Origin of the sequence: Kluyvera georgiana (assembly GCF_050990895.1) — a bacterium.
GTDB classification, from domain to species: Bacteria; Pseudomonadota; Gammaproteobacteria; order Enterobacterales; family Enterobacteriaceae; genus Kluyvera; species Kluyvera georgiana.
This window is the reverse complement of sequence record NZ_CP158865.1, coordinates 2,930,067-3,156,368: the sequence shown is the minus strand read 5'-3', so window position 1 is coordinate 3,156,368 and position 226,302 is coordinate 2,930,067. Positions and strand designations below refer to the sequence as shown.

Genomic DNA, 226,302 nt, shown 5'->3' with positions numbered 1-226,302 from the left:
GGTAAGCCGCGCCACGTGCTGGGCTATCTGCAGGACTTCTTGTTCCATCCGAAGCGGGCAATGACCCCGGTTCGCGCGCTGTCCGGCGGTGAACGTAACCGCCTGCTGCTGGCGCGTCTGTTCCTCAAGCCAAGTAATCTGTTGATTCTCGATGAACCGACCAACGACCTGGATGTCGAAACCCTTGAACTGCTGGAAGAGCTGATCGACGGTTATCAGGGCACGGTGCTGCTGGTGAGCCACGATCGTCAGTTTGTCGACAATACCGTCACCGAATGTTGGATCTTTGAAGGTGAAGGGCGCATTGGCCAGTATGTCGGCGGTTATCACGACGCGCGCGGTCAACAGTCTCAGTCGTTGGCGCAAAAGCAGACGAATGAGAAGAAAACGCCGGAAGTGGTTCAGGCAAAAGCAGAAACTGTCAAACGCGGCAGTAACAAACTAAGCTATAACCTGCAGCGCGAGCTGGAGCAGTTGCCGCAGAAGCTGGAAACGCTGGAGGCTGAGCTGGAAGCGTTACAAGCGCAGGTGGCTGACGCGGCATTCTTCAGCCAGCCGCACGATCACACGCAAAAAGTGTTGGCCGATCTGTCGAAAGCGGAGCAGGCTCTGGAAGAAGCGTTTGAACGATGGGAATATCTGGAAGCGTTGAAAAACGGCGCCTGATTGAGGACTTTTCATGTGCGATCAACATCATGCTGCGCAGCATATTCTGTGCTCTCAGTGCGACATGCTGGTGGCGTTGCCGCACCTTGAGCACCGACATAAGGCAACCTGTCCGCGCTGCGGAACAACGCTAACCACCGCCTGGGACGAGCCGAGACGCCGTCCCACCGCCTACGTACTGGTGGCGCTATTCATGCTGCTGCTGGCTAACCTTTTCCCGTTTATTAGTATGAACGTTGCGGGGGTGACCAGCCAGATTGAACTGCTGGAAATTCCCAGCGTCATGTTCTCGGAAGATTACGCCAGCCTCGGAACGTTTTTCCTGCTGTTTGTGCAACTGGTGCCGGCATTCTGTCTGATTACCATCCTGCTACTGGTGAACCGAGTGCCGATGCCAAATCGTCTGAAAGCGTTTCTGGCGCGCATTCTGTTCACGTTAAAAACGTGGGGGATGGCGGAAATCTTTCTCGCCGGGGTATTGGTGAGTTTTGTGAAATTGATGGCCTACGGCGATATTGGCGTGGGCAGCAGTTTTCTGCCCTGGTGTCTGTTTTGTTTACTTCAGCTTCGCACCTTCCAGTGCGTTGATCGGCGCTGGCTGTGGGACGATATTGCCCCGATGCCTGCGCTGGCGCAGCCGCTAAAGCCGGGAATCACCGGTATGCGTCAGGGGCTGCGCTCCTGTGCGTGTTGTACGGCAATTCTACCTGCCGAACAGCTCGAATGTCCGCGCTGTCACAGCAAAGGCCACGTCCGTCGTAAGAACAGCTTGCAGTGGACCATGGCGCTTCTGGTGACGTCTATCATCCTGTATCTCCCCGCGAATATTATGCCGATCATGATTACCGATCTGCTGGGCGATAAAATGCCGTCGACGATTATTGCTGGGGTGATTTTACTGTGGAGCGAAGGTTCATATCCGGTCGCGATGGTTATTTTTATCGCCAGCATCATGGTTCCAACGCTGAAGATGATCGCCATTGCCTGGCTGTGTCTGGACGCGAACGGCCTGAAACGGCGTCACCGTGACAGCGAGCGGATGCACCTAATCTACGAAGTGGTTGAATTTGTTGGCCGCTGGTCGATGATCGATGTGTTTGTCATCGCAGTGCTCTCCGCGCTGGTGCGCATTGGAGGGTTAATGAATATTTATCCGGCGATTGGCGCGCTGATGTTTGCGCTGGTTGTCATTATGACCATGTTCTCGGCAATGACGTTTGATCCTCGCCTGTCGTGGGATCGGGAACCTGAAGCAAGCCATGAGGAGTCGTAAAAGCATGGAAACCAAGAGTGGGGAGGCAAAAGTGCAGAAAGTGAAAAACTGGTCTCCCGTTTGGATCTTCCCGATTGTGACCGCGCTGATTGGCGCCTGGATCCTGTTCTATCACTATAGCCATCAGGGGCCAGAGGTGACGTTGATCACCACCAATGCGGAAGGGATTGAGGGCGGTAAAACCCGCATTAAAAGCCGTAGCGTAGACGTTGGTGTCGTAGAAAGCACTACGCTGACCGACGATCTGACCCACGTAGAAATTAAAGCGCGTCTAAACTCCGGAATGGAGAAGCTACTGCATAAAGACTCCGTTTTCTGGGTTGTTAAGCCGCAGGTCGGGCGTGAAGGCATCAGTGGCCTTGGCACCTTGCTCTCCGGAGCCTATGTGGAGCTTCAGCCGGGTAAAAAAGGGTCGGTGCTCAATCAGTATCAACTGTTGGACTCTCCGCCGCTGGCGCCGCCGGATGCGAAGGGTATCCGCGTGCTGCTCGACAGTAAAAAGGCCGGGCAGCTCAACCCCGGCGATCCAGTCTTGTTCCGCGGCTATCGCGTGGGGTCGGTGGAAACCAGTACCTTCGATCCGCAAACCCGCAGCATCAGCTATCAGCTGTTTATCAGCGCGCCAAACGATCGGCTGGTGACCAGTAACGTTCGTTTCTGGAAAGACAGCGGCGTGGCGGTGGATCTCACCTCCGCCGGGATGCGCGTTGAGATGGGGTCGCTGGCGACGCTGTTCAGCGGCGGCGTGAGCTTTGACGTACCGGAAGGCGTCGATCTGGGTCAGCCGATAGCGGAAAAGACGGCGTTTAAGCTCTACGACGATCAAAAAAGCATTCAAGATTCGCTCTATACCCAGCATATCGACTATCTGATGTTCTTTAAGGATTCTATTCGTGGTCTGCAACCCGGCGCGCCGGTCGAGTTTCGTGGGATTCGCCTCGGTACCGTCGCTAAAGTGCCTTACTTCGTGCCGGGCCTGCGTCAGTCGATAACCGATGATTACCGTATCCCGGTGTTGATCCAGATTGAGCCGGAACGTCTCGCCGCCCAGTTTGGCGATAGTCCGGACGTGCGCGGTCATCTGCCGATGCTGATTGAACGCGGGCTGCGAGCGGCGCTGAAAACCGGTAACCTGGTGACCGGTGCGCTGTACGTTGATCTGGATTTCTATCCAAAAGAGCCGGCGATCGCGAAAATGAAAGAGTTTAGCGGTATGGGGATCATCCCAACCGTCAGCGGCGGTCTGGCGCAGATCCAACAGCGTCTGATGGAGACGCTGGATAAGATCAACAATCTGCCGTTAACGCCAATGGTGCAGCAAGCGACTAATACGCTGTCTGAGAGCCAGAACACGATGCGCCGTCTGCAAACGACGCTGGATAATCTGAACAAGATTACCGCTAGTCAGTCCGCGCAGCAGCTGCCGGGCGACATGCAGAAAACGCTGCGTGAGCTGAATCGCAGCATGCAGGGCTTCCAGCCGGGCTCTGCGGCCTATAACAAGATGGTGGCCGATATGCAGCGTCTGGATCAGGTATTACGTGAACTGCAGCCGGTACTGAAGACGCTCAACGAGAAGAGCAACGCGCTGGTATTCGAAGCGAAGGATAAAAAAGATCCAGAGCCTAAGAGGGCAAAATAATGAAAAAGTGGTTAGTCCTGGCTGCGGCCTGCCTGTTGGCGGCCTGTAGCACCACGGAAAATAAAACGTACTACCAGCTGCCGATAACGACCGGAACGGTACAAAACGGTGCCAGCACCAGCCAGCGTATGCTGTGGATAGAGCAGGTCAGTATTCCTGACTTCCTTGCGGGCAGCGGGGTGGTCTACCAGACCAGTGACGTTCAGTACGTGATTGCCAGTAACAATCTGTGGGCCAGCCCGTTGGACCAGCAGCTGCGGACGTCATTGGTTTCTAACCTGAGCAACCAGCTGCCGGGTTGGGTCGTGTCATCGCAACCGTTGGGCAGCGACCAGGATACGCTGAACGTGTCGGTAAGTGGATTCCACGGCCGCTATGATGGCAAAGTGGTGGTAAGCGGCGAATGGCTGCTCAATCATCAGGGGCAGTTGACCAAGCGTCCATTCCACATCGAACTGGCGCAGCAGCAGGATGGTTATGATGCGATGGTGAAAACCCTGGCCCAGGCCTGGAGCCAGGAAGCCGCCTCGATTGCGCGAACCATCAATCGTTAACGATAAGTAGAATTAATTGTTCTAAGGGCCGCTGTCGGTGCAAAACCGGCGGCGGTTTTTTTATGTCTGAGGTCAGCGCCTTACCTGTGCCGTCTCACATTTTTTGTACAAATGTTCTTCTGATTAGCTCACAAATATGACATTGGTATGAATTCTACGCATTGACGGGGCCATTTTTTAGCGGTATTCGTATTACGTGGCCTGCATATTTTGTAGCCACTGTTTTCTTTTCCACCAGACCAAGATATGAGGGAAACGAGGCATGAAGAGACAAAAACGAGATCGCCTGGAGCGGGCACATCAGCGTGGATATCAGGCCGGAATTACCGGGCGTCCGAAAGAAATGTGTCCTTACCAGGCTATAAACCAAAGGTCTTACTGGCTGGGAGGCTGGCGAGAAGCCATGGAGGACAGGGCAGTTATTGCCTGACACTGTCTCTTTAAAAAGAAACCTCCGCATTGCGGAGGTTTCGCCTTTAGATTCATTACACCGATTTATCGCCAGCGGATTGCGGCGTTAAATGGGATCAGAATGCAGAAGTGTCCTGGAACAGGCCAACTTTGAGGTCGGTCGCGGAGTAGATCAGGCGACCATCAACCAGCACTTCGCCATCCGCCAGACCCATAATCAGACGACGGTTCACGACGCGCTTGAAGTGAATACGGTAGGTGACTTTTTTCGCGGTCGGCAGAACCTGACCGGTGAATTTTACTTCGCCTACGCCGAGCGCACGGCCTTTGCCTTCGCCGCCCAGCCAGCCGAGGTAGAAGCCGACTAACTGCCACATTGCATCCAGACCCAGGCAACCAGGCATTACCGGATCGCCGATAAAGTGGCAACCGAAGAACCACAGGTCCGGGTTGATATCCAGCTCGGCTTCAACGTAACCTTTGTCAAAATTGCCGCCGGTTTCGGTCATTTTCACGACACGATCCATCATCAGCATGCTAGGGGCCGGTAACTGCGGGCCTTTCGCGCCAAACAGTTCACCGCGACCAGAGGCAAGAAGGTCTTCTTTTGTATAAGATTCGCGTTTATCTACCATGTTTTCAGTAAGCCTTATTTTAAGTTCGGGACGCAGGATAGCTAACACGTGTACGCTGAACAAGTCCGATCAGTTGGAATTCGACCGGTTTAGCCAACGTAACGGCCACGGATAGCGGTAGCGAGGCTCCTGCTGCGTGGCTTGTGCGATGCGTTCCTGAATAGTTTGCAACAGCGTCTGACCTTCGCCGTCCCAGTTGAGCTGCGTCAGAAGCGGCAGCGCATCGGTGACGTCATCAATCGCCCAGATGGAGAACTCTCCGGCTTCGACGGCTTCCTGCACCTCGGTGGCAAGGCTCAGATGGCGTACGTTGGCAGAAGGGATAATCACTCCCTGTTTGCCGGTCAGACCACGCTGGGCGCAGATAGCGAAGAAACCTTCAATTTTTTCGTTCAGCCCGCCAACCGGCTGAGCGCGACCAAATTGGTCAACGGAGCCGGTCATGGCAATGCTCTGATTGATTGGCACGTTAGCCAATGCGCTAATCAGCGCGCACAGCTCGGCCATTGAGGCGCTATCGCCATCGACTTCGCTGTAAGACTGCTCAAAAGTGAGTGAGGCGGAGAAGGGGATCTGCTGATCCAGATCGAGCTCGGCCATCAGGAACGCCTGCATCAGCATCATGCCCTTGGCGTGAATATTACCGCCAAGTTCGGCCTTACGTTCAACGTCGGTGAATTCGCCATCGCCAATGTGTACGACGCAGCTAATGCGTGACGGTTCGCCAAACGGACGCGGGTGACCCGGGAAATCGATCACCGACAGGGCATTAATCTGGCCAATGCATTCGCCGTCAGTTTCAATCAGGATTTGTTCAAGCAGGATTTCATCCTGCATACGCTCGGCGAGGAAACCTTCACGCCACTGGCGTTGGGTGAGCATGGTTTTCAGCTGCTCGGCGTTGATAACGGCGTCAGGAGTAAACGGTGCGGCTTCACGCAGCTGGCGACCGATCCACAGCGGGCAGAGCGGCATGATCTCCTGGTCGCCGGTATAACGCGCGCCTTCCTGCATCAGCAACGGCCAGGCATCGGCGGTGAGGCCCGGCAGGGACTTCTCACGTGCCACCTGCCACACCCACTGACACCACTGACGAAGCGTCTCTTCATCGGCAAGCTGCAGGCTGTCTTCAAACTCGCTGTATAACGAGGATTCGGTCAGCTCGGGTTCCATCTCCTGGAAATCGGCCAGCGATTCTCGCTCGCCCACCAGGATGACCTTCAGGTTGATCGGCATGGAAGGAATGCTGACCGGCAGCGGACGGGCGTCATCGAAGGTCAGCCAGTCAAAACGCTGCTGAAGGACCTGATTCTTTAAACGCATCCACAGCAGTGGCTGCGACATCAGCGTGCGCAACGGCAGCACGAGGATGCCGCCGTTTGCCTGATGCACCAGGCCGGGCTGTAAACTGATTTCGCCGTTAAACTGGCGCACGCAGCCAAAAAGCTGTTCGGCTTCAACCCAGTCGGCGAAGATAACAGGCCCCTGGCTGGCAAAAGCGTCGTCGGCGCTGCACGCTGGCGTCATCGTGATCTTGCCACCGGTAACCTGATAATCGACGCCCGTCAGGGTCGATTCATCGCTATCGCGCAGAGAGCGTGTCGTTTGCGTCAGCAGGTGCAGATACTCTTTTTCTTCTGGCGCTTTGACCAGCAAGAAAGGGGAGACGCCCTGAGGGTGCAGAAACTGCTCAAGCGCGTAATGTAAACGAGCCTGCAGCTCGCTGAATAAAGAGTCGTGTTCTGAGGCTAAATCAGGCTGGGCAAATAGCGCCTGGAATGCTTCAGTCGCGGGGGCGAGAAAGCGCCGGGAAAGAGTATTTATAGTCAATGTCGCTATTTTTAGTCAGATGTAAAGTGCGTGATTATACCTGATGCCGCAGGGAAGCTCACGGAGAATACAGAAGTATCTTCTGCGGTGGCTTTTATCCCTATCACAGTTGCAGATTTCTTCTCAGCACATTGAGAAAAAACTGTTATCCTGAAAAGAGTTACACGGTCACACTGAGATCGCCATGAAATATCAACAACTGGAAAATCTTGAAAGCGGCTGGAAGTGGAAATACCTGGTGAAAAAACACCGGGAAGGCGAGCCTATCACCCGCTATATTGAAGCCAGCGCCGCGCAAGAGGCCGTCGATGTTTTGCTGACGCTGGAACATGAACCGGTTCAGGTTAATGACTGGATTGCCCAGCATATTAATCCGCAGCTGGTGAACCGTATGAAGCAGACGATACGTGCGCGCCGCAAACGCCATTTTAACGCCGAGCATCAGCACACGCGTAAGAAATCCATCGACCTGGAATTTGCGGTCTGGCAGCGGCTGGCAGGGCTGGCACAGCGTCGTGGTAAGACGCTCTCAGAGACGATCGTCCAACTAATTGAAGATGCAGAAAATAAAGAGAAGTACGCGAGTAAGATGTCCAGCCTGAAGCAGGACCTTGAGGCCATGCTAGGGAAAGAAAAATAGATTTAGCAGCGCTGAGGCTTGCTTCTGACGGCAGAAAAAGGCCAAAAAAAACCCCGCATTGCGGGGTTTTTTCATGAGACGAGAACTTAAGCCGCTGGCTGAGTTACAACGTCTTTAACGCCTTTAACTTCGATCTCTACGCGACGATCCGGTGCCAGGCAGTCGATCAGTGCAGCGCGAGCTTTCACGTTGTCACAGGTGTTGCCGGTAACCGGGTTGGATTCGCCCATGCCACGTGCAGAGATTTTGTCAGACGGGATACCTTTAGAGATCAGGTAATCAACAACGGACTGAGCACGTTTTTCGGACAGACCCTGGTTGTAAGCGTCAGAACCGATGCGGTCAGTGAAGCCCAGAACAACAACGGAACCGTCTTTCGGATCCAGGTTGCTCAGCTGGGAGTACATCTGATCCAGAGCCTGTTTACCTTCCGGTTTCAGGGTTGCTTTGTTGAAGTTGAACAGAACGTCAGACTTCAGAGTGAAGTGTTTGGTCTGTACTTCTGGAGCCGGAGCCGGAGCCGGTGCAACTACCGGAGCAGCAGCATCCTGCTGGCCGAAGCGGTAGGAAACGCCTACGCTCAGCATGCCGTTATCAGGACGTACGCCTACGCTGTTTGCGTCGCCGATGTTGTTAACCCACTGGTATTCCAGACGGGTAGCGATGTCACGAGTTACAGCCCACTCAACGCCGCCAGCGAATACTGGGGAAACGCCGGTGTCGTGATGATCGCCAGCTTTGTTGTTGCTGGAATCTGCACGCCATACCATACCACCCAGACGAGTGTAGATGTCCAGATCGTCAGTAACTGGGTAGCCCAGTTTAGCAGTCAGCTGAACGCCTTGAGCTTTCAGAGCGCCATTGGTCTGGCTGCCGGTGTATTCCATACGGCCCAGCCAATCGTAACCCATTTCGAAACCAACGTACGGGTTAACCTGGTAACCACCGAACGCGCCTGCGCCCAGCTGGCTGTTGTGGGTAGAACCGTTGTTGTTCAGGTCACTCTGGTACCAACCGGTGTCATGGTACTGGGACCAACCCAGTTTACCACCAGCATACCAGGTGTTGTCTTGCGGAGCGGCCTGCGCTACGGAAGCGAAGCCTGCCAGTGCCACTGCAATCGCGATAGCTGTCTTTTTCATTTTTTGCGCCTCGTTATCATCCAAAATTTGCCATGAAGTTCTAAATAGACTCACGGTTAAATCCTTCCACCGGGGGCGGGGCTTAGTTAAATACTTAGCAGAACTCTGCGGTGTTAAGCTGAGCACCCCTGGCGATGTAAAGTCTACAACGTCGTTGGAAACTTACAAGTGTGAACTCCGTCAGGCTTATGAAAAAAAAAGACTTGTATACGCAATATTTAACAAATGTGTCGAAAAAATAATCGACATAAAATTCGGGAAACCGCACCAGACCAGCATTCTGCCTGTAATCATTCAGAAAAACGGACAGATAAAAAAAATGCAAAAAAAATCCCAGGAAAATTCTTAATTTCGCTTAATGGTACAAATTTGAGTGAATTTTTAGCCCATTAAATTGTCCTGTTGGATGTAATGCGGTCTGAACTGGTCGCATAATGAACACCATTGCGTTACCTTCCTCCGCAGCGCTTTGTAAACGAGCATGTTCTTCTACGGAAAGTTCTTCGCTCAGCCAGCCGATAACGACACTATAATTACCGGTACGTGATGCGCGAACCATTGAGTCGAGCATATCGCACGGCGACATCTGACGAAGCTGCATGACTTTTGTTAGCGGCAGGCCGGAAGCCTGCACCCACTGGCGGCTTAACTTCTGCTGCGGCGTGAGCCACAGCTGCCAGCGTGATTGCTGGCCTAACTGCTGTAACAATGGCAGCAGCAACAGTTGCGCCATCATCGGTTGATCTTCACGATAGAGCACTTCACTAATTAAGGCGGCAGGGGTGCTGTTTACCGGAGTAAAAGCATGAGAAGCCGTTGTGGCGGCTGTGACAGAAGAACGATTTACGACACCAGAAGTATACATAGCTAATCCAACCTTGTGGGTTACTGTATGAATATACAGTACTACCCCAAAGTCTAAAGATCAACCTCATTTTCTGAAAGCATCTCGCAAAATTGCACAAGAAACACCCATGATGACAAATTCATCTTGCCGTCCCGGTAGAACTTCCCTATGTTGCTTGTTATATGAACAATTAATAAAATTAATGTATTCATGTCCATGATTATTAAGGATTAATCATGAAGATTATCTCTTATAAACGGATTTACCAATCTCAGGAATATTTCTCAGGATTGGGGAAGGTGAAGTCTCGGGCGCTGTTTGGTGGCTATAGTCTGGCCGTTGACAATACCGTCTTTGCTATGGTCGCAGAAGGTGAACTGTATCTGAGAGCGTGCGAAAAAAATGCCACGTATCAGGCCCAACACTCACCGCCACTGCTCACGGTACGCAAACGAGGGCATGCGCAGCAGCTTAACTATTTTCGCGTCGATGAACGGTTGTGGTCGAACAAATCTGAGCTGGTTTTGCTTGGTCAGTTCGCCCTTGAAGATGCGCAAAGTGAAAAGCGCCGACGAAGGCATTTACGGCTAAAAGATCTTCCCAATCTCTCTTTTCATATGGAACTGCTGCTGCATGAAGCGGGTATTAAAGATGTTCGTACGCTGCGAAATATGGGCTCGAAAACCGCGTGGATGCGGCTTCGACAGTTGCGTAAACAGCTGAGCGTGAATGTACTGTATTCGCTGGAGGGGGCTATCACCGGCGTCCATGCCGCGGCGCTCCCCGCGAAAACGCGCCAGGAGCTGGAAACCTGGGTGCAAAATTACACCCAGAAAAGGTGATTAGAGCATGACCTGCTTTTGCAGGCGGCAGATTTCAGGCAACAGCGAAATCATCAAGCCGATTTGTTGCAGGACCAATGGCTCTTTGCTGTCCGGGCGAGGATCGAGGTGATGGATCCTCGCCGCGAGCTCACGTAACGCCAGCTGAACCCGTTCTTCATCGGCGGGCAAATGGTGCAATGCGTCATCAACGTAGCAGACGGCATCGTCCAGAAGCGCCAGAATTTCTGCTGTCGTCAGCTTTTCACGATGGGCGCCGAGCGCCGAGATATAGCTGGTTAGCGTGTGGTTCAGGCACAGCAAGCGAAACGCGGTTTCCCGCATCTCTGCGGTGACCTTCGGTTCGGTAGACATATTCGAAACCACCGAAGCCAGTTCTGCATCCCGATTATGCGCATCGCGGCGGGCGATACGGTAGGCCAGGCGATTATCGCGGCCCTGATGATACTGCTCGAGAATCGCATCCAGATAGCGGCAGTTGGCGTCCACTGCGCGCTCCAGGACGCGCGGCAGGTTACGGAATTTCCAGTCTGGCCAGATAAAGCTCACCGCCAGCCAGGCAATACCACAGCCAATCAGCGTATCCACTACGCGCGGAAGCGCCACTTCGAATCCCTCACCAAGCAGGTTAAAGCACAGCAGGACGAGCAGGGTAATAAACATGGTGGCGTGAGCGTACTGGACGTTGCGAAACGCGAAGAACAGTACGCCGGTGACCACAATCAGTATCAGTTGACCTTCCAGCGATGGCACTAGCCAGAGAATCGGCAAGCCCAACGCCACGCCGACCAGCGTGCCAATAATACGCAGCGCCAGGCGATGGCGTGTAGCGTTGTAGTTTGGCTGACAGACAAACAGGCTGGTGAGCAAAATCCAGTAGCCGTGCTGTAACCCGGTAAACTGAATAAAGGCGTAACCAACGCACAGCACCACCGACATACGCACCGCGTGGCGGAACAGCGCTGACTCCGGCGACATGTTACGACTCAGGCGTGAAAGCATATCGTCAAAACCGTGCAGACTGTCATCAGCCAGAACATTCTCCGTTTCGCTGTTCGTTTGCGACGGCGTCTGTTCAGATTCAATGGTGGCCAGCTGTGCATCAATCGCCCGCAGGTTATTGAGCAAAAAACCCAGCGCTTTCATCTGCTCCGGTGCGGTACCGCTAGCGCGAACGCGATCCAGCGCGGCGTCGAGATGGGTAAAAGCGCGTTCAAAGCGGGCGTCATGCTGATACGGCGTCCGCAACAAAATAGCCTTAGCCAGATCCTGGCAGGCGATTGACTGCATGGAGAGCAGGCGCTGGAAGCGAAACATCACGTCGCTGTAGCGGAACTGGTCGCGTAACGCCTGATACTGTATATGCGATGAACTGGCCCGTTCGTGGATATCCTGAGCGACAAAATAATAATGCAGCGTACGGCGGGTGCTTCGCTGGCCGCGATCGCCGCGCAGACGCGTTAATAAAGACGCTTTCGTCTGGTTGAGTGTCGCCACCAGTTGGCCGTTTGCCAGCGCTAGCTCATACAGCGGCGCCTGATTATCATCGTCAAGATCCGGATCAAACAGGCGCGATTTCAGCTCCAGAAAGCGGGCAAGCTGTTCGTAGCTGCGGGCGAGGTTATCCTGTAACGGGCGGATGGGAAATATCAGGTGCCCGGTTAGCGTCAGGACGTTATACCACACGGCACCGGCAATCAGCAGCAGTGGCTGCTGATACCAGTGAGCGTAGAGCGATACGCCGAGCATCGTGTAAATGGCAATCAGCAGCGCGCCAAAGGCGATGGTGGCGTAGCGTTGCCCCAAGCCGCCCAGCAAAATAAACCCGATGGTCGAAACGGTGAGCCCCAACGCAAACAGCCACGGCCAGGGAAACAGCACTTCAACCGATGCTGAGGCGATAAAAAAGCAGATCAGGGTGATAACCAGGTTACGCAGCCGACCGGTCAGGCGATCGTCGAGATCCGTTAGCGCGGCAGCGACGACCCCCAGGGTGAGCGGGATGGTTAGCTTTGCATCGCCCAGCCACCAGGGCAGGGCGGTGGTGCCGATGAGGGCAATAAATATTCTGGCGTTGTACAGCCAGGTACTGTTCCATGTATAGCGGCGAAGCAGCGGGCTTAGCATAGCGGTTAAGGATCCTGATTACTGAAAACGGCGGCGGGCATTCGCTTCACGCGCCGCGCGCGCCACTTCTACGGGCACAACCCGACGTCCCACCGGCCACAGGGCAATAGCGGCTATTTTAAAGTTCGCAATCCCGACCGGGATGCCGATAATGCTGATGCATTGGGCGATGCCCGCCATAATGTGCGTCAGGCACAGCCACCAGCCGAATAGCACAAGCCACAGAATATTGAGCAGAGTGCCGCCCGCATTCATTACGCTACTTTTGGCCCCCGGTTCCAGTTCATCGACGTGCACCGCTTCGTTGCCGTACGGTACCAGCGACAGCTTCGTGATCTCCCAGCATGAGCGAGTCAGCGGCAGCGTAATGATCAGGACAATGCTGACGAGTGTTGCCAGCAGCCAGCCGAGCGTTGTCAGAAAACCACCTAATACAAAATTCAAAATATTCAGAACAGTACGCATAAATCCTCAGTGCAGCGCTGTGAATAATAAGACCTGTTGATTGTAACGTTTTTTTAGGCTGGAGCACCTATTCTCTGGCGGTTACACTGTGAGATATCGAAAAAGTCAGGATTCGGCACGACATGGAATTAAAAGCAACGACGCTGGGTAAGCGCATGGCGCAGCATCCTTATGACCGGGTTGAGATCCTCAACGCGGGCGTTCGGGTGTCCGGCCCGCAGCATGAATATCTCATCCCTTTTAATCAGCTACTGGCGATTAACTGCAAGCGCGGTCTGGTGTGGGGAGAGCTGGAGTTCGTGCTGCCAGAGGATAAAGTTGTGCGCCTGCACGGGACAGAATGGGGCGAGACGCAGCGTTTCCACCGTCATCTGCTGGGATTGTGGCAGCAGTGGAGCGCGGAGATGAGCGACATCGCCGCCGGGCTGCTGGACGCGCAGCTGGCGATTATTGCCGGTAGCCGCGAAGAAAACCGTTGGTTGACCCGCCAGCAGGCGCAGGGGATTCGCCTGCGGATCGTTAAAGCGCTGGAGGGGTTGCCGCTACCGACCCATCGGCTGGAAGAGTTTGATAACTGTCGTGAGAGTTGGCGGCAGTGCCAGGCATGGCTGGCAGATAAAGAGAGCGGGCGTGCGCAACACAACCAGCGCTATACCGACGCAATGCTGGAACAGTACAGCGACTTTTTTGCGGGTATCGAATCGTCGCCATTGAATCCGTCACAGGCGCGCGCGGTGGTCAACGGCGAGCGTTCGTTGCTGGTGCTGGCCGGGGCCGGTAGCGGTAAAACGTCGGTGCTGGTGGCGCGTGCGGGCTGGCTGCTTGAGCGCGGCGAAGCCTCGGCGGAACAGATTTTGCTGTTGGCTTTTGGCCGTAAGGCGGCTGAAGAGATGGACGAGCGCCTGCAAACGCGCCTGCATACCGATGCCATTACCGCGCGTACCTTCCATGCGCTGGCGCTGTCAATCATTCAGCAGGGCAGTAAAAAAGTGCCGGTCGTCAGCAAGTTGGAGAACGATGCCGCCGCTCGCGCTAAATTGTTTATCGCGTGTTGGCAGCAACAGTGTCGGGAGAAAAAGGCGCAGGCCAAAGGTTGGCGACTGTGGCTGCAGGAAGAGCTGGGCTGGGATGTAGAGGAAGACAGCTTCTGGGAAGATGAAAAAATCGTCAAGCGAATAGGTAGCCGCCTTGACCGCTGGGTCAGCCTGATGCGCATGCACGGCGGTTCGCAGGCCGAGATGATTGCCGGTGCGCCGGAAGATATTCGGGATCTGTTCGGCAAGCGGGTTAAGCTGATGGCCCCGTTGTTGAAAGCGTGGAAAGCCGCGCTGAAAGCCGAAAACGCCGTCGATTTCTCCGGGCTGATTCACCAGGCGATTATCATCCTCGACAAGGGGCGCTTCGTCAGCCCGTGGAAGCATATTCTGGTCGACGAATTTCAGGACATCTCCCCGCAGCGTGCGGCGCTGCTGGCGGCGCTACGTAAGCAAAACTCGCAGACTTCGCTTTATGCCGTTGGCGATGACTGGCAGGCGATTTACCGCTTTAGCGGCGCACAGCTGTCGTTGACCACCGCCTTCAACCACTATTTTGGTGAAGGGGATAACTGTGCGCTGGATACCACCTATCGCTTCAACAACCGCATCGGTGAAATTGCTAACCGGTTCATTCAGCAAAACCCGCACCAGCTGAATAAACCGCTGAACAGTCTGACCACGGGCGACAAAAATGCCGTCACCCTGCTCGAGGACGATAAGCTTGATGCACTGTTTGATAAGCTCAGCGGCTACGTGACGCCGGACCAGCGTATTCTGGTGCTGGCCCGTTACCACCACCTCAAGCCAGCGGCGCTGGAGAAAGCGGCCACGCGCTGGCCGAAGCTGAATATTGATTTTATGACCGTGCACGCCAGTAAGGGCCAACAGGCGGATTATGTGATTGTTCTCGGGCTGCAGGAAGGTTTTGACGGTTTTCCGGCGCCTGCTCGCGAGTCGATTATGGAACAAGCGTTGCTGCCCGCGCCGGAGGATTTCCCCGATGCCGAAGAGCGGCGTTTATTGTACGTGGCGATGACCCGCGCGCGTCTGCGCGTCTGGCTGCTGTTCAATAAGGCGCAGCCGTCGCCGTTCGTGGAGGTGTTAAAGCAGCTGTCGGTGCCGGTGGCGAGAAAGCCGTAATCGAAGAATGGAGCCGACACCGCGTCGGCTCCGGGAGCGTGAGGAATTATTTCAGGCGTTCTGCCAGATAGCGCTGATAGTCAGGGATCAGAATATCCACAGGTTCGCTGAAGTTAGGCGACTGAATAATGAAGTCGGCGGTGGCGGCGTTGGTGGCTACCGGAATATTCCAGACGGTTGCCAGGCGCAGCAGAGCCTTCACATCCGGGTCATGGGGCACGGCGTTGAGCGGATCCCAGAAGAAGATCAGCACGTCGATTTTCCCTTCCGAAATCAGCGCGCCAACCTGCTGGTCGCCGCCCATCGGGCCGCTGAGCATCGCCTGGACTTCCAGGCCTGTTGCCCGCTGCACCAGGTTACCGGTGGTGCCGGTCGCTGACAGCGTGTGGTTTGCCAGGCAGGCCTGGTGACGCTGTACCCATTTCATCAGCATATCTTTGCAGTGGTCGTGCGCGACCAGCGCGATGTGTTTACGCGCCGGTAAGGTGCGTGTTGTCAGTTCCATGTGTCTTTCCCTGAGTGTTGAATCCAGACAGATTACTGCATGCGAATCAAGCTGCAAGCCCTGATTGGCAAAAATTTGACGCCTGACATCAGCGGACTAGCGTACACTTAAGTGATTGGCCAGGAGGATAATGATGACTGAAAACGAGATTGCCAGCATTTTGACGACCACGCGAACCATCGCGCTGGTGGGCGCCAGCGACAAGCCGGACCGTCCAAGCTACCGGGTGATGAAATACCTGTTGGATCAGGGCTACCACGTGATTCCTGTTTCGCCGAAGGTTGGCGGCAAAACGCTGCTCGGGCAGCAAGGCTACGCCACCCTTGCCGAAGTGCCGGAGAAGGTCGACATGGTTGACGTGTTCCGTAATTCGGAAGCCGCGTGGGGCGTGGCGCAGGAGGCGATAGCTATCGGGGCGAAGACGCTGTGGCTGCAGCTCGGCGTGATTAACGAACAGGCTGCCGTGCTGGCGCGCAATGCGGGGATGCAGGTAGTGATGGATCGGTGCCCGGCGATTGAGATCCCTCGTCTGGGCCTCGCGAAATAAATGCGCGTTGTTGAGAATACAAAAAAACCCGCATAGCGGGTTTTTTATTAACGCGGCAATCAGTTACGCAGCCGCGGTGCCTGTAGCTGACGGCGGATGGTACGCGCCAGTTCATCCATCGTCGGTTGTTCTGGATGATCCTCGCTCGGCTCACTGCTCAACTGGGCTTCGGCCAGATAGGTATGCACCGGCTGGCCTTCGTCATCTTCCATCACCACGTGATACCAGGGCAACGCACGCAGTTCGTCGTTAGCCGCCAGATCGTCGGGATCAGGATCGTCAAGCGAGTAAACCGGGTCGATATCTACCACCACGCCCAGATAGCCCAGCAGGGAGTGACGCACCTGCTGGCCAATACCGAATTTGCTGGTAATCATCATACTCACCTCCCGGGAAATGGCTTTTCTCTACTTCTACATATATAGACACCATTTCGCTTTTCAAGTTACATGACGCGGCAGGCAAATCCTTTCAAGTACAGTCCTTCCGGGTACGTCGCAATCACCGGGTGATCGGCTGCCTGACGGAACTGCTCTATAAATTGTACATCACGACCGGCATCTACAGCGGCATCGGCAATGATTTTCTGGAATAAATCTGAGGTCATCAGGCCTGAACAGGAGAAAGTCAGCAGCACGCCGCCCGGATTCAGTAACTGAATAGCCAGCATGTTGATGTCTTTATAGCCGCGGCAGGCGCCCATCAGCTGACTTTTGTTTTCGACGAATTTTGGCGGGTCCATTACGATAACATCGAATTTCTCGCCCCGATCGCGATATTTACGCAGCAGTTTAAACACGTCGTCGCGCACGAACTCGGCTTTGCTCAGATCGAGTTTGTTTAGCTCAACGTTCTGGCGCGCTACATCCAGCGCTTCCTGAGAGGTATCGACGCTGGTGACCTGGCGGCAGCCGCCCATCAATGCCGAAACGGCAAAACCGCCGGTATAGGAGAAGCAGTTCAGGACGCGCTTGTCTTCCACATAACGACGGGTAGCCAGACGGCTATCGCGCTGGTCAAGGTAGTAGCCGGTTTTGTGACCACCCTGAATATCGACCAACAGCTTCATGCCGTGTTCTTCAATTGGCAGCAGAGCAGGCGGCAGTTCGCCGGTCACCGGGCCCTGAGTCAGCTCCATACCTTCTTTTTTACGTACTGCGACATCGCTACGATCGTAGATGGCGCATTCCGGATAGAGCGTTTGCAGGGCGCTAATCAGCGCGGCGCGCTGGTATTCGGCACCGGCGCTCAGCAGCTGCAGCACCAGGAAGTTGCCAAAACGGTCGATGGTAACACCCGGTAGGCCGTCAGATTCACCGGCAATCAGACGGTAGCTATCCAGACCGTCTTTTTTCGCCAGCCAGTCGCGCCAGCTTTGCGCCTGCTGAAGACGACGGATGAAGAAATCGATATCAATGCTTTCATTAGCGTCAAACGTCCAGACGCGAGCGCGGATCTGCGAAGCGGGAGAATACGCGCCGCGGGCTAACCATTTACCCTGATGATCGACAATATCAATGGTCTCACCGAGGTTGGCTTTGCCTTCCATGCGGGCTACCGCACCGGAAAAGACCCAGGGATGACGGCGCAACAATGATTTTTCGCGCCCTTTGGCTAACACTAAACGTACACTCATAGTTAATTTTCTGGCTGTTTGATGGAATCAGGCTGCATTTTCCCGACTTCCCCGCACAAATGCAACGCGTGACGGCAGAATGTGGGGGGAATTGGCGCTAAAGTTGGGATAAAAACGGGAGGAAATAAGATGGATAAATGCGTGATTTGTTGGGTCTACGGTAAAGTGCAGGGCGTGGGCTTCCGCTTCTTTACCCAGCAGGAGGCGCTGCGCCTTGGCCTGCGCGGCTATGCGCTGAACCTTGATGACGGTAGCGTCGAGGTGGTTGCCTGCGGCAAGGATGAACAGGTTGAGAAGCTGCTGACGTGGCTAAAAGCGGGCGGGCCACGCAGCGCGCGGGTTGATAAAGTTCTGGCCGAACCTCATCAACCCGAAAAGGCGTGGAGCAATTTTAGCATTCGCTATTAAATACACTTCACCGGCTTTGGCAGGCCAGCGATTTTTGTCGCCTGTTTAGCCGGCCCTTTTGGGAACAGACGGTAAAGATAGCGGCTGTTGCCTTTTTCTTCGCCAAAGGTGTTAGCCATGGCTTTCACCAGCATGCGGATAGCCGGCGAAGTGTTGAATTCGAGGTAAAACTCACGCACGAAGCGCACCACTTCCCAATGTTCAGGGCTGAGCGCAATGCCTTCGTTCGCGGCGATCGCCTCGGCTAACCCTTCGCTCCACAGCGTAGTGTCTTTCAGATAGCCTTCGCTATCGGTCTCAATTTCGGTGTTCTGGTAGATAAGCATAATATTTCACACAGCAAACAGATGGCGGGAAGTGTAGCAAATAAAAAGGCCCCGCATAAGCGAGGCCCTGATGTTGATGAGCAGGTAGGTTAGTCGCGGCTAGCGAAACCGAGGATGCTCAGCAGGCTGACAAAGATGTTGTACAGCGAGACGTACAGGCTAACGGTCGCGCGGATATAGTTGGTTTCCCCGCCGCGGATGATATTGCTGGTCTCAAACAGGATGGCACCGGAAGAGATCAGGATAAACACCGCGCTAATCGCCAGGTGCAGCGCCGGCAGCTGCAGGAAGATGTTCGCCACCATGCCAATCAGCACCACGACGATACCGGCCATCAGCATCCCGCCGAGGAAGGACATATCTTTACGGGTGGTCAGCACATAAGCCGAGCAGCTGAAGAACACCAGCGCGGTGCCGCCCAGCGCCATACCGATCACATCGCCCATACCCGCGGACAGGTAGGCGTTGAGAATCGGCCCGAGGATATAGCCAAGGAAGCCGGTAAAGGCGAAGGCAGACAGAATACCGACCGGTTTATCCGCCGTTTTATAGGTCAGGAACATCAGGCCGTACATGCCGACCAGCGTCAGAATTAAGCCCGGAGACGGCAGCCCCAGCACGGTGCTGGCGGTGGCGGTAATAGCGGAAAACGCCAGCGTCAGGCTCAGCAGGAAATAGGTGTTACGCAGGACTTTATGTGTGCTCAGCAGCGATGAGCGGTCACGCGATGAAGTAATTATGCGATCCATGAGTCACTCTCTTATGACAGATGTTATTAGTGGCACAGCATAAGAAATCTCTCTTTTATTCCCAAATCTTTTTACCCATCTTTACTCAGACTTCTGGCCCGTCACAGAAACACAATATAAAGCACGAAAGAGCGAGATCAATCTCTTATAGGTTATTGAAAGCACTTGCGTTATCAGCCATCTGTGCCAAGAGTGAACAGGGTTAAAACAACAAGGCAATGGAAATGAAATTATACAAACATAACAACATCACGATGGTTCTCCTGGCAATGGGTCTGGCCGGCGCGGCGCAGGCCGCGACCGTGCCGGAAGGTTCTCAGCTTGCCGACAAACAGGAGCTGGTGCGCAGCAACGGCAATGAGCCTGCTTCGCTCGACCCGCATAAGGTTGAAAGCGACGTTGAGTTTAATATCATCAGCGACCTGTTCGACGGGCTGGTGGCGGTGAAACCGGACGGCAGCATTGAACCACGGCTGGCGAAATCCTGGGAAAATAAGGACAACACCGTCTGGACCTTCCATTTACGCCCGGGCATTACGTGGTCTGACGGTTCTCCCATCACCGCGCAGGATGTTGTCTGGAGCTGGCAGCGTCTGGTGACGCCGGCCACCGCGTCGCCGTATGCCAGCTATCCGGGCAATATGCATATTATGAACGCCGCCGATATCGCGTTGGGTAAAAAAACGCCCGATACGCTTGGCGTGAAAGCGATTAACGACACCACGCTGGAAGTGACGCTGACGCAGCCCACTTCCGCGTTTCTTGCCATGCTGGCTCACCCGTCCATGGTACCGCTCGATAAAGTGCTGATCGGCCGCTATGGCGATAAATGGGTGAAACCGGAACACTTTGTGGGCAGCGGCGCCTATCATTTATCCCAGTGGGTGGTGAACGAGCGAATCGTTGCCGAACGTAATCCGCGCTACTGGGATGATAAGCAGACGGTAATTAATAAGGTGACCTATCTGCCTATCCGCTCCGAAGCGGCCGACGTCAACCGCTACAAGGCGGGAGAGGTCGATATTGTGTATACGCTGCCGATCAACCAGTTCAGTCAGTTGAAAAAAACCTTAGGCAGCGAGGTGGACGTGTCGCCGCAGCTGGCAACCTATTACTACGAGTTCAATACCACCAAAGCGCCGTTTAACGATGCCCGCGTACGCCGTGCGCTGAACATGGCGCTGGATAAAGATATTATCGCCGATAAGGTCATGGGGCAGGGGCAGCGTCCGGCGTGGGTCATCAGCCAGCCGGAGATTGGCGGCGTGAAGCTGAACGGCCCGGATTACGCCTCCTGGCCGCGCGACAAGCGGATTGCTGAAGCGAAAAAACTGCTGGCGGAGGCCGGGTTTAACGACGCCCATCCGCTGTCGTTTAATTTGCTCTACAACACCTCTGAATCGCACCAGCGGGTGGCGATTGCGGCTTCTTCGATGTGGAAGAAAAATCTCGGCGTCGAAGCTAAGCTGCAAAACCAGGAGTGGAAAACCATGCTGGATGCCATGCACACCGGTAATTTCGACGTGGTGCGCTACGCGTGGATCGCCGACTACGATGATGCTTCCACTTTCCTGAACACTTTCCGCACCGGCGACAGTGAGAATACCGCGAAGTACAGCAACCCGGAATATGACGCGGTGATGCATGATGCGGCGAAAACACAGGACGTAGCCCAGCGCGCCCGCGACTACCAGAAAGCAGAAGACCTGCTGGCGCGCGATGTGCCGGCCATTCCGGTCTATCACTACGTCCGCACGCACCTGGTGAAACCGTGGGTAGGCGGATTTACCCCTGACCGCCTGGGCTACTACTACACCAAGGATATGTTTATCAAAAAACATTAAGCAGGTTGAGGGCGGTAAAAGCGTTGGAAAACTAGCCATTCTGTTGTTTTTTCAGACGAATAACAACTTTTTGGCTGTTTTTCAGGCAAACGAACGTTTTGGTGCTTTACAGGTCCGTTCGGGATGTTTATAGTGCGCCTCATTGGAAGCGTGGCCGAGCGGTTGAAGGCACCGGTCTTGAAAACCGGCGACCCGAAAGGGTTCTAGAGTTCGAATCTCTACGCTTCCGCCAAATTAAAAGAAGGGGTTACCGAAAGGTAACCCCTTTTTGCTTTGGGCTGTTGGAATATTTTTGCCATTTCCGCCCAATAAAAAGCCCGCCGAAGCGGGTTTTTTTATGCCTTTTTCTTGAGTAGCGGGGCGCTTAGCGAAGGGATGATCTTTACCTTCCTGTCGTACACAACAACCTGACTTTCGGTTTTGTGACCGGAGAACAGTCGCTTTTCCCGGCTGCTGCCAGCGTAGTCAGATATAGACTTGGCTTTTATATCGTGGAAGTTGCAGCCGAACGGCTGGCCAGCTTTCTGCTCTGCCGCTTTCTTGGCTTTATCCAATATGAACAGAGTGTTAAGTAGCTGGTTTAAAAAACGGGAGAGTATTGAAACAGATTTTAACAGATGGGTCACTTTCCACCTGTATCACTTTTGCAACTGCCTTCTGCGCTCTGCGTAACATCTTATATTAATTAAACTTATTGAATCAAAAAGCAGTGCTTGTATAATGAATTGCAATAGTCCAATTCTTAAATTTTGAATTTCATTAACAGGTATGTATGTCAAGAATAAAATTTAGAACAGATATAAATGGTCTAAGATGTTATGCAGTATTACTGGTTGTACTATTCCATTTCGGTATTCAAGGGTTTGGATCGGGTTTCATTGGAGTTGATGTATTTTTCGTAGTATCCGGCTATCTAATGTCCGCAATGATTATTCCGGGTGTTTTGAATAAAGATTTTAGACTGTTCGACTTTTACATCGCTCGAGCAGTAAGGATTATTCCGTCTATTATTTTGTTGGTCATTGTGTTTTACGCGATTAGTTTCCAATTCGCACCTCCAGATATGTTCAAAGATTTTTCAAAGTATGCGATAAAATCTTTGCTTTTTACTTCGAATATAGAATATCTGAAACTTGCCAATGGATATTTTACCGGTGATAGTCATAGTAATTTTCTGCTCCATACTTGGTCTCTCTCAGTTGAATGGCAGTTTTATTTAGTTTACCCGCTTATCATCATGTTAACGGGAAAATTGACCAGGAGTTTGAAGGCTATTTCTGTTGTTCTATCATTGATTTTAGTAATTTCGTTATTTTCCTCGATATTTTACGCCACGATTGATTCATCATTTAATTTCTACATGCTTCCAACGAGAGCGTGGGAAATGACGATTGGTGGTATCGTGTTTATTACTTCACAAAAAAACATCGACCGACTTCCGTTATTCCGCATTGCTGTTATCCTCTTGTTGATATCAGCTTGTGTAAATTATGATATCAAGTTATGGCCAGGATATGCAGCAATTCTTCCTGTCGTCGCAACGGCATTAATTTTGTTCTCGTGCAACAAAAATAGTATTCTGCTAAACAACAAAGTTGCACAACTGATTGGTTCGGCCTCATATTCAATTTATTTATGGCACTGGCCATTGTTTGTAACATTGAGCTATTTTGAATTATTGGCTGATACAAAGTGCCGCCTACTGTCAGCTTTCGCGTCTATAGTAGTTGGCATTTTGGTGTATATGCTTTTCGAAAAAAGGGCCTCAAAATGGCTCAAGAAAAGAAATAAAAAACAGATAGTTGCTAGTATTCTTATCCCGGCGCTGCTCTGTATTTCTGTATTCGATTATACTCGTAGTCATTCTGGCTTCCTGTGGCGAGGAGGAGATAAGTACCAGAAGGTTTCTGCCGAAATTGTGCTACCAAGCCCAAGTAATGGATGGTGTTTCTATGCTATCGCTAGTGATAAAAAACTAAAATTAGGTGAAAATGGTGTTACATGCCATGTAGGTAATACAGATAGTAAAAAGAATGCTGTTCTTTTTGGAGATTCATTTGCTGGACACTATATTCCTTTTTGGGATTCCGTCGGAAAGCAGGTTGGTTTAAATATTAATCCGATCACTACTAACTGGTGCAGTCCATCGGTGGGTAGAGAATTTATGGGGCCGAAAACATCTATTGCATACAAACAATGTATGTTTAACCGTGAATATTTTGCTAAAAATTTTGAAAAATATGATTATCTCATTTTTTCTGGTGCGTGGTCTTACATCGTTAGTAATGCAGAGTCCTTGAGGAATGTTGAAGCATTAATAAAAATGGCCCAGGGGACTGGTAAACGAATCATCATCATGGATGAACCCTATCAGTTTGAAGCCAATATCGGAGAATTATATAAAAAATCCATATGGGACAGGCGACAGTTTGATATTACTAAGTATTTAGTAAATGGGAAAAATGCAAAACAAAAAGAGGTTGATACTATCCTGACAGCACTCACTGCTGGAAACAAGAATACCATTTTCTTGAGTAGAAGCATGCTGTTCAGTGAAACTCAAACCAATGGATCTGGTGTCCCTTATTCGCTCGATGGTGAGCATATCAGCGTTATCGGGTCATTATCTGCGGCTGAATATTTTATCAAAGGGAATAATTTCCACCGACTCGTTAACTTCCTCCAATAATCTGACGTCCCCCCGGCTGTCGTCGGGGGTTCTGAAAAAAAAAAGGACGGCGTCACCGAGTGAATTATTCAGGTACCCACATACCATCTACTCTATTACATAAAATTAAAGCAACTGGACGTCGAAAAGGAGACGCTAACCGGATGGGTCTGGACTTACAGCTGGGTGACATTCACCGCCAAGCGCTTGAATATGGCGCCGGGGATGATTGCTCACGTTGATGTTAAAACGGGAAAGAAAATGGTAATGGATAATCCGTTGACGCCGTTTAGCCCGGTTAAAAAGGAAATAATGGCACGCTTATTATAGAGTGATTGGCACTATCCAAAAATAAACAAAAAAATGATTATCAGCGTCGGATAAAAATCCTATTGTAGCGCCACTTTGCATCCAGTCCGTCGATTGATGAGACGCTAATAACAGGAAAATTATGAAGAAGACGCTGATAACTTTAATTATTGCGAATGCGCTGACCGCCACCACCGCTTTTGCCGCAGCAGATGCGGGCACCTGGTATACCGGTGGTAAATTGGGATGGTCACACTATTTTGATACCAGCACTACGCCGCGTGCCAACGTTGGTTACGACAGCGATAATGTCGGCGGTGGTGTTTTCACCGGCTACCAGATTAATCCATGGCTGGCGGTTGAAGGCGGCTACGATTATTTAGGTAATATGCAGATCAACGGTAAAAACGGTGCCTCGGGTTCACAGATGAAGAGCCAGGGTCTGCAGCTGTCGCTGAAAGCCAGCTACGGTTTAACCGACAGCTGGGATCTGTATGGTCGCGCCGGGGCGATGGGCTATCGCGCTGAATCAGATATTCAGGGCCATAACCGCTTTGAAACCGGCGTTCGTCCGCTGGTGGCCGTGGGCACCGAGTATGCCTTTAATAAAAATTGGGCGGGCCGCCTGGAGTATCAGTGGGTCAGCAACGTGGGTAACGAAAATCAGATTGGCGTCAGCAGTGATATCAGTTCCGTTACCGCGGGTATCTCTTACCGTTTCGGCCAGCACGACGATACGCCAGCATTGGTACCGATTGCTGCGCCGGCGCCACAGCCCGCGCCACAGCGTTTTAATCTGAAATCAGACGTGATGTTTGGCTATGATTCCGCAGCACTAACCGCTGAGGGTAAAGCGGCTATCGCGCAGCTTTACCAAAGTCCGGGGATGCAGCCCGCGTCTGGCAAGGCGACCGTCGTGATTGGTTATAGCGACCGTACCGGCGCGGCGGACTATAACCAGCAGCTTTCAGCGCAGCGCGCGCAGTCGGTGGCGGACGAATTGATCGCGTTAGGTATGCCAGCGGCGAATATTCGCGCTGAAGGTCATGGGGCCAGCGACCCGGTGACCGGCTCTCAATGCGACGGCCAGTCGGGAGCGCAGTTGATTAACTGTCTGGCACCCGATCGCCACGTTATTGTTGAGATAACTGATAAGCGCTAAAGACTTCAGGAAAAAGCCTCCTCATATTGATATGAGGAGGCTTTTTTACTCGTAAATAATGGTATTAAGCGAATCGCTCAGCTTTCTTAAACCTGAAATATTCTGCTCTTCCAGATAATGATTATTAATCAGCTTGATTTTATCAAGTTTGGTGAGTGAGGCATACACCCGATGCGTTTGGCTACGGCTGTCAAATATATCGCAGATATTCACATTCTGTAAAAACTCTTGTTTCAAATAAAACGATAAGTTTTCGAGAGTCCATCTGTTGTCATAATGTAAGTAGCTAAAGCTGATTGCGTTTGTCGTTACTTCCTGTGGCGCTTTTTGAACAATCGGCACCTGCAGTAAGTCAATCTTTCGCAATAGGCTATGGCCTGATTTCTTTCGCGGGATAAGCGTGCCGGACAGTATTAGTTTATGGATTTTTCGCATTGTATTACCTGTGTTGACTCAAGATGCTATTTATTACCATTGATTCGTTATGGTTTCGATTTCTTTATTGTTTATAAAAAAATTAGCATTATGGTTTTAGGCTTATTGAGTGCGGAAATGACCGTCATCAGAAATAAAGAGAGAATGTGGGAACAGGTTCCCCTGTTTGGCTCCAGAATCATTTAACGAGAGAAAGATACGCGATTTCGCCCTGCCTGTTTGGCCTTATATAGTTCTTTATCCGCCTTTTCCGTTAACGTCTCAAGTGAGTCTCGCGTTGTCCATTGGGCGACACCGAAACTGGCGGTCAGATACGCCGAGATTGGCGACCCCTTATGCGGGAATTTGGCGGCTGAAATAGTATTGCGGATACGTTCTGCAATGTTGACCGCATCATCTAACTGATGGCAACGCGTCAGGATAACAAACTCTTCGCCGCCAAAGCGAAATGCGGTATCTGACGACTGTCGTAAAGATTGGGTAATACATTTCGCCGTATTGATTAAGCAGGCATCACCCGCAATATGACCATACAGATCGTTGTACTGTTTGAAAAAATCAATATCCATGATGATCATAAACAGCTTCTCATCGGATAAAGAGAGTCGTTTTTCGTTGTCGGCAAAATGAATGGCCAGGCTACCTTTATTAAACAGCCCCGTTAATGCATCCCGGTGTGCCAGACGTGTAAGCTTCTTAATTAATAGATTTTTCGCATACTCGCTTTTTTGGGTGCGTAGATACCATTCCAGCAGAATGTAGCGCGCGGTCATCACCACCATAAAAATAATAATGGAGCCGGAAATTTGCAGAAAATGGAATTTCTCAAATGCCGCCAGTTCGCTCAAAAACATCGAGACGGCGATGGGGACGCTGAAGAGTAACAGCAGCCTGCCGGAAATATAGAACGAGATGGTGGCCGGAAGCAGGATGATGATCAGCAGCGAAAGCGACAGCGCTGGCGTGTTGTAGTGTTTGACCATCAGGTAAAACATTCCGGCCCACAGCAGGCCCAGGATCAGCACATACAGCGGAAGTATGGCCACAATGTGCTCACGTTTAATTGCAAATCTGAGCAGCAACCCGACGATTGAGAAGAATACCGTCACCAGGCTCAGCGAGTCGAGCGCATCGTTATAGATAAAATTAGCCGCGTTGAGCATATTACCAACGAACAGCCACAGACAGAAAACGATGTTCAGCGTGAGAAACCAGATATAACCCCACGAATTGACAATATCGAGGTTTTGCTTTTTCCCAGGAAGCGTCGTCATCATTTTCCTTACTCAACCTATGCTGTGGCATTTATTTGATTGTATAAATATAAACAGATCCTGGGGCAATCGCTAACTTTTGATTTCCTTATGAATTCAATAATAAATATAAAATGACTATAAAAAAATCATCGTCATGTTAGCCTGGAGAGGGTGCCGTCAATCGTGTGCAAATAATGGGCGGCCCGTGCCGGAGTGTTATCCAGTATCGTTGATGGACGGGCCACGCTTGAATTAACCAAAGTCTGGTCTAAGCTCAGAAGAGCTTAGGGCACAGGTGCTCTTTTGTGCTGAAAAATAACGATAATTATTTTCTCTGGGTGATGGCTATGGCGCTATTTCGGCGATGGATGATATTGCTATTAATGAAATGGCTACTTCTTCTTCTTACGCTTGCGGTTACGGGCGCGCAGGCGAATGACGGACTTTTCCCTGTCCAGCAGGCGAGAAAAGTCGCCCCGGTTGCCGTAAGCCTTTCGCCGCCGGAGTCACTGCGCCCGTGCTGCGCCTTTGGTCACGATCTGCACGTCAGAGCCGTTGGCGTACCGGTGCCATTTTATCAAATTGGCAATGTGCTGACGTTAAACACGCTGGGTGAGCACCGTTACAACGACAGCGCCTTCGGGGCGGTGAAAAATCTGGTCGGGCTGAGCGATGAGCAGAATGGGCTTATCTATACCCATCGCGGTGGGTTTATTGATATTGCCCATGTGCGCGATACGGCCGATAACACCTTCTTTATTTTTAGCCAACTCTATCCCAAGCTGGGCCAGCGCTGGCGCTATTTTTATAGCGACGAACTGGGCGTGCGCCGGTTGCAGTTGAATACGTTTACCCCTCCGGCCTCGATGATCTCGCGGTATACCCTGGCGGCGTGGCTCTCCGGTCATCTGGCCTTTGAACTGGCGCAGTGGCATGAGATTGCTCAGTGGTACGGTTTTGAGTCTGTCCCCGGCTTCCCGGAGGAAATTTCGGCATTCTCGCCGGAGGACCTCTACTCCAATCTGCTGGGCGCACGGATGGCGATAACGGTGATATTACGGGGCAAGGCCCACTCCGTCGAAGCGTTCAACGCCGCCATGACCGATGAACTGCATCGCGTCCTGCTGGCGTTAGACGTGGCGACGAAAAGCGAAACGGAACAGAAATTCCGCGAACTGGATGGTAACTGGTGGAACAGCAAACGCCGGGTGCCGGATAAATTTCTGGTGCTGAAACGCAACTACAGCCTGGATAACAATCGGCTACCCACGCCGGTGCCGGATGAAAAAAACACGCCGTACCTGCTAATGATGCCGAAGGTGGTTGAGGGCTATCAGCTGTCGCGTCTGGGGGCACTGCAAATCTATCCCGGCGAAGAGATGCAGCAGCTTCCGGCCCCCGCATCCTACTACGGCCCGTCTCAGTTTCAGGGGCTTGCCGATCAGGCGCAGGCGGTGGATAAAGTGCAACGAGAGCGCATTCAGAAGTGATCGCGCGATAAACACCGCGTATTACCGTCAGAATGTGTAAATTATCTTTATTTATCAATTGGTCACATTATTCTTTCTGCAACATTGGCCGTGCCATCCGTGACAAAGGTAAGGATACAGATGAAAACCCTGTTTCGGGCTTCTGCCCTGATTTCGCTTATCGTGTCGTTTGTCGGCTATGCGGCGGCAGAAACGCCGACTGATTATTTCCAGCGTATTAGCTTTCATGCCCCCAGCACGCCTGGCTTTCGCACGGCCAGTATACTGAGCGTCGGGTTTACCGGCGCCACCGTGACCGTGAGCAGCAACCACGAGGCGCTGAATCTGAACGACGTGGCCTTCAGCTTTAATCATCGCTGGCTGGCGATCGACGCGCATCATGAAGGGCGGGTCACGCTGCGGATGATAAGGCAGCCGCTGGCGCATGAAAGGGCGGGGACGTTGACGCTGCATAACCGGAAGAGCGGCAATTCCCAGCGCTACGACTTTACGGTTGCGACCTGGCTTGTGGGCGATGGCGCGGTGGATGATAACTTTGTGCAGGCCCGTGAACGCTGCGCGCGTCAGGGAGGACGGCTGCTAACTACCCGCGAACTGAGGGGCATCTCCCGTAAATGGTTTGGCTTCAGTAAAGGTAATTTGCGTACGATGTATCCGCAGGCGACGCTGTTTCACGCGCAGGCGCGAGCCGGCGGCAGCTTCTGGGTACACGAAGCGAAAGCGTTGTATCTGCACACGGGAGTCAAAAGCCCCGAACGTGGGATTAACACGATCTGCCGCTATGAGTACGAAAATAGCGCAATATAATATCGGGGGTGTGCGTCGATTATTATTTTAACAAGGCTGGGAAATAAACGTTCCCAGGCAATAACGCAATAATTGTTAAATATCGTGGCTATGTGGCACAGATGGACAAGTTGTCAGATAAACCTCACTGTAAAATAAAGTTTTGGTAAAATGCAGTGACTTTTATGATTTTAGTTAGCTTACTTTTGCGTGTTGTGTTTTTAGCTCTGGCGGTGGTCGTTGTTGTACTGTGCCTGCATGTTGATGTGAATATAATCAAAAATGGTCTGTCCGAAGACTCATTCACTGAAATTGTTCAGGAAAGTATTCTCTTTATCATTATCATGGTGCATCTTGTCCGCGGTTGGAAAAACAGCGCAATGCGCCAGTGCAATATTTTGATCGCCGGTTTTTTCCTCGCCATGCTGATCCGTGAGCTGGATGCGGTGTTTGACCTCATCCGGCATGGGTGCTGGCTGTGGTTCGCGCTGGCGGTAAGCCTGGCCACCCTCTACTACGCATTTCGTCAGCCGCAGCGGGTGCTGGCACAGCTGGCTGAATATAGCACGACGCCGTCATATGGATTAATGATTGCCGGTCTGCTGGCGATTCTTGTCTTTTCCCGTTTGTTCGGTATGTCGATACTTTGGCAGTCTATTTTGCAGGATGGCTACGTCCGTATTGTCAAAAATATGGTGGAGGAGGGGAGCGAGCTATTCGGTTATATTATCTGTCTGATGGCCTCGGTAAATATTCTTCCTGAACGTCACAAATCCTGATGCGGAATATTTCCTTCCGCAAAAAGAACCTGTCACGAAATTAAATCAATGATGTGATTCATCTCTTTTATGCAACGGCCTCGATGACGAGGCCGTTTCGCCTTACCGACAGGCGAAAGCAGGCGGAATCAATATTTCCCTTCATTGTTAAGCACGAAGTGTTTACCTCCCCGATATTTTCCTGTTTTTCTCTTTCGCACAGTTAAAACCGCTGCCATGACCGCTGATGACGACGCTTTGTTCGTTCTGGAGCGCTCCGACGACCGCGTATGTTTTGCACCGCTTATTAATTGCAGGTAGGATGCTTCGCGGCGATTTTATCTCTACACAGAATGACGGGAAAAATCGCATTGATCGTCGTGGCTCGCGTTCCGTTCGCGACGACCTGAAATCTCCTTAAATCAGACAGGTAACAGGGATAATGGAAACACAAAACACTCAAGCCGCGGAGCAACACGCGGCGAAACGACGCTGGCTGAATGCCCACGAAGAGGGGTACCACAAAGCCATGGGAAACCGTCAGGTGCAGATGATTGCGATCGGCGGGGCCATTGGTACCGGCCTGTTTCTCGGGGCCGGCGCGCGCCTGCAAATGGCCGGCCCGGCGTTGGCGCTGGTATATCTGGTATGCGGTATTTTTTCATTCTTTATTCTTCGCGCCCTCGGTGAACTGGTCCTGCACCGGCCTTCCAGCGGTAGCTTCGTCTCCTATGCTCGTGAATTCCTCGGCGAAAAAGCCGCCTACGTGGCGGGCTGGATGTATTTCGTCAACTGGGCGATGACCGGTATCGTTGATATCACCGCCGTCGCGCTCTATATGCACTATTGGGGCGCATTTGGCGACGTTCCGCAGTGGGTCTTCGCGCTTGGCGCGCTGGCGGTGGTGGGCACCATGAACATGATAGGCGTTAAGTGGTTCGCCGAGATGGAGTTCTGGTTTGCGCTCATCAAAGTGCTGGCCATCGTTGTCTTCCTCGTGGTGGGGACCGTCTATCTGGGCAGCGGCAAACCGCTCGACGGCAACGCGACCGGTTTCCATCTGATTACCGATAACGGTGGTTTCTTCCCGCATGGTCTGTTGCCCGCGCTGGTTTTGGTACAGGGCGTGGTTTTTGCCTTTGCCTCCATTGAACTGGTGGGCACCGCAGCCGGTGAATGTAAAGACCCGCAGACCATGGTGCCGCGCGCCATCAACAGCGTGATCTGGCGTATCGGCCTGTTCTACGTCGGCTCGGTGGTGCTGCTGGTCCTGTTGTTGCCGTGGAACGCTTACCAGGCTGGGCAAAGCCCATTCGTCACCTTCTTCTCGAAGCTGGGCGTGCCGTACATCGGCAGCATTATGAATATCGTGGTGCTGACCGCTGCGCTCTCCAGCCTCAACTCTGGTCTGTACTGCACCGGGCGTATTCTGCGTTCGATGGCGATGGGTGGATCGGCACCGAAGTTTATGAGCAAAATGAGCCGTCAGCACGTGCCGTATGCCGGGATTATGGCCACGCTGGTGGTTTACGTGGTGGGCGTATTCCTCAACTACCTGGTGCCGTCTCAGGTGTTTGAAATCGTTCTGAACTTCGCGTCGCTGGGGATTATAGCTTCGTGGGCCTTTATCATGGTCTGCCAGCTGCGCCTGCGTAAGGCGATTAAAGAGGGCAAAGCCGCCGACGTGAGCTTTAAGCTGCCGGGGGCGCCGTTCACCTCGTGGTTAACGCTGCTGTTCCTGCTGAGCGTGCTGGTGCTGATGGCGTTTGACTACCCGAACGGCACCTACACTATCGCCGCGCTGCCGCTGATTGCCATTCTGCTGGTCGCCGGTTGGTTTGGCGTTCGCAAGCGGGTGGCGGAAATTCACAGCACCGCGCCGTAATCTCTCCTGAAGGCCTGATAGTGAACCTATCAGGCCTGCTTTTCTTAGAACATGCGGAAGCGGTACTCAATAATCGCTTCCGACGACAGCGTCTGCGTTCGCGTATAGCGGCCGTTAGTGAGCACCGGCGTTTTACCGCTGGTTTTATACGACCAGCCGGGGCCAAACATCAGCCAGACCGTTAAATTCTTCATCGGCGGCGCGGAAGGCGTCCAGCGGGTGAAGGCGCTAATTTCGCCGGTACGCACGTGGTTATCTTTATAATTAAACTGCGCGATATTTCCCGCCAGCCCGACAGCCAAATCCGGCGTCAGTTTGTAGTCGGAAATATTCGCCAGTACCAGTTCCCCATCGCGCATATAGTCGTCGCCCGCATAGGCCATTGAGATAAATGTGCCGCGTGAGTTTTTACTCATATGGCGAGGGTAGAAGCCGACTTCATTCTCTTTTTTGGCACTGGTATAGCCCACACCCCATTTTGTACTCCAGCGTTCGTCCTGCCAACTGACGTCGATGGCAAAATGCCACGCGTTATGATCGAAATCGCGTTTGCTGGCGGGCATGGCCAGATAGTTATCCAGCGCTTCGGTTGCGTAGATTTGCGTACCGATACTCAAACGCTCAACGGGCCGCAGCTGGGTAAACAGCAGATGACGCCGCAGATAATTTTCGCTCTCGCCGTAGCCATATTGCGCGCTGAACGTCTGGCTATTCCACAACAGTTCACCACTCGCCAGGTGGTTGATTTTCTCTCCGGTATTAGTCTGCAGCTGTTTTTTATCCGGCGAGTTACGGTCCATTGAATTCTCGATATAGGCGCCGCGTAGCGTCAAATGCTCACCGCTGATGCCGCCGCTAATCCCCGAATAGGTGGTGGGCGAGAGGCGATTGGAGGTGGAGATTACGCCGTAATTTTTCAGTACCTGCCAGCCCCAGCGGGCGTTCAGCTGGGTATCCGCAACGTTATATTTCAGCTTAATATTACGTTGGCCGAATTTAGAATATCCCTCGGCGTTGCTTTTTTTATTACCTTCGCCGTTGTTATAAAGGACGCCGCGGGAGTTGAAATAATCACTGGCACCTAATTTCACCGCGCCATAATAAACGGTATCAACGCCAATAAAATCGGCAAAATAGCCCGATTGATAATCCACCGCCACGCCCTGGCCCCAGGCGTTATGCACGTGTGTGGGGTTCGCATTCTCTTCTTTCAGATATTTCCAGTAGTTCTTTAATGACAGGGTCATCGAAGAATCACGGAAGAAAGAATTATCCAGATACGCGTATTCATTTTGACTTTCTGCTGCCAATACTGACGTGGCATAGCCTTGCATCAGCATGAGCCATGCTGTTGCTAATGTTGTTATTTTCATGTGTGATCCCAGAATAGACCCGTGGGGGCAAGAATCCCCACGGTATTATCAATATAGGTATTATTTTTGAGTATTCAGACGCTGTTTACCGGTCTCGACGTATTGCAATGTGCCAATTTCCGGTACGCTGTAGTGGCCGTTTTTATAGATAATTTTGACCACGGCGGCGTTAGCCAGCGGCTTATTTTTGTCTGGTGAATCGGTGAGATCGGAAATCATAATTTGCATCGATGTACCCGACGAAATGGCCAGCACGGTTTTATCGCCGTTCGCCTGTGCCTGCTTGACGATAGTGGCCAGCGCTGCCTGGGTGCGGGCTTTTACCTGCGCATAGTTTTCCGCCAGCCCTTTCGGGTCGGCTTTCGCCAGCGCGTCCTGCGAATCCTTCACGGGCAGGGTTCCCGCCTTCATCGCCTGGAACAGCGCGGCGCTATCGGCCATCCCTAGCGCATGCGCGCCGGCTTCCGCCATATCTTTATTGAAGCCGCCCTCAAAGCCGCCAAAGAACGCTTCACGCAGGCCGGGAAGCTCATTGAGGTGGTAGTTTGCGACACCCATTTGCTTGAGAATGACCGCCATGGTTTCGCGCTGGCGTCCCGCATCGCTGGAGTAATAGCGGTCAAATGCAATCCCTTTTAACCCTTCGCCAAGATAACGGGCGACCCGGATACCCTCTTCGGTCAGCGGCGTATCGGCCCAGCCCTGAACGCGGTCGAAGGTATTAAACAGCGTTTTACCATGACGAGCAAAATAGAGGGTGACGGTATCATCGTGGGCAGAAGGCGCGATATCTGCCGCAGAACAGGTCGCCGCGCTGGCAAGCGCCATTAAAGCAATTAGCCATTTTTTCATGGGGTATCCTTTTTATATTTTTAATAAAACAAAAAACCCGCGCCCCTTCTCAATCATCAAAATAGCATGCTTGAGAAATGACGCAGGTTTTGCCTGTTGCAAACAGTAACAATCCAGTTTTGCCGGACAATAGCACCATCAATTTTAAATAACAGTAATTATTTTATCCTGGGCTTATATTTGTGATCGCCTTCAAGTCTTCTTTCCTGGTAATTTAGCACGGTGATTTTTTCTCTGTTTAACTAAAGAATAGTTTATTAACGAAATTAAAATAGGGCGGATGCCGACGCCATCAGGAAGGTTTTTTTGATGCTGGTCACAGAAAAAGAATAGCCCGTCTGGACCTTGTGCGGCTTAGACGGTATTTTCTCAACCATCTCAGGATTGTTACTGAAATAAGGCAAAACCTAAGACACGTGTTGCTCTGCATGGGCGGCGGGTGTCTTAGGTTTTTTTTTTTTGCTTGTAATAAAGCACCAGTTCCCCTTATCCGAGGAGTCACGATGAATTTACTAAAAATAATTGCACCGTTGTTCGCTATATGCGCTTTTTCAGTTCAGGCCGGAACGGCACCGCTGAAAATATTGGTCGTCAACGATGATGGCTGTGAATCGCCGGGCAGTACATCGCTTCAGGATAAACTTAAGGCGAAAGGGTATGATGTCTGGATGGTGGCTCCGGCCACGAATCAAAGCGGTATTGGCTCGGCGATTACGTTCAACACGGGAAAAATCTTTGATGTGAAAAAGGTGGCCGAGCAACGTTATTGCTTCCCGGGCACGCCAGCGGACTCGGTCGATTTTGGTCTCAATGGTCTGCTGAAAGAGGCCGCGCCTGATCTGGTGATTTCCGGCGTCAACGACGGCCCGAATACCGGCATGGCACAGGTGAATTCCGGGACCGTCAGCGCCGCTGCTCGCGCGGTTCGCTACGGCGTCCCGGCGATTGCCGCGAGCATTGGTTATCGATTTACCGACGAGGAGATGAAAAACAAATGGCCAAGTACGCATAAATACTGGCCTGACTCCGTTGATTATGTCGTTGGCGTGGTGGATAAATTGAATGCCCAGCGCGTGAAAGGGCAGCCGCTATTACCTGCTGGCACCGGTTTAAGTATTAACTATCCGGCGCTGGCATCTGCGGAGATCAAAGGCGTGCGCTATGTTGATAATCAGCGTTTCCCGGTCCCCCAAATTGGCTACGATATTCTGCCCGACGGTACGGCGAAACAGACGATGAATCCACAGTCGTTAAAACCGGTGCTCGACGACAGTGATTCTGGTTGGCTGAATAAAGGCTATATCACCTACACGATTTTCGACGGTTCATGGAATGCGCCGCAGTATGAAGCCCAATATAAGGCATTACTGAAGCCCTGAACGTCATCTCTGACAAGCTAAAGAACACGTGCCGGGTATTCCCGGCCGTGCACAGCGTGGAATGTAAATAAAATGCGTTGTATTTGTAAGTTATTTGTCGTAACCCACTGTCTGTCCTGAAAATTATTCAACCTAAACCGTTTAAGACCCCTGTGGATATTCTGGTACTCTTTTTGTGGGATAAGGTCTTTGCAATCCCACAACAACCTTCATCATTACAGCGATTACAACAATAATTTCGTGTTGTCACAGGTGGTCATTAAATGAAGTATGCCTCTATTCCTTTTAATCAGAATAAAACCGGCTGGCCGGTTCATGAAAATGAACGGCGTCAGTTCCCGGTACTCAGTGGGCAACATAAAGCGCATTGGGTGGTCGTGGGTGCCGGGTTTAGCGGGGTGGCATTTGCCCAGCGCCTGGCCGAGCGGCATCCAGACAGCCACATCGTCTTAATTGACGCTGAATCTGCGATGGAAAGCGCCTCCGCACGGAACTCCGGTTTTATTATTGGTCTACCGCATAACATCGGTTCATCGACCTCCGAGCTGAAAAAGGCCGAACACTATCGGCAACTCCTTCAGCAGGGGATTCGTGAGCTACAGTCGCGTATTCAGCAGACGGGTATTGAGTGTGACTGGCACCAGGCGGGCAAGTATCACTGCCAGATTGCCGCCACCGATGGCCACATTTTGCAGGAATATGTGGAAAGCCTGAAACAGATGGATGCGGCCTATGACTTAAAGGACCACGCAGCGTTAAGCGATGAGCTGGGAACGCGGCTTTACCATGCGGGGATCTACACGCCAGACAGTATTCTGGTGAACCCCGCCGCGCTCATTGCCGGGTTGGTGCGCCATCTGCCGGCCAACGTCACGGTTTATAACCACTCTCCGGTGGTGGCGATCGATTATTCTGGTCGCCACCCTCGGGTGCTGACGGTGCAGGGTTGCGTCGACGCCGAGCGGGTTATGCTGGCGACCAACGCGCTCTCCAGCGCGCTTTCTCCCGCGCTGAACCGTCAGGCGCCGATGGCCACCTTCGCCAGCATCACCGAACCGCTGAATGCAGAACAACAGCAGCGCATTTCCAGCACGCCGGGCTGGGGGCTGACACCCGTGAACGCCATTGCGGGCGCGACGTTGCGTTATACTCACGACCGCCGTTTCCTGATTCGCCAGCATGTTGAACCCGCGCTGAAAGGGATCGTCACCGCGCGGCAGACCTGGAACGCCGCTCAGCGACATGCGGCGTTTTTTGCTAAAGCCTATCCGCAGCTAAGCGACGTCAAGATTGAACACACCTGGTCTGGAACCATCAGCGTAACCCGCAACGGCGCACCGGTATGGGGGCAGGTTGGCCCTGCGGTCTGGGCGGTAGGCGGCTGTAATGGCGCCGGGATCTCTAAACAGACTATCGCTGGACGTTTGCTGGCAGATTATGTGCTGGGCGAAGATAACCCGCTGATTGCCTCGATGCAGGCGTTGGGACAGGCGAACTGGATGCCGCCGTCGCCGTTCCTTGATGTCGGCATCGCGGCCAGCTTGATGAAAGAACGCTATCTTGGCAGACACGAAATCTAGCCAAACGTTGGCCATTAAAAGCTCATTGCCAGCCCCACGCCGTAGCCGCTGGTGCCGTTGCCAAACATATAGCGCGCCACCAGCCGCGTACGGGTGATAAAGACCGGGTACTTGCTGCTGTCCATTTCAATGCCCAGCCCTACCGAGCTCAGGCTATCGAAGCCGAGCTTACCGCGCTGCTCGCCGAGGTACTCGGTGTGCGCGCCCTCCAGCACGTAGCGTACCGGGCTTTTTAGCAGCGTCCAGTCGAACAATGGCGCACGACGGCGCAGATAAAGCCCGAGGTTTTGCGCCGTGGCGCTTCCCTCCACGGCACGAGAGGTGCTGCCAAAGGTTTGCAGATTCATACCTGTGTAGCGTAGCTCGACATCGATGTCCTGCGCAGGGGAGATAAGCTCATAGTCGAGCATCAATGAACCGCCCAGCCCGTAGGCATTGAGCCGGCCGCCGTCGAGGAAATCGTAATCGGCGTTTTTGTGCCGCTCCAGCGCCCAGGCACCCACGCGCAGATCGCTGGCCATGGTGCCGAGCATGACGTTAGCGATGGGACGCAGCGCCAGATTGCCGCCCCAGCGGTCGCGGTGCAGGTTAAAATCCCAACCGATACCGCCCGTAGTGGTCAGGCTGTTCCATTTGGTAGGAATACGTCGACTCTGGTCGCCGTCGCTGATAACAAACTGCGGATCATAACGGCTGTAGCCCATTGCGCCCTCCAGGTACAACGGAAAGGACTCCCCCATGGTTGCGCCGCCGCCAAACTGGGTAATGGAGAGCTCGGTTTTATCATCGGAACCGGAGCCAATATTGAGATCGCTGGCGGTGATATCCGGTACGATCATAAAGCTCATTAAGGTCAGCACCGCGTCGGCGCGCTGCTTGATCCGCTGGCCCTCCGCCGCCACGGCATACGGGCTGAATGCCAGCGAGGTTAGCAGGAGTAGGGTGATGCCGGGATATGCTGCAATCATGGTGCGAGCAGCCTCAACCAGAGACGGTAGATTAACTATAGAGCAGGATTTCTTCCTCAGCGCAGCGGCGAAGCAGACAAAACCTTACACTCACGCCCTTGCGGATCATTGAGTATTGTTTATGATTCGTCGGTCCTGATTGATTCGGTGAATAATGCATAATCGTCCGCTGGTAGCTAAATGGCTGTTGATGATGACCTGTCTGGCGATGGCTATCTGCCTGGTCCAACGGGCTGTTTATCTGCACCATTTTCTTGAGCAGGCCAGCAACCCGGTTCAGGTTTTCTCCAGCCCGGCGACGCCGGAAGCGGAGCTCGGCCCGTCGCCGTGTCAGCTGAGCGCCAGCTCGCTGCTGTGCGCCCAGCCGATGTTCTTTGACGGCGCGCTGCCCGCCGTTATTCTCTTCCTGGCCCTGATGCCGCTGTTTGTCGAAGTGCGCGCGTTTGTCTTTCGCGACGTGCCCCGACGGCCGCCAACCTTACGAATACACCTCAAAAACTGCGTTTTCCGTGAATAAAACATCGCCGTCTTAGCGATTTAATTTTTTATTTACGGAGAAAAGACATGTTGAATATCTTCAGGGGACTCTTCCTCCTGTTGCTCAGCTGCGCGGGTATCGCCCACGCAGCGGATAGCGGGTGGTTAACCTCCCCGCAAAACGATCACGCCCGCATTCGTTTCCAGGCCGAAAGAGGCGAGGGCCGAGTGTACGGCCTGCTGACCGTTGAACTCCAGTCCGGCTGGAAAACCTACTGGCGTTCACCGGGGGAAGGGGGCGTTGCGCCCGAGATCGTCTGGCAGAACGGCGAGAAGGCGCAGTGGTACTGGCCGGTGCCGTCGCGCTTTGACATTTCCGGGCTGACCACGCAGGGCTACCACCGACGGGTGGCGATTCCGATGATCATCACCGGTAACCTCGGGGATACGCTGGCTGGAACGCTCACGCTGTCCACCTGTAGCAACGTCTGCTTGTTAACAGACTATCCGCTGCAACTTAATCTTAATCATCCCACCGACGAAACGTTCCACGACGACTTCGAACAGGCGATGCGGACGATTCCGGCCAGCAGCGGCGTTTCCGCCGATCTCTCCGCACATCTGGCAGGGAAGCAACTGGTGATTACCGGGACAACGCCGGACGAATGGCGCTCGCCCGAAATCTATTTCGACCCGCTGGACGGGGGCATTCTGCCCGGAGAGCCTCGGGTGCAAACGCGCGGCAAGGCGTTGACCGTGACCGTACCGGTTACCGACGAATGGGGTGACGTCCCCGCGACGCTGGCGGGGAAAACGCTCTCCTTTGTGCTCACCAATCATGACCGGGCGCAGCAAACGACCCTCACGGTCGGCCCTGATAGCGCTGCATTGCACGATGACCCGGCGACCGGCCTGAGCCAGATGCTGCTGTTTGCGCTGCTCGGTGGTCTTATCCTCAATCTGATGCCCTGCGTGCTGCCGGTGCTGGGGATGAAGCTTAGCGCGGTGCTGCATGCGGGTACGGACAGGCGCAAGATCCGGCTGCGCTTTCTGGCGACCAGCGCGGGGATCCTGTTCTCCTTTGCGCTGCTGGCGGCGATGGTCTCTGCGCTGAAGCTGACCGGGGCGGCGCTGGGCTGGGGTATTCAGTTCCAGAACCCGTGGTTTATCGGCCTGATGGTGGCCGTCACCTTTGTGTTTGCGCTCAATCTGTTCGGCGTGTTCAACGTGCTGCTGCCATCGACGATGGTGGGCAGAATGGCGACGGCAGGGGGCAACGGTACGCTGGGCAGCTTCTTTGAAGGGGTCTTTGCCACGCTGCTGGCGACGCCGTGTTCGGCGCCGTTTCTCGGTACCGCCGTCGCCTATGCGCTGGGCGCACCGCTGACGACGCTGTGGCTTATTTTTATCGCGCTCGGAATCGGTATGGCCCTCCCGTGGCTGCTGGTGGCAATGGTGCCGAAAATCGCCCTGCTGCTGCCTCGCCCAGGACGCTGGATGAACGGGGTGAAAACGCTGTTAGCGCTGATGATGCTGGCCTCCAGCCTTTGGCTGGCGACGCTGCTTGCCCAGCACATCGGCGACAGAATTAGCGGGGTTATCGTGCTGACGCTCACGCTGCTGGCGCTGTTTGCTTTTATCTCCGTCGCCAAACGCCGGGGTGTGAGCTTCTTTGTCGTACTGGTTTTGCTGGCGGCGTTCGGCGGCTACCAGCTGCATGGGCTCCTCCAGGCTTCGCCTGCACCCAGGACCGAAACGGCGATCCGCTGGCAACCCTTGAGCGAAGCGGCAATAGCGCAGGCCGTCGCGGACGGGAAGCGGGTTTTTGTCGATATCTCGGCAGACTGGTGCGTGACCTGCAAAGTGAATGAAATACGGGTATTAAATCAGCCGGAGATTATCGCCGCGCTGAATGCGCCTGATGTGGTGGCCCTACGCGGTGACTGGAGCCAACCCTCTGATGCCATCGCTGCTTTCCTGCAGAAACGTAACCGCTTTGCCATCCCCTTCAATGAAGTCTACGGGCCGGGGCAAGCCGTCGGCGAGATCCTCCCGCCGCTGCTGGACAAAAAGACCCTGTTGACCGCTCTGAACCCTGTTAAAGGTGAATAACCCATGAAAAAAACGCTGATTTTTGGCTTGCTGATCCTTGCTTCACTGCGTGCCTTCGCCGCGCCGCCGCTGACGCCCGCACAGGAAGCGCGCATCCAGGAACTGGTGCAGGAGACGCTGCTTAACCATCCGGAAATCCTCGCCGCGGCGGCGGAAAAGCTCGACCAGCAGAGCGCGCAGGCCGATCGCGAGCAGTTGCAGACGGTCCTTAAGCAACACCAGGACTTTCTCTTCAATGACCCAAACTCTCCGCGCATGGGGGCGGCGCATCCCCGGTTGACGCTGGTGGTGTTTACCGACTACAACTGCCCTTACTGCAAGAAATTTGACCCGTATCTGGCAAAGATCGTGGCGAAATACCCCGACGTGGCGGTGGTGTTTAAGTTTCTGCCTTACCGCGCAGAAAGTTCGGTCACGTCGGCGCGAGAGGCGCTAACCGTGTGGCGTACGCATCCTGAGCAGTTCCTCCGCTTCAACGATATCCTGATGGCAAGAAAGGGCTATCACGATGATGCCAGTATTGCTGAAGCGAAAAATAAAGCCGCAGTGGTGGTGGAGAAGCCCTATGAGCAAAGCCTGGAAACGCTGAAAAAAAGCCTGGCGGTTGCGCAGCAGCTGGGGATTCAGGGTACGCCCGCCACGCTGATTGGCGGCGAGCTGCTGTCGGGCTGGATCCCGTATGAACAATTTGACGCAATGGTCAGCGAAGCGCTGAAAAAACAGTAAATTGACTCGCGGGGGAACTCCCCCGCGTTAAGGAGAGACAACGATGAAACCGATCGCGCTGATGGCGTTATCCTTAATGCCGACGCTGGCCTTTGCCAATGCGCCGCTGCCCGACATTGTGAAGCGCTTTAGCGAGCAACAGAACATCACGATAGTCAAAGAAATAGACGCCCCCGGCGGCATGAAAAGCTGGGTCGGTCAGTATCAGGATATGGGCGTGACGCTGTTTCTGACGCCCGATGGCCAGCACGTGGTGTCCGGCTACCTTTATGACGATAAAGGTAAAAACCTGAGTGAGGACTATTTCAAAAGCGAAATTTATATCCCGATGGGCCGGGAGATGTGGCAAAAGCTGAACAGCGCCCACGCGCTGAAAGAGGGGGCCGATACGGCGGAACGCAAGGTGGTGGTCTTTGCCGATCCGTTCTGTCCGTATTGCAAAACGTTCTGGTCGGCGGCCCAGCCCTGGGTGGCGGCGGGCAAAGTGCAGCTCAATACGCTGTTGGTGGCGTTCCTTAACCCACAAAGCGGTCGTAACGCCACGGCCATTCTGAACGCCGATGATCCGGTGGCGGCCTGGCGGGAGTATGAGCTCTCTGGCGGCAAAAAGCTGCCGCCGTTTACGGGGACCACGCCGCGTGAAACCTTCAATTTGCTCCAGCAGCACCAGAAGCTGATGGACGATCTGGGAGCGAGCGCGACACCGGCCATTTATTATATGAATGATAAAAATGAGCTGCAGCAGGTAGTCGGCATGCCGGATGAAAAGCAACTGATTGATATGTTCGGCCCACGGCCCAAGCCGTAGCATCGTGCGCGCTGGGGCGGGTTACCCCTCCGGCGCCCGTTTAGCCCCAGACGTGGATAAAATTCAGTAACACGGTCACGATGACCCAGGCTAACAAAAAATAGCGCCGCTTGTCGTTGCGAGATTCCAGCGCGGAGAAATAGTTGGCGCTGTAAAAGGTGGAGACGATAATCGCCAGCGTGACGACGATATGCCATACCGATTCCCGGATGCCAACACAGGCGCTGACGGCGCTAAAACAGAGCACGATAGCCATGCCGTTAAGCGCGTTGCACATCAGCCAGCCCCACAGGCTCCCGGGCCGGATAAACATGTGTTCGAGTCGTAATACCAATGAACTATTCACCCTGTAAATATAAAGTGCGCATAAAATGCAGCTTATGCGTCGACGTGGAGTTGACCAAAATCAACGTTGTGGGCTGATGTCGACAATTATGTCCTGAATGTTGAGCGGTGTTGGCGTACAGACGGCCAGACTGAGCGCATTTTGCTGGCAATGAGCAATAAAATGCGTCGCAGGCTGCGTGCTGTCGATCTCGGCCATCCGCCACACGCCGCCGCCGCGTTGTTTCACGATAGCTTCTTTTTGCGTCCAGATGCGCCAGAAGGCGGCAAGCTGGTGTTCCGGGCGTTCGGCGGCAATTTCCGCCTGTTCGCCGGCGCTGTAAAACGCGCTGACCAGCGATGGCCAGCGCGGGCGCGGGCGGATAACCTCGATATCGCAGCCCACTTCTCCTTCGTCGCTGAGAAGCAGGGCGATGTTGTCGCCGCTGTGGCTCAGGTTGAACCACAGCGGCTGCTCGCGGGCAAAGGCCGGTTTCCCCTGTTCGCCATAGATAATCTCCGGCAGCGGTGAGCAGACGTGGGAAAGCAGCGCCCGACCCGCCAGCCAGGCGGCGCGTCTTTCGCCCTGCGGTGCCGCAGCCATGACGTGGTCGGTGAGCGGAATGGCGCTTAACGCCGGAATGTTCCCCAGATAAAGCCGGTACATTTCAGGGCCAGCGTTGAATAATCATCGAGGTGTTGATGCCGCCGAAGGCAAAGTTATTACTCTGCAGGAACTCGCAATCCACCCGGCGGGCCTTCTCCATGATGTAGTCCAGCGCACCGCAGTTTTCATCCGGATGCCGGAGGTTGAGCGTGGGCGCAAACCAGCCTTCGCGCATCATCTGCAGACTCATCCAGGCCTCCAGCGCGCCGCAGGCACCGAGGGTATGACCAAAATAGCCTTTCAACGAGGCAAAGGGGACGCGGTCACCGAACAGGGCCGCGGTCGCCTGGCTTTCGGCAAGATCGCCGCGGTCCGTTGCGGTGCCGTGGGCCGAAATATAGCCGATATCCTGCGGACTTAAGCCCGCCGCCTTGAGCGACTGCGCCATACAGATTTGCATGGTTTCGCGCTGCGGCTGGGTGATATGGGCGGCATCGCAGTTGGTGGCAAAGCCGACGATCTCGCCGAAGATGGTCGCGCCGCGCGCTTTTGCGTGCTCCAGCTCTTCAAGAATGAGCGTTCCGGCGCCTTCACCGACCACCAGACCGTCGCGTTTCTCATCGAACGGGGAGGGCGTTGTTTTCGGTTGGTCATTGCGCTGGCTGGTGGCGAACAGCGTATCAAAGACGGCCGCTTCAGAGGGGCACAGTTCCTCTGCGCCGCCTGCGACCATCACGGTCTGGTAGCCGTGGCGTATGGCTTCCCACGCGTAGCCAATCGCCTGACTGCCCGAGGTACAGGCGCTGGAGGTGGGGATAACCCGCCCGCGCAGGCCAAAGAACAGGCCGGTATTCACGGCGGTGGTGTGCGGCATCATCTGCACGTAGGTGGTAGCGGTAATGTTATTGGTGTGCTTCTCGGTGAGCATGGTGGCGAATTCGCTCATCGGGCCGGTGCTGCCGGTTGAGGAACCATAGGCAATCCCGGTTTCACCATTAGTCAGCACCTTATCGTCGAGCAAACCCGCCTGCTCGAGCGCCAGCTCGGTGGCCCGCGTCGACAGCAGCGACACGCGGCCCATCGCGCGGATGCGCTTACGGGTGTAGTGGTCCGGCAGCCTGAAGTCTTCTATCGGCGCGCCCAGCAGCGTTTGCAGCCCCTCGAATTTCTGCCATTCCGGCATATACCGTACGGCGTTTTCATAGGCCAGCAGCCGGGTGGAAACGTCCTGCCAGTTATCGCCAAAGGCGGTGACGCCGCCCATTCCGGTAATCACCACGCGGCGCGTCATAGCATCCCTCCATTAATGGAAATGACCTGGCGAGTCACGTAACCGGCAATATCTGACATCAGATAAGCGGCCAGCCCGGCCACTTCGTCCGCCTGGCCCATGCGTTTCATCGGGATAGCGGCCATGGCCTCTTTTAGTGCCGTCTCTTCCATCTGCAGCATGCCGGTATCGATAAGCCCCGGCGCAATGCAGTTAACGGTAATTTTGCGTTTTGCCAGCTCTATCGCCAGCGCTTTGGTGGCGCCAATAATGCCCGCTTTGGCGGCGCTGTAGTTCACCTGACCCCGGTTGCCCATCACGCCAGAGACGGAAGAGAGCGTGATAATGCGTCCTCCCTGGCGCGCGCTAATCATCGGCATGATGCAGGGCTGGATGACGTTGTAGAAACTGTCGAGATTGGTGTGGATCACCGCATCCCAGTCGTCATCGCTGAGCGCCGGGAAGGCGGCATCGCGCGTTATACCCGCATTGCTCACCACGCCGTACCATGCGCCGTGCGCCGCAATATCCTGCTCCAGCACCGTGCGGCACTGCGCGCGGTTTGCAACGTCAAATTGCAGCAAACGCCCCGCGCCGCCAAGGGCGTGAATCGCTTCCATCGTCTCCCGTGCGCCGGCCTCGTCCTGATGATAATGGACGCCGACTACAAAACCTTCCGCCGCCAGCTTTTGGGCGATGGCGCGCCCGATCCCTTTGCTGGCACCAGTCACTAAAACTGAACGACTCATGCGCACGCTCCTTGTTGAAAGAGAGAATGAAGTTCTTCCGCCGTCGGCTGGAAGGTGTTCACACGACCCGATGCCAGCGGCTCCGCGCCTGCATCAATCGTGCATTCAAAACTGCCGAAACGTTCGTCCTGCATCAGGCGGCTAATGGCGACAGCAAGCGTTTTTCCGCCCGGCAACGCGCCCGCGGCGCAAACCAGCTCACGGGCGCCGAGCACCATCCCCAGCGGCATCGCTTCCAGACCTTTCTGCTGACGATGCCAGCCGGACCACACGCCGACGGTCTGTGCCATCAGCTCCAGCGCGAACCAGCCGGGGAGGTTTCCTTGCGGATCGAGATACGGCCCCAGTACGCCGTCGGGCGTCACGGTGACGCGGCAAATAGCGGTTTCCTCGGTCACGCTCACCACCTCTTCCAGCAGCAGCATGGGGGCATCGTGCGGCAGATAGCTGCCGGGTGATAAATAGCGGCTCATGAAACCCTCCCGAGCAGGATGCTGGCGTTGTTACCGCCAAAAGCGAACGAATTTGACAGGATAACCGGGTGCTTCAGCGTTTGTGGCTGCGTAATAATCCCGCACGGTGCCAGCGCCGGGTCGCGCGGCGACAGGCTAAAGTCCTGGGCAGGAAGCGGTAGATTTCTTTGTAATATCAACATGCTTATCCCCGCCTCGGTGATGCCTGCCGCGCCCAGCGTGTGGCCGGTCAGGTGCTTGGTGGAACTACAGGGAACCGCTTCGCCAAACAGCGCGTTCACCACGTGAGATTCGATCCGATCGTTTAGCGGCGTCGCGGTGCCGTGCAGATTAATGTAGCCGATATCGCCAGGGGCCATCCCCGCATCGTCCAGCGCCTGCTGAATCGCGCGAATCGCGCCTTCTCCCTGGGGATGCGGCGCGGAAATATGGTAAGCATCGCTCGACTCGCCGACGCCCAGCAGCGCGATAGGCTGCGGTTCACGCGTCAGCAGCATCAACGCCGCGCCTTCACCGATGGTGATGCCGCAACGATCCTGAGCAAACGGCTGGCACCGCGTGGTGGAGAGCGACTCCAGGCTGTGGAAACCGTTAATCGGCATTCGGCTCAGGGTATCCGCGCCGCCGACAATCGCCACGTCCGCCAGTCCGGCCTCAATCAGGCGACGACCGCTGATGATCGCGCGCGCGCTGGAGGAACAGGCGGTTGAAAGGGTAAACGCCGGGCCGTCGAGCGCTAACCAGTGGCTGAGAAAGCGCGACGGGTCGCCCAGTTCCTGCTGCGGATAGCGCCACGCAGTGCTGGCTTCACCGTTCAGGGTCAGGTTGACGTGCGTGTCGCCCTCATCCAGGCCGGAGGTGCTGGTCCCGAGCACCACGGCGATTCGCTCATGGCCATACCGCGCGATAGCAGCATCCACCTGCGGCTGAATCTGCGCCAGCGCGGCCAGCAGCAGCTGGTTGTTGCGCGAGCGGTGGTCGCGAAAGGTATCAGCAATAACGGGCAGCTCGCCGTCGACGCCGCCCAGCACGGCCTCTGGATGTCCCTGAAGCCAGCCGGTTCTTGGGCGCATGCCGGGGGCCACGCCGCGCGTCAGGTTCGCGGCGATCTCATCGAGCGTGTTGCCCAGCGCATTGATCATGCCGACTGCCGAAATGTAGATCATCTCAGTCACCCAGATATTGAATGGTGATGTGGTATTTAAAAACGTGCTGCGCAATGCTAATCGGCTGACGTTTGCCGTGGCGGTTGAGGTAGGTGATTTCGGTCACCAGCTTACCGCGCGCGTTGCGCAGCTCGCGCTTATCGCCGCTGTCGGTCAACGTCCAGCCGGCGGGCAACTGCGGCTGCCAGGCGCTGATGGGCCAGTGGCTGAGCATCACGTCGGCCAGTACCTGGCTGGCGGGCGGCAGCTGTGGCGCAACGATCGACTGCTCGGTGTGCAGACCGTGTTCGTCGTAGGTGGCGAGAAATAGACGAATGCCGACCGACGACAGCCCCGCGAGGGTGAGTTTTTTGTCATCGGCGTTCAGCATGACCAGCAGCGACTGGGTCTGACCGTTGAAGCTGCCGGTCAGCAGCTGCTGAGAACTGAGCGCCGGAGAGATGCCCGGCGCGGGCAGTATCACGCGGGTTCCCGGCTCCAGCCACGCCTGCGGGCGAGCGGATGGCGCCGGTTGCGTGTGGCTGCAAGCGGTCAGCAGCAGCGCGCCTATCAGAAAAAGGGCGTTGATTGCCGGATGGCGACGCCCCTGCGTCTTACCCCGTCGACACGCTTCGCGGTACGCTGTAGGCCGGATAAGGCAACGCCGCCATCCGGCAAAAAAGGTCTCTGTCATCATCGTTATTTGTTCTCTCTTTTCGTCGGCATCGCCAGCGGCGATAGCAGAAAGGCGATGAAAATGCCGCTCACCAGCACGATACCGAAACTGCTGATGGCCTGCGTGGCGCTAAAGACCAGCATACCAAGCGTCAGCAGGGTGGTCAGCATCGCCAGCGTAATTGCCAGCAGCGACGTCAGCGGCGTGCCGCGTGGGTTGCTGAAAAATAGGGTGTAGTTAATACCGATCCCCAACACCAGCACCAGCGCCAGCAGCGAGAACAGGTTCAGCGGATGTCCGCTCAACGCCAGCACCGCCAGCCCGCAGCCTAATGACAGCAGTGAGGGGACAAGGCTGATGGCCCCTTTCCGCCAGCCGAGGCGGGCGATTGCGCCGCAGGCAATTACCGCCAGCGCCACGCCCAGCAGGCCGGTCAGAATATGGCGATAGAGCGCGAACAGCGCGTCAAAGGAGTGCTTACGATCCAGCCACGCGACGCCGGGCTGTTTTTTACTCAGCGCATCCAGCGCCGCGCTCGCTTTTACCCCTTCAGCGGGTACCAGCACGCCGCTTTCACCGTTGGGCAACGTCAGCCACAGCAGACGCCAGCCTTCGCTGACAGGGCTGCTCAGCCAGCGATCGACCGTCACCGGCATGGGCTTAAGGTCCGGATTCACCGTGGTGAGCCCGGCGCTGGCGAGCGCCTGAGCGATGGCGGGCGCGGCGGTTTTCAACGCCTTAAGATCCTGCTGCTGCCGGGCGAGGGAATTCAGCGGAATCGTGCGATAGCCGCTGATCCAGCCGCGTTGTTTCGCCTGCTCCAGCGCGGGAATAAACCCTTCCAGCCGTTCCAGCGTTTGCTGTGCAGAACTGCCGTAAACCACAAACCATTTTTGATCGACGGGCTGTCCGGTTAGCGCGGTAATCGCTTTTTCCTGCGCCAGAATGTGCTGCGGTAGCGCCTGAAGCTGCGAGATATCGTCATCGACGCGCAACGCGGCGAGGCCCGCCAGCGAGAAAATCGCCAGCGCCATCGGCAGGCCGACGGACAGTTTTCGCTTGCGTCGCCATGCGGCCAACCAGCGCAGCATCAACCCCCGCGCCGGAACCGGGCGCACCGGCAAACCACGACACAGCCACGGATGCCAGAAAATCACCGTCAGACAGGAAGCGGAAAGGCCGACGGCCGCAAATACCGACATCTGCCGGATGGCGGGGAAGGGGGCGAGCATCATGATCAGGTACGCTGCCACGGTGGTCAGCAGCGCCAGCAGCAGCGCGCTACGCACTTTGGCGAGGCTTTGCCACGGCGAGGCTTCCGCGCCATGTACCATGCGCTCGGTCAGGTAGTAGAGCGTGTAGTCGGCGGAAATACCGATAATGCTCATGCTCATTACCAGCGTCATCAGGTGCAGCTCGCCGAACGCCAGCAGCGTGGCGACGGTGCCCGCCAGCGCGCCGATGGTGATGGAGACCAGACACAGCAGCAGCGGGCGCAGCGAGCGGAAAGTGAGAAGGATCAACAGCACTACGCCGAGTATCGTTGCTGTACCGAGCGTTGAGATATCCTGCTTCGCCTGCTGACTGGCGTAGTCGCTGTAAAACACCGTCCCGCGCGACAGCAGCTGTGCCTGCGGATGACGGGCCTTCAGCTCGCTTTCCAGCGCGCTCAGCGTGGTCACCAGTCGGTGCGTTCGCTGCATGTCGAACGACGAACCCGACAGCTCGCCGTGCAGCAGATACCAGTAGCGTCCGTCGCGATCCTGCGTCACCAGCCAGCCGTCCATCAGCCTTAGCCGCTGGCCATTTTTCGCCATCGCCAGCTGCGAACCGCGCATTAACATCAGCGGATCGTTTTGCAGCTCTTTGCCGCTTACGCCGGAGAAGGCCGAATAGAGCTGGGAGAGGATCCACTGCGCCTGCGCTGCGCCGCCGTTTTGTAGCCGCGCGCGGGTCTCCGGGTCAATCAGGCCGTTACGGTGCTGCCAGAAAAAATCACCCCAGGCTTGCTGGCTGTCGGCATCCATCGGGCCTTTGACTTCCGCCAGCATCTGCGATTTTTCCAGCAGCGCCAGCCAGTCGCGGGCGACCTGCGGGTCGGCCTGTTTGCCGGGGCTGACCAGCCAGACCAGCTGACGGTCGAGGCGCTGCATAAACCCGTCGTTGAGGCTCGGCGGAATCGCGCCCATTGCCTGCTTCGGCAGCATGGCCAGCACGCTGCTGTTCAGCCGCGCTTTTGGCAGCAGCATCAGCAGCGCCGCCAGCATCAGCAGGCAGCAGAATGCCCACAGCAGCGCCGGGCGTTTACGGGGCGGCAAAGCGCTGGCGTTCGTCATCGGTCAGTTGGGCGGGCGTCAGTTGGTGTTGAGAGAGGACAATGTCGGTGCGATCGCCCTGTTTATCGTTTAGCGCAATGCGCTCCAGATAGTCTTTACCGGCCAAATCAATGGTGGCGAAGATTTTATCCAGCGGCGTCGTGGTTGGCGTCAGGCGTAGCGTCCAGCGGCCTGCGCCCTGGTCTTTAAAATCGACGCGGAAGTTTTGCTCAAGCACGGTGCGATCGGCCTGGAACAGCGCGCGCAGCAGGTGGTTAAACTGGAACATCTGCGGGTTGTTTTCCGCGGTGATGGTCTGCGGCGGCTGGCCGTTAATGGCCTGCACCATGCGTTTGTCATCGAGCAGGAGCTGCATCGGGAATGGGCTGGTTTGATCCCACAGCAGCCCCTGCTCGCGGGCGATCAGCATCGTCCCCTGGGATCGCAGCGGCTGCGGCAGATCCTTGATGGTCCGGGTCTGGTCGAAGTGCGCGCGAATCACCGGCTGTTCGGTAAAGCGCTGTTGCAGCGTGTCGAGCGTCATCGCGCTGACAAACGGACTTATCAATAGCGCCAGCAGCGGCAGCCATCTCATGGCGTGACCCCCATACGTTCAAACAAAATATCCGGGCTGACGAAGCACATCTCGCCGCTGGCGTCGTCCACCGCCACCTGGATGGTGTAGCCGCTGGTGGCGCGCTGGCCGCTTTCGGCATCGAAAATGTCGTAGTTGATGCGCAGGCGGTTCTCAAACTCGCCAATGCGCGCACGGACGCGAATGCGCTGCTCGAACGTCAGCGGGTGACGGTACTTTACGCGGGTATCAACCACCGGCCACAGGTAGCCGGAGGCTTTCATCTGCCGATAGCCGTAGTTGAACTGGTTCAGCAGCGCTTCGCGGGCGATTTCGAAATAGCGGAAGTAGTTGCCGTGCCATACGACGCCCATCATGTCGACGTCGTGAAAAGGAATGGTCAGCTCAACTTCAGCCGTAAAACGGGGATCGTTTAGCACCCTTTAATCCTTGTGTTGCGGATCCGGCAGCTGCCAGAAATCAAAAAAGTTAAACCAGTCGAGCGGTGACTGCAGCGCATAGTGCTCGAGGCGTTCGGCATAGCGGTCGATGGCGTGCTGAAGCGCCTGCTGGCGGTTGGCTCGCGGTAGCGGCAGCGGGTCGGCAAACGGCTCACAGTGAATATGCAGCTGCCCCTGCTGGCGCAGCGCGAACAGCAGTTCGACCGGGGAGCGCAGCAGGGCGGCGAGAATAAACGGCCCCTGCGGGAACGGCGCGAGCTGGCCCATAAAACGGCTCCAGCACACGCGCCATTGGCCGCCGCGCTGCGGACTGACCGCAATGCGGTCGCCGACGATGGCGATCCACTCGCCACGGTCCAGTTTTTCCTGCAGCAGCATGGCGGTGTCCGGGCCAATATCGGTCACCGGTAGCAGGTTAATCCCCGCCTGCGGGGCCATCTCCTGCATAATCTGTTTAAAGCGCTGGGCGTTATCGCTGAACACCAGCGCGTTGATCACCGTGCTGCCCTCCCGTTGCGCCAGCGCGCGACACACTTCAACATCCCCCAGATGTGAGACCAGCAGCAGCTTGCCGCGACCCTCGCCGCCGTTTAAGGTCGCTTCCGTGCCGGGCGCGAAGACCACGTCGCGGCCAGGTTGCAGCTCGCCGCGCCAGCTGGCGATTTTATCGAGCATCGCGTTGCCAAAACGCAGGAAGTGCTGATAGCTGGTGAGGTTTTTCGGCACCGGCATGCCGCGCTCAATGAGCTGTTCACGCACCCGCGTTACCCAGCGCTGTGAAGCGTGGCGAGCGCGCCGTGCAGTTAACCAGTAGACGCCCACTACCGGGTAGAGCAGCAGCGTAAAGGCTTTTCGTCCCAGTAAGCGCCACACTTGCAACATCAGGCGCATCCCCCATAAGCCTCTGACCTCCTGCTGGCGTGCCCAGTGCGGGGAGGCGCGGCGAAATAGCAGCTTTGGGATGCGCGGCAGCATGCCAAGGAACAGCCGCGTGTGCATCCATGAAATGCGCAGGTTGTCTTTGAAGGCATCGAAATGGGAAAGCCCATCCGGCGGATAGGTCACGCGGGTCGGGACAAAATAGCTGGTGTTGCCCTGCCAGTAGAGCCGCACCATCACTTCGGTATCAAAATCCATCCGCTGACCAAGCGTCACGCGTTGGGCGAGCTGGAGCGTGGGGGCTAGCGGGTAGACGCGAAAACCGCACATGCTGTCTTTCAGCTGCAGCGACAGCGTTTCAATCCATACCCAGACGTGGGTCACCCAGCGGCCATACCGGCGCGAACGGGGAATCGAGCTGTCGTAAACCGGCTGGCCGGAAATCAGCGCCGTCGGGTGTGCTTTCGCCAGCGTCAGCAGTTTGGGAATATCTTCAATCGCGTGCTGGCCGTCGGCATCCAACTGGACGGCATGGCTATAGCCCGCCGCTGCCGCCGCCTGTAGCCCACAGAGCACCGCCGCGCCTTTACCGGCGTTTTCCGCCTGCCGAATCAGCGTCAGATTCTCGGTTTGCGCGGCCAGCTGTTCCAGCGCTTCGCGGGTGGCGGCATTGCTGCCGTCGTCGACCACGATGCAGGGCATGCCAAACGGCTGCAGGCGTGCGAGCACGCTCGCCATCATCGGGCCGTGGTTGTAGCAGGGAATGACCACGCAGGGGGAAAAAGTCAACGACATAGCCGAATTTTCCCGCTGCTGGCCGTGTGGCGCGCATCGCCATCGTGGCGCAGGTAGCTGAACGTCAGCAGCCCGCGCGCTTCCTGCCAGTTCAGCGTCAACGTGACCACCGTGGAGGGCAGGAGCGGAGCCTGAAATTTCACGTTCTGCAGGCTGTGAAAACGCCAGCCGGGGGCAAGCTCCGTGGCGGCGTAGTGCATTACCCAGTCCAGCTGCGCCACGCCGGGCAGCAGGGGCTGAATGGCAAAGTGCCCCTGGAACCAGCAAAGATCGGGATCGAGAGTAAGCACAATCTCGAGCTGCTGCGACGGTGCCTGATGGCGCTCAATTTCACGGGGTTTCATGCAATAACTCCTGCAATTGCGCATAGACACGCTTATTCATGCTGTTAACCGGAATTTCATCAATCACGCGCCAGTAGCGCGGCACGGCGACCGGCTCCAGCCAGGGGCGCAGCGCGCGTCGCCACGCCCGCTCCAGGGCTTTCCCTTCGCCGTTTTGCCAGCGCAGACGGGCGTCTTCGTCCAGCACCAGCAGCACGCCTACGCTCTGGCGACCGTGGCGGGTGACGGGCAGCGCGACGGCCTCGCGAATGCCATCCAGCGCCAGCAGGCGTTGCTCTATTTCGCTGAGCGAAACGCGTTTTTCTTCGATTTTAACCACCCGGCCATGGCGACCAAGCAGATGAAAATGACCGTTTGCGGAAATCTGTAACACATCTTCGAGCACAAAACCGTTAACGTCGGCGATCAGCGGCGAATACACGCGAAACGCCGCATCTTGCCGGGCGAAATGGATACCCGGGAAAGGCTGCCAGCGCGGATTTTCCCGTTCACGGTAGCGCCACGCGATAACGCCGGTTTCGGTGCTGCCGTAAATTTCATCCGGCCAGACCTTCAGCCAGGCGGCGCTACGCTGCGCATCCTGCCAGTCCAGCACGCCGCCAGCGGAGAGGGCCATCGCCAACGGCGGCGGCACCAGCTGCGGATCGAGGCGTTTGAGAAAGGCCGGGCTGCTGATAAACGCGTAGCGATGAGCGTGGCTTAGCGCAGCCAGCTGTTCGGGGAACGCGAACATCGTGGCATTTAACGGCAGGCCGAGCGTCATCGGCAGGAAAATGCGAAACGTCAGGCCGTAAAGATGCTGCGGCGTGACGGACGCGACGAAACGACAGCCGGCAAGGCGTTCGGCAAACTGCGCGGACAGCAGCCCGGCCTCACGGTCGAGGCAGACAATCGGCTTGACGATACGCTTGGGCTGCCCGGTGGAGCCGGAGGTGAACAGCTCGATCACGGCATCGTCGCGCAAGGGTGGAAAGTGAACGACGTCACTGAGAGCTGGCGCGGTGCCCACTATCAGCTGCGTTCCCGTCCAGTCCAGCGCGGCGTCGCTCAGTACGCCGTCGAAAAGCGCGCGCTGTTCATCGAGCAGCGCGGGGCGGCTATGGCCGGGGAGCACCGGGGTTTTGCCCGCGTGCAGGGTCGCCAGCAGGGCGACGATAAACCGATAACCGTCTTCACAGCACAGCGCCCAGCGGTCGCCCTGCTGGTGCTGCAAGCGCGCCATCAAGCGCGCAACGTCGCTGCGTAAATGCGCCAGCGTCCACAGGCGATCGTGCTGCCAGGCGATAGGCGTCGCCGAAGGGCGAGGGGCGGTGAGCCATTCGGCAAGCGTCAGCGGCGGCTTCATTGCGGCTCCCGTTTTCTCAGGCGACGGCGAATCAGCCATTCTCCCGCCATGAGCCCGCCCATCAACAGATAGGCGATCATGCCGTTCCACAGCGTCCATAGCGCCATGTCGCCGTACGCCACGGTAAAGAGGGCCACGCTGCCGTTAACGATAAAGAAACCGCTCCAGATTTGCGTCACCCGCCGGGTATAGCGCACTGCCTGCGGGGGCAGATTGGGCTCTTTCAGTCGCGCCAGCCGTTCAATAATCGGCATGGTCGACCACAGCGAACCGCCAAATACCGCCAGCATCACGGCGTTGACCACCACCGGGTATAGCAGTAACAGCTGATGGGTTTTCAGCAGGTAGCTGGCCACGCACAGCGTGACGCCAGCCGCGGCGACTGTCTGCGTAACGACGCGCAGCGGCCCGGCCTGACGACCGGTCTGGCAAAAACGCAGGAGAAACAGCAGCGCCATGAGCGGCAGCAACCATTGCAGGCGCTGATGCGCCAGCGCGTAGCCAATCAGCAGGGGCCAGGCGAGCAGGAGTGCGCCCGTTATCAGGGCGACAAGCGGCAGTGAGCGCGCGCTCGACACGGCGGTTACGCTTCTTTCAGCAGGCCAGCGACCGCATCAACCACATCCTGCACGGTACGAACGGCTTTGAACTCTTCCGGCTTAATTTTTTTACCGACCTTCTTTTGCAGCTGCACGACCATATCGATAGCGTCAATGCTGTCCAGTTCAAGGTCTTCATACAGACGGGCTTCCGGCTTAATATCCTGCGGGTCTATCTCAAAAAGCGTCTCCAGCAGCGCGGAGACTTCGGCGTAAATTGCGTGTTGTTCGTTCATAGCCTGGCTCCTTATGCGCGCTGTGATTGAATGAAAGACGCCAGGGTGGCGACCGAGAAAAAGTGCTGGCGCATCTCGTCGCTTTCCGCGGAGAGCACCACGCCGTACTGATTTTTTACCGCCAGACCGAGCTCCAGAGCGTCAATGGAGTCCAGACCGAGTCCGTCGCCAAACAGCGCCGCCTCGCTATCGATATCCTCAACGGTAAGCTCATCCAGATTTAATGTGTTGATGATGAGATGCTTAATTTCGAGATGAAGCGCTTGCATCATTAATTCCTATGCCAGTCTCAGTATTTGTTTGTAATTTCAGCAAAAGGTGCCGATTTAATCGTCTTGCAGCCAGCGCCGGTTCTTGTTCTTCTGTTGAATAAAACGCCTCGACGCGTACCCGTTCACCCACCGTAACGGTAAACCGGGGCCGGGTGGGGGGCGCATCGTACCATTTACGCTGTTTACTTAGCATAGATTCGGTACAGCGAATCACCACGATACGAATGTCGCAGCCGCAGCGGACGGCAATATTCGCCGCGCCGCGCTGGAGCGTCATTTTTTCGCCCGGCACGGTACGCGTTCCTTCGGGAAAAATCAAAATTGTGTCACCCTGCTGCACGCGTTGGCAGCTGGCCGGCAGCAGGATATCGGCCCGATCGTTAATCAGATAATCCGCTGCGCGAATCACGCCGCTGACGAAGGGATTACGCAGCAGCGCGCTTTTTACCAGACAATCGGTTTCCGGCATGATAGAGGCCAGCATGACGTAGTCAATCAGACTAGGATGGTTCGCCACCACCAGACAGCCGCGATCCTCACGCAGCGCGTCGGCGTTTTCAATGCGGTAGTCCAGCACGCCAACGGCTTTCACCACCGCTAAGAACAGGCGAAAGCTGGCCGAGATACTGCGCCGCGCCAGCCGTTTGCGGCGCGTTTTGTCGCGCACGATCAGCAGTAATAAATTAAACCAAATCAACGAGAGCAGCAGACCACCCACGCCAAACAGGGCGAAACAAACGCCGGTCATCGCGGCGCGCCAGAGGCGGTTCAGACGACCACTTTTCCCGCTCATGTCCGGCTCCAGCACCACTGCATACGCTCGCCGTCGATGGTAAAGGCTCGGGCATCCTGAAGGTAGTGCCTGAGGAACAGCAAGCTTTGCGGCAGCGCGGGCTCATCCTGAGTGGTACCCGGCTGCGTCTGGCAGCGCCATGTGTCCCCGGCTTCCAGCACCAGCCCGACGGCATAGGGCCAGGTCGGCATCGTCGGCGGCAAATGGGGATGATAAAACGCGGGTAGTTCACCGTCAAAATCGACCAGCAAAACCCGGCGGTATCCCGCATGAATCAGGGCGATAGCTTCACATAACCCTTGTTGAAACGTATCTCTTCCCGCCGAGAGCGACGAGGACACCAGCGGCTGTTGGGCGGCGATGGTCAGATTGCCCACCGACGAGTTGTGTACCGAGAGGGCGAAATCGGTCGGCGAGAGCGGTTGTTCCGTCGCCAGCGCCTGCAGGAGACGGAAGTTTCGCTCCAGCTCGCCGTGGCGGCTGGTGAACAGCACGGCATCGACCGGCTGGCGGCGCAGGAGCGTCAGGCCGCACTCCACGGCCAGCTTGCTGCCCGAGCTGAGGCGGCGCGCGGTCATCATCGGCAGCGCCGTGGGTTTGGCAAGCGGGGCCGAGGGGTCGATAGCCTGTGCGTGCAGCGACCAGTCTCGCCATTGCGCCTCGCCAGCGAGCCCAGGCGCAGCGGCCTGCCAGTCAATGATGTTGAGGGATAATTTCATGCATTCGCGCCCAATTTATGCGTCAACCAACCTTTGGGTGAACGTCAAAATACCATACCGCGCCGTCTTAACGCGATTTCTTATGCCATCGCGGCCCCCCACAAATGTGACCGCGCGCGCTAACCGGCCAGGATGCCGGTTTTGTCCTGTTTAATGTCATCTCTGTCCGTTGATTCAAAACGGCATCCAGCATTTGATGAGGCATCGGATTTTCCGACCGCAACTGCCTGGAGGATGAGAAGAGATGACCCATCAGATTACCCTTCGTTTTGAGGATGGCGCGACGCAGATAATTGACTGCCGCGCCGGTGAGTCCGTCGCCGATGCGGCGCTGCGCGCCCGAATCAGTATTCCGCTGGACTGTCGTGACGGCGTCTGCGGTACCTGCAAGGCCACCTGCGCGGCCGGTGACTATCAGCACGGCGACTACGTTGATGAAGCGCTTTCAGCGCAAGAAGCGCAGGCGGGCAGGGTGCTGACCTGCCAGATGCGTCCGTCCAGCGACTGCGTGATTGAGATTGCTGCTGCGTCGGACGCCGCTGGCGTGGGAACCTTCCACGGGCACCTCACCGCCAGCCGCGCGCTGTCGCCGTCGACCCTGACTTTCTCGATTGCCCTCGATGACCGCCAGGCGCTGAGCTTCCTGCCGGGGCAGTATGTCAATGTGCAGGTGCCCGGCAGCGATCTGACGCGCTCGTACTCCTTCAGTTCCGGCCCCTCAGAAAACGAAGTGTCGTTCGTGGTCCGCAACGTGCCGCAGGGGCTGATGTCGACCTGGCTGAACGAGCACGCCAGTGTCGGCGAGGCGATGACTTTTTGCGGGCCGATGGGCAGCTTCTACCTGCGCCCACTTGAGCGCCCGGCGCTGTTTCTGGCGGGAGGGACCGGTCTGGCCCCGTTCCTGTCGATGCTGGCGAAGCTGGCGGATGACGGCGAGACCACCCAGCCGGTACATCTGATTTTTGGCGTGACCCGCGACGAAGATTTGGTAGCGCTGGAGACCCTCGACGCTTATGCCGCGCGTTTGCCGAACTTCAGCTATCGCTGCACCGTTGCCGACCCGGAAAGCCGCTACCCGCATAAAGGTTATGTCACCGAACACATTGATGCCCGCCTGCTTAACGCCGGCGAGGTGGATGTCTATCTCTGCGGCCCGCCGCCGATGGTGGACGCGGTGCGCAGCTATCTGGACAACGCCGGGGTGATGCCGCGTAACTTCTACTATGAAAAGTTTGCCGGGGCGACGCAGCCTGTGCAGAGCGGCGAGCAGCAAATGGTGGCGGCGGACGTGGATGACGCGTTCGACCTGCGCCTGGCGCTGGAGCTTGGCGCGGTGCAGCTGACCATGGGACGGCTCTCCGGCGAACAGCTGACCACCTTCCGGCATCTGGCTGACGCCACCGCGGCGTTTGTCTCCGGGCGGCGTTTCCTCGACGTGGCGGGCTATGTGGCGGCCAACCACGCTTTCCATCAGTTCCTGATAGAGGCCACCCGCAACGCGCAGTTGATTGCGCTGTACGCGCAGCTGGCGGTGCGGGATTACATTGACCGCGCGCTGACCGCCAGCGTCGAAATCGTCGGCGATATAGTGCAACAGCACCGGGATTTGGTTTCGGCCTTTGAATATGGCGACCTCAACGCCGCCCGCGACGTGCTGGCGCAGCACGCGCACCATTCCCGCACCACCATGAGCCGGGCGCTGGCGCTGAAGACGACGCCTGTCGCCGTCACGCCGCCCGTGCCGGAACCCGAAGCGCCGCGCTGTCCGTTCCACGACTTGCTGCCGTCGCTGCCGCCATACTCACACGAGCTGGCGTGGCCGGAAGGGCTGGCGCCGTTTAAGGTGGTGGATGACGGCTCGCAGGGCGACCCCTACGAACACTACCGCTGGATGCGTGAACACGCGCCGGTGCTGCGCTGCCAGTCGGCGACCACCGACGTCTGGTTCCTGTCGCGTTATGACGACGTGTATCAGGCGATTCGCAACCCGAAACTGTTCTCGTCGGAAGTGGTCAGCCCGCCGCCGCTGACTTTCCTCACCCTGTTCGACGCGCCGGGGCATACTCGTCTGCGCAAAGTGGCGCAGCCGTCGTTTATGCCGCTCGCCCTGGACCCGTTTATTCCCGAAATTGAACGCCGCGCCGAGGCGCTGATTGACCGGATGCTGGCGAACGGCGGCGGCGACGTGGTGGAAGATTTTGCCATTCCGCTCAGTATCGCCACCATTTCAACGATGATCGACGTGCCGAACGAAGACGAAGAGAAGATGAAGTTCTGGTCGGACGAAACCTTCAGCTACTTTGGCCGTCTGGCGCGTAACGCCCCCGGCACCGGCACCGATGAACAGAGCGCGATGGCCTTCTTCGCCTACCTGAAAGAGGCGATGGAACGGCTGTATCTCAGCAACAGCCAGTCGATTGGCGGGCATATTGCCCGCATGTGGAAAGAGGGGCTGCTGTCGGAGAAAGAGGCTAAAGAGCTGTGCGCCTTTGTCTTTATCGCCGGGCACGATACCACCACCATTCTGGTGGCCAACGCCTTCCGTATGTTTGCCGAGCAGCCGCAGTTGGTGGCGCGTATTCACGACAACCTGGACGATGCCGATCGCTTCGTGGAAGAGGTGGCGCGCTATCGCGGCACCGTCCAGCGGGTGAGCCGCATCACCACGGAAGCCACAACGGTGGCGGGCGTCGAGATCCCGAAAGGGGCGGTGATACGCCTGCTGCTGTCGGCGGCGAACCGCGATAGCCGCAAATTCGTCAACGGCGAAACGTTTGATATCGACCGCGATACTAGCGGGCATCTCGGCTTTGGCAACGGCATCCACAAGTGCCTTGGGCAGCCGCTGGCCAAGCTTGAAACGCTGATCGCCACCCGGCTTATCGCCCGCAAAGTGGGTGATATTCGCCTCGACCCGGCGCGGCCTATCCAGTACGTACGCGGCAATAACCTCACCAACTCCGGCCCTGAACACCTGTATGTGCAGATGACCGCGCGGGCGGATTAAGCAGAGTGGGACAGGCGGCCCTGCTCCTGATGCCGGTATTCCGTGGGCCGCAGCCCGGTTTGCTTGCGGAAAAAACGGCCAAAGTAGGCCTCGTCGCGAAACCCCAGCTCGCGGGCGATCTGCTTGACGCTGAGCGTCGAGTAAACCAGCAGCCGACGGGCTTCGTGTACGGCGCGCCGGTCAATGGCTTCGATGGCCGAAATGCCAAACGCCTCGCGGCAAATGCGGGTGAGCTGACCGGCGGAAATGCCCATCGCATCGGCATAGCTGGCCACCGGCTGGCGGGTGCGGCAGCGTTCATCGAGCAGCAGCCGGAAACGCTCAATGCGCGCCACCAGGGCGGCGCGGGCAGGGTTGCCCGCCAGCCGCGCCTGCTCGCTCTGGCGGGCAATCTGCACAAACAGGGCGATAGTCAGCGCCAGCCCGGCGGTGTACTGCCAGCGTTCCGGATGCTCCGCTTCGCGACCGATGGCGTCGAACAGCGTCTCCAGCGGCGCGCCGCGGCGACTCTGTGGGTCGACCGCCAGTACCGCTGGCGTGCGGACAAACGCCAGCAGTTCGGGCGCGGCGGTCATAGCGATCGACTCGATCGCCGACTGCGCGGTGGTGATGACGTGGCCGTCCACCTCCTCGTGAAAACGAAAGCCGTGCACCGAGCGGGCGGGAATCACCACCAGACACGGTGCCTCCAGCTGCCAGAGCTGGCCGTCAATCGAGGTTTCGCCGCCGCCGTCAGTCAGGTAAAGCACCTGAATCAGCGCCTCGTGAAAGTGCGGCTCGATCTCGAAGCCGAAGCGGCTGGCGCGCGCGGGTATGCGCTCGTGATGGACGCTGTCCACGGCGGCCTGTGCGCCATACAGCGCGTAGTTGGGCAGCGTTTTCCGCGCGGCGTTAGCGGGCATGATGCTGGTTTTGTCCTGTTTTTATGTGCCGCATGGGGCAATGCTCCGATAGGGAGAAGAGATTAAATTCGGCGATAAAATGCGCGATCGCGCAAGTGCAGAATCTTCATCTTGTGATGTGGAACGGGTGGCAAAGCGGGCGCTTCTCTATAGCGGCGCAGGCAAAAATTTGCGCTGGCACACAGTTCTTCGCAATTGTCGAAAAGTGCAGGTTTTGGTGTGAAAGTGGCCTTCTGTTTCCCCTGCGGGCTGTGAAAAATGCATATGTAACGTTTTTATAACATAAGCAAAACGATAAAAATTATTCATCTGCGAGGTACCCTATGGCTGTAGAACTTCCCGCTCGCGAATGCGACGTGCTGGTGATTGGCAGCGGCGTCGGCGGGCTATCCGCCGCGGTGACCGCGGGCCTGAATGGGTTAGACGTCCAGGTTATTGAAAAAGATCGGGTCTTTGGCGGTACCACCGCTTTTTCCGGCGGCGTGCTGTGGATCCCCGACAACCATCTGGCGCGCCAGCAGGGCATCGACGACAGCCAGGCCGCCGCGCGCACCTATCTGCAAAGCGAAGCCGGGGAGAGCTTCCGCCCGGAAGTGGTGGATGCCTTCCTGAAAAACGGGCCGGAAATGCTGCGCTTTTTCGAAGAAAAAACCCGCTTTCGCTGCAATCTGTACCAGTACCCTGACTACCATCCGGACGCCCCCGGCGGGGTGATGCGTGGCCGTTCGGTGGTGCCGGAGGCGTTTGATATCCGCGAGCTGGGCGACGCGATGCCGCGCCTGCGTAAACCGCTGCGTACCATCACCTTTATGGGCATGATGTTCAGCTCATCCAACAACGACCTGAAGCACTTTTTTAACGCCACCCGTTCGCTGACATCATTCACTTACGTGGTGAAGCGGCTGAGTCGGCATCTGCTGGAGGTGGCGCGCTACGGGCGCGGCATCACCGCCAACGGCGGCAACGCGGTGGTGGCTCGGCTGGCCTGTTCGGCGCGGGATCTCGGCATTCCGATCCATACCGGCGTCGCGGCGAAAGATCTGATCGTTGAACGCGGCGTCGTGCGCGGCGTGGAGGTTGAACTCAACGGCGAGCGGGTCAGACTGTATGCCCGACGCGGCGTGGTGCTGGCTTCCGGCGGTTTTGCCCGCGATGAATCGCGGCTGAAGAAGCTCTACCCGCACGTTCGACGCGGCGGTATTCAGCTGTCGCCAACGCCGCCCGGCGTGGATACCGGCGACGGCATCGCCATGGCCGAGCGCATTGGCGCGCGCTTTGACGACAGCTACGCCAACGGCGCGGCGTGGATCCCCGCATCAAAAGTGCAGATTGGCCGTCAGTCGTACGTCTTCCCGCATCTTGTCGACCGCTACAAGCCGGGTTTTATCATGATCAACCGCCACGGCGTGCGCTTTTGTAACGAAGCGGATTCCTACCATGACGTTGGTATCGCGATGATTGACACCTGCCGTGACGACAGCGAAACCTTCGCCTGGCAAATTTGCGACCGCCGCGCGCTGCGCAAATACGGCATGGGGTTTGCCAAGCCCGCGCCGATTCCCGTCTCGCTCTACCTGAAAAACGGCTATCTGGTCGAAGGAAAAACGCTGGCTGAGCTGGCGCAAAAAATGGGCGTCCCGACGGCGGCGTTTGAAGAGACGGTGAGTCGCTATAACGCCGATGCCCGTCTCGGCAAAGACCCGCAGTTTGGCCGCGGCGAGTCGGCGTATAACCGCTATCTCGGCGACGCCACCCATCAGCCGAACCCCTGCGTCGCCCCCATCGAGCAGGGGCCGTTTTACGCCGTGAAGCTGTACATGGGCGACCTTGGCACCTTCCACGGCCTGAAAACCGACGGCGAAGCGCGGGTGCTGGATAACCAGGGGCTGCCGATTCCGGGCCTGTACGCCGCCGGTAACGAAATGGCCAGCATGATGGGCGGCAGCTACCCCGGCGCGGGGATTACCCTTGGTCCGGCGGCCACCTTTGGCTATATCGCCGCCCGCAGCATGGCGGCGCGCGGTGAAACGGCAATGCAGCTCGACCGCGAAGCTTCATAAATCAGGAGAACACTATGTCGACACTTTTTAGCCCATTGCAGGTTGGCCCGCTGACGCTGGCGAACCGCATCGTTGTCCCACCGATGTCGCAATACTCGGCGCAGGCGGACGGTATCGCCACGCCCTGGCACGCGCAGCACATTGGCGGCCTGGCGATTTCTGGCGCGGGAATGGTGATTTGCGAGGCCCACGGCGTGACCGCAGACGGGCGGATTACGCCGCACTGTCTGGGGCTGTGGAATCGCGAACAGGCGCAGGGGCTGCAAAAACTGCTGGCCGATATTCGCACCTACAGCAACACGCCCATCGGCGTTCAGCTTAACCACGCGGGCCGTAAAGCGGGCACCAATGCGCCGTGGCGCAATCAGGGCGCATCGCTCGGCGATGAGGAAGGCGGCTGGCCGACGGTCGCCCCTTCGGCTATGCCTTACAAACCCGGCTGGCGCGTACCGCAGGTGCTGGACGAAGCCGGAATGGCGCGTATTACCCAGGGCTTCGTCGACGCCGCGCAGCGCGCTTTAAACGCCGGGGGCGATTTTATCGAACTGCATGCGGCCAACGGCTATCTGCTGAACCAGTTTCTGTCGCCGCTCAGCAATCAGCGTGGGGATGAATACGGCGGTAGCCCGGAAAATCGCATGCGCTTCCCGTTGCAGGTGGCCCGCGCGCTGCGCGAAGTGTGGCCGAAAAGCCGCCCGCTGGGCGTGCGCTTTAACGGCGGTGAATTCGCAGACGGCGGGCTGTCGCTGGATGAAGCTGTGCAGTTTGCCCGTGAACTGCACGCGCTGGGCTACGATTATCTTCACGTTTCCGGTGGCTATAACATCTATCATCAGACGCCCAACGCCGACCAACCGGGCTATATGGTGCCGTTTGCCGAAGCGGTGAAAAAGGCGCTGCCGGAGGCGGTGGTCATTACCGTGGGGCTGATTTACGAAGCGCCGCAGGCCGAGGCTATCGTGCGCGAGGGGCGGGCCGATCTGGTGGCGATTGGCCGCGGGATGCTTGATGACCCCAACTGGCCGATTCATGCGGCGATTGCGCTGGGCGAGAACGCGCCGTGGCCGAAACCGTACGACCGCTTTGGGCCGCTGGGCTGGCCAACGCACCGTATTCAGGAGGCCAAATGATGACGTTGCCGATTATCGATCACCGTATTTACACTATTCGCCTGCGTCAAATGGACGCGTTTATCGAGGTGTTTGACCGCCTGGCGATGCCGGTCCTGAGCGAGACGCTGGGCAATCCGCTGGGGTTTTACACCAGCTTTGTCGGGCCGCAGAACCAGTTCGTGCATCTGTGGGGCTATGAAAGCCTGGCGGAGTACGAGCGTCGTAGCCGTTTGCGCGACGCGCATCCGGATTTTGCCGCCTACCTTAAAGCGTCGGAGCCGTATATTGTGGCGCAGGAGACGCGGCTGATTCGCGCCACGGCGATGCCGTCGTTGGCGGGGTAGTTTTGTGCGGCGATAACCCTCACCCCGGAAGGGAGAGGGAGAAAAACCGTGCCGCTCTGTTTTTCTGGATGTTGGGTGGCAGGCTGACAAACCGCGCCGATCGGTTCCCTCGCCCCTTCGGGGAGAGGGTTAGGGTGAGGGAAAACCGCTCACCACACTCACGGAGGCACCATGAACCTGGCAAACAGCATCCCGGTATTCAAACTGTACGGCGAAAGCTGGCACTGGCCGACGCCGGATCTCCTGCATTGTGAATCGATCCAAAGCCGCAGCAGCCTCTACGACTGGAGCATCCGCGCCCATCAGCACACCGATCTGGTGCAGATCCTCTACGTTCAACAAGGGCAGGGCGAGATTGAGATCGAAGGCCTCCGCCAGCCGTTCGCGGGCGCCTGCGTACAGATTATCCCCGCGCTCTGCGTTCACGGTTTTCGTTTCTCGCCGGGAACCCAGGGGTTTTCGCTGTCGCTGGCCGCGCCGCTGGTGGCGCAGTTCGAACAGCAGTTTGGCCGCTCGTTGCAGGTATTGAACCGGGCTTTTCGCGTGCCGGTGGGCGAGGCGGGCGAGCAAATTCATACCCTGTTTCAAACGTTACAGCTGGAGTATCAGGCCGAGAACGAGGCGCGCGATATGATGCTGCATTCGCTGCTCAGCGCGCTGATGGTCTGGCTGAATCGCCAGGCGGCCGCGCCGGTCGCGGTGAGCGATAAAGTGGAGCGCAAGCGCGCCGCGATACGCCGTTTTAATCAGCTGGTGGAAAATCACTATCGCGAACACTTCCCGCTGGCGCATTACGCCAGCCAGATTGGCATGTCCGGGGTGCATCTCAATACCCTGTGTCGCGAGTTTCACGGCTGTAGCGCCCTGAGCGTCCTGCATCAGCGTCTGCTGCTGGAAGCCAAGCGCAGCCTGCTGTACACCAGCATGACCGTCAGCCAGATTTCCGACTATCTGGGGTTCAGCGACGCCACCTATTTCTCGCGTTTTTTCCGCCGCAGTACGGGCTTTTCACCGCGTGATTTTCGCGATAAACCGACGCAAACCTGCGCTGAGCCTGCCCACATGCTGTAGCCGGGCAGGCCCGTAATCAGCGGGTGAAGCCGGGACGCGGCAGTTTGCCCATCAGCATGGTCGGCAGGCCGCCGTCGACGCCAATTTCCGCACCGTTGATATAGCTCGATTTTTCACTCAGCAGGAACAGTACCGCGTGGGCGATATCTTCCGGCTTGCCGATGCGCTGGCTGGCGGTAAACGCTTCGCGGCTTTCGCGCACGCCCGGCTGGGCGTAGTAGTCGGCGGTCAGCGCGGTTTCAATCATCCCCGGCGCCACCAGATTGCTGCGAATGCCATCCTGCCCCCATTCGACGGCAATCTGCTGCGACAGCAGGCCAACGGCGGCTTTGCCGGGACTATAGGCGCCGCTCCACGGCTGGGGAATGCGCCCGGAAATTGAACCAATATGCACAATGCTGCCGCGCCGTGCCGCGCGCATATCGTGAGCGAACTCGCGCGCGCACAGCAGATAGCCGGTCAGGTTGACGTTAAGCTGCGTTTGCCACTGCTCAAGGCTGATATCCGCCAGTCCCGCCGGGCGTAAAATACCCGCCGCGTTGACCAGCCCATTGCACGGCCCGAGCAGCGCGCGCACGCTTTGCGCCGCCTCTTTGACCTGTTCTTCGCGGCTAACGTCGCAGGCCAGCGCCACCCGTTTTCCCGGCAGATGTTCAAGCTTCAGGCGCACCGCGTCGGCGCGCTGCGGCTGCGCGTCGAGCAGGGCGACGTTGGCCCCTTGTTGCGCCAGCGCCGTGGCGATGGCTTCGCCAATGCCGCTTGCCGCGCCGGTGACGGCAAACACCTGGCCGCGCAGGCCCAGCCAGTCCGGGGATACGTGTAATTCAGTCATGGTTTTCTCCACGTTTTTATTGGGTACAGATGCCCTGACATTGTTTGGTGTGGAGCGGTGAAAGAGAAGGCACGAACGAAAAGCAGACCGGGACTTTTGGATGCGATTTCGCTAACCTCGACCTTCGTCAATCATCGCCATGAGGTTCATGATGGAGCATCCTGCCGCGCGGCAAATTCTCAACCTTTATCAGCGTCACGCCGATGCCTTCGTGCGTCTGCGTTCGCGCACGCTGTTTGAAAAAAGCTGGCTGGATAAATTCCTCGCCGCCGTTGGCAAACCGGGGCGCATTCTGGATATGGGCTGTGGTACCGGCGATCCGATCGCGGCCTATTTTATTGCCGGGGGATATGCCGTGACCGGCGTCGACGGTAGCGAGGCGATGCTGGCTTACGCCCGCGCGCAGTTTCCCGGGCAGCGCTGGCAGCAGCAGGATATGCGCGGTCTGGCGCTGGGGGAAACCTTCGACGGCCTGATTGCCTGGGACAGTTTTTTCCATCTTACCCAGGCGGATCAGCGCGCTATGTTTGCAGTCTTTGCCCGCCACAGCCATCCCGGCAGCGCGCTGATGTTCACCAGCGGCCCCGGCGACGGCATTGCGATGAGCGAGTTTGAAGGGGAACCACTGTTTCACGCCAGCCTTGCGCCCGAGGCGTATCGGGCGCTGTTGGCAGAACACGGTTTTACGGTTCTTGAGATGCGTGCGGAAGATCCGCAATGCGCCGGTCATACCGTGTGGCTGGCGCAGAAAACCGTGTGATGACGCGACGTTAATGGCTGCGCAAAAACAGTCGGTGAAGCACATCGGTTAACAGATTACAGACGATGAACACGCAGGCGGCGAAAATGGTGGTGCCGATCACCACCGGGAAATCGCCGTCCAGCGCCGCGTCAATCGCCAGTCGCCCAACGCCGTCGAGACCAAACATCTTCTCCGTGACAATCGCCCCGCCCATAATCGCCGCCAGCTCCAGCCCGGTGAGCATCAATACCGGGCTGAGCGCGGGCTTCAGCGCATGGTCGAAGTAAACTCGCCATTCGCGAACCCCTTTAGCCCGCGCGGTGCGGATATAGTCCCGGTGCAGCACGTCGAGCATACTGCTGCGCAGCACGCGCTGGAAAATGCCTATTTCTGCCAGCGCTAGCGTCAACCACGGTAGCGCCAGATGGCGCGCCCATTGCCATGGGTCTTCGCGCAGGGCGACATAGCCGCCTGCCGGAAACCAGTTAAGGTTGTGCAAAGACAGCTGATAAAACAGGAAGAAGATAATCAGCATGCCGCTCAGGAAAGTGGGCAGCGATAGCGCGATATAGGCGAAGAATGCCAGCAGACGGTCAACAAAACGATCGCGATAGCGCGCCGCCAGCACGCCGGTGAGCAGCGATATCGCCGTCCAGATTGCCAGCGCGCCCAGCGCCAGCGACAGCGTCACCGGCACTTTTTGCAAAATGAGCTGGGTGACCGGCGTCTGGAAACGGAACGAGTAGCCCAGCGCGGGAGGCCAGTGCAGCATGCCTACCGGCGCCCCCTGAATCTCCGGCCCGCGCAGCAGGAAATAGCGCAACTGCTGGTACCAGGGATCGTTAAGGTGCAGCGCCCGGGCGATGGCGGCAATAGCCTCCGGCGTGGCGTTGCGCGGCGCCAGCATCACCGCCGGATCCTGATAGGCGATGCGGGTCAGCGCAAAGGCGACAATGAGCACCAGCAGCAGCGTCAGGGCGCTACGCAACAGCGTGTTCACTAACGTAGAAAAAGTCATGACTATCGGCGCTCCAGATGAGGGTCCAGGACGTTACGCAGGCCGCTGCTCAGGCAGTTAAAGCCCAGTACGGTGACGAACAGCGCCAGCGCGGGGGCGGCTAAAAACCACGGCTGCACCTGATACATCGCCGAGCGCTGGACGTCGGCAATCATGTTGCCCAGGCTGGCGGCGGGGGCCGGAATACCGACGCCGAGAAACGAAAGGGTGGCCTCGGCGATAATATTGGTCGGCAGCTGGATGGCCCAGTAAATGCCCATCGTCGGCAGCACGCCGGGAATGATATCGCGCCACAGAATGCGCCACTGGCTTTCTCCCATCAGCGTGGCGGCGGCGACGAACTCCTGCTGGCGAATATCCAGCACCAGCCCCCGGCTCAGGCGCGCGAAATAGCCCCAGGAGAAGAAGGTAATGACGAAAATCACTACCCACAGCGGATCGACGCGCGGCCCGCTCTCGCCGCCCTGGTTGAGCGCCAGCAGACTCAGCGCCGTCACCACGAAGGGGAAGGAGAGCACCAGGTTGATCAGCTGCTGGCACAGCGCGTCGATGCGCCCGCCGCGATAGCCGCCAATCAGCCCGACGAACAGACCAATCACCATTGCCAGCGTGGTGGCGGGTACGGCGATCAGCAGTGAAATGCGGGTGCCGTACAGCGTACGCACCAGCACATCGCGGCCATTATCGTCGGCACCCAACGGGAACGCCGCCGTTGGCCCCACGGGTATGCCCATATCCGACAGCGCGCTGTCGCGAAACTGCTCGGTTTCACCGTGACCGAGCCATGCCGCAGCCAGCGGCGCGGCCAGCGCGGCCAGGACCATCAGCGCGACAATCACCAGCCCGCGGCGGGCGCTCGGTTCTCGCCATAACCGCTGCCAGAACGACGACGGCACGAGGGCTAATGGCTCAGAGAGCAACGGCTGGCTCATAGCTGACCTCCTCACTAAAACGGTAGGCGGCGCCGGGAATGGCCGCCAGCAGCTGCCGGGTCCACGCCTGCTGCGGCCGCTGGAAGATCTGTTCGGTACTGCCTTGCTCGATAATTTGCCCCGCCTGGAGCACCAGTACGCGGTCGCACAGCGCCGCCACGGCGTCGAGATCGTGGGAAATAAACAGCAGCGACAGCCCATAGCGGCTGCGCAGACGGGTGAACAGCTGGATGATGCGGTGCTGGGTGGTGATGTCCAGCGCCGACACCGCCTCGTCGGCGACGATCAGTTTCGGTTTCATCGCCAGCGCGCGGGCAATCACCACCCGTTGACGCTGGCCGCCGGAGAGCTGCGACGGGTAGCGTGAGGCGGTGGTCGCGGGAAGTTCCACCTGCGCCAGCAGATCGTCAATCGCCGCCCGTAGCGCCGTCGGCGACAGCATCTGGCCGCGTTCGCGCAGGGCGGTGAGCTGTAGCGGCTGGGCCAGCGTGTCGTCGATGCGTCGCCGTGGGTTCAGGCTGCTGTAGGGATCCTGAAATACCATCTGCACCGCATGGCGATGCGGATGATGGTTTCCCGGCTCCCGCCACGGCTGGCCGGACAGCTTCAGCGTACCGCTGTCCGGGGCGTCCAGCCCGACGACAATGCGCCCCAGCGTGCTTTTCCCCGAGCCGGACTCGCCGACCAGCCCCAGGATTTCCCCCTCGTGCAGACGGAAGTTCACGTCATTCAGTACCGGCGCGGCGGCTTTCCCCGACAAAAACAGCGAGGGTTTCACGAAGCGGCGCGAAACCTGACGCACCTCGAGTAGCGGCGTCGCCTCGCCGTGGCGAAACGGCGAGGGCGCGCGCGGATGCCAGCCCGCCTGCAGCAGCGAGCGGGTGTAGTCGTGCTGCGGCGTATCGAACAGCGCGCGCGTGGCCCCCTGTTCAACCACGCGACCGTGCTGCATGACCACGATCCGGTCGGCAATATCGGCAACCACCCGCAGGTTATGGCTGATAAACACCAGCGCGCAGCCGTGCTGTTGCTGAAGCCGTTTTAACAGGTGCAGAATCGACGCCTGAACGGTGGCATCCAGCGCGGTAGTGGGCTCATCGGCGATAATCAGCGCCGGATTCAGCGCAATGGCGATGGCGATCATCACCCGCTGGCGCTGGCCGCCGGAGAACTTTGCCGGACGCTCGTGATAGCGGCGGGCAGCATCGGCAATGCCCACCTCCGTCAGCAGCGCCAGCACCTGCTCGCGCAGGGCTTTACGCCCCACGCGGCGGTGAGCGAGAATCGCCTCCTCGATCTGTCGCCCCACGCTTTTCAGCGGGTGCAGGTTGCTGAGCGGATCCTGCGACACGTAGCCAATTTGCGCGCCGCGCAGCTGACGCTTCTGTTCCGGGGTAAAGGCGTGCAGCGGCTGGTCGCTAAAGACAATCTCTCCCTGCACGCGCATCGGCGTCGGCAGCAGACCCAGCACCGCCAGCAGGCTGAGGCTTTTCCCGGACCCGGATTCACCCACTACCGCCAGCGTTTCACCCGGTTCGACGTGAAAACTGACGCCTTTGACTAGCGTGCTGTGCGGGTCAAGGCTAATCGTCAAGCCGCGTACATTGAGTAATGACATCACGCCCCCTTAAGGCTTCAAGGCAATATTGGTGATATCGGCCTGCGTGGCGAGGGAGGACCACGTCCAGTGGGTCACGCGCTCGGAGGTTACCGCGATGCGGCGTTTCTCAAACAGCGGGATCCACGGCAGGTCGGCGGAGACCAGGCGGTCGGCTTCTTGCCAGATAGGGCCGGGGTTATCCGAGCTGTAGGCCTGTTTCGCCAACTGGTTCAGTTTGGGGTTGCTATAGCAGATGGCATACACGTTGCCGCGCCCGCACGGCGAGGCGTCCGAATTCAGCCAGCCGCCGAGCAGCATGCGCGTCGCCGGGCCCTGCCAGTCCGGCGAGGTCTGGCCGAGCGCCAGATCCCAGCGGTTTTCCGGGCTTTGCAGATAGGCCATAAACTGCGGCGGCGGCACCGGGATCAGGTTCAGGCGAATTCCCGCACGCGCCAGATCCTCTTTGAGGATCACCGCCAGCGTGCTGAACTGATTATTGGCGCGATAGACCAGATCCAACGCCAGCCCATCAGCCAGCCCGGCCTCTTTCAATAGCGCTTTGGCTTTTTCCGCATCGCCTTTGCTCTCGGGGGTGGCGTAGGGATCGAACGGCTCATGGCCGAGCAGGGTGCTGGTGATAATCTGCCCCAGCGGTAGCGCGGCAATTTTCCCGCCCTGCGCCTGTACCAGATGCGCCTTGTTCACCGCGTAGGCTAACGCCTGGCGGACGCGCAGGTCGCGCAGCGCGGTGGCACCCGCGCTTTTGGCCTGCGGCTGGGCGTTGATGGCGATAAAGTTTGCCGCGCCGCTGTTGGCGGCATGCAGATACGGGCTTTTCTGCACCAGATACTGGCGTACCGCGGCCTGTGGCGGGACGTCGAGGTACAGCGACAGGTCGGCATCACCGGCCTGAATACGCTGCATCACGCTGTCTTCGTTATTGCCGGTAAAGCTCACTTCGATGGCGTCAACCCACGCTTTACGCGCCGGGTCTTCGGCGTGGTTGTAGTCTTTGACCTTCGTCAGCAGCAGCTTCTGCCCGCTCACATAACTGGCGACTTCGTACGGCCCGCTGGACGGAAAGTTTTTGCGGAACTCCTGCGAGTCCGGGAAGTAGCGCGAGGCCACTTCTTCCGGCAGCGGGGTGACGAAGTTCATCGACAGAATATTGAGGAAATCATAGTTCTTGCTGTCAGACCGCAGGACCAGGGTTTTATCGTCCGGCGCGCTGACGCCCGCAATCTCATGGCTGTCGATAAAGGCCTTGCTGGCGGCCAGATCGCCGGTTGCTACTTTGCTGAAGGCCTGGCAATAGTCGGCAAATCCGGAGAACGCGAGGTTGAAGTAGTTGACCGCTGCCACCTGCTTGTTGGGATCGCAGAAACGCTTAATGGCATAGACAAAGTCCTTCGCCACAATGGGCCGCGTGGTTGGCCCCGCATAGCGAATGCCGTCGCGCAGGTGGAAGGTATAGGTTTTACCGTCGGCGCTGACGTCCCATGATTTTGCCAGATCGCCCACCAGCGTGGTGTCATCCTTCAGGCTCTTTGGCGAGCCGGGGTAGGTGACCAGCTGGCGGGTGACCGCGCGCAGGATCTCCCACGAATCTACCGAGTAACCGGTCAGCGGATCGAAGGCGTCGAGATCCGGCTGCAATGAGGCGATTTTTAAGGTGCCTCCGGGCTGTGGGGCTGCCTCTTCGGCGAATGCCGGAACCATCGCGCCGGTGAGCAGCGCGACGAAAAGTGCCTGGCCCGCCAGGGGCCAACGAATGCTGTGCATCAAAAAATCTCCCGAAAAAGTTAGAAGAAGATCCCCGACCAGGGATGTTCATGACAGGCCAGCAGGCACGTTAAACGCGCGGCGGCCTGTGAATGGTGCGGTTGAAGGCGGCGGGCGGCGGCGAGCTGTTGCCCGGTGTATTCGCCAAGCAGCAGCATGGCGAGCGCGTCGATTCCCAGCGTGATATCCGGTCGGCTCGCGCTGCGCTGAATGCCGTCTGACGAGAGCCGCCAGACGCCGTCGTTCTCCGCCAGCAGCGGATCGTCAATCGCCAGCGTGACCGCTTCGCCGCTCGCGTAGCGTCGGGCGTTAAGCGTCTGCTCGACGTTGATGATCCGCAGCCAGCTTTCATCGACGCGCCCCGTCTGCTGGACCGCGCGGGGATTAGCCAGCAGTAGCGGGAGCGGGTCATCCACCGGGCGGTGCGGCAGTTCGATATAGCGCGCGATATCCAGCTGTAGCAGGTAGCCGAGCAGCTGCGCGGCAAGCTTTGGATCGGCGGCGTGCAGATCGTCAACCACCAGCGTGCGCTCGGTGCTGTAGAGCCAGTTGTCGTCGGGCTTCGCGTGATAGCGGGCAAAGCCCTGCGGCTCGCCGTCCTTGCAGGCCAGCGCAACATAATGGTTCAGGCTGCTGTGCGCCAGACGATGCTGCTGGAGCGCCCACCACTGCGGCCAGCGGGTCAACGTGCCGGCTTGAGGGTGTGGATAGCGAGCGACAATGGCTTGCTGCACCTCCCAGGCATTCGCGGCGGGCAGCAGACGAATGTCGCCTTCCGCCGCAGGCAGCGACGGCAGTTCACGTTTATCGATACGCAGATCCTGAATCGCCGTGGCGATACCGAAGCCGAAGCGCCCATAAATCGTGCCCTGCGAGGCGCGCAGCGTGGCGACGGCGACGCCCTGCTGATAGAGATCCGCCAGCTGTTGGCTGAAGAGCGCCCGCAACACGCCGCGACGGCTGAAGTGCGGCAGCACGCCAACGTGAGTGACGGCGGCATGTGGCACGCGCTGGCCGCCCGGCAGCGTCAGTTCGCCGGGAAAGCTATTGCTGGTGCCGGCCAGTTGCCCGTCGAGCGACGCGGCGTAAACGCGCCCCGGCACCACGTAGCGCTCGGCCCAGCCATCGACCGGCGTAACGCCTCCCGGCAGGCCGAACATCGCCTGGCGAAACAGCGTCGCGGCGGCAAGCAGCTCGGCGGGGTCATGAAGAGTCCGAATCTCCGGCATCGTGACGTCCTTAGCGCTTCGGCGGCGCGTAGACGCGGGGCGTCGGCAGCTTGCCGCTCAGCACGTAGTCGCCCACTTCACGCGTCCGGTAGGCCACCGGGTCGTGCAGCGTGTGGGTACGCACGTTGCGCCAGAACACGTCCAGCCCGTACTGATTGCTGGTGGAACGCCCGCCGGTCAGCTCATAGATTTCGTTGCTGATTTTCAGCGCCACGTTGTTGGCAATCACCTTGGCCTGGTCGGTTAACAGCGCCAGCTCGCCCCACTGGGTTTCGCTGAGATCGTCGCCCGCGTGGAAAGCATCCTGGAAGGCGTGGGCGGTTTTTTCCGCCAGCGCGATCCCGGCGGCGAGATCGGAGGCGAGTTCCCCCGCCTTCAGCCGGTGATACGGATCCTGCAGCGCGCTCTCCACGCCGGACTCCGGCCACGGGCGGACGGTGTCGCGGAAATAGGCGGCGGCTTGTTTCAGCGCGCCTTCGGCAATGCCGAGGTAGAAGTGAACGAAGATCAATTGGCTGAACTGGTTACGCAGGGCGTTACGCAGCAGCGCGCTGTGCGGCTTCTCCTCCAGCCCGGTGAGGCGATCTTTCTCCTGCAGGCGCAGGCGGTTGAACTCCAGCGTGCCGCTGGCGGTGAGGCGCTGGCCGAGGTTGTCCCAGTCATCGTTAAAGGTAATGCCCGGCTGGTCGGCGGTGACCTGATACTGCACCAGTTCATCGCCCACCCATACGGCAATGGTCATCACCTGCGAAACGGCGGCACCGGTGGCGAAGGTGCGGCGTCCGGTGACGTACAGGTCGCTGCCATCCCATTCCAGCTGCAGACGCGGGTCGCGCGGGTTGCTGATGCTCGACTGGAACCAGCCTTTTTCCGCCACGCCGCGGGCGATAAATTCCCACTGCTCGCGGTTGCCGAGAATGTAGCTCCAGACGCCGTTGGAATAGTGATAGGTAATCAACTGGCCGAGGGAGCCGTCGGCCGCGGAGATAATGCGGCCAATCTCCAGCGCCTGCACCAGATTCGCGCCGCCGCCGCCCAATGACTTCGGCACCGCTAATTTGAGCAGGCCGCTCTGGCGCAGCCAGTCGATCTCTTCAAACGGATGCTGGTTGGCACGATCGCGCTCCAGCAAGGTGGCGTACAGGCGGTCCGCGACTTCCTGCGCCACCGCTTTCCAGTGGGCGAATTCCTGGTGGTTAAGTCCGGCATAAATATCCTGAGCGTGGCTCATAGTTCCTCTCTTAGGTGCGATGTTTTTTTATGGTTGATGTGATGAATGCAGCAGTCCGCTGCGACGGAGCAGGGCGCCTGCGCCCTCGGCGAACCAGTAAGCCTCTTCAAGATGCGGCTGGCCGGATAAAATAAAGTGCTCGATGCCCAGCGCGTGGAAGGCCTGGATTTTCTCCGCCACCTGCTGGTGGCTGCCGACGATGGCGGTTCCCACGCCGCCGCGCACCAGCGCATAGCCGCTCCAGATATTAGGGGCGACCTCCAGCAGACGGACGTTTTCCGGATTGACCTGCTCGGCCTGAATATTCTCCAGCAGCGCGCTCATGCGTTTTTGCCCGACCGATTCGGTGCGCCCCAACAGCGACTGGGCGCTGTGAATACGCTCCGGGGTAATGCCGTTGAGCAGGCGTGCGGCTTCGCGCCAGGCCTCCTCCTCGGTATCGCGGCTGATAACGTGAAAGCGAATGCCAAAGCTCGGCGTGCGCCCCTGGGCGGCGGCCAGCGCGCGCACGGTTTCCAGCTGCGGCGCGACCTGCTCCGGCGGCTCGCCCCAGCTGATCCAGGTGTCGGCCTGGGCGGCGGCGACCTGCTGGGCCGCCGGGCTGGAACCGCCAAAGAACACCGGCGGCACGGGCCACGGCGACGGCAGCAGGGTGGCCTGCTCAAGCTGATAGTGCTCGCCGTGAAAATCGAACGGCTGGCCGTGATTTCTGGCATGGCTGACGCCTTTAAACGCGGCAATAAACTCGCCGCTGCGGGCGTAGCGTTGATCGTGATCCAGTCGGTCGCCGTAGCGACGTTGCTCAACCGGATCGCCGCCGGTGACGATATTGATCATCAATCGCCCTTCGGTCAGCCGCTGGAAGCTGGCGGCCTGATGGGCGGCCAGCGTCGGTGAAATAAAGCCCGGGCGGAAGGCGACGATAAATTTCAGCCGTTCGGTGTGCTGGCTGATGGCCATGGTGCTGAGCCACGCGTCTTCGCACCAACTGCCGGTCGGCGTCAGCACGCCCTCAAAGCCCAGACGTTCGGCGCTGCGGGCGATATCCACCAGATAATCGAGCGTCGCGGGGCGGAACTGCCCGCCGATGCCGCTGATATGCTGGGAGTCATCGCCCGCGCCGACGATCCCCCGGCTGTCGCCGTTGGTCGGCAGATACCAGTGCAGATGAATGCTCATGGCGCCTCCTGGATATAGCTTTCGCTCAGCTGGCGGAAACGCGTGCCGGGGTGATCGTCACGCAGCCGCCGTTGCCCGTTGCCCTGCAGGCGTTCGCGCAGGGTCAGAGATGACCCATCGGCGCGGCGCATGCGGCCTCGCGCCTGCAGCTCCGGCACTACCCAGCGGACAAAATCTTCAAAGCTGCCGGGGCTGATGGCGTAGGCGAGGTTGAAACCGTCAACGCCGGAGGCGTCGGCGAAGGCTTCCAACTGGTCGGCGACGCTCTGCGGGCTGCCCACCAGCGTTGGGTGAATGCCGCCGATGCCGATATAGTTGCTGATATCGCCCACCGTCCACTGGCGCTCGGCGTCGATGCGCGTCAGCCCGGCCAGCGCGGAACGGCTGGCGTTGGTTTCGATGTATTTGAGCGGCGCGTCCAGCGACCAGCCGGACCAGTCCACCCCGGTCCACGCGGAGAACAGCGCCAGCGCCGCCTCCTGGCTGGCGTAGCTGAGGTAGTCCTGGAATTTGGCGTGGGCTTTGGCGTCGTCTTCATCCACCACCACGCTGATGGCGGTGATAAAACGAATGGCGTCGGCGGCACGGCCCTGCTCGTGCGCCTGGGTGCGAATTTTGTCGATATTCTGCGCAATGGACTGCGGCGTGGTGCCGCCAAGGAACACTACTTCGGCGTTCTGCGCGGCGAACAGCCGTCCGCGATCCGAGGTGCCAGCCTGGAACAGCACCGGCGTACGCTGCGGGCTGGGCTCGGCAAGATGGGCATCCGGCACGGTAAACCAGCGTCCCTGATGGCGAATCGGATGAACTTTGGCCGGGTCGGTATACACGCCCGCCTCACGGTCGCGTCGTACCGCATCGTCTTCCCACGAGCCTTCCCATAGCTTATAGGTGACCTCCAGAAACTCCTGCGCCCGCTCGTAGCGTTCGTCGTGGTCCATCTGTTTTTCCAGCCCGAGGTTCCGCGCGGCGGACTCCAGCACCGACGTCACAATGTTCCACGCCACCCGGCCTTTGGTCAGGTGATCGAGGGTGGTGAACTTACGCGCCAGCAGGTAGGGATGTTCGTAGGTGGTGGAGACAGTAATGCCAAAACCGAGCTGACGGGTGGCGGCGGCCATTGCCGAGACCAGCAGCAGCGGGTCGTTGACCGGCGACTGCGCGGCGGTTCGCAGCGCGGCGTCCGGTTTGCCCTGGTAGACGTCAATCTGCCCCAGCGCGTCGGCGATAAACATCGCATCGAATCCGGCGTCATCCAGCAGGCGTGCAATGTGCAGCCAGTAGTCGAGCGTGGTGTACTCGCTGGCGCGGTCGTCGGGGTGTCGCCACAGCCCGGCGGAGACGTGGCCGACGACGTTCATCATAAAGCCATTGAATAACAGTTGTTTTTTCGCGGTTGTCATGGTGTGTCCTTATTAAACTGGTCAGGCAAATCGTTTTAAGGCCGTCTCTGTCTCGCCCGGTGGCAGCAGATAATTGGCGGCCAGCAGTTGCCGGGTGAGCGGATGACGCTCGGCGGCATACAGCGCGTGGCGGGGGAAATCGTCGACGACTTCGCCGTGGGCCATCACCACAATGCGCTGGCAGAACTGCGCCACCAGCGCCAGGTTGTGGCTGATAAACAGGCAGGTCAGGGCGTGCTGTTGATGCATACGCGTAAGCAGGGTCATCACCTGCGCCTGCACCGTGAGATCCAGCGCCGAGGTGGGTTCGTCGAGCAGCAGAAAATGCGGATTCACCGCCAGCGCGCGGGCGATGTTGGCGCGCTGGCGTTGGCCGCCGGAGAGCTGGTGCGGGTAACGTTGCAGCAGCGCGACGTCCAGCCCCACTTCGCTAAACAGCGATTGGGCGCGGGCCACCGCCTGCGGGCGCTGTGTGGCGGTGCCGAGGCGAAACTGCGGGCGTACCAGCTGCTCTTCCAGCGTCAGGCGCGGGTTGAACGACGCCAGGCTGTCCTGGAACACGCATTGCAGTTGACGGCGCAGGGCGGCGACACTTTGCGGATCTGCCGTTCGCACCGGCTCGCCAGCAAACTGTATCTCGCCGCGATCGGCGGGGATCAGCTGCGCCAGCAGCCGCGCGAGGGTTGATTTTCCGGAGCCGGACTCGCCGATAATGCCAACAATCTCACCGCGCTGAACGCGCAGATTGACGTTGTTTACCGCCGTCACCGGCACCTTTTTCGGCCACCAACCCTGCGGCTCGCGTCGCCAGAAATCTTTGCCCAGCGCGCGAGTTTGCAGCAGCGGCGCACCGTCAGCGAGGCGAGCGGCGACCGGTGAGATATTCGGCCACGGCACCGCCGCCAGCAGCGATTGGGTATAGGGATGCTGCGGTGCGGCAATAAGTTCTGCTGTGGCGGCCTGCTCAACGATGCGCCCATGCTGCATCACCGCAACGCGATCGCTTAATGCCGCCACCACGCCGAAATCGTGGGTGATGATCAACAGCGCCATTTGCTGCTGCTGGCACAGCTCTTTGAGCAACTGGAGGACCTCGCGCTGTACGGTCGCGTCGAGGGCGGTGGTGGGCTCATCGGCAATCAGCAGGCGCGGGCGGCACATGGCGGCGAGCGCAATCAGAATACGCTGGCGCATCCCGCCGGAGAGCTGGTGCGGATAGAGCGCCATCACCTGCTCAGGCTGGCGGATCTTCATGCGCGCCAGCCAGGCGATCGCCTCTTCGCGCAGGGCGCGTCGCCCCAGCGCCGGGTGCAGACGACGCAGATTGTGCTGAAGCTGTTTGCCCACTCGCCACGAGGGATCGAGGGTGGAGAGCGAGTTCTGAAACACCATCGCGATATCGTGGCCGCGCAGGCGGTTAAGCTGTGCCGTAGACTGGTGCAGCAGCGGCTGGCCGTCGAAGGTGATGCTGCCGCCGATCGTCACCTGGTCTGCGGGCAGCAGGCCGAGAATGGCGGCGGCGGTGACGCTTTTACCGGAACCGGATTCTCCCGCCAGCGCCAGCACTTCGCCGGGCGCAATGGTCAGGGAGACGTCGTTTACCGCCTGGACGTTCTGGCGGTGGAAAAGCACGTTAAGGTGGGCAATCTGCAGCAGGCTCATGGTTGCCGCTCCTTATTGGTAAGGGTCAAGGAGATCGCGCAAGCCGTCCCCCAGCCAGTTAAACGCCAGCGACAGCAGCACGATCGCCACGGCAGGCGCGGTAGCCACGTGCGGCGCGCCGAGGATCATCATCTGTGCGCCTTCGCCGACCATGCGCCCCCAGTCCGCCTGCGGTGGCTGTACGCCAAGGCCAAGAAAACTCAGGCCGGCGAGGAACACCACCATGCCGCCGAGCAGCGAGGTGGTGTACACCAGCAGCGGCGTGGCGACGTTGGGCATAATTTCACGGAACAGAATGTCGGCAGTCGACGCCCCCTGAGCGCGCAGCGCTTCGACGTACTCTTTCGCCACTTCGGCGCGGGTATCGCGATAGACCACGCGGGTGAGGTAGGGAATGACGCTGCAAATCAGGGTAATGATGAGCGTGGGATAACCGCTGCCCAGCACCGCCGACAGGCCGATGGCGAGCAGCACCATCGGGAAGGCGAACAGCATGTCCATGCTGCGCATAATCAGCTCGGAAAACGCCGATGCGCGAAAGCCCGCCAGCATGCCGAGGGCCAGGCTCACCAGCGCGGCGAAGATTATCGGCAGCACGGAGGCGGCGAGCAGGCTGCGTCCACCCCAGATGATGCGGCTTAAAACATCGCGGCCCTGATTATCCAGACCCAGTAGATGGCCCGGCGTCCCCGGCGGGGCCAGACGCAGGCCGTCGAAGGCGGCGAGCGGGTCGTACGGTGACAGCCAGGGGGCCAGCAGCGAGACCAGCAGCGCGCAGAGCAGAATCAGCAGGCCGAGCAGCGCCAGCCCGTGTCGTGAAAGCCGACGCAGGAACAGGGTAAAGGTCATGGTTAACGGGCTCCTTCGTGGCGGGGATCCAGCCAGTCCTGCAGGATGTCGCTGAGCAGGTTGACGGCAAGGAAGCAGACGGCGATCAACATCACCCCGGTCTGAATGGTGGGGTAGTCCTGGCCCGCAGCGGCGTTGTACAACTGGGTGCCGATGCCGGGCCAGGCGAAAATCTTCTCAATAAAGATGACGCCGCTGAGCAGGTAGCCAATTTGCAGCCCGGTGATGCTGACAATCGGCGCCAGCAGGTTTCGCCCCAGATGTCGCCACAGCAACAGCGCTGTGGGATAGCCCAGTGCCCGGTAGGTACGAATGTAGTCAGCATTCATGATGTCGATGACGCAGTGACGCACCTGGCGGGCGAGAATCAGCATCGAGATCAGCGCCGTGGAGAGCGCCGGTAAAAACAGATGGTGCAACAGGTCGCCCAGCCCGCGGTCGCCGCGCATGTCGTACATCCCCGAAACCGGAAACCAGCGCAGCTTCACGGCAAACAGCCAGATGAAAAACACCGCCAGCCAGAAAATAGGGATGTTATGGCCGAGCTGGACCAGCAGCATCACCAGGCGATCGCGGCGGGTGCCCTGCCACAGGCCGCACGTCACGCCTACCGCGACGCCGGGTATCAGGCACAACAGTACCGCCGCGCCGGTCAGAATCGCGGTGTTGGCAAAGGCGCTGCTCAGCACCTCGATCACCGGCGCGCGCAGGGTCAGCGAGGTGCCCCAGTCGCCGCTAAACAGGTTCTTCAGCCACAGCAGGTACTGCACCGCCGCGGGCTTATCCAGCCCGTAGACGTGACGGATTTGTTCGATGGCCTCGCTGGAGAGCTGCCCGGCCAGCGCGTTGGCGATCGGGTCGCCGGGCACCAGCTTGGCAATCAGGAATACCAGCAGCGAGATCAGAAACAGCAGCGGCACGGCCTGCGCCAGGCGAAGCAGTACGATGCGAATCATGGTTTCAACCACACGCGGGTCAGGTCGTAGAAATTCTGCGCCGGGACGTTAAAGCCCTGGACGGCGGGCGAGGAGGTAAACACGCGGTTCAGCTCAAGCAGCGGGACAAACGCCGCCTGCTGCTGGAACTGCTGGTTAACCTGATGCCACAACGTCAACGCTTTTTGCCGATCGGTGGTGACGCTGGCCTCGGCGATCAGCGGCTCGACGCCGGTAATAACCTTTTCGCCTTTGCCGCGGGAAACCACGTAGTTTTTCCATGCCACGTTCAGCCACTGCGGGGTAATCAGCCCCCATTCCATGGTGAATAGCCCGGTGTCGTCGGCGAGGTTGGCCAGGTGCGAGCTGTAGGTAATCCACTCCTGTGACACCACCTTCACGGTAATGCCAACCTTGCTCAGATCGCGTTGGATCCACTCAATCACCGGCTGGTTTTGATCGTAAGTGATGATGGTGAAGCTCACTTCACCGGGCTGATACCCGGCGTCGGCCAGCAGTTTTTTCGCCCCTTCCGGGTCGTAGGTATAGTCTTTCTGCTCGGCGAGGAAGGCTTCGTTAGAGCGGTTAAGAATGCTGTAGCTCGCTACCGCGTGGCCGTTCAGCAGCGATTTCACCAGCTCTTCACGGTTGATGGCTTTGATCACCGCCTGGCGCACGGCCAACTGGCGGGTATATTTATTGGCAAAGTTCCAGCCGAGGAACAGCTGGTTAGCTTCGGTGCTGTCATGCACCGTGTAACCGCTCTGCGAGAGCAGATCGACCGCGTCGGTCGGGGTTCGTGACAGGATATCCACCTGGCCGGACTGTAACGCGCTGACGCCGGTGCTGCCGTCGAGAATCGGGCGGAAGATCAGCCGTTCCATATACGGTTTTTTGCCCCACCAGTCGTCGTTACGTACCAGTTCGGTACGATCGTTGCGAACCCGCAGCACAAAGCGGTACGGCCCGGTCCCGGTTGGGTGTTCTGCCAGACCGTCCTGGCCCCATTTTTTCAGCGCCGCCGGGCTGAAAATGCCGGAAACCCAGTTGCCCTGTGGCAGGAAACGCAGGAAGTCAGGGAAGGGCTGGTTGAAGGTGTAACGCACGGTAAGCGGGTCGATAACCTCAATCGCTTTCAGGTCGCGATAAACCTGAGCCATGGTGGCCTGCGAGCGGGCGTCGAAGAATTCAAACTGCGGGTCGGTAAAGCGGCGCACGTTGAAGCGGACCGCTTCGGCGTCAAACGGCGTACCGTCGTGGAACTTAACCCCTTCACGCAGGTGAAAGGTGTAGACGGTCGCGTTGTCGTTAACGTCCCAATGGGTCGCCAGGCCGGGAACGATCGGCGGGGTCCCCTTTGCCGCCGGAACCGAGAGATCTTCGGCCACCAGCGACTCATAAATATGTTTGTCCACCCGGTAAGTTTCATAAGAATACTGGCGGTTGGGATCGTAAATGGTCGGTTCCAGCGCCTGGCCAATAATTAACGTTTTGCCATAGCGCGATTTCTCATCACCGTCTTCAGCAAAGGACAAACCGGGCAATCCTAATCCCATAAATAATGTGGTGGAAATAGCGGTGAGCTGTAATAGCTTACGGCGAGATAATGATATCCCGGATGAAAATTGATTGTTTTTCATAACGATGTCCGATTTGCGAATGCAGGTGTTTTTAATATTTGCCTGATTTTTTTATTAGTATCAGGTCAGACGGCGATACTAGCACCGGATAAAAAAGAGGATAAATACGCATTTGTGATTTTGTTTTCTGCTTTTCTTATTTGCGGTTTTTGGCTTTGGTTTGCCGGATTTATTCATTGTCGATAAAAATTGTTTTATTTAAGGTCAGTTCTTTTTATTTCGGTAAATAACATGCGCAATAACATTATTCTCAGCGGGTTTACGATGGCGGCGGTTTCCCACATTAACTACGGCATGTGGCGCGACCCACAGGACCAAAGTTATCGCTATACCGATATTGAATATTGGGTGGCGCTGGCGAAGCTGCTGGAAGATAACGGCTTTGACTGCCTGTTTATTGCCGATGCGCTGGGGCTGATTGATAGCTGGCAAGGCAGCCCGGCGGCATCACTGGCGCAGGGGATCCAGTCACCGCTGATTGACCCGCTGCTGCTGGTTTCCGCCATGGCGGCGCAGACGCAGCGGCTGGGATTTGGGGTCACAGTCTCCACCACCTATGAACAGCCTTACCTGCTGGCGCGCAAATTTACCACCCTCGATCACCTGACCGGCGGGCGTATTGCCTGGAATGTGGTGACGTCGCAGCTGGAGAGCGCGGCGCGCAATCTGGGGCTGGATAAACAGATAGACCACGACGAACGCTACGATCGCGCCGATGAGTTTCTGACCGTGAGCTATAAATTGTGGCAACACTCCTGGGAGCGTGCGGCGCTGAAGCGCGATAAGGCGGCGGGCATCTACAGCGACCCGCAGAAAGTCCATGCGGTCAACCATCGCGGTCGCTGGTTTTCGGTGCCGGATGCCCATCTTTCTGAGCCCAGCCCGCAGCGCACGCCGGTGATTTTCCAGGCCGGCGGCTCGCCGCGCGGCATTGATTTTGCCGCAAAGCATGCCGAAGTGGTGTTTGTCGCCGGGCTGGATGCCAGCGGCGTGCGTCGACAGGTGGCGGCGATTAAGGCGCGAGCGGCGGCGTTGGGCCGCGCGCCGGGGGCGATTAAGTTTATCAGCGCGGTAACGGTGATTACCGGGGAAAGCGAACGTGACGCGCAGGCGCGCTATGCCGAACGGCGCGCACGCTACGATTTGCAGGGGGCGCTGATTCACTACGGGGCCAGCACCGGGGTCGATCTCGCCGGTCATTCGCTGGATGCGCCGCTCGCCTGGCAGCAGACAAACTCTAACCGTTCGCTGCTGAAAATGGTGACCGGCGAAGATGGGCAACCGAGCCGGACGCTGCGTGAAGTGTTTCACCCCGAGCAGGGGCTCGGGCGGCAGAAGACGTTTGTCGGCAGCGGCGACAGCGTTGCGGCACAGCTGGAACAGTGGCTGGAAGAGAGCGACACCGACGGCATTAACCTGGCGCAGTGGCTGTCGCCGGGCTGCTTTGAAGATTTTGCGCGCTGGGTGATACCCGCGCTAAAACAGCGGGGACTGGTGGGCAATGCTGGCGAAGCCGCCACGTTGCGCCAGCGCTTATTCCCGAATGGTGGTGCCGAGCCTGCAGCCGATCATCCCGCGCAGATGAAATAGCGGAAATAAAGTTTCTTTATTTAAGTAATAAGCGGAAACCTTATTTCCGCTTATTACTCATGAGAATGTGAAGTCTCTTTTATTTCGGGCTATCCATTTCTATTTCTTCGTTTTTATTGCGTCAGAACAAAAACGTTATATTCATCAGGCCTGTATGGTAGCGTCTCTTATTGAGTCTGTTTACCTATAAAATGATGAAGAATCTGCTGTTATTATTATCGTTTATTTTAATTTCTCCCTCATCCCTGGCGCTAAATTTTAACTCGACGGCGCTGCAGCTTCATTGCCCGACGCGCGGCCTGGTGGAAGTCACTCTTCATGTCTATGGTCATGTATCGGAACTGTGGCAGGGGCATTATGAAGTTGGCGCTGGCCACCGTCAGGATAATGGCGTTGAGGTGGTCAGCTTTAGCAATGGCGACAGGCTTATCCACCGCAGCCGCAGCGGCGAGTTTTTATATCGCTATGCGGGTAAGGCGGCGCTACAGCGCTGTCAGAAGCTTGCCGAAAGCCCGCTCCATGCGCAGGCGCTGGCCTACCACCATTAACGTTCGCCTGACTGTAGATTATCATTCGCCCAGTGGATAAACGCTTTTTTCGCCAGCGCCGGGCTGAATAGCCAACCTTGACCAGACTGCACGCCGTGGGCGAGCAGCCAGTCGCGTTGAGCGGAGGTTTCAATCCCTTCGGCCACCATCGTCAGGTTGAGCGATTTTGCCATGTTGATGATGTGGCCGATGACGCGATTATGTTCCAGGGTGTCGACGAAGGATTTGTCGATCTTCAGCGTGTCGATGTCCAGATCCTGCAAGTAGCTGAGGCTTGAATAGCCGACGCCAAAATCATCAATACAAATGGTGTGGCCCATTTCCCGATAGGACTGAATCACCGGGCACGCGGTTTTGGGGGCGATGAGCTCGCGCTCGGTAATTTCAATCGCGATTTGTTTGGCGGTAACCTGCCACTGCGTGAGCAGTTGTTTGACGAGCGTCGACAGGGGAGGCGAACTGAGGTCGGCGGCAGAGAAATTAATCGCAATATGCTGTTGTGGATGCGCGGCCAGCCAGTCTCCGAGATCGTCAAACACCGTGCGCACGATATATTCGGTGAGCTGGTTAATGACGCCGGTTTGCTCGGCCAGCGGGATGAAGATATCCGGCGGTAGCCAGCGGCCGTCCGGCTGCTGCCAACGGGCCAGCGCCTCGGCGCCGACGATGCGTCCGCTCTTCAGGTCAACCACCGGCTGATAGTGCACGGCTATCTCTTTCGCCCGTATGGCATCGAGAATACGGTAATGTGATGAACGCAGGCGGCGCAGGAGACGCAGCATCAAAAACGCCGTGATGAGACTCAGGAGAATGCCCAACGGCACCCAAATCATCAGCTGGTGGCGCAAGCTGGATTCCATGGGTTGCACGGAAGACCAGGTCAGTAAAATCGCCCCCACCGTGGGCAGAAGCTGCTGGTGATAAACGACACCGTCTTTCTCAATAGTCGATTGAAAAACATGCAGATTTTTTTGCCAGAAATCTGCGTCGATAGGCGCGTTGCTGGTGATCACCTGATGCCCTTTCGTACCGATCAACGCGGCATGAATGGGGTAGTGAGGGTGCGGCAATACGTCGATCAGTGAATCGGGATCCACAATGGCGACGTACCGACCGTTGCTGACGGCGACCATTTTGTCGTCAGTTTGCAGGTCGTGACGCGACATCAGCCATACCTGATAACCGCCGGGCGCGGTAAATTCGGAGTCAGGGACTTTTTCGCCCAGGCTATTGCTCAACATGGCGCAGGGGTGAACCGCGTTCTCAAGATAAAACACGCTCTGCACGTATTGATGAATATAGGACATCTTTTGCAACTGGCGCAGATGCGCCAGGCTACAGGTCTCGCCCCGAAAGCGGTTGACCTCTTCCAGCGCGGTACGCGTTTGTTGTTTGACGCGCTCTGAGCGCGCCATGACCCGCGCGGCGTAGTTGTTTAACTCCTGGTCAAAGAGTTCGTGGGCCTGGCGGTGGGCCAGCCACAGGCTGAGCGTAATGGGCAGAATGATTAGGATAATCAGCACGCCCGTGATTATGCTCACCAGACGCTGCGTGGTCATCATGATTTCCAGGTGCTCTAGCGGAGGTTATTACGCAAATTATTAGCCTCCGATTATATCGCCGGCAAGGGGCTCCAGACTATAACAATATAAAGATTATGCCTATCATTCTGCTGTAGATAGATTTTCACTGGGAACGGAATACCCCTTCAGGATGAACTGAAGGGGTTTTTTACCGATTATGGCGCCATTTGTCCGCCGTTGACGTCCAGAATCTGCCCGGTGATATAGCCGCTGCAGGCGTGCGATGCGAAGAACAAGAATGCTGGCGAACCCTGAATTGCTCCTGAGAAGCAGAATGCTCAAGCGTAGGTTAGCGACTCGCCGATAATGCGGTTTTTACCGTTACGCTTGGCTTCGTAAAGCCGCTTATCCGCCAGCACCAGCGCCTCTTCTACGCGCATATCGTCTTTGGTGGCGATGCCGCCGCTGAAGGTGACGCGCAGGTTTGTTTCGCGAAAGTGTCGCTGTTCGCAGGTTTCACGCCAGCGTTCCAGGAACGCCAGCGCATCGTGCTGCGTCATCCCCTGAAACAGAACGGCAATCTCCTCGCCGCCATAGCGGTAGAGGGTGATGTTATCCATTCCGCGCAGCCGCAGCCCGATGTCCGATACCGTCCTGAGGACCATATCGCCAACCGCGTGGCCGTAGGTATCGTTGATGGTCTTAAAGTTATCGATATCGATCATGGCGATGCACAGATCGCTGGCCTGCTGGAGAAATTCTATATCGTTATCAAAAGCCCGGCGGTTCTTGAGCTCGGTGAGGCCATCGGTCAACGCTTCGTTTTTAATCATTTCTTGCTGCACGGTGGTATTGTGGATCTCTTCGTACAGCATCTCCTCCGCTGCTTTAAGTTCGATGGCGCCGTTGCGAATGCCGTTAGCAATGCTGATATAGAGGCCGTTGAGAGAAGAGCGCACCATCCACCAGCAGACGAACAGCGCCAGCAGGCCGAAGGCCAGGCAGTAGATAACATTCAGGCTGTGGGTGAAGACCTGCGAGATTAAGTCGCTATTGCGCACTTCATGGACCAGAAACCACGTGGTGTCGCCCACCGCGCTGCAGAAATACCATTTTTCGCTGTCAGGCAGATAGAAATAGGGCGTCTGTTTATTGAGTCGGGGGGCGACGTTGATCAGCGTCTGAGGATTCACCGCCTCTCTTTCATTGGTTATCTGCTGGCCTTCGTTATCCATGATCCACTTGCGCCCCGGCAGGGTGGAGTGGGCGGCGTTAAGGAGATCCATGCTGGGTTCCTGGTTCAGCCGGATGGCCAGCACGCCAAGCTTTTCGCCGTCTACGTTGTCGATCAGCGATTTGGAGAGCGTGAGGGTGCTGACGGCATCATCAAAAATATCCCGACTGCGGGTGTAGTGCGTATTGTCCCCGTCATCGCGAATGGCCGCCATATACCAGATCTTGTGGCGCGGGTCGGTGTCTTCCTCGGTTTTGTCGTTGAGCTCAATGTTGGGCAGACGGATAAAGCCCCCTTGCTGATCGGCGTACACTAAAGTACGGGCGTCGGGCATGGCGCTAAAGCGCTCAAACAGCCAATGGCGGAGTGCGCCGTCGTCATTCTTCGTATCTTGTTTGATGCTGATAAACTGCTCGATGGTTTCATCGAGCATGATGTCATAGTCGTGAAGGTACTTTGCGGTGTAAGCGGCCAGATTCTGCACGTCGCGCATGTTCTGCCGTTGATAGCTGCTTTTGACGTCGTGCCACTGTACCGCCAGCACCGAAATGCAGGCGAGGGTGAAAATGATGGCCGTTTTCAGGAAACAGATATTTAACGGGCGGCGGAAATTCAGGTTCCGAATCACAGCTTTCTCCAGAAGCAAAAATCAATAAATCCATTCACGCAAGAACGATTTTTTGGGTATTACGGTAGTAAATAACCACTGAGAATTATTCTTTTCTCGGTGTAAATACGCTGTGCATACTCACTAAATTTACTGCCTGTAATTAAAGGCTGCGAATGTTACAACCTGTAAATACCATTGTCAAAGACGATTGAAATAATTCCTATCGATCGTTGAAACCGATCGTCATGGATGTTATCAGGAAGCCAGGTGATAACGATCGATATCCCTTTATTGATTGGCGAAAACGATCTGCTGTTATTATTTCATCTGGATTAATTTTCTTTTAAAACAATGTGATGCTTATTTTTTTACTGTGGTGGGAATATGAGGTTAAGGATGGAGTAAGCTATATGTAATCATTTTTTTTGGGAACGTTAATGTTATTGTGTAATAATGTTTCTGATACTTACATTTGTTTGGTGGGAAAAAATTACAGGGAAGTGTTTTGTTGTGTTGAGTGGAAATAAATTTTCCTGTTGTGTGGAAATATTATTTCCTGGAAAGTTGTCAAAGATTTCTGATGACGAAGGATGAGGGCGGTAAATATGAAAGGGAAAAATTATTTCTCGTCCTGTGGGATATTAAACGCTCGTCGTGCGGAGACCTTCCCGGGTCGGGAAGGTCTCTACTGTCTATTACATTCCGGAGAAGACGTTCATGATGACGCCGCCGCTGATGATCAGCAGCATGGCGAAAATCGCGGGCAGGTCTGGTTTCTGCTTATAAAGAATCATCGAGAAGATGGTCACACCCACGATGCCAAAACCGCACCACAGCGAGTAGGCCACGCCAACGGGGATGGTGCTCATGGCGCGGGTCAGGGCGAAATAGCACAGCGCGTAGGCGCAAACCACCAGCACTGATGGCCCCAGTTTACTAAAGCCGTTGGTTTTTTTGATCATCGAAGTGCCGGTGATTTCGGAGCCGATAGACAGCGCCAGCCATAAAAATCCGAGATTAAACATGAGCGATTCCTTCTGCGTTAGTTGGCGATTTTGTTATCAAGGGTGGAAACCTGCGTCGGCGGCGTCTCTTCCGCCTCCTCATGACCCATTTTTGAGAACAGGTTCATGATGACGATGCCGCTGGCAATCACCGCCATGCCGATAATGGCGGCGGTATCCGGGTGCTGACCATAGAAGGCCATGCCCAGCGTCGAAACCACCAGAATGCCGGTTCCTGACCAGGTGGCGTAGGCCAGACCCACCGGAATATCTTTCACCGCGCGGGAGAGCGAGTAGTAGCAGATGCAGTAAAGCACCACGATCAGCGCCAGCAGCAGGGTTTTGGTCATCCCTTCGCTGGAGTCGAACATTTTAAGCGTTGAGGTGGCCGAGGTTTCAGACAAGATAACCAACAGCATCCATAGCCAGCATTTTGTTTTCGAAGACATATCTACACTCCAGGGTGTGTTATCGAGGTAAGGTTATTTTTTTCTGTGCTTTTAAAAAATCGACGGCGGCATCGGTCAACGCGGCGTCGGGTGAGTCGGCCAGCGCCGGATTATTGACGATATCTGTGACAGTCAGATAACGCCGCGGGCGTTCACTGACGGCTGGCGGTTTAGTGTTCGCGGTCAGCCTGTCCAGTATTTCGTTCAGCGTACCCAGGGTGATGCCACTGGCCATCAGACGTTCCAGCGTTGCGCCCATTTGCGCCGCGTAGCCGGGCTGTGCGACGCCGCGTAGCGCGCTTAGCTCACTGTGCGGATCGCAAAGATAGCGCAGCGCCAGCACCGGAATACCCGCCAGTAGCGCATCGTGTACCCTTTGCGCTACCGGGCTTTGCAGCGTACCGTTCAGCACATCCGCCGCCAGCGGATAATCCAGAAACGGTAGCAGCAGCGCCTTGTAGGGGGCGGGCGGTAACGCACGCTGCCAGATCTCCGCGGGTTGCACGTCGCCAAGCGTCTGCCAGCGATCGGCATCCCGCAGCTCGGCGCTCAACGCCAGATGCAGCCGCTCGCCGCAGCACGCCAGGCGTTGGCAAATCTCGTGGCGATACCCCTCCGCCGCGGTCACCATCACCAGCACCGGAGGCTGCAGGCGCTGGAGGATTTGCGTCACCAGACGGTCGATCTGTTGCTCGGTCATCATGGCCTCCGTTAGCCTATCAGCGCCACCTGCTCGCCGTTTTTCAGCCCGGCGGCGTTGGCCTCTTCGGTATCGATGTGGAATTCGAGGGCGAAATCTTCGCGCACCCGCACCACCACTTCATCAAACGTTAGCCGACGCTCGCCGTGGCTGCACACGCTCACCTTCTGGCCGTTGTTGACGTTTAGCTGACGGGCGTCCTGCGGCGACATATGAATGTGCCGCCAGGCGCAGATCACCTGCGAGTGCAGTTCAACGTGGCCTTTCGGCCCCACCAGCAGCGCGCTGCCGGCATTCTCCAGCTGGCCGGATTCGCGCACCGGGGCTTTGATACCCAGCGCGAAACAGTCGGCGCGCGACACTTCCAGCTGCGTGGTCGGTCGGGTTGGGCCGAGCACGCGCACGTTGGTCAGTGAGCCTTTCGGGCCGACGATGGTTACGCACTCTTCGGCGGCAAACTGTCCCGGCTGGCGCAGCGGCTTAAACGGCGTCAAGGTATACCCCTTGCCGAACAGCGCTTCGACATCCTGTTGCGATAAATGCACATGGCGATTAGAGATACCGACCGGGATCGCGGGCGCCGACTCGGCCAGCCGCGCGGCGATTTTTTGCTGTAGCAGGGCGTCAATCATGCCTTCTTCCCTTTCTTATTGGCTGCGTGCTTCTCATCGGCGTTCGGCGCTGGCGCTGGCACCGGCGGCTGCGGCTCAACGGCGGGGGCATCGATTGCCGGTTCGGCGACCACGGTGGTTGGCGCGGCGGCGCGCGGCGGGTGGCCCTTCAGGTTGCTGAGCGCCTCCACCACGCAGCGTTCCGGGCGCGCAATCACCAGCGACGTAACCTGCGGGTCGCTGGTTTTTGCTACCGCGACGCCGCGCTCGACGGCGGTATGAATCGCGCTGATTTCGCCTTCAAAGCAGACGCTCACCAGCCCTGAACCCACCTTGCGATAGCCAATACAGGCCACACCCGCGGCTTTACAGGCGGCGTCGACGGCCTGAACGGCGGCGACTAATCCTCGTGTTTCAATGACGCCTAAACTTTTCATTATCGGCTCCTTTAATGACGAACTAAGCGAATATCAAACTCAAACTGGGCGAAAAACGCTTCGAGCTTATTCAGCTCCTCCACGCTGTAGGTCGGGTCCTGGAGAATCGGGTAGGGCATCTCCAGGCGCTCGTACTTTTTGCGCCCCAGCTGGTGGTACGGCAGCATATCGATACGGCGAATATTGCCGCGCTTCGCCAGCTTCTGGACGTAATCAATCGCTCCGGTAATGGCTTCCCACGAATCGTTGTAGCCGCGCACCAGCGGCATGCGCACAATCACATTCGCGCCGGAATCGACCAGCCACTCGAGGTTGCGGCGTACGCCTTCGTTACCGATGCCGAACAGCGTCTTGTGGTGATCGCTGTCGATCTGTTTGATGTCGAACAAGAAGGTATCGGTGACCGGCGCCAGCTTCTGGTAGTTGGCCAGCGGGGTGGTGCCCTGCGTCTCGACGGCGGTGTTGATCATCATCTTCTTGCATTCACTGAACAGGGCCACGGCAAAGTCGGTTTGCAGGCTCATTTCACCGCCGCCGATGGTAACGCCGCCGCCGGAAGAGACGTAAAAATCATAGTCCTGCATGATGATGTCCATCAGCTCGCTGACGGTGACGTCTTTACCCATAATATCCAGCGCGTTCTGGGTGCAGATCTCCTCGCACTTACGGCAGCCAATGCAGTCTTTATTGCGGTTGACGAAGTGTTTCATGGCGCCGTTTTCTTCTGCGCGGTAGTGAATGCCCGCCGGGCAGACGTTGACGCAGTCGCCGCAGTTAATGCATTTATCCTGCGAGAACATCACCTGGAACTGGCTGCTTAACCCTTCCGGGTTGGCGCACCACGGGCAGCGAATATTGCAGCCTTTGAAAAACACCAGCGTGCGGATGCCGTCGCCGTCGTAGATCGAGTATTTCTGAATGTTGAAAATGCGCCCGGTTAATTCTGTCTTTGCTATCACGCTTGCCTCCTGAAACATCGGACTTCCTTGTCCACAGCGGTCCGTCTTATCAGAACTTCTCAATCACCGTACGGCTGATGATCTCGTCCTGAACTTCCTTACATAATTCAACGAAATAGGCGCTGTAACCCGCTACACGGACGATCAGGTCGCGGTATTTCTCCGGCTCCTGCTGGGCCTTTTTCAACACCTCGTTATCGACGTAGCTGAACTGCATCTGGCCGTTGCCGAGAATCGACGCGGTGCGCAGCAGCGTAATCAGGCCGTGGCGGCCTTCCGGAGTATCCAGCAGCCCTTTGAGGAACTTGAAGTTGTGCACCATGCCGATGTTCATGGTTTCCACGTTCATCTTGCTCACCGACTTGATGATCGCCGTCGGACCTTGCTTATCCGCGCCCTGGGTTGGGCTGATGCCATCAGAGAGCGGCATCCACGCCAGACGGCCGTTCGGCGTGGCGTTGGTCAGCTCACCGATTGGCGTGTTGTTGGAGATAGACAGGGTGCCGTGGCTCAGGGTGGAGTAGAGCATTTTGTACTTGCGGCACTCGCGCTCGGTCCATTCGGTGATATCCAGCGCGTACTGGTCAACGTAGTTATCATCGTTGCCGTATTTCGGCGCGTTCAGGCAGTCGCGGCGCAGCGCTTCAAAGCCTTCAAAGTTCGCCAGCATCGCATCGCGCATCTGCTCGAGGGTATATTTCTTATCCTCGTACACCAGTTTGCGAATCGCGGCCATGGAGTCGACGTAGGTTGCCAGACCGGAGAAAATCAGCCCTGGACCGTGGTTGATCATCGCGCCGCCTGCGGAGACGTCCTTGCCTTTTTCCATGCAGCCTTCCACCAGCAGCGACATCAGCGGTTTTGGCGCCACGTCACGGTGCACGCGCTGGCTGATAACCGTACCGATGGCCGACAGGCGGACGATATGGGCGATCTGTTTTTTCACCGCCGCGTCAAATTCTTCGAAGGTGTGCAGGTCGCGCAGGTCGCCGGTATCCAGCCCCTGATAGCTATCGAACAGCACCATGCGGCCACGGTTGAGCACGAACTCGATGGCAATTGGCCACTGGGTATAGCCGGTGGACGTCCACTGGTAGATGCGGCCGGATTTCTGCGGTTCCACGCAGCCCATCAGGCAGTAGTCGCGGGCGTCTTCGAAATCGAAGCCTTTGCGCAGCATCATCTTGATATGCGAGTCATCGAAGTGACAGGCCGGGAATCCCATCCCCGCTTTCACCACGTCGACGATTTTTTCCATGTACTTCTGCGGCGACTGGTTGTGAATACGGCAGGCCAGCGACGGCTGGTACACCTTCACGAAGCGCACGGCGTCCATAATCAGGTAGGTCAGGTCGTTACAGGCATCGCCGCCGGAACGCTTCTGGCCGCCGACGGTCAGGTTGATAAACGGCTGGTAGCCAGCGAAATATTTCGCGCCCAGCTCGCTGGACATCCACATCAGTTCGGCGCACTTGATGATAAACGCCTGCATCAGCTCCAGCGCGGTTTCGTGAGTCAGGCGGCCTTCGCGGATATCGGCTTCAAACATTGGGTAGCAGTACTGGTCGACGCGGCCCAGCGACAGGCCGGTCTGGTTCTCTTCAATCTCAAACAGCGATTCCACCGTCCAGATACTTTGCAGCGCTTCCTGCAAGGTTTTCGGCGGGTTGGCCGGGACGTTCTGGTTCACTTCGGCGATGGTCAGCAGCTCGGCGCGACGCTGAGGGTTTTGCTCCAGCGCGGCCAGTTCGCGGGCGCGGGCGGCAATGCGGTGGGCATAGTTAATCACCCCTTCGCAGGTTTCAATCGCCGCTTTGTAGTAGTAAATACGGTCGATATCTTCCGGGTTTTCCATGCTCAGGCTGGCGAGCTGCGCTTCGGCATCCGCTTTAATGCCGTTCATGCCTTTGGTGAACAGCAGCACGTCATAGCCCGGGCAGGTGTCGCCGCCGCCGTTGATCTGGTGGTAGGAGAGGTCGCTGACGAAGGTCTCGCCGCTGAACGCCCAGACGCCCGCTTCGCGGTACTGCGCTTCACAGATCTCATCCAGCGAGCGGCCTTCCCAGAACGGGACGATCTCTTCGCGGATGGTTTTCTTGTCTTCTTCGCTGATCTCAAACGGATCCTGCGGACGAGTGCTCATGGTATCGAGTTCGTCGCGCACCCAGCGCCAGGCAATATCCGGGGAGAACGCGCCCGCGCGCGGCTTGCCGCACGGATGACCGACGATCAGCTCGTCGTCCTGAATCAGGATCGGCGCGGTTTCGCAGGCGTGGCGGAAGGCTTTGGCGCGCAGCAGAATGGTCGGCATGCCCGGGTTGGCTTTTACCACTTCGGTAAAGGCCAGCGCGCGGTAGATGGAGACGCTCGGACGCACGGTCAGGTAGTGGTTGCGCAGACGCTGCATGCGCGGGGTCAGGCCTTCCGTGGTGGGGGGTTCGCTTGCGGCGGCGAACGGCACGGCGGCGACTTTCTGCTCGCCGCTGAACAGCCGCACCGGAAGGCGCAGGGCGCTGAGGTTTTGCTGCGCGCTGAGGAACATGGCGGAAAGTTCGTTGATCCCCGCGTTTTCAAGGCTTGCGCCGTGGAGCAGGGCATCGAACATCGGGTAGCCGTCGATAGCGCTGGCGGCGCGGACTTCGCTCAGCTCTGCCAGTTTAAACCACAGAGACTCAACGATTTCGTAGGCCTGCGCCTCGGTCAGGGTGCCGTTGGCGATATCGTGCTGGTAGTACGGCAGCAGCGCTTTGTCTGCGCCTTCCGGGTTGACCGCGTAGCTGCCGTTATCCAGCTGTAGCGCCAGCTGGAACAGGTAAAACGCCTGGCAGGCTTCTTTGAAGCTGCGCGCCGGGTGGGCCGGAACGTGGTGCAAAATGGCGGCGCTGTCGAGCAGTTCGGCCTTACGGTAGGCGTTGGTCTCTGCGGCGGCGAGCTGTTCCGCGCTGTTAGCCAGGTTCTGCGCCAGCGCCATCAGCGCGTCGCAGGCGTAGATGGCAGCGCGGCAGCCGTTGACTTCGTCCATGCCGCTGCGGCTAACCGCGCTGCCGAGCGTACGGGTTTTCTCTTCCAGCTGGTGTTTAATCGCCAGCACGCCTTTCTCTACCACCAGCTTGTAATCCGGAGAGTCGAGATCGCTGTTCAGATTCAGAAACTGGAAGACGGATGGGCGGCGCGCGGCGTTTTCGTCGTGGAAAATCGCCCCGTGCGGCTTGCGGGTCTGGTTGCCGACGATCAGCTCGTCGGCGCTGATGGTCAGCGGTAGCTGGCGCATCAGTTCATAGAAACGGCGCGCCGGTTTAACGGCAGCGGGAACGCCGGCAATATCGCCGTCCAGGCCGCTCAGAATGGCGGCGTGCTCGGTGCACAGGGTGCTGGCGTGTGCCTGTAAACGTTCAGCCAGCACTTTGACGCGCGGCGTTAAGCTGTAGTGTGCCATGTAGTATTCTCCAGATGTTCTTTTTCCGCGGTTGATGACAACCCGGCTATGGATACAGTGTCCGTATTCCTGCCGGGTGGCGGCTGACGCCTTACCCGGCCTACAAATAACTCAGCGGTCCACCGGTTATCTGTTACCCGTAGGCCCGTGCAAGCGGAGCGCCGCCGGGCGATTCCAGGCTACCGGTCCACGCCCGGCGATAGAGTTCGGTGAGTGCTTGAGCGTCCGGCGTGCGTGGGTTCGTCGGCGTACAGCTGTCGCGCAGCGCCTGGCCGACCATCTCCGGCAGTCGTTGTTCGAAATCGCCAGCATCGATGCCGGTATCACCAATGCCGGCCGGCATGGTCATTTCGTCTTTTAGCGCCTGAATGGCGACCAGCAGGCTGTTAACCCCCTGGCGAGTCGTGGCTGCGGGCAGGTCCAGCAGGTGAGCCAGCCGGGCATATTTATGAGCGGCGGCGGTGTCGCACTGGCCCTGGTAGTCCGCGTTCCATGCCACTACGCTCCCCATCAGCAGGGCGTTGGCACGGCCATGCGGTACGCGGAATACGCCGCCGAGCGCGTGCGCCAGGCTGTGGGTGATGCCCAGCGAGGCATTGGTAAACGCCATGCCTGCCATGCAGGAGGCGTTGTGCATTTTTTCTCGCGCCAGCAGATCGTGTCCGTTACGCCAACAGGTGGGCAGATAGCGGAACACCTGCTGCACCACTTTCTCGGCCAGCGCGTCGGAAAAGTCGCTGGCGGCGGTGGAGACATAGGCCTCCAGCGCGTGGCACAGGACGTCCATCCCGGTGTCGGCGGTGATGGCGGGCGGAACCGAGGCGACAAGCGACGGGTCAAGAATGGCGATATCCGGCAGCAGCGATGGGTCGACCAGCACCAGCTTTTCGGCATGGGCCTTGACCACCGAAAAACTGGTCACTTCCGAGCCGGTGCCGCTGGTGGTGGGGATCGCCACAAACTGCGGGCGTTCACGTCCTGCCTCCGGACGGGTCTGCGCCAGAGCGAAAATCACCGCCTTGGCGGCGTCAATCACGGAGCCGCCGCCCAACGCGATGACCAGATCCGGCGCGCAGCTGTCCATGCGCTTCATCCCGCGCACCACGGTGGCGATATCCGGGTCGGCCACCACATCGTCCCAGACCTGCATGTCGATACCGCGCTGGCGCAGGATGTCGGTCACCCGCGAGGCGAGGCCAAATTTCACCATCGCCTGGTCGGTGACCAGCAGCGCACGCTGAGCGGACACGTCGTTCAGGGCGGCAAGCGCGTCCTGACCAAAACGGATCCGGGGTTTCAGCAAAAATTCACTCATTGGGTTATTCACTCCTTACGCGTCCCGAAAGACGTTCTCGACAATGGCAACCACCGACATCGCCTTGTAACGGTCCTTGTTAAGCGCGAAATACTCTTCCGCCAGCACAATGTCGTGCATGCCTGCGCCGACGCTGTCGACGGCAACCCAGGTGCGGTTCTTCATCGGCTGCCGATCGTCGTCCAGTTGGGTTATCAGCAGCAGGTTGCTGCCGCGTAGCTCATCGCATTTCTGCGTGGCGACGACATGTCCGGTTACCTTTGCGAGAATCATCGTTTTTATCGCCTTATATCAATGCGTTACTTGCCTAAGCGCTCAAGCACCTGGCGGATGACGCGTTCCACGTTTTGCTCGCTTATCTCGCCTTCCACCTCGGTCGTCGCGCTGGCGAAGCGGTTATCGCTTGCGCTCGTGGCGGTAGGGGAAGGGGAGGTGAAGCGCGCGTCGTCGAGGATGCTGCGGCGCGGATCGACCGACTGGCTGACGATCGTCGGCTGTGGCTCGACGCGGCTACCCGGTGCGCGCAATTCGTCAATGGAGCGCACGCCGTAGCCCACTTTGCGGATGTTCAGCAGGTTCATCGGCCCGACGTTATCGGAGCTGGAGCCGCCGCCGACCGCACCGCAGCCCAGCGTTAACGCGGGAGAGATGTTGGTGGTCGCGCCAATGCCGCCGAGGGCCGCGGGGGTGTTAATCAGAATGCGGTTAACCGGTTTTTCGAGGCAGAACTGGCGAATCACGTCCTGGTTACGGGTGTGGATCACCAGCGTGTGGCCGAGGCCTTCGTTGGTCAGCAGCTCCATCACGCGGTTGCAGGCTGCTTTCCAGTCCTCTTCCACGTACAGGCCGAGTACCGGACACAGTTTTTCACGGGAGTAGGGGTTGGTATGTGAAACGGTGGTCTGCTCGGCAATCAGCACGCGGGTGCTGGCCGGGACGCAGAAGCCCGCCATCTGGCTTAAATAGAGCGCCGTTTTACCGACCACTTTCGGGTTGATGGTGCCGTTCGGGCGCAGCAGCAGGGCCGCCATTTTCGCCGCTTCACCTTCGTTCATAAAGTACGCGCCCTGGGCTTCCAGCTCGCGATGAACCTCGTCGTAAATGCAACGTTCGACGATGATCGACTGTTCGGAGGCGCAAATGACGCCGTTATCGAAGGTTTTGCTGGTAATGATATCTTTCACCGCGTGGTGGATATCGGCGCTGCGCTCGATAAACGCCGGGCCGTTACCCGGGCCACCGCTGATGGTTGGCGTGCCGGAGGCGTAGGCGGCGCGCACCATCCCTTCGCCGCCGGTCGCCAGAATCAGCGACACCTCTTTGCTGTGCATCAGCTCGGAGGTGGCTTCCAGCGTCAGTTCAGTGATGCCGTCGACGATGCCCGCCGGAGCGCCCGCCGCTTCGGCCGCGCGTTTGACAATCTCGATGGCCTTCCAACTGCACTGACGCGCCCCCGGATGCGGCGAGAAAATAATCGCATTACCGGCTTTCAGGGCAATCAGCGTCTTGTAGATAACCGTCGAAGTGGGGTTGGTGGAGGGCACCAGCGCGCAGATAACGCCGAGCGGCACGCCCACGTCCATCACTTTTTTCTGTTGATCGTCATGAATGATGCCGACGGTCTTCATATCTTTGATGGCGTCGTAAACGCGCAGCGAGGCAAAACGGTTCTTCAGGACTTTATCCTGCCAGTTGCCGAAGCCGGTCTCTTCCGCGGCCATTTTCGCTAGCGCTTCGGCATGGTGCGCCGCTTCCTGGGCCACGTTTTTCACGATGGCGTCGATTTGCTGCTGTGAAAAGGTGGCTATCACGGCTTGTGCCTTTTTGGCGTTGCGCACCAGTTCTCGCGCGTTCTGGCGAGAGAGCAAATCGGTATCCAGTTCAATCATGAGTCTATCCTTCATCAGGCTAAAAGAGTGCAGACGGGGCGTGCCCTGTCAGGTCATGCTTTATGCTGCGACGCGATTTTTTCGATATCGTTATGCGGACGTGCAATCACGCGGGAAGTGACCACTTCGCCGATACGTTTCGCCGCTTCCACGCCGGAATCCACCGCCGCGTTGACCGCGCCGACGTCGCCTTTCACCATCGCGGTGACCAGCCCGGAGCCGACGTTTTCATAGCCAATCAGCTCAACGTTGGCGGCTTTACACATCGCATCTGCCGCTTCAATGCAGGCCACCAGCCCTTTGGTTTCAATCAAGCCAAGCGCTTCTTTCATCATGGTTTCTCCGGTTACTCGGTAATTTTGTAGTGGGCGACAATCTTGTTGATGTCGTTATGCGGACGCGCGATAACCAGTGAAGTCACCACTTCGCCAATGCGCTGTGCGGACTCGACGCCGGAATCCACCGCCGCTTTCACCGCGCCGACGTCGCCTTTCACCATCGCGGTGACGAGGCCGGAGCCGACGTTTTCATAGCCAATCAGTTCAACGTTGGCGGCTTTGCACATCGCATCTGCCGCTTCAATGCAGGCCACCAGCCCTTTGGTTTCAATCAGACCTAATGCATCACCCATTTGCGTTCTCCTGGCCTTAAGCCTTGTGTTTAATAACAATTTTGTTGATGTCGTTATGCGGACGTGCAATCACCAGCGACGTCACCACTTCCCCGATGCGCTGCGCGGACTCGACGCCGGAATCCACCGCCGCTTTCACCGCGCCGACGTCGCCTTTCACCATCGCGGTGACCAGGCCGGAGCCGACGTTTTCATAGCCAATCAGCTCGACGTTCGCGGCTTTACACATCGCGTCCGCGGCTTCAATACAGGCCACCAGACCTTTGGTTTCGATAAGCCCCAATGCATCACCCATGGCTCTCTCCTCAGAACAGGTTGTGATTTATGGAAAACCGGCCGTGTCACGGCGTTAACCCACGGCTGCGGCGTTCGAATGTCACTATAGGGGGGGAGAATCTTGATGGAACTTAAATCCGATAGTTGTAATTATTTAGTATATAACTCTGTTATTTAGTCTTTTTAGATAACGTATTTATGTTTTTATGCTGTAAAGCCCATATTGATTTTGCCTTCAATAAGGCGGTTTTTAGCCCGATTTTATCGGGCGTATGAAATGTTATTAGATTGCTAAATGATTTCAAAAAAGGGGTAACATAGCGCGGGGATTAGTGTGGCGAGGCGCAGGTTTCCGACGGTAGCCTAAACGCAAAAAATGCGCTTTTTAGCCGGTGATGAGGTGAGGCCATGAGGGGATGCGTGGCCGATCACAGTTTACAACAGGGTTTGATAACGGGAGGAAAAGTTATGCTGCAGGGATTGAATCATCTGACGCTGGCGGTCAGCGATCTGGCGTCAAGCCTGGCGTTTTATCAGCGGTTACCTGGAATGCGTCTGCACGCCCGTTGGGATAGCGGAGCATATCTTTCCTGCGGGGCGTTGTGGCTATGCTTGTCGCTGGATGCGCAGCGGCGTAAAACGCCCGCTCAGGAAAGCGACTATACCCATTATGCTTTCAGCGTGGCGGAAGAGCACTTTGCCGAGGTGGTCGCCCAGCTGGCGCACGCGGGGGCCGAAGTATGGAAAGACAACCGCAGCGAAGGGGCGTCGTACTATTTTCTCGACCCTGACGGCCATAAGCTGGAACTGCATGTGGGTAATTTGGCACAGCGGCTGGCCGCCTGTCGGGAACGCCCGTACAAGGGGATGGTCTTTTTTGACTGACGGGTTAGTTCAGCTTACTGCCGGATTTCAACGTGCAGATCCACAGCGGTGAATTGATAGAGCTGAGCAGGATAGCCTTTTCGTTGAGCTTCTGGGCGTTGAGAAACAGCCCGTCGTGGCTGTCGGACATCTCGCGCATAAAGTAGTCGAAAATCACGTCCGGCGATTCATCAATCGAGGAGGCGCTCGATTCCCACTGATTGATGCGGTAATGACGCTCGGTGGCGGAGATGCGTTTGCTGCTGTAGGTAAACTTCACGTAGCGTTGCAGGTAGAGCCAGCCGGCGGCAGAGTCGGTGTAACCTTCGACCACCATCGAGCCTTTACCCTGCGCGCCGAAATTGAAGTGAATATTGCCGTTAACGTTCTCTTTTTCCATGTTTTCAAAGCGCATGATGCCCTTAGTGGAACAGCTCATGACACCCGCATTGTCGTCAGGGAGCAGCCGCCAGGCGCTAAACGCGGCGGCGGCAATAAATACCAGAACGCAGAGGGCAAAGAACGGACGCGGCGCGAGTCTCATTACGGCTTCCAGGAATAGTAAAAGTAGTTATCGCAATAGCTGAACGGGTTGTCTTCGTGCATGGCGCAGTGGGCAAGGAACACGCGCCCCAGTCCGTTGGTTTCCAGTCGGTCGCCGTAGAAGAAGAGAAAACGTTCACCGGGTTTACAGGCAATATTCAGCCGCTGGCGCACTTCATCGAAGTTCTTGCCGTAGGACTCTTCGCTGACCGAACGTCGCATTTCATCGCTGGCCAGCAGTTCGCACTGGCTATGGCTGAGGCGGGTCAGCGCGATAGGCTGAGATTCGCTGACGCCGACCAGACTGAAGGCAACCAGAAGCAGCGCAATGGTGAGCAAGCAGGCGCCGGCCATGTACCAGCACATCCCGCGGGCATGTGCGGAGCGCGGTGCGTCTGGCGTTGTCGCAACGGGCGGCGGTTCGGCCGGTGTCTGTTGTGGTGAAACCGGTGGCGCGTCGTTCAGCGCTTCGATAATGACCTCGGGATTCAACTGCAAATAGCCGCGCGAGACGGTGACGATGATGTTATCGACGCCGTAATGACGGAAGGTTTTCCGCAGCATGCTGAGATATTGGTTCAGATTGCTGTTGGATGAGGTTAATCCATTGTCATCCCAGACTTTTTTCAGAACATCTTCCCGGCTGACTATCTCGGTATGGCGCAGAAAATAGTTAAACAGGGCGCTGGCGGTGAGGGAAAGCTGGCTGTCCGGTTCATCGCTTTGCGGCAGCGTCAGGGTACCGTCGGTAGCGTCGTAGATAAAACGGGCATTGATGTTGTAGCGCATCGCGGCCTCAGTCTGTGCTTCACGCGGGAAGCGTCATTTTATTCAGGGAGTCAACCAGCGCGCGACGGTGGTCGGCGCTCATGGTGATCCCTTCCGTCAACTCCGAAAGCCAGATGCCGTCAGCGGCGTAGCGCACCAGCGTGCCGGTCGGGCTGTTATCCAGCTCATCGCCCTGCGCCAGTTTTTCCAGCATCCAGTCGCGCCAGCATTTACGCAGCACCGGTTCATCGGGCATGGCTAGCGACAGCACCATAAGCTGGCGGCTTTCATGGGTGTCCGTGAGGTCCGCCAGATAGTTCAGATAGGCCCGGGTAAACCGACCGTAGCTCACGCCATCCTGTTGCATCAGGGCGGTAATCGCTTCTTCCATAATCGCCAGTAGACGCGCGAACAGGGCGAATATCAGCGCCTGCTTGTTCGGGAAATGGTGGATAAGGCCGCCTTTACTGACGCCAGCCTCGCGGGCAACGGCGTTCAGCGACAGGGCGGCAATGCCATCCCGACCAGCAATCATTGCCGCGGACTCCAGCAATTGTTGGTGTAGACGGACCGGATCTTTCTTGCGATGTTGGGCTTCCATGTTCATGGCCCGAATCATACCGACCAGACGGTATGATTATTTTTGACGACGATCAAGGCGTACGGGATGTCAGTAGATTGAATGTGGTTAATGCGCGAGAGGTCACAATTCGTAGTATGAATCAGGCAGTTATCACCCAGGTGTCGTTTTGGCAAAAAAACGCGGTGAGGGGGCTCACCGCGTTCGAGCGTTTATGACAATAACGACTTACTTCTGAGCGGCGCTTTTGGCCTTCGCTTTGGCGTTGTCACAGGCGGTCTGGTTTTTCGCACAGGCGTCTTTCGCGGCTTTCGCCTCTTTCTGGGCGTTAGCTTTCGCCGTGCTTTTGGCCTGAGCGCACTGCGTGGGGTTGTCCTGGCAGGCGGTTTTCGCTTTGTTGATAGCCTGGCCGTTAGCCGCCGTTGCTGCACCGCAAATCAACATGGCGCATGTGCCCAGCATCAGAGTGATTTTTTTCATGGACTTACTCCGCTGCCGCCTGCGCCAGGTCGTTCTGTACCTGCTTACGCTGTTCTGCGGTCAGCACCTGGCTTAAATCAAAGTAGTACTTCACTTTGTAGTAGCGCACTTGCTGGTCAACTTTGCTGAATGCCGCCAGCTGCTGCTTCACGCCCGCTTCGTTCCATTTACCGGACTGAATCATATCGATGATCATGCCGTCTTTAACATCTTTCATGGAGATAGACTGAACGTTTTTCTCCAGCTGCTGGTGCAGCGTTTTGATTTTAGAAACCTGGGCATCGGTCAGCTTCAGGTGCTGAACAATCGGGTCCTGAGCCGGAGCCGGGGCGGCAGCGACATCAGCGGCCTGAGCGGTGAAGGTGGCGCCAGCAAGCGTTGCGACCAGTAAAGCCGTGCGGGTAAATTTTTTCATTGTAGTCATCCATAAAGCATTTAAGTTGACGCCGAAGCATCAGACGGTGGGGAGCCCCCATTTTTTGTCGGGCTAATAATAGGTTGCCTGATGCTGACGATGCTTGCGGATTGTTGTGTCTGTTGGTAACGATGGGAAACAATGACTCTGTGAAATCATCCTTTTTTACGTATTAAGACCGTCTTAATCTTTCGCGCTCTCCCTGATATTTCAGCAGCAAACCCGGTGTCTGTGGAAATGCGAAATATCGCTAAGCATTTGCGGTTTTTATCGCTGTTAAGCCACGCTAATCATTTTTTTACCTTTATATAACAACCACTTTCGGGAAAGGATATTTTGTTATAAGCCATAGCGAATCGTTATTTGTGCCGATGAAGGCGGTGTGGGAGCGTAAAAAGACAATACAAAAACAGGGGTATCCAGAAAGATTATGGCAAAGACAAAACAGACAGTTGCACAGCTCGCGATCGTGACCGGCCTGGTGGCGGCCAGCTTCACGACCTTTACCGCTCAGGCCGATCAGCTGGCGGATATTAAGGCGAAAGGGGTGGTGAAAGTCGCCACCTTTGACGCGAACCCGCCGTTTGGCTCGGTGGATGCCAAAACCCATGAACTGGTGGGCTATGACGTTGATTTCGCGAAAGCGCTGGCGAAATCGCTGGGCGTGAAGCTGGAGCTGGTGGCAACCAACCCGGCGAACCGCATTCCGCTGTTGCAGTCTGGCAAAGCGGATCTGATCGTGGCTGATATCACCATCACGCCGGAGCGCGCGCAGGTGATTGATTTCTCCACGCCGTACTTCGTCACCGGTCAGCAGTTCCTCGTGCCAGCGAGCAGCGGTGACAAACTCGACGATTACAGCAAATCGCGCATTGGCGCGGTGAAGGGTACGACCGGCGAGCAAACGCTGCATCAGCGCTTCCCGCAGGCGCGCGTGCTCTCCTATGACGACATTCCGCTGGCACTGACCGCGCTGCGCAACGGCAACGTGCAGGCGATTACCCAGGACAGCACCATTCTGGCGGGCCTGCTGGGCGAAGCGCCAGATAAAGCGAAATTCAAAATCCTGCCGGATCTGCTGAGTAAAGAAGAGATCGGCGTCGGCGTGAAAAAAGGGGAGCCGGCGCTGCTGAAGGCGGTGAACGACGAGCTGGTGGCGCTGGAGAAATCCGGCGAGGCAGCCAAAATTTATGATGTCTGGTTTGGTCCTTCCACCAAAGCACCGCAGCCGCGTTCCTTTACCATAGAAGCAAAATAATATGTTGTCGGCTTTACTCTCTCGTTCCGCGGCGAAGGCCGCGGATTTTTCACATCTGCAGAACGCCAGCGTGGAGTTCCGCCAGGTGGTGAAAGAATACGGCAGTCATCGCGTGCTGAACGGCATCGATTTGACGATTAATCCCGGCGAAGTGGTGGCGATCCTTGGGCCTTCCGGCTCGGGAAAGTCGACGCTGATTCGTCTTATCAACCAGCTTGAAAGCCTGAGCGGCGGCGAGATTCTGGTGGACGGCAAACCCACCCGCCAGCTCAACGGCCGGGCGCTGCGCCAGCTGCGTAGCCGCATTGGTTTTGTCTTTCAGCAGTTCAATCTTTATGCCCACCTGACGGCGGCGCAAAACATTATGCTGGCGCTGGAGTCGGTTCACGGCTGGACGCGCAGCGATGCGCATCAGCGGGCGCTGGCGCTATTGCAGCAGGTGGGGCTGGCGGAAAAAGCGGACGCTATGCCTTCGCAGCTGTCGGGCGGGCAGCAGCAGCGGGTGGCGATCGCCCGGGCGCTGGCCTCGTCGCCGCAGATTATCCTGTTTGATGAACCGACCTCGGCGCTGGATCCGGAAATGATTGGCGAAGTGCTGCATGTGATGCAGTCGCTGGCCCACAGCGGTATCACCATGATTGTGGTGACTCACGAGATGCAGTTTGCCCGCGAAATCGCCGATAGAGTGGTGTTTATCGACGGCGGCGACGTGCTGGAAGTGGCGCCGCCAGCGGCGTTTTTCGCCCGGCCACAGCATCCTCGTGCGGTACGTTTTCTACAGAAGGTGCTGGATCCGCTGCATCAGGAGCGGACGGCGTGATGAGTCATTTCGACTGGCACGGGGTGCTTAGCGGGCAGCCGCTGCAATGGATTATTTCGGGCTTTCTCACCACGCTGTGGGTTTCCCTTGCGGGAATTGTGCTGGCAAGCGTACTGGCGACGCTGTTTTTGCTGCTGCGGCTGGCGGGCGGTCGGCTGGGGCAAGGCATTACCAGCTGCTGGGTGTCGCTGTTCCGCAATACGCCGCTGCTGGTACAGCTGCTGTTCTGGTACTTCGCGGCATGGAACTTTTTGCCGCAGGGGATACGGGATTTTGTTAACGATCCGCATGACTGGTCAATTCTGCCCGGCGACGTCTGGTGGCTGACGCCGGAATTTCTCTGCTCGGCATGGGGGCTTGGCGTCTTTACCTCGGCGTTTCTGATTGAGGAAGTGGCGGCGGGGCTGCAAAGCGTACCGAACGGGCAGCGGGAAGCGGCGCTGGCGCAGGGTTTTTCCACCGCCGGGCTGTTGCGCCACATCCTGTTGCCGCAGGGGCTGGCGAACGCCTGGCAGCCGGTGGTCGGCCAATATCTTAACCTGATGAAGCTTTCATCGCTGGCAAGCGGTATTGGTTTTGCCGAGCTGACCTACCAGGTTCGACAGATAGAGAGCTACAACGCGCATGCGCTGGAGGCATTTGCCGTGGGCACCGTGTTGTACCTGTTTACCGGCGTGGTGCTGGGGCTGTTATTAAGCCGCCTGGGGCCAAAGCCGGTGGGTCAGGCGAAGCGGCGACGTCGGGTTATGGGCGTGCAGGGAGGCATTCAACATGAACGCTAATCTGGCGGTGATCGTCGATAACCTCGACTATCTGCTGTGGGGACGGCTCGCCGACGGCGAACCGGGCGGTGTGGCGCTGACGCTGATGATGGCGTTGGGGGCGGGCGCTCTGGCGCTGCCGGGGGGCGTTTTGCTGGCCTGTGCGGCATGGCGATTCTCCGGCATCACGCGGCGTTTACTGTACCTGTGGGCGGAGATTATTCGCGGTATTCCGCTGATTTTCGTTATCTTTTGGCTATGGTACCTGCTGCCGATGCTGACCGGCAGCGATTTACCCGGCGCGGTTACGGTGACGTTAGCGCTGGCCTGGTTTACCGCGGCATCGGTGATGCACTCGGTGCTGGCAGGGCTGCAGGCGTTGCCGAAGGGGCAGTATGAAGCTGCACTCACTCAGGGATTTAGCGCCGGGCAGAGCCTGCGGTTAATTCTGTTGCCGCAAACGCTGCGCAACGTGCTGCCGTCGCTGGTGGGGATTTTCATTAGCCTGCTGAAAGACACCTCGCTGGCGTTTATCGTCAACGTCCCGGAGCTGACGACGGTGGCCGGGCAGGTGAATAACCGCGTACAAATCTACCCGACGGCCATTTTTGTCTTTATTGGCGTGGTCTACTATCTGCTCTGCTTTGGGCTGGAAAGGGTGGCGAAGCGCTGGCAGCGGCGAGTGGCGGTATAAAAAAACAGCCCGGCGTCGCGTGATGCTCCGCCGGGCTGGGATGTTATTTGGCCAGGCCCGAATTAAACGTTCTTACGTTCAATAGTTTGCTCGCCCCAGAACAGCGCATCTTTGTCTGTCTTGCGAAAGGCCAGCTCAAGAACGGCATCGCTGCCTTCTTCCCAAATTTTTTCCGCGACTTTCTCGTCATATTTTGCAAGTTCAAAAATCGCTTCGGCAATTTCCGGCGAGGTATTACGTAAGCTCGCCCATTCACCAATATGATGTGCTTTGCCTTCTTGTGTGGGCATCTCTCTTCTCCCTTAATTAGCCTTTGAGTTTAACGGCCAGGCCAGCGACATATTCGCCCTGATAACGGGCAATCGACAACTCTTCCTGGCTTGGCTGACGTGAGCCGTCGCCGCCGGCAATGGTCGTGGCGCCATACGGCGTACCGCCGCGAACCTGCGAGATATCAAACAGTTCTTGCGCCGCATAACCGATCGGTACAATCACCATACCGTGGTGGGCAAGCGTAGTCCAGGTGGAGGTAATGGTTTGTTCCTGACCGCCGCCGGTACCGGTTGAGCTAAATACGCTGGCCAGTTTGCCGTACAGCGCGCCGGATGCCCACAGGCCGCCGGTCTGATCGAGGAAGGTGCGCATTTGTCCGGCCATGTTGCCGAATCGGGTTGGCGTACCGAAGATAATGGCGTCGTAATCGGCCAGCTCCTGCGGCGTGGCGACCGGAACGGCCTGCGCTTTGCCGCCCGCTTTGGCGAACGCTTCTGCTTGCATGGTTTCCGGTACGCGCTTGCTGACGACATCGACGCCGTCCACTTTATTTGCGCCTTCCGCGACGGCTTTAGCCATCGTTTCAATGTGTCCGTACATGGAATAATAGAGCACCAGAACACTTGCTTTTCCACTCATCTTAACTCTCCTGTGTCAAATTCGTTGGTTACGTAACAAGCTTCATTAAGCATAGCCCGTGCTGACGGATTCGCTGCATCACGCCAGCAATTTCTCGCGTTAACAACGGCGATTGCCTGTTTTTTAAACGGAGGCAGCACCTGCTGGGCATGAAAACAGTAACTTACTAATAACTATGATAAATAATATTGAGCATTAACTATTTATTCGGTTGATTGTTATCAACAATTTCTGCGCGACATTCCCGGAGAATGTGCGCTGGTTGGCAACACATAATGGTAGGCGCATGAATAAACGGACAGTGGCGGCAGTCATGATGGGCGCGAGCCTGCTGGCGGGTTCGCTGGCATCCGCCCCGGCGGTCTCGCAGGACGCGCAGATGGCCTGCAGGCAAATTTATCAGGGTTTCGGCGTGACGGTGACCCGGCAGGGCGATCGGGTGACGGTGAACGGTGAGGCAGCAGAGAAAGCGGAATATAACGCCGATGCTGACGTCTATATTCAGGGGCCGTACCGGTTGGTATTTCACAAGCGCACCGGCAAAGTCAGGCTGATGAAAGACGGCAGCTATGTGGGCGTGCTGAAGTAACCTCACGATGTGCGGCTGACGCATAATGTCACATTTTTGTGTTGGCGATTTTCTCTCATGATCAGAGTTGATTAGGGGAACCCCCTGACGTCAGCAGGCAAAACCTGACGGCAGATATGTCAAAATATGACCAGCTGCCGTTTCATACCGCTACGGCGACTATGCTTATGACTACCGCGTTAGATCGCGGGTGATTACGCTTTTTATCTACGTAATGCACGATGTCGTTCTCTCAACTGGAGGTCAGTAATGGCAAACCATCGCGGCGGTTCAGGTAACTTCGCTGAAGACCGGGAAAGAGCATCAGAAGCAGGTCGTAAGGGGGGCCAGCATAGCGGCGGGAACTTTAAAAACGATCCCCAGCGCGCCTCGGAAGCGGGCAAAAAAGGCGGGAAAAACAGCCATGGTAGTCATCGCGGCACCTAACGGCGCATGACGTTATGGTTTCTCACCTAACCGCCGGTTTTACCGGCGGTTTCTTTTTCCGGTTGAAGCCGGCCCTTGCTAGCCGCAAAATAGGAGAAAATCACAAGGAGAGGGCGTATGGCTCTGAATGCAGTAAAGAAAAGCGGCAAACGTTCTCAGGCGGTTAGCGCCAAAAAGCAGGCTATTCTCACCGCCGCGCTGAACACCTTTTCCCAGTATGGGATCCACGGCACGCGTCTCGATCAGGTTGCCGAGCTGGCCGGGGTGTCAAAAACCAATCTGCTCTACTATTTCCCGTCAAAAGAAGCGCTGTACGTTGCCGTGATGCAGCAGATCCTCGATATCTGGCTGGCACCGCTGCGTGCTTTTCGCGAAGATCTGGCACCGCTGGTTGCCATTAGCGAATACATTCGTCTCAAGCTTGAAGTGTCGCGGGATTATCCGCAGGCGTCGAAGCTGTTCTGTCTGGAGATGCTGCAGGGCGCGCCGTTGGTGATGGATGAACTGACCGGCGATTTAAAAACGCTGGTGGCCGATAAATCGGCGATTATCGCGGCGTGGGTGAAGAGCGGAAAATTGGCGCCCATCGACCCCCATCATCTGATTTTTATGATTTGGGCGACCACCCAGCACTATGCCGATTTTGCCACTCAGGTGGAGGCGGTCACCGGGAAAACGCTGCGCGACGAGGCGTTCTTCCAGCAGACCGTCGAAAACGTCCAGCGGATTATCATCGACGGTATTCGCGTACGCTAGCTGGCCGGCGGCAGCGGGCAGCTCAGGTCGCCCTCTTCACATTGCAGCAGCGAGGCGAGAAACGCTTCACGTTCGTTGGTTTTATCCGTCAGGCACTGATTGTTGACCATCGGCTGTACGCTGCCACCCTGGCTGCTGGAGCTGATAAACGCGCAGTCCGCGTCGCGTAGGGCAATCCACGCGCTCTGGGCCTTCTTGAGTAAGTCGCGCTGCGCGGGTTCCGCGCGCTTGAGCACATCCTGCCAGGTTTGATTCAGCTTCTTATCTGCGGCCTGATATTGCCCGGCGCTGCAGCTGTTCAGCTCGGCCTGCGTGTTGGCGCTGTCGCACGCATCTGCCAGTGCGTAACTGCTGGTTAGCAGCAGGGCGAGAGCGGTTAATGCACGTTTCATTCGATAACTCCCAAAGGTGTTCATACAGAGCATAGGCTCAGGATATAACACGATTTTAACCCGGAATCTCCTCCAACCACCGTGCGTTTTTCTGATTTTGAAGGCGAGCGCAATGTTCGGATAGACGCCTTTGGTGTAGAAGGTTGATCATCCCGCGTTGGGTGAGTGTGTAGACTGAAAAAGGGAGAGCGTCAGCGATGACGGGCACGGAAAGTCAGGTTCGGCTGGGGCTTTTTACTCTGGCATGGCCAATATTTGTCGAGCAGCTGCTGCGATTGATGCTCGGCTACGTCAGCGTCTTTATGTTAGGGCACTATTCGGATGAGGCGGTTGCCGCCACCGGCGTCGCTAACCAGATCCTCGCTATTTCGGTGATCTTCTACGGTTTTCTCACCGTTGGCGTGCAGATCGTGGTGGCGCAGCTGCTGGGCGCGAAGCGTTTTCGGCGCATAGAGCGGGTGATCACTAATGGGCTGGTCGTGGCGTTTCTGATCGGCGTCGCGATGAGTCTGGTGTTTGTGCTGTTTGGCGATGCCTTCCTGCGGATGCTCGGGCTAAGCGATGAGCTGGTGGTGGTCGGTTCGCCGTTTATCCGCATCATCGGCGGTATTTCGGTGATTATCGCGCTGTATTCGTCAATCTTACCTATTCTGCGTACCCACGGCTTTGTGCGTCAGGCGATGCTGGTGCCGATTACCGTCAGCGTGGTGAACGTGGTATTTAACTACCTGTTTCTCTACGGCAAACTCAGCTTTCTTGGGCTGGGCGTTACCGGCGTCGGGATCGCGGTGTGCATTGCCAACGTCATCGGTATGCTGATGTCGGCGTGGATGCTGAAAAAATACATCGGCTACGTGTTTCGCTGGCAGAAGCTGCGACAGTGCTCGCGCAAAATGCTGGGGGCCATTCTGCGCTTTGGCCTGCCGTCAGCCGGGGAGAACCTCTCCTACGCCGGGTCGCAGCTGGTGGTGACCGCGATTATCGCCTTTCTCGGCACCGAGGCGCTGACCACCAAAGTGTATGCGTCAACCATCAGCCAGTTCGTGGCGCTGTTTGCGATGTCGATAGGCCAGGCCTCGCAGATTATTATTGGTCGCGCGGTGGGGGCGAGGGAAATTGAGTCTGCCTACCGGCAGGGCATTAAAAGCTGGCGGCTGGGGCTGCTGGTGGCTTTTTCTCTCAGCCTGGCTATCTTTTTGCTGGCCGAGCCGATCATGCAGCTCTTTACGCCTAACCAGCAGGTTATCGCCCTGACCAAAAAGCTGTTTATGCTGTCTATTTTGCTCGAGCTTGGGCGTGCGACCAATATCATTGTGATCAGCAGCCTTAACGCGACCGGCGACGTTCGCTTCCCGTTTATCTGCGGCATTATTGTGATGTGGGTTGTCAGCCTGCCGTTCTCATATCTGCTGGGCGTTTATATTGGCCTGGGGCTGGTGGGGGTGTGGCTGGCCTACATTATTGATGAAGGGCTGCGGGCGATGCTGATGTATCGTCGCTGGCGCAGCCGGGTGTGGACGACGAAGTCCGTTTTTTAATGGTCGTTCAGGCCGGGTAGGCCTGATAAGCGTAGCGCCATCAGGCGATGCGTGCACATCGCCGATGGCAGCGTAAACGCTTTATCCGGCCTACAAATAAGGCAACCGCCGGTTTGAACTTCTTATTAACCAATCGTCATCAGGCTGGCGTTGCCGCCTGCTGCCGCGGTGTTCACGCTGAGCGAGCGTTCATGATACAGACGCTCCAGCAGCAGGTTAGTTTCCCCGCGCGCGAAGCCCTGAACCGAAACAATCGCGCCGTCGCGCGCCGCAATCTGCTCACACAGTTCGCGCAGCTGGTCGGAGTCGCCGTGGTAGATTGCCGCATCAAAGAACGCGTTCATTAGCGCTTCTGGTTTGGCAAAGTGCAGACGCTCGGTGACGGCTTTCGGCAGCGTTTTCGCCAGTTCGCGCTGCAACGGCGCGTCCGGCCAAAGCACTTCGCTGCCTACCGCCATCACCGCCGCCAGTTGGGTCAGCAGATCCGATTCGTTATCCGCGACGCACAGCACGCGCTCGCGCGGCACCAGCGTCCAGGTGTTGCGTTCGCCGGTCGGCCCCGGCAGCACGCGCTGGGTTCCGGCCTGCGCCAGTTCGCGGTACTGTTTGCTCAGCGCCAGCAGTTCCGGGCGGTCCGTCATCCATTCCTGCAACGCGAGCAACGGTTTTTCCAGCAGCGTTTTTAACTGACTATCGACAACCTGACCGGTATCCTGACGCGCCAGCGTGGTGGCGAGCGCCGTTTCCGGACGGCTGGCCAGCAGGCGGTACAGATACATCGGGCCGCCCGCTTTCGGACCGGTGCCGGAAAGCCCTTCACCGCCGAACGGCTGCACGCCAACCACTGCGCCGACCATATTCCGGTTGACGTACAGGTTGCCGACTTTGGCGCTGCCGGTGACCTGGGCGATGGTTTCATCAATACGTGTATGCACGCCCAGCGTCAGGCCGTAGCCGGAAGCGTTAATCTGTTCAATGAGCGTTTCCAACTGGTTACGGCTGTAGCGCACGACGTGCAGTACCGGGCCAAAGACCTCTTTTTTCAGCTCGTCGAAGCTTTCCAGTTCGATAAGCGTCGGCGGAATAAAGGTTCCGCTCTGCCATTCGCGGCTGTCTTCGGCGTTCTCACGCGCGGCCTGGAATACCGTACGCCCCTTGGCGCGCATCGCCTGAATGTGCTGCTCAATATTGGCTTTCGCTTCGGCATCGATAACCGGCCCAATGTCGGTGGTCAGACGGCCCGGGTTGCCCATCCGGCACTCGGCCATCGCGCCGCGCAGCATGGTCAGGGTGTGGTCCGCAACATCATCCTGCAAACACAGAATACGCAGCGCCGAGCAGCGCTGTCCGGCGCTGTCGAACGCCGAGGCAACCACGTCAACCACCACCTGCTCGGTGAGGGCGGAGGAGTCGACGATCATCGCGTTCATGCCGCCGGTTTCGGCGATAAGCGGCGTCGGGCGACCCTGTGCGTCCAGGCGGGTGGCGATATTGCGTTGCAGCAGGCTGGCTACGTCGGTGGAGCCGGTGAACATCACGCCGCGCACGCGGGCATCGGCGGTCAGCTGCGCGCCGACCGTTTCACCGCGGCCCGGCAGTAGTTGGACGACGCCAGCCGGCACGCCTGCTTCCAGCAGCAGCGCGATACCCTGCGCGGCAATCAGCGGCGTTTGCTCGGCGGGTTTTGCCAGCACGCTGTTGCCCGCGGCCAGCGCGGCGGCCACCTGACCCATAAAGATAGCCAGCGGGAAGTTCCACGGGCTGATACAGACCACCGGGCCTAACGGACGGTGGGTTTCATTATCAAAATCGTCACGCACCTGACCGGCATAGTAGTGCAGGAAGTCCACGGCCTCGCGTACTTCAGCGATCGCGTTGCTGAAGGTTTTCCCAGCTTCACGCACCAGGATGCCCATCAACGGCTGCATCTGATCTTCCATCAGTACGGCGGCGCGTTCCAGAATGGCGGCGCGCTCCTGCGGCGGCGTTGCGAACCAGATTGGCGCGTTGTTGACCGCGCTTTCCAGCGCCTGTTCCACTTCCTGCTCGCTGGCTTCACGCACGTAACCGACAATGTCTTTCGGTTCCGCCGGGTTAATCACCGGCGTCATATCCCCATCGGCAACCGGGTGCTCCAGCATCGGTTTGGCCGTCCACTTGTGCAGCGCGCTGTTGAGCAGCGAGGAGGAGAGCGACGCCAGGCGGTGTTCGTTGGCGATATCCAGACCGGCTGAGTTAATGCGCCCTTTACCGTAGAGATCGCGCGGCAGCGGGATTTTCGGATGCGGCAGGCCGGGCGTCCCTTCTTGCAGGGCCATTTTCTCAACGGCCAGCACCGGGTCGGCAACCAGTTCGTCCAGCGGCAGGTTGTGGTCGGCGATGCGGTTAACGAAGGAGGTATTGGCGCCGTTTTCCAGCAGACGGCGGACCAGATAGGCCAGCAGCGTTTCGTGCGTGCCGACCGGCGCGTAGATACGGCACGGGCGGTTCAGCTTGCCATCGGCCACTTTACCGACCACCTGTTCGTACAGCGGTTCGCCCATACCGTGCAGGCACTGGAACTCGTACTGACCAGGATAATAGTTGTTGCCGGCCAGCTGATAAATCGCCGCCAGGGTGTGGGCGTTATGGGTGGCAAACTGCGGGTAGATCAGGTTCGGTACGCCGAGCAGCTTTTTGGCGCAGGCCAGATAGGAGACGTCGGTGTAGACCTTGCGGGTGTAGACCGGGTAGCCTTCAAGGCCGTCCATCTGCGCGCGTTTGATTTCGCTATCCCAGTAGGCGCCTTTCACCAGACGGATCATCAGGCGGCGACGGCTGCGGGTGGCGAGGTCTATCAGATAATCAATAACGAACGGGCAGCGCTTCTGGTAAGCCTGGATGACGAAGCCAATGCCGTTCCAGCCCGCCAGCTCCGGTTCAAAGCACAGTTTTTCCAGCAGATCGAGGGAGATCTCCAGACGATCGGCCTCTTCGGCGTCGATGTTAATGCCGATATCGTACTGACGCGCCAGCAGCGTCAGCGACTTCAGACGCGGGTAGAGCTCATCCATCACGCGGTCATACTGCGCGCGGCTGTAGCGAGGATGCAGGGCGGAGAGCTTGATGGAAATGCCCGGGCCTTCATAGATGCCGCGACCGTTGGAGGCTTTGCCAATGGCGTGAATCGCCTGCTGATAAGAGACCATATAGGCCTGAGCGTCGGCGGCGGTCAGCGCGGCTTCGCCGAGCATATCGTAGGAGTAGCGGAAGCCTTTCTCTTCCAGCTTGCGGGCGTTAGCCAGCGCTTCGGCGATGGTTTCACCGGTCACGAACTGCTCGCCCATCAGGCGCATCGCCATATCCACGCCTTTGCGCACCAGCGGCTCGCCGCTCTTGCCGATAATGCGGTTCAGCGAGCGCGAGAGGCTGGTTTCATTGTGGGTAGAGACCAGCTTGCCGGTAAACAGCAGACCCCAGGTTGCAGCGTTGACGAACAGCGACGGGCTGCGGCCAATGTGTGACTGCCAGTTGCCGTTGCTGATTTTGTCGCGAATCAGCGCATCGCGGGTGGCTTTATCCGGAATACGCAGCAGCGCTTCCGCCAGACACATCAGCGCCACGCCTTCCTGAGAGGAGAGGGAGAACTCTTGCAGCAGGCTTTGCACCATGCCCGCACGGCCGCTGGCGGTCTTCTGGTTGCGCAGTTTTTCCGCCAGCTTCCACGCCAGCTGATGCGCCTGCTCGGCGATTGGTTGCGGCAGACGGGCCTGTTCCAGCAGCATCGGCACGGCGTCGGTTTCGCTGCGACGCCAGGCGGCGGTGATCGCGGCGCGGCTCACCGACTGGGGCAGGATTTGCTCGGCAAATTCGAGGAACGGCTGATGGTTCTCGTCCGCCGCGTGAGCCGTTTCATCACTTTCGTTGGCGGCGCCGGACAGCAGAGCAGGTAGCTCCGGCAGGACCTCATCGTTTTCCAGCTTTTCCAGATAATTGAAAATTGCCTGCTTGATCAGCCAGTGAGGGGTACGGTCGATTCGGGTCGCCGCACTCTTAATTCGCTCACGCGTTGCGTCATCCAGCTTAACCCCCATGGTGGTGGTGCCCATGCCATCTACTCCTGTTGCTCGGTTGTCATATTATTTTGCGTAACAGGAATATCCACTATGTTGCAACTTTGTGCAACCATGTTAAATGTGACGCCCGTTGCAGGCTTAAAAATGAATTAATTGTTAATGGCAAAACTTATGATAAAGGCGGTTCGCCCTACGCGGTGAGGCGTGATTTTATGCGCTGGTTAACAGTTATTTTTGGTGCAACCCGAAAAAGCGTGAGGGAGTGCAACCTATAGAAAAATGCTATCGCTGCCCTGGTGCATTCAATGTAAATGCGGTGTTAAATCGTTTGTGAAAAAATTCGGCTTCCGTCAGGATACGGTCGCTTCAAATTATTGCCTCGTTCCGGCAATGATAAAAACGGCAAATGGGAATGTTGCCGACGCATAATTCTGGAGAGTTGAATGACTATAAGCACACCGATGCTGGTGACCTTTCTTGTCTATATTTTTGGCATGATCCTCATTGGCTTTTTTGCATGGCGCAACACCAAAAACTTTGACGACTATATTCTCGGCGGTCGCAGTCTCGGCCCCTTCGTGACCGCGCTTTCTGCGGGAGCCTCTGATATGAGCGGCTGGCTGCTGATGGGCCTGCCGGGAGCGATTTTTATCGCCGGGATTTCAGAGAGCTGGATCGCCATCGGCCTGACGCTGGGCGCGTGGATCAACTGGAAACTGGTGGCCGGGCGTCTGCGCGTGCACACCGAAGCCAACAACAACGCCTTAACCCTGCCGGACTATTTCACCGGTCGCTTCGAAGATAACAGCCGCGTACTGCGGATCATCTCCGCGCTGGTGATTCTGCTGTTCTTCACCATTTACTGTGCCTCCGGGATTGTGGCCGGCGCTCGCCTGTTCGAGAGCACCTTCGGCATGAGCTATGAAACCGCACTGTGGGCCGGCGCGGCGGCGACGATTCTCTACACCTTTATCGGCGGTTTCCTCGCGGTGAGCTGGACCGATACCGTGCAGGCGAGCCTGATGATTTTTGCCCTGATCCTGACGCCGGTTATCGTGATCTTTGCCGTGGGCGGGCTGGGTGATTCGCTGGAAGTGATTAAGCAAAAGAGCATTGAGAACGTGGATATGCTCAAAGGGCTGAATTTCGTGGCGATTGTTTCGCTGATGGGCTGGGGGCTGGGTTACTTTGGTCAGCCGCATATCCTGGCGCGCTTTATGGCTGCGGACTCCCACCACAGCATCGTGCATGCTCGTCGTATCAGTATGACCTGGATGATCCTGTGCCTTGCAGGCGCGGTGGCGGTCGGTTTCTTCGGCATTGCCTACTTCCAGAACAACCCTGCGCTGGCAGGCCCGGTCAGCCAGAACGCCGAGCGCGTGTTCATTGAGCTGGCGCAGATTCTGTTTAACCCGTGGATTGCCGGTATTCTGCTGTCGGCCATTCTGGCGGCGGTGATGTCGACGCTGAGCTGTCAGCTGCTGGTTTGTTCAAGCGCGATTACCGAAGATCTGTACAAGGCATTCCTGCGCAAAAACGCCAGCCAGAAAGAGCTGGTGTGGGTAGGGCGTCTGATGGTGCTGGTGGTAGCGCTGGTAGCGATTGCGCTGGCTGCTAATCCGGAAAACCGCGTGCTGGGCCTGGTGAGCTACGCGTGGGCTGGCTTTGGCGCGGCGTTCGGGCCGGTGGTACTGTTCTCGGTCATGTGGTCACGCATGACGCGCAACGGCGCGCTGGCGGGGATGATCATCGGTGCCGCTACCGTTATCGTCTGGAAACAGTTCGGCTGGCTGGGCCTGTACGAAATTATCCCGGGCTTTATCTTCGGCAGCGTTGGCATCGTGCTGTTCAGCCTGCTGGGTAAAGCGCCGTCGGCCAGTATGCAGGAGCGCTTCGCCAAAGCGGACGCGCATTACCACTCTGCGCCGCCGTCGCGTTTACAGGTACAGTAAGGTTGTAGGCCGGATAAAGCGTTCACGCCGCCATCCGGCAATCTACCCCGAACTGCCTGATGGCGCTGCGCTTATCAGGCCTACATAAACCCGCGGCTTCGCGGGTTTTTTACGCGCATTGCTATAGCGCGGTAGGCCGGATAAGGCGTTCACGCCGCCATCCGGCAATCTACCCCGAACTGCCTGATGGCGCTACGCTTATCAGGCCTACATAAACCCGCGGCTTCGCGGTTTTTTTTACGCGTATTGCTATAGCGCGGTAGGCCGGATAAGGCGTTCACGCCGCCATCCGGCAATCTGCCCCGAGCTGCCTGATGGCGCTACGCGTATCAGGCCTACATAAACCCGCGGCCTCGCAGGTTTTTTTATGCGTATTGCTATAGCGCGCTAGTGATAATTAACGCAACTATATCCCCGCTATTCTTTTACATCTCGTCATCATTTCCATCATATTTCGCTTGTGTTTCCTTTTTGCTTAATGATAATCACTATCACTCACATTTACCTGTCTTTGCAAAAGTTGACGGCGTTTCACATTTAAGGGTGTTTGCATGTTTGTTCCTTTTCTCATCATGTTGCGCGAAGGGCTGGAAGCGGCGCTGATTGTCAGCCTGATTGCCAGCTATCTGAAACGTACCCAGCGCGGTCGCTGGATTGGGGTAATGTGGATTGGCGTGATTCTGGCCGCCGCGCTGTGCTTAGGGTTAGGCATCTTTATCAACGAGACTACCGGCGAGTTCCCGCAAAAGGAGCAGGAGCTGTTTGAAGGGCTGGTGGCCGTAGTGGCGGTCGTGATTCTGACGTGGATGGTGTTCTGGATGCGCAAAGTGTCGCGCAACGTTAAACAGCAGCTTGAGCTGGCGGTGGATAACGCGTTGCAGAAGGGCAACAACCACGGTTGGGCGCTGATTATGATGGTCTTTTTCGCCGTGGCGCGCGAAGGGCTGGAGTCGGTCTTCTTCCTGTTGGCAGCTTTCCAGCAGGATCTCGGCATCTGGCCGCCGTTAGGCGCGATGCTGGGGCTGGCGACGGCGATAGTGCTGGGCTTTCTGCTGTATTGGGGCGGCATTCGCCTCAACCTTGGCGTCTTCTTCCGTTGGACCAGCCTTTTTATTCTTCTGGTGGCTGCAGGGCTGGCTGCGGGAGCCATTCGCGCTTTCCACGAGGCTGGTCTGTGGAACGCTTTCCAGGACGTCGCCTTCGATCTCAGCGGCACCCTAACCACGCATTCGCTTTTTGGCACCCTGCTGGAAGGCATCTTTGGTTATCAGGAAGCGCCGAGCGTTAGCGAAGTGGCGGTCTATTTCCTGTATCTGATTCCGGCGCTGGCGCTGTTCTTCTGGCCGCCGCGCGTAACGACTTCAACATCACGTATCGCCCCGTAAGGCTGATAACGGTTGCTTAGTGACAACATACTTTTGAAAGGGATGGACCATGACTAAGAACTTCCACCGCAGCGCGTTGCAGTTGGGTATTGCTGCGCTTTTCTCATCCGCTTTTATGGCGCAGGCTGCGGATATTCCGCAGGTTAAAGTCACCGTCAATGACAAGCAGTGCGAACCGATGTCCATCACCGTGAACGCCGGTAAAACCCAGTTTATCATTCAGAACCACAGCCAGAAGGCGCTGGAGTGGGAGATCCTCAAAGGGGTGATGGTGGTGGAAGAGCGCGAAAATATCGCGCCGGGCTTCACTCAGAAGATGACCGCCAACCTGCAGCCGGGCGAATATGACATGACCTGCGGCCTGCTGACCAACCCGAAAGGCAAGCTGATCGTGAAAGGCGAAGCCACCAAAGATGCGGCGAAAACCAACGCGTTGCTGAGCCTCAACGACGCTATCACCGCCTATAAAACCTATGTGACGGCGGAAACCGCCGCGCTGGTGCAGGGCACCAAAGCCTTTACCGATGCGGTGAAAGCGGGCGATATCGAAAAAGCGAAATCCCTGTATGCGCCGACGCGCCAGCACTACGAGCGTATTGAGCCGATCGCCGAACTATTTTCCGACCTGGACGGCAGTATTGATGCCCGTGAAGACGATTACGAGCAGAAAGCGGCGGATCCGAAATTCACCGGTTTCCACCGTCTGGAAAAAGCGCTGTTTGGTGATAACAGCACCAAAGGGATGGAGCACTATGCCGACCAGCTGAACAGCGATGTGCTGGAGCTGCAAAAACGCATCGACGAGCTGGCCTTCCCGCCGTCAAAAGTGGTGGGCGGCGCGGCTGGCCTGATTGAGGAAGTGGCGGCGAGCAAAATCAGCGGTGAAGAAGACCGCTACAGCCATACCGATCTGTGGGACTTCCAGGCCAACATCGACGGCGCGCAGAAGATTGTTGACCTGCTGCGTCCACAGCTGCAAAAAGAAAACAGCGCGCTGCTGGCAAAAGTTGACGCCAACTTCAAGAAAGTGGACGGTATCCTCGGCAAATATCGTACCAAAGACGGTTTTGAAACCTACGATAAGCTGACCGATGCGGACCGTAATGCGCTGAAAGGGCCGATCACCACGCTGGCGGAAGATCTGGCGCAGCTGCGTGGGATTCTGGGACTGGACTAAGTACGATGGCAAAGCACTACGCAGACGAGCTGAATGAACCTTCACGTCGTCGTTTATTAAAAGGGATCGGCGCGCTGGGTGGCGCGCTGGCGATTTCCGGCGGCTGCCCGGTAGCGCATGCGGCGAAGGGCAGCGACGCGCCGGTGGCTAATAGCCGCATGGAGACGCAGCCGTTTTACGGCGAGCATCAGGCGGGCGTGCTGACGCCGCAGCAGGCGTCGATGATGCTGGTGGCGTTTGATGTGCTGGCGGCGGATAAGGCCGATCTTGAGCGCCTGTTTCGTCTGCTGACCGACCGTATTGCCTTTCTCACGAAGGGCGGCCCCGCACCGGATACGCCGAACCCGCGACTGCCGCCGATGGATTCTGGCATTCTCGGGGCATTTATTGCCCCGGATAACCTGACCATGACGGTGTCGGTTGGACACTCGCTGTTTGACAGCCGCTTTGGCCTGGCCGATAAGGCGCCGAAGAAGCTGCAAAAAATGGTGCGCTTCCCCAACGATTCGCTGGACGCGGCGCTGTGCCATGGCGATCTGCTGCTGCAGATTTGTGCCAATACTCAGGACACGGTGATCCATGCGCTGCGCGATATTATTAAGCACACGCCGGATCTGCTGAGCGTGCGCTGGAAGCGGGAAGGGTTTATCTCCGACCACGCCGCGCGCAGCAAGGGTAAAGAGACGCCGGTGAACCTGCTGGGCTTTAAAGACGGTACCGCCAACCCGGACAGCCACGATAAGCCGCTGATGGATGAGGTGGTGTGGGTAACCGGCGATCAGGATGAGCCCGCGTGGGCAAAGGGCGGTTCGTACCAGGCGGTGCGCATCATCCAGTTCCACGTTGAGTTCTGGGATCGCACGCCGCTCAAAGAGCAGCAGACGATCTTTGGCCGTGACAAGCACAGCGGCGCGCCGCTGGGGATGCGCAACGAGCACGATGTGCCGGACTACAGCCGCGATCCGCACGGTGAGGTGATAGCGCTGGATAGCCACATTCGTCTCGCTAACCCGCGTACTAAAGAGACGCAGTCGAGCCTGATGATGCGTCGCGGCTATAGCTATTCGCTGGGGGTCACCAACTCGGGTCAACTGGATATGGGGCTGCTGTTTGTCTGCTACCAGCACGATCTCGAGAAAGGGTTCCTGACGGTGCAGAAGCGTTTGAACGGTGAGGCGCTGGAGGAGTATGTAAAGCCGATTGGCGGCGGGTATTTCTTTGTGCTGCCGGGGGTGGCGTCGGAACAGAGCTATCTGGGGAGTACATTGTTGCAGGCCTGAGTGCAGTCCCGGCGGCGCTTCGCTTGGCCGGGCTACATCGTTCGATGCACATTTGTCGCCCGGCCGCACATCGCGACGCCGGGTTTGTGTTTGTAGGCCGGATAAGGCGTTTTCGCCGCCATCCGGCAATGTACGGCACACATTTGTCGCCCTGGCGAGCGCAAGCGCCCCAGGATTCCCCCCAAATGTCAAAATATCGCCAAAAATCAGTCCTTTTTTTCCATTTTCTCCCTGATTGATATAAAACTGTCATATAAGTGTCAGATGCTATCTCTGTCATCTATCGTTGAATTTATGTAAATATCATGTTGCATCTTTGGTTGTTTTAGATGTAATAATAAATAAAGCGGTAGTTTCCGTTTCACTATGGAGATCGCGAATGGTAGCGTCCTTGACTGGACTCAACAGACCAACAGCCCGCACCATCCAGCGCGGAGGCCCCATCTCCGGCAGCGATTTCGTCACCTCAAATTTTCTCCTGTATCAAATTCAACTCGCAGTTCCCGACCTGATGCGCGGTGCGCGTAGCCGTGCGTTGGCGTCATTTCGACAGGCAGTTGCTATGGCTTACAAGGAAGCCAAACCTCAGACGTTCGTGCGCATAATCGCGCTGCCGTTAGCGCGTGTGATGTAAACTAACAACTCAAGGTGCTATCCATGGGAAGACAAAAAGCAGTGATCAAAGCTCGTCGCGAAGCAAAACGTGTGCTGAGACGGGATTCACGCAGTCATAAACAACGTGAAGAAGAATCGGTCACCTCGCTTGTGCAGATGAGTGGTGTGGAAGCGATAGGCATGGCGCGGGATACCCGTGACCACTCGCCGATTGCGGCCCGCAATGACGCTCAGGCCCACTACCTGAATGCTATCGAGAGTAAGCAGCTGATCTTCGCCACCGGCGAAGCGGGCTGCGGCAAGACCTGGATCAGCGCGGCGAAAGCCGCGGAGGCGCTCATCCACAAGGACGTCGAGAAGATTATCGTGACGCGCCCCGTTCTTCAGGCTGATGAAGACCTGGGGTTCCTGCCCGGCGACATCTCGGAGAAATTCGCCCCGTATTTCCGCCCCGTCTACGACGTGCTGGTGAAACGACTGGGTGCCTCCTTTATGCAATATTGCCTGCGCCCGGAAATTGGTAAGGTAGAGATCGCGCCGTTCGCCTATATGCGCGGACGAACATTTGAAAATGCGGTGGTGATTCTGGACGAGGCCCAGAACGTCACGGCGGCACAAATGAAGATGTTTTTAACCCGCCTCGGGGAGAACGTCACGGTTATCGTGAACGGGGATATCACCCAGTGTGACCTGCCGCGCGGCGTTCAGTCTGGCCTTAGCGATGCGCTGGAGCGTTTTGAAGAAGATGAGATGATCGGGATCGTTCGATTCACCAAAGAGGATTGCGTACGTTCGGCGCTGTGCCAGCGTACGCTGAAAGCCTACTACTAACCGTTGTCACGTCTGCAAAGCCCGGGAAACCGGGCTTTGTTGTTTATGGCTGTTGCAAATGCGACAGCCGCGGCGCAAGCCAGTTGCATTTCACACCGCAGATGGCACCCACACTCTCTAATTCATTGAAATATATGACCATCGATGCTGGCACAAAGCTTGCTATCAATAGATATAACTTAACAGCGTAAAGACACGATAATTCATTCCAGAAAAGGATATGTACAAATATCAAGCGGATAATTGTGTTGGCACGCGCGGATAATATCGAAGAGATGATGCTATGCCAGTAACCCAGGATACCCCAGATTATATTCAACACCCCCCTCATGCTTATCGCATCACCAGCGATGAGGAAGCCATCAGTATTGCCCATGAAATTGCCGCGTATTTGCAGCCCGGCGCCGCGGAACGCGACCTCAGCGGCGTTGTGCCGTCAGAGGTAGTGGACACCTTTTCCAACAGTGGGCTGTGGGGCATCACCATTCCGCGTGAATATGGCGGCGCGGAGGTGTCGGCTGCCACGCTGGCGGCGGTCATTGCGATTATCTCCGCGGCGGATCCGGCGCTGGGACAAATCCCGCAAAACCATTACTGCCTGCTGGAAGATATTCGCCTGCAGGGCAGTGATGAACAGCGACGCTTTTTCTTTGAACTGGCGCTCAGCGGCCACCGTTTTGCCAACGCGCTGTCGGAAACCGGCGGCAAGACGGTGCAGGATATCCAGACCCGATTGACCCGCACGGCAGAAGGGCTGCGTATCAACGGACGTAAAGGTTATTGCACCGGTTCTCTGTATGCGCACTGGCTGGGCGTGCTGGCGTTAGACGAAGAGGGGCGAGCGCAGCTGGCGTTTGTGCCGCGCCGCACGCCGGGGCTGACGGTGGTTAACGACTGGGCATGTCTGGGGCAACGCACAACCTCGAGCGGCACGGTGCTGGTCGACAATCTGCCGGTTGAGCCGTTCAATCTGGTGGCGAGCTGGAAATCGTACGACACACCGACTCTTGCCGGGCCGTTTGCGCAGCTAACCACGGCGGCGATTGACGCCGGAATCGCCCGTGCGGCGCTGAACGACACCGTCAGTTTTGTGAATCAATATGCTCGTCCGTGGATTGATGCCGGCGTGGAACGCGCGGGCGACGATCCGTTGACCATTTACCAGATTGGCGTGCTCGACAGCCGCATTGCCGCTGCGGAAGCGCTGTTGGAGCAGGCCGGAAAGGTACTGGACCGTTATAAGCATCATTTGAGCGAAGAGACGGTGGCGCTGGCTTCGCTCGCCGTGGCGCGCGCCAAAATCTTTACCACCGAAGCCGCGCTGGAGGCCGCTTCACGGCTGTTTGAGCTGGGGGGAACGCGTTCAACCCATCCACGCTACAACTTCGATCGCCACTGGCGTAATGGCCGCGTGCACACGCTGCACGATCCTGTGCGCTGGAAATACCACCTGCTTGGCAACTGGGTTCTCAACGGCAAGGCTCCGGCGCGTCACGACTGGAACTAGGAGAGATCATGCTCGCTTTTCTCGCTGAGATTGACTGGGGGGACGTGACCGAAGCCGGAGTCGATACGTTAACCATGCTGGGCTGGGCGCTCGGTTTTACCATCCTGATCGGTTTGCCGCTGGGCATTCTGCTGTATCTGACCGGACAGCCGCGCCTGCTGTATGCACCATTGCTGCATCGCGTGCTGTCGTTGCTGGTGAACGTGATGCGTTCTCTACCGTTCATTATTTTGCTGATTGTGATGATTCCCTTCACCACGCTGATTACCGGAACGTCGCTGGGCGTTCAGGGCACGATACCGCCGCTGGTGGCGGGCTGCGCGCCGTTCTTTGCACGTCTGGTCGAGACATCGCTACGCGAGGTCGATCACGGGCTGGTGGAAGCCAACTGGGCGATGGGCGGCAATACCTGGCAGCTTATTTGGTACACGCTGCTGCCGGAATCACGCTCGGGTCTGATTGCCGCCGTGACCGTCACGGCGATTGTGCTGGTGGATTACACCTCCATGGCGGGGGTGATTGGCGGCGGCGGGCTGGGTGATCTCGCCATTCGCTTTGGCTACCAGCGTTTTCAGACGGACGTCATGGCGGTCACGGTCGTCCTGCTGATTGCGCTGGTGCAGATATTACAAATGAGCGGCGACCGCCTGGTGCGCCGCATGAGTCGAAAATAACCATACCGACAGGGTGAGATGATGAAAAAGACGATGATTGCCGGGTTGCTGGCGCTGTTTTCCCTTTCTGCCGCCGCAAACGAAACGCTGGTGGTGGGCGCGACGCCGGTGCCGCATGCCGAAATTCTGGAGTTTGTGAAGCCGACGCTAGCAAAGGAGGGCGTTGATTTGCAGGTGAAGGTCTTTAACGACTTTATCCAGCCGAATCAGCAACTGGCGGAAAAAAATCTGGATGCCAACTACTACCAGTATCGCCCGTTCCTTGATGATTACAACAAGAGCCGCCACACCAATCTGGTTCCGGTGGTCGGCGTGCATATCGAGCCGTTTGGTGCTTATTCGACGAAATACAAAAGTCTTAGCGAGTTGCCGGAGGGGGCGACCATTGCCATTCCTAACGATCCGGTCAATACCGGGCGGGCGTTGGTGCTGCTGAGCGAGGCGGGGCTGATTACGTTGAAACATCCGGAGGATCCGCAATCAACACAGAAGGATATCACCGCCAACCCGCACCACTTCAAGATTCGCCCGCTGGAAGGTGCCATGCTGGCCCGGGCGGTGAGTCAGGTGGATCTGGCGTTTATTTTCGCCAATTACGCGCTGGAGGCCGGTATTGATACTGATAAAGCGCTGATCGTCGAGAAAGGCAAAAGCCTGTATATCGAATACCTCGTCGCGCGCCCGGATAACATTAACGACCCCGGTATCCAGAAACTGGCCAAAGCGCTCAACTCCGATGCGGTTCGCCAGTTCATTCTGACGAAGTATCAGGGAAAGATCGCCCCCGGTTTCTAGGAGAGTGGCTATGACGCAACATCCGCATATTCGCCTGCAGGGCATCAGCAAAACCTACGCTAACGGCGTGCAGGCGCTGGACGATATCAGTCTGGATATCCACGCCGGAGAAGTGTTCGGCATTATCGGGCGCAGCGGCGCGGGGAAATCAACGCTGTTGCGCTTGTTTAACCGTCTGGAAAGCGCCGATCGCGGAGAGATCGCGATTCATGGCGTGCCCATTCGCGGGGATGGGCGAGGGCAGCTACGGGATCTGCGCCGTCGTGTGGCGATGATCTTTCAACATTTCAATCTGATGTCGACGAAGACAGTGGCGGAGAATGTCGAGCTGCCGCTGAGAATGGCCGGGATTCCTGCCGCTGAACGTCGCCGGAGAGTGGACGATATTTTACGATTAGTGGGATTGGAAGCCTTGCGTGACAGCTGGCCCGCGCGGTTGTCAGGCGGGCAAAAGCAGCGTACCGGCATTGCCCGTGCGCTGGTTACCCAGCCGGAGATCCTGCTGTGCGACGAGGCGACTTCGGCGCTTGACCCGGAGAACACTCTGGCGGTGTTGAGTTTACTTAAAGAGATTAACCAGCGCCTGGGGCTGACCATTATCCTCATTACCCATGAAATGGATGTGATTCGCACGTTATGCGATCGGGTTGCGGTGATTGAAAAGGGAAGCATTATTGAACAAGGCGAGGTGTGGCGCGTCTTTGGCGATCCGCAGCATGAGGTTACTCGCGGGATGCTGCGAACGTTGCATCATGGGCGGGAAGAAAATCGTGAATTAGTAACCACCGGCCAGCAGCTGGTGACGCTGCATTTTAATGGCGTTCATGGACGGGAACCTGATTTACAGCAGATTGTAAGCGTTTTTGGCGGTAGCACACAGCTGATCTACAGCAACTGCGAAGCGATACAGGGACGGATTGTCGGGCAGTTACGAATACGCGTTGAGACGCCGCTAACGGCGGAATCTCTCCGTCTGGCGGCACAGGTTGCCGATAGAGTCGCTGTGATATAGCCTGTTCGGGGGCATTCCTTCGGCAGGCGTGCAATATGCGAAAAAAAAGCCCGTACTTGCGTACGAGCTCTTTCTCGAATATGGCGGTGAGGGGGGGATTGACTCGCTTCGCTCGCCCCTGCGGGGCAGCCCACTCACTGCGTTCGCGGTCTGTCCAACTGGCTGCGCCAGTTGTCGAACCCCGGTCGGGGGTTCTCATCCCCCCGCAGGCGTGCAATATGCGAAAAAAAAAAGCCCGTACTTTCGTACGAGCTCTTTCTCGAATATGGCGGTGAGGGGGGGATTCGAACCCCCGATACGTTGCCGTATACACACTTTCCAGGCGTGCTCCTTCAGCCACTCGGACACCTCACCATATTGTTTTGCTGCTCACCGTAGGTGGTCAACGGGGCGCTACTATAGGGAGTTGACCTAAAACGGTCAAGCATAATTTATGCATTCTATTCCGTTCGGTTAAGCATTGAGCACTCCCCCGCAAAAAACGACGGGGGAGTGGCGATTAGCGCTGGGAATCAAGCTGTTCGCTATTCTTCACCACATCCTGCGCTTTCGCGTAGCTCTCAATCAGCAACTGATACGCCGGGAAGACTTTGGTGTAAATCTCGGCCCATTCGGCGGCGTCCGGACGGTTCCAGGTGCGCTGGAGCTCGGAAGCGACGGCTGCGGTATCCATCGGTACGACACCGGCCTGCACCACGCGGGCGAGGGTGATTTCCTGCGCCATTTTGCTGTAGGTGCCAGAGGCATCGATCACCGCGAACACCTTATAGCCGTCCGCGACGGCGGCAATGGCCGGGAATGCCATGCAGACGCTGGTAATCGTCCCTGCGATAATCAACGTTTTACGCCCGGTCGCCTTCACCGCGGCGACAAACTCTGGGTTATCCCAGGCGTTGATTTCGCCTTTACGCGCGATGTACTGCGCGTGCGGCGCATTTTCATGGATTTCCGGGATCAAAGGGCCGTTTGGCCCTTGTGGCACGGAAGCGGTGGTGATCACCGGGAGTCCAGCCAGCGTGGCCATCTTCGCCAGCGCCGCGGCGCGTGCGCGCAGCTCGGGCATTGGCATATCGCCAACCGTCTGGAACAGACCGCTCTGATGATCAATTAACAGCATAGCGGTATCATTCACATCAATAACCGGACGTGCACCGTTGAAATTTGCGGGAGTAGACATTCCTTTCACCTCTGTTGTTTCAAATTTGACCAAAGCGGCCGGAGTTAAAATCGCGTACAGCTTCAGCGATTTCGGTTTGACTGTTCATTACGAAAGGGCCGTAGCCAACAATCGGTTCATTAATCGGTTCGCCAGCCAGTACCAGCACTTTTGCATCGCTGCTGGCATGCAGATTCACACGCTCTCCCTGGTGGCTGAGCACCACCAGCTGCGCTTCCTGTACGGTGCTTTCACCGTTGACCGTGACGCTACCTTCCAGCACCACCAGCGCGGTGCTCCAGCCATCGGGCTGTGTAAAGACGATCTCTTTATCCTGCCTGAGCTGCATATCCCAGACGTTCAGCGGCGAGAACGTGCTGGCCGGGCCTTCGGCGTCGAGATAACGCCCGGCGATGACTCGTAGCGAGCCGCTGTCATCCGGCAGCGCTACCGTCGGAATCGACGCGGCTTCAATGCTCTGATAGCCCGGTGCGGTCATTTTGTCTTTTGCTGGCAGGTTGACCCACAGTTGGATCATCTTCAGCTCGCCGCCGCGATTGGCAAAAGCCGCCGAGTGGAATTCCTGATGCAAAATTCCCGCACCTGCGGTCATCCACTGCACGTCGCCGGGACCAATCACCCCACCTTTACCGGTGGAGTCACGGTGTTCCACTTCACCGGCGTAGACAATCGTGACCGTCTCGAAACCGCGGTGCGGATGTTCGCCGACGCCGCGCTTTGCGCCATCTGCCGGGAAACTGTGCGGCCCGGCGTAGTCAAGCAGCAAAAATGGACTCAGGCTCTCGCCGTGCGACTGATACGAAAAGAGCGAACGAACCGGGAAGCCATCTCCCACCCAGTGCGGACGTGGCGCGGTATAAACACCTGTAATCTTTTTCATCTGTTTCTCCAGGGGAGCGATCGTTGATGTGGATTAGCTTATATTCAGGATTAAATTCCCGGTAGATGGCAAAATTGACCTACACTGTTGCAAAAATAGAACAATGGAGTGGCTATGCAGGATCTCAATGATTTCGCGTGGTTTGTCCGCGTGGTCGATCACGGTGGTTTCGCGGCGGCGGGTAGGGCGCTGGATATCCCCAAATCAAAACTGAGCCGTCGTATTGCCCAGCTCGAAGAGCAGCTTGGCGTACGTTTGATTCACCGGACGACCCGGCAGTTTACGGTGACCGAAGTCGGCCAGACTTTTTATCAACATTGTAAAGCGATGTTGATTGAGGCGGAGGCGGCGCAGGAGGCGATTGCGGTGCTCCAGGCTGAACCGCGAGGGAGCGTCAGGTTGACCTGCCCGGTCACTCTGCTGCATGTCCACGTGGGGCCGATGCTGGCACGCTTTATGATGCGCTACCCCGGTATACAGATTCAGCTTGAAGCCACCAATCGGCGGGTTGATTTGGTGGCGGAAGGGGTCGATGTGGCGATTCGCGTTAGGCCGAGGCCCTTTGACGATAGCGATCTGGTGATGCGCGTGCTCGCCGATCGCGGGCACTGCCTGGTGGCCAGCCCATCGCTGGTGGCGACCTTGGGTAAACCTCATTCGCCGGATGAACTCAGCCGTTGGCCGGGGCTAAGTATGGCGGCCGGCAAGCATGTTCATAAGTGGTCACTCGGTGGGCCGGAAGGGGCCAAAGCGGAGGTCCATTTCACGCCGCGCCTGATTACTGGCGATATGCTGGCGCTGCGCGAAGCCGCCGTTGCGGGGGTTGGCGTGGTGCAACTGCCGATCCTGATGGCGCGAGAGCAGTTGGCAACGGGGACGCTGGTTCGCGTGCTGGACGACTGGGAACCGAAACGCGAGGTGATTCACGCGGTGTTTCCTTCACGTAGAGGGCTGCTGCCCGCCGTACGGGCGCTGGTGGATTTTCTCAGTGAAGAGTATGCGCAGATGATTGAGGAATGATGCCCGTATGCCGCTTCTCCTGCTGGGTATTCTTCCGTGAGGGTCGGTAACCGTGCTTCGGCATCATACGTGGTGAAAAATCAGGGAATAACCTTGCTCGCGCCAGTGCTGTAATAGCTCCTGTTGCCGACGGGTAGGCGTGATGCCTGTCCAGACAATCAGCTGTTGTCCCGGAAAGAGTTCCGGGCGAGGAGATTCCTGGGGTTCGGCGAGCACGGCAATATGCCAGCCTTGCTGAGACAGACGCCAGGCTTCCAGCCACAGGCGCGTGCGGTCTTCGGTATCCCAGCCGATCAGCAGCGCATCTTTGCCTGCTTTTTTCCGCGCTTCGGCAAGGCAGGAAGAGACAAACTCGATCAGTACACCGTCAAGCAGGCTACACATGATGCGCGCGGTGTTTTGATCGAGACTGATGCGCTGGCGTACGGGGATAAAAACGTGGTCTATCAGGTCGCCAGAGGCGTGTTCACGGCTCAGTGCGCGGATTTTAGCCCGCAGTTTGGCGGGATGCGCAAAACGAAGCGCCGCCATCATTTCTTCTTGCAGCGTCAACCAGTCGTCGTGGGCCGTGACCTTACTTTGTTCCAGCAGGGCTTTCACTTTGCCCACCGGTACGCCGTTTTTAATCCAGCGCTTTATCTCTTCGATACGCTGGATGTCCTCTTCGTCAAACTGGCGATGCCCGCCTTCACTTCTTTGGGGTTTCAATAACCCATAACGACGTTGCCAGGCACGTAGGGTGACGGGGTTGATACCACATCGTTCGGCAACATCGCCTATGCTGTAAAAGCCCATTCAGCCCTCATCTCTATACTTATACGTTTTGTGAAATAATTACGTATTGGTACCGTTTGTACAATTTATAATTTATTGTACAGCTGCTTTTTAATCAAGCGAAGCGAGAAAGTCCGCAATTTGACGGGGAGGGAGATGATACAGGTTATCTCTCTGATATAAAGAAAAAAAATGCAGCGCTAATCCTGCCGTCAGGGTGCGGCAGGAGAAAACATACGGTTACAATTCGGTCTTTTTCTCTGGCCAGGCCACGGCGGGGATACCCTGGAAACAGGGGGAGGCAAACAAATGGCCCTGGAATTCAGTGATGCCCGCCGATTCCAGCCACATCCACTCTTCTGCTTTTTCCACACCCACTGCGGATACCGCGATTTCAAGCGATGTACAGCATTTGATAATCGCATGGATAATGGCCTGACGTGGCCCACTTTTGTGTACGTCCTGAATAAGGTCGCGGTTGATCTTGATACGATCGGGCTGGAATTGCGCGAGCAGCTGCAGGCCGGCAAACCCAGCGCCAAAGTGATCGATGGCGACACTGATTCCTGCTCCTTTCAACGATCGTACCGCCCGGCTGAAGGCATCGAACTGAGAAATGGCCTCGCTTTCCGTAAACTCGACGATGATCTGCTCAGGGACGAGGTTATTCTCGGCGATCGACTGGAGCAAAATATCGACCGCATTTGGCACGTTGACCAGGGTCATTGGCAAGATATTGACTGACAGCGTGCAATCGCCAGGATCCAGCGCAGCGGCCAGTGCAAAAGCCGTCTTCTTGCTGGATAAATCCGCCAGATAGATTTCATCGCCGCTCAGGTGCGCAAAATAGGCTTTTGGTGAATCACCTGAGGGCGTGCGTAACAAAGCTTCAATCGAGATAATCTCACGGGCGAGAGGGTCGATAATAGGCTGAAAGGCAAAGCTGCAGCCCGCCCCGGCGTTCAACGGCAAAGTGGAAAGGCAGCGCGGTTGTTCGGTCGCGATAAAATCCCAGCTGTCGGCAGAAGGTATTTCGAAGTAATTCTCTTTTTCGATGGCTTCTACAAAAGTCCGGAAAAACTGCAACGCCCGATCGCGATAGGTGAGCTGATATCGCGAGGTTCCCCTATCCAGAATAACTTGTAATACCTCGTCCCTGCCGTGCTCTCGTAGATCGAAAAGCTCCATTCCCGTCATTCCAAAGCGCCTTGAAGGGCTGTAATCGCAGAGGAGTTCGACCACGTTATAGTGGCGATGGTCAGCACAAATCGCCTGATAAATCGCTTTTACGTTCTCTTCTGGGCCTTCAAGTAGCTGAAAAAAATGGGTGCCGTTGAACAACAGGATACCTGTCACATCTGCACGATTATTCTTGATATTGGCGTCGGCGACCATACTTTCGAGCGCTTTTACCGGGACATCATCGCGAAGATGACTGCGGTAGATAATGGTTGTGAGCATGATTTTCCGGCGTTAAGGAGGGATGAGTTCTAACACTACCAGATTACGGTGTGCTTAACACATTAAATTAACATGGATTTTACCAATCGCGTGAGAGGAACCTTACGGTGATGACAGCGTTCGCTGGTGTCAAAAATAACTATGTGAATACATGTACAACATTATGACGTAAAACCTACTTTTTGTGTATTCAACTATATGAAAATAAAGAATTAGCATTTTTTGTTAAATATGAGTCATTTGCTTGTACAGATTTTGTGTACAATTTTTTGTATCGTTTAATCACAAGATGTTTATCTCTTACTTATTCGTACAGGAGAAACACATGCAGCAAAATGGTTACATTTTTGATACGGCTGGTGCCATTGCACAGTATTTCAATAAGGCCAACTTGCCGACACAGCAGGAAACGCTGGGTCAGATTGTGGTGGAGATACTGCACGATGGTCGTCACCTAAACCGTAAAGCTCTCTGCACCAAGTTATTAAGCAGACTGGAGAAAACGACCTGTGAGAAGGAGAAAGGCCACTACAATGCGTTGATCGGTCTGCTTTTCGAGCGCTGACTGGCAAACTGAAATCCAGGGCGCGTTTGCGCTCCCGGGACAATAGAAAGAGAGAGCGTGATGAAGCGAAGTGACATTGAGAGACTGACTGACGAACTTATCGGAGAGGCAGTGTTGTTATTACTCAAGCGTAAGGCGCCGGTAAACTCGATGGCTCTACTGACCCAACTTCGTTCTCTGCAGGCGGTAGAGACCAACGCACTACGACGGCGTGCTTTTACATCGGTTATTACTGATATTGAGGCGGTCGTTATGAATAAAAGCAAAGACACAGTACAGCAATTAAAGGTTGGACAGACGGAAGCGGTCCGATCGGTATCGGGTGAAAGTTCAAGCTTAAACTCAGGAAAGGGAAAAGTGCACTGAAACCTTACTTTTATTAATGGTGAAAAAATGAACGCGGCAATGATTCAACAACCTGATATTTACAGCGCTTTACGCGATCATTCTCTGTCAGATCATTTTCGTCATTCTGGTGAAGTACTGTCTGAAGAAGCAATCGTTTTAGGATCCGCCATTCGTCATATTCTGATGAGAGGGGAATCTATTAATAATAAAAATATCATTTTGTTCCTCGTACAGCGTTTGGAAGTCACTGAAGATGTTGTTCTGGCGGATGTCATTCGCAATACGCTGGAGATTGTTGTCGGCCATACCATGGATGATATCTGAACATAAACAAGGCCCGACGAACGTAAATGTTAAACGGCTGGTCAATAGCTAACTATCGACCTATTTCTTGTTTCGCCTTCACTGGATAAATCAATCATGCGCAGCGACGACTATGTACGGACAAAGCATGCCGATTTTTGGCTTTCGGATAATTATCTCCGGTGGGGGCTGGAGACTATTTTTACCCAGTTCTCATTAGCGGATTGCTCAATTCGTTATGTGTTTTTAACCGAACAGAGATACAGTGAAGTTCGTGAACACAATTATGACCTGAGTAAAACCAGAATAATCTTGCTGACAGAGAGTTCGTTCTTCCAGTTCCTTAATCATATGTCTATTTATCAATTTCCAATGAATTCAAGCATTGAAGAGTTGCATCGGTTTATTATTTCGATCAGCCATAAAAAAGACGCGCTACGGCCGTGTAAAACGCCGATTTCCTTAAGTCAACGTGAACGTCTGCTCATTGATTTGATTAAGCAAGGGAAACGGATAGCAGATATGGGCGAGCTTCTGGATCTGCATATTAAAACGGTTTATCAAACGCGCCAGTCGCTGATGAAAAAAATAGGCAGCAGGGGGGCTGTTGATTTGATGCATAAACTGCACAGCGACATCTTCAAAAGCTGGCTAGCGGAGAGCCATCCGTTGCATTGATGCTTCGCTTACCCCTGAGGGGCTGCCCATTCGCTGCGCTACCGGTCTGTCCACCGGCTGCGCAGCGAATAGGCCCCCGCTGGCGTGCAACAGGCGAAAAAAAAGCCCGTACTTTCGTACGAGCTCTTCTTAAAATATGGCGGTGAGGGGGGGATTGACTCGCTTTGCTCGCCCCTGCGGGGCAGCCCGCTCACTGCGTTCGCGGTCTGTCCAACTGGCTGCGCCAGTTGTCGAACCCCGGTCGGGGGTTCTCATCCCCCCGCAGGCGTGCAATATGCGAAAAAAAAGCCCGTACTTTCGTACGAGCTCTTCTTAAAATATGGCGGTGAGGGGGGGATTCGAACCCCCGATACGTTGCCGTATACACACTTTCCAGGCGTGCTCCTTCAGCCACTCGGACACCTCACCATATTGTCTTCCCAGCATCGCTGGGACGAGCGCTAATGTAGGGAAAAGGCTCGTCAGCGTCAATAAACTTTTTTGAAAAATCGCGCGTTTAGACAAACTTCAAGCAAATTGCTTCTTTAACATGCATAAATCGTCTTTTTTGCGATCACCCCTGCATTTTCCCGGACGGGTATCCGAAATTTGTTATCCTGTTCAATCACAAAAATAATCGAAAACCGCGCCTGGTTGACGCGAATGCGGGCGCCCTGAGCAGGAGTCACTATGGAGATCATCTTTTATCACCCGACGTTTGATACCTCTTACTGGATTGCAGAGCTAAGCAAAAAGCTACCCGGCGCTTGTATTCGCGCCTGGGAGCGAGGTGACAATGCGCCAGCAGATTACGCGCTGGTGTGGCACCCCCCGGTAGAGATGTTACAAGGTCGCGCACTGAAGGCCGTGTTTGCGCTCGGGGCGGGCGTGGACTCTATCCTGAGCAAACTCAAGGCGAATCCGGAGATGCTGCCGTTGTCGATTCCGCTGTTTCGACTGGAAGATACCGGCATGGGTATTCAGATGCAGGAATACGCGGTCAGCCAGGTGCTGCACTGGTTCCGGCGCTTTGATGACTACCAGGCGTTGCAGCGAGAGTCTACCTGGCAGCCGTTGACGGACTATACCCATGACGAATTTACCATCGGGATCATGGGCGCAGGCGTTCTGGGATCGAAAGTCGCAGAGAGTCTGCTGGCGTGGGGGTTCCCGGTTCAGGTCTGGAGCCGCAGCCGTAAAAGCTGGCCACAGGTGACCAGCTTTGCCGGAGAAGCTGAGCTGGGCGAATTTTTACGCGGTACGCGCGTGTTGATTAACCTGCTGCCAAACACGGCGGAAACGCTCGGGATTATTAACGCCTCACTGCTGGAACAGCTACAAGATCATAGCTATGTGCTGAACCTTGCCCGCGGAGTCCACGTTGTGGAGGATGATCTGTTGGCGGCGCTTAATAGCGGTAAGCTGAAAGCCGCGATGTTAGATGTGTTCAGCCGTGAACCGCTACCGAAAGAGAGTCCGCTGTGGCTTCATCCACGAGTCACGATGACGCCGCACGTCGCCGCCGTGACGCGTCCGCAGGAGGCGATTGCCTATATCGCCCAGAGCATTACTCAGCTTGAGCGCGGTGAAATGCCGGGCGGCCGAGTCGATCGGGTGCGCGGCTATTGATGAACCAGGCTAATAAACACCGGGCTTTCCTGCTATCCTAGGCTTATCACGAGAGAGGAGAAAGTGATGTATCCTGTTGACCTACATATGCACACCGTTGCCAGCACGCATGCATACAGTACGCTGCATGACTATATTGCAGAGGCGAAACGTAAAGGGATTAAACTCTTCGCGATTACTGACCACGGCCCCGACATGGCCGATGCGCCGCACTACTGGCATTTTGTGAATATGCGCATCTGGCCGCGTATTGTTGAAGGGGTCGGCATCCTTCGCGGTATTGAGGCCAATATCAAAAATATTGCCGGCGAAATTGACTGCACCGGGCCGATGTTAACCTCGCTCGACTTTATCATCGCCGGTTTCCACGAGCCGGTCTTTGCTCCTCAGGACAAAGAAACCCATACCCAGGCGATGATCGCCGCGATGGCGAGCGGCAATGTGCATATGATTTCACATCCCGGCAATCCGAAATTTCCCGTAGATATTCCGGCTATTGCTGCTGCGGCAGCAAAGTATCAGGTGGCGCTGGAGATTAATAATTCCTCGTTTGTTAGCTCGCGCGTTGGCAGCGAACAAAATTGCCAGGCGATTGCTGCCGCGGTGCGCGATGCGGGTGGCTGGCTAGCGTTGGGTTCTGACTCGCATACCGCGTTTACGCTGGGCGAGTTTACCGAATGCCAGAAGATCCTCGATGCTGTTGATTTCCCACAGGACAGGATCCTTAACGTCACGCCGCGACGTTTTCTGAATTTCCTTGAATCGCGCGGGATGCCGTCGATTCCTGAATTTGCTGATTTTTAATGACTAACTGGAATAACTGAATGAACGAGTTTTCAATCCTCTGCCGTGCGCTGGGTTCCCTGTATTATCGCCAGCCGCAGGATCCTCTGCTGGTACCGCTGTTTACCCTGATTCGGGAAGGCAAGCTGGCAGCGCACTGGCCGCTGGAGCAGGATGAACTGCTGACTCGTCTGCAAAAGAGCTGTGATATTCAGCAGATTGCAGCCGACTACAACGCGTTGTTCGTGGGTGAAGAGTGCCGCGTTCCGCCAGTGCGCAGCGCATGGGTGGAAGGGGCAAGCGAAGCGGAAGTGCGTGCATTCCTGAGCGGCAACGGTATGCCACTGGGCGACGGGCCGGCGGATCAGATGGGCACGTTGCTGCTGGCGGCTTCCTGGCTGGAAGATAACGTGGACGAGGATAACGACGCGCTCGAAACGCTGTTTGCTGAGTATCTGTTACCGTGGTTTGAAACGTTTCTCGGGAAAGTGGAAGCTCATGCCAGTACCGCGTTCTGGCGTACTATGGCACCGTTGACGCGTGAAGCGATCGCCGCAATGTGGGATGAGCTGCAGGAAGAAGATGAAGAGTGATTTAGATCACTATTTCACTGCAAATGAAATGTATCTGATGAGAATAATGTGTTCATGATCTCATCATAAAAGCGAGCATCTGCTAAGATGCTCGCCATGAACGTTATCTTAGCTATCGCAATAACTACAGGCATTCTCTCCGGTCTCTGGGGATGGGTGGCCGTATCGCTTGGTTTATTAAGCTGGGCCGGTTTTCTTGGCTGCACGGCGTATTTCGCCTGCCCGCAGGGCGGTATGAAAGGCCTGGCTATTTCAGCCTGTACTACCATGAGTGGGGTTATCTGGGCGCTGGTGATTATCTATGGCAGCGCGCTGGCGCCGCATCTGGAGATCGTCAGCTACATGATGACTGGCGTGGTGGCTTTTCTGATGTGTATACAGTCAAAACAGCTGCTGCTGTCATTTGTTCCAGGTACCTTTATTGGTGCCTGTGCGACATTTGCCGGGCAGGGCGACTGGCGGGTGGTCGTTCCGTCTCTGTTGGTTGGCCTGCTGTTTGGCTATGCCATGAAAAACAGCGGTCTGTGGCTGGCAAACCGTAAAGCCGACAGCAAACAGACCAAAGAATCGGCACTGTAGTGGTCTTGATATGAAAAAACGGCGGCAGGATTATCCTGGCGCCGTTTTTTATGTTCGTCGCTAATGCTTAAAATTGTCGTTGGCCCAGGAGACTGCCTGGGTGCGGTTCTTGACGGCAATTTTCTTAAACAGGTGATAGAGATGCGTTTTTACCGTACTCTCGCTGATAAATAGCGCCTGGGCGATCTCAATGTTTGATGCACCGACCCTCAACTTATTCAGGATCTCCTTTTCCCGATAGGTAAGGATAGTGCTCTCTAAGTTGTCATAGCGATAGTTACCCGCATGCATGATCAGGTAGCTGGCGAGCTTACGCGAAAAATAGCATTCACCTTCCATTACCTTCTGCAAGCCTTTCACCAGGAAATGTTCTTCGTCTTGCGCATAGAAAATACCGCTAATGTGCGGCCAAACCTCGATATCCGGATATGAGTAATCTTCAGGCGTGTTGAACAGCAGCAGTTTGACGCCGTTGTTGAGTTTGCACAATTCTTCCTGCCAGGCTTTTATGAGACGCCTATCCGTTTCCATCATATCGAAAAGGATAATGCCTGAGCTTAAGTTCTCAATGCTAACTAGATGAATATTAATAATTTTGATATCCATCTTTAGTAGTTTCCTTAAGTTCTGAGACAGTGCGCATGACTGAAGCGACGGTCTTGTAATTAAGGAAAGCGTCTGGTTAGTAAAGGTGAGCTCTTTTGCCATGATGAGTCCCCAATATAATTTTCACAGCAGGCAAGTATTATAAAATCATCAATTTAAGTGCTGCTGAAATGTGGTTGCTGTGTGGTTGACATGCTTAAAATAAAAAAATAAGAACCAACGCTGCTTAATTTAAAATTTAGACGCTGGTAATCCTAAAGCAAGAAATAATCATGAAACAAAATGTAAAAATAAATTTCAAAATGTATGCTTGATGTTTTTATTAAGATTTTAACACGTAATCTTAATGATCATACATATGTTTTTTTATCGCGTTAAATTCATTTGATATCATGGTGATAGATGGATTTCAAATTGGTTTAATAAGATTGCATCAGTACATTTGTATGATAATTCAATGTGACCTTTCCCACTCTTCAAACTTTAGTCGAATCGGCCATCTTATAACGTACTGTTTTGCGGAAGCCTTATTCACAGGCGTTGATGACAGCTGGCTAATACTAAAGGTTGACTTATTCGAAAATAAATCAACCTTTGCGCTGAGATCGTCATACCACGCTGCTATGCATAATCATCCGTATAGCATCGAGTAACTAAGTATTTCGGTGCAGTAAACATTACGTATCTTACTTTCGGTATCACTAACGCGGCAAGGCGGTTAATCTTCAAAAGACATGACGAAATAGAATTATCCAGGCAAATGGCAAATAGCAGTCACTATGGTTTTATCTAAAACCGGTAGTGAGTCTATTTTTGACCATGAAAATAATCCGCAATCTTCTTTATCGCTTGCGCTGGATATCTATGGACTTATTTTAAATCGCCGCATATCAATATTCCAGTTATCCGCCATAACTGATTGAAATAAATGGTATTCACTGTTTTTAATTCTTATTAATGCCGTCAGAAGGTTATGTAATTTAATAACCGGGTGTCGTGATTATCACCAGCTCTATTTTGTTTTTATTACAAAATAATCGATTTTTACGGCAATAGCACACAGCACTTTATAACGCGTGAAAGGGTTAATCATGAAAATGAAGCAACTCGCCATTATTGTGGCGCTCACCGTTTTATACCCTGCAACGACTATATATGCCGTAGCCGCAGGTGGTAATGGGAATAACGGTGGAAATGGCAATAGCGGCCAAAACGCTAATAGCCAGGGAAATGGCAATGGCAACAATGGTAATGGTAACGGCAATGGAGGGGGTGGCAACGGAAGCGGCAATAACGGCAACGGCAATGCTAACGGTAACGGCGGCGGTGGCGACAACGGCGGCGGCGGTAACGGTAATGGCAATAACGGGAACGGTAATGGCAATGGAGGCGGGGGCAACGGAAGCGGCAATAATGGCAATGGGAATGGCAACGGTAACGGCGGCGGCGGTGGCAATAACGGTGGTGGCGGCGGTGGTAATAACGGCGGTGGCGGTCAGGGTGGCGGCAGCGGTGGCGGCGGCGACAATGGCGGCGGTAACGGCAATGGCAATAACGGGAACGGTAATGGCAATGGAGGCGGAGGCAACGGAAGCGGCAATAATGGCAATGGGAATGGCAACGGTAACGGCGGCGGCGGTGGTAATAACGGCGGTGGCGGCCAGGGTGGCGGCGGCGACAATGGCGGCGGTAACGGTAATGGCAATAACGGGAACGGTAATGGCAATGGAGGCGGGGGCAACGGAAGCGGCAATAATGGCAATGGGAATGGCAACGGTAACGGCGGCGGCGGTAATAACGGCGGTGGCGGTCAGGGTGGCGGCAGCGGTGGCGGCGGCGACAATGGCGGCGGTAACGGTAATGGCAATAACGGGAACGGTAATGGCAATGGAGGCGGGGGCAACGGAAGCGGCAATAATGGCAATGGGAATGGCAACGGTAACGGCGGCGGTGGTCATCACGGCAACGGCGGTCATGGAAACCACGAAGGCAATGGCGGTGGTAACGGTGGCGGTTGGGGTAACGGTAATGGTGGCGGTCACGGCCATAATCCGTTCGGTGGTCATGGAAATCATGGTGGCGGCAATCACGGCGGCGGTAACCACGGTGGCGGTAACCACGGCGGCGGTGGTGGCAACAACGGTGGTGGCGGCGGTAACAACGGTGGTGGAGACGGCAATGGCGGCGGCAACAACGGCGGTGGTTCAGGCGTAACCGTAACGACCGTTCGTGGCGGTCAGTCGGGCGGGAATGGCTCGGATAATAACAGTTCAAGATCCTCTAAGTGCAACCAGCCTGGGGCGATTGGCTGTAACTTCCGCTAATAGATAAGTATGGATTAATCATTGAGTGATATGAGTTTATTCTATTAATAGGCCGTAACCTCTGGCGTTACGGCCTTTTTTATGTTTATCAGCCAGCATAAAGAACGCGATGGTACCGCCGATAATGAGTCTAACTATATAAATTTTCTATGTAAAACGTGGTTGCAAAAGGGGTGATGTGAGCATAATGTAAAGAAAATGTTTACATTAAGAGTGCTCGCTTCGAATTGCAGATCCTGGACGCAACGTCTTCATGGAAGATCTCAAATTATCGGAGAGTTACCATGCAAACATTCCCGCGATTTTTCACTGCTATCATCTCCTTGCTTGCCTTTTTCTGTTTCAGCACGCTGGCCGCAAACAGTGGTGTGATCCACTTTCGTGGGCAGATCGTCGAGCCGCCCTGCGATTACCAACCCTCACCGACCAAAATGAGCGTGAACTGTTATCAGGACGGCAAGAATCATGTTCAGACGGTATCAATGAACGCCCTGCAGCAGGGGCAGCAGTTCGTCAATGAGAAGAGCACCGCCAGGCTGCAATGGCTAAATGCGGATAAAAAAGAAGCGATTCTCACCGTGGAGTACAAATAGCCCGAAACGAAATGACGGGGCGCGTTGTCTATGGTAGATAATCGATTTGTCTTAGTAAGAGGATAGTAAGCATGACCGAACGAATTCAGGTGCTGCAGGGAGATATCACCCGCCTTGAGGTGGATGTTATCGTCAATGCCGCCAATCCTTCACTGATGGGAGGCGGTGGTGTGGATGGTGCAATCCATCGCGCTGCCGGGCCGTCGTTACAGGAGGCTTGCGCCGTTGTTCGCCAGCAGCAGGGAACCTGTCCGACCGGGCATGCGGTGATCACTCACGCGGGAAACCTGAAAGCAAAAGCGGTTATTCATACGGTTGGGCCGGTCTGGCAGGGCGGGGGAGAACAGGAAGCCTCGCTCTTGCAGCAGGCATACCACAATAGCTTGCAGCTGGCGCTGGATAATGGCTATCGCACGCTGGCCTTTCCGGCGATTTCAACCGGAGCCTACGGCTACCCTCATCGTGAGGCGGCGGAAATTGCCATCAGTACAGTGGCCGCGTTTCTGACTCGGCGCAGCCTGCCGGAAATTGTCTTTTTTGTCTGCTTCGATGACGAAACCACGCGGTTGTATCAGGAAATACTCGGCCAGACGCGGATCCCTGCGCTGGCCAACGACGCCAACACCTAGTGGCCGGCCGTCTGCTGTTTAGGTGCCTTTTGCTGCGGTTTGCCGGAAAACAGGAAGCGCAGCAGGGGAATACGCAGATGAATTTCGTACAACACTAACGCGCAGCCCACGACAAAAACTAACCCGGTGAGGAAGCCGAGCGTATTTGAGCTAATGCTCGGCATAATCCAGGCGCCGAAGAACAGCGTCAGCGGGTGGTGCACCAGATAGATAAATAATGAAGCATTGACGAAATAGGTGACGCGTGCAGACTGGAAGTTCAGCATACGATGGCCAAATGAGAACACCACGTTCACCATCCACACGCCTAATACCATCGTAATCACATATTCTGTTTCATACATCCATGCATCGCCAGAACCGTAGTGCTGATTTAGACGATAGGCGATAAAACCGAGTAGGGCCGCCACGATGCACCACGGTGAAGGGGTGGTGAACAGCGTTTTTAACTTCGGATGAATAAAAGCCAACGCACCAAGAATAAAGAAAGGCACGTAAAACAGCGTCTGCATGACCACGAAGTTAAACAGACCATCACTTAGAATCGGCGGGTAGATAAGGAATAGCGTCCGACGGATAGCGGCATAGACCACACCGAGCAGCAGGAACATGAGCGTAAGTTTGCCCATAGTCATGTTGTCGAAGAGATCGGCGCGTCGGCGCATCTGGCGACGGCGCATCAAATGGAAAAACAGAATACCGAGGGTAGTCAGCACCACCAGAACGAGTAGGAACCATAGGTGCGATACCAGCTCCCAGGCTAGCGTATTATATTTTTGGTAAAACGACAGCGTATGCCAGGTTTCCGTCTTACCCTTAACGTATTGCAACATCAGGAATTGCGGCAGCGTCAGCAGTGGAATAGCGGTCAGCATCGGAATACCCACGCGCTCAACGCGAACCTTCCACCATTTTTTGATGGGGTAGCGCAAAAATAGCATATAGGAAAAGTAGCCGGAGATAACAAAGAACACCTGCATGCGAAATGCGTGGACAAAATCGTTAAAAAGCGTCAGCCACCATGACGGCGTCGGGCTATTCATATGCCAGGTGTGAGTAGAATACAGGAGCGAAATATGAAAGGGGATCCCCAGCAACATTAGCCAGGCCCGAATCGAGTCGAGAAAATATTCACGCTGTGCGGGTTTGTTATTCATAGGGTTAGGTACGATTCTCAGACTAATCGCCTTACAGATCCAGACGATAAAGTTTACATTCGTTGGCAACCCTACACGAACTCTGGTTACCTGTCTCCAGGATAAGCACGCAAAGTGCAAAGCGCAGTTAACAGTTGCTTACTCCATAAGCCACTGCGCGCAACAATACGGGGATTATGTTGTCGGATTGCTTGAATTTCCAGTAAAATGGATCGGATCGATTTAAGCACACAAAGGGGGAAGTGCTTAGTTATATGAAACAGAAACCACAGATGATGAAACTGCGTTGGTTAGGCGCAGCCGTAATGTTGTCCCTGTGTACTTCATCTGCATGGGCATTCACTATTGATGACGTTGCAAAGCAGGCTAAGTCGCTGGCGGATAAGAGCTATGAAGCGCCAAAAAGCAACCTGCCTTCCGTCTTCCGCGATATGAAATATGCGGACTACCAGCAAATCCAGTTCAACCACGATAAGGCATACTGGAGCAACATTAAGACCCCGTTTAAGCTCGAATTCTACCATCAGGGTATGTATTTCGACACGCCGGTGACCATTAATGAAGTCACGGCGACTTCCGTGCGCAAAATCAAATACAGCCCGGACTACTTCACGTTCGGTGACGTGAAGCATGACAAAGACACCGTGAAGGATCTGGGCTTTGCCGGCTTCAAAGTGCTGTACCCGATCAACAGCAAAGATAAAAACGACGAAATTGTCAGCATGCTGGGCGCCAGCTACTTCCGCGTGCTCGGTCAGGGGCAGGTGTATGGCCTGTCCGCCCGCGGTCTGGCTATTGATACGGCGCTGCCGTCCGGTGAGGAGTTCCCTCGCTTCCGTGAATACTGGATCGAGCGTCCAAAAGCGACCGATAAGCGTCTGACTATCTACGCGCTGCTGGATTCCCCACGTGCAACCGGCGCTTACCGGTTTGTGGTGATGCCGGGCCGCGATACCGTCGTGGACGTGCAGAGCAAAATTTATCTGCGCGACAAAGTGGGTAAACTGGGCGTTGCGCCGTTGACCAGCATGTTCCTGTTTGGGCCGAACCAGCCTTCCGCCGCGACCAACTATCGTCCGGAACTGCACGACTCTAACGGTTTGTCCATTCACGCCGGTAACGACGAGTGGATCTGGCGTCCGCTGAACAATCCGAAACATCTGGCCGTCAGCAGCTTCGCGACCGAAAACCCGCAGGGCTTCGGCCTGCTGCAGCGTGGCCGTCAGTTCTCTCGCTTTGAAGACCTCGACGATCGCTACGATCTGCGCCCGAGCGCCTGGATTACGCCGAAAGGCGATTGGGGTAAAGGCACCATCGAGCTGGTTGAGATTCCAACCAACGACGAGACCAACGATAACATCGTTGCTTACTGGACACCGGATAAGCTGCCGGAAGCCGGTAAAGAGATGAACTACAAGTACACCATCACCTTTACCCGCGACGAAGACAAACTGCACCCGACGGACAACGCGTACGTGATGCAGACTCGCCGCTCTACCGGCGATGTCAAACAGTCGAACCTGATTCGTCAGCCTGACGGTACCCTGGCGTTCATCGTCGACTTTACCGGTGCCGATATGCGTAAAATGCCGCAGGATACGCCGGTAACGGCGCAGACGAGCATTGGCGATAACGGTGAAATCGTTGAAAACAGCGTTCGCTATAACCCGGTGACTAAAGGTTGGCGTTTAACACTGCGCGTGAAGGTGAAAGATCCGAAGAAAACCACTGAAATGCGCGCTGCGCTGGTCAACGCGGACCAAGCGCTGAGTGAAACCTGGAGCTATCAGCTGCCTGCAAATGAATAAGACAACGAAGTATATCGACGCACTGTCGCTTACGGATGCAGAAAAAGCGGCACTCCCGGACACGACGCTTCGCGCCGTGCACGAAGCGCTGGATGACGAGCATCAGACGATTGCACGCGATGACGATACGCCATTGGCGTCCGTTAAAGCGCGTCTGAAAGAGAGCTGGCCAGATTCTCTGAGCGGCGATCAGCTCATCAAAGACGAGGAAGGGCGCACGCAGCTGCAGGCGATGCCGAAAGCAACGCGTTCTTCTATGTTCCCGGACCCGTGGCGTACCAACCCGGTTGGTCGCTTCTGGGATCGTCTGCGTGGCCGTGATGTCACTCCGCGCTACCTGTCTCGTCTGACCAAAGAAGAGCAGGAGCGTGAAGCGAAATGGCGTACGGTGGGTTCCTTACGCCGTTACACGCTGCTGATTCTGACGCTGGCGCAGACCGTGGTCGCGACCTGGTATATGAAGACCATCCTGCCGTATCAGGGTTGGGCGCTGATTAACCCGGCCGATATGGTCGGGCAGAATCTGTGGGTCTCCTTTATGCAGCTCCTGCCGTATCTGCTGCAAACCGGGATCCTGATCCTCTTTGCCGTCCTGTTCTGCTGGGTCTCCGCCGGTTTCTGGACCGCGCTGATGGGCTTCCTGCAGCTGCTGATAGGCCGCGACAAGTACAGCATTTCCGCGTCTACCGTGGGAGATGAACCGCTGAACCCGGAACACCGGACGGCGCTGATTATGCCTATCTGTAACGAAGACGTGTCCCGCGTATTCGCCGGTCTGCGTGCGACCTGGGAGTCGGTGAAAGCCACTGGCCAGCAGAAGCACTTTGACGTTTACATCCTCAGCGACAGCTATAATCCGGACATCTGCGTAGCAGAGCAAAAAGCCTGGATGGAGCTGATTGCCGAGGTGCAGGGCGAAGGGCAGATCTTCTATCGTCGTCGTCGTCGTCGCGTGAAGCGTAAAAGCGGCAACATCGATGACTTCTGCCGCCGCTGGGGTAATCAGTACAGCTATATGGTCGTGCTGGATGCCGACTCGGTGATGTCCGGCGACTGCCTGACCAACCTGGTGCGCCTGATGGAAGCGAACCCGAATGCTGGGATCATCCAGTCTTCGCCGCGCGCCTCCGGGATGGACACGCTGTACGCCCGCTGCCAGCAGTTTGCAACCCGCGTTTACGGCCCGCTGTTTACCGCTGGTCTGCACTTCTGGCAGTTAGGCGAATCGCACTACTGGGGCCACAACGCGATCATTCGCGTGAAGCCATTTATCGAGCACTGCGCGTTAGCGCCGCTGCCGGGCGACGGTAACTTCGCGGGTTCGATTCTGTCGCACGACTTTGTTGAAGCCGCGCTGATGCGTCGTGCCGGGTGGGGCGTATGGATTGCCTACGATCTGCCGGGCTCCTATGAAGAGCTGCCGCCGAACCTGCTGGATGAACTGAAGCGTGACCGTCGCTGGTGTCAGGGTAACCTGATGAACTTCCGACTGTTCCTGGTAAAAGGGATGCACCCGGTTCACCGTGCGGTGTTCCTGACCGGCGTGATGTCCTACCTCTCCGCGCCGCTGTGGTTTATGTTCCTGGCCCTGTCGACCGCGCTGCAGGTGGTGCACGCGCTGACCGAGCCGCAGTACTTCCTGCAGCCGCGTCAGCTGTTCCCGGTGTGGCCGCAGTGGCGTCCTGAGCTGGCGATCGCCCTGTTTGCTTCGACTATGGTGCTGCTGTTCCTGCCGAAACTGCTGAGTATCATCCTCGTGTGGTGCAAAGGCTCGAAAGAGTATGGCGGCTTTGTGCGCGTGACGATCTCCCTGCTGCTGGAGGTGCTGTTCTCCGTGCTGCTGGCACCGGTGCGTATGCTGTTCCACACCGTATTCGTGGTCAGCGCGTTCCTCGGCTGGGAAGTGGTCTGGAACTCGCCGCAGCGTGATGATGACTCCACGCCGTGGAGTGAAGCCTTTATGCGTCACGGTTCTCAGCTGCTGCTGGGCCTGGTGTGGGCTGTCGGGATGGCGTGGCTGGATCTGCGCTTCCTGTTCTGGCTGGCGCCGATTGTGTTCTCGCTGATTCTGTCGCCGTTCGTGTCGGTGATCTCCAGTCGCTCGACCGTGGGTCTGCGCACCAAACGCTGGAAGCTGTTCCTGATTCCGGAAGAGTACAGCACGCCGAAGGTGCTGGCTGATACCGAGGCGTATCTGGAACAGAACCGCGCGCGTGTGCTGGACGACGGCTTTATGCATGCGGTGTTTAATCCGTCGTTTAACGCCCTGGCGACGGCGATGGCAACCGCGCGTCACCGTGCGAGCCATGTGCTGGAGATCGCCCGCGATCGCCACGTTGAACAGGCGCTGAATGAAACGCCGGATAAGCTGAACCGCGATCGTCGTCTGGTGCTGCTGAGCGACCCGGTCACGCTGTCGCGTCTGCATTATCGCGTCTGGGCTTCACCGGAGAGATATTCCTCATGGGTGGCTGAGTACGATAAGCTTCAGATGAATCCGCTGGCGTTAAAAGCTAAATAACCCGGAGTCCCCGGTCGAGGTAGAACCCCGCCGGGGAAGGTCAGGGGAGATATTTGCCGTAAGGAAATACCGGCCATCCAGCCGGTATTTTTTTGTCTGTAATAATGAGGAAGAACAACGTGATACGAATGATACTGGTGGTCGTCATGACGGTAGTGCTGAGCGGATGCGGCAGCATTATCAGTAGAACGATCCCCGGACAGGGCCATGGAAACCAGTATTATCCGGGCGTGAAGTGGGATCTGCGCGATTCCGCCTGGCGTTATGTCACCATTATCGATCTGCCGTTTTCGCTGGTGTTTGACACACTGCTACTGCCGATCGATGCCAGCCACGGCCCTTATGAGTAACTAACGCTCATCCCATTCATCCGCGGCGGTCTGGCCCTCCTCAGTATCGAGAGAGGGCTCCAGCTGATATTCGCCTTCATCCCACTCGTGCAGCGTATTCTCTTCAACCCATTCCTGACGTAGCTCAATCTCGTCAAAATCACCGTCAAACACGCTCTGCGCGGCTTCGCCGCTGAGCATTGGCAGACATTCGCCTTCTTCATCCTCATCGGCGAAGAACTCGGCCTGCCACATGATGTCACCGTCCTGTAAAACGTACTTTTGCATATTGAACTGCTGTACGTCCGCTTCGCTCTCCTCCAGACCGGGGTTATCGGCGAGAAAAGTTTCGCGTGCCGCATCAATAGCTTCTTCGAGCGTGGCGTATAAGGTCATCTCTTTCTCCCTGCAATTTGACGTGGTATTCAGGGAAATAATAGCTGAAGTTTTCGGTTGTACACGCCCTGCGCGATGTTTTCACGCAAACCGCAGGGCGAGAGGGCTAGGGGCGAGAGGGTTCCGGGTTACGGCGCAGGCTAAAACCGGTATAAACGGCGTTAAACAGCACCACGACGGCGGTGACGCAGAACACCGCGCGGAAGCCATAGTTGGCCGATACGGCGGCGCCAATCAGCGGCCCGGTCACGTTACCGATATCGCGGAACGACTGGTTATAGCTGAAAATACGCCCGGCAATCTGGTTGCTGGCGTTATAGACCAGCAGCGTTTGTACCGCGGGCAGTAGCGCGCCATCGGCGGCCCCCAGCAGGAAGCGCAGAATCCCCAGCTGTAGCGGGTTTTGCACAAATGACATCGGAATCAGCAGCAGCACCGAGACAATCAGCGCGACGATAAGAATTTTCTCCGGGCCGATTCGATCGCCAAGCTTGCCCAGACGCGGTGCGCAAATCAACGCCGCAACGCCGGGGACCGAGGCTATCATGCCGCTAATAAAGGCGATGTTGCTGATATTCCCCGCCAGATCGCGCACGTAGAGCGTGAGGATTGGCGCAATTGAACCGGTGGCGACTTGAATAATTAAGGTGGTGACGAACAGACTAAGCACTAGCTCGCGGTTTTTCAGCGAGCCGAACACCTCTTTAACATGCAGCATCTCCTTTTTGGAGACCGGCGTGAACTGCTCGCGAATAAAGAACAGGGTTAGAACGAAGCAGATAAACAGTACCGTGGCGGTCATAAAGAAGACCGGACGCAGCCCGTAGTTATCCGCCAGGAAGCCTCCGGCGAGCGGCCCAAGCAGCGCGCCGCTGACCGCGCCGGTAGAGAGCGTCCCCAGCGCCCAGCCGCTTTTATGGCGTGGGATCTGGGTGGCAATCAGCGCGTTAGCGTTAGGAATAAAACCGCCCAGCAGCCCCAACAGCGCGCGCAGGATTAAAAACTGCCAGATATTCTGCGCCAGCCCCATCAGCAGCATGACGATGGCCATGCCCAGCGCCGAGCGCAGCAGCATGATTTTACGGCCTTTCCGGTCGGCTAAGCCGCCCCACAACGGAGAGGCGATGGCAGAAAACAGAAAGGTGATACTGAAGACCAGGCCAGACCACATATTCAGCGCGCTGTGGCCGGTTACGCCAAGTTGTTCAACGTACAGAGGGAGGAACGGCATCACCAGGCTGAACGCGGCGCCGGTTAAAAAACAGCCGAGCCAGACGACAGCGAGGTTACGCTTCCAGTTTATGGGGGCATCTGAGGGTTGCATAGGGTTCCGCAGGCAATATCGCCGAAAGAGAGTGTATTTATAAGCCTGCTAATTATGCGCCCGTGTTCATATCACCGCAATGCGGGTAGCTTTTAAAGCTAAAACAAAACGCGCAGCCAGGGCTGCGCGTTGTCGATCAGTAGCGGGAAGGGACACCTTCCGGACGCGTCTTAAAGCGACGATGCAGCCACATATACTGCTCGGGCGCCATCAGAATGCATTTCTCGACGATGGTGTTCATCCATGCGGCGGTTGTTTCAGCGTCGTCCAGCGGCGGGTTGCACTCCGGCTCGAGGATAATCAACTCATAGCCTTTACCATCCGGTTTGCGGCGTGGCACAAACGGCACAACGCAGGCTTTTGACATCTTTGCCAGCATCCAGGTACCGGAAGTCGTCGCCGCGTCTTTCACCGCAAACAGCGGCGCGAACACGCTGGCACGCGGGCCGTAGTCGTGATCCGGCGCGTACCAGATGATCTCGCCATTTTTCAACGCTCTGACCATGCCCTTGAGGTCCTTACGATCGATCATGCTTTTATTCGAGCGCATGCGGCCCCAGGTTTGCAGCCAGTCAAGAACCGGGTTGTCGTTTGGCCGATAGACGCCGATGCCGGGGTTGTGGATACCAAACATACGGGCGCCCATTTCGAGCGTCAGGAAGTGAATACCGATCAGCAAAACGCCGCGTCCAGAATCCTGCACGGCACGGATGTGCTCAAGACCGCTGGCGTCCATCCAGCGGTTAATACGCTTCGTCGGCCAGAACCAGGCGATGCCGGTTTCCATCACGCCCATGCCCACGGACTCAAAATTCTTCACTACCATCCGATGACGTTCCGCTTCGCTCATCTCGGGGAAGCAAAGCTCCAGATTGCGGTAGGCAATTTTTGCGCGGCGCTTCATCAGCTTTAATGCCAGCCTGCCCATCGCGTTGCCGAGGCGGTAGATAACCGGATAGGGCAGCTGAACGACCAGCCAGAGCAGACCAATGCCCAGCCATAATGGCCAGTAACGAGGGTGCAGCAGCGCAGCGGTGAACTTGGGTAACTGGGTCATGTGTTTCCTGTTTTTACGAGCAACTGGCTCTATTGTCGCACTATTTTTCCGTCAACCAAAATGCCAGGGCCACGACTGGCGCTAATTTAGGCAGAGATTTTGCACGGTATAATTATTGGTGATGAAAATGTAGCGCAAAATGTGGGGATGTAAATTGACGATGATTGCTATATCATGCGCCCCGATTAAGACCATCCATTCTATTTTGCAGGATAAGAACACCATGCCAGTGTTGCATAACCGCATTTCGAATGAGACGCTGAAAGCGCAGATGCTGGCGGAAACCGAGCCACGCACCACTATCTCATTCTATAAATACTTCACCATTATCGATCCGAAGGCTACCCGTGATGCGCTCTATGTTGCGCTAACCGAGCTAAAGGTCTTTGGCCGTATCTATCTCGCCCATGAGGGGATTAACGCCCAGATAAGCGTCCCGGCAAGTCTGGTGGAAAAGCTGCGCGAACGTCTGTACAGCTTCGATCCGGCGCTTAAAGATCTGCGTTTGAATATCGCCCTTGATGACGACGGGAAATCCTTCTGGGTACTGCGTATGAAGGTCCGCGATCGTATCGTCGCGGACGGGATTGACGATCCGAGCTTTGATGCCAGCGACGTCGGTGACTATCTGAAAGCGGCGGAAGTTAACGCGATGCTCGATGATCCGGACGCGGTCTTTATCGATATGCGCAACCACTACGAATATGAAGTGGGCCATTTTGAACAGGCGTTGGAAATTCCGGCAGATACCTTCCGCGAGCAGTTGCCGAAGGCCGTGGAAATGATGCAGGAACATAAAGATAAAAAAATCGTTATGTACTGCACTGGCGGTATTCGCTGTGAGAAAGCCAGCGCCTGGATGAAGCATAACGGCTTCAAGCAGGTGTGGCATATTGAAGGTGGCATTATTGAGTACGCGCGTCGTGCCCGTGAGCAGGGGCTGCCGGTGCGCTTTATCGGTAAAAACTTCGTCTTCGACGAGCGTATGGGTGAACGTATCTCCGATGAGGTGATTGCCCACTGCCACCAGTGCGGCACGCTGTGTGACAGCCACACTAACTGCCTGAACGACGGCTGCCACCTGCTGTTTATTCAGTGTCCGGCCTGCGCCGAGAAGTTTGAAGGCTGCTGCAGTGAAGCCTGTCAGCAGGAACACAAGCTGCCGGAAGAGGAACAACGTCAGCGACGTGCGGGCCGTGAAAACGGCAATAAGATCTTTAATAAGTCGCGCGGTCGTTTGAATACGCGTTTAGGCATTCCTGACCCGGAAGGGCAAAACGGCTAGCTGAAATAGAGATAGGCGATATCGGCGAGGGCCAACAGCAGCCAGAGCATCAGATAAAGCATCAGGTGTTCGCGAATGTTGTTGATCAGGTAGTAAAACAGACGACGCATATCATTCTCGGTAGAACGGCCCCGCATTGTCGGGGCCGTTTATTTTTAGTGGTTAAAGCGGGCCAGCGCGAAGGGACTCAGGTCAAACGCGGGCGTCTGCTGTTGCGCAAATTGGGCGGCAATTTCGCCCAGCACGGTAGCGAACTTAAAGCCATGGCCGCTCAGACCGCCAATAAACAGCACGTCGGGCTGGCCGGGCAGGGTGTCGATAATAAAGTCTTCATCCGGCGAGTTATCGTAGGTACAGGCCGCGCCGTACAGACAGCCGCCGATACCCGGCAGAATCTGGCGCAGGAAGCCGAACGCTTCTGAGCCGTCGCTGGCGACTGAACCGAACGCTTTGCGCTCTTCCGGGCTGTTGATGAGCTGCCCGCCGTTGTGTTTGCCAATCTTCAATTCGTTGTCGACCGCCGGGAAACCGTAGAACTGATCGCCGTTAGGCAGCTCGCCGGTAAACGCCGGGAAGTTATTCTTACGGCTATAGCGGCCATCGGCCTGGAACCAGGCAAAGACCTTACGTACCGGCTGAATCGGCAGTTCAGGGTAGAACTGTTTCACCCAGGTGCCGGCGGTCAGCAGCAGCTTTTTACCGCGCCAGCTGCCTTCAGACGTTTCAATCGTTATGCCATCGTCATCGCTGTGGATGGCGGTGACCGGGCAGTTAAACAGCTGTGCGCAACCCGCGTCCTTCGCCATCGCGATCAGCGTTTTTACCGCCAGTTCGCTTTTCAGTACGCCCGAACCGGGTTCAAAAATGGCCTGATAGTCGGCGGGGACGGTGATTTCGGGCCAGCGGGCCATCAGCGCGCTGGCGTCCAGCCGCTCTACCGGCAGGTTAAACTGCGCGGCGCTCTGGGCGACGGTATGCAGGAAGGTGGAATTGGCAGGGCCAAGATTCACGACGCCGCTACGTTCGAACAGCTCTTCACCGCTGATGGCGGACAGTTCATCCCACAGCGCCTGCGCACGCAGTACCAGCGGCACATATTTCTCCCCTTCGCCGTAGGCATGACGCATCAGACGAGTGTCGCCGTGGTGGCTCCCTTGCGGGTGGGGCGGCATATGGGCGTCGGTCATCAGGACGTTTAAACCCGCTTTACGGGCGTAGTAACCGGCTGCAGCCCCGACGGAGCCGCTGCCAAGAATAATGAGATCGTATTGCATAGTCTTTCCTGACTCGGTAATGAGGCGCGAAATCTGAGTCTGGTAGAGTAAATTAAGCCGCAGTTGTTATACAAGCGTGAAAATAATTAAGGCACCCGAGGGTGCCTGTTTGCCATTACGACGAGAAAAGTATCGGCGTTAATGCCGACGATACTCGTTGACCTGGTAATCGCCAGACTCAATTTTGGCAATCCCGGCTTCCAGTATGGAAATAAACTGACGTGCGACATCCGTCGTCAGCCATAGCGTCTGGCCAACTTCTGCTTCTTTATTGCTCGATTGATTGGGGTCTTGGTAGTGCAGGCGCAACATCAGCGCATCATAGCTATCTACGGTGCTGATGTCCCATCCGACGAGGGGATGGGTCTGGATGACTTCATTATTCTTTTCCATCATAACCCCTTATTTACGTGTTAAAAGGCAACAACTCTCGAGGTCTAATGCAATTTTTTGTGAAGCTTTATCAGTATACAACACTTCAATAAATACTCGAGAATTGAAATCAAAAGCAACACAAATTCCTGAGTTAGCCGGCTATTTGCGCAATAAATGACCATGTCGCGCAATTTTTTACCGCTAATCTAAAAAGTGGGGTTAGATCACAAAAAAACAAGCGCGGGAATAAAAAAAGCCGGGGCGACCCGGCAAAAAACACAATGAGGGAAAAAATTAGTCGGTGATGAACCAGTCGTCGGCGCTCTCCCAGGTTTCCTGCAGGATTTCGCTGATGCGGTCTTTATCTTCTTTAATGCCACCGATCACGGAAAGGTTATTGCTGGCAGCATAGCGCACGCTAACGGCGCCACCGCTATCCGGGAACTGGTTGTTGATACGGCGGGAAAGTTCGTCTGCCAGCGCGTCTAAGGCGCCTGCCGGCAGCGCGGTGGTTTTTGCAATAGTGACTTCAATACGCATAATTGCCCCCTGTGTAATATACTGTATATTTATACAGTCATATTCAGGGGTTTACAACAGGGGGCGCGATTTTATTTTTTCATCGTCCAGCGCAGCGTTTCTCCGGCGAGGAACGGCACTAACGTATCATCACTCAGGGCGATGCTTTCCTCGACCTGGCTCTCTTCACGTACCAGCTCAACGTAGCTGTCGTTAATCGGCAGGCCGTAGAAACGCGGGCCGTTCAGCGAGCAGAACGCTTCGAAGTGCTCCAGTGCGTTCATCTCTTCAAACACGGTGGCATAGCTACCCAGCGCGGTAGGCGCGTTGAAGCAACCCGCACAGCCGCAGCTGGCTTCTTTACGGTGACGCGCGTGCGGCGCCGAATCGGTGCCGAGGAAGGCGCGGGTAAACCCGCTGGCGACCAGCTCGCGCAGCGCCTGCTGGTGAACGTTGCGTTTGAGAATCGGCAGGCAGTAGAGGTGCGGGCGCACGCCGCCGACCAGCATATGGTTGCGGTTGAACATCAGATGCTGCGGCGTGATGGTGGCGGCAAGCAGGTCGTTGCCGTCGCGCACATACTCGGCGGCATCCTTGGTCGTGATGTGTTCGAACACCACTTTCAGGCCCTGAAGACGCTGGCGTAGCGGTTCCATCACGCTGTCGATAAAGCGCGCTTCACGGTCGAAAATATCGATTTCTGCATGGGTCACTTCGCCGTGCACCAGCAGCGGCATGCCCAGTTTTTCCATGCGCTCCAGCACGGGCATAATCGCATCGGTGCTGGTGACGCCATGGCTGGAGTTGGTGGTGGCGTTAGCCGGATACAGCTTGGCGGCGGTGAATACGCCTTCGTTAAAACCGCGCTCCAGTTCGTTGGGATCCAGCGTATCGGTCAAATAGCAGGTCATCAGCGGCGTGAAGTCGTGCCCGGCAGGCACCGCGTCGAGAATGCGCTGGCGATAGGCGATAGCCGCATCGACGGTGGTAATGGGCGGAACCAGGTTCGGCATGATGATCGCGCGGCCATACAGCTCGCTGGTATACGGAACAACCGTTTTCAACATCTCGCCGTCGCGAAGATGGATATGCCAGTCGTCTGGGCGGCGAATTTTCAGAACTTGCGGTAATGCGGTCATGTAAGGCTCCGGCTGGTGGGATATCAGTCATTTTTGCCGGGCACTAAGGATAAGCGTAAACGTTTTCCTTTGCATCCTTTTCCGTAAAAAATAATGCCCGATGACAGGGCGCCATCGGGCATGAATAAAAAGGAATTAATTGGTGAACGGGATAACGATCTCGCCTGGCTTCACTTCAATGCCTTTCGCGTATTTTTTCGCCAGTGCTTCACCCTTGCTGGCATCTTCTTTCAGCACGTAGGCCGGCTGTTTATTGAAGTAGGTGCGCAGCGACTGATTAAGATACGGAATCAACGTTTGCACCACCGACTGCATTTTTTCCGGCGTGACTTTAGCATCCACCACTTCCATCTCCTGCAGATAGATGGCGCCTTGCTCCTGATTAAATACCGGTAGCGCCTTCAGCTTCAGGGCAATGTTGGCCTTCTGGCTACCAAACAGCGAATTCAGATCCAGCTTCGCGTCGCCGCTCAGGGTCACTTTATTCGGCTCTTCGCGGCCAATGGCGCTGGTTAAATTATTGAGGACGATATGGGCGTCTGCCACGCCTGGGACCCCGATATCTTTGGAGAAATTATTGCGTTTTTGCAACGCCTGGTTAATTTCCTGCTCGCTGACCGAATATTGCGTAAGCTGATTACAGCCAACAACCAGGCCGCTAACGATCAGGGCGGCAATGACAAACAATTTTTTCATGGGGTTCCTCAACGTAAAGCGTTGTATGCATCCTGACATCAAGCAGCATACGCTGTCAGTAGGACTCTGACAGCGGAAAATACTGAAAGTGCCGCGGATAGGACAAAATGGCGAACGCTACTCGCTGATTTTGCGGGCTTCAGGCTCGATCGCGCGGCTTATTCTCTGCCGTTTTCTTCTCGGCGGCAAAGTCGGCATCTGTGTCGGCGTGCAGGTCGTTCATCGCCTTTTTAAAGCCCTTTAACGCCGTGCCCAGGTCCGCCCCGAGGGAGCCGAGTTTTTTGGTGCCGAACACCAGCACAAAAAGCACGACGACAACTAAGAGTTTGGTAACGCTAATTTCACCCATGATACAAACCTATTGAGAAAATAATGATGAATTCTCGCAAACCGCGCGGGGAATTATTTGTCTGTTAATGGCATAAATTCGCACACTGGATCTGACAGAAAATAGCCGTTGCGTTTTATCTCATTTCTCAACTGGTTAGCGTCTGTGGGCCGTTGAGACGAAACATCTTCATTTTCCGCGCGATCTCACCTTTTCTCGTATTGCCAGCGACGGTCCTTTTTTATCACAATGCAAAAAGACAGCGTGTTGTTTTCATTGGCTGCCGCCGGGCAGGTATAGTTAAACGACCAGGGTATAGATTGGTGACAGGAGTAGTGAGATGTTTGGCTATCGCAGTAACGTGCCGAAAGTTCGGTTGACCACGGATCGGTTGGTTGTGCGGTTGATTCACGACCGGGATGCGTGGCGTCTGGCGGATTATTACGCCGAGAATCGACAGTTTTTAAAACCCTGGGAACCCATTCGCGATGACAGCCACTGCTATCCCTCGGGGTGGCAGGCGCGCCTGTCGATGATTAACGAGTTTCACAAGCAGGGAACCGCCTTTTATTTCGCGCTGCTTGACCCTGAGGAAAAAGAGATTATCGGCGTCGCCAACTTCTCCAACGTGGTGCGCGGATCATTCCATGCGTGCTATCTCGGCTACTCCATCGGCCAGAAGTGGCAGGGGCAGGGGATGATGTACGAAGCGCTGACCGCCGCTATTCGTTATATGCAGCGCACGCAGCATATTCACCGTATTATGGCGAACTACATGCCGCATAATCAGCGCAGCGGGAATCTGCTGGCGCGCCTCGGTTTTGAAAAAGAGGGTTATGCGAAAGACTATCTACTGATTGACGGTGAATGGCGCGATCACGTGCTGACCGCCTTAACCACCCCACAATGGACGCCTGGCCGCTAAGGAATCACCATGAAATACCAATTAACGCCTCTGGAAGCTCGTGTGATCGGCTGCCTGCTGGAAAAGCAGGTGACGACGCCGGAGCAGTATCCGCTGTCGATCAACGCCGTAGCGACCGCCTGTAACCAGAAAACCAATCGTGAGCCGGTGATGACGCTTAGCGAAGCGGAAGTACAGGATCAACTCGATAACCTGGTCAAACGCCACTTCCTGCGTACCGTCAGCGGTTTTGGTAACCGCGTCACGAAGTACGAACAGCGTTTTTGCAATTCGGAGTTTGGCGATCTGAAACTCTCGTCGGCTGAGGTGGCGCTGGTGACGACACTGCTGCTGCGCGGTGCGCAGACGCCGGGTGAATTGCGTGGTCGCGCCCAGCGCATGCATGAATTTGCCGACATGGCCGAGGTGGAGAGCACTCTGGAGCGGCTGGCAAACCGCGAAGATGGCCCGTTTGTTGTACGTCTGCCGCGCGAGCCGGGCAAGCGCGAAAGTCGCTACATGCACCTGTTCAGCGGTGAAGTAGATGTGCAATCGGCGGCAATACAGAGCGATTCCCCGCTTGCCGATGATGACCTGCGCGCTCGTGTTGAGGCGCTGGAAGGTGAAGTTGCAGAACTGAAGCAGCGTCTGGATTCACTGCTGGCGCACCTTGGGGAGTAATCAGCATGGCTAAAATACGCATTGGCGTGGTTGGCCTGGGCGGCATTGCGCAGAAGGCCTGGCTGCCGGTGGTGAGCGCGGCAGCGGACTGGACGCTCCAGGCGGCCTGGTCGCCGGGTAAAGAAAAGGCGCTGAAGGTGTGCGAAACCTACCGCATGCCTTACGCCGATTCGCTGGCGGCGCTGGCGGCCCAGTGCGACGCGGTGTTTGTGCACAGTTCTACGGCGTCTCACTATGCGGTGGTCAGCGAGCTGCTGAACGCAGGCGTGCACGTCTGCGTGGATAAACCGTTGGCCGATAAGCTCGACGATGCGGAACGGCTGGTGGCGCTGGCGGCGCGCAAAAAATTGACCCTGATGGTCGGTTTCAACCGCCGCTTTTCGCCGCTGTACCGTGAGCTGAAAAAACAGGCGGGTGAAATGGCCTCGCTGCGGATGGATAAACATCGTAGCGACAGCGTTGGCCCGCACGATCTGCGATTTACCCTGCTGGATGACTATCTGCACGTGGTGGATACCGCGCTCTGGCTGGCGGGCGGTAAGGCCAAACTCAGCGATGGCGTGCTGCAAACCACCGATGAGGGCTGCATGTTCTATGCTGAGCATCACTTCAGCCAGGCAGGGATGCAAATCACTACCAGCATGCATCGCCGCGCTGGCAGCCAGCGTGAGTCGGTGCAGGCGGTGGCGGACGGCGGGCTGTATGAGGTTATTGATATGCGCGAATGGCGTGAAGAGCGCGGCGCAGGCGTGGTGACGCGGCCGATTCCCGGCTGGCAAACGACCCTTGAACAGCGTGGGTTCGTCGGCTGTGCGCATCATTTTATTGAATGCGTGCAAAATCAGACGGTTCCGGAAACGGCGGGAGAGCAGGCGATTATGGCTCAGCGTATCGTGGAAGGGCTGTGGCATGAGGCGATCCGCGAATAATCAGCTGTAACAACTGGCAGTAGCAATTCATCCCGAACCCGGTAGACTAACGCCACTTTTTCGCGCCCGTCTGCCGGGCGTTTTGTTTGCGGGTTTGGAATCACAAAGTCATGAACCTATTAAAATCGCTGGCAGCCGTCAGCTCGATGACCATGTTTTCGCGCGTGCTGGGATTTGCACGCGACGCGATTGTGGCGAGGGTGTTTGGGGCAGGAATGGCCACCGACGCCTTTTTCGTGGCGTTTAAGCTGCCGAACCTGCTGCGTCGTATTTTTGCCGAAGGGGCGTTTTCCCAGGCGTTTGTGCCGATTCTGGCCGAATACAAAAGCAAGCAGGGTGAAGAGGCTACGCGGGTCTTTGTTGCCTACGTCTCGGGGCTGCTGACGCTGGCGCTGGCGATTGTTACCGTGTTGGGGATGCTGGCCGCGCCGTGGGTGATCACCATCACCGCGCCGGGTTTTGCCGACACTGCCGACAAATTCGCGCTTACCACTCAACTGCTGCGCATTACCTTCCCCTATATTCTGCTTATTTCGCTTGCCTCGCTGGTGGGCGCGATTCTGAATACCTGGAACCGCTTCTCGGTCCCGGCTTTTGCGCCAACGTTCCTCAATATCAGCATGATCGGCTTTGCGTTGTTCGCCGCGCCGCATTTCCATCCGCCGGTGCTGGCGCTGGCGTGGGCGGTGACCGTCGGCGGCGTGCTGCAGCTGGCTTATCAACTTCCGCATCTGAAAAAAATCGGCATGCTGGTGCTGCCGCGCATCAACTTTAAAGATGCGGGCGCGGTGCGGGTGGTGAAACAGATGGGGCCGGCGATCCTCGGCGTTTCGGTGAGCCAGATCTCGCTTATCATCAACACCATTTTTGCCTCGTTTCTCGTTTCCGGTTCCGTCTCGTGGATGTATTACGCCGACCGTCTGATGGAGTTCCCGTCTGGCGTGCTGGGCGTGGCGCTGGGGACCATCCTGCTGCCGTCGCTGTCGAAAAGCTTTGCCAGCGGTAACCACGACGAATACTGCCGTCTCATGGACTGGGGGCTGCGCCTGTGCTTCCTGCTGGCGCTGCCGAGCGCGGTGGCGCTGGGGATTCTGGCCAAGCCGCTGACCGTGGCGCTGTTCCAGTACGGTAAATTTACCGCCTTTGATGCTGCGATGACCCAGCGCGCGCTGGTGGCTTATTCCGTTGGCCTGATGGGGCTTATCGTCGTTAAAGTGCTGGCGCCGGGCTTCTATTCGCGTCAGGACATTAAAACGCCGGTGAAGATTGCTATTGTGACACTGATTATGACCCAGGTGATGAACCTGGCGTTTATCGGCCCGCTGAAGCACGCCGGGCTGTCGCTGTCGATTGGTCTGGCGGCCTGTCTGAATGCCGCACTGCTGTACTGGCAGTTGCGTAAGCAGAAAATCTTCACCCCGCAGCCGGGCTGGCGCATGTTCTTAGTGCGTCTGGTGGTGTCGGTCGTGGTGATGGCGGCGGCGCTGCTGGGTATGATGCACGTCATGCCGGAGTGGTCGCAGGGGTCGATGCCTTTTCGTCTGTTGCGTTTGATGGGCGTGGTCGTGGTGGGCGTGGTGGCCTATTTTGCCGCGCTGGCCATTCTGGGCTTCCGGATTAAAGAGTTTGTACGCCGGACGGCGTAAACGAAATACACTTCGCGGGGCACGTTCTGTGGCCCCGCCCGTGTTCAGACCGAGAATTTCTTCGCGCTACGGGTAACAGCGTTGCCCGCTGCCTGACCATCCTTTCCGTACAGCCCCGTCTCCTGGAACGGCTTCAGCACATCGATCGCCTGCTGGTTGCGGACAATCTGCCCTTCAAGCAGCCAGCCATTATGCTGATTTAACCGACGCAGCTGCTGCGTGGTTTCCGTAATGGTCTGCCAGCGGCTGACGATATCTTCATTATCGATGCTTCGCTGGGCGTCTTGTTCGACGCGACGCTGTTTTTCCAGGTAGTCTAAGGTCGCCAGCAGAGAGCTTTTCTCTTCGGTAATGCTGGCAAGCCGCAGGCCGTTAACGCTGCCTGCAGAGAGCTGTTGTTGCTCAGCATCCATCACGTCTTTAAGGGAGTGAAGGATACTGGTCATTTGGTCCAGAATGGCTGACAAACTGCTCATGCGCTTATTTACTCTGTAGATAATCTTGCGTGTCTTGAATTAGCGCGTCGGCAATCTTACCGGTATCCATTTTTAACTCGCCGTTACGAATGGCGGTTTTCAGTTCCTCGACGCGCGCCATATTAATATCGCCGCTGCTTGAACGGGTCAGTGCGGTCTGCGCATTGCTTAACGTCACGCTGGCGCTGGTGGCGGTTTCGGTTTTTTCGGCACGGACTTTTTGTGCACTGGTCTCCGGCGTTTCGCGATGCTGTACCGGCGTTACCGCTTTCAGAGATGATGTACGATCGATGCTCATGATGCTTTCCTCATTGGAGGCTTTGGTATGGCGCAGGCGCCGACTCTCATTAATTGTTAATTATCTATCGGCAAGCGACACATATTCTTTAAGAAGTTTATAGATTAATCAGAATATTCCCATCAGCGCTCACCTGACCGCTCACCACCTGACCGGAAGGCATTCTCACGCGGGCATTCTGGGCTACCGCGGCGTTGTTCAATGCCTGACCTTCACTATTAATGCTAAAACCTTCTCCCTGGGCGACGACCATCACTTTCTGTCCTGCTTTCACCCGCCACGACTGGCGCACCATCGACAGCTGAATCGGCTGGCCGATGGCGACGTCACGCAGGCTGATGGCATCCTCGGCCTGCGACAAATTCAACATGGTACGCGGCGGCAGCTGATCGAGCCGTCCGCGCATTAATGTGACGCTCTGTGACTCAATCGGCGACCCACGCACGATCGGCGCCGCGGCGACGACGTAATCGCCTACCGCCTCCACGGTCACCTGTAAATACTGTTTCGCATTTCCGCATTGGGCCACCACCGTCAAATTTCCCCATAGCCGCGAGTTACCCGGCGTGCTGAATACGGGCGTTTCGCAACCAGGCTGCTGATTCTGCGTATTACGCAGCTTCACGCTGACTTCATCGCTAAAGCCAGTCAGCCGCTCGCTAAAGAACGCGGTCAGCTGCGTCTGAATATCAGCCGCCTGGGCAAGCGGGCTAAAGGCCAGTATCGCAGCGGTGAATGGGGCAATGAGCTGACGCATTGAACGCTCCAGTGGGTGGCGAATGCATGCATTTTACTCAACTTGCCACGACATCAACGCAACAAATAGCGACGCATATTGCGCTTATTCCGTCGATGACGCGTCCATGAGGAGAATTAAGCTGTCGGCTGAAACTTTGTCATTAGCGGAGGAGACATGCTCGATAAACTCGACGCCGCATTACGTTTTCAGCAAGAGGCATTAAACCTGCGCGCAGAGCGTCAGGAGATTCTGGCTGCCAATATTGCTAACGCCGATACCCCGGGGTATCAGGCGCGCGATATGGATTTTTCCAGTGAACTGAAAAAGGTGATGTCGCGCGGGCGCGCGGAAGGCAGCGGCGTTGCGCTGACGCTGACCTCTGAACGTCATATTCCTGCCCAGGCGCTTTCCGCGCCGAACACCGATCTGCTGTACCGCATTCCCGATCAGCCCGCGATGGATGGCAACACCGTCGATATGGACCGGGAGCGCACGCAGTTCGCCGATAACAGCCTCCAGTACCAGACCGGCCTTACGGTTCTGGGTGGACAGATTAAGGGCATGATGAGTGTCCTGCAGGGGAACTAATCCATGGCACTACTCAATATCTTCGATGTTGCGGGCTCTGCGCTGACCGCGCAGTCCAAGCGACTGAACGTGGCCGCCAGTAACCTCGCCAACGCCGACAGCGTCGCCGGGCCGGACGGTCAGCCGTATCGTGCGAAGCAGGTCGTTTTTCAGGTAGATGCGCCGATGGGCGCGGCGACCGGCGGCGTGAAGGTGGCTGATGTCGTTGAGAGTCAGGACCCGGACAAGCTGGTCTATCAACCGGGAAATCCGCTGGCGGATGCGAAGGGCTATGTGCGCATGCCTAACGTCGACGTCGTCGGGGAAATGGTGAACACCATGTCGGCGTCGCGCAGCTATCAGGCGAACGTCGAGGTACTGAATACCGTGAAGAGCATGATGCTCAAAACGCTGACGCTTGGGCAATAAGGGAGGTAACCGATGTCTGTCGTAGCCAATATCAATGACACCAGCAGTAGCAGTTCGGCCTCATCGTCGATCAGCAGTACTGGCACTAACAGTTCGTCCGATCTGCAGAGCAGTTTTCTGACGCTGTTGGTTGCGCAGTTGAAAAACCAGGATCCGACTAACCCATTACAAAACAATGAACTGACTTCACAACTGGCGCAGATCAGCACGCTGAGCGGTATTGAGAAGCTCAACACCACGCTGGGTTCCATCTCTGGACAAATTAATAGCGGCCAGTCGCTGCAGGCCAGCGCGTTGGTGGGCCACGGCGTGATGATTCCCGGTAGCACTATTCTGGCGGGCAAAAACAGCAGCGATGAGACCAGCGTGGATACCACGCCGTTTGGCATTGAGCTGACGCAGGCCGCTGAGAAGGTCACGGCCACCATTGTCGACGGTAACGGTAAGGTCATCAGAACGTTGAACTTAGGTGCGCAAACCGCTGGCGTTCATACCTATACCTGGGACGGCAAGATGGATGACGGCACGGCGGCGCCGGACGGCGCTTACAACATCAACTTCGCCGCCAGCCAGGGCACCACGCAGCTGGTGGTTCAGCCGCTGCAGTTCGCGCTGGTGCAGGGCGTTACGCTGGGCAGCAATGGCAACAAACTGGATTTGGGTACCTATGGCACCACCACGCTGGATCAGGTTCGCCAGATTATTTAAGCCTCTAACTATTTCAGGAGAGACGTTATGGCCTTTTCACAAGCGGTAAGCGGATTAAACGCTGCTGCCACCAACCTCGATGTTATCGGCAACAACATCGCCAACTCCGCAACCTACGGGTTTAAATCCGGGACCGCATCGTTTGCCGATATGTTCGCCGGTTCCAAAGTGGGGCTGGGGGTAAAGGTTGCGGGGATTACCCAGGACTTTACCGACGGTACCACCACCGGTACCGGACGCGCGCTGGACGTGGCGATTAGCCAGAACGGTTTTTTCCGTCTGGTGGACAGCAACGGTTCCGTTTACTACAGCCGTAACGGCCAGTTCAAGCTTGATGAGAACCGCAACCTGGTGAACATGCAGGGGCTGAGCGTCACCGGTTATCCGGCGAGCGGTAACCCGGCGACCATCCAGCAGGGGGCTAACCCGGTGGCGCTGACGATCCCGAATACGCTGATGTCGGCGAAGGCGACCTCAACGGCGGCGATGCAGATGAACCTGAACTCGACGGATAATGTGATTGATAGTGCGACAAAGCCTTTCGATCCAACCGATCCGGATACCTATAACAAGAAGGGTACCGTGACCGTCTATGACACGTTGGGTAACGCGCACGACATGAACGTTTACTACGTGAAGAACGCGGCGAACACATGGGATGTTTACACGATGGATTCCAGCGTGAGCGGAGCCACACCGACGAAAGCGGCGCAGATGGTATTTAGTTCGAGCGGTACGTTGGATAAGGTGACTGGCTATACCGAGGTTCTCCCTGCTACTAATCCGAGAACCTGGACTTTAAATGCCGCGAAGAATGACACGCCGCAGATCGACATTACGCTGGCATCGCTGAACGGTTCCGCGAACAACACGACCTTCTCCCTGAGCTTCCTCAACTCCATGCAGCAGAACACCGGTTCGAACGATATCGTCGCCACCACCCAGAACGGCTTTGCGCCGGGTAACCTGGTGAGCTACCAGATCAACGAAGACGGCACGGTGGTGGGTAACTATTCCAACCAGCAGAGTCAGCTTCTGGGGCAGATCGTTCTGGCGAACTTCGCCAACAACGAAGGTCTGCAGTCCGAAGGCGATAACGTCTGGTCGGCAACGCAGTCTTCTGGCGTCGCCCTGCTGGGCACGGCGGGGACCGGTAACTTCGGTTCGCTGACCAACGGCGCGCTGGAAGCCTCTAACGTCGACCTCAGCAAAGAGCTGGTGAACATGATCGTCGCGCAGCGTAACTACCAGTCGAACGCGCAGACCATCAAGACCCAGGATCAGATCCTCAACACGCTGGTTAACCTGCGTTAATCGTAACAGGGTGACGTTATGGATCACGCCATATATACGGCAATGGGCGCCGCCAGCCAGACCATGCAGCAGCAGGCGGTCACGGCGAGCAACCTTGCCAATACCTCTACGCCGGGCTTTCGCGCTCAGCTGACGGCAATGCGCGCGGTGCCGGTGGTCGGCCCTAGCGTCGAGACGCGTACGCTGGTTGCCGCCACCACGCCGGGCGCGGATATGACGCCCGGCCAGCTTGACTATACCGCGCGTCCGCTTGACGTGGCTATCCAGCAGGATGGCTGGCTGGCGGTGCAGTCGGCCGACGGCACGGAAGGGTATACCCGTAACGGCAATATTCAGGTGAGCGCCACCGGCCAGTTGACCATTCAGGGCAACCCGGTCATTGGCGAAGCCGGTCCGCTGAACGTGCCAGAAGGCTCGCAGGTGACGATTGCCTCTGACGGGACGATTTCGGCGCTGACGCCGGGCGACCCACCGAACACGGTGTCGCCCGTCGGCAAGCTGAAGATTGTCAAAGCGAACGCCACGGAAGTGGCGCGCGGCGATGATGGGCTGTTCCACCTCACGCCGCTGGCGGTCGCCACGCGCGGGCAGACCCTACAGGCTGACCCGACGCTGCGTCTGCAGTCCGGCGTGCTGGAAGGCAGTAACGTCAAACCCGTGGCAGCGATGGCCGACATGATCGCCAGCTCGCGCCGTTTTGAAATGCAGATGAAGGTTATCAGCAGCGTGGATGAAAACACGCAGAAAGCTAACCAGTTGCTGTCAATGAGCTAAGGAAAACTATGATCAGTTCATTATGGATCGCCAAAACCGGTCTGGACGCGCAGCAAACCAATATGGACGTTATCGCCAACAACTTGGCGAACGTCAGTACCAATGGTTTTAAGCGCCAGCGCGCGGTGTTTGAAGATTTGCTCTATCAAACCGTTCGCCAGCCGGGTGCGCAATCATCCGAACAAACGACGCTGCCTTCCGGCCTGCAGATTGGTACCGGGGTCCGTCCCGTGGCGACCGAGCGTCTGCATAGCCAGGGCAACCTGTCGCAGACCAATAACAGTAAAGACGTGGCGATCAAAGGCGATGGGTTCTTCCAGATCCTGCTGCCGGATGGCTCCTCCGCCTACACCCGCGATGGTTCGTTCCAGGTTGACCAGAACGGTCAGCTGGTGACCGCCAGCGGCTATCAGGTACAGCCAGCGATCACCATTCCGGCCAACGCCATCAGCATCACCATTGGCCGCGACGGGATTGTCAGCGTCACCCAGCAGGGGCAGGCGAACCCGGTGCAGGTGGGACAACTGAACCTGTCGACCTTTATGAATGACACCGGTCTCGAGAGTATCGGGGAAAACCTGTACATCGAAACCCAGGCGTCAGGCGCGCCGAACGACACCACGCCGGGTCTGAACGGCGCGGGTCTGCTGTATCAGGGTTATGTTGAAACCTCTAACGTGAACGTGGCGGAAGAGCTGGTCAACATGATTCAGGTGCAGCGCGCGTACGAAATCAACAGTAAAGCAGTATCGACGACCGACCAGATGCTGCAAAAACTGACGCAGCTGTAAAGGCAAGGCCTCGCATCGCCTGGCCCGGCTATAACATTGCCTGATGGCGACGCTCACGCGTCTTATCCGGCCTACGGACTCTCATCGTTTGTAGGCCGGATAAGGCCAAGACGCCATCCGGCACGCCGTAGCCTGGTTGATCAACGCGACGCCGGGATGTTCCCGAGATTCAGAAGAAGAAAGCAATGCAAAAATCTGCAGCGTTTCGCTATCCGCTTTTAACCCTCGTCGCGCTCAGCGTGGTGGGGTGTGCGTGGATCCCCTCTAAGCCGCTGGTCGAAGGGGCGACGACCGCACAACCGATTCCCGGCCCGGTGCCGGTGGCGAACGGTTCTATATTCCAGACCGCACAGCCGATTAACTACGGCTATCAGCCGCTGTTTGAAGACCGTCGTCCACGCAATATCGGCGATACGCTGACCATCGTGCTGCAGGAAAACGTCAGCGCGAGCAAAAGCTCCTCGGCAAACGCGAGTCGCGATGGCAAAACCAACTTCGGCTTCGACACCGTGCCGCGCTACCTTCAGGGGCTGTTTGGCAATGAGCGCGCGGATGTGGAAGCGTCTGGCGGCAACTCCTTCAACGGTAAGGGCGGCGCTAACGCCAGCAATACCTTTAGCGGCACGCTGACCGTGACCGTCGATCAGGTCCTGGTCAACGGCAACCTGCATGTGGTGGGCGAGAAGCAAATCGCCATCAACCAGGGCACCGAATTTATCCGCTTCTCTGGCGTCGTCAATCCACGCACCATCAGCGGCAGCAACACCGTGCCGTCCACGCAGGTGGCGGATGCTCGTATCGAATACGTGGGCAACGGCTACATCAACGAAGCGCAGAATATGGGCTGGCTGCAGCGTTTCTTCCTTAATCTATCGCCGATGTAACGAGGTGAACCATGTTTAAAACACTGCTAACCCTGACGCTGGTGCTGATCGCCGGGCTGGCGAACGCCGAACGCATCCGCGATCTGACCAGCGTGCAAGGGGTCAGGGAAAACTCGCTGATCGGTTACGGCCTGGTCGTGGGCCTTGATGGCACGGGCGACCAAACCACGCAGACGCCGTTCACCACCCAGAGCCTGAACAACATGCTCTCCCAATTGGGGATTACCGTTCCGGCAGGCACCAATATGCAGCTGAAAAACGTGGCGGCGGTGATGGTTACGGCGCAGCTACCGGCTTTTGGGCGACAGGGGCAGACCATCGATGTGGTGGTTTCTTCGATGGGTAACGCGAAAAGCCTGCGCGGTGGGACGTTGCTGATGACGCCGCTGAAAGGCGTCGATAGCCAGATCTACGCGCTGGCGCAGGGCAACATTCTGGTCGGCGGCGCGGGCGCGTCGGCGGGCGGCAGCAGCGTGCAGGTAAACCAGCTTAACGGCGGGCGAATCACCGGCGGCGCGACGATTGAGCGCGAACTGCCAAGCCAGTTTGGCGCAGGAAATACCATCAATCTGCAATTGAACGACGATGATTTCACCATGGCACAGCAGATCGCCGACACCATTAACCGTCGCAGCAGCCTGGGCAACGCCACCGCGCTGGATGCCCGTACCGTCCAGGTGCGCGCGCCGGTCGGTGGGAGTGGGCAGGTACGTCTGCTGGCGGATATTCAGAATCTGGAAGTGGGCATGCCGCCGCAGGATGCGAAGATCATCATCAACTCGCGTACCGGCTCGGTGGTCATGAACCGCGAAGTGACGCTCGATACCTGCGCCGTGGCGCAAGGGAATCTCTCGGTCTCCGTCAACCGTTCCGCGCAGGTTAACCAGCCGGATACGCCGTTTGCGGGCGGTCGTACGGTCGTGACGCCGCAAACGCAGATTGATCTTCGCCAGAGCGGTGGCTCGCTGCAAAGCGTTCGCGCCAGCGCCAATCTGAATAACGTGGTGCGTGCACTGAACGCCCTGGGCGCAACGCCGATGGAGTTGATGTCAATTATTCAGGCGATGCAAAGTGCAGGCTGCCTGCGCGCTAAGGTGGAGATAGTCTGATGCTGACCGACAGCAAATTACTGGCGAGCGCCGCGTGGGATGCGCAGTCACTGAATGAACTGAAGACCAAAGCGGGGCAGGATCCGCAGGCTAACCTGCGTCCCGTTGCCCGGCAGGTGGAGGGCATGTTCGTGCAGATGATGCTGAAAAGCATGCGCGAAACGCTGCCGAAGGACGGATTGTTCAGCAGCGATCAGACGCGGCTTTATACCAGTATGTATGACCAGCAAATCGCCCAGCAGATGACGGCAGGTAAAGGCCTTGGTCTGGCGGAGGAGATGGTCAAACAGCTGTCGGCGCAGCAGCAGGAACCGGCGGATAACGTCGGTCAGGTGCCGATGAAGTTTGATATGCAGACGGTAACCAGCTATCAGAACGCCGCGCTAACGCAGATGGTGCGCAAGGCATTGCCGAAAGCGCCGGACAACAGCGATACACCGTTGTCCGGCGACAGCAAAGACTTCCTTGCTCAGCTATCGCTGCCCGCGCGGCTGGCGAGCGAGCAGAGCGGTATTCCGCACCACCTGATTCTGGCGCAGGCCGCGCTGGAGTCTGGCTGGGGGCAGCGGCAGATCCGTCGAGAAAACGGCGAACCCAGCTTTAACCTGTTTGGCGTGAAAGCGTCCGGCGACTGGAAGGGCAAGGTGACGGAAATCACCACCACTGAGTTTGAGAATGGCGAGGCGAAGAAGGTGAAGGCGAAGTTCCGCGTCTACAGCTCGTATCTGGAGGCGCTGTCGGATTACGTCGGCCTGCTGACCCGAAATCCACGCTATGCGGCGGTGACGTCGGCGGCGACGGCTGAGCAGGGCGCGCAGGCGTTGCAAAACGCCGGATACGCCACCGATCCGCAGTACGCGCGCAAGCTGACCAGCATGATTCAGCAGCTGAAATCAATGAGCGATAAGGTCAGCAACGCGTACCGAAATGATATCGAAAATCTGTTCTGATTGATCTCAAGTTTGCCGCCTGCTTTCCGATAAGTAATACCATGGCCTTAAGAAGGAGCGTTCATGTCCAGTTTAATTAACAGTGCGATGAGCGGGCTGAGCGCAGCCCAGTCGGCACTGAATACGACCAGTAACAACATCGCGAGCTACAACGTTACCGGCTACACCCGTCAAACCACGGTGCTGGCTTCTGCCAACAGTACGCTGGGGGCGGGCGGCTGGGTGGGCAATGGCGTTTACGTGTCTGGCGTACAGCGTGAATATAACGCCTTCATTACCAACCAGCTGCGCGCGGCGCAAAATCAGAGCAGCGGCTTGACTACGCGCTATGAGCAGGTGTCGAAAATTGACAATATGCTCTCCAGCTCCACCAACAATATCTCCACCACGGTGCAGGACTTCTTCAGCAGCCTGCAAACGCTGGTCAGCAACGCCGAAGATCCGGCGGCGCGCCAGACCGTGCTCGGCAAAGCCGCGGGAGTGGTGAACCAGTTTAAAGTGGCGGATCAGTATCTGCGCGATCAGGATAAACAGGTTAATCTGGCTATCACGTCGACCGTCGAACAGATCAACAACTACACCTCACAGATTGCCAGCCTGAACGATAAGATTTCCCGTCTCACCGGCGTGGGCGCTGGCGCATCGCCAAATGACCTGCTGGATCAGCGCGATCAGCTGGTCAGTGAGCTTAACAAGCTGGTAGGGGTTGAGGTCAACGTACAGGACGGCAGTACCTACAACATCACCATGGCCAACGGGTATACCCTGGTGGCGGGAAGCAAATCAAGCCAGCTGGCCGCGGTACCGAGTAGCGCCGATTCATCGCGTACCACCGTGGCGTATGTGGATAACGTTGCTGGCAACGTGGAAATTCCGGAAAAACTGCTCACCACCGGCTCGCTGGGCGGCATGCTGACCTTCCGTTCGCAGGATCTTGACCAGACTCGCAATAGCCTGAACCAGATGGCGCTGGCCTTTGCCGATGCCTTTAACCAGGTGCACCGTGGCGGTATTGACGCCGATGGCAACACTAACGTCGACTTCTTCTCCTTTGGCACTCCGTCGGTCGTTGCCAACGGGAAAAACGCCGGTAAAGCCGAACTGACGGCGTCGATGACCGATTCATCTGCCATACAGGCGACGGATTACCGTATCACCAAAACCGACGCCGGCTGGGAAGTGACCCGCCTGTCCAATAACACCAGCGTGACGCTCGATCCCAGTAGCGATGCGACGACGCTGGTGTTTGACGGCCTGTCGGTCAGCGTTGATAACACCAAAGGTGCAGCCAGTACCGGCGATAGCTTTACCGTTAAACCGGTGAGCAACGCGATTGTGAATATGAAGGTGGCTATCAGCAGCGAATCGCAGATCGCGATGGGCCTGGCGGATACCACCACCGGCACGAGCGTGGGTGAAAGCGATAATCGTAACGGGCAGAAGCTGCTGGATCTGCAAAACAGCAAGGTGGTCGGCGGCTCAAAGAGCTTTAATGATGCCTATGCCGCGATGGTCAGTAATATCGGCACCCAAACCGCGACCCTGAAGAGCAGCAGCACCACCCAGGCGAATGTGGTGACGCAGCTGAGCAACCAGCAGCAGTCTATCTCCGGGGTTAACCTTGATGAAGAGTACGGCAACCTGCAGCTTTTTCAGCAGTATTATCTGGCAAATGCGCAGGTGCTGCAGACGGCAAGCACGCTCTTCGACGCATTAATTAATATCCGTTAAGGAAGGGGAGAGCCATGCGCGTTAGTACCATCATGATGTACCAGCAGAATATGAGAGGCATTACGGACTCTCAGTCTGCATGGCTGAAGTACGGTGAACAGATGTCTACCGGCAAGCGGGTTAACCGCGCCTCTGACGACCCGGTTGCCGCCTCGCAGGCGGTGGTGCTGTCGCAGGCGCAGGCACAGAATAGCCAGTACGCCACCGCGCGGACCTTCGCGACTCAGCGTGTGTCGATTGAAGAAAGCACGCTGTCGCAGGTGACAACTGCGATTCAGTCGGCGCAGGAGAAGATCGTCTATGCCGGTAACGGCACGCTGAGCGACGATGACCGTAGCTCGCTGGCAACCGACCTGCAGGGTATCCGTGACCAGCTTCTGAACCTGGCGAACAGCACCGACGGTAACGGGCGTTATATTTTTGCCGGTTATAAAACGGATACGCCGCCTTTTGATGATACCGGCAAGTACGTTGGCGGCACTCTCAACGTGGAACAGCAGGTCGATTCTTCACGCACTATGGTCATCGGTCACACCGGCAATCTTATTTTTGATAATGCGACCAGCAACGCGAAGCCGGATGCCGATACTAACATTTTCACGGCGTTGGACTCGGCAATTGCCGCGCTGAAAACGCCGGTTGAAGGTGATGAAACGGCCCAGGATACGGCGCGGGCGGCGATTGATAAAACCAACCGCAGCCTGAGTAATTCGCTGAATAACGTGTTGACCGTGCGTGCTGAACTGGGCACCCAGCTCAATGAACTGGATAAGCTGGATTCCCTGGGTGATGACCGCGCGCTGGCGCAGACGCAGCAGATGAGCAATCTGGTGGACGTCGACTGGAACTCGACTATCTCGAACTACACGATGCAGCAAACGGCCCTGCAGGCGGCCTATAAAGCGTTTACCGACATGCAGGGCATGTCATTGTTCCAACTGAATAAATAACAACATGTAGTTTTAAACATATCTGTTGAAACTGGGTATGTTTTTATCGCCCGCGTCATTACCCCGTCGCGGGCTTTTTTTATTGTCCTACTGGGCGTTCAACGCAGCGCTACGTAAGCGGTAGGTTTCGCTGACGCGAATCGCCAGTGCGACCAGACCGGCCAGCGTGGCTAATACCACCACGCCTTCCCAACCGGCCAGCGAGTAAACCTGCGTCCCCAGGACTGAACCCAGCGCCATACCGATAAATACGCCGGTAAACAGCAGCGCATTAAGGCGACCGCGCGCCTGCGGCTCCAGGCTGTACACCAGATTCTGGTGCGCGACCAGGCTCGATTGCAGACCCAGGTCGAAACCAACGGCGGAGAGGGCAATCAGCGCCATCTGCGCCATCGGCGGCAGAACCGGCAGCAAGAACATCAGCGCAAATGAAACGCTCACCAGCAGCGCACCCAACTGGGTCACTTTCTCCGCACCCACTTTATCGGCCAGACCGCCTGCCAGCGGTGCCGCCAGCGCACCTGCCGCGCCGGCGATGCCAAAGCCACCCGCCACCGCGCTCCCCATGTGGTAGTGCTCGGCCAGCATGACCGCCAGCGTTGACCAGAAGGCGCTAAAGGCGATGGAGAGAAAGCCCTGAGCCATGGCGGCGCGACGCAGCGTCGGGTAGCGGCGCCACAGATGCACCATCGAAACCATGAGTGCCGGATAACGCAGTTCGGAGTGAGCGGCGAAGTGCGGCAGTACCCGCCACAGCAGCAGGCCAATCAGCGCAATGCTGACGGCAGCGGCCTGATACATCACGCGCCAGCCAAACAGTTCACCTACCACGCCGCTTACGGTACGCGACAATAAGATCCCCAGCAGCAGGCCAGTCATCACCGTGCCGACCATTTTCCCCTGTTTCCCCGCCGGGGCGAGAATCGCGGCGGCGGGGACGATGTCCTGCGCCATGGTGGCGGCCATACCGATTAGCAAGCTTATCGCCAGCAGTGAAGGAAATTGCTGAGTCAGGCTATAAAGCAGTAATAAAACCGCCAGCGTCAGGCTTTTCAGCAAAATCAGCGTGCGACGGTCGTAACGGTCGCCCAGCGGCAGTAAAAACAGGATCCCTAGCGCATAGCCAGCCTGGGTGAGCGTGGGAATGAGCCCCATACCTTCCACGCTCAGGTTCAGGGTTGACCCCATCAGCGGCAGCAGCGGCTGGGCGTAATAGATGGCGGCAACGCTGAACCCGGCGCCCAGCGCCAGGACAAAGATCAGCAGGCCGGTGGCCTGGGAAGAAAGATTATCAGTGTTCATGGTTTCATCCTCAACGGTGTATGCAGGCATTTTCCGCGTCTTCGGGGTGGTGCGGTAGCCGCCGCGGTGGTAAAACAGTTATACGTTTCGCGTATAGGCAATAAGTTGATGAAAAGAACAGAGCGTATAGACCGCGTTGAGCTGATGCGCACGTTTATCCGTATCGTTGAGGCAGGCTCGCTGTCTGCCGCTGCACGGCAGCTTGAGACCACTCAGGCCACTATCAGCCGCCGATTGCAGTCGCTTGAGGAGATGCTGGGGGCCAAGCTGCTGCTGCGCTCAACCCACGCCATGAAGCTGACCGACGACGGTGAGCGCTGCTATCAGCAGGCACGTCAGGTGGTGGATAGCTGGCTGGCGCTGGAGGATGCTTTACGGTTGACCGACGAGCAGCCGGTGGGCACGTTACGCGTGCGCGCACCGCACGCTTTTGGCCAGCAGCAATTACTGATGCCTCTGGTGGGCTTTCTCGCACGCTACCCGCAGCTCTCCGTCGAGTGGATGCTGCACGATAGGGCGGTGGACTTCATCAGTGACAACGTCGACTGCGCGATTCGCGTCGGCGCGGAGGTGGATCCGGCGACGGTGTCGGTACTTCTGGCGGAAGTGCCGCGCTGCATCGTCGCTTCACCGCAGGTGCTGGCGCGCTACCCTCAGGTGACGACACCTGAACAGCTCTCTGCGCTCCCGTGGATTGCGATCAGTACCTTCTATCAGCATGAGGTGGTGCTGCATCATCCGGTTCTCGGCCAGACGGAGAGCGTGAATATTGCTGCGCGGCTGAGCACCGACAGCCTGTATGTCGCGAAAAACGCCGCGTTGGCTAACGTGGGGGCCGCGGTGGTTTCAAGCTGGACGGTGGAAGAGGAGCTCGCTAATGGAACATTGGTTGAGCTGCTACCCGAGTGGCAGACGACACCGCTGCCGGTCCATCTGGTGTATCCATGGGCGCGTTATTATCCGACCCGGCTGCGTAAGTTTCTCGATCTGATGCGCGAGGTCATGCCGCAAATCGCGGGGATGCGGCAGCCCGAGCAGAATGGATAAACGCATAGCATCAGGTAAAAAAAAATCGGCCACTGGGGCCGATTTTTTATTTCACGCTGGCGGTTTATTCAACCGACTGCGGGCGGGTAGGTTCAGCGGTAGCCGTGTGCGTCGCACTGTGGCCGCCAGCGGAACCTTTACCGTCGAAGTTAAAGGATGGACGAACCCAGTCGCTGTGGCGCGGTGCTTCTGGCACGTATGCCGGTGCCGGCGCTCGGGTCATCGGCGCAGAGGCACGGTTGGCATCGGAAGATTTCGCCACAGGTGCTGGAGTGGTCACAACCGGTTCAGCAGCGACTGGCGCGGCAACCACCGGAGTTTCCTCGACCGGAGCCTGTTCAACAGCCGGTTCTTCTGCGACAGGCGCACTGTCAATCACCGGCGCGGGCTCAACCACTGGCGCGGTTTCAACAACCGGCGTTTCGGCCTCGGTTTTCGCTTCTTCAACGATAGCCGGTGCTTCAGCGACAACCACTTCTTGTGCAACGGTTTCTTCTTCCACTGCAGCAGGCGCTTCTTCCTCTACCGACGCAGGCGTTTCTTCCTGCGCTGGCGCCGTTTCTTGCGCCACGATAACCGGTTCGGCAACGGCTGCCGGAGCGGCCACTTCAGGTGCTTCAGCGACGGTTTCAACAACCTCTGGCTCGGTAACGACAGCCTGTTCAGCGGCTTGCGCTACGATTGGCTGTTCTGCTACGTCCTGCTCAGCCGGTGCTTCCGCTTCGGTTTGCACCTGAGCTATCGGGTAGGTAATCCACACTTTACCGGAGGCCAGTTCTGGCGACGCGCAGGCGACGGTCAGCGGCATCGGCGACTGGGTCGGGTAACGCTCGTCACGGTAACGACGACGACGCTGACCGCTGACGCGCAGATGGCGCGGAGAACGACGTGAACGACGCGGCATGCCGTTGTTATCACGACCTTCCGTATTGTCGTCCTGCTCGCTCTGTACCGGGGCATCAACCACCGCCGGCAGATCGACTTTCGCCAGGGCGGTACGCGGCGCTTCCTGCTGCGGTTCATCAGCAATCAGTTCACGAGCGGCGGTCTGCTCCGGGGTTTCGATGCGAACTTTGTGTGCCAGCTGACGCGGTTTGCGGCGCGGCATAGTCTGTACGCGTTCTTCTTGTGCGGCTTCCGGCGCGGCAGCAGCCTGTTCTTCACGAACCTGTGGTTTCGCTTCCTGCGGCTGCTGACGTTTTTCGTCACTGCGACGGCGATTACGTTCGCGGCGAGACGGCTGCTGGTCGTCACGTGTGCGGGATTTTTCCGCGTCGTCCACGGCGTTCAGCTGGCGGTTTTCGCGCGCTTCAGACTGCTGCGGCTTCTCGCGACGGTTACGACGGTTATCGTCGCGACCTTCACGGCTTTCGCGCGGTTCGCGGCCTTCGGCGTTTTCGTTACGATCATTACGTTCGTTGCGGTCGTTACGACGATCGCTACGCTCATTGCGGTCGCGGCGGTTGTTCTGACGCGGCTTGCGGCGTTCCTGCTGACGCTCAGGTTTCGCTTCCTGTTTCTCTGGCTGTGCTTCAACCGCTTTTTCCGGGCTATCGGCAAACAGGTTTTTCAGCGCAGCAAAGAAACGAGAGAGCAGGCCTGGGGCAGCCGGCGCGGCGGCGGCAGCTGCTTTTGGCTGAGCGACGGCCGGAGCGGCTTTCTCTGCGGTAGGCTCAGGAACTTCTGGCATAACGAAGGTGGCTAGCGCCGGTTGCTCAGGCAGCTTACGCTCAACAAACTCTTCTTCAACCGGCAGCGCCATGGCTTCTTCGTGCAGCTTCGGCAGCAGGTAGCTCAGCGTGGTGGTTTCTTCGCCTTTACGCACGCGCAGCACAGAGTAGTGCGGGGTTTCCATCTCGTCGTTCGGCACGATGATGCAACGAACGCCGCCCTGGCGGGATTCAATGGCGCTTACCGCAGCACGTTTTTCGTTCAACAGGTAAGACGCAATCGGCACCGGGACGATAGCGTGGACTTCTTTGGTGTTCTCTTTCAGCGCTTCTTCTTCAATCAGACGCAGAATGGAGAGCGACAGCGATTCGTTGTCACGCACGGTGCCGGTACCGGAGCAGCGTGGGCAGACGTGGTGGCTGGATTCGCCCAGCGACGGGCTCAGACGCTGACGAGACATCTCCAGCAGGCCGAAGCGGGAAATGTGGCTAATCTGGATACGCGCGCGGTCCTGACGGACAGCTTCACGCAGGCGGTTTTCTACCGCGCGCTGGTGGCGTACCGGCGTCATATCGATAAAGTCGATAACAATCAGACCGCCAAGGTCACGCAGACGCAGCTGGCGAGCAATCTCATCGGCCGCTTCGAGGTTGGTGTTGAACGCGGTTTCTTCGATATCGCCGCCGCGGGTTGCTCGCGCGGAGTTGATGTCGATAGCGGTCAGCGCTTCGGTACTGTCGATAACGATAGAGCCGCCTGACGGCAGACGCACTTCACGCTGGAAGGCGGATTCAATCTGCGATTCAATCTGGTAGTGGCTGAACAGCGGGATTTCACCGGTGTACAGTTTGATTTTGCTGCTGAAATCCGGACGGCCCAGTGCAGAAATGTGCTGACGCGCCATTTCCATGACTTTCGGGTTGTCGATGAGGATTTCGCCGATGTCCTGGCGCAGGTAGTCGCGGAAGGCACGCACGATCACGTTACTTTCCTGGTGAATCAGGAAAGGCGCAGGGCGGCTTTCAGCGGCTTTCTGGATAGCTTCCCAGTGCTTCAGACGGAAGCTTAAGTCCCACTGCAGCGCTTCGGCAGATTTGCCGACGCCTGCGGTACGCACGATTAAGCCCATGCCGTCCGGCAGCTCGAGGCTGGCCAGCGCTTCTTTCAGTTCGGTGCGATCGTCGCCTTCGATACGGCGAGAGATACCGCCCGCGCGCGGGTTGTTCGGCATCAGCACCAGATAGCTGCCCGCCAGGCTGATAAAGGTCGTCAGCGCAGCGCCTTTGTTGCCGCGTTCTTCTTTATCGATCTGGACGATAACTTCCTGGCCTTCACGCAGCACATCTTTGATGTTTGGACGACCGTGAGAGCTGTAGTTGGCTGGGAAATATTCGCGAGCGATTTCTTTGAGGGGGAGGAAACCATGACGCTCGGCGCCGTAATCAACAAATGCGGCTTCGAGACTCGGTTCAATACGGGTAATTTTGCCTTTGTAGATGTTCGCTTTTTTCTGTTCGTGTCCTGGGCTTTCAATATCCAGATCGTACAGACGCTGCCCATCAACGAGGGCGACACGCAACTCTTCCTGCTGAGTTGCGTTGATTAACATTCTTTTCATCGTAACTTACTCATTATTCTTACATTGACGACTAAGCTGCGAGCAGAGTGTTGCCTTTCCGGGGTAAACCGATGGCCTCGTGACTATTCACGTCGCCAACCTCACGGTTGTCGCTCGCTTAAGAGGCGCAGAGTGTCGGTAGCCTGTGTTTCAAACGGAAACACAGCGCAATTATTTGGGGAACAGCCTGGGATAACTCTCCAGAGAAGATTCCATTTATACTCGTCATCTTTCAGAAGGTAGAGATTTGCACGGTTGTTTCCCGTTGCGTTATTTTTCTGCCATCTAAAATTCGTACAGTATATGTACCGGTAAGGACTGCAACTCGCAGCCCGCTAACTGTCTGAGGGATCAATACGTCTTACGCCATTGCTGCGTGGATGATCGAACAGACAAAACTGGTCATTCCGTCATACACTTTATCTTTCAGGCTACCTCGGCGTTGGCTGTGCTCGTTCACCTTTGTCACGTACTCAGGTACGTTCCAGCAGGGTCACTCGCTTGCCGCCTTGAGGCCGCTTGAATGATTTCGTGTATATATCCTTGTTATTCCAGGTTCACCACGGAAAACAGTTTCATTATTCCTTGGTAACCCGGTTATAGCAAGTTGACTTTCACCTTTTATCACCCGGTTACTCACAGTTTCTTCACCTGTCCGCTGAGATTGTTCTAATAACAAACAGCTCGCGGGGAAAAGCAACAGTGGTAAACGGAGCATGATAAATATAAGCATAGAAAAATGAGTGGCGCTAATGAGCCGGGATATTTAGAATCGCGCACCATGAAAACTGAGACTCCGACTGTAAAAATGGTTGCCATCAGCGCTGACGAAGCCGGGCAACGAATCGACAACTTTTTGCGCACCCAGCTAAAAGGGGTGCCGAAGAGCATGATTTATCGCATCTTGCGTAAGGGCGAGGTGCGGGTAAATAAAAAGCGCATCAAGCCTGAGTATAAGCTGGAGGCCGGCGATGAGGTGCGTATTCCGCCGGTGCGCGTAGCCGAACGTGAAGAAGATGCCGTATCGCCGCATTTGCAAAAAGTGGCGGCGCTGAGCGACGTTATCCTGTACGAAGACGATCACATCCTCGTGCTGAACAAACCTTCCGGCACGGCGGTACACGGCGGTAGCGGCCTAAGTTTCGGCGTGATTGAAGGGCTGCGCGCGCTGCGTCCGGAAGCGCGCTTCCTGGAGCTGGTCCACCGTCTTGACCGTGACACCTCCGGCGTGCTGCTGGTGGCGAAGAAGCGGTCGGCGCTGCGTTCGCTGCATGAACAGCTGCGCGAGAAAGGGATGCAGAAAGACTACCTGGCGCTGGTGCGTGGGCAGTGGCAGTCCCACGTGAAGGCTGTACAGGCGCCGCTGCTGAAAAACATTCTGCAGAGCGGCGAGCGCATCGTACGCGTTAGCCAGGAGGGTAAGCCATCGGAAACCCGCTTCAAAATAGAAGAACGTTACGCGTTCGCCACGCTGGTACGCTGTAGCCCGGTAACCGGACGTACGCACCAGATCCGCGTGCATACCCAGCACGCGGGGCACCCGATTGCCTTTGACGATCGTTATGGCGATCGCGAGTTTGACAAACAGCTGACGGGCACCGGGCTGAATCGTCTGTTTTTGCACGCCGCGGCGCTGAAGTTCACCCACCCGGGGACCGGCGAAGTGATGCGCGTGGAAGCGCCGATGGATGACCAGCTCAAGCGCTGTCTCCAGGTGCTACGCAACCAGAAGTAAGCTAAAACGGGCCGCCTGGCCCGTTTTTTATGCCTTGCGAAGACGAACGGCAACGCTTTTCTCTTTAATCGGCAGGTTCACCAGCGCCGCCAGCAGCGCTAGCGCGATATCCGCATACCACACCCACGTCAGGCTGCCTTCATATTGCATCGCGACGCCGCCCAGCCACGCACCGAAGAAAGCGCCAATCTGATGGCTAAACAGCGTAAAGCCAAACAGCGTAGCCAGGTAGCGCGTGCCGAACAGTTTGCCAATGATACCGGCGGTGGGCGGTACGGTGGCCAGCCAGGTAAAACCGATGGCGCAAGCAAAGAGATAAAAAGCCGTCTCGGATTTTGACGATAGCAGGAAGAGGGCGATCATTACCGCGCGCGAGGCGTAGAGTACCGCCAGAATGTACTTCATCCGATAGCGCTTGCCGAGAAACCCTGCCACGATGCTGCCGACAATGTTGCACAGACCAATCAGCGACAGGCTGATGGCGGGCACCGTGGCGTCGTGGCCGCATAGGGCCGCTTCTGTAGGCAGGTGGGTCGTCAGAAACGCTACGTGAAAGCCGCAGGTCAAAAAGCCTGCATGCAGCAGCAAATAGCTGGGATTGCGAAAGGCGAGGGCGATCTGCTGCTTTAATCCCGCATCGGCTGCAACATGAACGGTGGGGGCTGCCGCCTGACGCTTTGCGCCACGGCACAGCAGCCATGATGGGAAAATGGTGGCCAGCGCGGCCATTGCCAGAAAGACCAGCCCGGAAGCCATCCCACGGAGGCCGATAATCAACTGTACCAGCGGCGCGAAGATAAACTGGCCAACCGAGCCCCCGGCGTTAATCAGCCCGCTGGCCATTGAGCCTTTATCGGTCGGTAGTCGGCTGGCCACGACGCCAATCAGTACCGAAAAGCTGCCTGCCGCTGCGCCCGCCGGGCTGAGAAGGCCTTGGGCCAGCGTTAATGGCAGGAACGACGCCGCCCAAAGCGTCCCCAGTTGCCCCAGTGCAATCATGACTGCGCCGAGTACCAGCACGCTGAATGCGCCGCGTTTATCCGCCCATGCGCCAAATAGCGGCTGGAAAGCGCCCCACATCAGTTGGCCGATAGCCAACGCCATGCTGATTTCGGCAATACTCATTGAGGTTTGCATGACGATCGGATGAACGAACAGACCGACGGTCTGACGGATGCCCATCGTGATCATCAGGATCACGCTGGCGAGCGTTATTGGCAGCCATAGAGAAGAAGCGGATTGCGATGGCGTGCTCACGATGCACTCCTGTTGTCATTGTTATCAATGACGAGAGAGTACTGAGAGCGACGCTAAAATGCTACGTTCCCTCAGCCCGCCGTCGCGGTGAGCTGAGGGGAAAAGGTTAAGGTTTTAACCATTTATCCAGCCAGGGGAATACTTCCTCCTGCTGTTGCCGGTAAAAGACGTGCCCAAGCTCTGGCCAGCTCTTCGTCACCAGCATATCGTCGGCTTTTTGCGAGGCCCACACTTTGTGGACTTTGGCAAAGGCATCGCTCACCGCTTTCGCCGGGAACAGCTTGTCCTGTCCACCGCTGAAAATCAGCATCGGTTTCGGTGCGGCAATGCTGGCAATATCGGGGATATCCATCTTTGCGGGCATTCCCGGATGCAGCATATAAAAGGCCGACTGCCCGCGCAGCACGTTGTTACCCGGCGTCATCAGGCCATCGTAGGTGCCGAACCAGGAGATAACCGCAGTGGCCGCCACCTTCCCGGAAAGCGCCGCCAACTGCCAGGCGCGGAAGCCGCCCATTGAGAAGCCCAGTACGCCGATGCGTTTGCTATCGACCCCTTTCAACGAGGCGACAAAGTCAACGGTACGCATATCTTCATAGGCAACCTCACCGGCCAGCGAACGTCCGAGATTGAAATAGTTACTGGCTAGCGCCTGCTGCTGCTCATAAACCATCGGGCCACGGTCGCCCCAGCCGGGGCTGTCGATGGCGATAACCACATAGCCGCGTTTTGCCAGCTCGTCACCGATAAAACGTCCGCTGAAGAACTTATCGGCCCACGCCTGGGCGCTAGCGAGCTGCTCGGCATTGCCCCACGGGCGAATCAGCTTCTCTTTACCGATATCAAACTTTGAACCGTGGTCATGAAGCAGGACTATCGCCGGATGAGGGCCGGGCGTTTTTGGCGTCAGCATCAGGGCGGAGATGCGGTTATCGTCGGTAATGTTGAGCGCGAGTTTTTTTGCGGTGTAGCTGCCACGGTCTTCACTGGCGATAATCTGCTCATCGAACGGTTTGGTAGCGTCCGGCGTCAGCAACGCCTGGCGGAATTCCCGGCGCGCGTGCTGCTGCCAGCTTTTAAAATCAGAATAATGCCCGGAAAGCCATGAGTCAGGATATTGCATCTGAGTTTTCATCTGTTGCCAGCTGGCAGGAAGGTTGCCTTCAACTACGCCTTGTTTCTGCCAGTCATCAGCGGCATTAGCCTGAGTTGCGGTTAGTATTGCCAGCATAAATAATATTTTACGTTTGCCACGCATGCTCACCCCTTAAATCAAAACAATGTTTCAATATGGAGTCAGGGATTTTAGCGGCGCTGGAAAAATAAACTGTGATCGCAGAAGGAATAAGCAAAATTGCGGGTGGGGCGTCGCATAGCTTGGCGACGCCTGGCGTGGCGCTAATCTAACAGCGGATTATGATTTTCTCGTCGTAACATTTTGCACAGCGCAATCAGCGGTAAACCGACCAGGGTATTCGGATCGCGTCCTTCAAGACGGTCGAAGAGGGCAATGCCCAGACCTTCACTTTTGAAGCTCCCGGCGCAGTTAAGCGGATTCTCTTTGCGAATATAGGTGGCAATTTCCTGTTCGCTCAGATGGCGAAAATGTACATCAAACGGTTCACATTCCGTCTGGAGATGACCATTTGCTGAATTATACAGCGCCAGTCCGGTATAAAAGGTCACCACATTACCGCTGGCCTTTTTTAATTGTAAGCGCGCATTTTCCTCGGTATGCGGTTTGCCGGTAATTTCCCCTTCCAGCATACAGACCTGATCGGAACCAATAATAAGATGGTTCGGAAAGCGTTCCGCCAGCGCCTGTGCCTTTAGCTGCGCCAGTCGCAGCACCAGACTGCGCGGGGTTTCGCCAGGTAGCGGCAGTTCGTCAATCTCCGGCGCGGCGCATTCGAAGGCGATACCGAGCTTCTCAAGCAGCTGTTTGCGATAAGGGGAGGTGGAGGCAAGAATCAAATCAGGCATAATTTTTCAAATAGACTGTAGCGAATTAGATTCCGACATTTTAAACTATAGGCCGCAATGTGTGCGAATTATTGGCAAAAGGCAACCTGAGGCTGCCTTTTTCTTTGACTCTATGACGTTACAAAGTTAATATGCGCGCCCTATGCAAAAGGTAAAATTACCCCTGACTCTCGATCCGGTTCGTACGGCTCAAAAACGCCTTGATTACCAGGGTATCTATACCCCCGATCAGGCGGAGCGCGTCGCCGTGTCCGTAGTCAGTGTAGACAGTGATGTGGAATGCGAAATGTCCTTCGCTATCGATAACCAACGCCTCGCGGTCATCACCGGTGATGCGAAGGTCACGGTATCGTTGGAATGTCAGCGTTGCGGGAAACCGTTTACTCATCATGTTTACACAAAGTATTGTTTCAGCCCGGTCAAGAATGACGATCAGGTTGAGGCACTCCCGGAAGCGTATGAGCCGATTGAGGTTAACGAATTCGGTGAAATCGATCTGCTGGCGTTGGTTGAAGATGAAATCATCCTCTCCTTGCCGGTAGTTCCGGTGCATGATTCTGAACACTGTGAAGTGTCCGAGGCGGACATGGTCTTTGGCGAACTGCCTGAAGAGGCGAAGAAACCAAACCCATTTGCCGTATTAGCCAGCTTAAAGCAAAAGTAATTGAGGAGTAAGGTCCATGGCCGTACAACAGAATAAACCAACCCGTTCCAAACGTGGCATGCGTCGTTCTCATGACGCTCTGACCGCAGTCACCAGCCTGTCTGTAGACAAAACTTCTGGTGAACAACACCTGCGTCACCACATCACTGCCGACGGTTACTACCGTGGCCGTAAGGTAATCGCTAAGTAATCACGCGCAAGCGTGATTATGCTTAGTGAGGAATTTCCCCGTTCACGCGGGGAAACACCGAACCAGGCGGCGAAGATACCTTGACACGTCTAACCCTGGCGTTAGATGTCATGGGGGGCGATTTTGGCCCTTCCGTGACGGTGCCTGCAGCATTGCAGGCACTGAGTTCTAATCCGCAACTCTCACTTCTATTAGTCGGCAATCCCGACGACATTACGCCATTACTTGCCAGAGCTGACTTCGAACAACGTTCGCGTTTGCAGATTATTCCTGCCCAGTCGGTTATTGCCAGTGATGAGCGGCCATCGCATGCTATCCGCCACAGCCGCGGTAGTTCAATGCGCGTGGCGCTGGAGATGGTGAAAGAAGGGCGTGCTGAAGCCTGCGTCAGTGCGGGAAATACCGGCGCGCTGATGGGGCTGGCCAAATTGCTGCTCAAGCCTATTCAGGGGATTGAGCGTCCGGCGCTGGTGACGGTGTTACCGCATCAGCAGAAGGGCAAGACGGTAGTGCTGGACCTGGGTGCTAACGTCGACTGTGACAGTACCATGCTGGTGCAGTTTGCCGTCATGGGGTCGGTGATGGCGGAGGAAGTGCTGGGGATTGCTAATCCGCGCGTGGCCTTGCTTAACATCGGCGAAGAAGAGATTAAGGGTCATGATAGTATTCGTGATGCCTCATTAGTGCTAAAAACAATCTCTTCTCTGAATTATATCGGCTATCTTGAAGCCAATGAGCTGTTAACGGGCAAAACCGACGTTCTGGTTTGCGACGGCTTTACAGGAAACGTCACCTTAAAGACGATGGAAGGGGTAGTGCGTATGTTCCTTTCGCTGCTGAAATCGCAGAGTGAGGGGAAAAAACGGTCGTGGTGGCTGATTTTATTAAAGCGTTGGTTACAAAAAAGCCTGACAAGGCGATTCAGTCACCTCAACCCCGACCAGTATAATGGCGCCTGTCTGTTAGGATTGCGCGGCACGGTGATTAAGAGCCATGGCGCTGCTAATCAGCGAGCCTTTGCAATCGCCATTGAACAGGCAGTGCAGGCGGTGCAGCGACAAGTTCCTCAGCGAATTGCCGCTCGCCTGGAATCCGTATACCCCGCAGGGTTTGATAGAGCGGAGTCTGGCAAGTAATCAAGCCAGCTGCGCCGTGTGTCAAACTGGGCGGCTATATTAGCGAAAAGTGACTGAGCGTACATGTATACGAAGATTATTGGTACCGGCAGCTATCTGCCTGAGCAAGTGCGGACTAACGCCGATCTGGAAAAAATGGTTGATACGTCTGACGAGTGGATTGTCACCCGTACAGGTATCCGTGAGCGCCGTATTGCTGGCCCTGATGAAAACGTGTCTACGCTGGGTTACGAAGCGGCCAAACGCGCGCTGGATATGGCGGGCATCGAGGCAAGCGAGCTGGGGCTGATTGTGGTTGCGACCACGTCTGCTACCCATGCGTTCCCGAGCGCGGCCTGCCAGATTCAGGACATGCTGGGCGTGAAAGGCGCGCCGGCATTTGATATCGCTGCGGCCTGCGCGGGCTTTACCTATGCGCTGAGCGTGGCCGATCAGTACGTGAAGTCCGGTGCGGTGAAATACGCGCTGGTCGTCGGTGCGGATACGCTGGCGCGAACCTGCGATCCTACCGATCGCGGCACGATCATTATCTTCGGTGATGGCGCGGGCGCCGTCGTGCTGGGCGCATCCGAAGAACCGGGGATTATCTCTACCCATCTGCATGCAGACGGTAGCTACGGTAAGCTGCTGACGCTGCCGAACGCCGATCGCGTCCACCCGGAAAACGCCATCCATCTGACGATGGCCGGTAACGAAGTCTTTAAAGTCGCGGTGACCGAGCTGGCGCACATCGTTGATGAAACGCTGGAAGCCAACAACCTCGACCGTTCTGAGCTGGACTGGCTGGTGCCGCACCAGGCGAACTTACGTATTATCAGCGCGACGGCGAAAAAGCTCGGCATGTCCATGGACAACGTCGTGGTGACCCTTGACCGTCACGGCAATACCTCGGCCGCTTCCGTACCGTGCGCGTTTGACGAAGCTGTCCGCGACGGCCGCATTAAGCGCGGTCAACTGGTGCTGCTGGAAGCCTTCGGCGGCGGGTTCACCTGGGGCTCTGCGCTGGTTCGTTTCTAAGTATAAGGATAAAAAACATGACGCAATTCGCTTTCGTGTTCCCTGGGCAGGGTTCACAGGCGGTAGGCATGCTGTCTGAACTGGCAGCAACCTACCCGGTTATCGAAGAAACTTTTCATGAAGCTTCCGCAGCTCTGGGCTATGATCTGTGGGCGTTGACCCAGCAGGGGCCTGCTGAAGAGCTGAACAAAACCTGGCAGACCCAGCCTGCGCTGCTGACGGCTTCCGTTGCGCTGTATCGTTTATGGCAGCAGCAGGGCGGTAAAGCGCCGGCGCTGATGGCCGGTCACAGCCTGGGCGAATACTCCGCGCTGGTTTGCGCGGGTGTGATTGCTTTCGCCGACGCGGTGCGTCTGGTTGAGATGCGCGGCAAGTTTATGCAGGAAGCCGTTCCGGAAGGTACCGGCGGCATGTCGGCTATCATCGGCCTTGACGATGCTGCTATCGCCAAAGCGTGCGAAGAATCTGCCGAAGGGCAGGTTGTCTCTCCGGTTAACTTCAACTCGCCGGGCCAGGTGGTTATCGCTGGTCATAAAGAAGCGGTTGAACGTGCGGGCGCAGCCTGTAAAGCCGCTGGCGCGAAGCGTGCGCTGCCGCTGCCGGTCAGCGTGCCGTCTCACTGCGCGCTGATGAAGCCTGCCGCTGAGAAACTGGCGGTTGAGCTGCAAAAAATCACCTTTAACGCGCCGACCGTTCCGGTAGTGAACAACGTTGACGTGAAGTGCGAAACCGACGGCGACGCGATTCGCGACGCGCTGGTTCGCCAGCTGTACAGCCCGGTTCAGTGGACCAAAACCGTTGAGTTTATGGCTTCCCAGGGCGTAGAGCATCTGTATGAAGTTGGTCCGGGTAAAGTCCTCACCGGCCTGACCAAACGTATTGTAGATACCCTGACTGCATCGGCCATCAATGAGCCGGCTGCCCTGTCAGCGGCACTTGCGCAATAAAAGAGGAAAGCATGAGCTTTGAAGGAAAAATTGCCCTGGTAACAGGTGCAAGCCGCGGTATTGGCCGCGCAATCGCTGAAACTCTCGTCGCTCGCGGCGCAAAAGTTATCGGCACTGCGACCAGCGAAAGCGGCGCGCAGGCGATCAGTGACTATCTGGGTGCTAACGGTAAAGGTCTGATGTTGAATGTGACCGACCCGGCATCTATTGAATCTGTTCTGGGAAATATCCGCGCGGAATTTGGCGAAGTCGACATTCTGGTCAATAATGCCGGGATTACTCGTGATAACCTGTTAATGCGCATGAAAGATGACGAGTGGAACGATATCCTCGAAACCAACCTGTCATCTGTTTTCCGTCTGTCAAAAGCGGTAATGCGCGCTATGATGAAAAAGCGTCATGGGCGTATCATCACTATCGGTTCTGTGGTTGGTACCATGGGAAATGCGGGTCAGGCTAACTACGCTGCGGCGAAAGCAGGCCTGATCGGCTTCAGTAAATCACTGGCGCGTGAAGTTGCGTCACGCGGAATTACTGTGAACGTTGTTGCTCCGGGCTTTATTGAAACGGACATGACGCGTGCGCTGACCGATGAGCAGCGTGCGGGTACACTGGCGGCAGTTCCTGCGGGGCGCCTCGGCTCTCCAAATGAAATCGCCAGTGCGGTTGCATTTTTGGCCTCCGACGAAGCAAGTTACATCACTGGTGAAACGTTGCACGTAAACGGCGGGATGTACATGGTCTGACCGTGTTTTGCACAAAGTGCTCAGACAACGGGCAATCTACGTATGTCTGAGCATGATTAGTGCAAAATCATTTGCGTTATGAGGGCAAAAACCCGCAAAATAGCGTAAAATCGTGGTATGACCTGCCGGGATTTAGTTGCAAATTTTTCAACATTTTATACACTACGAAAACCATCGCGAAAGCGAGTTTTGATAGGAAATTTAAGAGTATGAGCACTATCGAAGAACGCGTTAAGAAAATCATCGGCGAACAGCTGGGCGTTAAGCAGGAAGAAGTGACCAACAATGCTTCCTTCGTTGAAGACCTGGGCGCAGATTCTCTTGACACCGTTGAGCTGGTAATGGCTCTGGAAGAAGAGTTTGATACTGAGATTCCGGACGAAGAAGCTGAGAAAATCACCACCGTTCAGGCTGCCATTGATTACATCAACGGTCACCAGGCGTAAGTGAACATCTCCAGGCGGTCATTCGACCGCCTGAGTTTTATCCTTTTGTCCCACAAGTATCTATTTAATCCCTCCCTGGAGGACAAACGTGTCTAAGCGTCGTGTAGTTGTGACCGGACTGGGCATGTTGTCTCCTGTCGGCAATACCGTAGAGTCTACCTGGAAAGCTCTCCTTGCCGGTCAGAGTGGCATCAGCCTGATCGACCATTTCGATACTAGCGCCTATGCAACCAAATTTGCTGGCTTAGTAAAGGATTTTAACTGTGATGACATTATCTCGCGTAAAGAACAGCGCAAGATGGATGCCTTCATTCAATATGGAATTGTCGCTGGCGTTCAGGCCATGCAGGATTCTGGCCTTGAAATAACGGAAGAGAACGCTCACCGTATTGGCGCCGCTATCGGCTCCGGTATCGGCGGTCTCGGTCTTATTGAAGAAAACCATACCTCTTTGGTAAACGGTGGACCGCGTAAGATTAGCCCGTTCTTCGTTCCGTCGACGATTGTTAATATGGTGGCAGGTCACCTGACCATCATGTTCGGTTTGCGTGGGCCAAGCATCTCTATCGCGACCGCCTGTACTTCCGGTGTGCATAACATCGGTCAGGCAGCACGTATTATCGCCTATGGCGATGCGGATGCGATGGTTGCCGGTGGCGCAGAAAAAGCCAGTACCCCGCTGGGTGTCGGTGGCTTCGGTGCTGCGCGTGCGCTGTCTACGCGTAACGACAACCCGCAGGCGGCAAGCCGTCCGTGGGATAAAGAGCGCGACGGCTTTGTGCTGGGCGACGGCGCAGGCATGGTGGTACTCGAAGAGTACGAGCACGCGAAAAAACGCGGCGCGAAAATCTATGCTGAAGTCGTTGGTTTCGGTATGAGCAGCGATGCGTATCATATGACGTCACCGCCGGAAAACGGCGCGGGCGCAGCGTTGGCGATGGTTAACGCCATTCGCGACGCGGGTATTGAAGCGGGCCAGATTGGCTACGTTAACGCCCACGGTACCTCTACGCCAGCGGGCGATAAAGCAGAAGCACAGGCCGTGAAGTCCGTCTTCGGCGACGCCGCTAGCCGCGTGCTGGTCAGCTCCACCAAATCGATGACCGGCCACCTGCTGGGCGCGGCGGGTGCAGTAGAATCTATCTACTCCATCCTCGCGCTGCGCGATCAGGCCGTTCCGCCGACCATCAACCTGGATAACCCGGATGAAGGTTGCGACCTGGACTTCGTGCCTCACGAAGCACGTCAGGTGAGCGGCATGGAGTACACGCTGTGTAACTCCTTCGGCTTTGGTGGTACCAATGGCTCGCTGATCTTTAAAAAAGTCTGAGCCAGACGGCCTGATGGCTGTCGGTCACTATGCTGATATAGGCCCGCCTGGCGGGCCTTTTTTATTCAGCTTTCTCTGCTTGTTCAACACGTTCCATCCTGCCAAACTACCCGTCCATCGATAAGGAGCCGCTATGTTCTTAATTAATGGCGTCGAGCAGTATACCCTCGCGGTGAATGACCGTGCCACACAGTTTGGTGATGGCTGTTTTACCACCGCGCGCGTGGTGAATGGACGCGTCCAGATGCTTGCTGCCCACCTCGGGCGGCTTAAACAGGCTTGCCAGCGGCTGTCTTTAACCTTTGATGCGTGGGCGACGCTGGAGCAGGAAATGCAGCAGCTCGCACGCCAGCAATTCGATGGCGTACTGAAAGCGATCATCAGCCGCGGCCCCGGCGGACGCGGCTATAGCGCCAGCGGCTGCCACGCGCCGACGCGCATTGTCTCGACTGCCGCGGCGCCTGCGCACTATGCCGAATGGAAGGCGCGGGGTATCACGCTGGCGCTCAGCCCGGTTCCCCTGGGACGCAATCCTTATCTTGCGGGTATTAAGCACCTCAATCGCCTTGAACAGGTGCTGATTCGTTCTCATCTTGAGCAGACAAACGCCGATGAGGCCCTTGTCCTTGACAGCGACGGGTGGCTTACGGAATGCTGTGCCGCCAATCTGTTCTGGCGCTGCGGCCGCGATGTGTATACGCCGCGCCTCGAGCATGCGGGGGTGAACGGTATTATGCGGCAATTTATTATCGCCCAACTGGCACCGACGGCCTATCGCGTGGTCGAAGTGAATGCGCCGCTATCGGCGCTGGAACAGGCGGATGAAGTGCTGATATGCAACGCGCTGATGCCGGTTGTCCCCGTTCAACGCTATGCGGATTTGCACTGGTCAGCCCGCGAGCTTTACCAATTTTTAGCCCCAATTTGTGAGTCGTCTGATTAGCATGATGAAACTGTTACGCTTTGTTCTGTTGGTATTGATTGTTCTTGGCATTGCCGCTGGCGTCGGTATGTGGAAAGTGCGTCAGATGGCGGATAGCGCGCTGCTGATTAAAGAAGATACCGTCTTTACGCTGAAAGCCGGGACCGGGCGCCTGGCGCTGGGCGACCAGCTGTATGCCGACAAGGTGATAAACCGTCCGCGCGTCTTTCAGTGGCTGCTGCGCCTGGAGCCAGAACTCTCGCATTTTAAGGCCGGTACCTATCGCTTTACCCCGCAGATGACCGTCCGTGAGATGCTGCAGCTGTTAGCCAGCGGTAAAGAAGCCCAGTTCCCGCTGCGCTTTGTTGAAGGTATGCGTCTGAGCGATTATCTGAAGCAGCTGCGTGAGGCGCCTTATATCAAGCATACGCTCAGCGATGATAGCTACGCCACCGTCGCGAAAGCGCTGGCGCTGGATAACCCTGAGTGGGTTGAAGGCTGGTTCTGGCCGGATACCTGGATGTATACCGCCAATACCACCGACGTGGCCATCCTCAAACGCGCGCATCAGAAGATGGTGACCCAGGTCGATAAAGTCTGGGAAGGGCGGATGGACAACCTGCCGTATCAGGATAAGAACCAGCTGGTGACCATGGCGTCGATCGTTGAAAAAGAGACGGCGGTGCCGGAAGAGCGCGATCGCGTGGCGTCGGTGTTTATCAATCGATTGCGCATCGGCATGCGCTTGCAGACGGATCCAACGGTCATCTACGGGATGGGGGAGCGCTACGACGGCAAAATCTCGCGTAAGGATCTTGAGACCCCAACCGCGTATAATACCTACACGATTTCCGGCCTGCCGCCGGGGGCGATTGCCAGCCCGGGCGAAGCGTCGCTGAATGCCGCCGCGCATCCGGCTAAAACGCCGTATCTGTATTTTGTGGCAGATGGTAAAGGCGGGCATACGTTTAATACCAATCTTGCAGACCATAACCGGTCGGTGCAGGGTTACCTGAAAGTGCTAAAGGATAAAAATGCGCAGTAATTACATCGTCATTGAAGGACTGGAAGGAGCGGGCAAAACCACCGCGCGGGATGTGGTTGTGGAAACATTGCGCGACCTCGGCGTGAACGATCTGCTGTTTACCCGCGAGCCGGGTGGTACCGTGCTGGCGGAAAAGCTGCGCAGTCTGGTGCTGGACATTAAATCGGTCGGCGACGAAGTGATTACCGATAAAGCGGAAGTGCTGATGTTCTACGCCGCCCGCGTGCAGCTGGTTGAAACGGTGATCAAACCGGCGCTGGCAAGCGGGCAGTGGGTGATTGGCGATCGTCATGATCTTTCCACCCAGGCCTACCAGGGCGGCGGCCGCGGTATCGATCGTACGATGCTGGCGACCCTGCGCGACGCGGTGCTGGGCGATTTCCGCCCGAACCTGACCCTTTACCTCGACGTGACGCCGGAAGTCGGCCTCAAGCGCGCCCGCGCCCGTGGCGATCTGGATCGCATTGAGCAAGAGTCGCTGAACTTCTTTAATCGCACCCGCGCGCGCTATCTTGAACTGGCGGCGGCGGATGACAGCATTATCACCGTTGACGCGACTCAAGCGCTGGAGAAAGTGATGAGTGATATTCGCGCCGCGGTCACCGCGTGGGTAGCGGAGCAGCAGGCATGAAATGGTATCCGTGGTTACGCCCGCCGTTTGAACAGCTCGTCACGAGCTATCAGGTCGGACGTGGTCACCATGCGCTGCTGGTTCAGGCGCGCAGCGGAATGGGGGCCGACTCGCTGGTCTACGCCATCACCCGTTTTTTGATGTGCCAGAACCCGGACGGCCATAAAAGCTGCGGCCAGTGCCATAGCTGTCAGCTGATGCAGGCGGGGACACACCCTGACTACTACGCGCTGCAGCCCGAGAAGGGCAAGAGCACGTTAGGTATCGACGCGGTACGCGAGGTGAGCGAAAAACTGTATGAACATTCTCGCCTGGGTGGGGCAAAGGTGGTGTGGATAGCGGATGCCACGCTGTTGACCGAAGCCGCCGCCAACGCGTTGCTGAAAACGCTGGAAGAACCACCGAAAAACACCTGGTTCTTCCTCGCTTGCCAGGAGCCTGCTCGGCTGCTGGCAACGCTGCGTAGCCGCTGTCGTTTTTTCCATCTGGTGCCGCCGAGCGAGCAGTACGCGCTGGCGTGGCTGGAGCGAGAAAACAGCGCCTCGCGCGATACGCTGCTGACGGCGCTGCGTTTGTCCGATCATGCGCCCGCCGCGGCGCTGGAGCTGTTGGCCCCTGAGACCTGGGCCACGCGCGAAAAATTTTGTCAGGCGCTGGGCGTGACGCTCAACAGCGGCGACTGGCTGGCATTTATGCCATCGCTGAACCATGATTCAGTCGTGCAGCGTTTACACTGGCTGTCATCGTTGCTGCTTGATGCCCTCAAATATCAGCAGCGTATTACGCGGCTGACCAATGCCGATAGCCTGACGCTGGTAGCCCAGCTGGCGCAAACGCTTTCTGCCGCGCGCCTGCAGGCGATTGTCGCCGATGCATGCGCTTGCCGTGAACAGCTGCAAAGCGTCACGGGGCTGAACCGCGAACTTATTCTCACCGAGCGCCTTCTGCGCTGGGAACACTATCTGCAACCTGGTGCGGTGCTGCCGGTATCTCACCTCTAAGAGAGACATCATGTTTTTAGTCGACTCGCATTGCCATCTCGATGGCCTTGATTATCAATCCCTGCATAAAGACGTGGATGACGTGATGGCGAAAGCCGCCGCGCGCGACGTCCGCTTTGCCCTGGCGGTGGCGACGACGCTGCCGGGCTATCATCGTATGCGTGAGCTGGTGGGCAATCGCCCGGAAGTGGTCTTTTCCTGCGGCGTGCATCCGCTCAATCAGGATGAACCGTACGATGTTGAAGAGCTGCGCCGTCTGGCGGCAGAAGAGGGCGTGGTCGCAATGGGCGAAACCGGCCTTGACTACTTCTATACGCCGGAAACCAAACCGCAGCAGCAGCTGTCGTTCCGTCACCATATTCAGATTGGCCGTGAGCTGAATAAGCCGGTGATCGTCCATACCCGTGACGCCCGCGCCGATACGCTGGCTATCCTGCGAGAAGAAAAAGTGACGGATTGCGGCGGTGTACTACACTGTTTCACTGAAGACGTGGAGACCGCAGGCAAGCTGTTGGATATGGGGTTCTATATCTCCTTTTCCGGGATTGTGACCTTCCGTAATGCGGAGCAACTGCGCGAAGCCGCGCGCTATGTCCCGCTGGACAGGCTGCTGGTCGAGACCGATTCGCCTTATCTGGCGCCGGTACCGCATCGCGGTAAAGAAAATCAGCCGGCGATGGTGCGTGATGTCGCTGAGTACATGGCGGTGCTGAAGGGCGTAAGCGTTGAACAGCTGGCGCAGCAGACCACTGAAAACTTCTCGACTCTCTTCCATATCGATCCCGCGCGTCTGCAATCCGCCTGATTTCCGAGCTTATTTTATTGCTCGTAATTAATGGTTAAAGCGAGTACAGTTCACCGCCGTAAAAGTGGCGGTGAATGTTAATCTTGCAACATACAGACACGTTTTCTGTAAAGAAGATTAGGTTTTTTCGCCATAGCTCTTTGAAACGTGATAACCGTCAAACAAAATCGCGGGGATTTATTTTACTCTGTGTAATAAATAAAAAGGGCACTTAGATGTCCTGTCCCTGGTGAGTCTCTCCCCTCTCACCGATGCGTGAAAACGTAGATAAAAGTACAAAAAACTCAGGAGCACTCCTTATTATGTTTAAGAATGCATTTGCTAACCTGCAGAAGGTCGGTAAATCGCTGATGCTGCCGGTTTCCGTGCTGCCTATCGCAGGTATCCTGCTGGGCGTCGGTTCCGCAAACTTCAGCTGGCTGCCAGCCGTCGTTTCTCATGTTATGGCAGAAGCAGGCGGTTCTGTTTTTGCTAACATGCCGCTTATCTTCGCTATCGGTGTGGCGTTAGGCTTCACCAATAACGATGGCGTATCCGCACTGGCCTCAGTCGTCGCTTATGGCATCATGGTGAAAACCATGGCTGTGGTTGCGCCGCTGGTACTGCACTTACCGGCTGAAGAAATTGCCGCTAAACACCTGGCTGATACCGGTGTGCTCGGCGGTATTATCTCTGGTGCTATCGCTGCGTACATGTTCAACCGCTTCTACCGCATTAAGCTGCCAGAATATCTGGGCTTCTTCGCGGGCAAGCGCTTTGTACCGATCATCTCAGGTCTGGCCGCTATCTTTACCGGCGTGATCCTGTCCTTCATCTGGCCGCCAATCGGTACCGCTATCCAGACCTTCTCTCAGTGGGCTGCTTACCAGAACCCGGTTGTCGCGTTCGGTATCTACGGCTTCATCGAGCGTTGCCTGGTGCCGTTCGGTCTGCACCATATCTGGAACGTTCCTTTCCAGATGCAGATCGGCGAATACACCAACGCGGCAGGTCAGGTATTCCACGGCGACATCCCGCGTTACATGGCGGGCGACCCGACTGCGGGCAAACTGTCCGGTGGCTTCCTGTTCAAAATGTACGGTCTGCCGGCAGCGGCTATCGCTATCTGGCACTCTGCTAAACCAGAGAACCGCGCGAAAGTGGGCGGTATCATGATCTCCGCAGCGCTGACCTCGTTCCTGACCGGTATCACCGAGCCGATCGAGTTCTCCTTCATGTTCGTTGCGCCGATCCTGTACGTTATCCACGCGATTCTGGCGGGTCTGGCGTTCCCGATCTGTATCCTGCTGGGTATGCGTGACGGTACTTCGTTCTCTCACGGTCTGATCGACTTTATCGTTCTGTCCGGTAACAGCAGCAAGCTGTGGCTGTTCCCGATTGTCGGTATTTGCTATGCGATCGTATACTACGTTATCTTCCGCGTGCTGATTAAAGCACTGGATCTGAAAACGCCGGGTCGTGAAGACACCACTGAAGAATCCAAAGCGGGCGCAACCAGTGAAATGGCTCCGGCGCTGATTGCAGCCTTCGGCGGTAAAGAAAACATCACCAACCTCGACGCTTGTATCACCCGTCTGCGCGTCAGCGTAGCCGACGTCGCCAAAGTGGATCAGGCTGGCCTGAAGAAACTGGGCGCTGCGGGTGTGGTTGTTGCAGGTTCCGGCGTTCAGGCGATTTTCGGGACCAAATCCGATAACCTGAAAACCGAGATGGACGACTATATTCGCAATAACTAAGTTATTTCGAAGTCGAAAATTTGGGGAGACTAAGGCAGCCGAATGGCTGCCTTTTTTACGTCTGCCGGATGGGAGCCGCTCCCGGCGGCGCTTCGCCTGGACGGGCTACCAGGAAGCTGTAGCTCTGACGAGGCACGTCTGTGCCCGCGATGCTCAGGCAGACAAAAAAGGGAGCCACAAGGCTCCCTTTTTTGTCTGGCAATTAAATCAGAACTGATAGCTGGCGGTAATGCTCACGTTGCGTGGTTCACCGTAAACGATAGAACCGTCGATATTGGTATCGTAGGTTTTATCAAACAGGTTGTTGATATTGCCCTGTAGGGCAAAGTTTTTGGTGACCTGGTAGCGGGTGAATAAATCCACCAGCGCATAGCTGCCTTGCTCGGCGCGGAAGGTGCCGAATGGCGTCACGGTATCTTTGTACACCCGGTTCTGCCAGTTCACGCCGCCACCGACGGTCAGATCCGGCATCATCGGCAGACGATAGCGAGTAAACATCTTCACGGTGGTGCGCGGCAGATTCGGGTTTACCGCCTTGCCATCGCTGTCTTCCGCCACGTAGCGGGTGGCCCCGAAGGTCATCTGCCAGTTATCGGTGAGCGCGCCGTTAATTTCAAACTCTACGCCTTTGCTGACGGTGCCGTCGACGGTAGTGTAGGCGATTTCGCCGTTGCTGCCGGCAATCGGCACACCGGTCGACTGCCCCAGGTTATCCTGCTCAATGCGGAACACGGACAGGGTCGTGGTCAGGCGACTGTCCATCCAGTCGGATTTCAGACCCACCTCGTAGTTGTTGCCGGTAATCGGCTTCAGGTATTTACCGGAACTGTCTTTGTCGTTTTGCGGCTGGAAGATGGAGGTATAGCTGGCGTAGGTTGACCAGTTATCATTGATGTCATACACCAGGCCCGCGTACGGCGTGGTGTGATTTTGCTCCATATTGTAGGACAGCGTGCTGACGCTCCAGTTGGTATAACGCGCGCCGATAATCAGATGCAGCGGGTCGGCCAGCGAAAAACGAGTGGCGGCATACAGCGACTTCATGCGCGTGGTATCGTCCTGCGCCAGGCTCTGCGAGGTCCAGTTGGTTTCCGGGAAGCTGGCGCTGTTGAAATTATCAAAGTTACCTATTTGATCCGGGAAGACGTTGTCCCAGGCGCTGAAGTAACGGTTATTTTGTTTGCTATAGCTGCCGCCGAACATCAGGTTGTGCTGACGGCCAAACAGATCGTAGCTGCCATCGGTGTACAGATCGACAGCATCCACTTTGCGCTTGCCGCTGTTCCACCCGGTCCCGCCCACGTAGTCATAGCCTGGGCCGTAGTTGCTGTACGGACCAACCAGAGAACCGTCGGCTTTGTTCACGTAGGCATCGATGTACATCATTTTACTGTCGAATTTCACTTCGGAGTGGGTGGCATTCAGCGTTGCCTGCCAGGTATCGGCAAAGCGCTGCGTCAGCGTCATAAAGACCTTATTAATGTCTTTGTCGTTGTAGGCCCAATCCGGTGACGTACTGTGTGCGCGATCGTAATGGTTAGTGCTGCCGTCGGTATTCCAGCGCGGTAGGCCGCCCCAGGTTGGGCTATTGATATCAATACGTTGATATTCATAGCCAACGGAGAGGCTGGTGGTATCGCCAAGATCGGCATCGAGAATGCCGGAGAAGAAGGTTTTGTCGTTGTTATAACGGTCGAGCCAGGAATCGTTGTTCTGATAGCCAGCCACGATACGCGCACGCACTTTACCGTCTTCGGTCAGCGGACTTTGCAGGTCGGCAACGTAGCGCTGTTTATTCCAGCTGCCGTATTCGGCCGAAAGGTTGCCGGTAAACTCGCGGCTGGTGGCATGTTTGCGGACCATGTTGATGGCGGCAGAAGGATTGCCTGTCCCTGTCATCAGGCCGTTCGCGCCGCGCACCACTTCTACGCGTTCAAACAACGCGGTATCGGAAAGGGCATCGCCGAGGTTCCAGCGGGATTCAAAATAGGTCGGGATCCCGTCGACCATATAGTTGTCAATTTCAAAGCCGCGAGAGAAGTAGCTGGTACGGTCGGAGTCGGCCTGGCTGCTGGTAATGCCCATGGTGTTGTTCATCACATCGCCCAGCGTTTGCAACTGCTGATCCTGCATCCGCTGTTCGCTGACGATGGTGACCGACTGAGGAATATCGCGTTGGACCATCTGCATCTTCGTGCCGGCAGTGGTGGTTTTCACGCTGTAGTCCTGCGTTTCGCTATCGCTGCCCGTATTGCTGGTGCCGTCAACGACAATGGTATCTTCACTGGCGGCAAAGCTTAAGCCCGGTGACAACGCGAGCGCGATGCCCATTGCCAGCATTGACGGCGCCAGGCGGCCGCTGCGGATGTTCGAAGAGTGAGACATATAAACCCTTAATCAATAGTCATTATTTTTGTCCGCCGCTCTGTGGTGACGGTCGTGTTACAGGCCAACGCACATGCATAAATGAATGCAAATGAGAAATATACGCATTTTTATTTCAATGTAAACAAAAGTCAGAATGAGAATGGGCCAGAATGAAACGCGATTTCAGGAATGACGAGAAAGCAATACGGCCGCAACAGCGGCCGTATAAGGATAAAAAAATAAAGGAATCAGTATGTTATTTCGTTCAGGCGAGGGCGTTTTCTTCCAGTTGACGCATAAACTGGCGAACCCAGTCCATCCGCGTTTTACGCTCACCCAGTTCCTGGAAGAACTTCAGGCGCGTCGGGCCGTCGAGGCGGAAGTGCTGCGGCTGTTTCTGCAGTAGACCAATCAGCCACGTCGGATTGACGTGATTCTTCTCGGCAAACTCAATCACGCCGCCTTTCTCGTTGCCTTCCAGCTTGCGGATCCCCAGCTTTTGCGCCTGCTGACGTAGGCGGGCGATATCCAGCAGATTACGCGCAGCATCCGGCAGTAGACCGAAGCGGTCGATCAGCTCGACCTTGATCTCTTCCAGCTCGTTTTCATTCTTTGCGCTGGCAATCCGCTTGTAGAAGGAGAGGCGCGTGTTGACGTCCGGGATAAAATCATCCGGCAACAGCGACGGCATACGCAGCTCAACTTCGGTTTGCTGGCTGGTTAAATCCTCCAGCGACGGTTCACGACCCTCTTTTAGCGCATCGACGGCGTTTTCCAGCATCTCCATGTACAGCGAGAAGCCAATGGACTCCATCTGCCCGCTTTGCCCTTCGCCCAGCAGCTCGCCCGCACCGCGAATTTCGAGGTCGTGGGTGGCGAGCGCAAAACCTGCGCCCAAATCTTCCAGCGAGGCGATGGCTTCCAGACGTTTCTGGGCGTCTGGGGTCATGGCTTTCGGATGCGGCGTCAGCAGCCAGGCATAGGCCTGGTGGTGCGAACGCCCCACGCGTCCACGTAGCTGATGCAGCTGTGCCAGACCAAAGTGGTCGGCGCGTTCGATGATGATGGTATTGGCGGTAGGAATGTCGATACCGGTCTCAATGATGGTGGTACACACCAGCACGTTGAAGCGCTGGTGGTGGAAATCGTTCATCACCCGTTCCAGTTCGCGTTCGCGCATCTGGCCATGACCGATGGCGATACGCGCTTCCGGCACCAGTTCCGCCAGCCTGTCGGCGGCTTTCTGAATATTCTCGACATCGTTGTACAGGTAGTAAACCTGACCGCCGCGCAGCGTTTCACGCAGAATCGCTTCGCGCACCACCAGACTATCGTACTCACGGACGAAGGTTTTGACCGCCAGACGGCGGGCGGGCGGGGTGGCAATAATCGACAGATCGCGCATGCCGCTCATTGCCATATTCAGGGTTCGCGGAATAGGCGTGGCGGTGAGCGTCAGAATGTCGACGTCGGCGCGCATCGCCTTAATGCGCTCTTTGTGGCGCACGCCGAAGCGATGCTCTTCATCGACGATCAGCAGCCCCAGATCGCGTAGCTTCACGTCGCTTTGCAGCAGCTTGTGGGTTCCGATCAGAATATCAATTTTACCCTCGGCGGCTTCGGCCAGAATCTGCGTCTGCTCTTTGGCGCTGCGGAAGCAGGAAAGCATCTCAATGCGCACCGGCCAGTTGGCGAAACGGTCGCGGAAGTTATCATAGTGCTGCTGCGCTAGCAGGGTCGTCGGCACTAGCACCGCAACCTGTTTGTGGTTCTCGACCGCGAGGAAGGCGGCGCGCATGGCGACCTCGGTTTTACCAAAGCCAACGTCGCCGCACACCAGACGATCCATCGCCAGCGGCTGGCACATGTCGCTGAGCACCGCGTTGATCGCCTGTGCCTGGTCCGGTGTCGTTTCAAATGGGAAGCTGTCGCAGAACAGCTGATACTGTTCACGATCGTGTTTGAAGGCAAAGCCTTCTTTCGCCGCGCGCTGAGCGTAGATATCCAGCAGCTCCGCGGCCACATCGCGCACTTTTTCCGCCGCTTTTTGCCGCGCGCGGCTCCAGGCATCGCCGCCCAGTTTGTGCAGCGGCGCGTTCTCTTCCGCACCGCCAGCGTAGCGGCTAATCAGGTGCAATGAGGAGACCGGTACGTACAGCTTGGCGTCGTTGGCGTAGGTGAGGATCAGATACTCGGCGGTGATGCCGCCTGCTTCCAGGGTCGTCATTCCGCCGTAGCGCCCCACGCCGTGCTCAAGATGCACCACCGGCTGGCCGATGTGCAGCTCTGCCAGGTTGCGAATCAGGGTATCCGGGTTAATGGTCCGCCGGGCATCCTGACGGCGACGCGCCACGCGCTCGCCCAGCAGGTCGCTTTCGCAAATCAGCGCCAGGTTATGCTGCGTATCGATAAAGCCGTGCTCGGCGGCGCCTATCATCAGATAGTGACCTTTACCGCTCGCTTCATCCAGCCGTTGAATACGTTTTGGCGACAGCTTGATCCGCGCCAACAGTTCGCCTAACGCTTCGCGGCGACCCTCGCTCTCTACCGAGAAGACCACCGGCCCGCTAAAGGACTCGATAAACTTACGCAGGTTATCCAGCGGCGATTTGTTTTGCGCCTGGACGGAGAGGTCCGGCAGCGGCTGGAAGCCGAGGTTGGTATTCGCCGCTTTGTCTGCCAGATGCTCGGTTTTGAGCTGGATGCGCGGCCATTTTTTCAGCTCGCTGTTCAGCTCTTCGGTACGCAGCCACAGCGTTGCAGGAGGCAGCAGCGGGCGCATCGGATCCACGCCCCGGTTTTCAAAACGCGCCTGCGCGTCAGCCTGGAAACGGTTGGCGCTGGCCTCAACGTCACCGGTATTCACCAGCAGGGTATTGGCCGGGAAATAGCTGAACAGCGCGGGTAGCGGCTCGCTGAAGAAGAGCGGCTGCCAGTATTCGATCCCGGCAGGCAGCGTGCCTTTACTGACCTGCTGGTAGATATGCTCGGCATCACGTTTGACCTCAAACTTATCGCGCCACTGGCTGCGGAACAGCTCGATAGCGGTTTTGTCGGTCGGGAATTCGTGGGCGGGCAGCAGGTTAATGGCCTCAACCTCTTCCAGCGTACGCTGGCTGTCGACGTCAAAGACGCGCAGGCTGTCGATTTCATCATCGAAGAAGTCAAGGCGATAGGGCTGCTCGCTGCCCATTGGGTAGAGATCCAGCAGCGCGCCGCGGGTAGCGTATTCACCGTGCTCCATTACCTGATCGACGTGACGGTAGCCCGCGCTGTCGAGCTGGCTGCGCAGGGCATCGCGCGACAGGCGCTGGCCTTTTTTCATCACCAGCGCGTGGCCGTGCAGGAAACTGTGCGGGCAGACGCGCTGCATCAACGTGCTGACCGGCACGATCAATACGCCACGCTGCATGGTCGGCAGCTGGTAGAGCGTCGACAGGCGCGAAGAGATAATATCCTGATGCGGTGAGAAGCTGTCGTAGGGCAACGTTTCCCAGTCGGCCAGGTTCATCACCAGGCTGTCGGTAAACTGGGTAATTTCATCGTGCAGGCGCAGGGCATTTTGCATATCCGGGGCGATCAACACCACCGGCCCCGCATGACGTTCAGCGATATCCGCCACCAGCGTCGCGCAGGCCGCGCCGGTCAGTTCACCAAGCAGGCGCTGGTCCCCGGGTTTTGTCGGTAGGGCATAACGGGCAAGTTCAGGCATAGTCAGCGCACGTTCTCCAGATGGCCGTATTTCCACGGTAATAATATAAATTTGCTGTACTTATTATCCGTGATGGCGGCGGGAGTGCAACCGCTGAAAATGCGGCGCTTGCGCGTTTCAGATCATTTGCTTCTTCTGCTGGCTGAGCTTGCGGTACTGCTGTGGCGACATCCCGACCAATTTACTGAAGGTGCTGTAAAAACGGCTACTGGAACGAAAACCCGCCGTCATCGCTACGTCGATGATGGTTTTATCCGTATCGCTCAATAGCGCGCGAACGTGGTTGATGCGCATCGCCGTAATGTACTGCTTTAAGGTGAGCTGCATGACGCGCTGGAAAATGCCCATCGCGTAGTTGGCGTTCAGCTTTACGTGTTCGGCAACATCATTGATGGTTAACGCCTGATCATAGTTATCAGCAATAAACCCAAGCATCTGGCTGACGTAAAACTGCGCGTGGCGCGAGACGCTGTTTTTATGCGTGCGTGAGGTTTTATTCAGCAGGATGGGCTGCCAGCCGGAGAGGCTAAAACGCTTAAGCATCAGGGCGATTTCATCGATGGCCAACTGACGAACCTGTTCATTTGGGCTGGCGAGCTCCTGCTGCCAGCGGGTCACTTCAAAGGCGCTCAGCTGTTGAGTGGCGAGCGACTTTATCACCATGCCGTGGGTGACGTAGTTCACCAGTTCGCGGTCCAGCGGCCAGGAGAGGAACAAATGCATAGGGAGGCTGAAAATCGCCATCTGCTGACAATGACCTGGGCGGGTGAGCTGGTGCGGCGTACAGGCCCAGAACAGGGTGATATGTCCCTGTTTTATCTGCACGACTTCATTGTTGATCAGGTATTCGACGTCACCATCAAATGGCACGTTCACTTCGACCTGTCCGTGCCAGTGGCTGGCGGGCATGGCGTGCGGTGGACGCAGTTCAACATCAAGACGCTGGTATTCCGAATAGAGTGATAGTGGGCTACGGGTCTGCTTTTCATCGCCGTTACACATATGCGGATCGGGCGGGAGATGAGAGATTGGCGCGTTGCTCATGGCGGCTCCGTTTCCTGATTTATCAGAATGATGTCAGCGCGGGGAGACGTCAACCGGGAAGTCGGCTGTAAAATCCATCGCTTAGCCTAATAGTAACCGGTATTTCAGGCCGTATACTCTGCTTTTGCGCTCATTTATTCCCAAAAACTCAGATCTCCCATTACCCAGACGCCGATCTGAGTTTATGGGAATGCTCATCGCGGAAGGTGGAAGTTTTCCCGAGTACCGCATGCCACCATGTTCTCGTCCACTTATTGTTCTGGAGAGTCATGATGACAGCACCCAAAATTACGTTTATCGGCGCCGGGTCGACGATTTTTGTCAAAAATATCCTCGGCGATGTTTTTCATCGCGAAGCGCTGAAGTCCGCGCATATTGCGCTCATGGATATCGACACCAAGCGGCTGGAAGAGTCGCACATCGTGGTGCGCAAGCTGATGGATTCGGCTGGTGCTTCTGGCCATATTACCTGTCATACCGACCAGCGCGCGGCATTACAGGGCGCGGACTTTGTGGTCGTCGCCTTCCAGATTGGCGGCTATGAACCCTGTACGGTGACCGACTTCGAGGTGTGTAAACGCCACGGCCTGGAACAAACGATCGCCGATACGCTTGGGCCGGGCGGCATTATGCGAGCGCTGCGGACCATCCCGCATCTCTGGCAGATTTGTGAGGATATGAGCGAGCTGTGCCCGAATGCCACCATGCTTAACTACGTCAACCCGATGGCGATGAACACCTGGGCGATGTACGCGCGTTACCCGCATATCAAGCAGGTGGGGCTGTGCCATTCGGTTCAGGGGACGGCGGAAGAGCTGGCACGCGATCTCGATATTGACCCGGCCTCGTTACGCTATCGCTGCGCGGGTATCAACCACATGGCGTTCTATCTTGAGCTGGAGCGAAAAACCGCCGACGGCGAGTACGTCAGTCTCTACCCGGAACTGTTGGCTGCCTATGCTGCGGGCCAGGCTCCGAAGCCGAATATTCATGGCAATACGCGCTGCCAGAACATCGTGCGCTATGAAATGTTTAAAAAGCTGGGCTACTTTGTCACCGAATCATCCGAGCATTTTGCCGAATATACGCCGTGGTTTATTAAGCCGGGACGCGAGGATCTGATTGAACGCTACAAGGTACCGCTGGATGAATACCCTAAACGTTGCGTCGAGCAGCTGGCAAACTGGCATAAGGAGTTGGAAGAGTACAAGACCGCTGAACGTATTGATATTAAACCCTCGAGAGAATACGCCAGCACCATTATGAACGCCCTGTGGACCGGAGAACCGAGCGTCATTTATGGCAACGTACGTAACGACGGTCTGATTGATAACCTGCCGCAGGGCAGCTGCGTGGAGGTTGCCTGCCTGGTGGATGCGAACGGCATTCAGCCGACCAAAGTCGGGGCGATTCCCGCACATCTGGCGGCGATGATGCAGACCAATATCAATGTGCAGACGCTGTTGACGGAGGCCATCCTGACGGAAAACCGCGATCGTGTTTATCACGCGGTGATGATGGACCCACACACCGCCGCTGTACTGGGCATCGAAGAGATTTATGCGCTGGTGGATGACCTGATTGCCGCCCACGGTGATTGGCTGCCCGCATGGCTGCACCGCTAAAAAAAGACGGCGCCGGGCAAAGTATCCGGCGCTTTACCTCTGACTCTTAACAGAAGGCGGGCGCTGGTAACAGTGACCCGGTACCCTATGAGCATCTCTCTGACAACAAAACTCAGTTACGGATTCGGTGCGTTTGGTAAGGATTTTGCCATCGGCATTGTTTATATGTATCTGATGTATTACTACACCGATGTGGTCGGATTGTCGGTTGGTCTGGTGGGCACGCTTTTCCTTGTGGCACGCATCTGGGATGCGATTAACGACCCCATCATGGGATGGATAGTGAACGCCACGCGAACGCGATGGGGAAAATTCAAGCCGTGGATCCTTATCGGCACGCTCGCGAACTCGCTTATTCTGTTTTTACTGTTCAGCGCGCATCTGTTCGAAGGCACCGCGCAGGTCGTGTTTGTCTGCGTCACCTACATACTGTGGGGGATGACCTACACCATTATGGATATTCCTTTCTGGTCACTGGTGCCGACCATTACCCTTGATAAGCGCGAACGTGAGCAACTGGTGCCGTATCCGCGTTTCTTCGCCAGCCTCGCTGGATTTGTGACGGCAGGCATTACGCTACCGTTCGTAGATGCCGTCGGCGGTGCGGATCGCGGTTTTGGTTTCCAGATGTTTACGTTGGTGCTGATTGCTTTCTTTATCGCCTCGACCTTTGTCACACTGCGCAACGTGCATGAAGTCTTTTCCTCCGACAGCGATGCGAGCACGGATAGCGCGCGTCTGACGCTAAAGGGGATTGTAGCGCTGATTTACAAAAACGATCAGCTCTCCTGCCTGTTGGGGATGGCGCTGGCTTACAACATTGCCTCAAACATTATTACCGGTTTTGCGATTTACTACTTCACCTACGTTATCGGCGATGCGTCTCTGTTCCCGTACTACCTTTCCTACGCAGGCGCGGCGAATTTACTCACTCTGATTCTGTTCCCGCGGCTGGTGAACGCGCTGTCGAGACGCGTGCTGTGGGCCGGGGCGTCAATTTTGCCGGTGATCAGCTGCATCGGGCTGTTTGCGATGGCGCTGGCGGGGTATCACAACGCGCCGCTGATTATCGTAGCCGGGGTATTCCTCAACGTGGGCACCGCGCTGTTCTGGGTTCTCCAGGTGATCATGGTGGCGGATACCGTCGACTATGGCGAGTACAAGCTTAACGTTCGCTGTGAAAGCATCGCCTACTCGGTACAGACGATGGTGGTGAAGGGCGGTTCGGCATTTGCGGCTTTCTTTATCGCCGTGGTGCTGGGGATCATCGGCTATACCCCAAACGTGGCGCAGTCAGCGCAAACCGTTCAGGGCATGCAGTTCATTATGATTGCGTTACCGGCACTGTTTTTCATCATGACGCTGGTGCTGTATTTCCGCTACTACCGCTTGAATGGCGATGCCTTGCGTAAAATTCAGATTCACCTGTTGGATAAGTATCGTAAAACGCCATCGCCCGCCGTGGTGCTGGAAAAACCGGTTAGCGTGGCGAGCGTAGCCCGTGACGTGAAGGCGTAATCATGGAATGGGCATCATGGATTGGCTATCTGGCCGCTTGCCTGACCACGCTCTCTTTTTTGCCGCAGGCCATTAAGGTTATCGCCACTCGCAATACCCAGGGCATTTCGGGTCTGATGTACGTAATGTTCGTGTGTGGGCTGGTGATGTGGTTAGTCTACGGCGTGATGATTGAGGATATGGCCGTGAGCATGGCGAATTTTCTGACGCTGGTGTTCGCGATGCCGATTCTGATCATTAAGCTGCGTCGAGGATAGCGAAGATCGGCCTACAGGAGGCATCCTGTAGGCCGGATCGGCATTCGTGTTATCCGATAGCCTTTAACTGCCGATTATGCCAGCGAGCAAGGAGAAGCACCGTCGTCAGTGCGCCAAGCAGGGCGCAGAACATATCCGATTGCGTATCCCACGGGTCGCCCTGCGTGCCGAGGAAATCATCCGCGCCTTGCCCCATTGCCAGTGCGGCCCACCATTCAATCAGCTCATAGGTGGCGCTAATGGCCAGCGCCACGCAGCACACCAGAAATGCCAACATTTTACGGCCCCGAACGATCTCCCCCCGCAGCAAGATTTCGCGCGCCGCCAGCGCAGGTACCAGCCCCTGGAAAAAGTGGCCAAGCTTGTCATAAGGGTTGCGGCTCAGGTTGAACCATTCCTGTACATCAAAACCGATAGGCACTTTCGCGTAGGTATACTGACCGCCGACCATCAAAATCATGGCGTGGCAGAAAATCAGCGCGTACAGCAGCGGTGTCAGCGGATAGCGCTGAGCGGTAAAAAGCAACAACGGAACGACGATAATTACCGGCGTAACCTCCATCAGCCAGGTCGTTTTTTCAACGGCGCTAACGCCGGTATAAACCAGAAAGAGGCCCAGCAGTAGGGCGCCTGCGCGCAATATCAGAGGGTTAACGGTGTGGTTCATCAGTCTTTCGCGAAACGTTAAGAAAACATCACTATTGACCGCGTCGCTGAAAATTTCAACATTCCTGTTGCCTGACGCTGAATTGTCAGCCTTGCGCTTACGGTTCAGTCATTTACCCATTGTGCTTTCGCTTATATACTCGTGCTTCTGCTATCAGCAACCAGACGGATTACATGTATCAACCTGTCGCACTATTTATCGGCCTGCGCTACATGCGTGGGCGAGCAGCGGACCGCTTCGGTCGCTTTGTTTCCTGGCTGTCGACAATCGGCATTACGCTTGGCGTAATGGCGCTGGTCACCGTCCTCTCGGTGATGAACGGCTTTGAACGCGAGCTGCAAAACAACATACTGGGGCTGATGCCGCAGGCCATTCTGAGCGCTGAACAAGGCTCTCTTAACCCACAAAAAATTCCGGAATCGAGCGTGAAGCTGCAGGGTGTGAGCCGTATTGCGCCGCTGACGACCGGTGATGTGGTGCTGCAAAGCGCACGCAGCGTTTCGGTAGGGGTGATGTTGGGGATTGACCCCGCGAAGGCCGACCCGCTGACACCGTATCTGGTGAACGTGAAGCAAACTGACCTCAGCGCCGGAAAATACAACGTGATTCTCGGCGAGCAGCTGGCGGGCCAGTTAGGCGTCAATCGCGGCGATCAAATCCGCGTGATGGTGCCATCTGCCAGCCAGTTCACCCCGATGGGGCGTCTGCCGAGCCAGCGTCTGTTTACGGTGATTGGCACTTTCGCTGCCAACAGCGAAGTCGATGGCTACCAGATGCTGGTCAATATTCAGGACGCTTCCCGCCTGATGCTCTACCCGCTGGGCAACATTACCGGCTGGCGCCTGTGGCTGGATAAACCGCTGCAGGTGGATACCCTCAGCCAGCAAACGCTGCCGGAAGGCACCAAATGGCAGGACTGGCGCGAGCGTAAAGGCGAGCTGTTCCAGGCCGTGCGGATGGAAAAAAACATGATGGGGCTGCTGCTGAGCCTGATCGTCGCGGTCGCCGCGTTTAACATCATCACCTCGCTGGGGCTGATGGTCATGGAGAAGCAGGGCGAAGTGGCGATTCTGCAAACGCAAGGGCTGACGCCGCGGCAGATCCTCACCGTCTTTATGGTGCAGGGGGCCAGCGCGGGCATCATTGGCGCGGTACTTGGCGCGGTGCTTGGCGTGCTGCTCGCCAGCCAGCTCAATAATTTAATGCCGATTATCGGCGCGTTCCTCGACGGTGCGGCGTTGCCGGTTGCCATTGAGCCGCTGCAGGTTATCGTGATTGCGCTGGTGGCGATGGCCCTGGCGCTGCTGTCAACGTTGTACCCTTCCTGGCGCGCTGCCGCCACTCAACCCGCTGAGGCTTTACGTTATGAATAAGATCCTGTTGCAATGCGACAACCTGTGCAAACGCTATCAGGAAGGCTCGGTGCAGACTGACGTGCTACACAACGTTAGCTTCAGCGTGGGCGAGGGTGAAATGATGGCCATCGTCGGTACTTCGGGTTCCGGGAAAAGTACGCTACTACACCTTCTGGGCGGGCTGGATACGCCCACCAGCGGCGACGTCATTTTCAGCGGCCAGCCAATGAGCAAACTCTCTTCGGCGGCAAAGGCCGAGCTGCGTAACCAGAAGCTGGGTTTCATCTACCAGTTCCACCACCTGCTGCCGGATTTCACCGCGCTGGAAAACGTGGCTATGCCGCTGCTGATTGGCAAAAAGAAAGCCGCTGAGATCAACTCGCGTGCGCTGGAGATGCTGAAAGCGGTTGGGCTGGCACACCGTGCGAATCACCGTCCTTCGGAGCTGTCCGGCGGTGAACGTCAGCGCGTGGCGATTGCCCGTGCGCTGGTTAATAACCCGCGTCTGGTGCTGGCGGATGAACCCACCGGTAACCTCGATGCCAAAAACGCCGACAGCATTTTCAAACTGCTCGGCGAGCTGAACCAGTCTCAGGGCACGGCCTTCCTGGTGGTGACCCACGACCTGCAGCTGGCGAAACGCATGGGGCGTCAGCTGGAGATGCGTGACGGCCACCTGAGCGACCAACTGACCCTGATGGGAGCGCATTAATGGCTCCTTCGCTGTCGTTACTGATTGGCCTGCGCTTTAGCCGCGGACGTCGACGCAGCGGCATGGTGTCGCTGATTTCGGTTATCTCCACCGTGGGCATTGCGTTGGGCGTCGCGGTGCTGATCGTCGGCCTGAGCGCGATGAACGGCTTCGAGCGCGAGCTGAATAACCGCATTCTTGCGGTGGTGCCGCACGGTGAAATCGAAGCGGTCAACCCGCCGTGGAACCACTGGCAGAACGTGCTGCCGAAAGTTGAAGCGGTGAAAGGCATAGAGGCCGCCGCGCCGTACATCAACTTTACCGGGCTGGTAGAGAGCGGTAGCAACCTGCGCGCCATTCAGGTGAAAGGTGTGGATCCGCAGCAGGAGAGTAAACTGAGCGCACTGCCGCGCTTTGTTCAGGCGGATGCCTGGGCAAACTTTAAGGCCGGGGCGCAGCAAATTATCCTCGGCAAAGGCGTCGCCGATGCGCTGAAGGTGAAAGCCGGCGACTGGGTGTCTATCATGATCCCCAACTCGAATCCCGAGCATAAGCTGCTGCAGCCAAAACGCGTACGCCTGCACGTCATCGGTATTCTCCAGCTGAGCGGCCAGCTCGACCACAGCTTCGCCATGATTCCGATGCAGGATGCCCAGCAGTATCTGGACATGGGGGAAAGCATCTCCGGTATCGCCATTAAAGTGAACGACGTGTTTAACGCCAACAAGCTGGTGCGCGACGCGGGCGAGGTCACGAATAACTACGTCTATATCAAGAGCTGGATCGGCACCTACGGCTATATGTATCGCGACATTCAGATGATCCGCGCGATCATGTATCTGGCGATGGTGCTGGTGATCGGCGTGGCCTGTTTTAACATCGTGTCGACGTTAGTGATGGCCGTGAAAGATAAAAGTAGCGATATTGCGGTCCTGCGCACATTGGGCGCCAAAGACGGGCTGATTCGCGCAATTTTCGTGTGGTATGGTTTATTGGCTGGCCTGTTGGGCAGTCTTTGCGGTGTGGTTATCGGCGTGCTCGCTTCGCTGTACCTCACGGGCATTATTAAGGTGATTGAAAAGATTATTGGTCATCAATTCTTATCGGGTGACATCTATTTTATCGACTTCCTGCCGTCTGAATTGCACTGGCTGGATGTCGTTTATGTGCTGGTCACGGCACTGTTGCTGAGTCTGCTGGCAAGCTGGTATCCCGCCCGCCGCGCCAGCCGTATCGACCCTGCGAGGGTGCTGAGTGGCCAGTAATTTGACGTCCTGACCGCGCGGCGTTGCTGCTGCGTGCGTCAGTTAGAGGAATGAACATGATGCATTATGGATTTGACATTGGCGGCAGCAAAATCGCGCTGGGCGTATTTGATTCATCGCGCCAGCTTCAGTGGGAAAAACGTATCCCGACGCCGAAAGAGAGCTATGAAAGCTTCCTTGAGGCGGTAACCGGGCTGGTGGCAGAAGCCGATGCGCGCTTCAACTGCCGGGGAACGGTAGGTATCGGTATTCCCGGCATGCCGGAAACCGAAGACGGTACGCTGTATGCGGCGAACGTCCCGGCGGCGACCGGTCGACCGCTCCGTGCGGATCTGAGTCGCTTGCTCGACCGTGACGTACGTCTGGATAACGACGCTAACTGTTTTGCCATTTCCGAGGCCTGGGACGACGAGTTTACCCAGTACCCGCTGGTGATGGGCCTGATTCTTGGTACCGGCGTCGGCGGCGGTATCGTGCTGAACGGTAAATCGATTACCGGTCACAGCTATATTACCGGCGAGTTTGGTCATATTCGCCTGCCGGTCGACGCGCTGGAAGTAGTGGGGCGTGATTTCCCGCTGGTGCGTTGCGGCTGCGGCCAGCTTGGCTGCATTGAAAACTATTTATCCGGGCGTGGGTTCGCGTGGCTGTACAACCATGTCTATCAGCAGCCGCTCACCTCGCCGGAAATTGTTGCCCTCTGGCAGCAGGGAGACGAAAGGGCGCACGAGCACGTTGAGCTTTACCTCGATCTGCTCGCCGTGTGCCTGGGGAATATACTGACCATTGTCGACCCGGATCTGCTGGTGCTCGGCGGTGGGTTATCGAATTTTTCAGCGATCGCCGATGGACTTGCGCACCGCTTACCGCGTCATTTACTGCCTGTAGCCCGCACGCCGCGCATTGAATGCGCACGCCACGGTGATGCAGGGGGGATGCGCGGCGCTGCGTTCCTTCATCTGACCAACTAACATGGAGTAGATATGCAGTCGCGCCGCTTACATCGATTGAGCCGTTTTCGTCGGAATAAACGTCAGCTGCGCCAGCGTCTGCGCCAGCGGATTTTTTTCACGGACAGGGTGATGCCAGAAGAGATGGATAAACCAAGAGTGTTGGTGTTAACCGGCGCGGGTATTTCGGCAGAGTCGGGGATTCGGACTTTCCGGGCGGCCGATGGGCTATGGGAAGAGCATAAGGTTGAGGACGTGGCGACGCCGGAAGGCTTCGCACGTAATCCTGAGCTGGTGCAGAGCTTTTATAACGCACGCCGGCGCCAGCTCCAGCAGCCGGAGATTGCGCCTAACGCGGCGCACCTGGCGCTGGCCCGCCTGGAAGAGGCGCTCGGCGAGAACTTTATGCTGGTCACGCAGAACATCGACAATTTGCATGAGCGCGCGGGCAATAAAAACGTGCTGCACATGCACGGTGAGCTGCTGAAGGTGCGCTGCACCCAAAGCGGTCAGGTGTTCGACTGGCCGGGCGATTTACCGGTAGACGAACGCTGCCACTGCTGTCAGTTCCCGGCACCGCTGCGTCCGCATATCGTCTGGTTTGGCGAGATGCCGTTTGAGATGGACCATATCTACCTCGCGCTGTCGATGGCCGACATCTTTATCGCTATCGGCACGTCTGGCCACGTTTATCCGGCTGCCGGTTTCGTCCACGAGGCTAAGTTACACGGCGCCCATACCGTGGAACTCAACCTCGAACCGAGCCAGGTCGGCAGCGAGTTTGAAGAGAAACACTATGGGTTGGCGAGCGAAGTGGTGCCGGCCTATGTTGATGAACTGTTGAAATCGCTGTAAATATTCGGGCATCCGGCGCGGTTTGCCGGATGCCCGATGATTAGCTTTCCGCGTAGTAAAATTCACCCTCCAGCAAGTCCGCGCTGTTCAGACCGACAAAGACCCGAAACTTGCCGTACTCCAGCCGCAATGCTCCTTCGGCATCGTAGAAGCCCAGATCGTTTTCCGTCATCTCAAAGCTCACCACCTGCGAGGCACCGGCAGCAAGCGAGATTCGGGTGAAGGCTTTTAGCTGTAAAGCGGGCCGAGCAATACAGGCAACGCAGTCGTTAAGGTAAAGCTGTATTGTTTCGCATCCGGCGGTATGGCTTGAGTTGCTGGCCGTCACACTGACCGTAACCCTGCCTCCCGGCACCAGCTTTGGCGTAACGCGGAGTGTGCTAAGCGTGGTGTGATGCCACGAGAGCCCGAAACCAAAGGGAAACAGCGGCGCGTTTGGACAGTCGAGATATTTGGAAAGAAAGCGTGGACTATGATCGGACCGTTGAGCCGGTCGGCCGGTGTTAAGTGCATTGTAATAGACGGGAACCTGGCCATTAGCATAGGGAAAACTCATCGATAGCCGCCCCGAAGGGTTGCGCGCGCCGCTGATAATATCCACCAGCGCGCGACTGCCCTCGATGCCGGGGAACCAGGCTTCGACAATTGCGTCAACGCAGTCAACGATGTCGGTGAGCACCAGCGGCCTGCCGTTAAACAGGATTAACACGGTCTTTTTCGCGACGGCTGCGATTTGCTGAATAAAGGCCACCTGGTGACGTGGCAGGTGCAGGTCAGTGCGGCTGGCGGCTTCGCCACTTTGCATCATATGTTCGCCCATCGCCAGCAGCACAATGTCGGCCTCGCGGGCGTAGTTCAATGCCCGCTGACGTTCTTGCTCCCGCTCAGTGTCCGAGAGGGCGCGAGTTTTGTCTATCTGGTGGGTGGCGCCAAATTCGCCGAGGAAATCGTAGTCCAGCAGCAGATCGCAGCCCTGCGTCACGCGTAAATTTCCCGCGGGAACCGCTTCCTGCAGCGCGCCCTTTAGCGTTGTACAGCGTGACTTTTCTCCGTAAACCGCCCATAGTCCGAAAATGTCCGGATTATCGGCATAAGGGCCTATCAGGGCGATACGCGTTGTCTCCGGGTGAAAGGGCAGCGTCTGATGCTCATTTTTGAGCACCACTATCGATTTGCCCGCCGTCTCGCGGGCAAGCCGCAGATGGTCTGGGTGATAGCAGCAGCGTTGTTCGCCTTCGGGAGATGTGCCGCGATAAGGATCTTCGAATAGACCGAGCTTTTGCTTCAGCCTCAGGACGCGCAGCACCGCTGCATCTAACGCCCGTTCACTGATTTTCCCCGCTGCCAGCAGCGGCTTCAGGCCGTTGGCGTAACAGGCGGTTTTCATATCAATATCCAGCCCGGCATTAAAGGCGAGGGCGCAGGCTTCCTGCTCATCGGCTGCCACGCCGTGGGGAATGAGCTCTTTTACGGCGGCGTAATCGGCGATGGTGATGCCCTGAAAATGCCAGCGATCGCGGAGCAGGGTTTTCAGTAACCATGGGTTGGCGGTGACCGGAATACCGTCAACGGTATTGAATGACGTCATAACCATCTCGCAGCCCGCTTCGATGGCCGCCAGGAACGGCGGAAAGTAATCGTCAAACAGGCTCTGGTGCGACAATTCAACCGTGTTGTAGTCGCGTCCGCCGACAGGCGCGCCATAGCCAACAAAATGCTTCACGCAGGCCGCCAGCCCCTGCTGAGTCGCCAGATTCTGCTGGAACCCCTCGACGCTGGCGCGAACGTACTGAGTATTCAGGAACACATCTTCGCCGGTCGACTCCATACAGCGTCCCCAGCGGGCATCGCGCACCAGATCCGCCATCGGCGCGAAGGTGACGTGGCTACCGGCGCTAGCGGCTTCCTTCGCGGCAACGACGCAGCACTGGCGAATCTGCGACGGTTCCCAGGTGCAGCCTAGCGCTAATGGAATTGGGAAGATGGTACGGTAACCGTAAATCACGTCGGCCATAAACAGAAGCGGGATCTTCAGACGACTGTTTTCCAGGTGTTGACGCTGAATTTCCCGCGTTTTGGCGGCGCCGGAAACGTTCAGCACCGAGCCGACGTTACTGACCACCTCCTGAGTGATGCCCAGACGGGCCTTTGGCCCAACGGTAAGCTGGGGTTCATCCAGGAAGAATTCGCCAGACAGCTGCACCAACTGGCCAATCTTTTCATCCAACGTCATTTGCGCTAGCAGTGCGTGAAGGTGAGTCATAGGTCCTCCTTGTCAGCTTCGCGTTCCGCCGCAAGCGCGGCGTGCTCGGCCATTTTGAACCATGGATACCAGAGCAGCGGCGAAAGAATCAGCTGTAAGAAAAGATGCAGAGCAATAATCGACGCCGCGCCACCCACCGTGGCGAAGAACCCCAATGGCAGGCCAAAGATAGTCTGGGCACCGACGATTTTCGCCACCAGCCCCAGCTTGATGAGCAGCCATGAAAGGGCAATAGCGATGGCGTTATTGGTCACAAAAGGCACCATCAGACGGTAATTCATCACCAGCGGCGTACCGAAAATCACCGGCTCGGTGATGCCAAAAAGCGCAGGCATCAGCGCCAGTTTGCCCATCTGGTTAAACTGTTTGCTTTTCGACACGCACATTAGCAGCACTAAACCCAGCGCCAGTCCGCTCCAGGTGACAATGTTGAAGAAGGCCAGTCCAAGGACGTTTGGCATCTCCAGGCCGTTGCGCCACGCGGCGAGATTTTCGAGATCCATCGCCAGCCAGATGGGAGTAACCAGCGGTAGCACCACGTTGGTGCCGTGAATACCGAGAAACCACAAAATCTGCATGACCAGCGTCACCAGAAGGAACGCCCACAGGCTTCCCCCCAGCCCCTTCAAAGGCTGCTGGATGAGGGTATAAATACACTGGTGAACATTCTCCCAGGGGGTTGCCATAAACAGGCGGTTAATCAGCAGAAAAACGATACCCACCAGCACAAAGGGGAACAGGCCTTCAAACACCCGGCCTATCATTGGCGGCACCCCTTTGGGCAGACGCAGCGTCCAGCCGCGCTGGATAATAAAGATAAAGAGACGCCCGACGCTCAGGCCAATCAGCATCGCGGAAAAAACGCCCTGTACGCCGAGCCAGGTCAGCGGAATTGCGGTGATGGCTCCTGTATCGTCAGCCATTGGCGTGACGATTAAAAAGGCCATGATGGCCGCGATACCGCACAGTGTGCTATCGGTATCCACGTTGTACTGACGAACAAGGTTACGCGCCATAAAGAAGGTGACGTAAATGGCGAGTATACCCAGAGTACAGGTCGTTACGTTGTTAAACACCGGCATCATTTTGCTGACAATAAAAAACTGATGCACGCTGTCCACAGGAAACACCATCAGTAGTACGCTGAGCGAGCCGATAAGCGTGATCGCAACGGTGGAAACCATCGAGATAGATATTGCCTGCAGCCAGGGACTTTTTCCCAGCCAGATAATAATGGGATTTATTTTTTGAAATGTTTTTTCTAATTTATTCATGTGATTAATAGTGTGAGGTCAGGTCGTTGTTTATTTTTGTTTTTATTTTTCACTGATAATGTTAAGCCCATCAATATTTCACTGTGCTGACATGTCCATTTATCAGTGTAAACAGGAATAAATAATGGATTTTTTATTTTTGTTTTTATTATCTCTTTGATATTAATGTGAAAAAACTTATCCCTAAGTGGTGCTTTTGATTGCTGGTATTCTGGGGGGATCGCGTTATTCTGTCTCTCTGACCTGATGGGAGGCTGCCATGATTTATCGTTCGGTTGTCCATTTAATTAATGAATATATAGACGCATCGGACCGACAAGAAGGCGATGCCCTACCTGCGGAGAAAACGCTTGCTGCCTATTTTAAGGTGTCGCGAAATACCCTGCGGAAAGCACTTGCGGTTCTGGAGCAGGAAGGGATTATTGAAAAGCGGCAGGGGACCGGTAGCATTATTCGGCACAAAAAGACGGTTGCCTGGCTGAATGGGTTTATGGGATTCAGCGAAATTGCCCGCATTCAGGGTAAACCGGCCGTGAGTCGCGTGCTGAGCTTTGAGGTTATTCCGGCGAGAGAAAATATTGCCGCCTGGCTACAGTGTGAGGTGGGTGAGCCGGTATTCCACGTTAAGCGATTGCGTACGATGGATAAAACGCCTATGCAGCTGGAGGAAACCTGGCTCTCGGCGCAGCGTTTTCCGCGTTTGACGATGGAGCATATGAATCATTCAAAGTTTGACTTCTTTGAGGAAGAATGCGGAATTACCATCGCTGGATGCTATGAAACATTTTCAACCGCGTTAGCGCATCGGGACGTCGCGAGGATGCTTAATCTCAGTGAAAAGGACCCGGTGATCCGGATTGAAACGCAGGCAGTGGAGCCTTCAGGCAGGCCGCTCGACTATTCGGTGCTTTATAACAATAACGATGAGTTCCGGGTGCGCTATTTCTACCCGCGAGTGAGATGAGGGGCGCATAGCGCCCCAAATGTGACGTTAACGCCCGGCCTTCAGCTTCTGATAATACTCTTCGTACAGCGTGCTGGCAGCGCCCACATCGTTCTGCCACTCGCCTTTCTGCACGGTTTCCGCATCCGGGTAGAGCGACTTGTCGTTGGCCACTTCCGGGCTCAGCAGCTTGCGCGCCGCCAGGTTTGGCGTCGGGTAGCCGATGGTTTCTGCAACCTGTTTGGCCACGTCCGGGCGCAGCAGGAAGTTAATCAGCTTCAGCGCGCCCGCTTTGTTTTTGGCGTTGGCCGGAATCGCCAGGCTGTCCATCCAGAAGATACCGCCTTCTTTCGGCCAGACGATTTCCAGCGGCGTACCTGCCTGACGGGCAACGAATGCCGAGCCGTTCCACACCATGCCGAGATTCACTTCGCCTTCCATATACGGGTTGGCCGGGTTGTCAGAGTTGAAGGCGGCCACGTTTGGCATCAGTTTTTTCAGCTCGTTATAGGCCGCTTCAATTTCTTTCGGGTCGGTGGTGTTGCCGGAATAGCCCAGCTTGCGCAGCGCAATCTGGAACACTTCGCGAGCATCGTCGGTCAGCAGCAGGCTGCTTTTGTATTCCGGTTTCCACAGATCGGCCCAGCTGGTGACGGTTTTCGGGTCAATCGCGTCGCTGTTGACGCCAATGGCGGTGGCACCCCAGATGTACGGAATGGAATAGTCGTTATTCGGGTCGAACGGCTTATTGAGCATCTCCGGATCGAGATTTTTGAAGTTGCTCAGCTGCGTTTTATCGATCTTCTGAATCATCCCTTCTTTGCGCATTTTATCGACAAAGTAGGTGGACGGTACCACCAGGTCATAGGCGCCGTCTTTATAGGTCTTGAGCTTGGCGTACATGGTTTCATTCGATTCGTATGTCGAATAGATAACCTTAATGCCGGTCTCTTTGGTGAACTGTTCCAGCAGTCCGGGCGGAACATATTCCGTCCAGTTATAGAAGTACAGCGTTTTGCTATCGTCCGCGTGGGCTGCGCTCATACCGAGCGCTAAAGCACCTGCCGCGAGCAGGTGGCGTGACCATTTCATCATTTTACGTCCCCTGAGTTAGTGCCTGACCTTCAGGCCCTTCGTTTTATCACGTGCAATCAGCTGGCTGGCAATCACCATCACCAGCGACAGAACCAGCAGAATGGTAGCCAGCGCGTTCACTTCCGGCGATACGCCAACCTTCACCATCGAGTAGATCTTCAGCGGCAGAATCTCGTAGCCTGGCCCGGTGACGAACGACGAAACCACCACGTCATCCATCGACAGGGTGAAGCTCAGCAGCCAGCCCGCGGCGACCGCCGGCATGGCCAGCGGCAGGATAATTTTGCGCAGAATGGTCAACTCGCTGGCCCCCAGATCTTTCGCCGCCTCCAGCATCCGTACGTCAAAGCCTTTAAGGCGCGAGAAGACGGTGACGACCACGAATGGCAGGCAGAAAGTGATGTGTGAAAACAGCAGCGACCAGAAGCCGAGCTGAATCCCTAACAGCATAAACAGCACCAGCAGGGAGATAGCCATGACGATATCCGGCGACATCATCACCACAAACAGCATCCCGCTGACAAACGGTTTACCGCGGAAACGGTAGCGATAGAGCGCCACAGCGGTCAGCGAACCAATAAGCGTCGCGGCGGTGGCGGAGAAAATCGCCATTGTCAGCGAGTGTTGGGCCGCCTGCAGCAGGCTGTCGTTGTTCATCAGCAGGCTGTACCACTGGGTGGTAAAACCCTGCCAGTTGATCCCGAAACGAGAACTGTTAAACGAGTTCACGATCAAAATGATAATCGGAATATAGAGATAAGCATAAATGGCGGCCATAAAGCCACCGCGCAGCAGTCGACCGATCATTCCAGTTCCACCTTCTTGTTCAGCAAACGCGAAGCGCGCCAGTAGACCAGCAGCATCAGCCCCATCACTACCGTTAACGTAATGCTGGTGGCGGCGCCGAACGGCCAGTCGCGAATGTTGAGGAACTGGCTCTTAATGACGTTGCCGATCAGCAGGTTTTTCGCGCCGCCCATCAGATCTGAGACGTAGAACAGGCCCATCGCCGGTAACATCACCAGCAGACAACCGGCGATAATCCCCGGCATAGTCAGTGGAATGATGATACGAATAAAGGTTTGCAGCTTGTTGGCGCCAAGATCTTTCGCCGCTTCCAGTAGCGGTTTATCGAGCTTTTCGATGCTGGAGTACAGCGGCATGACCATAAATGGCAGCAGAATATACACCAGGCCGATGATCACCGCGCTGGGGGTGAACATGATGCGGATGGGCGTATCAATGATGCCGAGCCACAGCAGGAACTCGTTGAGGTAGCCTTTGGTGCTGAGGAAAATCTTCAATCCGTAGATGCGGATCAACGAGTTGGTCCAGAAGGGGACGATCAGCAAAAACAGCAGCAGCGGACGCACCTTCTGCGGCAGGCGGGCGAGGAACCAGGCGAAGGGATAGCCCAGCACCAGACACGCCAGCGTGGCGATAGCGGCCATATTCAGCGAGTGCAGCAGCACCTGCGCATACAGCGGGTCGAGCAGGCGCGCATAGTTGTCCAGCGTGAAGACCATCTGGACAAAGTTGGCATCGTCACGCGTCAGGAAGCTGGTGACGATAATCATCAGGTTGGGCAGGAACACAAACAGCACAAGCCAACCGACGATGGTGGCAATCACCACGTTCTGGAACTTACTTGTGCTCTTCATCAGCCAGTACGACCTCCCAGCTTTCGACCCAGTTGATCGCCATTTTCTGGTCCAGCGAGTGGTCGAAATCAGGGTCGTCTTCGTTGAAGAATTCGCTGACCATCACCATCTTGCCGTTTTCCAGTTCGACGACCGATTCCAGAGTCATGCCCTTGTAGTTGCGTTCGCGGATATAGCCGATAAGCCCTTCCAGCTCATTTCCGTCGTGGATCTCCTCGACGCGCAGATCTTCCGGACGCAGCAGAACGTGAAGCTTTTGTCCCGCGGTGACCGGGAAATTGACGTAGATATTGCACTCGCGACCTTCAACGTTGGCGCGCACGCGCTGCTCGTCAAGGCGTTCAATGACGGTCGCGTCGAAGAGGTTAATCTCGCCGATAAAGCCAGCCACAAACAGGTTTTTCGGCTCCTCGTAGATTTCACGCGGGGTGCCGTCCTGCTCAATTTTACCGTCGCGCATCACCACGATGCGGTCTGACATGGTCAGCGCTTCTTCCTGATCGTGGGTGACGAAGACAAAGGTGATGCCGAGCTTACGCTGCAGGGCTTTAAGCTCGTTCTGCATCTGCTTACGCAGCTTGTAGTCGAGTGCGGAAAGAGACTCATCCAGCAGCAGTAGGCTAGGCTTATTGACCACCGCGCGGGCGATGGCGACGCGCTGCTGCTGGCCACCGGAAAGCTGATGCGGTTTACGTTGTGCGAACTCTTCCAGTTGGACCATGCGCAGGGCCTCATTCACCCGCGGCGCAATTTCGCTGGCCGGCGTTTTTTGCATGCGCAGGCCAAAGGCGACATTGTCGAAAACGGTCATATGTGGGAAAAGCGCGTAGCTCTGAAAGACGGTATTGACGTGGCGATCTTCAGCCGGAACGTGGGTGATATCCTGGTTTTCCAGGTGGATCTGCCCGGCATCGACGCTCTCCAGCCCGGCAATCAGGCGCAGGACGGTCGTTTTGCCGCAGCCAGAGGGGCCAAGCAGCGTGAGAAACTCGCCGTTATTGATGGTCAAATCGAGATCCGAAATGACCGTTTTACCATCGAAGTCCTTGCGAATCCCCACCAGTTCCACCAGCGGTGACAGCGAACGCGATTTTGTATTCAATTTATTACTCTGTCCCATGTAAACGCATCGAAAAAAATCTGGCGATGCGGGGTTTGTGGTTAACCACCTTTAGACGTTTAGAGGTCTGATACGTATTAATAAGGGCTGGCATTCTACGGCAAACGTGCTCAATCGCCAATCCTTGTTAAACTTCCTATAGGAATATCTGACGATTAGATGCCGTTCGGGGAAAAAAAGTTGCCTTTGCCGGGCTAAAAGTGACCTGACGCAATATTTGTCTTTTATGGCTTATTGATAATGTTGTCACAAAAAGTGAGGGTGGCTACATGGATAAATTGCTTGAGCGTTTTTTGCAGTACGTTTCTCTGGACACGCAATCGAAGCCCGGCGTGCGTCAGGTGCCGAGTACCGAAGGGCAGTGGAAACTGTTACATCTGCTCAAAGAGCAATTAGAAACGATGGGGCTGGTGAACGTTACGCTGAGCGAGAAGGGGACGGTCATGGGCACCCTGCCTGCGAACGTCAGCGGCGACATTCCGGCGATTGGTTTTATTTCCCATGTTGATACTGCTCCGGATTTTAGCGGTAAGAACGTTAACCCGCAGATCGTTGAAAACTATCGCGGTGGCGATATCGCGCTGGGTATCGGCGATGAAGTGCTGTCTCCGGTGATGTTCCCCGTGCTGCACCAACTGCTGGGGCAGACGTTGATTACCACCGACGGTAAAACCCTGCTCGGCGCCGATGATAAAGCCGGCATCGCCGAAATCATGACCGCGCTGGCGGTGCTGAAGGGGCAGAACATCCCGCACGGCGATATCCGCGTGGCCTTTACGCCGGATGAAGAGGTGGGCAAAGGGGCGAAACACTTTGACGTTGAAGCGTTTAACGCCCAGTGGGCCTACACCATAGACGGCGGCGGCGTGGGTGAACTGGAGTATGAAAACTTCAACGCGGCTTCGGTCACCATCAAAATTGTCGGCAACAACGTCCATCCAGGCACCGCCAAAGGGGTGATGGTGAACGCGCTGTCACTGGCGACGCGTATTCATGCGGAAGTGCCGGCCGATGAAAGCCCGGAAAAAACCGAAGGCTATGAAGGTTTCTATCATCTGACCAGCATCAAGGGCACGGTAGATCGCGCCGAAATGCACTATATTGTGCGTGACTTCGACCGTAAGCAGTTTGAAGCCCGTAAGCGCAAAATGATGGAGATCGCCAAGAAGGTGGGTAAAGGGCTGCACCCGGACTGCTATATTGAGCTGATCATCGAAGACAGCTACTACAATATGCGCGAGAAGGTGGCGGAGCATCCGCACATTGTCGATATTGCCCAGCAGGCGATGCGCGATTGCGATATTGAGCCCGATCTCAAGCCGATCCGTGGCGGCACCGACGGCGCACAGCTGTCGTTTATGGGGCTACCCTGCCCGAACATTTTCACCGGCGGCTATAACTATCACGGCAAGCACGAGTTCGTGACCCTGGAAGGGATGGAGAAGGCGGTGAAGGTGATTGTGCGTATCGCTGAGCTGACGGCCAAGCGCAGCTAGCCCGCAAAGAAAACCCGGCGCAGATTCTAGCCGGGTTTTTACGTAGGCCGGATAAGGCGAAGCCGCCATCCGGCAGATTCCACGCAGATTGCCGGATGGCGGCGTAAACGCCTTATCCGGCCTACAATCTGCGTTAGTTCGGTCGTTTATTCGGCGAAGAACCAGTATCCGCTGTTGACCAGCGCGGTCAGCATCACCAGGAACGACGGATCGTCCAGCGCCTCACCGAAGTGCTGACTTTCCAGCATAATACTGCCCGCCATTGCATCCAGCGCATGCTGGTGCGGTGAGTCCACTTTCTCGCCGTTAACGAAGAAATCATCGCCAATGCGAATAACCCGCAGCCCGCCCAGACGCTGTAGCATGTCGCCCTGCTGGAGCGCGTCGTAAATTTCATCCGGCTGATACGGCGGCTCCGGCGGCGCAACGTCAAGCTCGTGGCGCGACTGGCTGATAAATTCCCCCAGCCACTGCTGGAAATGCTCAGGATGCTGTATAAGGCCCAGCATCATATCGCGCAGACGATCCACCTCTTGTGGCAGCAGATCTGCCGGGTGGTCGCGCGCCGGAACGTCCGGGTCGCTGTAGTGCTGGTTGCCCAGATCGCGTTGCAGAATATAGTCGGCAAAGCCGCTAATCAGCTCGCGGCTGTTTGGCGAGCGGAAACCCACAGAATAGTTGAGCGAGTTTTCCAGCGCATAGCCTTCGTGCGGGAATCCAGGTGGAGTATAGAGGATATCGCCGGGCTCCATCTCTTCATCAATGATGGCGTCAAACGGCTGCACCTGGAGCAAATCAGGGTGGGGGCAGTGTTGCTTGAGCGCCGTTTTCTCGCCTACGCGCCATCGGCGACGGCCGGTGCCCTGGATAATAAAGACGTCATACTGATCGACGTGCGGGCCAACGCCGCCGCCAGGCACGGAGAAGGAGATCATCAGATCGTCGATGCGCCAGTCGGGCAGGGCGCGGAACGGGCGCATCAGCGCGCTGGAAGGTTCGTGCCAGTGGTCAACGGCCTGAACCAGCAGCGACCAGTTGCTCTCTCCCAGATGATCGTAGCTTTCGAACGGGCCGTGGCTGACCTGCCAGTCACCGTCAAGATGACTCACCAGTCGGCTATCGACCTCATTTTCCATCGCCAGACCAGCCAGTTCATCCGGTGAAATGGGGTCAATAAAATTGGCGAAGCCGCGTTTAAGCACGACCGGGCGTTTTTGCCAGTAGCGCGCCAGAAAATCGGGCCAGTTTAACGTTAAGTGGTATTCCATATGACTTTTTCCGCAGCAGATGTATGTCCGGATTATACATCTTATTCACAAAACTACCCCTGCTGCGGAAACAGAATTTACCCTTCGTGACCGTCCAGATTCTGATGACCGAAGATCGCTTCCATTTTCGCGCCGCCGAGGAGGCTATCGCGAGCCACGATCTGCCCGTCGTACTGTTCGACAATATCGCGGGCGACGGCCAGGCCAACGCCCTGGCCTGGCCGCATGGTATCGGCGCGCTGGCCGCGGTCGAACACGATATCGCGCTTGCTCTGTGGAATGCCTGGACCATCATCCTCAACGATAATATGCAGATAATCATCAGTCTGACGGGCGGAAACCTCGACAAATTCAAGACAGTATTTACAGGCGTTATCCAACAGGTTACCCATCACTTCCATAAAGTCGTTTTTCTCGCCGGCAAAGGTAATTTCCGGTGAAATATCCAGCGTGATATTGACCCCTTTGCGCTGGTAGACCTTATTCAGCGCGGAGGTCAGGCTATCCAGCAGCGGCGCCACGGGGTGCAGTTCACGGCTGACCAGCGCATTGTCGGTGCGCATACTGGCACGATGCAGATAATAGCCAATTTGCTGCGAGATACGACTGATTTGCTCGAGCATCACCGGTTCTGCCTCGCTGACGGTGATTTTTTCACTGCGCAGTGAACGCAACGAACTTTGCAGCACTGCCAGCGGCGTTTTCAGGCTGTGCGTCAGGTCGGTGAGGGTGGTGCGATACTTATCATAGCGCTCGCGCTCGCTTTTCAGCAGCCGGTTGAGGTTGCGAACCAGGCTCGTCAGCTCGCGGGTGGTGTCCGGGTTGAGGTGTTCACGGTGGTGATCCTCTAGCTCACGCACTTCACGGGTGAGGTCGGCGATAGGGCGCAGGCTCCAGTGCGCGGCAATCCATAGCAGCGGAATGACCAGCAGCAGGTTGGCGGCCAGCACGTAGGAGAACCAGCTCCAGACCATGTAGGAGCGTTTAAGCTCAATGGGGACGGTATCCACCACCACGATGGTGAGTGCGGGCATCGTACTGGTCGCCGGGTAGCTATTGACGGCCACCGAGTGCGTCATCTCGGAATCATCACCTGCTTGCTGCATTTCGGTGAGTTCTTTTTGAATCTCGTGATTGCCGTGAAGCAGCGTGCTGGAAGACGATGCATTGGCTTCAATCTCATAAAAGCCATTGCCTTTCAGCCACTCGGGTTGAATGCTTTGGGTCAGCCACGGCAGATTTTTTTGCTGCCACAGCAATTTACCCTTGTCGTCGTAAATCAGCGCAACCGTCGGACCCTGCATATTGAGATTATCGGGAATCTCAACGTCCAGGACATTATTTTCCCATTTGGCGAGGGTATAGAACAGGTTGCTCTCGCCGCGTAGCAGACGAAAGGTCGTTTTATCAAAGCTGACGCTGTAGCCTACCAGCGCCACCATGCCGTAGGCCAGCGACAGAACGATAACCACGGCGGCCGTCGCCAGCAGAAATCGCATCCGCAGCGACAGCGGCAGAATATGCCGTCGGATATTTTTCATTCGCGAAGTTCGAACAGATAGCCCTGGCCGCGTACGGTAATAATGACGTCCTGCGGGTACTGGGCCTGAATTTTTTTACGCAGGCGACCCATCAGCACATCAATAGTGTGACTTTCGCGCAGCTCGGCGTCCGGATAGAGCTGAAGCATTAAAGAATCTTTACTGACCACTTTGCCATTATTACGGATCAGCGTTTCCATAATGGTGTATTCGAAAGCGGTGAGTTTGATCACTTCTTCATTGATGGACAGCTCGCGGCGTGAAAGGTCGACCTGGAACGGTGGCAGGGAGATCACCTGCGAGGCGTGGCCGCTGTTACGACGCATCAGCGCCTGCATACGGGCGGCAACTTCTTCAATATGGAACGGCTTGGTGACGTAGTCGTCGGCTCCCGCGCTCAATACTTCTACTTTGTCCTGCCAGCTTTCACGTGCGGTCAGCACCAGAATCGGCAGTGAAATATCGTGACTACGCCAGCGGCGAATCAGCGACAGGCCGTCTTCGTCCGGTAACCCGAGGTCGACAATAGCAATATCGGGAATGTGCTCGCCTAAATAATAATCTGCTTCCTTCGCATCTTCTGCGGCATCCACTTGATGGCCCATTTCCTGGAGCTGAACTTTCAGGTGATGACGTAACAGAGCGTTGTCCTCTACGACGAGTACGCGCATGCTGTTTCTCCATTAAATTAATGACGTGAATAGTTTAACGCTGATTATGTCGTTATGGAGATAAACATTTATTAAATTGGTGGGAAAGTCCCCTTCTTCAGAACGAAGAAGGGGATAGAGCCGGGATTATTTCAGCTCGTCGACCATGGTGATGGCGCGGCCGATATAGTTCGCCGGGGTCATTGCCTTCAGGCGGGTTTTTTCTTCTTCCGGCAGCGCAAGGCCGTCGATGAACTGCTTCATGCCTTCGGCATCGACGCGTTTGCCGCGGGTCAGCTCTTTCAGCTTCTCATACGGTTTCTCGATACCGTAGCGACGCATTACGGTCTGGATTGGCTCAGCCAGGACTTCCCAGTTGTGATCCAGTTCGTCCAGCAGGCGATCGCGGTTCACTTCCAGTTTGCTCACCCCTTTCAGCGTGGACTGATAAGCGATGAGCGCATAGCCGATACCCACGCCCAGATTACGCAGTACGGTAGAGTCGGTCAGGTCGCGCTGCCAGCGGGAAACCGGCAGTTTACTGGCCAGGTGCTGCAATACGGCGTTGGACAGGCCCAGGTTGCCTTCGGAGTTTTCGAAGTCGATCGGGTTGACCTTGTGCGGCATGGTGGACGAACCAATCTCGCCGGCGATGGTTTTCTGTTTAAAGTGATTCAGCGCAATGTAGCCCCACACGTCGCGATCGAAGTCGATAAGGATCGTGTTGAAACGAGCGATACAGTCAAACAGTTCGGCAATATAGTCGTGCGGTTCGATCTGGGTGGTGTACGGGTTCCACTGAATGCCCAGCGAGGTGACGAACTCTTCGCTGAACTGGTGCCAGTCAACCTCTGGATAGGCAACAATGTGGGCGTTGTAGTTACCGACCGCGCCGTTGATTTTGCCCAGAATTTCGACCAGGCCAAGCTGACGGAACTGACGCTCCATACGGTAAGCGACGTTCGCCATCTCTTTACCGATGGTGGATGGCGTGGCAGGTTGACCGTGGGTACGGGAGAGCAGCGGGATATCGCGATACTGTACCGCCAGATCTTTAATGGCGTCGATAATCTTACGCCAGTACGGCAGCACCACGTCTTCACGTGCGGTTTTCAGCATCAGCGCATGGGACAGATTGTTGATGTCCTCGGAGGTGCAGGCGAAGTGGATAAACTCGGATACGGCGTGTAATTCAGGCACAGCCGCCACTTTTTCTTTCAGGAAATACTCAACCGCCTTCACGTCATGGTTGGTTGTACGCTCGATAGTTTTAATACGCGCAGCGTCTTCTTCACTGAAGTTGGCCACGATGCTATCAAGGTAACCGTTTGCGTCGGCAGCAAAAGCAGGAACTTCCTTGACGGCTGCGTGTGCGGCCAGCTTTTGCAGCCAGCGTACTTCGACTTGTACACGGAATTTCAGCAAACCATATTCGCTGAAAATCCCGCGCAGCGCGCTGACTTTATCGCCGTAGCGTCCATCGACAGGGGAAACGGCGGTCAGTGAGGATAATTCCATAGATCACAACTCCGGGGTTAAATGAGCAAGAATTTGTTTTGCCTGAGCAGTCAGGCGATTACGAGAAAACATCAGCTGCAGACGTCCACCGCCGACCTGGTGCCACAGAACAGCAGAGCGGATCCCGGCCAGCAGCGAGGCACGAACCTTGGCCTGAACCTGCGGGCTTTGCAGCACAGCAGGGGAACCGGTGACCTGAATACGCGGGCCGAGCGGGCTGATGACGTCAACATAGATACCCG

General features: G+C 56.5%; 219 protein-coding genes, 3 tRNA genes and 2 pseudogenes (2 of these 224 running past the window's edge). 108 read left to right on the top strand and 116 right to left on the bottom strand.

Going from position 1 to position 226,302, the window contains the following annotated elements:
• The 5 genes from ABTW00_RS15105 to rmf form a co-directional block, all read left to right on the top strand.
• A protein-coding gene (locus tag ABTW00_RS15105) for an ABC transporter ATP-binding protein (RefSeq protein ID WP_433636219.1) crosses the window boundary here: on the top strand, positions 1-666 show its end. The gene continues 1,242 nt to the left of window position 1, outside the view; 666 of the gene's 1,908 nt are visible here — the last part of the coding sequence; its start codon lies off the left edge, out of view; it ends in the stop codon at positions 664-666.
• A gap of 13 nt (positions 667-679) precedes the next feature.
• The gene (pqiA, locus tag ABTW00_RS15100) at positions 680-1,939 is read left to right on the top strand and encodes a membrane integrity-associated transporter subunit PqiA (RefSeq protein ID WP_064548848.1); all 1,260 of its coding nucleotides are present in this window, start codon (positions 680-682) and stop codon (positions 1,937-1,939) included.
• A gap of 4 nt (positions 1,940-1,943) precedes the next feature.
• A complete protein-coding gene (pqiB, locus tag ABTW00_RS15095) occupies positions 1,944-3,581 on the top strand; it encodes an intermembrane transport protein PqiB (RefSeq protein ID WP_064548850.1) in 1,638 nt (545 codons plus the stop codon).
• On the top strand, positions 3,581-4,135 hold the full coding sequence (pqiC, locus tag ABTW00_RS15090; protein ID WP_064548852.1) for a membrane integrity-associated transporter subunit PqiC: 555 nt from the start codon (positions 3,581-3,583) through the stop codon (positions 4,133-4,135). The genes pqiB and pqiC overlap by 1 nt, the downstream gene beginning before the upstream one ends.
• A 262-nt stretch (positions 4,136-4,397) precedes the next feature.
• On the top strand, positions 4,398-4,565 hold the full coding sequence (gene rmf / locus ABTW00_RS15085; RefSeq protein ID WP_074398843.1) for a ribosome modulation factor: 168 nt from the start codon (positions 4,398-4,400) through the stop codon (positions 4,563-4,565).
• A gap of 97 nt (positions 4,566-4,662) precedes the next feature.
• Here the strand turns inward: rmf and fabA are convergent, their stop codons facing one another.
• The gene (gene fabA, locus ABTW00_RS15080) at positions 4,663-5,181 is read right to left on the bottom strand and encodes a 3-hydroxyacyl-[acyl-carrier-protein] dehydratase FabA (RefSeq protein WP_064548854.1); all 519 of its coding nucleotides are present in this window, start codon (positions 5,179-5,181) and stop codon (positions 4,663-4,665) included.
• Between the two features lie 69 nt (positions 5,182-5,250).
• Entirely contained in the window at positions 5,251-7,011 is a 1,761-nt protein-coding gene (locus tag ABTW00_RS15075; protein WP_433636216.1) for an AAA family ATPase, read from the bottom strand.
• 184 nt (positions 7,012-7,195) lie between these two features.
• Here ABTW00_RS15075 and matP point away from each other — a divergent pair, with 184 nt between their 5' ends.
• Positions 7,196-7,651: a macrodomain Ter protein MatP gene (gene matP / locus ABTW00_RS15070; protein WP_064548858.1), complete on the top strand. Its 456-nt coding sequence runs from the start codon at positions 7,196-7,198 to the stop codon at positions 7,649-7,651.
• An 86-nt stretch (positions 7,652-7,737) separates the two neighbouring features.
• Here the strand turns inward: matP and ompA (ABTW00_RS15065) are convergent, their stop codons facing one another.
• On the bottom strand, positions 7,738-8,793 hold the full coding sequence (gene ompA / locus ABTW00_RS15065) for a porin OmpA (protein WP_157093587.1): 1,056 nt from the start codon (positions 8,791-8,793) through the stop codon (positions 7,738-7,740).
• Between the two features lie 355 nt (positions 8,794-9,148).
• Positions 9,149-9,658 carry an SOS-induced cell division inhibitor SulA gene (gene sulA, locus ABTW00_RS15060; RefSeq protein ID WP_064548862.1) on the bottom strand — a complete coding sequence of 170 codons (510 nt, stop codon included), beginning with the start codon at positions 9,656-9,658 and terminating at the stop codon, positions 9,149-9,151.
• 218 nt (positions 9,659-9,876) lie between these two features.
• On the opposite strand from sulA, the gene ABTW00_RS15055 reads away from it, so the two are divergent.
• Positions 9,877-10,482 carry a TfoX/Sxy family DNA transformation protein gene (locus tag ABTW00_RS15055; RefSeq protein WP_064548864.1) on the top strand — a complete coding sequence of 202 codons (606 nt, stop codon included), beginning with the start codon at positions 9,877-9,879 and terminating at the stop codon, positions 10,480-10,482.
• On the opposite strand, the gene yccS is transcribed toward ABTW00_RS15055, so the two are convergent.
• Together yccS and ABTW00_RS15045 are read right to left on the bottom strand one after the other, a co-directional pair.
• Positions 10,483-12,609: a YccS family putative transporter gene (gene yccS, locus ABTW00_RS15050; RefSeq protein ID WP_064548866.1), complete on the bottom strand. Its 2,127-nt coding sequence runs from the start codon at positions 12,607-12,609 to the stop codon at positions 10,483-10,485.
• Between the two features lie 18 nt (positions 12,610-12,627).
• Positions 12,628-13,074, bottom strand: a complete 447-nt coding sequence (locus ABTW00_RS15045; protein WP_064548868.1) for a YccF domain-containing protein — start codon at positions 13,072-13,074, stop codon at positions 12,628-12,630.
• 122 nt (positions 13,075-13,196) lie between these two features.
• On the opposite strand from ABTW00_RS15045, the gene helD reads away from it, so the two are divergent.
• On the top strand, positions 13,197-15,251 hold the full coding sequence (helD, locus tag ABTW00_RS15040; protein ID WP_065355704.1) for a DNA helicase IV: 2,055 nt from the start codon (positions 13,197-13,199) through the stop codon (positions 15,249-15,251).
• A gap of 46 nt (positions 15,252-15,297) precedes the next feature.
• Here helD and mgsA read toward each other — a convergent pair whose 3' ends face one another.
• Positions 15,298-15,756 carry a methylglyoxal synthase gene (gene mgsA, locus ABTW00_RS15035; RefSeq protein WP_064548873.1) on the bottom strand — a complete coding sequence of 153 codons (459 nt, stop codon included), beginning with the start codon at positions 15,754-15,756 and terminating at the stop codon, positions 15,298-15,300.
• A gap of 133 nt (positions 15,757-15,889) precedes the next feature.
• On the opposite strand from mgsA, the gene ABTW00_RS15030 reads away from it, so the two are divergent.
• On the top strand, positions 15,890-16,303 hold the full coding sequence (locus ABTW00_RS15030) for a CoA-binding protein (RefSeq protein WP_064548875.1): 414 nt from the start codon (positions 15,890-15,892) through the stop codon (positions 16,301-16,303).
• A gap of 59 nt (positions 16,304-16,362) precedes the next feature.
• Here the strand turns inward: ABTW00_RS15030 and hspQ are convergent, their stop codons facing one another.
• Together hspQ and rlmI are read right to left on the bottom strand one after the other, a co-directional pair.
• A complete protein-coding gene (hspQ, locus tag ABTW00_RS15025) occupies positions 16,363-16,680 on the bottom strand; it encodes a heat shock protein HspQ (protein ID WP_064548889.1) in 318 nt (105 codons plus the stop codon).
• A 68-nt stretch (positions 16,681-16,748) separates the two neighbouring features.
• The gene (gene rlmI / locus ABTW00_RS15020; RefSeq protein WP_065355705.1) at positions 16,749-17,939 is read right to left on the bottom strand and encodes a 23S rRNA (cytosine(1962)-C(5))-methyltransferase RlmI; all 1,191 of its coding nucleotides are present in this window, start codon (positions 17,937-17,939) and stop codon (positions 16,749-16,751) included.
• 129 nt (positions 17,940-18,068) lie between these two features.
• Between rlmI and yccX the strand changes: the two genes are divergently transcribed.
• Positions 18,069-18,347, top strand: a complete 279-nt coding sequence (yccX, locus tag ABTW00_RS15015) for an acylphosphatase (RefSeq protein WP_064548879.1) — start codon at positions 18,069-18,071, stop codon at positions 18,345-18,347.
• On the opposite strand, the gene tusE is transcribed toward yccX, so the two are convergent.
• Positions 18,344-18,673: a sulfurtransferase TusE gene (tusE, locus tag ABTW00_RS15010; protein WP_065355707.1), complete on the bottom strand. Its 330-nt coding sequence runs from the start codon at positions 18,671-18,673 to the stop codon at positions 18,344-18,346. The genes yccX and tusE overlap by 4 nt on opposite strands.
• A gap of 89 nt (positions 18,674-18,762) precedes the next feature.
• A complete protein-coding gene (gene yccA, locus ABTW00_RS15005; RefSeq protein ID WP_064548883.1) occupies positions 18,763-19,422 on the bottom strand; it encodes an FtsH protease modulator YccA in 660 nt (219 codons plus the stop codon).
• A 224-nt stretch (positions 19,423-19,646) separates the two neighbouring features.
• On the opposite strand from yccA, the gene ABTW00_RS15000 reads away from it, so the two are divergent.
• Together ABTW00_RS15000 and ABTW00_RS14995 are read left to right on the top strand one after the other, a co-directional pair.
• On the top strand, positions 19,647-21,266 hold the full coding sequence (locus ABTW00_RS15000; RefSeq protein ID WP_433636214.1) for an ABC transporter substrate-binding protein: 1,620 nt from the start codon (positions 19,647-19,649) through the stop codon (positions 21,264-21,266).
• Between the two features lie 144 nt (positions 21,267-21,410).
• Positions 21,411-21,498, top strand: a tRNA-Ser gene (locus ABTW00_RS14995).
• Positions 21,499-21,601: 103 nt separating this feature from the next.
• On the opposite strand, the pseudogene ABTW00_RS14990 reads toward ABTW00_RS14995, so the two are convergent.
• Positions 21,602-21,811 (bottom strand): annotated as a pseudogene (locus ABTW00_RS14990) (integrase); the annotation flags it as partial.
• 227 nt (positions 21,812-22,038) lie between these two features.
• Between ABTW00_RS14990 and ABTW00_RS14985 the strand changes: the two are divergent.
• Together ABTW00_RS14985 and ompA (ABTW00_RS14980) are read left to right on the top strand one after the other, a co-directional pair.
• Entirely contained in the window at positions 22,039-23,955 is a 1,917-nt protein-coding gene (locus ABTW00_RS14985) for an acyltransferase family protein (RefSeq protein ID WP_433636213.1), read from the top strand.
• A gap of 430 nt (positions 23,956-24,385) precedes the next feature.
• Positions 24,386-25,405, top strand: a complete 1,020-nt coding sequence (gene ompA, locus ABTW00_RS14980; RefSeq protein ID WP_433636212.1) for a porin OmpA — start codon at positions 24,386-24,388, stop codon at positions 25,403-25,405.
• Between the two features lie 45 nt (positions 25,406-25,450).
• On the opposite strand, the gene ABTW00_RS14975 is transcribed toward ompA (ABTW00_RS14980), so the two are convergent.
• Complete coding sequence (locus ABTW00_RS14975) at positions 25,451-25,840, bottom strand: hypothetical protein (protein WP_065356195.1); 390 nt, start codon at positions 25,838-25,840, stop codon at positions 25,451-25,453.
• A gap of 182 nt (positions 25,841-26,022) precedes the next feature.
• Positions 26,023-27,114 carry a GGDEF domain-containing protein gene (locus ABTW00_RS14970; RefSeq protein ID WP_433636210.1) on the bottom strand — a complete coding sequence of 364 codons (1,092 nt, stop codon included), beginning with the start codon at positions 27,112-27,114 and terminating at the stop codon, positions 26,023-26,025.
• Between the two features lie 365 nt (positions 27,115-27,479).
• Here ABTW00_RS14970 and ABTW00_RS14965 point away from each other — a divergent pair, with 365 nt between their 5' ends.
• The 4 genes from ABTW00_RS14965 (at position 27,480) to ansP (ending at position 32,015) form a co-directional block, all read left to right on the top strand.
• A complete protein-coding gene (locus ABTW00_RS14965; RefSeq protein WP_433636208.1) occupies positions 27,480-28,586 on the top strand; it encodes a DUF4056 domain-containing protein in 1,107 nt (368 codons plus the stop codon).
• Between the two features lie 120 nt (positions 28,587-28,706).
• Positions 28,707-29,393, top strand: coding sequence for a hypothetical protein (locus ABTW00_RS14960; protein WP_433636207.1), 687 nt, complete (start codon positions 28,707-28,709; stop codon positions 29,391-29,393).
• A gap of 164 nt (positions 29,394-29,557) precedes the next feature.
• Positions 29,558-30,151, top strand: a complete 594-nt coding sequence (locus ABTW00_RS14955) for a transporter (protein WP_433636205.1) — start codon at positions 29,558-29,560, stop codon at positions 30,149-30,151.
• A 421-nt stretch (positions 30,152-30,572) separates the two neighbouring features.
• A complete protein-coding gene (gene ansP, locus ABTW00_RS14950) occupies positions 30,573-32,015 on the top strand; it encodes an L-asparagine permease (RefSeq protein WP_065356199.1) in 1,443 nt (480 codons plus the stop codon).
• Between the two features lie 44 nt (positions 32,016-32,059).
• On the opposite strand, the gene ABTW00_RS14945 is transcribed toward ansP, so the two are convergent.
• Both ABTW00_RS14945 and ABTW00_RS14940 read right to left on the bottom strand, forming a co-directional pair.
• Positions 32,060-33,388, bottom strand: a complete 1,329-nt coding sequence (locus ABTW00_RS14945; RefSeq protein WP_433636204.1) for an OprD family outer membrane porin — start codon at positions 33,386-33,388, stop codon at positions 32,060-32,062.
• A 60-nt stretch (positions 33,389-33,448) separates the two neighbouring features.
• Complete coding sequence (locus ABTW00_RS14940) at positions 33,449-34,240, bottom strand: histidine phosphatase family protein (RefSeq protein WP_065356201.1); 792 nt, start codon at positions 34,238-34,240, stop codon at positions 33,449-33,451.
• Positions 34,241-34,743: 503 nt separating this feature from the next.
• On the opposite strand from ABTW00_RS14940, the gene surE reads away from it, so the two are divergent.
• Both surE and ABTW00_RS14930 read left to right on the top strand, forming a co-directional pair.
• Positions 34,744-35,619 (top strand): 5'/3'-nucleotidase SurE, encoded by an 876-nt coding sequence (gene surE / locus ABTW00_RS14935; RefSeq protein ID WP_064548911.1) that lies wholly within the window; start codon positions 34,744-34,746, stop codon positions 35,617-35,619.
• A 263-nt stretch (positions 35,620-35,882) separates the two neighbouring features.
• The gene (locus tag ABTW00_RS14930; protein WP_433636202.1) at positions 35,883-37,199 is read left to right on the top strand and encodes an NAD(P)/FAD-dependent oxidoreductase; all 1,317 of its coding nucleotides are present in this window, start codon (positions 35,883-35,885) and stop codon (positions 37,197-37,199) included.
• Positions 37,200-37,213: 14 nt separating this feature from the next.
• On the opposite strand, the gene ABTW00_RS14925 is transcribed toward ABTW00_RS14930, so the two are convergent.
• A complete protein-coding gene (locus ABTW00_RS14925; protein WP_433636201.1) occupies positions 37,214-38,167 on the bottom strand; it encodes a hypothetical protein in 954 nt (317 codons plus the stop codon).
• A gap of 154 nt (positions 38,168-38,321) precedes the next feature.
• Between ABTW00_RS14925 and ABTW00_RS14920 the strand changes: the two genes are divergently transcribed.
• Genes ABTW00_RS14920 through dsbG form a run of 4 tightly spaced genes read left to right on the top strand, consistent with a single transcriptional unit; the run spans position 38,322 to position 42,290 of the window.
• Positions 38,322-38,684 carry a hypothetical protein gene (locus tag ABTW00_RS14920; RefSeq protein ID WP_064548917.1) on the top strand — a complete coding sequence of 121 codons (363 nt, stop codon included), beginning with the start codon at positions 38,322-38,324 and terminating at the stop codon, positions 38,682-38,684.
• 47 nt (positions 38,685-38,731) lie between these two features.
• Entirely contained in the window at positions 38,732-40,756 is a 2,025-nt protein-coding gene (locus tag ABTW00_RS14915; RefSeq protein WP_433636200.1) for a protein-disulfide reductase DsbD family protein, read from the top strand.
• A 3-nt stretch (positions 40,757-40,759) separates the two neighbouring features.
• Positions 40,760-41,482, top strand: coding sequence for a DsbA family protein (locus ABTW00_RS14910; RefSeq protein WP_433636199.1), 723 nt, complete (start codon positions 40,760-40,762; stop codon positions 41,480-41,482).
• A gap of 43 nt (positions 41,483-41,525) precedes the next feature.
• Positions 41,526-42,290, top strand: a complete 765-nt coding sequence (gene dsbG / locus ABTW00_RS14905) for a thiol:disulfide interchange protein DsbG (protein ID WP_065356205.1) — start codon at positions 41,526-41,528, stop codon at positions 42,288-42,290.
• 40 nt (positions 42,291-42,330) lie between these two features.
• Here the strand turns inward: dsbG and ABTW00_RS14900 are convergent, their stop codons facing one another.
• From ABTW00_RS14900 to ABTW00_RS14815, 18 genes are all read right to left on the bottom strand, one after another.
• Positions 42,331-42,567 (bottom strand): hypothetical protein, encoded by a 237-nt coding sequence (locus tag ABTW00_RS14900; RefSeq protein WP_433641055.1) that lies wholly within the window; start codon positions 42,565-42,567, stop codon positions 42,331-42,333.
• A 129-nt stretch (positions 42,568-42,696) separates the two neighbouring features.
• Positions 42,697-43,281 carry a 4'-phosphopantetheinyl transferase AcpT gene (acpT, locus tag ABTW00_RS14895; RefSeq protein WP_433636198.1) on the bottom strand — a complete coding sequence of 195 codons (585 nt, stop codon included), beginning with the start codon at positions 43,279-43,281 and terminating at the stop codon, positions 42,697-42,699.
• 1 nt (position 43,282) lies between these two features.
• Complete coding sequence (locus ABTW00_RS14890) at positions 43,283-44,512, bottom strand: beta-ketoacyl-ACP synthase (RefSeq protein WP_433636197.1); 1,230 nt, start codon at positions 44,510-44,512, stop codon at positions 43,283-43,285.
• Positions 44,509-45,240, bottom strand: coding sequence for a 3-ketoacyl-ACP reductase FabG2 (locus tag ABTW00_RS14885; RefSeq protein ID WP_433636196.1), 732 nt, complete (start codon positions 45,238-45,240; stop codon positions 44,509-44,511). Before ABTW00_RS14885 ends, ABTW00_RS14890 begins: the two co-directional genes overlap by 4 nt.
• Entirely contained in the window at positions 45,237-45,713 is a 477-nt protein-coding gene (locus tag ABTW00_RS14880; RefSeq protein WP_433636194.1) for an ApeP family dehydratase, read from the bottom strand. Before ABTW00_RS14880 ends, ABTW00_RS14885 begins: the two co-directional genes overlap by 4 nt.
• The gene (locus ABTW00_RS14875; RefSeq protein WP_433636192.1) at positions 45,710-46,879 is read right to left on the bottom strand and encodes a beta-ketoacyl-[acyl-carrier-protein] synthase family protein; all 1,170 of its coding nucleotides are present in this window, start codon (positions 46,877-46,879) and stop codon (positions 45,710-45,712) included. Before ABTW00_RS14875 ends, ABTW00_RS14880 begins: the two co-directional genes overlap by 4 nt.
• 1 nt (position 46,880) lies before the next feature.
• The gene (locus tag ABTW00_RS14870; protein WP_433636190.1) at positions 46,881-47,555 is read right to left on the bottom strand and encodes a DUF3261 domain-containing protein; all 675 of its coding nucleotides are present in this window, start codon (positions 47,553-47,555) and stop codon (positions 46,881-46,883) included.
• A gap of 2 nt (positions 47,556-47,557) precedes the next feature.
• Entirely contained in the window at positions 47,558-49,870 is a 2,313-nt protein-coding gene (locus ABTW00_RS14865; RefSeq protein ID WP_433636189.1) for an MMPL family transporter, read from the bottom strand.
• On the bottom strand, positions 49,839-50,444 hold the full coding sequence (locus ABTW00_RS14860) for a LolA family protein (RefSeq protein ID WP_433636188.1): 606 nt from the start codon (positions 50,442-50,444) through the stop codon (positions 49,839-49,841). Before ABTW00_RS14860 ends, ABTW00_RS14865 begins: the two co-directional genes overlap by 32 nt.
• Positions 50,441-50,863: an acyl-CoA thioesterase gene (locus ABTW00_RS14855; RefSeq protein WP_064548941.1), complete on the bottom strand. Its 423-nt coding sequence runs from the start codon at positions 50,861-50,863 to the stop codon at positions 50,441-50,443. The genes ABTW00_RS14860 and ABTW00_RS14855 overlap by 4 nt, the downstream gene beginning before the upstream one ends.
• 3 nt (positions 50,864-50,866) lie before the next feature.
• On the bottom strand, positions 50,867-52,558 hold the full coding sequence (locus tag ABTW00_RS14850) for a glycosyltransferase family 2 protein (RefSeq protein WP_433636187.1): 1,692 nt from the start codon (positions 52,556-52,558) through the stop codon (positions 50,867-50,869).
• Positions 52,549-52,902, bottom strand: a complete 354-nt coding sequence (locus tag ABTW00_RS14845) for an ApeI family dehydratase (protein ID WP_065356214.1) — start codon at positions 52,900-52,902, stop codon at positions 52,549-52,551. Before ABTW00_RS14845 ends, ABTW00_RS14850 begins: the two co-directional genes overlap by 10 nt.
• The gene (locus ABTW00_RS14840) at positions 52,889-54,247 is read right to left on the bottom strand and encodes an AMP-binding protein (protein WP_433641053.1); all 1,359 of its coding nucleotides are present in this window, start codon (positions 54,245-54,247) and stop codon (positions 52,889-52,891) included. The genes ABTW00_RS14845 and ABTW00_RS14840 overlap by 14 nt, the downstream gene beginning before the upstream one ends.
• Positions 54,244-54,825, bottom strand: coding sequence for a hypothetical protein (locus ABTW00_RS14835; protein ID WP_433636186.1), 582 nt, complete (start codon positions 54,823-54,825; stop codon positions 54,244-54,246). The genes ABTW00_RS14840 and ABTW00_RS14835 overlap by 4 nt, the downstream gene beginning before the upstream one ends.
• Before the next feature lie 5 nt (positions 54,826-54,830).
• A complete protein-coding gene (locus tag ABTW00_RS14830; protein WP_064548954.1) occupies positions 54,831-55,082 on the bottom strand; it encodes an acyl carrier protein in 252 nt (83 codons plus the stop codon).
• 11 nt (positions 55,083-55,093) lie between these two features.
• Entirely contained in the window at positions 55,094-55,351 is a 258-nt protein-coding gene (locus ABTW00_RS14825) for a phosphopantetheine-binding protein (RefSeq protein WP_064548955.1), read from the bottom strand.
• Positions 55,326-56,147 (bottom strand): lysophospholipid acyltransferase family protein, encoded by an 822-nt coding sequence (locus tag ABTW00_RS14820; RefSeq protein ID WP_433636184.1) that lies wholly within the window; start codon positions 56,145-56,147, stop codon positions 55,326-55,328. Before ABTW00_RS14820 ends, ABTW00_RS14825 begins: the two co-directional genes overlap by 26 nt.
• On the bottom strand, positions 56,144-56,866 hold the full coding sequence (locus ABTW00_RS14815; RefSeq protein ID WP_433636183.1) for a beta-ketoacyl synthase chain length factor: 723 nt from the start codon (positions 56,864-56,866) through the stop codon (positions 56,144-56,146). The genes ABTW00_RS14820 and ABTW00_RS14815 overlap by 4 nt, the downstream gene beginning before the upstream one ends.
• A 244-nt stretch (positions 56,867-57,110) precedes the next feature.
• On the opposite strand from ABTW00_RS14815, the pseudogene benC reads away from it, so the two are divergent.
• Together benC and ABTW00_RS14805 are read left to right on the top strand one after the other, a co-directional pair.
• A pseudogene (gene benC, locus ABTW00_RS14810) lies at positions 57,111-58,100 on the top strand (benzoate 1,2-dioxygenase electron transfer component BenC); the annotation flags it as partial.
• A 39-nt stretch (positions 58,101-58,139) separates the two neighbouring features.
• Positions 58,140-59,873, top strand: a complete 1,734-nt coding sequence (locus ABTW00_RS14805) for a cytochrome P450 (protein WP_433641050.1) — start codon at positions 58,140-58,142, stop codon at positions 59,871-59,873.
• Here the strand turns inward: ABTW00_RS14805 and ABTW00_RS14800 are convergent.
• Positions 59,870-60,775 (bottom strand): helix-turn-helix domain-containing protein, encoded by a 906-nt coding sequence (locus ABTW00_RS14800; protein ID WP_065356221.1) that lies wholly within the window; start codon positions 60,773-60,775, stop codon positions 59,870-59,872. The genes ABTW00_RS14805 and ABTW00_RS14800 overlap by 4 nt on opposite strands.
• Positions 60,776-61,098: 323 nt before the next feature.
• Here ABTW00_RS14800 and ABTW00_RS14795 point away from each other — a divergent pair, with 323 nt between their 5' ends.
• The 4 genes from ABTW00_RS14795 to ABTW00_RS14780 all read left to right on the top strand — a co-directional run bounded on the left by ABTW00_RS14795 (position 61,099) and on the right by ABTW00_RS14780 (position 65,362).
• On the top strand, positions 61,099-62,835 hold the full coding sequence (locus ABTW00_RS14795; RefSeq protein WP_433636182.1) for an FAD-dependent oxidoreductase: 1,737 nt from the start codon (positions 61,099-61,101) through the stop codon (positions 62,833-62,835).
• Positions 62,836-62,849: 14 nt separating this feature from the next.
• Positions 62,850-63,965 (top strand): NADH:flavin oxidoreductase/NADH oxidase, encoded by a 1,116-nt coding sequence (locus ABTW00_RS14790; protein ID WP_433636181.1) that lies wholly within the window; start codon positions 62,850-62,852, stop codon positions 63,963-63,965.
• Positions 63,962-64,291, top strand: a complete 330-nt coding sequence (locus tag ABTW00_RS14785; protein ID WP_433636180.1) for an NIPSNAP family protein — start codon at positions 63,962-63,964, stop codon at positions 64,289-64,291. The genes ABTW00_RS14790 and ABTW00_RS14785 overlap by 4 nt, the downstream gene beginning before the upstream one ends.
• A 171-nt stretch (positions 64,292-64,462) precedes the next feature.
• Positions 64,463-65,362: a helix-turn-helix domain-containing protein gene (locus tag ABTW00_RS14780; RefSeq protein WP_433636178.1), complete on the top strand. Its 900-nt coding sequence runs from the start codon at positions 64,463-64,465 to the stop codon at positions 65,360-65,362.
• A gap of 16 nt (positions 65,363-65,378) precedes the next feature.
• On the opposite strand, the gene ABTW00_RS14775 is transcribed toward ABTW00_RS14780, so the two are convergent.
• Positions 65,379-66,194: an SDR family NAD(P)-dependent oxidoreductase gene (locus ABTW00_RS14775; protein WP_433636177.1), complete on the bottom strand. Its 816-nt coding sequence runs from the start codon at positions 66,192-66,194 to the stop codon at positions 65,379-65,381.
• A 151-nt stretch (positions 66,195-66,345) separates the two neighbouring features.
• On the opposite strand from ABTW00_RS14775, the gene ABTW00_RS14770 reads away from it, so the two are divergent.
• Positions 66,346-66,954 carry a class I SAM-dependent DNA methyltransferase gene (locus ABTW00_RS14770; RefSeq protein ID WP_433641048.1) on the top strand — a complete coding sequence of 203 codons (609 nt, stop codon included), beginning with the start codon at positions 66,346-66,348 and terminating at the stop codon, positions 66,952-66,954.
• 10 nt (positions 66,955-66,964) lie between these two features.
• Here ABTW00_RS14770 and ABTW00_RS14765 read toward each other — a convergent pair whose 3' ends face one another.
• Genes ABTW00_RS14765 through ABTW00_RS14710 form a run of 12 tightly spaced genes read right to left on the bottom strand, consistent with a single transcriptional unit; the run spans position 66,965 to position 82,396 of the window.
• Positions 66,965-67,954 (bottom strand): ABC transporter permease, encoded by a 990-nt coding sequence (locus ABTW00_RS14765; protein ID WP_433636175.1) that lies wholly within the window; start codon positions 67,952-67,954, stop codon positions 66,965-66,967.
• A 2-nt stretch (positions 67,955-67,956) separates the two neighbouring features.
• Entirely contained in the window at positions 67,957-68,886 is a 930-nt protein-coding gene (locus ABTW00_RS14760) for an ABC transporter permease (protein ID WP_433636174.1), read from the bottom strand.
• Entirely contained in the window at positions 68,864-70,504 is a 1,641-nt protein-coding gene (locus tag ABTW00_RS14755; RefSeq protein ID WP_433636172.1) for a dipeptide ABC transporter ATP-binding protein, read from the bottom strand. Before ABTW00_RS14755 ends, ABTW00_RS14760 begins: the two co-directional genes overlap by 23 nt.
• Before the next feature lie 9 nt (positions 70,505-70,513).
• Positions 70,514-72,268 carry an ABC transporter substrate-binding protein gene (locus ABTW00_RS14750; protein ID WP_433636170.1) on the bottom strand — a complete coding sequence of 585 codons (1,755 nt, stop codon included), beginning with the start codon at positions 72,266-72,268 and terminating at the stop codon, positions 70,514-70,516.
• A gap of 20 nt (positions 72,269-72,288) precedes the next feature.
• Positions 72,289-73,497, bottom strand: a complete 1,209-nt coding sequence (locus ABTW00_RS14745; protein WP_433636169.1) for a GNAT family N-acetyltransferase — start codon at positions 73,495-73,497, stop codon at positions 72,289-72,291.
• Between the two features lie 10 nt (positions 73,498-73,507).
• Positions 73,508-74,728, bottom strand: coding sequence for an acyl-CoA dehydrogenase family protein (locus ABTW00_RS14740; RefSeq protein ID WP_433636168.1), 1,221 nt, complete (start codon positions 74,726-74,728; stop codon positions 73,508-73,510).
• Between the two features lie 27 nt (positions 74,729-74,755).
• Positions 74,756-75,907: an LLM class flavin-dependent oxidoreductase gene (locus ABTW00_RS14735; RefSeq protein WP_433636167.1), complete on the bottom strand. Its 1,152-nt coding sequence runs from the start codon at positions 75,905-75,907 to the stop codon at positions 74,756-74,758.
• Positions 75,904-77,310 (bottom strand): LLM class flavin-dependent oxidoreductase, encoded by a 1,407-nt coding sequence (locus tag ABTW00_RS14730; protein ID WP_167576235.1) that lies wholly within the window; start codon positions 77,308-77,310, stop codon positions 75,904-75,906. The genes ABTW00_RS14735 and ABTW00_RS14730 overlap by 4 nt, the downstream gene beginning before the upstream one ends.
• 21 nt (positions 77,311-77,331) lie before the next feature.
• Positions 77,332-78,972 carry a dipeptide ABC transporter ATP-binding protein gene (locus ABTW00_RS14725; protein WP_433636166.1) on the bottom strand — a complete coding sequence of 547 codons (1,641 nt, stop codon included), beginning with the start codon at positions 78,970-78,972 and terminating at the stop codon, positions 77,332-77,334.
• A gap of 12 nt (positions 78,973-78,984) precedes the next feature.
• Positions 78,985-79,821, bottom strand: coding sequence for an ABC transporter permease (locus tag ABTW00_RS14720; RefSeq protein WP_433636165.1), 837 nt, complete (start codon positions 79,819-79,821; stop codon positions 78,985-78,987).
• Positions 79,822-79,823: 2 nt separating this feature from the next.
• Positions 79,824-80,777: an ABC transporter permease gene (locus ABTW00_RS14715; protein WP_433636164.1), complete on the bottom strand. Its 954-nt coding sequence runs from the start codon at positions 80,775-80,777 to the stop codon at positions 79,824-79,826.
• Positions 80,774-82,396: an ABC transporter substrate-binding protein gene (locus ABTW00_RS14710; protein ID WP_065356239.1), complete on the bottom strand. Its 1,623-nt coding sequence runs from the start codon at positions 82,394-82,396 to the stop codon at positions 80,774-80,776. Before ABTW00_RS14710 ends, ABTW00_RS14715 begins: the two co-directional genes overlap by 4 nt.
• Positions 82,397-82,627: 231 nt before the next feature.
• Between ABTW00_RS14710 and ABTW00_RS14705 the strand changes: the two genes are divergently transcribed.
• Both ABTW00_RS14705 and ABTW00_RS14700 read left to right on the top strand, forming a co-directional pair.
• Positions 82,628-83,986, top strand: a complete 1,359-nt coding sequence (locus ABTW00_RS14705) for an NtaA/DmoA family FMN-dependent monooxygenase (protein ID WP_433636163.1) — start codon at positions 82,628-82,630, stop codon at positions 83,984-83,986.
• A gap of 170 nt (positions 83,987-84,156) precedes the next feature.
• Positions 84,157-84,534: a hypothetical protein gene (locus ABTW00_RS14700; protein WP_240492937.1), complete on the top strand. Its 378-nt coding sequence runs from the start codon at positions 84,157-84,159 to the stop codon at positions 84,532-84,534.
• Here ABTW00_RS14700 and ABTW00_RS14695 read toward each other — a convergent pair.
• From ABTW00_RS14695 to ABTW00_RS14625, 15 genes are all read right to left on the bottom strand, one after another.
• On the bottom strand, positions 84,531-86,096 hold the full coding sequence (locus ABTW00_RS14695) for an EAL domain-containing protein (protein ID WP_433636162.1): 1,566 nt from the start codon (positions 86,094-86,096) through the stop codon (positions 84,531-84,533). The genes ABTW00_RS14700 and ABTW00_RS14695 overlap by 4 nt on opposite strands.
• A 299-nt stretch (positions 86,097-86,395) precedes the next feature.
• Positions 86,396-87,919, bottom strand: a complete 1,524-nt coding sequence (locus ABTW00_RS14690; protein WP_433636161.1) for a sensor domain-containing diguanylate cyclase — start codon at positions 87,917-87,919, stop codon at positions 86,396-86,398.
• A 677-nt stretch (positions 87,920-88,596) separates the two neighbouring features.
• Positions 88,597-88,926 carry a DMT family transporter gene (locus ABTW00_RS14685; protein WP_065356243.1) on the bottom strand — a complete coding sequence of 110 codons (330 nt, stop codon included), beginning with the start codon at positions 88,924-88,926 and terminating at the stop codon, positions 88,597-88,599.
• Between the two features lie 17 nt (positions 88,927-88,943).
• The gene (locus ABTW00_RS14680) at positions 88,944-89,354 is read right to left on the bottom strand and encodes a DMT family transporter (protein ID WP_065356244.1); all 411 of its coding nucleotides are present in this window, start codon (positions 89,352-89,354) and stop codon (positions 88,944-88,946) included.
• Between the two features lie 19 nt (positions 89,355-89,373).
• On the bottom strand, positions 89,374-90,054 hold the full coding sequence (locus ABTW00_RS14675) for a hypothetical protein (RefSeq protein WP_433636160.1): 681 nt from the start codon (positions 90,052-90,054) through the stop codon (positions 89,374-89,376).
• Positions 90,055-90,065: 11 nt separating this feature from the next.
• Complete coding sequence (locus ABTW00_RS14670) at positions 90,066-90,686, bottom strand: phosphate propanoyltransferase (RefSeq protein ID WP_433636159.1); 621 nt, start codon at positions 90,684-90,686, stop codon at positions 90,066-90,068.
• Positions 90,683-91,102: a BMC domain-containing protein gene (locus ABTW00_RS14665; protein ID WP_433636158.1), complete on the bottom strand. Its 420-nt coding sequence runs from the start codon at positions 91,100-91,102 to the stop codon at positions 90,683-90,685. Before ABTW00_RS14665 ends, ABTW00_RS14670 begins: the two co-directional genes overlap by 4 nt.
• A gap of 11 nt (positions 91,103-91,113) precedes the next feature.
• Positions 91,114-92,061 (bottom strand): choline TMA-lyase-activating enzyme, encoded by a 948-nt coding sequence (cutD, locus tag ABTW00_RS14660; protein WP_433636157.1) that lies wholly within the window; start codon positions 92,059-92,061, stop codon positions 91,114-91,116.
• A 49-nt stretch (positions 92,062-92,110) separates the two neighbouring features.
• Positions 92,111-95,497: a choline trimethylamine-lyase gene (gene cutC / locus ABTW00_RS14655; RefSeq protein ID WP_433636156.1), complete on the bottom strand. Its 3,387-nt coding sequence runs from the start codon at positions 95,495-95,497 to the stop codon at positions 92,111-92,113.
• A 133-nt stretch (positions 95,498-95,630) separates the two neighbouring features.
• Positions 95,631-96,812 carry a 1-propanol dehydrogenase PduQ gene (locus ABTW00_RS14650; protein ID WP_433636155.1) on the bottom strand — a complete coding sequence of 394 codons (1,182 nt, stop codon included), beginning with the start codon at positions 96,810-96,812 and terminating at the stop codon, positions 95,631-95,633.
• Between the two features lie 15 nt (positions 96,813-96,827).
• Positions 96,828-97,085, bottom strand: a complete 258-nt coding sequence (locus ABTW00_RS14645; protein WP_065356250.1) for a EutN/CcmL family microcompartment protein — start codon at positions 97,083-97,085, stop codon at positions 96,828-96,830.
• Between the two features lie 26 nt (positions 97,086-97,111).
• The gene (locus ABTW00_RS14640; RefSeq protein WP_433636154.1) at positions 97,112-98,701 is read right to left on the bottom strand and encodes an acetaldehyde dehydrogenase (acetylating); all 1,590 of its coding nucleotides are present in this window, start codon (positions 98,699-98,701) and stop codon (positions 97,112-97,114) included.
• Positions 98,702-98,754: 53 nt separating this feature from the next.
• Complete coding sequence (locus tag ABTW00_RS14635) at positions 98,755-99,033, bottom strand: BMC domain-containing protein (protein ID WP_015585230.1); 279 nt, start codon at positions 99,031-99,033, stop codon at positions 98,755-98,757.
• Between the two features lie 14 nt (positions 99,034-99,047).
• Positions 99,048-99,332, bottom strand: a complete 285-nt coding sequence (locus ABTW00_RS14630; protein ID WP_065356252.1) for a BMC domain-containing protein — start codon at positions 99,330-99,332, stop codon at positions 99,048-99,050.
• A 16-nt stretch (positions 99,333-99,348) separates the two neighbouring features.
• On the bottom strand, positions 99,349-99,627 hold the full coding sequence (locus ABTW00_RS14625; RefSeq protein WP_001540796.1) for a BMC domain-containing protein: 279 nt from the start codon (positions 99,625-99,627) through the stop codon (positions 99,349-99,351).
• A gap of 449 nt (positions 99,628-100,076) precedes the next feature.
• On the opposite strand from ABTW00_RS14625, the gene fosA reads away from it, so the two are divergent.
• Positions 100,077-100,493, top strand: a complete 417-nt coding sequence (gene fosA, locus ABTW00_RS14620; RefSeq protein ID WP_433636153.1) for a FosA3/FosA4 family fosfomycin resistance glutathione transferase — start codon at positions 100,077-100,079, stop codon at positions 100,491-100,493.
• Between the two features lie 4 nt (positions 100,494-100,497).
• Here fosA and ABTW00_RS14615 read toward each other — a convergent pair whose 3' ends face one another.
• The 5 genes from ABTW00_RS14615 to ABTW00_RS14595 all read right to left on the bottom strand — a co-directional run bounded on the left by ABTW00_RS14615 (position 100,498) and on the right by ABTW00_RS14595 (position 103,258).
• Positions 100,498-101,016, bottom strand: a complete 519-nt coding sequence (locus tag ABTW00_RS14615) for a FidL-like protein (protein WP_034169467.1) — start codon at positions 101,014-101,016, stop codon at positions 100,498-100,500.
• Positions 101,016-101,804, bottom strand: coding sequence for a winged helix-turn-helix domain-containing protein (locus ABTW00_RS14610; protein ID WP_271447848.1), 789 nt, complete (start codon positions 101,802-101,804; stop codon positions 101,016-101,018). The genes ABTW00_RS14615 and ABTW00_RS14610 overlap by 1 nt, the downstream gene beginning before the upstream one ends.
• Positions 101,805-101,823: 19 nt before the next feature.
• Positions 101,824-102,402, bottom strand: a complete 579-nt coding sequence (locus ABTW00_RS14605) for a TetR/AcrR family transcriptional regulator (RefSeq protein ID WP_064548968.1) — start codon at positions 102,400-102,402, stop codon at positions 101,824-101,826.
• Between the two features lie 189 nt (positions 102,403-102,591).
• Positions 102,592-102,843: a late histone H1 gene (locus tag ABTW00_RS14600; protein ID WP_271447850.1), complete on the bottom strand. Its 252-nt coding sequence runs from the start codon at positions 102,841-102,843 to the stop codon at positions 102,592-102,594.
• Between the two features lie 4 nt (positions 102,844-102,847).
• Positions 102,848-103,258, bottom strand: a complete 411-nt coding sequence (locus ABTW00_RS14595; protein WP_053390145.1) for a Spy/CpxP family protein refolding chaperone — start codon at positions 103,256-103,258, stop codon at positions 102,848-102,850.
• A 430-nt stretch (positions 103,259-103,688) separates the two neighbouring features.
• Here ABTW00_RS14595 and ABTW00_RS14590 point away from each other — a divergent pair, with 430 nt between their 5' ends.
• Genes ABTW00_RS14590 through ABTW00_RS14575 form a run of 4 tightly spaced genes read left to right on the top strand, consistent with a single transcriptional unit; the run spans position 103,689 to position 106,791 of the window.
• Complete coding sequence (locus ABTW00_RS14590) at positions 103,689-104,516, top strand: ABC transporter substrate-binding protein (RefSeq protein ID WP_053390146.1); 828 nt, start codon at positions 103,689-103,691, stop codon at positions 104,514-104,516.
• 1 nt (position 104,517) lies between these two features.
• Positions 104,518-105,336, top strand: a complete 819-nt coding sequence (locus ABTW00_RS14585; protein ID WP_064548972.1) for an amino acid ABC transporter ATP-binding protein — start codon at positions 104,518-104,520, stop codon at positions 105,334-105,336.
• Positions 105,336-106,118, top strand: coding sequence for an amino acid ABC transporter permease (locus ABTW00_RS14580; protein WP_433636152.1), 783 nt, complete (start codon positions 105,336-105,338; stop codon positions 106,116-106,118). The genes ABTW00_RS14585 and ABTW00_RS14580 overlap by 1 nt, the downstream gene beginning before the upstream one ends.
• On the top strand, positions 106,108-106,791 hold the full coding sequence (locus tag ABTW00_RS14575; RefSeq protein ID WP_064548976.1) for an amino acid ABC transporter permease: 684 nt from the start codon (positions 106,108-106,110) through the stop codon (positions 106,789-106,791). Before ABTW00_RS14580 ends, ABTW00_RS14575 begins: the two co-directional genes overlap by 11 nt.
• 62 nt (positions 106,792-106,853) lie before the next feature.
• On the opposite strand, the gene ABTW00_RS14570 is transcribed toward ABTW00_RS14575, so the two are convergent.
• Both ABTW00_RS14570 and wrbA read right to left on the bottom strand, forming a co-directional pair.
• Entirely contained in the window at positions 106,854-107,081 is a 228-nt protein-coding gene (locus ABTW00_RS14570; protein WP_053390150.1) for a YccJ family protein, read from the bottom strand.
• 16 nt (positions 107,082-107,097) lie between these two features.
• The gene (wrbA, locus tag ABTW00_RS14565) at positions 107,098-107,703 is read right to left on the bottom strand and encodes an NAD(P)H:quinone oxidoreductase (RefSeq protein ID WP_433636150.1); all 606 of its coding nucleotides are present in this window, start codon (positions 107,701-107,703) and stop codon (positions 107,098-107,100) included.
• Between the two features lie 286 nt (positions 107,704-107,989).
• Between wrbA and ABTW00_RS14560 the strand changes: the two genes are divergently transcribed.
• From ABTW00_RS14560 to rutR, 3 genes are all read left to right on the top strand, one after another.
• The gene (locus tag ABTW00_RS14560) at positions 107,990-108,292 is read left to right on the top strand and encodes a hypothetical protein (RefSeq protein WP_433636149.1); all 303 of its coding nucleotides are present in this window, start codon (positions 107,990-107,992) and stop codon (positions 108,290-108,292) included.
• A 249-nt stretch (positions 108,293-108,541) separates the two neighbouring features.
• Positions 108,542-108,718, top strand: a complete 177-nt coding sequence (locus tag ABTW00_RS14555; RefSeq protein ID WP_053390153.1) for a general stress protein — start codon at positions 108,542-108,544, stop codon at positions 108,716-108,718.
• A 117-nt stretch (positions 108,719-108,835) separates the two neighbouring features.
• The gene (rutR, locus tag ABTW00_RS14550) at positions 108,836-109,474 is read left to right on the top strand and encodes an HTH-type transcriptional regulator RutR (protein ID WP_053390154.1); all 639 of its coding nucleotides are present in this window, start codon (positions 108,836-108,838) and stop codon (positions 109,472-109,474) included.
• Here rutR and ABTW00_RS14545 read toward each other — a convergent pair.
• Complete coding sequence (locus ABTW00_RS14545) at positions 109,471-109,866, bottom strand: lysozyme inhibitor LprI family protein (RefSeq protein WP_065356366.1); 396 nt, start codon at positions 109,864-109,866, stop codon at positions 109,471-109,473. The genes rutR and ABTW00_RS14545 overlap by 4 nt on opposite strands.
• Before the next feature lie 197 nt (positions 109,867-110,063).
• Here ABTW00_RS14545 and ABTW00_RS14540 point away from each other — a divergent pair, with 197 nt between their 5' ends.
• Entirely contained in the window at positions 110,064-111,404 is a 1,341-nt protein-coding gene (locus ABTW00_RS14540) for an MATE family efflux transporter (protein WP_065356257.1), read from the top strand.
• Positions 111,405-111,529: 125 nt separating this feature from the next.
• On the opposite strand, the gene putA is transcribed toward ABTW00_RS14540, so the two are convergent.
• Complete coding sequence (gene putA, locus ABTW00_RS14535; protein ID WP_433636146.1) at positions 111,530-115,492, bottom strand: trifunctional transcriptional regulator/proline dehydrogenase/L-glutamate gamma-semialdehyde dehydrogenase; 3,963 nt, start codon at positions 115,490-115,492, stop codon at positions 111,530-111,532.
• A 410-nt stretch (positions 115,493-115,902) separates the two neighbouring features.
• Between putA and putP the strand changes: the two genes are divergently transcribed.
• From putP to ABTW00_RS14485, 10 genes are all read left to right on the top strand, one after another.
• Complete coding sequence (gene putP / locus ABTW00_RS14530; RefSeq protein ID WP_433636145.1) at positions 115,903-117,411, top strand: sodium/proline symporter PutP; 1,509 nt, start codon at positions 115,903-115,905, stop codon at positions 117,409-117,411.
• 551 nt (positions 117,412-117,962) lie between these two features.
• A complete protein-coding gene (gene efeU, locus ABTW00_RS14525; protein WP_064548992.1) occupies positions 117,963-118,796 on the top strand; it encodes an iron uptake transporter permease EfeU in 834 nt (277 codons plus the stop codon).
• A gap of 49 nt (positions 118,797-118,845) precedes the next feature.
• Positions 118,846-119,973 carry an iron uptake system protein EfeO gene (gene efeO, locus ABTW00_RS14520; RefSeq protein ID WP_433636143.1) on the top strand — a complete coding sequence of 376 codons (1,128 nt, stop codon included), beginning with the start codon at positions 118,846-118,848 and terminating at the stop codon, positions 119,971-119,973.
• Between the two features lie 5 nt (positions 119,974-119,978).
• On the top strand, positions 119,979-121,253 hold the full coding sequence (gene efeB / locus ABTW00_RS14515) for an iron uptake transporter deferrochelatase/peroxidase subunit (protein ID WP_433636141.1): 1,275 nt from the start codon (positions 119,979-119,981) through the stop codon (positions 121,251-121,253).
• 379 nt (positions 121,254-121,632) lie between these two features.
• On the top strand, positions 121,633-121,887 hold the full coding sequence (locus ABTW00_RS14510; protein WP_433636140.1) for a hypothetical protein: 255 nt from the start codon (positions 121,633-121,635) through the stop codon (positions 121,885-121,887).
• Positions 121,888-121,910: 23 nt separating this feature from the next.
• The gene (gene phoH / locus ABTW00_RS14505; RefSeq protein WP_064548999.1) at positions 121,911-122,699 is read left to right on the top strand and encodes a phosphate starvation-inducible protein PhoH; all 789 of its coding nucleotides are present in this window, start codon (positions 121,911-121,913) and stop codon (positions 122,697-122,699) included.
• A gap of 283 nt (positions 122,700-122,982) precedes the next feature.
• Positions 122,983-124,206 carry an SfnB family sulfur acquisition oxidoreductase gene (locus ABTW00_RS14500; RefSeq protein ID WP_433636139.1) on the top strand — a complete coding sequence of 408 codons (1,224 nt, stop codon included), beginning with the start codon at positions 122,983-122,985 and terminating at the stop codon, positions 124,204-124,206.
• Between the two features lie 8 nt (positions 124,207-124,214).
• Positions 124,215-124,880, top strand: a complete 666-nt coding sequence (locus ABTW00_RS14495; protein ID WP_271447860.1) for a methionine ABC transporter permease — start codon at positions 124,215-124,217, stop codon at positions 124,878-124,880.
• Positions 124,881-124,901: 21 nt separating this feature from the next.
• Positions 124,902-125,675, top strand: coding sequence for a MetQ/NlpA family ABC transporter substrate-binding protein (locus ABTW00_RS14490; RefSeq protein ID WP_064549000.1), 774 nt, complete (start codon positions 124,902-124,904; stop codon positions 125,673-125,675).
• Between the two features lie 10 nt (positions 125,676-125,685).
• Positions 125,686-126,687, top strand: a complete 1,002-nt coding sequence (locus ABTW00_RS14485) for a methionine ABC transporter ATP-binding protein (RefSeq protein WP_065356266.1) — start codon at positions 125,686-125,688, stop codon at positions 126,685-126,687.
• 266 nt (positions 126,688-126,953) lie between these two features.
• Here the strand turns inward: ABTW00_RS14485 and ABTW00_RS14480 are convergent.
• The 3 genes from ABTW00_RS14480 to ABTW00_RS14470 all read right to left on the bottom strand — a co-directional run bounded on the left by ABTW00_RS14480 (position 126,954) and on the right by ABTW00_RS14470 (position 128,744).
• A tRNA-Ser gene (locus ABTW00_RS14480) sits at positions 126,954-127,041 on the bottom strand.
• A 145-nt stretch (positions 127,042-127,186) separates the two neighbouring features.
• On the bottom strand, positions 127,187-127,864 hold the full coding sequence (locus ABTW00_RS14475) for an isochorismatase family protein (RefSeq protein ID WP_065358454.1): 678 nt from the start codon (positions 127,862-127,864) through the stop codon (positions 127,187-127,189).
• Between the two features lie 19 nt (positions 127,865-127,883).
• On the bottom strand, positions 127,884-128,744 hold the full coding sequence (locus ABTW00_RS14470; protein WP_065358455.1) for a pirin family protein: 861 nt from the start codon (positions 128,742-128,744) through the stop codon (positions 127,884-127,886).
• Between the two features lie 108 nt (positions 128,745-128,852).
• Here ABTW00_RS14470 and ABTW00_RS14465 point away from each other — a divergent pair, with 108 nt between their 5' ends.
• The gene (locus ABTW00_RS14465; protein WP_433636136.1) at positions 128,853-129,764 is read left to right on the top strand and encodes a LysR family transcriptional regulator; all 912 of its coding nucleotides are present in this window, start codon (positions 128,853-128,855) and stop codon (positions 129,762-129,764) included.
• Positions 129,765-129,827: 63 nt separating this feature from the next.
• On the opposite strand, the gene ABTW00_RS14460 is transcribed toward ABTW00_RS14465, so the two are convergent.
• The gene (locus ABTW00_RS14460; RefSeq protein ID WP_065358457.1) at positions 129,828-130,559 is read right to left on the bottom strand and encodes a MerR family transcriptional regulator; all 732 of its coding nucleotides are present in this window, start codon (positions 130,557-130,559) and stop codon (positions 129,828-129,830) included.
• 219 nt (positions 130,560-130,778) lie between these two features.
• Positions 130,779-131,999 carry a diguanylate phosphodiesterase gene (locus tag ABTW00_RS14455; RefSeq protein ID WP_433636134.1) on the bottom strand — a complete coding sequence of 407 codons (1,221 nt, stop codon included), beginning with the start codon at positions 131,997-131,999 and terminating at the stop codon, positions 130,779-130,781.
• Positions 132,000-132,324: 325 nt separating this feature from the next.
• On the opposite strand from ABTW00_RS14455, the gene ycgZ reads away from it, so the two are divergent.
• From ycgZ to ABTW00_RS14440, 3 genes are all read left to right on the top strand, one after another.
• A complete protein-coding gene (ycgZ, locus tag ABTW00_RS14450; RefSeq protein ID WP_065358459.1) occupies positions 132,325-132,564 on the top strand; it encodes a regulatory protein YcgZ in 240 nt (79 codons plus the stop codon).
• A gap of 405 nt (positions 132,565-132,969) precedes the next feature.
• A complete protein-coding gene (locus ABTW00_RS14445; protein ID WP_065358462.1) occupies positions 132,970-133,236 on the top strand; it encodes a biofilm development regulator YmgB/AriR family protein in 267 nt (88 codons plus the stop codon).
• Positions 133,237-133,332: 96 nt separating this feature from the next.
• Positions 133,333-133,893 (top strand): LuxR C-terminal-related transcriptional regulator, encoded by a 561-nt coding sequence (locus tag ABTW00_RS14440; RefSeq protein WP_065358461.1) that lies wholly within the window; start codon positions 133,333-133,335, stop codon positions 133,891-133,893.
• A 320-nt stretch (positions 133,894-134,213) separates the two neighbouring features.
• Here the strand turns inward: ABTW00_RS14440 and ABTW00_RS14435 are convergent.
• A tRNA-Ser gene (locus tag ABTW00_RS14435) sits at positions 134,214-134,301 on the bottom strand.
• A gap of 261 nt (positions 134,302-134,562) precedes the next feature.
• Here ABTW00_RS14435 and ghrA point away from each other — a divergent pair.
• The 4 genes from ghrA to ABTW00_RS14415 all read left to right on the top strand — a co-directional run bounded on the left by ghrA (position 134,563) and on the right by ABTW00_RS14415 (position 137,456).
• Positions 134,563-135,501, top strand: a complete 939-nt coding sequence (ghrA, locus tag ABTW00_RS14430) for a glyoxylate/hydroxypyruvate reductase GhrA (protein ID WP_065356268.1) — start codon at positions 134,563-134,565, stop codon at positions 135,499-135,501.
• A 66-nt stretch (positions 135,502-135,567) separates the two neighbouring features.
• Positions 135,568-136,305, top strand: coding sequence for a phosphatase (locus tag ABTW00_RS14425; protein WP_064549036.1), 738 nt, complete (start codon positions 135,568-135,570; stop codon positions 136,303-136,305).
• Between the two features lie 20 nt (positions 136,306-136,325).
• On the top strand, positions 136,326-136,877 hold the full coding sequence (locus tag ABTW00_RS14420; protein WP_064549038.1) for a TorD/DmsD family molecular chaperone: 552 nt from the start codon (positions 136,326-136,328) through the stop codon (positions 136,875-136,877).
• Positions 136,878-136,973: 96 nt separating this feature from the next.
• Entirely contained in the window at positions 136,974-137,456 is a 483-nt protein-coding gene (locus ABTW00_RS14415) for a DUF1097 domain-containing protein (RefSeq protein WP_433636132.1), read from the top strand.
• A gap of 60 nt (positions 137,457-137,516) precedes the next feature.
• Here the strand turns inward: ABTW00_RS14415 and csgD are convergent, their stop codons facing one another.
• On the bottom strand, positions 137,517-138,164 hold the full coding sequence (gene csgD, locus ABTW00_RS14410) for a biofilm master transcriptional regulator CsgD (protein WP_433636130.1): 648 nt from the start codon (positions 138,162-138,164) through the stop codon (positions 137,517-137,519).
• Positions 138,165-139,195: 1,031 nt separating this feature from the next.
• Positions 139,196-140,128: a hypothetical protein gene (locus ABTW00_RS14405; protein ID WP_433636129.1), complete on the bottom strand. Its 933-nt coding sequence runs from the start codon at positions 140,126-140,128 to the stop codon at positions 139,196-139,198.
• Between the two features lie 7 nt (positions 140,129-140,135).
• Between ABTW00_RS14405 and ABTW00_RS14400 the strand changes: the two genes are divergently transcribed.
• The 3 genes from ABTW00_RS14400 (at position 140,136) to ymdB (ending at position 141,608) form a co-directional block, all read left to right on the top strand.
• Complete coding sequence (locus tag ABTW00_RS14400) at positions 140,136-140,276, top strand: hypothetical protein (RefSeq protein WP_433636128.1); 141 nt, start codon at positions 140,136-140,138, stop codon at positions 140,274-140,276.
• 394 nt (positions 140,277-140,670) lie between these two features.
• The gene (locus ABTW00_RS14395; protein ID WP_433636127.1) at positions 140,671-140,979 is read left to right on the top strand and encodes a hypothetical protein; all 309 of its coding nucleotides are present in this window, start codon (positions 140,671-140,673) and stop codon (positions 140,977-140,979) included.
• 71 nt (positions 140,980-141,050) lie between these two features.
• A complete protein-coding gene (gene ymdB / locus ABTW00_RS14390) occupies positions 141,051-141,608 on the top strand; it encodes an O-acetyl-ADP-ribose deacetylase (protein WP_065356275.1) in 558 nt (185 codons plus the stop codon).
• Here the strand turns inward: ymdB and mdoC are convergent.
• The gene (mdoC, locus tag ABTW00_RS14385; protein WP_433636126.1) at positions 141,605-142,765 is read right to left on the bottom strand and encodes a glucans biosynthesis protein MdoC; all 1,161 of its coding nucleotides are present in this window, start codon (positions 142,763-142,765) and stop codon (positions 141,605-141,607) included. The two genes, ymdB and mdoC, sit on opposite strands and share 4 nt — an antisense overlap.
• A gap of 272 nt (positions 142,766-143,037) precedes the next feature.
• Between mdoC and mdoG the strand changes: the two genes are divergently transcribed.
• The 3 genes from mdoG to ABTW00_RS14370 all read left to right on the top strand — a co-directional run bounded on the left by mdoG (position 143,038) and on the right by ABTW00_RS14370 (position 147,444).
• Complete coding sequence (gene mdoG / locus ABTW00_RS14380; protein ID WP_157093595.1) at positions 143,038-144,573, top strand: glucans biosynthesis protein MdoG; 1,536 nt, start codon at positions 143,038-143,040, stop codon at positions 144,571-144,573.
• Entirely contained in the window at positions 144,566-147,094 is a 2,529-nt protein-coding gene (gene mdoH / locus ABTW00_RS14375; protein WP_433636125.1) for a glucans biosynthesis glucosyltransferase MdoH, read from the top strand. The genes mdoG and mdoH overlap by 8 nt, the downstream gene beginning before the upstream one ends.
• A gap of 122 nt (positions 147,095-147,216) precedes the next feature.
• Positions 147,217-147,444: a YceK/YidQ family lipoprotein gene (locus tag ABTW00_RS14370; RefSeq protein WP_064549121.1), complete on the top strand. Its 228-nt coding sequence runs from the start codon at positions 147,217-147,219 to the stop codon at positions 147,442-147,444.
• Here ABTW00_RS14370 and ABTW00_RS14365 read toward each other — a convergent pair whose 3' ends face one another.
• The 3 genes from ABTW00_RS14365 to ABTW00_RS14355 form a co-directional block, all read right to left on the bottom strand.
• Positions 147,445-147,819: a MysB family protein gene (locus ABTW00_RS14365; protein WP_064549057.1), complete on the bottom strand. Its 375-nt coding sequence runs from the start codon at positions 147,817-147,819 to the stop codon at positions 147,445-147,447.
• 106 nt (positions 147,820-147,925) lie between these two features.
• Positions 147,926-149,143 (bottom strand): multidrug efflux MFS transporter MdtG, encoded by a 1,218-nt coding sequence (mdtG, locus tag ABTW00_RS14360; protein ID WP_064549059.1) that lies wholly within the window; start codon positions 149,141-149,143, stop codon positions 147,926-147,928.
• Positions 149,144-149,279: 136 nt separating this feature from the next.
• Entirely contained in the window at positions 149,280-150,200 is a 921-nt protein-coding gene (locus ABTW00_RS14355; RefSeq protein ID WP_064549060.1) for a Kdo(2)-lipid IV(A) acyltransferase, read from the bottom strand.
• A gap of 223 nt (positions 150,201-150,423) precedes the next feature.
• Between ABTW00_RS14355 and ABTW00_RS14350 the strand changes: the two genes are divergently transcribed.
• Positions 150,424-151,485, top strand: a complete 1,062-nt coding sequence (locus ABTW00_RS14350) for a rhodanese-related sulfurtransferase (RefSeq protein ID WP_065356280.1) — start codon at positions 150,424-150,426, stop codon at positions 151,483-151,485.
• On the opposite strand, the gene ABTW00_RS14345 is transcribed toward ABTW00_RS14350, so the two are convergent.
• The 7 genes from ABTW00_RS14345 to tatA form a co-directional block, all read right to left on the bottom strand.
• Entirely contained in the window at positions 151,482-151,595 is a 114-nt protein-coding gene (locus ABTW00_RS14345) for a DUF2770 family protein (protein ID WP_065356368.1), read from the bottom strand. The two genes, ABTW00_RS14350 and ABTW00_RS14345, sit on opposite strands and share 4 nt — an antisense overlap.
• Before the next feature lie 45 nt (positions 151,596-151,640).
• Entirely contained in the window at positions 151,641-152,759 is a 1,119-nt protein-coding gene (gene solA, locus ABTW00_RS14340) for an N-methyl-L-tryptophan oxidase (protein WP_433636124.1), read from the bottom strand.
• Positions 152,760-152,897: 138 nt separating this feature from the next.
• Positions 152,898-153,152, bottom strand: a complete 255-nt coding sequence (gene bssS / locus ABTW00_RS14335; RefSeq protein WP_064549067.1) for a biofilm formation regulator BssS — start codon at positions 153,150-153,152, stop codon at positions 152,898-152,900.
• A 276-nt stretch (positions 153,153-153,428) separates the two neighbouring features.
• The gene (gene dinI, locus ABTW00_RS14330; protein WP_064549069.1) at positions 153,429-153,674 is read right to left on the bottom strand and encodes a DNA damage-inducible protein I; all 246 of its coding nucleotides are present in this window, start codon (positions 153,672-153,674) and stop codon (positions 153,429-153,431) included.
• 71 nt (positions 153,675-153,745) lie between these two features.
• Positions 153,746-154,792 (bottom strand): dihydroorotase, encoded by a 1,047-nt coding sequence (pyrC, locus tag ABTW00_RS14325; RefSeq protein WP_433636122.1) that lies wholly within the window; start codon positions 154,790-154,792, stop codon positions 153,746-153,748.
• Positions 154,793-154,927: 135 nt separating this feature from the next.
• Positions 154,928-155,488 carry a lipoprotein gene (locus ABTW00_RS14320; RefSeq protein WP_064549074.1) on the bottom strand — a complete coding sequence of 187 codons (561 nt, stop codon included), beginning with the start codon at positions 155,486-155,488 and terminating at the stop codon, positions 154,928-154,930.
• A gap of 139 nt (positions 155,489-155,627) precedes the next feature.
• Entirely contained in the window at positions 155,628-155,837 is a 210-nt protein-coding gene (gene tatA, locus ABTW00_RS14315; RefSeq protein WP_065356283.1) for a twin-arginine translocase TatA/TatE family subunit, read from the bottom strand.
• 319 nt (positions 155,838-156,156) lie between these two features.
• Between tatA and rimJ the strand changes: the two genes are divergently transcribed.
• The 4 genes from rimJ to murJ all read left to right on the top strand — a co-directional run bounded on the left by rimJ (position 156,157) and on the right by murJ (position 159,976).
• A complete protein-coding gene (gene rimJ, locus ABTW00_RS14310; RefSeq protein ID WP_064549078.1) occupies positions 156,157-156,741 on the top strand; it encodes a ribosomal protein S5-alanine N-acetyltransferase in 585 nt (194 codons plus the stop codon).
• 9 nt (positions 156,742-156,750) lie between these two features.
• Entirely contained in the window at positions 156,751-157,401 is a 651-nt protein-coding gene (locus ABTW00_RS14305) for a YceH family protein (RefSeq protein ID WP_271447306.1), read from the top strand.
• A 5-nt stretch (positions 157,402-157,406) separates the two neighbouring features.
• Entirely contained in the window at positions 157,407-158,330 is a 924-nt protein-coding gene (locus tag ABTW00_RS14300; RefSeq protein ID WP_433636120.1) for a Gfo/Idh/MocA family protein, read from the top strand.
• 110 nt (positions 158,331-158,440) lie between these two features.
• Positions 158,441-159,976, top strand: a complete 1,536-nt coding sequence (gene murJ / locus ABTW00_RS14295; RefSeq protein ID WP_065356286.1) for a murein biosynthesis integral membrane protein MurJ — start codon at positions 158,441-158,443, stop codon at positions 159,974-159,976.
• Positions 159,977-160,020: 44 nt separating this feature from the next.
• Here murJ and flgN read toward each other — a convergent pair whose 3' ends face one another.
• The 3 genes from flgN to flgA form a co-directional block, all read right to left on the bottom strand.
• Positions 160,021-160,452, bottom strand: coding sequence for a flagella biosynthesis chaperone FlgN (gene flgN, locus ABTW00_RS14290; RefSeq protein WP_433636119.1), 432 nt, complete (start codon positions 160,450-160,452; stop codon positions 160,021-160,023).
• Between the two features lie 4 nt (positions 160,453-160,456).
• Positions 160,457-160,750, bottom strand: coding sequence for a flagellar biosynthesis anti-sigma factor FlgM (flgM, locus tag ABTW00_RS14285; RefSeq protein ID WP_064549088.1), 294 nt, complete (start codon positions 160,748-160,750; stop codon positions 160,457-160,459).
• A 97-nt stretch (positions 160,751-160,847) separates the two neighbouring features.
• Positions 160,848-161,507 (bottom strand): flagellar basal body P-ring formation chaperone FlgA, encoded by a 660-nt coding sequence (flgA, locus tag ABTW00_RS14280; protein ID WP_433636118.1) that lies wholly within the window; start codon positions 161,505-161,507, stop codon positions 160,848-160,850.
• A gap of 156 nt (positions 161,508-161,663) precedes the next feature.
• Between flgA and flgB the strand changes: the two genes are divergently transcribed.
• From flgB to flgL, 11 genes are all read left to right on the top strand, one after another.
• Positions 161,664-162,077, top strand: coding sequence for a flagellar basal body rod protein FlgB (flgB, locus tag ABTW00_RS14275; protein ID WP_064549092.1), 414 nt, complete (start codon positions 161,664-161,666; stop codon positions 162,075-162,077).
• 3 nt (positions 162,078-162,080) lie between these two features.
• Positions 162,081-162,485 carry a flagellar basal body rod protein FlgC gene (flgC, locus tag ABTW00_RS14270; protein WP_064549094.1) on the top strand — a complete coding sequence of 135 codons (405 nt, stop codon included), beginning with the start codon at positions 162,081-162,083 and terminating at the stop codon, positions 162,483-162,485.
• Between the two features lie 12 nt (positions 162,486-162,497).
• Positions 162,498-163,193: a flagellar hook assembly protein FlgD gene (gene flgD / locus ABTW00_RS14265; RefSeq protein WP_064549096.1), complete on the top strand. Its 696-nt coding sequence runs from the start codon at positions 162,498-162,500 to the stop codon at positions 163,191-163,193.
• Between the two features lie 27 nt (positions 163,194-163,220).
• Positions 163,221-164,507, top strand: a complete 1,287-nt coding sequence (gene flgE, locus ABTW00_RS14260) for a flagellar hook protein FlgE (RefSeq protein WP_064549098.1) — start codon at positions 163,221-163,223, stop codon at positions 164,505-164,507.
• Positions 164,508-164,525: 18 nt separating this feature from the next.
• On the top strand, positions 164,526-165,281 hold the full coding sequence (locus tag ABTW00_RS14255; RefSeq protein WP_065356290.1) for a flagellar basal body rod protein FlgF: 756 nt from the start codon (positions 164,526-164,528) through the stop codon (positions 165,279-165,281).
• Positions 165,282-165,289: 8 nt separating this feature from the next.
• Positions 165,290-166,072, top strand: a complete 783-nt coding sequence (flgG, locus tag ABTW00_RS14250) for a flagellar basal-body rod protein FlgG (RefSeq protein ID WP_035894201.1) — start codon at positions 165,290-165,292, stop codon at positions 166,070-166,072.
• A 185-nt stretch (positions 166,073-166,257) separates the two neighbouring features.
• Positions 166,258-166,956 carry a flagellar basal body L-ring protein FlgH gene (flgH, locus tag ABTW00_RS14245; protein ID WP_064549102.1) on the top strand — a complete coding sequence of 233 codons (699 nt, stop codon included), beginning with the start codon at positions 166,258-166,260 and terminating at the stop codon, positions 166,954-166,956.
• Between the two features lie 11 nt (positions 166,957-166,967).
• A complete protein-coding gene (locus ABTW00_RS14240; protein ID WP_064549104.1) occupies positions 166,968-168,065 on the top strand; it encodes a flagellar basal body P-ring protein FlgI in 1,098 nt (365 codons plus the stop codon).
• Positions 168,065-169,015, top strand: a complete 951-nt coding sequence (gene flgJ, locus ABTW00_RS14235) for a flagellar assembly peptidoglycan hydrolase FlgJ (RefSeq protein WP_433636115.1) — start codon at positions 168,065-168,067, stop codon at positions 169,013-169,015. The genes ABTW00_RS14240 and flgJ overlap by 1 nt, the downstream gene beginning before the upstream one ends.
• Positions 169,016-169,078: 63 nt before the next feature.
• Positions 169,079-170,746, top strand: coding sequence for a flagellar hook-associated protein FlgK (gene flgK, locus ABTW00_RS14230; RefSeq protein ID WP_433636114.1), 1,668 nt, complete (start codon positions 169,079-169,081; stop codon positions 170,744-170,746).
• Between the two features lie 14 nt (positions 170,747-170,760).
• Complete coding sequence (gene flgL / locus ABTW00_RS14225; protein ID WP_065356293.1) at positions 170,761-171,696, top strand: flagellar hook-associated protein FlgL; 936 nt, start codon at positions 170,761-170,763, stop codon at positions 171,694-171,696.
• Positions 171,697-171,783: 87 nt separating this feature from the next.
• On the opposite strand, the gene ABTW00_RS14220 is transcribed toward flgL, so the two are convergent.
• The gene (locus ABTW00_RS14220) at positions 171,784-172,998 is read right to left on the bottom strand and encodes an MFS transporter (RefSeq protein WP_271447310.1); all 1,215 of its coding nucleotides are present in this window, start codon (positions 172,996-172,998) and stop codon (positions 171,784-171,786) included.
• A gap of 108 nt (positions 172,999-173,106) precedes the next feature.
• On the opposite strand from ABTW00_RS14220, the gene ABTW00_RS14215 reads away from it, so the two are divergent.
• A complete protein-coding gene (locus ABTW00_RS14215) occupies positions 173,107-174,045 on the top strand; it encodes a LysR family transcriptional regulator (RefSeq protein ID WP_271447311.1) in 939 nt (312 codons plus the stop codon).
• 64 nt (positions 174,046-174,109) lie between these two features.
• On the opposite strand, the gene rne is transcribed toward ABTW00_RS14215, so the two are convergent.
• Entirely contained in the window at positions 174,110-177,334 is a 3,225-nt protein-coding gene (gene rne / locus ABTW00_RS14210; RefSeq protein ID WP_433636113.1) for a ribonuclease E, read from the bottom strand.
• Between the two features lie 781 nt (positions 177,335-178,115).
• Between rne and rluC the strand changes: the two genes are divergently transcribed.
• On the top strand, positions 178,116-179,069 hold the full coding sequence (gene rluC / locus ABTW00_RS14205) for a 23S rRNA pseudouridine(955/2504/2580) synthase RluC (protein ID WP_167351068.1): 954 nt from the start codon (positions 178,116-178,118) through the stop codon (positions 179,067-179,069).
• A gap of 27 nt (positions 179,070-179,096) precedes the next feature.
• Here rluC and ABTW00_RS14200 read toward each other — a convergent pair whose 3' ends face one another.
• The 3 genes from ABTW00_RS14200 to ABTW00_RS14190 all read right to left on the bottom strand — a co-directional run bounded on the left by ABTW00_RS14200 (position 179,097) and on the right by ABTW00_RS14190 (position 182,309).
• Entirely contained in the window at positions 179,097-180,326 is a 1,230-nt protein-coding gene (locus ABTW00_RS14200) for an MFS transporter (protein WP_433636112.1), read from the bottom strand.
• A gap of 106 nt (positions 180,327-180,432) precedes the next feature.
• A complete protein-coding gene (locus ABTW00_RS14195) occupies positions 180,433-181,557 on the bottom strand; it encodes a dienelactone hydrolase family protein (RefSeq protein ID WP_433641044.1) in 1,125 nt (374 codons plus the stop codon).
• 167 nt (positions 181,558-181,724) lie between these two features.
• Positions 181,725-182,309, bottom strand: a complete 585-nt coding sequence (locus ABTW00_RS14190) for a Maf family protein (protein WP_271447314.1) — start codon at positions 182,307-182,309, stop codon at positions 181,725-181,727.
• A 142-nt stretch (positions 182,310-182,451) separates the two neighbouring features.
• Here ABTW00_RS14190 and yceD point away from each other — a divergent pair, with 142 nt between their 5' ends.
• The 14 genes from yceD (at position 182,452) to ptsG (ending at position 194,925) form a co-directional block, all read left to right on the top strand.
• Positions 182,452-182,973, top strand: coding sequence for a 23S rRNA accumulation protein YceD (gene yceD, locus ABTW00_RS14185; RefSeq protein WP_433636110.1), 522 nt, complete (start codon positions 182,452-182,454; stop codon positions 182,971-182,973).
• A gap of 16 nt (positions 182,974-182,989) precedes the next feature.
• The gene (rpmF, locus tag ABTW00_RS14180; RefSeq protein ID WP_064549135.1) at positions 182,990-183,163 is read left to right on the top strand and encodes a 50S ribosomal protein L32; all 174 of its coding nucleotides are present in this window, start codon (positions 182,990-182,992) and stop codon (positions 183,161-183,163) included.
• Between the two features lie 80 nt (positions 183,164-183,243).
• Positions 183,244-184,299 carry a phosphate acyltransferase PlsX gene (plsX, locus tag ABTW00_RS14175; protein ID WP_074398851.1) on the top strand — a complete coding sequence of 352 codons (1,056 nt, stop codon included), beginning with the start codon at positions 183,244-183,246 and terminating at the stop codon, positions 184,297-184,299.
• Positions 184,300-184,362: 63 nt separating this feature from the next.
• Positions 184,363-185,316 (top strand): beta-ketoacyl-ACP synthase III, encoded by a 954-nt coding sequence (locus ABTW00_RS14170; RefSeq protein ID WP_064549139.1) that lies wholly within the window; start codon positions 184,363-184,365, stop codon positions 185,314-185,316.
• A gap of 17 nt (positions 185,317-185,333) precedes the next feature.
• Positions 185,334-186,263: an ACP S-malonyltransferase gene (fabD, locus tag ABTW00_RS14165; protein ID WP_064549141.1), complete on the top strand. Its 930-nt coding sequence runs from the start codon at positions 185,334-185,336 to the stop codon at positions 186,261-186,263.
• A gap of 11 nt (positions 186,264-186,274) precedes the next feature.
• Positions 186,275-187,009 (top strand): 3-oxoacyl-ACP reductase FabG, encoded by a 735-nt coding sequence (fabG, locus tag ABTW00_RS14160; protein WP_064549143.1) that lies wholly within the window; start codon positions 186,275-186,277, stop codon positions 187,007-187,009.
• Positions 187,010-187,218: 209 nt separating this feature from the next.
• Complete coding sequence (gene acpP / locus ABTW00_RS14155) at positions 187,219-187,455, top strand: acyl carrier protein (protein ID WP_000103754.1); 237 nt, start codon at positions 187,219-187,221, stop codon at positions 187,453-187,455.
• An 88-nt stretch (positions 187,456-187,543) separates the two neighbouring features.
• Positions 187,544-188,785 carry a beta-ketoacyl-ACP synthase II gene (fabF, locus tag ABTW00_RS14150; RefSeq protein ID WP_065356299.1) on the top strand — a complete coding sequence of 414 codons (1,242 nt, stop codon included), beginning with the start codon at positions 187,544-187,546 and terminating at the stop codon, positions 188,783-188,785.
• Positions 188,786-188,918: 133 nt separating this feature from the next.
• Positions 188,919-189,728: an aminodeoxychorismate lyase gene (gene pabC / locus ABTW00_RS14145; RefSeq protein ID WP_433636108.1), complete on the top strand. Its 810-nt coding sequence runs from the start codon at positions 188,919-188,921 to the stop codon at positions 189,726-189,728.
• 1 nt (position 189,729) lies between these two features.
• On the top strand, positions 189,730-190,752 hold the full coding sequence (gene yceG, locus ABTW00_RS14140; protein WP_064549160.1) for a cell division protein YceG: 1,023 nt from the start codon (positions 189,730-189,732) through the stop codon (positions 190,750-190,752).
• The gene (gene tmk / locus ABTW00_RS14135) at positions 190,742-191,383 is read left to right on the top strand and encodes a dTMP kinase (protein ID WP_065356302.1); all 642 of its coding nucleotides are present in this window, start codon (positions 190,742-190,744) and stop codon (positions 191,381-191,383) included. The genes yceG and tmk overlap by 11 nt, the downstream gene beginning before the upstream one ends.
• On the top strand, positions 191,380-192,384 hold the full coding sequence (gene holB / locus ABTW00_RS14130) for a DNA polymerase III subunit delta' (RefSeq protein ID WP_065356303.1): 1,005 nt from the start codon (positions 191,380-191,382) through the stop codon (positions 192,382-192,384). The genes tmk and holB overlap by 4 nt, the downstream gene beginning before the upstream one ends.
• A gap of 10 nt (positions 192,385-192,394) precedes the next feature.
• The gene (locus tag ABTW00_RS14125; protein ID WP_065356304.1) at positions 192,395-193,189 is read left to right on the top strand and encodes a metal-dependent hydrolase; all 795 of its coding nucleotides are present in this window, start codon (positions 192,395-192,397) and stop codon (positions 193,187-193,189) included.
• Positions 193,190-193,491: 302 nt separating this feature from the next.
• The gene (ptsG, locus tag ABTW00_RS14120; RefSeq protein WP_064549167.1) at positions 193,492-194,925 is read left to right on the top strand and encodes a PTS glucose transporter subunit IIBC; all 1,434 of its coding nucleotides are present in this window, start codon (positions 193,492-193,494) and stop codon (positions 194,923-194,925) included.
• A 55-nt stretch (positions 194,926-194,980) separates the two neighbouring features.
• Here the strand turns inward: ptsG and ABTW00_RS14115 are convergent, their stop codons facing one another.
• The 4 genes from ABTW00_RS14115 to melR form a co-directional block, all read right to left on the bottom strand.
• Complete coding sequence (locus tag ABTW00_RS14115) at positions 194,981-195,103, bottom strand: hypothetical protein (protein WP_433636106.1); 123 nt, start codon at positions 195,101-195,103, stop codon at positions 194,981-194,983.
• Between the two features lie 29 nt (positions 195,104-195,132).
• Positions 195,133-197,310, bottom strand: a complete 2,178-nt coding sequence (gene fhuE / locus ABTW00_RS14110) for a ferric-rhodotorulic acid/ferric-coprogen receptor FhuE (RefSeq protein WP_433636105.1) — start codon at positions 197,308-197,310, stop codon at positions 195,133-195,135.
• Positions 197,311-197,557: 247 nt separating this feature from the next.
• Entirely contained in the window at positions 197,558-201,004 is a 3,447-nt protein-coding gene (mfd, locus tag ABTW00_RS14105; RefSeq protein WP_433636104.1) for a transcription-repair coupling factor, read from the bottom strand.
• 117 nt (positions 201,005-201,121) lie between these two features.
• Entirely contained in the window at positions 201,122-202,048 is a 927-nt protein-coding gene (gene melR / locus ABTW00_RS14100) for a transcriptional regulator MelR (protein ID WP_065356308.1), read from the bottom strand.
• Between the two features lie 269 nt (positions 202,049-202,317).
• Here melR and ABTW00_RS14095 point away from each other — a divergent pair, with 269 nt between their 5' ends.
• The 3 genes from ABTW00_RS14095 to ABTW00_RS14085 all read left to right on the top strand — a co-directional run bounded on the left by ABTW00_RS14095 (position 202,318) and on the right by ABTW00_RS14085 (position 205,448).
• On the top strand, positions 202,318-203,673 hold the full coding sequence (locus ABTW00_RS14095; RefSeq protein ID WP_433636102.1) for an alpha-glucosidase/alpha-galactosidase: 1,356 nt from the start codon (positions 202,318-202,320) through the stop codon (positions 203,671-203,673).
• An 87-nt stretch (positions 203,674-203,760) separates the two neighbouring features.
• Positions 203,761-205,191, top strand: coding sequence for a melibiose:sodium transporter MelB (gene melB, locus ABTW00_RS14090; protein WP_064549175.1), 1,431 nt, complete (start codon positions 203,761-203,763; stop codon positions 205,189-205,191).
• Positions 205,192-205,193: 2 nt separating this feature from the next.
• Entirely contained in the window at positions 205,194-205,448 is a 255-nt protein-coding gene (locus ABTW00_RS14085; protein ID WP_064549176.1) for a SemiSWEET transporter, read from the top strand.
• Positions 205,449-205,497: 49 nt separating this feature from the next.
• Here ABTW00_RS14085 and ABTW00_RS14080 read toward each other — a convergent pair whose 3' ends face one another.
• A complete protein-coding gene (locus tag ABTW00_RS14080) occupies positions 205,498-206,115 on the bottom strand; it encodes a DUF2238 domain-containing protein (RefSeq protein WP_433636101.1) in 618 nt (205 codons plus the stop codon).
• A gap of 173 nt (positions 206,116-206,288) precedes the next feature.
• Between ABTW00_RS14080 and lolC the strand changes: the two genes are divergently transcribed.
• Genes lolC through cobB form a run of 5 tightly spaced genes read left to right on the top strand, consistent with a single transcriptional unit; the run spans position 206,289 to position 211,231 of the window.
• Positions 206,289-207,488 (top strand): lipoprotein-releasing ABC transporter permease subunit LolC, encoded by a 1,200-nt coding sequence (lolC, locus tag ABTW00_RS14075; RefSeq protein WP_433636099.1) that lies wholly within the window; start codon positions 206,289-206,291, stop codon positions 207,486-207,488.
• A complete protein-coding gene (lolD, locus tag ABTW00_RS14070; RefSeq protein WP_064549182.1) occupies positions 207,481-208,182 on the top strand; it encodes a lipoprotein-releasing ABC transporter ATP-binding protein LolD in 702 nt (233 codons plus the stop codon). Before lolC ends, lolD begins: the two co-directional genes overlap by 8 nt.
• On the top strand, positions 208,182-209,426 hold the full coding sequence (lolE, locus tag ABTW00_RS14065; protein WP_433636098.1) for a lipoprotein-releasing ABC transporter permease subunit LolE: 1,245 nt from the start codon (positions 208,182-208,184) through the stop codon (positions 209,424-209,426). The genes lolD and lolE overlap by 1 nt, the downstream gene beginning before the upstream one ends.
• Before the next feature lie 59 nt (positions 209,427-209,485).
• Positions 209,486-210,397, top strand: a complete 912-nt coding sequence (gene nagK, locus ABTW00_RS14060; protein WP_433641042.1) for an N-acetylglucosamine kinase — start codon at positions 209,486-209,488, stop codon at positions 210,395-210,397.
• Positions 210,398-210,409: 12 nt separating this feature from the next.
• Positions 210,410-211,231 (top strand): Sir2 family NAD+-dependent deacetylase, encoded by an 822-nt coding sequence (gene cobB, locus ABTW00_RS14055; protein ID WP_064549186.1) that lies wholly within the window; start codon positions 210,410-210,412, stop codon positions 211,229-211,231.
• 40 nt (positions 211,232-211,271) lie between these two features.
• On the opposite strand, the gene bglX is transcribed toward cobB, so the two are convergent.
• Positions 211,272-213,494, bottom strand: a complete 2,223-nt coding sequence (bglX, locus tag ABTW00_RS14050) for a beta-glucosidase BglX (protein ID WP_433636097.1) — start codon at positions 213,492-213,494, stop codon at positions 211,272-211,274.
• Positions 213,491-214,678, bottom strand: a complete 1,188-nt coding sequence (locus ABTW00_RS14045) for a PTS sugar transporter subunit IIC (protein WP_433636096.1) — start codon at positions 214,676-214,678, stop codon at positions 213,491-213,493. Before ABTW00_RS14045 ends, bglX begins: the two co-directional genes overlap by 4 nt.
• Positions 214,679-215,027: 349 nt before the next feature.
• On the opposite strand from ABTW00_RS14045, the gene ABTW00_RS14040 reads away from it, so the two are divergent.
• The gene (locus tag ABTW00_RS14040) at positions 215,028-215,732 is read left to right on the top strand and encodes a GntR family transcriptional regulator (protein WP_064549192.1); all 705 of its coding nucleotides are present in this window, start codon (positions 215,028-215,030) and stop codon (positions 215,730-215,732) included.
• Positions 215,733-215,759: 27 nt separating this feature from the next.
• Here the strand turns inward: ABTW00_RS14040 and potD are convergent, their stop codons facing one another.
• Genes potD through potA form a run of 4 tightly spaced genes read right to left on the bottom strand, consistent with a single transcriptional unit; the run spans position 215,760 to position 219,587 of the window.
• Entirely contained in the window at positions 215,760-216,806 is a 1,047-nt protein-coding gene (potD, locus tag ABTW00_RS14035) for a spermidine/putrescine ABC transporter substrate-binding protein PotD (RefSeq protein ID WP_065356314.1), read from the bottom strand.
• A 15-nt stretch (positions 216,807-216,821) separates the two neighbouring features.
• The gene (gene potC, locus ABTW00_RS14030; RefSeq protein ID WP_065356315.1) at positions 216,822-217,613 is read right to left on the bottom strand and encodes a spermidine/putrescine ABC transporter permease PotC; all 792 of its coding nucleotides are present in this window, start codon (positions 217,611-217,613) and stop codon (positions 216,822-216,824) included.
• Positions 217,610-218,467 carry a spermidine/putrescine ABC transporter permease PotB gene (gene potB / locus ABTW00_RS14025; protein ID WP_163448081.1) on the bottom strand — a complete coding sequence of 286 codons (858 nt, stop codon included), beginning with the start codon at positions 218,465-218,467 and terminating at the stop codon, positions 217,610-217,612. The genes potC and potB overlap by 4 nt, the downstream gene beginning before the upstream one ends.
• Positions 218,451-219,587 carry a spermidine/putrescine ABC transporter ATP-binding protein PotA gene (gene potA, locus ABTW00_RS14020; RefSeq protein WP_065356317.1) on the bottom strand — a complete coding sequence of 379 codons (1,137 nt, stop codon included), beginning with the start codon at positions 219,585-219,587 and terminating at the stop codon, positions 218,451-218,453. The genes potB and potA overlap by 17 nt, the downstream gene beginning before the upstream one ends.
• Before the next feature lie 269 nt (positions 219,588-219,856).
• Here potA and pepT point away from each other — a divergent pair, with 269 nt between their 5' ends.
• Entirely contained in the window at positions 219,857-221,083 is a 1,227-nt protein-coding gene (gene pepT / locus ABTW00_RS14015; protein ID WP_271458632.1) for a peptidase T, read from the top strand.
• A 146-nt stretch (positions 221,084-221,229) separates the two neighbouring features.
• On the opposite strand, the gene ABTW00_RS14010 is transcribed toward pepT, so the two are convergent.
• The 5 genes from ABTW00_RS14010 to hflD form a co-directional block, all read right to left on the bottom strand.
• Positions 221,230-222,351, bottom strand: coding sequence for a JmjC domain-containing protein (locus tag ABTW00_RS14010; RefSeq protein WP_433636094.1), 1,122 nt, complete (start codon positions 222,349-222,351; stop codon positions 221,230-221,232).
• A gap of 77 nt (positions 222,352-222,428) precedes the next feature.
• Entirely contained in the window at positions 222,429-223,892 is a 1,464-nt protein-coding gene (gene phoQ, locus ABTW00_RS14005) for a two-component system sensor histidine kinase PhoQ (RefSeq protein WP_065356319.1), read from the bottom strand.
• Positions 223,889-224,563, bottom strand: a complete 675-nt coding sequence (phoP, locus tag ABTW00_RS14000) for a two-component system response regulator PhoP (protein WP_064546348.1) — start codon at positions 224,561-224,563, stop codon at positions 223,889-223,891. The genes phoQ and phoP overlap by 4 nt, the downstream gene beginning before the upstream one ends.
• Before the next feature lie 126 nt (positions 224,564-224,689).
• Positions 224,690-226,060 (bottom strand): adenylosuccinate lyase, encoded by a 1,371-nt coding sequence (gene purB, locus ABTW00_RS13995; RefSeq protein ID WP_433636091.1) that lies wholly within the window; start codon positions 226,058-226,060, stop codon positions 224,690-224,692.
• 3 nt (positions 226,061-226,063) lie between these two features.
• Positions 226,064-226,302, bottom strand: partial view of a high frequency lysogenization protein HflD gene (gene hflD, locus ABTW00_RS13990; protein WP_064546344.1) — the final stretch only. Its footprint extends 403 nt past the window's final position; 239 of the gene's 642 nt are visible here — the last part of the coding sequence; the start codon falls outside the window, past its right edge; its stop codon occupies positions 226,064-226,066.

Bases quoted from the DNA above. Each gene is read 5' to 3' on its own strand.
- pqiA (WP_064548848.1), top strand. From the start codon at position 680: ATGTGCGATCAACATCATGCTGCGCAGCATATTCTGTGCTCTCAGTGC.
- pqiB (WP_064548850.1), top strand. From the start codon at position 1,944: ATGGAAACCAAGAGTGGGGAGGCAAAAGTGCAGAAAGTGAAAAACTGG.
- pqiC (WP_064548852.1), top strand. From the start codon at position 3,581: ATGAAAAAGTGGTTAGTCCTGGCTGCGGCCTGCCTGTTGGCGGCCTGT.
- rmf (WP_074398843.1), top strand. From the start codon at position 4,398: ATGAAGAGACAAAAACGAGATCGCCTGGAGCGGGCACATCAGCGTGGA.
- fabA (WP_064548854.1), bottom strand. From the start codon at position 5,181: ATGGTAGATAAACGCGAATCTTATACAAAAGAAGACCTTCTTGCCTCT.
- matP (WP_064548858.1), top strand. From the start codon at position 7,196: ATGAAATATCAACAACTGGAAAATCTTGAAAGCGGCTGGAAGTGGAAA.
- ompA (WP_157093587.1), bottom strand. From the start codon at position 8,793: ATGAAAAAGACAGCTATCGCGATTGCAGTGGCACTGGCAGGCTTCGCT.
- sulA (WP_064548862.1), bottom strand. From the start codon at position 9,658: ATGTATACTTCTGGTGTCGTAAATCGTTCTTCTGTCACAGCCGCCACA.
- ABTW00_RS15055 (WP_064548864.1), top strand. From the start codon at position 9,877: ATGAAGATTATCTCTTATAAACGGATTTACCAATCTCAGGAATATTTC.
- yccS (WP_064548866.1), bottom strand. From the start codon at position 12,609: ATGCTAAGCCCGCTGCTTCGCCGCTATACATGGAACAGTACCTGGCTG.
- ABTW00_RS15045 (WP_064548868.1), bottom strand. From the start codon at position 13,074: ATGCGTACTGTTCTGAATATTTTGAATTTTGTATTAGGTGGTTTTCTG.
- helD (WP_065355704.1), top strand. From the start codon at position 13,197: ATGGAATTAAAAGCAACGACGCTGGGTAAGCGCATGGCGCAGCATCCT.
- mgsA (WP_064548873.1), bottom strand. From the start codon at position 15,756: ATGGAACTGACAACACGCACCTTACCGGCGCGTAAACACATCGCGCTG.
- ABTW00_RS15030 (WP_064548875.1), top strand. From the start codon at position 15,890: ATGACTGAAAACGAGATTGCCAGCATTTTGACGACCACGCGAACCATC.
- hspQ (WP_064548889.1), bottom strand. From the start codon at position 16,680: ATGATTACCAGCAAATTCGGTATTGGCCAGCAGGTGCGTCACTCCCTG.
- rlmI (WP_065355705.1), bottom strand. From the start codon at position 17,939: ATGAGTGTACGTTTAGTGTTAGCCAAAGGGCGCGAAAAATCATTGTTG.
- yccX (WP_064548879.1), top strand. From the start codon at position 18,069: ATGGATAAATGCGTGATTTGTTGGGTCTACGGTAAAGTGCAGGGCGTG.
- tusE (WP_065355707.1), bottom strand. From the start codon at position 18,673: ATGCTTATCTACCAGAACACCGAAATTGAGACCGATAGCGAAGGCTAT.
- yccA (WP_064548883.1), bottom strand. From the start codon at position 19,422: ATGGATCGCATAATTACTTCATCGCGTGACCGCTCATCGCTGCTGAGC.
- ABTW00_RS15000 (WP_433636214.1), top strand. From the start codon at position 19,647: ATGAAATTATACAAACATAACAACATCACGATGGTTCTCCTGGCAATG.
- ABTW00_RS14985 (WP_433636213.1), top strand. From the start codon at position 22,039: ATGTCAAGAATAAAATTTAGAACAGATATAAATGGTCTAAGATGTTAT.
- ompA (WP_433636212.1), top strand. From the start codon at position 24,386: ATGAAGAAGACGCTGATAACTTTAATTATTGCGAATGCGCTGACCGCC.
- ABTW00_RS14975 (WP_065356195.1), bottom strand. From the start codon at position 25,840: ATGCGAAAAATCCATAAACTAATACTGTCCGGCACGCTTATCCCGCGA.
- ABTW00_RS14970 (WP_433636210.1), bottom strand. From the start codon at position 27,114: ATGACGACGCTTCCTGGGAAAAAGCAAAACCTCGATATTGTCAATTCG.
- ABTW00_RS14965 (WP_433636208.1), top strand. From the start codon at position 27,480: ATGAAATGGCTACTTCTTCTTCTTACGCTTGCGGTTACGGGCGCGCAG.
- ABTW00_RS14960 (WP_433636207.1), top strand. From the start codon at position 28,707: ATGAAAACCCTGTTTCGGGCTTCTGCCCTGATTTCGCTTATCGTGTCG.
- ABTW00_RS14955 (WP_433636205.1), top strand. From the start codon at position 29,558: ATGATTTTAGTTAGCTTACTTTTGCGTGTTGTGTTTTTAGCTCTGGCG.
- ansP (WP_065356199.1), top strand. From the start codon at position 30,573: ATGGAAACACAAAACACTCAAGCCGCGGAGCAACACGCGGCGAAACGA.
- ABTW00_RS14945 (WP_433636204.1), bottom strand. From the start codon at position 33,388: ATGAAAATAACAACATTAGCAACAGCATGGCTCATGCTGATGCAAGGC.
- ABTW00_RS14940 (WP_065356201.1), bottom strand. From the start codon at position 34,240: ATGAAAAAATGGCTAATTGCTTTAATGGCGCTTGCCAGCGCGGCGACC.
- surE (WP_064548911.1), top strand. From the start codon at position 34,744: ATGAATTTACTAAAAATAATTGCACCGTTGTTCGCTATATGCGCTTTT.
- ABTW00_RS14930 (WP_433636202.1), top strand. From the start codon at position 35,883: ATGAAGTATGCCTCTATTCCTTTTAATCAGAATAAAACCGGCTGGCCG.
- ABTW00_RS14925 (WP_433636201.1), bottom strand. From the start codon at position 38,167: ATGATTGCAGCATATCCCGGCATCACCCTACTCCTGCTAACCTCGCTG.
- ABTW00_RS14920 (WP_064548917.1), top strand. From the start codon at position 38,322: ATGCATAATCGTCCGCTGGTAGCTAAATGGCTGTTGATGATGACCTGT.
- ABTW00_RS14915 (WP_433636200.1), top strand. From the start codon at position 38,732: ATGTTGAATATCTTCAGGGGACTCTTCCTCCTGTTGCTCAGCTGCGCG.
- ABTW00_RS14910 (WP_433636199.1), top strand. From the start codon at position 40,760: ATGAAAAAAACGCTGATTTTTGGCTTGCTGATCCTTGCTTCACTGCGT.
- dsbG (WP_065356205.1), top strand. From the start codon at position 41,526: ATGAAACCGATCGCGCTGATGGCGTTATCCTTAATGCCGACGCTGGCC.
- ABTW00_RS14900 (WP_433641055.1), bottom strand. From the start codon at position 42,567: ATGTGCAACGCGCTTAACGGCATGGCTATCGTGCTCTGTTTTAGCGCC.
- acpT (WP_433636198.1), bottom strand. From the start codon at position 43,281: ATGTACCGGCTTTATCTGGGGAACATTCCGGCGTTAAGCGCCATTCCG.
- ABTW00_RS14890 (WP_433636197.1), bottom strand. From the start codon at position 44,512: ATGACGCGCCGCGTGGTGATTACCGGAATGGGCGGCGTCACCGCCTTT.
- ABTW00_RS14885 (WP_433636196.1), bottom strand. From the start codon at position 45,240: ATGAGTCGTTCAGTTTTAGTGACTGGTGCCAGCAAAGGGATCGGGCGC.
- ABTW00_RS14880 (WP_433636194.1), bottom strand. From the start codon at position 45,713: ATGAGCCGCTATTTATCACCCGGCAGCTATCTGCCGCACGATGCCCCC.
- ABTW00_RS14875 (WP_433636192.1), bottom strand. From the start codon at position 46,879: ATGATCTACATTTCGGCAGTCGGCATGATCAATGCGCTGGGCAACACG.
- ABTW00_RS14870 (WP_433636190.1), bottom strand. From the start codon at position 47,555: ATGATGACAGAGACCTTTTTTGCCGGATGGCGGCGTTGCCTTATCCGG.
- ABTW00_RS14865 (WP_433636189.1), bottom strand. From the start codon at position 49,870: ATGACGAACGCCAGCGCTTTGCCGCCCCGTAAACGCCCGGCGCTGCTG.
- ABTW00_RS14860 (WP_433636188.1), bottom strand. From the start codon at position 50,444: ATGAGATGGCTGCCGCTGCTGGCGCTATTGATAAGTCCGTTTGTCAGC.
- ABTW00_RS14850 (WP_433636187.1), bottom strand. From the start codon at position 52,558: ATGTCGTTGACTTTTTCCCCCTGCGTGGTCATTCCCTGCTACAACCAC.
- ABTW00_RS14845 (WP_065356214.1), bottom strand. From the start codon at position 52,902: ATGAAACCCCGTGAAATTGAGCGCCATCAGGCACCGTCGCAGCAGCTC.
- ABTW00_RS14840 (WP_433641053.1), bottom strand. From the start codon at position 54,247: ATGAAGCCGCCGCTGACGCTTGCCGAATGGCTCACCGCCCCTCGCCCT.
- ABTW00_RS14830 (WP_064548954.1), bottom strand. From the start codon at position 55,082: ATGAACGAACAACACGCAATTTACGCCGAAGTCTCCGCGCTGCTGGAG.
- ABTW00_RS14825 (WP_064548955.1), bottom strand. From the start codon at position 55,351: ATGCAAGCGCTTCATCTCGAAATTAAGCATCTCATCATCAACACATTA.
- ABTW00_RS14820 (WP_433636184.1), bottom strand. From the start codon at position 56,147: ATGAGCGGGAAAAGTGGTCGTCTGAACCGCCTCTGGCGCGCCGCGATG.
- ABTW00_RS14815 (WP_433636183.1), bottom strand. From the start codon at position 56,866: ATGAAATTATCCCTCAACATCATTGACTGGCAGGCCGCTGCGCCTGGG.
- ABTW00_RS14805 (WP_433641050.1), top strand. From the start codon at position 58,140: ATGGTGGCGGCGGACGTGGATGACGCGTTCGACCTGCGCCTGGCGCTG.
- ABTW00_RS14800 (WP_065356221.1), bottom strand. From the start codon at position 60,775: ATGCCCGCTAACGCCGCGCGGAAAACGCTGCCCAACTACGCGCTGTAT.
- ABTW00_RS14795 (WP_433636182.1), top strand. From the start codon at position 61,099: ATGGCTGTAGAACTTCCCGCTCGCGAATGCGACGTGCTGGTGATTGGC.
- ABTW00_RS14790 (WP_433636181.1), top strand. From the start codon at position 62,850: ATGTCGACACTTTTTAGCCCATTGCAGGTTGGCCCGCTGACGCTGGCG.
- ABTW00_RS14785 (WP_433636180.1), top strand. From the start codon at position 63,962: ATGATGACGTTGCCGATTATCGATCACCGTATTTACACTATTCGCCTG.
- ABTW00_RS14780 (WP_433636178.1), top strand. From the start codon at position 64,463: ATGAACCTGGCAAACAGCATCCCGGTATTCAAACTGTACGGCGAAAGC.
- ABTW00_RS14775 (WP_433636177.1), bottom strand. From the start codon at position 66,194: ATGACTGAATTACACGTATCCCCGGACTGGCTGGGCCTGCGCGGCCAG.
- ABTW00_RS14770 (WP_433641048.1), top strand. From the start codon at position 66,346: ATGGAGCATCCTGCCGCGCGGCAAATTCTCAACCTTTATCAGCGTCAC.
- ABTW00_RS14765 (WP_433636175.1), bottom strand. From the start codon at position 67,954: ATGACTTTTTCTACGTTAGTGAACACGCTGTTGCGTAGCGCCCTGACG.
- ABTW00_RS14760 (WP_433636174.1), bottom strand. From the start codon at position 68,886: ATGAGCCAGCCGTTGCTCTCTGAGCCATTAGCCCTCGTGCCGTCGTCG.
- ABTW00_RS14755 (WP_433636172.1), bottom strand. From the start codon at position 70,504: ATGTCATTACTCAATGTACGCGGCTTGACGATTAGCCTTGACCCGCAC.
- ABTW00_RS14750 (WP_433636170.1), bottom strand. From the start codon at position 72,268: ATGCACAGCATTCGTTGGCCCCTGGCGGGCCAGGCACTTTTCGTCGCG.
- ABTW00_RS14745 (WP_433636169.1), bottom strand. From the start codon at position 73,497: ATGCCGGAGATTCGGACTCTTCATGACCCCGCCGAGCTGCTTGCCGCC.
- ABTW00_RS14740 (WP_433636168.1), bottom strand. From the start codon at position 74,728: ATGAGCCACGCTCAGGATATTTATGCCGGACTTAACCACCAGGAATTC.
- ABTW00_RS14735 (WP_433636167.1), bottom strand. From the start codon at position 75,907: ATGAGCATTCATCTGCACTGGTATCTGCCGACCAACGGCGACAGCCGG.
- ABTW00_RS14730 (WP_167576235.1), bottom strand. From the start codon at position 77,310: ATGACAACCGCGAAAAAACAACTGTTATTCAATGGCTTTATGATGAAC.
- ABTW00_RS14725 (WP_433636166.1), bottom strand. From the start codon at position 78,972: ATGAGCCTGCTGCAGATTGCCCACCTTAACGTGCTTTTCCACCGCCAG.
- ABTW00_RS14720 (WP_433636165.1), bottom strand. From the start codon at position 79,821: ATGACCTTTACCCTGTTCCTGCGTCGGCTTTCACGACACGGGCTGGCG.
- ABTW00_RS14715 (WP_433636164.1), bottom strand. From the start codon at position 80,777: ATGATTCGCATCGTACTGCTTCGCCTGGCGCAGGCCGTGCCGCTGCTG.
- ABTW00_RS14710 (WP_065356239.1), bottom strand. From the start codon at position 82,396: ATGAAAAACAATCAATTTTCATCCGGGATATCATTATCTCGCCGTAAG.
- ABTW00_RS14705 (WP_433636163.1), top strand. From the start codon at position 82,628: ATGCGCAATAACATTATTCTCAGCGGGTTTACGATGGCGGCGGTTTCC.
- ABTW00_RS14695 (WP_433636162.1), bottom strand. From the start codon at position 86,096: ATGATGACCACGCAGCGTCTGGTGAGCATAATCACGGGCGTGCTGATT.
- ABTW00_RS14685 (WP_065356243.1), bottom strand. From the start codon at position 88,926: ATGTTTAATCTCGGATTTTTATGGCTGGCGCTGTCTATCGGCTCCGAA.
- ABTW00_RS14680 (WP_065356244.1), bottom strand. From the start codon at position 89,354: ATGTCTTCGAAAACAAAATGCTGGCTATGGATGCTGTTGGTTATCTTG.
- ABTW00_RS14675 (WP_433636160.1), bottom strand. From the start codon at position 90,054: ATGACCGAGCAACAGATCGACCGTCTGGTGACGCAAATCCTCCAGCGC.
- ABTW00_RS14670 (WP_433636159.1), bottom strand. From the start codon at position 90,686: ATGATTGACGCCCTGCTACAGCAAAAAATCGCCGCGCGGCTGGCCGAG.
- ABTW00_RS14665 (WP_433636158.1), bottom strand. From the start codon at position 91,102: ATGAAAAGTTTAGGCGTCATTGAAACACGAGGATTAGTCGCCGCCGTT.
- cutC (WP_433636156.1), bottom strand. From the start codon at position 95,497: ATGGCACACTACAGCTTAACGCCGCGCGTCAAAGTGCTGGCTGAACGT.
- ABTW00_RS14650 (WP_433636155.1), bottom strand. From the start codon at position 96,812: ATGAGTGAATTTTTGCTGAAACCCCGGATCCGTTTTGGTCAGGACGCG.
- ABTW00_RS14645 (WP_065356250.1), bottom strand. From the start codon at position 97,085: ATGATTCTCGCAAAGGTAACCGGACATGTCGTCGCCACGCAGAAATGC.
- ABTW00_RS14640 (WP_433636154.1), bottom strand. From the start codon at position 98,701: ATGATTGAACTGGATACCGATTTGCTCTCTCGCCAGAACGCGCGAGAA.
- ABTW00_RS14635 (WP_015585230.1), bottom strand. From the start codon at position 99,033: ATGAAAGAAGCGCTTGGCTTGATTGAAACCAAAGGGCTGGTGGCCTGC.
- ABTW00_RS14630 (WP_065356252.1), bottom strand. From the start codon at position 99,332: ATGGGTGATGCATTAGGTCTGATTGAAACCAAAGGGCTGGTGGCCTGC.
- ABTW00_RS14625 (WP_001540796.1), bottom strand. From the start codon at position 99,627: ATGGGTGATGCATTGGGGCTTATCGAAACCAAAGGTCTGGTGGCCTGT.
- fosA (WP_433636153.1), top strand. From the start codon at position 100,077: ATGCTGCAGGGATTGAATCATCTGACGCTGGCGGTCAGCGATCTGGCG.
- ABTW00_RS14615 (WP_034169467.1), bottom strand. From the start codon at position 101,016: ATGAGACTCGCGCCGCGTCCGTTCTTTGCCCTCTGCGTTCTGGTATTT.
- ABTW00_RS14610 (WP_271447848.1), bottom strand. From the start codon at position 101,804: ATGCGCTACAACATCAATGCCCGTTTTATCTACGACGCTACCGACGGT.
- ABTW00_RS14605 (WP_064548968.1), bottom strand. From the start codon at position 102,402: ATGATTCGGGCCATGAACATGGAAGCCCAACATCGCAAGAAAGATCCG.
- ABTW00_RS14600 (WP_271447850.1), bottom strand. From the start codon at position 102,843: ATGAAAAAAATCACTCTGATGCTGGGCACATGCGCCATGTTGATTTGC.
- ABTW00_RS14595 (WP_053390145.1), bottom strand. From the start codon at position 103,258: ATGAAAAAATTTACCCGCACGGCTTTACTGGTCGCAACGCTTGCTGGC.
- ABTW00_RS14590 (WP_053390146.1), top strand. From the start codon at position 103,689: ATGGCAAAGACAAAACAGACAGTTGCACAGCTCGCGATCGTGACCGGC.
- ABTW00_RS14585 (WP_064548972.1), top strand. From the start codon at position 104,518: ATGTTGTCGGCTTTACTCTCTCGTTCCGCGGCGAAGGCCGCGGATTTT.
- ABTW00_RS14580 (WP_433636152.1), top strand. From the start codon at position 105,336: ATGAGTCATTTCGACTGGCACGGGGTGCTTAGCGGGCAGCCGCTGCAA.
- ABTW00_RS14575 (WP_064548976.1), top strand. From the start codon at position 106,108: ATGAACGCTAATCTGGCGGTGATCGTCGATAACCTCGACTATCTGCTG.
- ABTW00_RS14570 (WP_053390150.1), bottom strand. From the start codon at position 107,081: ATGCCCACACAAGAAGGCAAAGCACATCATATTGGTGAATGGGCGAGC.
- wrbA (WP_433636150.1), bottom strand. From the start codon at position 107,703: ATGAGTGGAAAAGCAAGTGTTCTGGTGCTCTATTATTCCATGTACGGA.
- ABTW00_RS14560 (WP_433636149.1), top strand. From the start codon at position 107,990: ATGAATAAACGGACAGTGGCGGCAGTCATGATGGGCGCGAGCCTGCTG.
- ABTW00_RS14555 (WP_053390153.1), top strand. From the start codon at position 108,542: ATGGCAAACCATCGCGGCGGTTCAGGTAACTTCGCTGAAGACCGGGAA.
- rutR (WP_053390154.1), top strand. From the start codon at position 108,836: ATGGCTCTGAATGCAGTAAAGAAAAGCGGCAAACGTTCTCAGGCGGTT.
- ABTW00_RS14545 (WP_065356366.1), bottom strand. From the start codon at position 109,866: ATGAAACGTGCATTAACCGCTCTCGCCCTGCTGCTAACCAGCAGTTAC.
- ABTW00_RS14540 (WP_065356257.1), top strand. From the start codon at position 110,064: ATGACGGGCACGGAAAGTCAGGTTCGGCTGGGGCTTTTTACTCTGGCA.
- putA (WP_433636146.1), bottom strand. From the start codon at position 115,492: ATGGGCACCACCACCATGGGGGTTAAGCTGGATGACGCAACGCGTGAG.
- putP (WP_433636145.1), top strand. From the start codon at position 115,903: ATGACTATAAGCACACCGATGCTGGTGACCTTTCTTGTCTATATTTTT.
- efeU (WP_064548992.1), top strand. From the start codon at position 117,963: ATGTTTGTTCCTTTTCTCATCATGTTGCGCGAAGGGCTGGAAGCGGCG.
- efeO (WP_433636143.1), top strand. From the start codon at position 118,846: ATGACTAAGAACTTCCACCGCAGCGCGTTGCAGTTGGGTATTGCTGCG.
- efeB (WP_433636141.1), top strand. From the start codon at position 119,979: ATGGCAAAGCACTACGCAGACGAGCTGAATGAACCTTCACGTCGTCGT.
- ABTW00_RS14510 (WP_433636140.1), top strand. From the start codon at position 121,633: ATGGTAGCGTCCTTGACTGGACTCAACAGACCAACAGCCCGCACCATC.
- phoH (WP_064548999.1), top strand. From the start codon at position 121,911: ATGGGAAGACAAAAAGCAGTGATCAAAGCTCGTCGCGAAGCAAAACGT.
- ABTW00_RS14500 (WP_433636139.1), top strand. From the start codon at position 122,983: ATGCCAGTAACCCAGGATACCCCAGATTATATTCAACACCCCCCTCAT.
- ABTW00_RS14495 (WP_271447860.1), top strand. From the start codon at position 124,215: ATGCTCGCTTTTCTCGCTGAGATTGACTGGGGGGACGTGACCGAAGCC.
- ABTW00_RS14490 (WP_064549000.1), top strand. From the start codon at position 124,902: ATGAAAAAGACGATGATTGCCGGGTTGCTGGCGCTGTTTTCCCTTTCT.
- ABTW00_RS14485 (WP_065356266.1), top strand. From the start codon at position 125,686: ATGACGCAACATCCGCATATTCGCCTGCAGGGCATCAGCAAAACCTAC.
- ABTW00_RS14475 (WP_065358454.1), bottom strand. From the start codon at position 127,864: ATGTCTACTCCCGCAAATTTCAACGGTGCACGTCCGGTTATTGATGTG.
- ABTW00_RS14470 (WP_065358455.1), bottom strand. From the start codon at position 128,744: ATGAAAAAGATTACAGGTGTTTATACCGCGCCACGTCCGCACTGGGTG.
- ABTW00_RS14460 (WP_065358457.1), bottom strand. From the start codon at position 130,559: ATGGGCTTTTACAGCATAGGCGATGTTGCCGAACGATGTGGTATCAAC.
- ABTW00_RS14455 (WP_433636134.1), bottom strand. From the start codon at position 131,999: ATGCTCACAACCATTATCTACCGCAGTCATCTTCGCGATGATGTCCCG.
- ycgZ (WP_065358459.1), top strand. From the start codon at position 132,325: ATGCAGCAAAATGGTTACATTTTTGATACGGCTGGTGCCATTGCACAG.
- ABTW00_RS14445 (WP_065358462.1), top strand. From the start codon at position 132,970: ATGATTCAACAACCTGATATTTACAGCGCTTTACGCGATCATTCTCTG.
- ABTW00_RS14440 (WP_065358461.1), top strand. From the start codon at position 133,333: ATGCGCAGCGACGACTATGTACGGACAAAGCATGCCGATTTTTGGCTT.
- ghrA (WP_065356268.1), top strand. From the start codon at position 134,563: ATGGAGATCATCTTTTATCACCCGACGTTTGATACCTCTTACTGGATT.
- ABTW00_RS14425 (WP_064549036.1), top strand. From the start codon at position 135,568: ATGTATCCTGTTGACCTACATATGCACACCGTTGCCAGCACGCATGCA.
- ABTW00_RS14420 (WP_064549038.1), top strand. From the start codon at position 136,326: ATGAACGAGTTTTCAATCCTCTGCCGTGCGCTGGGTTCCCTGTATTAT.
- ABTW00_RS14415 (WP_433636132.1), top strand. From the start codon at position 136,974: ATGAACGTTATCTTAGCTATCGCAATAACTACAGGCATTCTCTCCGGT.
- csgD (WP_433636130.1), bottom strand. From the start codon at position 138,164: ATGGCAAAAGAGCTCACCTTTACTAACCAGACGCTTTCCTTAATTACA.
- ABTW00_RS14405 (WP_433636129.1), bottom strand. From the start codon at position 140,128: ATGACCACCGAACGGATTATGGCCGTGACCGCCACCATTACCGTTACC.
- ABTW00_RS14400 (WP_433636128.1), top strand. From the start codon at position 140,136: ATGGTGGCGGCAATCACGGCGGCGGTAACCACGGTGGCGGTAACCACG.
- ABTW00_RS14395 (WP_433636127.1), top strand. From the start codon at position 140,671: ATGCAAACATTCCCGCGATTTTTCACTGCTATCATCTCCTTGCTTGCC.
- ymdB (WP_065356275.1), top strand. From the start codon at position 141,051: ATGACCGAACGAATTCAGGTGCTGCAGGGAGATATCACCCGCCTTGAG.
- mdoC (WP_433636126.1), bottom strand. From the start codon at position 142,765: ATGAATAACAAACCCGCACAGCGTGAATATTTTCTCGACTCGATTCGG.
- mdoG (WP_157093595.1), top strand. From the start codon at position 143,038: ATGATGAAACTGCGTTGGTTAGGCGCAGCCGTAATGTTGTCCCTGTGT.
- mdoH (WP_433636125.1), top strand. From the start codon at position 144,566: ATGAATAAGACAACGAAGTATATCGACGCACTGTCGCTTACGGATGCA.
- ABTW00_RS14365 (WP_064549057.1), bottom strand. From the start codon at position 147,819: ATGACCTTATACGCCACGCTCGAAGAAGCTATTGATGCGGCACGCGAA.
- mdtG (WP_064549059.1), bottom strand. From the start codon at position 149,143: ATGCAACCCTCAGATGCCCCCATAAACTGGAAGCGTAACCTCGCTGTC.
- ABTW00_RS14355 (WP_064549060.1), bottom strand. From the start codon at position 150,200: ATGACCCAGTTACCCAAGTTCACCGCTGCGCTGCTGCACCCTCGTTAC.
- ABTW00_RS14350 (WP_065356280.1), top strand. From the start codon at position 150,424: ATGCCAGTGTTGCATAACCGCATTTCGAATGAGACGCTGAAAGCGCAG.
- ABTW00_RS14345 (WP_065356368.1), bottom strand. From the start codon at position 151,595: ATGCGTCGTCTGTTTTACTACCTGATCAACAACATTCGCGAACACCTG.
- solA (WP_433636124.1), bottom strand. From the start codon at position 152,759: ATGCAATACGATCTCATTATTCTTGGCAGCGGCTCCGTCGGGGCTGCA.
- bssS (WP_064549067.1), bottom strand. From the start codon at position 153,152: ATGGAAAAGAATAATGAAGTCATCCAGACCCATCCCCTCGTCGGATGG.
- dinI (WP_064549069.1), bottom strand. From the start codon at position 153,674: ATGCGTATTGAAGTCACTATTGCAAAAACCACCGCGCTGCCGGCAGGC.
- pyrC (WP_433636122.1), bottom strand. From the start codon at position 154,792: ATGACCGCATTACCGCAAGTTCTGAAAATTCGCCGCCCAGACGACTGG.
- ABTW00_RS14320 (WP_064549074.1), bottom strand. From the start codon at position 155,488: ATGAAAAAATTGTTTGTCATTGCCGCCCTGATCGTTAGCGGCCTGGTT.
- tatA (WP_065356283.1), bottom strand. From the start codon at position 155,837: ATGGGTGAAATTAGCGTTACCAAACTCTTAGTTGTCGTCGTGCTTTTT.
- rimJ (WP_064549078.1), top strand. From the start codon at position 156,157: ATGTTTGGCTATCGCAGTAACGTGCCGAAAGTTCGGTTGACCACGGAT.
- ABTW00_RS14305 (WP_271447306.1), top strand. From the start codon at position 156,751: ATGAAATACCAATTAACGCCTCTGGAAGCTCGTGTGATCGGCTGCCTG.
- ABTW00_RS14300 (WP_433636120.1), top strand. From the start codon at position 157,407: ATGGCTAAAATACGCATTGGCGTGGTTGGCCTGGGCGGCATTGCGCAG.
- murJ (WP_065356286.1), top strand. From the start codon at position 158,441: ATGAACCTATTAAAATCGCTGGCAGCCGTCAGCTCGATGACCATGTTT.
- flgN (WP_433636119.1), bottom strand. From the start codon at position 160,452: ATGAGCAGTTTGTCAGCCATTCTGGACCAAATGACCAGTATCCTTCAC.
- flgM (WP_064549088.1), bottom strand. From the start codon at position 160,750: ATGAGCATCGATCGTACATCATCTCTGAAAGCGGTAACGCCGGTACAG.
- flgA (WP_433636118.1), bottom strand. From the start codon at position 161,507: ATGCGTCAGCTCATTGCCCCATTCACCGCTGCGATACTGGCCTTTAGC.
- flgB (WP_064549092.1), top strand. From the start codon at position 161,664: ATGCTCGATAAACTCGACGCCGCATTACGTTTTCAGCAAGAGGCATTA.
- flgC (WP_064549094.1), top strand. From the start codon at position 162,081: ATGGCACTACTCAATATCTTCGATGTTGCGGGCTCTGCGCTGACCGCG.
- flgD (WP_064549096.1), top strand. From the start codon at position 162,498: ATGTCTGTCGTAGCCAATATCAATGACACCAGCAGTAGCAGTTCGGCC.
- flgE (WP_064549098.1), top strand. From the start codon at position 163,221: ATGGCCTTTTCACAAGCGGTAAGCGGATTAAACGCTGCTGCCACCAAC.
- ABTW00_RS14255 (WP_065356290.1), top strand. From the start codon at position 164,526: ATGGATCACGCCATATATACGGCAATGGGCGCCGCCAGCCAGACCATG.
- flgG (WP_035894201.1), top strand. From the start codon at position 165,290: ATGATCAGTTCATTATGGATCGCCAAAACCGGTCTGGACGCGCAGCAA.
- flgH (WP_064549102.1), top strand. From the start codon at position 166,258: ATGCAAAAATCTGCAGCGTTTCGCTATCCGCTTTTAACCCTCGTCGCG.
- ABTW00_RS14240 (WP_064549104.1), top strand. From the start codon at position 166,968: ATGTTTAAAACACTGCTAACCCTGACGCTGGTGCTGATCGCCGGGCTG.
- flgJ (WP_433636115.1), top strand. From the start codon at position 168,065: ATGCTGACCGACAGCAAATTACTGGCGAGCGCCGCGTGGGATGCGCAG.
- flgK (WP_433636114.1), top strand. From the start codon at position 169,079: ATGTCCAGTTTAATTAACAGTGCGATGAGCGGGCTGAGCGCAGCCCAG.
- flgL (WP_065356293.1), top strand. From the start codon at position 170,761: ATGCGCGTTAGTACCATCATGATGTACCAGCAGAATATGAGAGGCATT.
- ABTW00_RS14220 (WP_271447310.1), bottom strand. From the start codon at position 172,998: ATGAACACTGATAATCTTTCTTCCCAGGCCACCGGCCTGCTGATCTTT.
- ABTW00_RS14215 (WP_271447311.1), top strand. From the start codon at position 173,107: ATGAAAAGAACAGAGCGTATAGACCGCGTTGAGCTGATGCGCACGTTT.
- rne (WP_433636113.1), bottom strand. From the start codon at position 177,334: ATGAAAAGAATGTTAATCAACGCAACTCAGCAGGAAGAGTTGCGTGTC.
- rluC (WP_167351068.1), top strand. From the start codon at position 178,116: ATGAAAACTGAGACTCCGACTGTAAAAATGGTTGCCATCAGCGCTGAC.
- ABTW00_RS14195 (WP_433641044.1), bottom strand. From the start codon at position 181,557: ATGCTGGCAATACTAACCGCAACTCAGGCTAATGCCGCTGATGACTGG.
- ABTW00_RS14190 (WP_271447314.1), bottom strand. From the start codon at position 182,309: ATGCCTGATTTGATTCTTGCCTCCACCTCCCCTTATCGCAAACAGCTG.
- yceD (WP_433636110.1), top strand. From the start codon at position 182,452: ATGCAAAAGGTAAAATTACCCCTGACTCTCGATCCGGTTCGTACGGCT.
- rpmF (WP_064549135.1), top strand. From the start codon at position 182,990: ATGGCCGTACAACAGAATAAACCAACCCGTTCCAAACGTGGCATGCGT.
- ABTW00_RS14170 (WP_064549139.1), top strand. From the start codon at position 184,363: ATGTATACGAAGATTATTGGTACCGGCAGCTATCTGCCTGAGCAAGTG.
- fabD (WP_064549141.1), top strand. From the start codon at position 185,334: ATGACGCAATTCGCTTTCGTGTTCCCTGGGCAGGGTTCACAGGCGGTA.
- fabG (WP_064549143.1), top strand. From the start codon at position 186,275: ATGAGCTTTGAAGGAAAAATTGCCCTGGTAACAGGTGCAAGCCGCGGT.
- acpP (WP_000103754.1), top strand. From the start codon at position 187,219: ATGAGCACTATCGAAGAACGCGTTAAGAAAATCATCGGCGAACAGCTG.
- pabC (WP_433636108.1), top strand. From the start codon at position 188,919: ATGTTCTTAATTAATGGCGTCGAGCAGTATACCCTCGCGGTGAATGAC.
- yceG (WP_064549160.1), top strand. From the start codon at position 189,730: ATGATGAAACTGTTACGCTTTGTTCTGTTGGTATTGATTGTTCTTGGC.
- tmk (WP_065356302.1), top strand. From the start codon at position 190,742: ATGCGCAGTAATTACATCGTCATTGAAGGACTGGAAGGAGCGGGCAAA.
- holB (WP_065356303.1), top strand. From the start codon at position 191,380: ATGAAATGGTATCCGTGGTTACGCCCGCCGTTTGAACAGCTCGTCACG.
- ABTW00_RS14125 (WP_065356304.1), top strand. From the start codon at position 192,395: ATGTTTTTAGTCGACTCGCATTGCCATCTCGATGGCCTTGATTATCAA.
- ptsG (WP_064549167.1), top strand. From the start codon at position 193,492: ATGTTTAAGAATGCATTTGCTAACCTGCAGAAGGTCGGTAAATCGCTG.
- fhuE (WP_433636105.1), bottom strand. From the start codon at position 197,310: ATGTCTCACTCTTCGAACATCCGCAGCGGCCGCCTGGCGCCGTCAATG.
- mfd (WP_433636104.1), bottom strand. From the start codon at position 201,004: ATGCCTGAACTTGCCCGTTATGCCCTACCGACAAAACCCGGGGACCAG.
- melR (WP_065356308.1), bottom strand. From the start codon at position 202,048: ATGAGCAACGCGCCAATCTCTCATCTCCCGCCCGATCCGCATATGTGT.
- ABTW00_RS14095 (WP_433636102.1), top strand. From the start codon at position 202,318: ATGATGACAGCACCCAAAATTACGTTTATCGGCGCCGGGTCGACGATT.
- melB (WP_064549175.1), top strand. From the start codon at position 203,761: ATGAGCATCTCTCTGACAACAAAACTCAGTTACGGATTCGGTGCGTTT.
- ABTW00_RS14085 (WP_064549176.1), top strand. From the start codon at position 205,194: ATGGAATGGGCATCATGGATTGGCTATCTGGCCGCTTGCCTGACCACG.
- ABTW00_RS14080 (WP_433636101.1), bottom strand. From the start codon at position 206,115: ATGAACCACACCGTTAACCCTCTGATATTGCGCGCAGGCGCCCTACTG.
- lolC (WP_433636099.1), top strand. From the start codon at position 206,289: ATGTATCAACCTGTCGCACTATTTATCGGCCTGCGCTACATGCGTGGG.
- lolD (WP_064549182.1), top strand. From the start codon at position 207,481: ATGAATAAGATCCTGTTGCAATGCGACAACCTGTGCAAACGCTATCAG.
- lolE (WP_433636098.1), top strand. From the start codon at position 208,182: ATGGCTCCTTCGCTGTCGTTACTGATTGGCCTGCGCTTTAGCCGCGGA.
- nagK (WP_433641042.1), top strand. From the start codon at position 209,486: ATGCATTATGGATTTGACATTGGCGGCAGCAAAATCGCGCTGGGCGTA.
- cobB (WP_064549186.1), top strand. From the start codon at position 210,410: ATGCAGTCGCGCCGCTTACATCGATTGAGCCGTTTTCGTCGGAATAAA.
- bglX (WP_433636097.1), bottom strand. From the start codon at position 213,494: ATGACTCACCTTCACGCACTGCTAGCGCAAATGACGTTGGATGAAAAG.
- ABTW00_RS14045 (WP_433636096.1), bottom strand. From the start codon at position 214,678: ATGGTTTCCACCGTTGCGATCACGCTTATCGGCTCGCTCAGCGTACTA.
- ABTW00_RS14040 (WP_064549192.1), top strand. From the start codon at position 215,028: ATGATTTATCGTTCGGTTGTCCATTTAATTAATGAATATATAGACGCA.
- potD (WP_065356314.1), bottom strand. From the start codon at position 216,806: ATGATGAAATGGTCACGCCACCTGCTCGCGGCAGGTGCTTTAGCGCTC.
- potC (WP_065356315.1), bottom strand. From the start codon at position 217,613: ATGATCGGTCGACTGCTGCGCGGTGGCTTTATGGCCGCCATTTATGCT.
- potB (WP_163448081.1), bottom strand. From the start codon at position 218,467: ATGAAGAGCACAAGTAAGTTCCAGAACGTGGTGATTGCCACCATCGTC.
- potA (WP_065356317.1), bottom strand. From the start codon at position 219,587: ATGGGACAGAGTAATAAATTGAATACAAAATCGCGTTCGCTGTCACCG.
- pepT (WP_271458632.1), top strand. From the start codon at position 219,857: ATGGATAAATTGCTTGAGCGTTTTTTGCAGTACGTTTCTCTGGACACG.
- ABTW00_RS14010 (WP_433636094.1), bottom strand. From the start codon at position 222,351: ATGGAATACCACTTAACGTTAAACTGGCCCGATTTTCTGGCGCGCTAC.
- phoQ (WP_065356319.1), bottom strand. From the start codon at position 223,892: ATGAAAAATATCCGACGGCATATTCTGCCGCTGTCGCTGCGGATGCGA.
- phoP (WP_064546348.1), bottom strand. From the start codon at position 224,563: ATGCGCGTACTCGTCGTAGAGGACAACGCTCTGTTACGTCATCACCTG.
- purB (WP_433636091.1), bottom strand. From the start codon at position 226,060: ATGGAATTATCCTCACTGACCGCCGTTTCCCCTGTCGATGGACGCTAC.